Source organism: Evansella halocellulosilytica, assembly GCF_002335745.1.
Taxonomy (GTDB): Bacteria; Bacillota; Bacilli; order Bacillales; family Salisediminibacteriaceae; genus Bacillus_CA; species Bacillus_CA halocellulosilytica.
On the sequence record NZ_NIST01000001.1, the window covers coordinates 4,969,432 to 5,200,117 of the forward strand.

Genomic DNA, 230,686 nt, shown 5'->3' on the forward strand with positions numbered 1-230,686 from the left:
TGTGCTGATTTTCCTGCTAACTCCCCTGAAAAAATGATGTATTCTTCTCCAGTCATCCAGCCGTAAAATTTCGGATATTGAGGTAAATAACCAATATATTGCCGGCGATCTCCTGTATAGCGACGGTCAAACGTTATCCTCCCTCTAGTCGGTCTCATTAACCCTGTCACCATATTTAATGTCGTTGATTTTCCCGCTCCATTCGGACCTAAAAGAGCTGTACAAACTCCTTCTTTTATTGAAAGGTTTATGTTCTCTACCGCCAAAGACCCTTTAAATGACTTAGATAAATTCTCCGTTACGATTAAACTCATTAATCATTTCTCCTCCCAAAAATAAAATAAAGAATAGGTCCGAGGAAATTAATAAAAACGATCACTAAAATCCAAACCCATTGTGGGCCATTCGTCTTGTTATGCTTAAAACAATCAATGAATGCAACAACCATTAATATGAATTGAATAACAAAAACAGGTGCAACTAAAGCCCATGGAACCCTTGCCAAACTATTTAAAATTTCATCTAGCACAAATATCCCCCTTTTCCCGCTCATCATTACGTACAGACATTTACTTGAAAAGTTCATATTTTCATCCCTTTCCTTTCTACGTCAAAGCCCGACAATAGTTTCATCACTCCTCAAAAATGTTCACAAAATTGTCACGGACCTGGTCCGTGACAATTTTATTTCTAGGCTTGACTTCTTAAAAGTTACAGATATGACTACTAATTTTCCTGAAATGAGTCAAAAGAGTTCTTTCTTTTTGCTCATTTAATGGTAAAATGGATATTAATTGGCATTCCCTTTTTTATCTATGCGATTAAAGATGAATAAAATTATCTAGCCACTTGTATGTTATATAATCCTACATTTATTAATATTCCTGGCTACAAACGTTAAATAATCGTTTCATAGATTAAAAACAAAATAGATTAATTTTTGTAAGACACACATACTATGAAAACAGGAAACGTAATTGGGAACCATTTTCATCTTTAAACGTACTTATAAACGGGACTTATTTTGATGCTAAATATATTTTTGGAGGGTATTTATGAAAAAGAGTATGATGATCATCGCCGCATCATTAATGACGTTAATGGTTGCGTGTAACGATGAAGAAGTATCACAAAACGTAGAATCTGTATTAAACGATTCAATTGATGCAATGGAAGAGTTATCAAGCTATTCAATGAAAGTGGACTCAACCCAAAGTATGGTTGTCGAAGAGGAATCAATGGATATTGAATCATCAATTGAGATGGACTTACTTCTTGAACCTTTAACATTATTCCAAAAAACTTCCTTTGACCTTGGCGATATGGGCATGGGAATGGATATGTCATTAGAATATGACTCATATTTTTCTGAAGAAGAAGGCTTTTTTATGCAAGATCCATTTGCAAATGAATGGGCTAAATTTTCAAACACAGTGATGGATGAAATGATGGAAGAGGCGTTAGCTCTATCTGATGCACAATTAAGCCCTGAAGAGCAGCTTAAGCCATTCAAAGAATACATTTCCGATTTAAGCATTATAGAAGAAGAGGACCATTATGTGATTAGTTTAAAAGGTGAAGGCGCAGACATGTCAGCATTCGCAGAACAAATTTCAACAATGGCTGGAGAAGGTATGGATGAACTTTTCGAAGACATTTGGAATGATATGGAAATCCATGCTTTAGAATATGAAATCTTTATTGATAAAGAGACATATTATCAAACGGAAGCAAACGTATATATGGAAATGACAATGAATATTGAAGAAGAATCAATGACTTTGGAACAAACCTCTCATATGATCTTAAGCCAGTTTAATGAATTAGATGATCTACAAATTCCAGAAGAAGTTTTAGAAAACGCCGAAGAAATTAGCGACGAAGGCTTCTTAGGGGAATTTTAATGTTAAAAAGTGCTAGGTTTTCTCCTGGAATCTTTGGAGTTGCCTAGCACTTTTCTTTTTTATTATGAATTTTCTACGACCTATTTAATCCAATTTAACGACATGACCTTGAAAAATGTTCACACCTGTTAACTTGTGACGCACACGAAAAAGAAACGGACGATTAAATTGTAAGCTCTTTTCATCTATTGGCATAGACTCACCTCTTACACCTATAGAAGTAGCAGCTGCTGCCTCAATGCCTTCCTCGTTTATTTCAATATAAGAGATGTGCTTTACTTCATTCATAAACAAATGTGTTGCCCCGGCAACCATCTTCGATAAGTCTGCCTCCTCTGAATGAAATGCAGCTTTCATTCCTAACTTCTTCAATGGTTCATTTAAAACCCATTCAGTACATATATTAAATTTAGGGATAAATAAAGATATATACTCCTTTTCATGTGGAACTAGCCAGTGTAATGCTCCTTTACTTAGTTTCTCTATTACAGTTTTAAGCTCGATTCCTTTAGTCGGTAATAACAAATCCATTTCATACTGACCATCACCATAAGACAAGCTTACAGATTCATATTCGTCCGATTTTAAATAAGGAATAAGCTCTGTTTTTCCCATAAATGGAACATAACTTTCTTCTCCATCAACTGAGATAAATAACTTGTTAGCTGTCATATACGGTTCGAACGGATAACTCCACTTCCCTTTAAAATAAACAATATTTAATAATAACAACAGGATATCTTCATCTAGATGGTCAATGATATGATCAATATAACCTTCTGTCTCTTCTTTTATCCAATGATTTACTTTCTTAACTTTAGTTAGAATATCTAATTTTGCTTCATAATACTGAGACACACCCTCGACAAAACCATCACAAAATGAAACCCCATCTTTCCCCCAGATCGAATTGGCAATTTTCATTTTTACGTATTGACCTTCCAACTGAAGTACATTTAATAACCTTTTATGCACCTCATGAACATCATCTTGAAAATCAACTGCTTGAAGGACATGCAACATCTCCTCGCAAGTTTTCCCTGCTGTACCACTCGATGTCATTGATAATGCTGCATGTATACTATAAGGACTAAACACATGATTTACATCTTTATTAATAAGCATCTCGTAAAGCATCTGGCCAAAACGATTCATACGATCCGAATACTCATTATTCATATTAGCCATTTACACTTCACCTCTTTAAAAGCTAACAAATTTCCTTCCCTATAAAATATGACTCACATAGGTAGACATGACAATATATGTATAAATTGACTCTTCTGTATGTAAAAAATCCCCTTTCCGCAAACCGAAAAGGGGACTTACATTATGAAAAGTTTAACACTGTTACTTTATCACGGAGCATAGAATCAATACTTCGACCAATACCTTGAACACCTAATCCTGACTGTTTCACACCTAAGAATGGGAAATGATCTGGTCCGCGTGATGTTTTACCGTTAATTTGAACTGTACCTACATGAAGCTTTTCTGCAATTGCGAAAGCATTCTCAATATCTTTCGTAAAAATACTTGCTTGCAATCCGTACTTATTTTGTTTCTCTAAACGAATTGCTTCAAACTCACTGTTTATTCTCATAATCGGAATAACTGGTCCGAATTGTTCTTCCCAAGCAACATCCATGTCCTCTGTTACATTGTCCAAAACCGTTGCTCCTAATAAGTTACCATCCCGGACACCTTCAGAAATCACACTTGCCCCTTTGGACTTAGCGTCTTCAATTAAATTGACCACAAATTGTGCTGATTTCTCATTAATCATTGGGGTTATATTAGCACTTTCACTCGCTTTTCCAACAGTTAATGAGTCGACTTCCTCTTTAATCAGTGACGCTAACTCATCAGCTACACTGTCCATAACTATAACACGTTTAATCGCTGTACAACGCTGCCCAGAATAGCTTAATGCTCCACTGACAATTTCTTTAGCTGCTTTCTTTAAATCAGCATCTTCTAATACGATTGCCGGGTCTTTCCCACCAAGCTCCAATACTACTGGAATCATTGAAGCTTTCTGTGCAATATGTTGGCCAGTATCTGTGCCACCTGTAAATGAGATCATATCGATTTTCTCATGCTGAACAACATAATCTCCAATAACTGAGCCGCGTCCCGTTACTGTATTTAATACGCTTTGAGGTAACCCAGCTTTAACTAACGCTTTAATCATTAATAATCCGCTAATGGCACCTTGAGTTGCAGGTTTAAAAATGACAGTATTTCCTGTAATTAATGCAGGAGCAATTTTTGCAGCTGCTAAATTAACTGGATAATTAAATGGGGAAATAGCTAATACAACTCCGTGAGGAACTTTATCAACGATTGCTTTCGTTGCGTTTTTCCCGCCAGGAAAGGAACCACCTTGCATAAATCCTCCAGCCACACGAAGACCTTCTTCAGCAGTATATCTCACTAATTCAGCTGTACGTTTTACCTCTCCTTTTGCGGATGACAACGTTTTGCCTACTTCTAAATGAATCATTTCTCCAATTTCATCTGTCATTTTTTCAAGTTCGTCTGCCCAACGGTGAAGAAGCTCAGCACGATCGTTCACCTCTTGTTGAGCCCAATCTTCTTGAACATTTGCTGTATCTTGAATCGCTTGATCTACTTCTAGTTGACTCATCGCTGGAACTTGTCCAACTACTTTTTTATCGTCAGGTGAAAAAATCTGAATGACTTCTCCAGTATCACTTTCTTTCCATTCATTGTTGTGTAAAAACTTATATAATCGCTCTTCATGACATAAACTCATGTTATTCACTCCGTTTCAATAATAATAAGAACAATTTTTAATTGAACAGAGTCTATTAAAACATGTGAAAACTCTTACAAACAATTGAGATGCTCACAAAAAACAAATATTTATGATATAAATAGTCGTTTCCGCTCATATTTTGAATTGTTAAGTTAGTGATGATAGTCAAAGAATGAAGGAACAAGAGTAGATAATATAAAGGCTTATTTTTTAGTATAGTACCATTCTTTTCGGAATGATATAGAGGCGCTGGTGTTCTATTAATCTAATTTAAACAAAAATAAAAAGACCTGTGTTTATACAAGTCTAAAAAATGGTGAGCCATGAAGGACTCGAACCTTCGACCCTCTGATTAAAAGTCAGATGCTCTACCAACTGAGCTAATGGCTCGTAGCTTATTCATTTGATGCAATTTCATGCAGCTTCCGGACGATGTTTTGCTTCGACGTCTTACCTGTCTCTTCCTCTACTTGTAGTACTTTGTAGTTTCATCCGTCGAGACAACTCGTTGTTTGCTCGGTGATGTCTTGCTCGTCACTGAGCTAATGGCTCGTAGCTTATTCATTTGATGCAATTTCAAAATAATAAATGGTGACCCGTAGGGGATTCGAACCCCTGTTACCGCCGTGAAAGGGCGGTGTCTTAACCACTTGACCAACGGGCCAAAAAAAATTAAAGTGGCGGAGAAGGAGGGATTTGAACCCTCGCGCCGCTTACACGACCTACACCCTTAGCAGGGGCGCCCCTTCAGCCACTTGGGTACTTCTCCAAATAATGGCTCCACAGGCAGGACTCGAACCTGCGACCGATCGGTTAACAGCCGATTGCTCTACCAACTGAGCTACTGTGGAATGGTGGGCCTGAGTGGACTTGAACCACCGACCTCACGCTTATCAGGCGTGCGCTCTAACCAGCTGAGCTACAGGCCCATTTTATGTATTAAATGGAGCGGGTGAAGGGAATCGAACCCTCGTCATCAGCTTGGAAGGCTGAGGTTTTACCATTAAACTACACCCGCATAATATATTTACTTTAACCTCTATATAATTACCACGCACTTACATGTCTCTTCCTCTGCTAGTCATGCTTTGCAGCTTTATCCGTCGAGACAACTCGAAGCTTATTCGTGAAGGTTCGCTCGTGGCTGAGGTTTTACCATTAAACTACACCCGCATAATATATCTATTTTAAAATAATAATGGCGCGCCCGAGAGGAGTCGAACCCCTAACCTTTTGATCCGTAGTCAAACGCTCTATCCAATTGAGCTACGGGCGCTCTGGAGCGGAAGACGGGATTCGAACCCGCGACCCCCACCTTGGCAAGGTGGTGTTCTACCACTGAACTACTTCCGCATCTATTGGCAGGGCTAGCAGGATTCGAACCTGCGAATCACGGAATCAAAATCCGATGCCTTACCGCTTGGCTATAGCCCTATTACTTCTTTGTATGGGGCGGTTGATGGGAATCGAACCCACGAATGCCGGAACCACAATCCGGTGCGTTAACCACTTCGCCACAACCGCCATAAAATGGCAGGGGTAGTAGGAATCGAACCCACATCAAAGGTTTTGGAGACCTTCGTTTTACCATTAAACTATACCCCTAAAAAATGGTGGAGGGGGACGGATTCGAACCGCCGAACCCTGAGGGAGCGGATTTACAGTCCGCCGCGTTTAGCCACTTCGCTACCCCTCCACGTGTTCTTGTCAATATGCTGCGAATCTCTTCAAGCTTTGTTAAAGTTTAATAATAATGGCGGTCCCGACGGGAATCGAACCCGCGATCTCCTGCGTGACAGGCAGGCATGTTAACCGCTACACCACGGGACCTAAAAATAAAATATGGCGGAGGAGGAGGGATTCGAACCCCCGCGGGCCGTGAAGCCCCTGTCGGTTTTCAAGACCGATCCCTTCAGCCAGACTTGGGTACTCCTCCGAATTTATTTTGGTAGCGGCGGAGGGAATCGAACCCCCGACCTCACGGGTATGAACCGTACGCTCTAGCCAGCTGAGCTACACCGCCAAATAAAAGATAAATATGATGGTGGAGCCTAGCGGGATCGAACCGCTGACCTCCTGCGTGCAAAGCAGGCGCTCTCCCAGCTGAGCTAAGGCCCCGTATGTAACTAGCCCAGCAACGTCCTACTCTTACAGGGGGAGATCCCCCAACTACCATCGGCGCTGGAGAGCTTAACTTCCGTGTTCGGCATGGGAACGGGTGTGACCTCTCCGCTATCGTCACTGGACTATTTAAATGTTGAGAAGTTCTCTTGTTTCATTGCCTACTCATACAAGGCAATTCAACTTTTCTTTATCCTCTCAAAACTAGATAACATTTGACTGATGACCTTCGGTATTAGAAGGTTTGATAAAACATTGGTTAAGCCCTCGATCGATTAGTATCTCTCAGCTCCACATGTTGCCATGCTTCCACATGAGACCTATCAACCTCATCTTCTCTGAGGGATCTTACTCACTTGACGTGATGGGAAATCTCATCTTGAGGGGGGCTTCATGCTTAGATGCTTTCAGCACTTATCCCGTCCACACGTAGCTACCCAGCGATGCTCCTGGCGGAACAACTGGTACACCAGCGGTGTGTCCATCCCGGTCCTCTCGTACTAAGGACAGCTCCTCTCAAATTTCCTACGCCCGCGACGGATAGGGACCGAACTGTCTCACGACGTTCTGAACCCAGCTCGCGTACCGCTTTAATGGGCGAACAGCCCAACCCTTGGGACCTACTTCAGCCCCAGGATGCGATGAGCCGACATCGAGGTGCCAAACCTCCCCGTCGATGTGGACTCTTGGGGGAGATTAGCCTGTTATCCCCAGGGTAGCTTTTATCCGTTGAGCGACGGCCCTTCCATACGGTGCCGCCGGATCACTAAGCCCGACTTTCGTCCCTGCTCGACCTGTATGTCTCGCAGTCAAGCTCCCTTATGCCTTTGCACTCTGCGAATGATTTCCAACCATTCTGAGGGAACCTTTGGGCGCCTCCGTTACTCTTTAGGAGGCGACCGCCCCAGTCAAACTGCCCACCTGACACTGTCCCTGAACCGGATCACGGTTCGAGGTTAGAATTCCAGTACAGCCAGGGTAGTATCCCACCGATGCCTCCACCGAAGCTGGCGCTCCGGTTTCCAAGGCTCCTACCTATCCTGTACAAGCTGTACCAAAATCCAATATCAAGCTACAGTAAAGCTCCATGGGGTCTTTCCGTCCTGTCGCGGGTAACCTGCATCTTCACAGGTAATATAATTTCACCGGGTCTCTCGTTGAGACAGTGCCCAAATCGTTGCACCTTTCGTGCGGGTCGGAACTTACCCGACAAGGAATTTCGCTACCTTAGGACCGTTATAGTTACGGCCGCCGTTTACTGGGGCTTCAATTCAGAGCTTCTCCCGTAAGGGATAACCCCTCCTCTTAACCTTCCAGCACCGGGCAGGTGTCAGCCCCTATACGTCGCCTTGCGGCTTGGCAGAGACCTGTGTTTTTGATAAACAGTCGTTTGGGCCTATTCACTGCGGCTCTCTCGGGCATACACCCTAATAGAGCACCCCTTCTCCCGAAGTTACGGGGTCATTTTGCCGAGTTCCTTAACGAGAGTTCTCCCGCGCGTCTTAGAATTCTCTTCCCGCCTACCTGTGTCGGTTTGCGGTACGGGCACCAGTCACCTCACTAGAGGCTTTTCTAGGCAGTGTAGGATCAGGAACTTCGCTACTAAAATTTCGCTCGCCATCACAGCTCAGCCTTACGGTAAGCGGATTTGCCTACTTACCAGCCTCACTGCTTGGACACGGACATCCAGTGCCGTGCTTACCCTACCTTCCTGCGTCCCCCCGTTGTTCAAACGGTGACGTGGTGGTACAGGAATTTCAACCTGTTTTCCATCGCCTACGCCTTTCGGCCTCGGCTTAGGTCCCGACTAACCCTGAGCGGACGAGCCTTCCTCAGGAAACCTTAGGCTTTCGACGGAGGGGATTCTCACCCCTCTTTTCGCTACTCATACCGGCATTCTCACTTCCAAGCGCTCCACCCATCCTCTCGGTTGAGCTTCAACGCCCTTGGAACGCTCCCCTACCACTGTCCGTAAGGACAATCCATAGCTTCGGTGATACGTTTAGCCCCGGTACATTTTCGGCGCAGAGTCACTCGACCAGTGAGCTATTACGCACTCTTTCAATGATGGCTGCTTCTAAGCCAACATCCTGGTTGTCTAAGCAACTCCACATCCTTTTCCACTTAACGTATACTTGGGGACCTTAGCTGATGGTCTGGGCTGTTTCCCTCTTGACTACGGATCTTAGCACTCGCAGTCTGACTCCCGAGGATAAGTATTTGGCATTCGGAGTTTGACTGAATTCGGTAATCCTGTGGGGACCCCTAGTCCAATCAGTGCTCTACCTCCAATACTCTTCCCTCGAGGCTAGCCCTAAAGCTATTTCGGGGAGAACCAGCTATCTCCGAGTTCGATTGGCATTTCACCCCTACCCACACCTCATCCCCGCACTTTTCAACGTGCGTGGGTTCGGGCCTCCATCCAGTGTTACCTGGACTTCACCCTGGACATGGGTAGATCACACGGTTTCGGGTCTACAACCACGTACTCATTCGCCCTGTTCAGACTCGCTTTCGCTGCGGCTCCGTCTTTTCAACTTAACCTTGCACGTAATCGTAACTCGCCGGTTCATTCTACAAAAGGCACGCCGTCACCCATTAACGGGCTCCGACTACTTGTAGGCACACGGTTTCAAGATCTCTTTCACTCCCCTCCCGGGGTGCTTTTCACCTTTCCCTCACGGTACTGGTTCACTATCGGTCACTAGGGAGTATTTAGCCTTGGGAGATGGTCCTCCCGGATTCCGACGGGGTTTCTCGTGTCCCGCCGTACTCAGGATCCACTCCGGAGGAAACGAAGTTTCGACTACAGGGCTTTTACCTTGTCCCGCGGACCTTTCCAGGTCGCTTCATCTACTCCGTTTCTTTGTAACTCCGTATGGAGTGTCCTACAACCCCAAGAGGCAAGCCTCTTGGTTTGGGCTCTTTCCGTTTCGCTCGCCGCTACTCAGGAAATCGATGTTTCTTTCTCTTCCTCTGGGTACTAAGATGTTTCAGTTCCCCAGGTCTGCCTTCTCATACCCTATGGATTCAGGTATGGATACCACCTCATTACAGGTGGTGGGTTCCCCCATTCGGAAATCTTCGGATCAAAGCTTACTTACAGCTCCCCGAAGCATATCGGTGTTCGTCCCGTCCTTCTTCGGCTCCTAGTGCCAAGGCATTCGCCGTGCGCCCTTCATAACTTAACCATTTTGCGGCGGATGATCGTCGTTCTTCTGTGTCAGCTGTGTCTCTCGCTCCTGTCACGTATCTATTTCATACGCTCAGTCGCTCAATTCCTTGCTTCCTTGAACAACTCGATCCTCCTTGCAAAACCTACTCAATTTGAGTTTTGCAATTTTGCATATGGCGTCTTTTAACCTTCTAAGACACTCGGTTGTACTCGTTCGAATCCGTTAGGATTCGCTTCAAACAACCGGTGAAGATCAATCAGTCTTTCTACTGTTATCTAGTTTTCAAAGGACATAAAAAGCTCTTTCGTTAGAAAGAGGGTTTTGAGAGTATAACCTCTCAAAACTAAACAAAAAGCGCAAACGTCGATAAAGTAATGAGCTATATGCTCCTTAGAAAGGAGGTGATCCATCCCCACCTTCCGGTAGGGATACCTTGTTACGACTTCACCCCAATCACCTGTCCCACCTTCGGCGGCTGGCTCCAAAAGGTTACCGCACCGACTTCGGGTGTTACAAGCTCTCGTGGTGTGACGGGCGGTGTGTACAAGGCCCGGGAACGTATTCACCGCGGCATGCTGATCCGCGATTACTAGCAATTCCGGCTTCATGCAGGCGAGTTGCAGCCTGCAATCCGAACTGAGAATGGCTTTATGGGATTCGCTCAACCTCGCGGTCTCGCTGCCCTTTGTACCATCCATTGTAGCACGTGTGTAGCCCAGGTCATAAGGGGCATGATGATTTGACGTCATCCCCACCTTCCTCCGGTTTGTCACCGGCAGTCACCTTAGAGTGCCCAACTTAATGCTGGCAACTAAGATCAAGGGTTGCGCTCGTTGCGGGACTTAACCCAACATCTCACGACACGAGCTGACGACAACCATGCACCACCTGTCACTCTGTCCCCCGAAGGGGAAAGCCCTATCTCTAGGGTGGTCAGAGGATGTCAAGACCTGGTAAGGTTCTTCGCGTTGCTTCGAATTAAACCACATGCTCCACTGCTTGTGCGGGCCCCCGTCAATTCCTTTGAGTTTCAGCCTTGCGGCCGTACTCCCCAGGCGGAGTGCTTAATGTGTTAACTTCGGCACTAAGGGCATCGAAACCCCTAACACCTAGCACTCAACGTTTACGGCGTGGACTACCAGGGTATCTAATCCTGTTTGCTCCCCACGCTTTCGCGCCTCAGCGTCAGTTATAGGCCAGAAAGTCGCCTTCGCCACTGGTGTTCCTCCACATATCTACGCATTTCACCGCTACACGTGGAATTCCACTTTCCTCTCCTACACTCAAGTCCCCCAGTTTCCAATGACCCTCCACGGTTGAGCCGTGGGCTTTCACATCAGACTTAAGAGACCGCCTGCGCGCGCTTTACGCCCAATAATTCCGGACAACGCTTGCCCCCTACGTATTACCGCGGCTGCTGGCACGTAGTTAGCCGGGGCTTTCTGGTTAGGTACCGTCAAGGTGCCGCCCTATTCGAACAGCACTTGTTCTTCCCTAACAACAGAGCTTTACAATCCGAAGACCGTCATCACTCACGCGGCGTTGCACCGTCAGGCTTTCGCCCATTGCGGATGATTCCCTACTGCTGCCTCCCGTAGGAGTCTGGACCGTGTCTCAGTTCCAGTGTGGCCGATCACCCTCTCAGGTCGGCTACGCATCGTCGCCTTGGTAAGCCATTACCTTACCAACTAGCTAATGCGCCGCGGGCCCATCTTGCAGTGTGAGGATAAATCCCCACTTTTACAATAGAACTATGCAGTTCCATTGATCATCCGGTATTAGCCCCGGTTTCCCGGAGTTATCCCAGTCTGCAAGGCAGGTTGCCCACGTGTTACTCACCCGTCCGCCGCTGACCTCTTAAGAGCAAGCTCTTAGTTGGTCCGCTCGACTTGCATGTATTAGGCACGCCGCCAGCGTTCGTCCTGAGCCAGGATCAAACTCTCCAATAAAGTGTGATCTGTTAAAGATCTAACGAGTTTGACGCGCACGAATGCGCTAACATCGGTGTTATCACAGGATGTGATGTTATTAGCCGATGTACCTTAACTCTTACATTAAAAAATTTCATTGACGGGATATTTTCATATCCCATTTCGCTTGGCTTTTTGTTTAGTTTTCAAAGGTCAAATCGATATTTGTCGTTTAACAGCGACTTTTTAAATATAACATTTAACCACTGTATTTGTCAATAACTTTTTTGTTTTTTTGTTGCTGGTTATTAACAGCGACGAATAATAATATATCACAATAACATTAGAAATGCAAGATTATTTTTTTTGTTTTTTTATCTACATTTAGTCTTCTGTAACGCGACTTGATCTATTATAAATACCATCTCCATTTTGGTCAAGTGGTTATTTTAAATTTTTTCTTATTAATGAAAAGCTTCTATTATATATCGGAATCCTTGTTTTTCACCGAATTCAAATGAAGTCCAACACGAGTAGATATCGCACTTGTGCTCTGGAGTGAAAGAGTCCGTCTAAAATGATGAAAATAAAATAAAGACATTATAAAAAACTTCTTACGGTGCTGTTTTGCCTCAATCTTTGTACCACCAATGAAGATTGCCTCATCTTTAATCACCTTTTTTTTAACAAGCTCACAACGGAATTGAACGAAACACTGGCCCAGTAAATCCTGGACACCTCAAGCTTATCAAAAATCCACTGAATGCTTCATTGGGAATAGCTTCTACCATATCATTCACAGCAAAAGCGATATCATTTTCCTAAAGTTTATAGGCTAAATCCATCGGCAAAATAACTTGATTCATCTTATAATCTTTAAACATACGGATACCTCCGATTCCTTTATGTTGTGGTGACTCACTTATTAGAAGGAAGGTATCCTTTTTAAAACCTGAAGGTTTATCTGTTGAGCGTTCAAAAGTGACGAGACGCTACGAGAAAAACTATAGCCTTCTCTTCTGCGACGAGCAAACAAAGTGGAGCAGGAGCAACGGTTTTTCTGCGACGAGTAACCGCAGGAGCAACGAGCGACTCTTCTCTGATTTCTCTATGAGCTGCTTCGACGCATTCCCTTCTTCGATTAATCTTGCAGAGGAAGAAGCATGGAGTCTGCGACGAGTAACCGCAGGAGCAGAGGAAGAAGCATGGAGTCTGCGACGAGTAACCGCAGGAGCAGAGGAAGAAGCATGGAGTCTGCGACGAGTAACCGCAGGAGCAGAGGAAGAAGCATGGAGTCTGCGACGAGTAACCGCAGGAGCAGAAGATCCATCTGGCGATTTTACCCCGACCTTCCCCGTGGCAAAGAGGACACTACGAATACAAACAAAGTACAGCATGAGTAGATGTCGCACTTGTGCTCTTGAGTGCAAGAGAGTCTTTTTTGAATAATTAACCCCAAAATATAATTCCCAATTAGATAAAAAATGACTCTTATCAACTAAACAGTGAGGGGCACTCGTTTTAACTGGGTTTTGTCCCAGACTCTTTTTCTAAATGAAGAAACGAGGTTAGTAAATAAAAGATTGTTTACCTGTTTCATTTATTGGTTGACATTAGGTTGTTCTTAAATCTATTATATTGTTAACTGGTATTATTAATAAGTTAACATCTTATGAGGAGGATCTTTATGAGTATGTCAAAAGAAAACAAATCTATGTTTAGTGTCATTGAATTAACGAAAGCAGCAATGTTCATTGCCCTAATGGCAATCGGAGCTAATTTAACGGCTTTCATCACAATTGGAACAGTACCACTAACATTCCAAACAGTTATTGCTATATTTGCTGGTATACTTTTAGGTAAAAAAGTTGGTACTTTTTCTATGATCGGATATGCTATTGTAGGTTTAATTGGTGTACCTGTTTTTGCAGGGTTTCAAGGAGGTTTACATATTATCGGCTCTCCGACCTTTGGTTTTATTTTATCTTTTATCTTATTAGCATTCGCAGTTGGATTTATTGTTGAAAGAGTTGAAAAGCCATCATTTCCTGTATACCTGTTCGCATCAATTATCGGGCTATTGATAAACTATGGATTCGGTGTCCCATATTTATATGTGTACACTGTTAACGTCTTAGGTGTCAGCGAAGCGACATTAGTCGCCACCGCCCTAGGAATGGGACCATTTTTTGTGAAAGATGCTGTTTTAACTGTATTCGCTGCAACATTGTCTCCACAATTAGTTCGAGCCATTCATTCATCATCTAACCTTCAAACAAAGCAACGATCAGCATAATCATATAATAAAAAAGGAGAGTGAAACCATTTATAGGCTTCACTCTCCTTTTTTATTATGAAGTTACATTTTCTGTTTTTATTTTATAATCGTCTAACAGTAACTGCCCATCTTTTTCCACAAAAGAAAACTTCACAGATATTTTATCTTCAGATGGGTACCCATATCTTTCATAGTTATTTGTATTCACATCAGCATGATCATAGAAATAAACTGGTGCATCAGTTACTTCCAACACAACTTCATTATTACTAATTTCTACTTGTATATCCTCTTCAAAAACAAATTTCAATCCTGGATTAATAATTGTTTGTTTTACAGTAGAGTAGAACGAAGTTTCTCCTTCTCCAGACCGCAAAACAGGGTCTCGTTCTTTCAAGTACTCTTGCAACGATTCATTATATAAAGCTCGGTCTTCCTCTTTAAACAATTCATCGATCACTTTATAGGAAGCTTTTTCTGTCATGTATTCAGATAAGTAGTTTTTTATTTCATCCTTATCGGAAAATTCTTCATTATAATATTTTCCTTCTAATTGACTGTGATTACTATATAAACCCTCTACATGATCTAGAATCTCATAGTACTGTAATTTGACTTCCTCTCCGTGCACTGCTGGTGTTGTTGAAGACGACAAAGAAGTATATATGTAAATAGAGCATACGCTAACTAAAATAAAGGTAAATATCATTCTTACTTTCGTTGTACGACTCATATTTTTCTCACCACTCATTAAATTCTTCTATTATATTAGACGAATGATGTTCTAAAAAAGTTTCACAAATGTAAAAAACCGTAACATTTTTTCACAAAAACATTACGGTCGTTTTCAATTTCATTATAATACCATAGCTGCCAACCAGCCAAATATGATCAGAGGCACATTAAAATGAAGAAATGTAGGTACACATGTATCCCAAATATGATTATGCTGACCATCTGCATTCAGACCTGCTGTAGGACCTAACGTACTGTCAGATGCAGGTGATCCTGCATCACCTAATGCTCCAGCTGTACCGATTAGTGCAATTGTTGCCATCGGACTAAACCCTATCGATTCTGCCAAAGGGACAAATATGACAGCAATGATTGGTATAGTAGAAAAAGAAGATCCAATGCCCATCGTAATAAATAAACCGATAATAAGCATAAATAATGCACCAATTGCCAAGTTTCCGCCAATTCTTTCTGCTGTGGCATTTACAAGGAGATCTACATGCCCCGTTTCTCTAATAACCTCTGCAAATCCTCCCGCTGCGATCATCACAAAAGCAATAAATGCTAACATTTTCATTCCGTCAGTCATTAAGTCAACCGACATATGCAAGGAAAGCTTTTTTTGAAAGTGAAGAATCATAAAATAGACATATAATATTAATAAACCAAAAAGAGAACTTAAAACCATGCTTTCTGTTTCAACTTGTACATATAGAACTGTGATAATAGAAAAGACACCTAGAATGACACCTGGTACTGAATATGAATCTTCATTTTCAGTATTCGTTTGCTCTGAAAGCTCTTTATTTTCATACTCTCGTGGTTTCCTGTATGAAACAAAAATCGCAAACAATAGGCCCGCAAACATTCCGATTACTGGAATAATCATCGCTTGAGGAATCATTCCCATTTCAACAGATGCTCCACTGTCATTCATATTTTCGACGACGATTTCATGAAAAATCAGCCCATATCCAGCTGGTATTAGTATATAAGGAGCCTTCAGCCCAAAAGTTAAAGCGGTTGCTGTAGCACGGCGATCCAGCGCAAGCTCATTAAATACTTTTAAAAGTGGCGGAACCAATATTGGAATGAAAGCTATGTGCACCGGTACGGCATTTTGAGACAAACATGCAATAAAAGTAATGGTGAGTAAAATAAATACTTTCGTAAGTGTTTTACGCCTTTCCTCACCTTTTTTCCCAACAATTCGAATCGCACCTTTTACGAGTAAGTTCGGTAATCCTGTATAATTAATTGCTACAGCAAACGCACCTAGCAACGCATAACTTAATGCCACATTTGCATTCGTTCCTAATCCATTTGTAAAAATCCCAATTGTTTCAATCATCGTAAATCCGGCTGCTAATCCGCCAGCTAATGCACCTACTAATAACGCAACAACGACATGTATTCGAAGTAAGCTCAACACAATCATCACTAAAACTGCAATTACAACCGCGTTCATCATTCCGCCTCCTACTCTCCAAAAAAAAATACTAAACGACTTCACTTTATTTCTTTATCACTTTATCGAAATAAAATATTAATAAAAACAGTGATAATTATGCCACCATTCCCCCGCTTTGTCAATACTATTCATAAAAAGTTCGGGGACCTGGTACCCGAACTTTTTGGCAAAACAATCCCCCCTTAGGCTAGGCTAAGGGGGGTGCTTTAGTTATATTATTGCGCTGCTTCTATTTCTTCTATTAGTAAGTCTAATATTTCTTCAGCGTCATCTCCACCGTTTTCACGGAAGTAGTCACGTACATCTACTGCTAACTCACGGAACTGCTCACGCTCATCTTCAGAAAGCTCATATACTTCCGTAGGTGTATCTGTTGCAGCTTCAATCAAGTCTAAAGCAGCACCATTCTGTTCTTCCTGAATTTCGAATGCGCGATCTCTCATTTCTTCGACTGCTTCATCAACAATCGCTCTTGTTGCATCATCTAGTCCATGATAGAAGTCTGGGTTTACAGTCGTCATCGTAACATACATGTTATGGTTAGAAATTGTTAAGTGATCTTGTACTTCATGGAAGTTCGCATCTTCAATGAAAAAGATTGGGTTTTCTTGCCCGTCAACAGCACCTTGTGAAAGGCCAGTGTACAGTTCTCCCCAGCTCATCGCTGTCGGGTTCGCACCGTATGCTTCATAAGATTCTAAAATTAACGGAGACTCTTGTGTTCTCATTTGGAAACCGTTAAAGTCATCTGGGTTATGAAGCGGTGAGCTTCCAGTCCATTGCATCGCACCCTCAGTCCAAAATGCTAAAGGTAAAATGTTTTGCTCTTCATACTTTTCTCGAAGGAGACCATTAATCGCTTCACTTTCATTTAAAATTTGCTGACTTAATTCTTGATCATCCGGGAATAAGAATTGAAGTGCAAAGATATTCCCTTCAGGTACGAGTGTTCCCGTAAAACCTGGTGAAATAATGGCAAATTCTACAACTCCATTAGCAAGAGATTCTACAGAGTCGACTTCACTTCCTAACTCACCAAAGCCATATACGTCAATTGTAATTTGTCCATCTGATTTTTCATGGACTAAATCTGCAAATTCTTCAGCGTATACATTTTGTACTTGGCCTTCTGTTTCTTCAGTAACGAAGCGCCATTCTTGTGCTTCTACTTCTTCAGCAGCTCCTTCATCAGTATCGTCACCTGTGTCTCCATTATCACCATTCGTGTCGTCATCATCACCGCCACCACAAGCAGCTAATACGAGACTAAGTGATAATATACTAGCGAATAAACCTTTCTTTTTAAACATGTTGTAAATACCCCCATCAAAAATTTATTTTAAAGATTTTCGCTTTCTTTCCTATTTACTCATAATTAAAATAATTTAATCAGGAATAGCGAAATATCTTCAAACAGTATAACTAGCATGCCGACGATCAGTAACATAATGATATACGGCGGTGTTCCACGTATAACATCCAAATAGGATTTGTTGAAAACGGCGCTAGCCGTAAATATATCAACTCCAAAAGGCGGTGTTGCTGAACCTAACGCTGCCTGGAATGTAATGACAACCCCTAAATGAACAGGGTCAACACCTGCCTCAAAAGCTACCGGAGCAAATATCGGTGTTAAAATTAAAATAACAACTATCGGATCAACAAACATACAGCCTATGAAGAAAAATAACGCAACAATTAACAATACGTATAAAGCTGAAGGGTCCGTACCTAAAACTGCATCTGTCATTTGTCGAGGGATTCTCGCAAATGAAATGACCCATGAAAATGCTTGCCCTCCAGCAACTAACACGAATACTGCTGATGTAACAATCCCAGATGATAAAGCGATATTCGGTAATTGCTTCAGTTTTATTGAGCGGAAAAAGATAACTTCTAAAATAATTGCATACAGAACTGAAATCCCTGCTGCCTCAGTCGGTGTAAAATGTCCGCCGTAAATCCCATAGATAATGATGACTGGAAACCCTAACGGTAGCAGCGCCTTTAATGTAACACTCCCTCGCTGTCTCCAAGGCAGTTTGTCAGCTAAAGGAATATTATGCATTTTCGCATGAATAAAGGCGTACGTTGCAAAAAATATAAAAATAAGTAATCCAGGACCAATCCCCGCTACGAAAAGATCCCCTACCGAAGTACCAGTCACTAAAGCGTATATGATCATCCCTATACTTGGTGGGATAAGCAATGCTACATCACTGGCGTTTATGATCAATGCAATTGCACTCGAATCTTTATATCCTACCTTCAATAACCGTTCCCTCATCGGTTTACCAATTGCAACAACGGTAGCTTGTGTCGATCCAGAGATTGAACCGAATAACGTACATGCTGCAGCTGTTGTAATCGCATATCCACCACGAAGGTGTCCGACGAACGCTCCTACAAAATCAAGTAACCGGTTTGAGGTTCGTCCAGTTGCCATAATATCTGCCGCAAAAATAAATAATGGAACAGCAAGTAATACGTATGATGAGATCCCTTCTACCATTTGTTGAATCATAATGGTAGGATCCAGCCCATCCATGAAGAAAAATAGGATGACGAGAGGACCGACTATTAATGGAATCATCATCGGCAAACCCATAAGCAATAAAATAATCATAATTGCTAGCATTGTCCAAGCCATAATTAATTCCTCACATTTTTAGTTTATTGTTCATCATAATCCTTTTTTTCTTCAGCTAAATAAACTTCTTTATTCACGATATTGACCCACATATTTCGTAAAAACTGGATGCCGCCTATAAACATTCCGACTGGCAGTGCTACGACCATGAGCCAGAAAGGAAATTCAAGTGCTGCAGTCGTCCGTCCTGTTTCATACACACCCTTCGTGTAATCATACGCATAATAACTCATAACAAATAAGATAATAGCAGTTACGAGAGGGTTAACAATCGCTAACACTTTTTTTATCCTTTTAGGAGAAATATCAAAAAATGCAGACATACTAATATGTCTTCCTTTTCTTGCTGCATAACTTATCCCCATAAATGTTGCAACAATGATCGACAAGCGGCTAATTTCAGCTGCAAAGTGCCAGCTCTGACCTGTAATCATTCGATTTATGACATTACCAACTGTCATAAATGTAATAATGAGGATCGACCAGCTTAAAATAAATTTTTCTACCGTATGAAGTCCTGCATCTAAAGCACGAAAAATAATACTTAGCCACTTTTTAATACTTTTCAACGCCCTAGCCTCCTTTTCCTGAGATAAAAGGCGTTTTCATAGTTATCCGCCTTGTTTACTTGGTATTTAGCTGGAGAGTAATACCGCATGAAACCCTTCATTTATGTACAATCAAGTTTGTTTACATTATTTTTTCCGAGTGAGCCTCTATTAAATATGTTATATCAATGGGCCAATTGTTACAAAAGGGATTGCTTTACATTTAGCGTGATTATTCTGTAAATATTACACTGACCTTACATTGGATAGTCACAATGAAGAAATCCTCACCTCACCTTCTAATAGATGCCATATGCTCAAATATCACATTCTAATTTCGAATAGCCGAAATTCGATCCATTTAAACATAAATTTTTTAATGGTAATTATATGGGCTATATTAAAATTTCTCAAAGCTATTTACGATTAATTAGGTGGCCTATCCGTCTAAAAGCAGCGAGTAAATCGAAAATCCCTTAATCCGAGGATTCCGACGATACCTTATAATAGAAGAGATCTACTATCTGATAAAGTAAATCATCAAATCATTTTATCGTACATGTTGCGGGAATACTTCTTCATATAATAAGAAAACAGATAATCATCGTGAAATACTCTCATCAATATTTAAATAATTTGTTATAATAAACAAACACTGAAGAAATGAACGAACATTTACGAAATGACTTTTTTCATTTTTGAACGATAAAAATCTGGGTAAAGAAAATATATGAACAGTTTCCATCAGACATGACTGTCAGCATGTTTATTATTACTTAAAAAATTCACCTTAAGAACAAGGAAAGGACATAGGATCATAATGGAATTATTCACTAACTTCCCGCTCTGGGCTGCTCTTTTCGCGATTGGATTTGCCCAATTTATTAAAGTACCGCTGCAATATATCGCATCACGAAAATTTGATTGGACTCTCCTCACTAGTACTGGCGGAATGCCAAGCTCACATTCAGGGGCTGTGACTGCACTCTCCACAGCTATTGCATTAGAACACGGTCTAGATTCGCACTTATTTGCCATTTCAGCTATATTCGGGATTATTGTCATGTTTGACGCAACCGGGGTTCGGAGACATGCTGGTGAGCAAGCAACTGTTTTAAACAGGTTAGTGCTCGATTTTAATAAAATGGTTGAGGAAATGAAGCATTGGCCAAATAAGGAAGAACAAGAGAAGAGAAAAGAATTAAAAGAATTATTAGGACATCAACCAATTGAAGTGTTTTTCGGAGGTCTGTTAGGAATTATCTTAACGTTAATTTTACATGCACTTTTACATTAACTAAGGTTACAACAAAAATCTTTCATAAGAAGAGCGCAAGGCGCTGGAGTCCCGACAGGAAGAAGTCCGAACTTAAACTTTAAATGGCGGGGCGAACGACCTCGAGCTGAAAACTGCTGTCTCTTCCTCTTCTAGTATCACTTTGAAGCTAGATCCGTCAACCGGACAATACGCCACGTCCTGTGGCATGCCCGGCATTAGGACGTCCTGTCCGACGAGACTACTGGCAAGATAAGATCTTCGGCTAAAACCCCCGCGTCCTGCGGGAACGCCGAAGTCACCACATCCGTGTGGAAGCTCGTGTAGGAAACGCTCGTGCCTGCTAGTCTAGACAGCAATCGAGAGATTGAAATTTTATACTTTCTTACTTAGGAACAAAAGCGCAAGCGCCTTGCACACGAGCGACACTCTTTACCTGCGACGAGTAACCGCAGGAGCAAGCACTGGAGGCCTGGAAAGAAGAAGTCCGATCTTAGACTTCAATTGACAGGGCGAAGTGACCTCGAGCGAAGGAAATAGCTGTCTCTTCCTCTACTAGCAATGCTCCGAAGCATATCCGTCAACCGGGCAATACGCCACGTCCTGTGGCATGCCCGGCATTAGGACGTCCTGTCCGTTGAGACAACTCGAAGCTTATTCCTGATGTGAACGCTCGTCGCTGAGCTAGACATAACAACTATTTCGAGAACTTATCCACAAGATCTATATCTATAGTTTCCTCACTAGCGTTGCATTAAAATTTTCTTATAATGTCAACCATAAAACGGCTGGTTAAGCCATCCATAATATTCCTTTTTATGGTTATTCTGAATATTCAGTTTATAGTATTTTGGAGGTAAAGAGTCAAAAGGATAAGGGGGGCTTACGAAGGTAGTCCTTATCCACTTTTTACCAAATGTTTTTAGATGATAGGGTCATATGTTAAATCATTCAAATGTTCAATCTCTGCTTGTTCGAATTGTTTCACGGTTTCTTGAAAAACTTTCTCATGATCAAGCTTCTGTCTACCAGCTGACGTTCGATCTGGTTTTCGAAATAGCTCCTTTATGAATACGGAGAAGCTTCTCCACCAGTCCTCACCTATGAATTCAATCATTTCTAGGAGAGTACCTTTAAACGACACGCTTTTCTCGTATAACTCGTATAATGTATGCTATACGAAGTTTCCTAGTTTGACCACAGCTTCACGATCAATATCAGAAGATGGATCAACGGGAAGCTCTTCAATCACTTTAATGACTGTGTTGTCCTTTATTCGTGTACAAAATCGAATGTTCTTACTACAGTAGTAGTCAAATTTTGAGTAGCTAAAGTAACCTCGGTCAAAGACGTGGAGTGCATCTTTTTCTATCACCATTAAGTTATCCAATTGCGTGAGATCTGCCGGTCTTGCAGAGGTGACAATGATCTCACCTGGAGCGGTTTCTCCATCATAAAAAACCACACGAGAATGAATTTTTACGCCAGCTTTGGTTTCTCGGAAATCTGCCCATCGATATTGGCTGATTGTTAAAGAGAGGGTCGAAGACTCAATGAGATGAATTTTTTTTAATAATTGCTCTCCTTTTTTCTTCCCATATTCCTGGTGAATCTGTTGAACGAGATGGTGCATAACAGCCTGGAAGATTTCTGGTGGGAGGTCTGAAAGTTTTCTCGAAAGTTGTGATTTACTAATACTTCTTAACCCTAGTTCTCGTTGCAATCTTTTTTTATGCTTTACCTAGAAACTAATTTTTTTAAGGCTATCTATTTGAAGCAATTCGGCATAGATAAATACCTTTGTGAATGTGAGACAATCGAGCTTTTTCGTATATTTATCTAATTCCATTTGATCCACCATTGCCGAAAAAACTTTTTCATTAATCGGGTGGATGTATTCCTTTAAAACTGTTTTTATGGTATTCTTGTCCATGATTGAGCTCCTTATTATTAGGATTTGGACAGGACTACCTATCTTCGTTGTCCACCTAATTATAAGGAGTTTTTTTGCATCCATAAAGACTTGAAATTGCCATAAATCCCATTTAATTACATGGCGCTAATAACTTGACAAATTGAATTTTATTTTATGCAACGCTAGTGTAGTTTCCTAAACGATGAAAAAAGGCTAACAATCTCTTGGAAATTGTTAGCCTCGCTATATGTGTACGTTTGCATCCATCTATCAAGATGCATCAACGAATGATAATTGTCTTCGGAAAACTTGAACTGCTTCGTCTTCATTAAGATTCAGTAAATCCTCGTCAGTTACTTGACCATCCCCACGTTCGATAACAAATACCTCTACTGACTGTTTTCCCCATTCATTATAAACATCTTCGACTGTTTCATAATAAAGGTCGATTTTATTTCCTTTTATAGCTGAACCAGTATCTGCAACAACACCATAGCCGTAACCAGGGATAAATAAAATTGTTCCAATCGGGAATACACTAGGGTCTGCTGCAATCGTTGAATATAAATCTCTTTTTACAGTTGCTCCGGAAAAGGTTACACCATACTGTGGATGGTTTTCTGTTTTTCCAGTTGATTCATAACCCGCAGTATATCCGGTTGCAACTACTTCAACAGAAGGGTACTTTGACCAATCGTCTATTTCATCCAAAGATACAGGCTGACCTTCAATCGCTTCATGAGACATGACCTTGCTCTCTTGATAAGCAAGTGGTAAATTTCTACTCTTTAAAGCAGTTTCTCTACCTTCTAAATCATGACCATACATTGTTACAGGGCGTCGATCCCAAAAAGGGTCTTTTTCCATTAACCAATCTTTCATTTGTTCAGCATTTACATTTGATAAAGTAGAGAACGTTGTAAACATAGCACTAAAAAACAATATCGCGATTGCGAATCGTTTCTTTTGTCTTTTCATGTTTAACATTCTTTATTTCACTCCTCTCATCTTGACATCCTTTCCACATTCCGTCATTTTTATACGATTAATCGTTGGAAATTAAAGGAATGAATGAAAAAACGAGAGGAGTACGACTATTTTTTGATAATAAACTGAAATGATATTTTATGTAATAGGTTCTACGATAAAGAAGAGGGTAAAAGAATTATTCACTTACCCAAATTTCACCTAGAGTAAAATAAAAAAGCTTCCCTAAAAGGAAAGCTTAGAACATTTGGTAACCTCGGTTTCTTAACATCCTATTAGCAATACCTGAAAGGATCGCTCCTCCCATCCCTGCCGCTAATATAATAATATCAGCCGTTTTTAAAGCGACTAGCTGAGATCCAAAATCTGAAAAAGCTTGTCCAGGTTGGGAAAAATAAGCTCCTAAGCTTGTGTCATTCACAATAAAGAAAATAACGACAGGATATATCACTGCCATTGTCCAAGTTGAACGAAGAAGCATATTTAGGATAAATCCAATTCCAAAAAATAAAACGAAATATAATACAAACGCAATAATGAGCTGTGGTAAGCTTAACATTGGTGTTGTCACCCCCAAATAATCAAATTTAAGTGTACTTAATTCTGCTCATTCCGTCAATTCTTTCCCCTTTTTAATATAAAAAATGTTATTACAGGAAAAGTACTTCATCACTATAAAACGCAAAAAGAAAACACTTAGTAATATTTACCAAGTGTTAATTCATAAACTATTTTATTTAGTATGGTGATTTTTACCAGAACCTTGACAATGATCGCATGTTTCTGAGCCGCCAAGCAACAATTGAAAATAACCTTTTCCTGTGCAGTACGGGCAATCATTGCTTTTCAACTTCTGCTTGTTTAGAGCCATATAGACTCCTCCTTCTCAGATGTTATTGTTTGAACTTTCAGATAATATAACAAGATTCAAAATGTAAGAAAAGCCCGAAAAATTGTCACTAACACCCATGTAAGCGCAATCATCGACTACATGCTCTAAATATCTCTAATGTAAGTACTCTTTCACAAATTTATTGTAATCTGAAAAAAACTTCCAGGTGCCAGGCACCTGGAAGTTTTTAGAATGTATTGTATTGGTTTTAAAAGAGGTTGAGTTTTCCTTTTTTTAGCACTAATGGCATGCCGCCTAGTAAGTAAAGGTATCTATTATCGATTATTTTCTTCATTGCTGATGCCGATGATCCGTATAACTTTCTTGATCCGACAACACCGATCGCTTCTTTACCACCTAATGACGCAACTGTCCCTTTAATTTCTGGTTTAAATTCTTCTAAAGCATCCTCTTTACCAGCAATTAGAGAACGAAGGTTGTTCGCACATGTATATGCTTGCTGAATCGCGATTTGTGCAGTTGGAGGATATGGACGGTTAATCTCTTCGTTAATAATAAGTGCACAGTCACCAATGATAAATACATCATTAAATCCAGGAGCACGAAGATCTTTCTCAACTTTAATTCGACCGCGCATCGTTTCAAAACCTGATTCTTCAACGACAGAGTTTCCACGTACACCTGTCGTCCAAACGACAGTTCCTGCTTTTATTTCCTCACCGTCATCTAAAAGAACACCATTTTCATTCACTTCTTTAATCGGCGTATTAATTCTAAATTCGACTCCACGGCTTTCTAATAAGTTCATCGCATACTCAACTAACTCTTCATCGAAGCCAGGTAAAGCTGTTGGTGCTGCTTCAACGGAATAAACTTTCACTTTTTCACGGTCAATATCATACTCTTGGCAAAGCTCAGGAATTCGCTCGGAAAGCTCTCCAATAAATTCAATTCCGGTAAACCCTGCACCTGCCACGACAAATGTTAAATATTCATCATGCTTTTCATCTTCATTGTTGTAGCTTGCGAACTTATATTCAATATGCTCGCGAATTAATCGGACAGAGTTCACACTGCGAATCGCAAAAGCATGCTCTGTAACACCAGGAATCCCAAATGTTTCTGGTTCAGAACCTAGACCTACAACTAAATAGTCATACTCAAGTTCACGATCCCCTAAAATAACTTTCTTTTCTTCTGTTTTAATTTCTTCAACAGAATCTTTTATGAAATTAATCTTGTTCGTATCAAGAACGCTTTCAATACGCATTCTTGTTTTGTCGTGATGTAATGTACCGGCTGCTGGTTCATGTAACCATGTCGTTTGGTAATGGTAATTATGCTTATTGACTAAAGTAATCTCAGCATCCTGATGAGCATTCGCTTTTTGTAAACGAGTAGCAGTCATCATTCCCCCGTAGCCTGCTCCTAAAATAACAATTCTTGGCTTTTTAATCATGGTTCTCACTCCATTTAATTTCTTTACTTATTCTCCATTTTCCCCAATGGCCAACTTTAACACGCATGTGTTTTTTTCCATGAAAAACTCAAAAGTTTGTGATATAATTCACGTACTATTGCACAATGAAAATAATTAATAATAATAATGACAAAATGTAAAAAAGCAAATATTAACCATTACTACGGAGAATAACTTATTTACCCTATACTATCATATTCCTTCATCTTCTTTTTTTCAACTCCTTTTTGACGATTTCTTGAACTTTCTTCATAAATAGTAGTAAATTCCACCTATATCCTTCACTCACTTTTAAATATAACAATTACACAGGGGATTTTTTGGGAATTTTTAGATTTGTTTGATTAATTATTCACAAGCTCTTTTCTTCATACTAATTTTATGATTATAATAAAATAGAGTTATGATTGTTGTTTTAAATAAAGTGTGGAGGTGTCAGGTTTGTCTACAGAAAGAGAAGTATATGATATTACAATTATTGGAGGAGGACCAACTGGACTTTTCACCGCTTTCTATGGCGGGATGCGGCAAGCAAAAGTAAAAATCATTGAGGCAATGCCACAATTAGGTGGACAATTATCCGCATTATATCCTGAGAAGTATATTTATGATATTGCTGGTTTCCCTAAGGTCAGAGCCCAAGAACTAATTGACAATTTAGTTGAACAAGCTGACCAGTTCTCCCCTACAATTTCATTGGAGCAAACTGTTGAAAATGTTGAAAAAGGTGACGATGATATATTTACGATTAAGACAAATAAAGAAACTCACTATTCTAAGGCAGTTGTGATAACTGCTGGAGTAGGCGCTTTCCAGCCAAGAAAATTACAAATTGAAGGTGCTGAGCAATACGAAGGAAAGAACTTACATTATTTCGTCAGCGATTTAAATAAATTTGCTGGGGATCGTGTTCTATTAGCCGGCGGTGGTGATTCTGCGGTAGACTGGACGTTAATGTTAGAAGATATTGCAGAAGATATTATGATAGTCCATAGAAGAAATAAGTTCCGTGCCCATGAACATAGTGTAGAGCAATTACATTCTTCAGAAAAAATTAAGATTCGTACACCTTATGTTGTTCATAAACTTCACGGCGACGGTGAAAAAATTACCGCTGTCGATATAAAGGAAAAAGATGGCGACAACATTCAAACAATTGAAGTCGATGCTGTCATCGTAAATTACGGTTTTGTTTCTGCCTTAGGTCCAATAAAGGAATGGGGCCTAGAAATCGAGAAAAATTCGATTGTTGTCAATACAAAGATGGAAACAAACATTAAAGGAATTTATGCTGCAGGGGACGTTACAACATACGATGGGAAGGTAAAACTTATCGCTTGCGGATTTGGAGAAGCTCCGATCGCTGTTAACAATGCTAAAGCGCTCATTGATCCAAAGGCAAAAGTATTCCCTGGACACAGTTCACACATGTTTTAAACATTTCTTACTAATAGTGCGTGTTCAAAAAGGAGGACAAAAAGAGCAAGTAGATCAAGGTGACGAAGTTTTGAATCGCGGAGCGTAATACACGAGTAACGGAGAAACGAGTCAACGTAGAGATACGAAAGTTTTTCCCAGACTTTTTGAACACCCTCTAATATGTGCACCTTTTCATGAAAGACCCCTTTATTGATGGGGTCTTATTCTTTTTTGTGAAAAATACTTTAACAAAGCCTGACAAAAGAAAAGCGCAAGCGCCTTTGGTTATCGACGAAGAAAACTGGTCGGAAAAAACGCCACGTCCAGTGGCATACCCGGCATTAGGACGTCCTGTCCATCGAGACAACTCGTAAGATAAGATCTTCGGCTAAAACCCCCGCGTCCTGCGGGAACGCCGAAGTCACCACGTCCGTGTGGAAGCTCGTGATGTAAACGCTCGTGCCTGCTAGTCTAGACAGCAACCAAGAGATTGAAATTTTATACTTTCTTAACCTTAAAAAAAAGCTAACATTTAACATATTTATACTATGCTAAATATTAGCTTTTGTTTCTCTATTGATGGATTAACAGTCTTCTGGAGTTCCCGCATTTGTTGCTGTACGGAATGAAGCACCGCAACCACAAGAAGCAATCGCATTTGGATTGTCTAGTGTAAAACCTCCACCCATCATATTTTGTTTATAATCAATTTCTACTCCTTCAAGCATTGGAGCACTCTCTTCATCAACGACAACCTTTAAGCCTTCAAGTTCAAACGTTTTATCTTTATCTGTCACTTCAGTATCAAAGCCCATTCCATATGAAAGACCTGTACAACCTCCACCTTTAACCCCTACTCTTAAATAGGCATCTTTTTGCTCCTGATCTTCCATCATTTTCTTAACTTGTGAAACGGCTGATTCACTAATTTTAATCATCATCTTCACCCCTTCTGTTCGATTGGATGTTAATGTTAGTATATCGTTTTCTACATGAACCATCAAGGAAACTGTTTCAACTATATTTTATGATCACAATACGTATCCCGCTACCATTCATCCATCCCGAAGTGACACTGGATATTATATGATAATATATTTTACCTATATCTTCTGTTTGTCACTTTCGTAAAAATGATGGTAAGATAAGTAATGAGTTTATTTTGTAAAACGAAATTTTGTCGCACATAGAATTTATTTAAACATCATAGGTTGAATTTAAACATTCGGGAGGAGAAACTATGAGTACAATTTTACTTGATCCAAGTCTCCAGGATATAAAAGATAAAGTATTGAATGGGGAAAGATTAACAATTGAGGACGGGTTAAAACTTTATGATACTCCGGATTTATTGACAGTAGCCCAGCTAGCAAATCAAGTGAATGAAAAAATAAACGGAAATAACGTGTATTTTATTCAAAACATGTACATAAATCCTACAAATGTATGCGAAGCTAGCTGTGCATTTTGCGGGTTTAAACGAAAGCCTGGTGAAGAAGGCGCTTATACAATGAATGAAGAAGACTTATTAAAATATGTAGAAGAGCGCTGGAACGATAACATTCGTGAATTTCATATTGTAGGCGGGCATAACACAGAAGTTCCATTCGACTACTATTTAGATACGATTCGTACTTTAAAGAAACATTATCCTCAATGTACTGTTAAAGCATATACTGGGGCAGAAATTGAATTTTTCGCTCGCTTATCAGGTTTATCAATGAAAGAGGTAATTGAAGAACTCATTAAAGCAGGGCTTGATACGTTACCTGGCGGTGGTGCAGAAATATTAACTGAGCGCTATCGGGCAAAGATGAGTCCTGAAAAAGCTTCAACTGACGAATGGCTTGAAGCACATGAAATTGCTCATAACCTTGGACTAAAAACACATGCAACAATGTTGTACGGTTCTATAGAGAAAAAAGAAGAACGTCTTATTCATATGGACCGCCTTCGTGAGCTGCAAGATCGTACAAATGGATACATGGTATTTATTCCACTTGCAATGCAGCCAAAAAGCGTAAATGCTGGATTAAAACGCCGTACTTCAGCTTATGATGATCTTCGTACAATTGCAATCAGCCGTTTAATGTTAGATAATTTCGATCACATTAAAGCTTATTGGATTAACATCGGTCCACAACTGACACAAATGGCGCTAACATTCGGAAGCTCAGATATTCATGGTACATTAATTGAAGAAAGAATTTCTCATTCAGCAGGGGCTCTAACTTCTCAAGGATTAACTCGAGAAGAATTAATTCATTTAATTAAAGGAGCAAATAAAGTTCCAGTTGAAAGAGATACATTCTATAACGTAGTAAAAACTTATTAATTTTAAAAGGACTGTCCGCAATGGACAGTCCTTTTTATTCTGTTATCGTCGTTCAGCTTTTTTCATATAAGTGCCTGTGCAAATCGTCTCTGCTGGACCTGTCATCCATACTCGCCCATCATCTGCCCACATAATTGTTAAATCTCCTCCGGCTAAGTGAACAACGACCTCTTCCCCTTTTGAACTGTATTCATTTAATACGGATGCGACAACAGCTGCACATGCTCCAGTGCCACATGCCTCTGTCACTCCAGAGCCTCTTTCCCATACACGGAAAATAATCTCATTTGAAGAGACAACCTCAACAAATTCCACATTGACGCCTTCAGGGAATCGCTCATGTTTTTCAATTAATGGACCTAAACTCATCAATGGGGCTTCATTAATTTCAGGTACAAAGAAAACAGCGTGCGGATTTCCCATTGAAACAGCAGTCATCAAATATTCTTGCTGTTCAGCTTTAATCGTCTCTCGCACAACTGGTTTATTGACTGCCCCTGTTAAAGGAATCTTTGTAGGATCAAAAGACGGGTTCCCCATATCAATCGTAATTTCCTTTACTGCCTCATCTGATTTGTCTGTTTTAACCGTCGCCGTTACATTTCCACCTAACGTTTCAATGCTCATTGTTTTATTATTGACTATTTTATGTTCATAGGCATATTTAGCTACACACCGAAGTCCATTTCCACAATTTTTCGCTTCTGAACCATCCTTGTTAAAAACTCGCATATGAACATCTGCTTTTTCAGAAGGGCTTATTAGGATTAATCCGTCAGAACCGATTCCAGTATGAATATTCGATACTTCAATCGCTAATGATTCGAGTTCATCTTCTTGTAATGATTCTTCAAATGTATTAACAAAAATATATTGATTTCCTAATCCGTGCATTTTCGTAAATTTCATACTGGTCTTCCTTTCGTTATCTTCTAAGCTTTTCATTTGTCCAAAAATAATCGTCATCTGCTTCTAATATCGTCATCGTTTTTAAACAGCATGGAAGATTTAATCGTTGTTTCACCTTATCTTTAGCAAGTAACAATGATTCCTTGCTCATATGCGTTAAAACATTTGACTCACCACAATATGGACATTGTGATAAATATACTTCTCCCATTTGCAAGTCATACGGCCAAGTGTGATCAAAAGGAATTGGTTTCATCTCATCGCCACCTAAATCGAATTTCATTTTATTTATTCTATCATATGTACCACATAATAGTGATGAAAATGAAGGCTAATAATTCCCATATTCCCCCAGGTGCCTGGCACTTGGAATTAATTAGTATTAATTAGTATTAATTAGTATTAATTAGAATTAATTAAAATGATATGGAGTGAAAATAAAAAACTGCCGGATCGTTTCCGGCAGTCGAATTAAAACATAGGATTCTCTTCTAAAAATTGATATATATTTGTTAGCAATTCTTCGTTTGTCTCCCCGCTAACCATTTCCCCGTTTACGAGGGCAAACTTTGTCATCGCACATTGTCCACAAAAGCTTAAGCAACCATATTCAATAACATCCAGGTTCGGATCTTTTTCAAGCTCCTCTTTTACTTGTTGTGTACCGCTTGCTAAATTGCTAACACAAAACTCAATAATTGGTTTCATGTTTCATTCACTCCTGTGCCAAACGATCATCTCAAACATCCTAACGCCTGCTTTTCATTTTGTCAACTGAACTAATCGCTGCAGCACGCATATTTTCTATAAATTGGTATTTCTGACGACCAAAAATATGGTCACAATGCTTTATATGAAGCATATTTAAGAAAAATAAAAGATTCTTAAAAATGTTGTTATTTCGACAAATAACTGATAAAATTTAAATTGATTAACCGACGTTATTATTGTTACCAATGTGGATATGGAAGATAACATCTGTTTCCACCTGGGCACTATGAGTCGCACAGGAAGAGGAGGCTGATCATGTGCGAAATTTACTCATCTTAGGTGGCGGATATGGAGGACTACGTGTCATTCAAAAACTGCTTTCATCAAGCGGAATGCATGATACGAGCATTACTTTGATTGAAAAAGAACCTTACCATAGCTTAAAAACAGAATTTTATGCATTAGCTGCTGGTACGGTTGCCGATAAACATCTAAGAATGTCATTTCCTAACGATGTCCGTCTTGAATTGAAATTTGAAACCGTTTCCGAAATTGTTTTAGAAGAAAACCTAGTAAAACTTGCTGATGGTGAAGACCTTTCCTACGATGACCTCGTTATCGGTCTCGGTTGTGAAGACCGCTATCACAACGTACCTGGAGCACCGGAACATACGTTAAGTATTCAAAGTATGCGTAAAGCACGAAAGACGTATGAAGCACTACAAAGTGTAAAAGCAAATGGCACTGTCGCAATCGTTGGCGGCGGCCTAAGTGGAGTCGAACTCGCGAGTGAACTTCGTGAAAGCAGACCCGATCTTAAAGTAATGCTATTTGATCGAGGGAAAAATATCCTTTCCATGTTCCCTCCCAAGCTGTACAACTACGTGACAAACTGGCTCGTTGATAATGGTGTAGAAATTGTCAGTGAAGCCAATATTACCAAAGTTGAAGAACATATATTGTATAACCATGATGAACCCGTTTCTGCTGATGCGATTATTTGGACAGCAGGGATACAAGCAAACCACCTCGTCCGTTCATTAGACGTCGAAAAAGATGGTATGGGGCGAGTTGTTGTAACGAAACATCACCAAGCACCAGGGTATGACAATGTATTTGTTGTCGGCGACTGTGCAAAGTTAGACCATGCACCGAGCGCCCAGCTAGCTGAAGCCCAAGCGGAACAAATTGCGATGCTTTTAGAGAAAAAGTGGGCTGGCGAAGAGTTCCCAGATGAAATGCCGAAAATTAAATTAAAAGGTGTTTTAGGTTCATTAGGAAAAAAACACGGATTTGGATTAATGGGAGAAAAACCATTAACTGGTCGAGTTCCACGTGTATTAAAGTCTGGTGTCTTATGGATGTATAAATATCATTCTGGGTCGTAATGAAACAACAAGCTCTTTTCGTATCTTAGGTTACAACTTGCTTCCGTTGCAAGAGTAGCTTAACCTTTAAGATAAGAACGAGAGCATATATTTTTGCATCAAAAAGGGCTTCCTATTATCAGGATAACAAATACCGGCATGAGGGAAGCCCTTTCATATTTATGATGATAATTGTTCAATTTTTTGATAAATGACTTTTAACTTTGGATTCCCTTCTGCCACCACTTCTCCATTAAGAACAACGAGCGGGTAAAAATATTCATCATCTAATATTTTTTCAGCATATTGTTTTTCTTCTGCAGTCGCAGGAGTATAAATATCACAATAGTTCATAACGATATTTTTATCCGAATATTTCCGATTTAAAGCAGCTTCTAACCATTCCATCGTTTCCTTCGCACTTGGTAAGTTTACACAACTTGCACATTTTATTTCTGCTCCGTAAACGGTAATATGAATTGGTTCCATATGAGGTATCTCCCCTTTTCACAATTGTCTTCTTTATTTTAACATACCGCTATTATAGCGTCCCAGACATGAAAAAACACATTAAAATGGATACAATCATAAAATAAATAAGCTCAGTTCATGGATTTTTTTTATTATGGATATTATAATAGAGATAAAGAAAGGAGTGTTGTGCGATGACAAATGCAACTATGGAAGATCAAGTGCAAGAAGTACTTGATAAATTACGCCCATTCCTCCTACGTGATGGCGGGGATGTTGAGCTAGTAGGAATCGATGAAGGAGTCGTTAAAGTACGTTTAATGGGTGCTTGTGGTTCTTGCCCAAGTTCAACAATTACACTAAAAGCGGGTATTGAACGCGCACTTCTTGAAGAAGTTCCAGGTGTAACAGAATTAGAACAAGTATTCTAACTTTCAATTAATAAACGAGGCTGGGACAAAACCCAGTTAATAAGAGTGGCACTCACCGTCGGTGAGTGCCATTTCTTCTTTTTCAGTTATTCATATTATATTTTGGGTTGATTGTTTCAAAAAACACTCGCTTGCCGCGGGCACGGCTTCAGCTAATCGGGGTAAAATCGCCCCGATGGATCTTCTGCTCCTGCGGTTACTCGTCGCACAAGAGAAAGCTCTTGCTTTTCCCGCAGGCGTCTCGTGATTTTGACCCGCAACTTGGATAAGTCCGTCTAGTTTATACGTATACACAAAAAGGATACCTTCTGATAAAGTTAAAGTATCCACACAAAAACAGAATCGGAGGTATCCTTATGTATAAAGATTATAACATGAATCAGATCATTTTGCCGATGGATTTAGCCTATAAACTTCAGGAAAATGATATCGCTTTTGCCGTGAATGATATGGTAGAAGCCATCCCCGATGAGGCAGTCAGTGGATTTTTACGTACAACGGGCTGTCCGGCCTATCATCCCAGAATGATGATGAAGATCATCCTTTGCGCCTATACACAATCTGTCTTCTCTGGGAGAAAAATTGAGGAGCTTTTGAAAGACAGTGTTCGGATGATGTGGCTGGCGCAAGGGTATGACCCAAGCTACCGTACGATCAACCGTTTTAGGGTACACCATGAAGTCCAAGAATTACTACGTCAGTGTTTCGTTCAATTCCGTTGTCAGCTGGTTAAAGAAAAGGTGATTGAAGATGAATCGATCTCATCGATGGCACAAAGATTGAGGCAAATGCAAATGAGTTTACGTTTGTCTGGCGTAAATCCGTTGAAAGGTACAGCACCCGTTTAGTTGAGAAATCCAATCAACTCTATGAGGAACTTCTAGAACATGAGATCATTCCTGCAATAGAACGGGATAGCCAAAAAGAACTGTCTAACAAGGCGCTCGAAGAGGTCGTTCAGAAGTTGGATGAAACCATTGAAGGGTACGATAACCGGATTGAAACGACTCAAGACACACAGAAACGAAAACAACTTCGCTCAGAACGGAAAGCACCTAAACAGTAGCGTAAAAAGTTCAAGGATTTTGCCGCGCGTAAACAAAAATACAAGCAGGATCTTGCGACCCTGGGAGATCGAAACAGCTATTCCAAGACAGACCATGATGCCACGTTTATGCGGATGAAAGATGACTACATGAAGAATGGTCAACTGAAAGCCGGATATAATCTTCAAATTGCAACCGAAGGACAATATACGCTCGCTTATGACATATTTCCAAATCCAACTGATACGCTGACGTTGATCCCTTTTTTGAATACAATTGAAAAAGGTTTCTTTTCGTTGCCATCATTTATCGTTGCGGATGCCGGTTATGGCAGCGAACAGAATTATGATGATGTGTTAAACAACCGCCAACGGATGCCACTCATCACCTACAGCATGTATCGAAAAGAGAAGAAAAAAGCGTATAGAAACAATGCTTTTAACGTAGCCAATTGGCATTTTGATCAGGAGGGTGAAACATTTATCTGTCCAAATGGTAAGAGAGTAAATTTCCGGTATACTTCGAATAAGACAGATAAAGCAGGGTTTCAACGCACGTTTAAGGTTTATGAATGTGAAGACTGTTCCGAGTGTCCCTTGCGGGCACAATGCAGTTAGAATAAAAAGTGGACACCCTCTAACAGAAAAGAGATAATACATCTAACAAGGAGGGGTTCACATGGGTGAACAACGGCAAAGGTATAATGAAGAATTTAAGCGTCAGACAGTTCGATTTGTTCAGGAACAAAAGAAGACAGTGACAGACATTGCAGAAGAATTGAAAATTCCCACAAGTACTCTATATGAGTGGATAGCCCAATACCGAGAATTTGAGAATGAGCCAGTGGCAAGCGTAGATCGCATAAAAGAATTGGAACAGCGTCTTCGAGAAAAAGAGCGTGAAGCATCAGACGCACAGGAACAGTTGGCGATTTTAAAAAAGGCCGTGCACATCTTCAGCAATCCAAACAATTAAGGTTTGAATTTATAGAAAACCATCGCGCCGAGTTTTCTGTGACGAAGATGTGCAAGGTGTTAGGCGTGTCGCGAAGCGGTTTTCATAAGTGGAGAAATCACACTCCTAGTCCGCAAGAGCAGCGGGAAAAAGCGGTGAAAGAACGTATCCTCTACCATTATCATGATTCCGAGAAACGATATGGTGCTCCTAAAATTACCGAACTATTACTTCAAGAGGGGTATAAAATTAGTGATCGCACAGTTGGGATCTACATGAATGATTTAGGGGTTCACTCTTGTGTGGTCAAGAAGTTTCGTGTCCGTACTACCGATTCGAACCATAACCATCCCATCGCTCCTAATACATTGGATCAACAGTTTACCGTGTCAGCTCCTAACAAAGTGTGGGTGTCAGATATCACATATATCCCCTGCCGAGAAGGACGTCAATATTTAGCAACCATCTTAGACCTATGTACACGGGAAATTGTGGGGTGGCGACTTGATAACCACATGTCTAACGAGTTAGTTCTTGATGCCTTAAAGGATGCTTACCATGCAAGAAAGCCAGAAAAGGGGCTCCTTCATCACTCGGATCGTGGTACGCAATATGCTTCACATGCGTACCGACAACAGCTAGAGGATTTCGGTATGGAAGCGAGTATGAGCCGTACTGGAAACTGTTATGATAACGCTTGTGCCGAATCGTTCTTCAGCCTTCTAAAAAAAAGAATTAATGCAAGGTCAACGATTTAAGACGAAGAAGAAAGCCTACACCGAAGTATATCGTTATATCGAGTTCTTCTATAACCGCAAACGAATTCACAGTAGTCTTGGGTATGTATCCCCAACTTATTATTTTCAACATTTTTATCGACAAGAGATCAGTGCTTAAAAACAGGCCAAGAAAGGTCCTTCTTCACGTAACCACCAACCAGATAATAGAGCGAAAGGGTCAAGCGGTTTAGGCTTGACGCATTCGCGACATTATCTAAGCTTTTAAAAAGTGAAGAAGGGTCTGTACTTCAAACGAGTATCCAATATTCTGTTATGAGGTGTCTACTTTTTTGACATAGGTCCACAATGTACAAAGGCCAAAGAGGGAAATAACCGAAAGGTTTATTACAATGAAAAATGGGAGAACCAAAAAGCTTATATTCGTGAAGTGCTTTCGGAACAGAAAACAGGCGAGATTTACGGGAAACGTAAAATCGATGTCGAGCCAGTCTTCGGGTTTCTGAAGGCTAATTTGCATTTCACCCGAACGTCGGTGAGAGGCAAGAAGAAGGTAAAAAATGAATTAGGATTTGCACTTATGGCGGTGAACTTGAGAAAGTACACCGCCCGACAGTCTCATCAACCTATTTTAGGTCAACAAAACGGTGCCAACTATCGAAAAGCGATAATTGACACCGTTTTTTACTTAATTTGAGACTGTTTTGTCCCAGCCCCGTTTTTTATATGACATATATGCTTACTTTAAGTACAATCCAATGTTCACTAAAAAATCTCCTCATTTAGGAGCGCTTCCGGTCGTTCCCCCCGTAAAACATTTACGATATTCCTGCTTGCAAGCTTAGCCATGTCATATCTTGTTTCAACACTCGCACTTCCGATATGCGGCAAAGCGACAACATTACGAAATTGAAGAAGTGGGTGATCAGCTCCGATCGGTTCTTCTTTAAATACATCTAATCCAGCACCAGCAATCTCTTTTTCAGCTAAAGCTTTTGTCAGGGCTTCTTCGTCGACTACGCCTCCACGTGAAGCATTTATAAAAATCGCAGATGGTTTCATACGCTTAAAAACGTTTTCCGTAAACATATTTTTTGTTTCATCAGTCAGCGGCGCAAGACAAACGATGTAATCGGACATTTCAATGAGCTCATCAAATGGAGTATAAGTTGCATCAAGAGCTTTTTCAACATCTTCTTTTCTTGAACGGTTATAGTATAAAATGTTCATATCAAATCCTGACGCCCTTTTTGCTACAGCAGAACCTATTCTTCCCATTCCGACAATCCCAATCGTCTTATGATGAATATCAGTTCCGGCTAATAATAAAGGTCCCCAGTTTTTCCATTTGCCATCCTTAATATATTCCGCTGATTCCACAATCCGCCGTCCGGTCGCCATAAGTAGTGCGAATGTTAAATCTGCAGTCGTGTCTGTTAAAACGTCTGGTGTATTGCAAACGGCAATACCGTGTTTAGAAGCTGCTTCAACATCAATATTATCAAAGCCGACAGCTAAATTGGCCACAACTTTTAATTTTGGTGCTTGCTCGATCAGTTCTGCGTCAATTTGGTCAGACAACATCGTAAATAATCCATCTGCTTTTTTCGCCTCTTCTAACAAAACCTGAAGAGGTACAGGTTCTTCCTCTTTCGGCCAAACGTTAACCTCAGCATACTCTCGCAATGGTATAAGTGCTTCTTCTGGTACTCGTCTCGTTACATAAACATATGGTTTTTCCATAAACGTCTCCCCTTCTACCTCTCATATCACGACCATTATAAACCTTTCAGTCAAAGATGAGCAATTTTTTCGGAGGGCTTGGCCATTTACAGACTTAAAAACGAAAGCACAGCTGTATTATACGTAGGAGCTGTGCTTGATCGAAGGTGTTTGAAACCATAGAGGACAATGGTTCGTCTTCTGAAGATGCGGATAACGAGTTGTTAAATATAAAAACAGTTTTTCATAATCAGCAGAGCGGTCAAATAAGTTCATACAGTTCTGTCTCATGCTTGCACGCTCTTCACTATACACAGTTTGATAATATGCTTCTATTTGTTCGAAATAATGTGTCGGGAACATGCATCTTGCAAGAAGTAATTTTTGATCAAAGAGTGAAAGCGGATGATATGCTTCATAATCGTTCAAAAATTCATTAATGATATGCAGCTGGTTGCTCTCTTCCTCATTCATCCAATAGCTTCGGACATACTCTGTAATATCACGTGTATAATGATCATATAAAAAATCTGTCGGTACTTTTAATGAAGAAAGCTCATGCTCATGTACCGTAAGCCATGTATTTTCTCTAAAACGGTGGTGGCAGATTGTGTTTCCGCCTGCTGATAAAACGGGTTCATCTATTAATAAATCTGCAGTCATTTGAATTGCATTCTCACATAAACCAAGATAATAAGGAAAGCTTATTAAAAACTGTTCATCTAAATCTGTTTTCATTCTTTCCTGCCTCATTCGCACATACCATTTCTCTAGCTGATCCAACCTTCGCTCCCACTTTAATTTCCAAGCACTTATGCCGAAAGTCATCTCAGTATTTTTCGTATATTGCGGTGAATAGGTCATCCCTTTTTCATGAAACTTTGCTAATCTTGTTCCAATTTTATCGACGTTAAACGTATTTATATCTTGGAAATGAGGCTTTTCAATCGAGAATAAAACGGCTTCTCCTCCATCATGTGAAATAGCTTTTCGGTCCCCTTCTGGCTTTACGTATTGAGCTAATCCTCTTTCTCCATAATATCGAAGCCAATTAGCCATATTGATTTGTTCATCTAATTGATTCATATTTCGCTCATCAATCGTTCGAACTAAATACTCATCACCATTTGCTAAAACGACAAGATCATCTCCAACGTATAAGACATCGTCTAAATAAATTCGAAAGTGGTCAAATAGTTGTCTGTCTAACACACTTGGTCCCTCCAATACGTGCAACTCTTAAAACAGTGTATGTTATATCCGCCCAATCTGTTCATTTATTCGTATAAACGGCTGCATCATGTAAAAAATAATCAAGTAACACTGTTTAAACAACAATGAGAACGTGACCGCATATACTTTTGGAAAAGGACTTAGGGTGATGAGATGAAAGAACACTATGATGAAGTTGAATTAACAGCTAGGAAATGGTTACAAGAAAGAGGTGTTACAATTGATGACATCGCAGAGCTTGTATACTATTTACAATCTAATTATGTTGAAGATCTTTCAATAGAAACATGTAAGGAAAATATTGACCGTGTATTGTCTAAACGAGAAGTGCAAAATGCCATCATTACTGGGATACAGTTAGATAGACTTGCCGAAGAAGGCAAATTAGAAAAGCCGCTCCAAGGTATCATTGAGCGCGATGAAGGGTTATATGGTGTAGATGAGATTATTGCCTTATCGATCGTGAATGTGTACGGTTCAATCGGATTTACGAACTATGGTTACATTGATAAGCAAAAACCAGGGGTATTAAAAAAATTGAACGATAAAAGCCAAGGATGCCACACTTTCTTAGATGACATCGTAGGAGCTATAGCTGCCGCAGCGTCGAGCCGTCTCGCTCATAGTGTAAAAAACCTTGAATAACAGCACCCGTTATAAGAGAAAACCTAACCTACATCAAACTCAAAAAAAAATTACCACTAAAAATTCCCAGGTGCCAGGCACCTGGGAATTTTTGGATCTATACATATACTTCTTTACTTCTACACTTGCCATTCGTCCAATGAATGAATCGACCAGGTTGGTTGAACCTCTAGTTCATCTAATTGCTCTTTAGAAGTGACTCCAGTATGAACAATGATTGTATCCATACCAGCGTTAATACCAGCCATAATATCTGTTTGATAATTGTCACCGACCATGACGGAGTCCTCCAATGACGTACCTAACATCTCAAGTGCTTGATTAACGATTATTGATTCTGGCTTTCCTATAAACGTAGGTTTTACCCCTGTTGACACGGAGACAACAGAAGTTAAAGAGCCATTACCTGGCAGTAACCCTCTTTCTGTTGGGATCGCTACATCACTATTCGTTGATAAAAATGCTGCACCTGCTCTCACTGACAAACAAGCTTTACTTAACTTTTTGTATGTAATCTCGTGGTCAATGCCCATCACGACAGCATTCACTTTATTTTCCTCTTCTGTCAACGTAAAACCTTTATTCAAAAGGGCACTTCTTAATCCTTTCTCACCTATCATATATACATTTGCTCCAGGCTTTTGTTCATGCAAGTAATTTGCTGCTGCTATACTTGACGTAATAATATCTTTAGGTGCAGCTGGAATGTCCATAGAATTTAACTTATCAGAAACTTGTTCAGGTGTTTTTGAAGAGTTATTTGTGACAAATAAATATGGAATGCTCGCTTCCTTTAATCGTTTTATGAAATGTGATGCCGCTTCAATCTTTTCTGTACCTCTGTACATCGTTCCGTCTAAGTCAACTAAATATCCTTTATATTGCTTCATTAAAACCTCTCCTAATATGTATATAAATTTAATCAGATAACAGTTAAGTAATAATCAAGATTTGCCGATAAATTAGAATTCACAACTCGAAACGGTTGGCAAGCTCGACTGCACCGATTTAGCGACGGCTTCACTGCCATCTCCCATATTTGCCTAAATCAATTCATACAACGATGCAAGTAATAAAAGCGCAAGCACCCTCAGTTATCGACGAAGAACACTGGTCGGACAAAGCGCCACGTACTACGCCCTACCCGGAATTAGGACGTTCTTTCCGTCGAGGCAACTCTCTAGTTCCCCTTCGACTAAAACCCCTACGTCCTGCGGGAACGCCGAAATCACTACATCCATGTAGAAGTGCGTGATATAAACGCTCTTCGCTGAAACTAGACAAGACAATGATCGAAAGATTGAAATTATATACTTGCTTATCTACCGAAAAAGAATCGCCACTCAGAGGAGTGACGTTTCAATATGTACGCTTTCATTTTTATAATCGTGAATGCACTCTCTAACTAGTGTACATACTGCTCTAATCTTTTTGAGGCAAAAAGGCTGAAACCGGCCCTAATTCATTTTCTAAATATATTCGAACTTTCCCCGGGAAATTAAGGAGGGTAACACTCTCTTTATGAAAAGCTTGATATAACCTATTATGATCAACCTTCGTATATTGTTGAAGTAAAGCTTTTCTCCAAGGAATTAACTGCTTTATCGAGTTCGCATCGTCTTTTGAAATCACCTTTTCATCTAATAAAATGTCAACGACATCATCATAGCTGCCCGGATCTCTCATAATAAACCCATCAATCATTTGATTCCCTACATCGATCATCACTTCAATCGTCATATGAGCAATTCTTTCTAACATGAATTGCTGATCCTTGCTCTCCAATGACTTTTCTTTTGAAAAAGTTTCAATCAATTGCTCCATATATTGTAAGCGCTCTTCTATTAATTTTCTGTCAACAAAATACATACAAATCCCCTCTTTTCATTCAAATAAACACAATTAGTATAACACATTAGTCGATTTCTCAAGGAATCTAATGGCAAATTGGCGATTTCAATTTATTTCGTATGGAATTTTTGTTATTATGATGAAGAATTGTTCGACCTTATAAATGCTATGTCATAATTCGATAAATCTTCTTTGTCATTATCATCGACCTTTCTTACTAAAAAGTCAATATTTACGATAAAGATGATGAATCGGCTAAACGATAAGCATAGTAATAAGAAAAGCGCTAGAGTCCTGACATGAAAAAGTCCAAACTTAAACTTCAAGTGGCAGGACGAAGCGATCTAGAGCCGTTGGCGTCTGTCCCTTCCTCTAATAGAATTGCTCTGGAGTTTTCCGTCAACTGGCTGAAATGCCACGTCCTGTGGCATACCCAGAATTAGGACGTACTGTCCGGCTAGACAATTCGTTAGATAAGACCTTCGGATAACATCCCCCATCCTGGGGGAACGTTCGAAGTTGAAGTTATCACATCCGTGCGGAAGCTTGTGATGTAAATGCTTTATGGGGTTAGACAGCGTTCGAGTGGTTGTAATTTTATCTTCTTATCAATTAAAGAAAAGATTCAACGAGAAATTGGGGGAATGATTGTGGAAAGGGAATTAGCGTTAGAAATTGTACGGGTTACCGAAGCTGCATCACTAGCATCTTCACAATGGATGGGCCGAGGTTTAAAAAATGAAGCAGATGATGCTGCTACTAACGCCATGCGCGAAATGTTTGATTCTGTTAATATGAAAGGAACAGTCGTCATTGGGGAAGGTGAATTAGACGAAGCCCCTATGTTATACATCGGAGAAGAACTAGGATCCGGAAATGGTCCAGAGGTTGATATTGCAGTTGATCCGCTTGAAGGTACGAGTATTGTGGCAAAAGGACACCCAAACGCTATGGCAGTTATCGCTGTTGCCGATCGTGGTACACTGCTTCACGCACCAGATATGTATATGGAAAAGCTTGTCGTCGGTCCTGAAGCAGCTGGACTTGTTCGTTTAGATGATCCTATCGAGAAAACAATTGACATCGTTGCCAAGATGACGAACAAGCGCGTTCGTGACGTAACAGTCATTATTCAAGAACGCGAACGCCATGAAGAACTTGTCAACCGTATTAGAGATAAAGGAGCGCGTGTAAAATTATTCGGTGATGGCGATGTAGGTGCTTCAATCGCCACTGCAATGCCACGTACCGGAATTGACTTGTTTGTCGGGACAGGTGGTGCTCCAGAAGGGGTCATTTCAGCTGCTGCCATTAAAGCGCTAGGCGGAGATATGCAAGCTCGTCTCGTTCCAATGAATAATGAAGAACACGACCGGTGTAAAAAAATGGGTATTGAAGACGTCAGTCAAGTGCTACATTTAAATGATCTTGTCAAAAGTGATGATGCCATTTTTGCAGCAACCGGCGTCTCAACAGGTGAATTGTTAGAAGGAGTCCGCTTTTTAGGTGGTGACCTTGTCGAAACAGATTCAATCGTCATGCGTGCAAAAACAGGGACAGTTCGTTACATTAAAGCTCATCACCGTTTAAATCAAAAGCCGCATCTTTCCATGCCTGAAGATAATTGAGGAGGAATACAATTTATGAGCGAACGTTTTTTTCTTTACGATGAGATAGAAGAGACGAAGACGAGGTTCGTTAGTTTTATGGGAGAGAGTCAAAGGTTTGACTTAGCTATTACAACAACAACTCGTTATTACGGAAAAAAGCTAGTCATGGATATGCAATCTAACCGATTTGCCATTATTGGTGAAGATGACCTTGATGCACCTGGTTACTTAGAACGGACTTTTGATATTGATGAAGAAGATGGCAAAGAAATGCGTGAGTTTTTATACGAAGTCATTTTATAAGCTTTTTTCAGGAAAATCAAGGCTAGAATAATGTACCTACCTCCTTTCCATACTACATGGTAAGGAGGTTTCTTTATGAACAATAAGCACGGCCGTCAAAAAGACCAATATTCTGACTTTATAACTGTCGAAAAAAACCGGAAAGAACTTATCGCTGAACAAACACCTGAAGGTGCTTATGGCTCTCCTATTGAAGAAACGTTTGAAAAAACGACTCCATGGACAGAAGGCCAACGTACAGCAAGCGCATTCGCATATGAAAATAAGGAATTGCACCAAGGACTCGAACGAAAAGACCCTGGGGCACATCTGACTCACGATGATAAACGAACAGACTACCAGCACCCATACCGAAAATCCTAAACCAAAAATATCCAGGTGCCAGGCACCTGGATATTTTTGGATATTTATAGGTATTTTAAAACCTCAGCATTGATTTTATGCTTAGGATTCATATACTTATGAAGACTTCTTGTCTTCTTTCACTTTGCGCACTACAAAATAAGCACAACCAAAATTGCAGTATTCATATAAATATTCCGGGAGCGAACTGATCTTTGCATCAAAGCTTGATTTTCTATGCTTATCATCGAAAAAGCCTTTCAAACGCAATTGTTCATATCCCCAATCACCAACAATATAATCATATTTATTTAAGACATCACTGTATCGGTTTTTAAATTCCTCTTCAACCCATCCGTCTCTTACGTCTTCAACGAGTTCAAACGTATTTCCTTGAATGCGAATCATTTACAGCCACCTCTCTTCACTCTCTTTATATTGCCTTATTTCACGAAAAATTTCAATGCTGTACGATTAAAACAGCCACAAATTACCTCACTATATACAAAAAAAACGGTCAAGCTATTCATAGGAGGTGATACAGATGAGAAAACAATTACCATCTATGATTCTTACCGGAATGTGTTTGTCTTTTGTGATGACTGGCTGTGGCGGAATGAATGAAGGAAGTGACCTTGAAGGACAGCAAGTAGATTTATTCCGTGGGTATCAGCAACCAGAACGACACTTTGTGATCAATCGAAATATTAGAGGTAATGCAGAACAGTATAATCGCTTTGGTTTTAACCGAAATAATAAAGAAACCGCATATGCTGGACAAAGTGCACCTGGTTATGCAACATATGATCGCCCACTACTTGCTGAAAGCATAAGTAAAATGGCAACAACGAATGACTCTGTTGATGATTGCGCCGTTTTAGTAACTGATCAACACGTTTTAATGACTTATGAAAAAAGTGGTGATGAAAGTCGAGAAGAAGTTGCTGAACAAATGAAACAAACAGCACTTTCACTCGTACCCGCTTATTACGATATTTACGTAAGTGACGATCCGAATATGGCTGAGGAAATTGAACGCTTCCAAGGGTTGTCTCCGAAAGAACAACATTATCAAGATTCATTAGAGCAAACTATTGAACGAATGAAAACGTACCCACAAGGCGAACCATTGGAAATCGATGATTTTGACCACGAAGACAGCAGAATGGATCAAGAAGGACAAGAAGATACTAATCGCCGTGCAAGGCAATAACGATGAACAATCGTAAAGAGTTCTGTCTGTTTTATGAGCGTGAGGATGAGAAAGAGTCTCCTGGACTCCCCCTCCTATTCGTCAAAAGAACAGCAATGTCCTTTGAGAAGCATATGATGTAAATGTTCATGTTGATGCTGGACAACAATATAAGAATTGAAAACTTTAATTATGATATTAATAAAAGCCGTCTCACATCGTCTGTTAAATAACAACAAAAGAGACGGCTAATTATTTATGCTTGTTCTGCGGCATTCACTTGTTCATCTGCATGGTATGAAGAGCGAACAAGTGGACCAGATTCACAATGTTTAAAACCTTTACTTAAAGCAATTTCCTTCAATTCTGCGAATTCTTCTGGAGTCCAATACTTTTTAATTTTCAAATGGCTTTTCGTTGGCTGCAAATACTGTCCTATTGTCATAATATCTACATCGACAGCACGCAGATCGTCCATCGTCTGAATAATCTCTTCCTTCGTTTCACCAAGTCCGATCATTAAACTCGATTTTGTCGGGATCTTTGGCTGCATTTCTTTTGCTCGTCTTAAAAATTCTAAAGATCGCTCATACGTTGCTCTAGCACGAACTCTAGGTGTTAAACTTCTCACTGTCTCAATGTTATGGTTAAGAATATCTGGACGAGCGTCCATTAATATTTTCAAGTTTTCTTCTTTCCCTGCCATGTCTGAAGGAAGAACTTCTACAGTTGTAAAAGGACTTTTTCTTCGAATTGCTCTTACCGTTTCTGCAAAAATTTCAGCACCGCCATCTTTTAGATCATCACGAGCAACAGCCGTAATGACCGCATGTTTAAGCCCCATTAAATGAACTGACTCTGCTACTCGCTCTGGTTCTTCTCTGTCGAGCTCAGTAGGTAAACCTGTCTTTACGGCACAAAAACGGCAGGCTCTCGTACAAATATCTCCTAAAATCATAAAGGTCGCAGTTTTCCTCTCAGCCCAACACTCATGAATGTTTGGACAACGAGCTTCTTCACAAACTGTATGTAACTTCTTTTCACGCATCATCTTTTTTAAGCCAGTATATGATTCATTCGTATTTAATTTAATTTTTAACCATTCCGGCTTACGAATATGTTCCTCTTTTTTCGCCATTCCGACTCACGCTCCTGTCATTTACATTATGTATAAAAGCATGGTTGCTCAAATAAAATGAACTTTTTTCAGTATTCCATTTTAACTCATAATCATTAGTAACTTTAACATGAAAATTAAGAAATCTCAAAGTGATTGTTTATTTCCAACATTTGTCGGAATCAAATGATGCCTTTTTTTCGCAAACTATATTCAGTAGTGCCGAAAAGGAGGAAATTTACTAATGAAAAAATGGCTAACGAGAAGTTTGCTGCTCGTTCCTTTTTTGTTCATACTGTTGCAAAGCAACACTTTTGCAGCAACTGCAAATGTACATGATTTATCTTCAGAAGAAGTATATAAGGAAAGAATGGCATTATATTTGAAAACGGAAGCATCTTCTCATATTCCTTGGTATTTTCTTGCTGCTGTAGATAGTTATGAAAGAGGACTTCGTCAAGCACGAAAAGACCTCCCTCAAGAAGAAGGATTTATTGCGATTCATTTCACTAAGGAAGCATGGGCTGGTGAACAAAACCCAAATAAAGAGGATACAAACCCTGTTTCCATATCATTGTTTAATGGAATAGGCCTAGATGGTGATGGTGATGGTAAAGCAGAATTAACGAACGATGAAGATGTTCTCCATACGTTTGCTCAGCACTTATCGAAGTATGGAAGCAGTGATGAAAACATTCGTATTGGTCTTTGGGATTATTATCAGCGTGATAAATCAGTCGAACTCATTATGGGCCACGCTAAAGTTTATCGCACATTTGACACATTAGATCTCCGAGAACGAGCATTTCCAATGCCACTACAATATAATCATAGTTACCGAAGTACATGGGGTGACCGACGGGGGTGGGGCGGTAACCGAATACATGAAGGAACGGATATATTTGCGGGTCACGGTACGCCGATTCGTGCCACCACATATGGAATTGTCGAGTTAAAAGGATGGAATAAGTATGGGGGCTGGAGAATTGGAATCCGAGATGTAAATAATGTTTATCACTACTTCGCACATATGAGTAGCTTTGAAAAAGACATAGAACGAGGTACTGTCGTAAAACCTGGAACTGTGATCGGATATTGTGGCAGCTCCGGTTATGGTAAACCAGGAACACAAGGGAAATTCCCTCCCCACCTTCATTACGGTATGTATAAAGATAATGGATATATTGAATGGTCCTTCGACCCTTATCCATCACTTCGAGCTTGGGAAAAAGGAGAGCGTAAGAAGAAAAAGTAAACAAAATCAATACTCTTTTATACACTCAACTGCATAAAATTATCTTAGACTAAAAATAATGGAGAAAAGCAGCCCAACGATGAGCTGCTTTTCTTGTTAGCGATTTAGAAATTCAAGATTAAAATCCAAAGGATTCCAAGTGGTGCAATGATACGGATAAACCATAGCCAAACCACACCAATTACTGAATCCGTTAAACCTGTTTCACGCAGGGCATCGACTTTATTCCAGCCCCACCCAACAAATAGTGCACTAATCATGCCGCCAAGTGCTAACAAATAGCGGTCAGTTAACGCATCCACAGCATCTAAGAAAGGTAAACCAAAGATAAGGAAGTCACTTAATGGTCCACCTTGGCTAAGTGCTGAAGGTACACCAAATAGTGTAACGATCACACCCGCAACAATCGTAGCTTTTTTACGATTCCACGTGAATTGACGCATTGCGTAAGAAACACTTACTTCTAAAAGTGAAATCGCAGAGGATAAAGCAGCAATTGCGACTAAGAAGAAGAAGAGAATCGCAAAGAATGTACCAGCTCCACCCATTAAGTTAAAGACTTCTGGAAGGACAATAAAGATCAATCCCGCTCCATCTGTCGGATCAATATTCGCAAAAGTAAATACTGCAGGGAAGATCATTATACCTGCTACAATCGCAAATAACGTATCTAATGTTACAACAGTTCCTGCTGCACTTGGCAATTTCGTCTCTTTCGGTAAATAACTAGCATACGTAATCATAGCACCCATACCTAATGAAAGAGTAAAGAATGCCTGACCAATTGCAGCTGCATATACACCTGGTTCACCAAAAGCTGACCAGTCAGGGCTGAACATGAACCTTAAACCTTCACCAGCTCCGTCAAGTGTTAGAGCGTAACCTGCAAGAATAATAATCAAAAGTGCTAATAACGGCATAAAAATACGGTTTGAAAGTTCGATTCCTTTTTTGACCCCGAAGAATACAATAAAAATGACGATAGCCATAAATAAGAACTGCCAAAAAAGTGGTCCTGCGGTTCCGCCGATGAAGCCTCCGAAGAACTCATCGTATGTTCCACCTTGTACTCCTTGGGCTAAACCTGTCACGTAAGCATATAAGAAATAAACGACCCAACCTGCAATAACTCCATAAAATGAAAGAATCGTAAATGCTGAAACGACTCCAAAAATACCACCTAGCGCCCAAGGCTTGCCAGGAGCAATCTTCGTAAAGGATCCGACTACATCAGACTGTCCCCTGCGACCAATTGAAAACTCAGCAAGGATGACTGGTAAGCCTATGAGAAGAATACATAAAATATAAATGAGTAAAAAAGCAGCTCCACCGTTTTCACCGGCAACATAAGAAAAACGCCAAATGTTACCTAAACCAACTGCTGAACCAACTGCGGCTAATATAAAGCCCAGCCTCGTGGCCCATTGTTCGCGCTCTGCCATTAGTAATTTCCCCTTCCTAAATGTTTAAATGTTTTTATTTTTCTGACTATTAGAAAGAAAGCAGTCTACCTTTTAATTTAACACCTCCAACTTTAGACATATTAAAATATATTCATTACGTTGTCTTATTATAATTATCTCATGAAAGTTTGTCAAAGTTTTTTCGGAATATTTTATATAAATCTGAATTAAATGATAAATAGTGCTATATACAATAGCCCCATACGTTTTACTGTATACATATACATCTATACAATTTTTATTCCAACCTCCCCCGCTGTTATAAAAAAATGCCCAGCCTCCTTTTATCGAGACTAGGCACTATATATATCATGTTCAGTCGTTTTCAACTGGTCCGTTATAGAACAAATTGATCATAAGCTTCAATATGAGGATCGTAACGACAAACGTCACGGCTGCTCCTAATAAGGCAAGCAGCAAGCTTCCTGTAAATCCAATGATGAGGAAGCCGGTCACTGCAACTCCGCCAATCATTAATGCGTACGGAAGCTGAGTTAAGACGTGGTCAATATGATGGCTACCAGCACCTGTGGAAGATAGAATCGTAGTATCAGATATAGGAGAACAATGATCTCCGAAAATAGCTCCTGCAAGTACAGCTGCAAGGACTGGCAATAATAAGCTTATATCTGTTACGATCGCCATTTGCCCAGCAATTGGCAGCATTATTCCAAACGTTCCCCATGAAGTTCCGGTCGTAAAGGCCATAAAACCAGCGATAACAAATAATAATGCAGGTAACAAACCAAGATGAATATGGTCATCAACAATTGTTGCTAAATATTCTCCGGTGCCAAGTTCACCAATAATTTCAATGATCGTCCATGCAAATATTAAAATGTAGATCGCAGGAAGCATCGATTTAATACCTGCCCAAAGCCCAATTCCTAAATCCTTTACCGGTAAACTGCGCATGAAAGCAATTCCTATTGTGACAACTAAACTAATTAAACCTCCATATAACAATGAAGCAGCGACATCTGTATTTTCAAATGTTGCTAAAAGTCCTGCTTGTCCTTCAGTGCCTTGAATACCAGTAATAATCATAAAGAGTACAGTAGCTGCGATTAATGTAGTAATCGGCCATAAAAGATCTCCTACACGCCCTTCTACTACTGGCTTCGCATCATCACTTTCACCAGGAACAGGCCCTTTATTTACGTCAACAAGTTCACCTGTTTGAATCGCATGAAGCTCGTGTTTTCTCATCGGTCCAATGTCCAGTTTGAAATAAGCAACGGCAAACACCATTAAAATAGCGAAAACAGCATAAAAGTTCATCGGAGCAATCATTAAAAATGCTTGTAATGCTGAGTATTCAGCTGTACTTTCAGCAAGAATATCTCCGATTATCGTAATAATGTATGCTCCCCAGCTTGATAAAGGTACGAGTACACACATTGCCGCTGCAGTGGAGTCCACCGTATAAGCTAGCTTTGCTCGAGATACTTTATGACGATCCGTAAATGGTCGACTCACATTCCCGACTGTTAAACTATTAAAGTAATCATCAATAAAAATAAGTATACCTAAAATACCTGAGACAAATTGGGCGCCGACTCTCGTTTTTACTCTGCTCAATGCCCACTCACCGAATGCACGGCTTCCGCCAGTCATTGTAATTAACGCAGCAATCATTCCGAGAGTTAATAAAAATAAAAGAATATAAAATTCCCATGTATTTATGCCGTCATCGACGACGAAAATATTGGTTACAATTGTAATAATTTGACTAAATGTTTCATTAATAAATTGCTCTTCAGATTGATTGACCATTAGAGCCCCAACAATAATCCCAATCCCTAAAGACAATAATACGCGCTTCGTAATAATGACCATCAATAATGCTAAAATTGGTGGCAATAACGATAATATTCCATGTTCCATCTCTTTTCCTCCTTGTTTTCTGACAGTCAAATAATGACTATGATGATTAATCGTGTTCGACAATTTACCGAGTGTGAAAAAGAGGAGAAATCAAAACGCCTAATAAAATGAAAGATAAAACCTTTATTTTATACAAAATAAAAAGGTGACAGAGGAATACTCCGTCACCTGAATAAAGTCAAGTTCATGATTTCCCCACCACAATCGTTTAGTAGTCCTCCACTACGGTTCACCGTAAGTGACAGTGTTACATTTATTCAATGTAACCCCAGCTAAGCAATGACGGACATCATTTACTTGCTTCGGCAAAGATCCCTTTCAGAAATGATCCTCGTTGTCCAAACTCCCATTTCATACTCATAAGCTTTGCGCCTCTACCTCACCAGCTGCGATGAGGCTTACATACTTCGTCATTCAATTGTCAAACTGATAATGATTCTAGCAAATCCACATTCAAAAAGCAACCATAAATCCATACCAATATTTGTTAAGTGCCAGGCACATGGAAATGTATGCCATCCCCCTATCTTCTTTCGTAGACGATAAATGTATGGGGGTGCTTATTTTTTTCATCGACTGTACCTTCTTTGGAAGATATGACCTTCCACGTCTTTTCGTCAATTACCGGAAAATAAGTATCACCTTCGAATTCTCCCTCAATGAACGTAATATACAAACGATCAGCTATTGGCATGAGCTGTTCATAAATCGTTGCTCCACCAATGACGAAAAACTCTTCAGAATCAACTGATAAGCTTTGAATATCTTTTAAGTTGCTGATGACTTCAACTCCATCAGGATGAAAATCTTCCCTTTTCGATAAGACAAGATTTCTCCGGTTAGGCAGCGGTTTCCCAATCGATTCATATGTCGTTCTTCCCATGAGGACAGGGTGACCGCTCGTCACTTCTTTAAAATATTTTAAATCGTTCGGTAAGTGCCAGGGCATATCCCCATCTTTTCCGATAACACGATCCTTACCTATTGCAGCGATCATCGAAATCATACAGACACCTCACCCTTAATATGTGGATGAGGATCATAGTCGACTAACTCAAAATCATCAATCTTAAAGTCCTCGATTTTTTCCACTGCACGGTTTAGCTTCATCGTTGGAAGCGAGCGTGGCTCCCTCGTAAGCTGAAGCTTCACTTGGTCAATATGGTTATTGTAAATATGAACGTCGCCAAACGTATGGATGAACTCTCCTACTTCAAGATCGCATTCTTGTGCAATCATCATCGTTAATAAAGAATAAGAAGCAATATTAAACGGCACTCCTAAAAATAAATCTGCACTTCGTTGGTAGAGCTGACAAGATAGTTTGCCATCGGAAACATAAAACTGAAAGAGACAGTGACAAGGCGATAAAGCCATTTTATCTAAATCAGCAACATTCCATGCATTTACGACTAACCTTCGTGAGTTAGGATTCTGCTTTATTTGCTCAATGACTTCGCCGAGCTGATCAATCCTTCCTCCATCTCGTTTGGGCCAAGAGCGCCACTGCTCTCCATATACAGGACCTAAGTCTCCATTTTCATCAGCCCACTCATTCCAGATTCTCACATTGTTGTCTTTTAAATATTGAATGTTCGTATCTCCTTTAATAAACCATAGCAATTCATGAATGATAGCTCTTAATGCAAGCTTTTTAGTCGTCAATATCGGGAAGCCTTCGCTTAAATCAAACCTCATTTGATAGCCGAATGTACTAATTGTGCCTGTCCCAGTACGATCCTCTTTCTTTGTTCCATTTTCCAAAACGTGTTTACATAAATCTAAATATTGCTGCACTGTTCTCTTCCTTTCTATTTTAAAAATAATATGAAGAAGTACGATTATTCAATGATACTCGCCTTTGCTAAAGAGTACGGAGAATCAAGATTAGCCATTGTTGCCATGTTGAACATTTAACAAACGAATTTAAAGCTTGTCCAACTTCAGTGAGACGGCGACATTGTTATTGTCGCCGTAAATCGGTTCGCTACACTTACTAGTCAATAGCTCGTAGTTAAAACTTAAGAAGTGCCTCTTTCCCGCTCATCCCTTTAAAGACACCTATTAGTTCTGCTTCAAGAGTAACAGATTCCAAAGGAGCTTCAATCAACTCCTCAATCGTTTTTACACCTACTGCACGACCTGCGATTACTTTCCTATCTTTTAATTTTTCATTTAACAATCCGACATCAAGCGCTCCGCACATAATATATCCTCGCTCGTTCGTTACTACAAGTAAGTTTGTCTTAGGCAGCTTTACACTAACTGCAGTAAAAGGTTTACCTTCAATAAACATTGGTTCTACTTCTACCATTGCCCCCACCTCTTTCATTGAGTCAATATTATTTTATTCAATGGGCAATAAACGGTGCATAAATGAATGTCTAAGCGTTTCCTTGTGTTAGCTTCCACGCGAGCACATCCCGTAAAAATTCCGGCATAAAATATTTTTTTTCAGGAATCGCTGTAATATCAGGATATAAATGACCGAATGTAAACATATCTAATGTCGCAAGCTTATACTGTTTCTCCTTATTTAACTGTTCTCCTCTAATCATAACATCCTGCTCACGAATATAGCTTTGCTTCTGTTCTATGATCAATTCATTAAATACCATAACGCCTAATATTTTACCTCGAAAGCCAAATCCTTTCAGTTTGTATTCGACCATCTCCCTTTTATTTGCTTGACGAATTAATTCGAGTAATTGTTCTCCTGATACAATTACAGTTGCTGGGTTAATAGGGTGCGGACAAATACGATGCAAGTCCTCATAAGTAATTAAACCTTGAGGAAGCCCGTCCAACAGCACACCAGCATTCACCATTCCAATGTCAGCATCACACCATTCATTCAATGCTTCTGCAAGTAACTTGACTAGATCAGACTCTTCATACCAGCTTACATGTAAAGGGGTCTCTAACCTAGTAATCACTGCAGCTAAGTTTCCTTTTGCTTCGCTCTTTAACTTTTCCAACTTTATGACCGTTCGTTCATCTTTTAGATCCAGATTGACAGGAACCGATAAAACTGATGTTGACAGCGAGTGCACACCATCCTCATCCTTTTCATATGTCAGTTTTATCTCTCCAACATATTTCCCAGATCTGCCAGATTGATTTATCCAAGTCCCGTGTTCTTGCTTTCCATTTTCTAAAACATGATGAGTATGTGCCCCCAATATAAAATCAAATTGCGGAAATTGTTCGGCCATTTTTTCATCTTCAAAAAGTCCAAGGTGGGATAAACAAATGATAATGTCTGCTTTATATTCCAGCATTGGAAGCGTTTCTGCCAATGATTTAAATGGGTCTATAATGCGCCATCCTAAAGATTCATAAAACAAATAAAATGGAACCGTCACACCTGTTATCCCAACCGTTAACCCCGACTCCGTCGTTATGATATGATAAGGTTTGCACCATTCTGGGCGCTGTCCATTTTGATCATACAAATTGCTTAATATAACCGGGAAGTTTGCGCTTTCGTACAGTTCATTCAATTGCATTTTAGAAAAAGTCATTCCCTCATTATTCCCGATCGTGACTGCATCATAGTTTAAGTCGTTTAATAGTTGAACATTTCCCTTTCCTTCTAATCCTTCTGTCATTGGATGGACACGATCAGCATGATCCCCGATATCAAACAATAAAAGATCCTCACCTGCCTCAGATGCCTCTGCTTTCTTCTCTTGTATAAGTGCTGTCACAGAAGGCCAATGTTCTAATTGACTATGTAAATCATTCGTATGAAGAATTCGTAACGTTTTTACAGGCAACTTATTCACATCCAGTCACTAAGTAATAAGAAAAGCACAAGGCGCCAGCCTATCGGCGACACTCTTTACCTGCGACGAGTAACCGCAGGAGCACTGTTTTTCTGCGACGAGTAATCGCAGGAGCAACGAGCGATTCTTCGCTGAATTCTCTACGAGCTGCTTCGACGCATTCTCTTCTTCGATTAATCTTGCAGAGGAAGAAGCACGCAGTCTGCGACGAGTAATCGCAGGAGCACTGTTTTTCTGCGACGAGTAATCTCAGGAGCAAGCGCTGCCTCTTCCTCTTCTAGCATCGCTCTGTGGTTATATCCGTCAACCGGGCAATGCGCCACGTCCTGTGGCATGCCCGGCATTAGGACGTCCTGTCCGTCGAGGCGAATCGCTAGATCAGATCTTCGGCTAAAACCCCCGCGTCCTGCGGGGACGCCGAAGTCACCACATCCGTGTGAAAGCTCGTGATGTAAATGCTCTTTGGGGCTACCGACAGGAAGAAGTCCGAACTTAGACTTCAAATGGCGGGGCGAAGCGACCTCGAGCCGAAAACTGCTGTCTCTTCCTCTTCTAGTATCACTTTGAAGCTAGATACGTCGAGACAACTCGTAACATAAGATCTTCGGCTAAAACCCCCGCGTCCTGCGGGACGCCGAAGTCACCACATCTGTGTGGAAGCTCGTGTTGTAAACGCTCGTGCCTGAAGTCTAGACAGCAATCGAAAGATTGAAATTTTATACTCTTATCTTTATATAAAGAAAATTGGCTTAGCTTCAAATGAGGTTAAGCCAATCGTACACGCAAAAGAAAAATTCGATTACGAACCTGTAATTCCTTGGTAAATCAACCTAATTCCGATAATGACTAAAAAGATACGTAGCAAGTTTACGACAGAATCACTTGTCATTCGTTTATTAATTGCTGCCCCGATTGTTCCTCCAAGCCAGGCTCCTGGAATAAGTGCCAATGCATAAAGCCAATCTACGTTTCCTAAGTAAATGTGCGAAATTGAACTAATGATTGCTGAAAGAAACACTAAAAACATAGAAGTTGCTACCGCAAGATGGGCCGGAAATCCAAATAAAAGAATCATTGCAGGAACCATTAATGAGCCACCGCCAATTCCAAATAACCCTGAGCACATTCCTACAACAAAAGCGATTAAAATTCCAACAATTGGCTGGTAGCCATATTCAACTGTTTCACCTAGATCATTTTCGTAACTGCGTTGGATACCTTTACTCATCCGTTTTAACGGCTTAATATATTTTCTTACCATTAAAATAAAAGATACAACAATAATAAATAAACCAAATCCAACTAAAAAAGCATCAGTATTAATATCTTTATTTAACCAAACACCAAAAAGCGCTCCTGGTCCGCTTCCAATAAAAAAGATTAAGCCGCTCTGATAATCGACTTTCTTTTGCTTCATATACGCTAATGTTGATGACAGCCCTGTAAAGATCATAACTAATAATGATGTTCCTACTGCTACTTGCGGGGTAATACCTTCTAAAACGGTCGTATAGCTGCTTAATATCATGAGAGCAGGCACGATAATAATTCCCCCGCCTAACCCCATAATACTTCCTAAAATTGCTGCTACGAGACCGAGCAGCAATAATAAAATCCATTCCATGAAGTATGCCTTCTTTCTATATTTCGTTGCTGTTCAATTTCTTCTATAAACGTTTATACCTTATTATTCATCAAACAGTCCTAACTGTCGAGGTGCAAGCCCTTCGTAATTTATTCCTAATTTATCAATAAAATCCTTCGCATTACCGGCTGCATGCCCACCAGAGTTATTGTTAAAAACAACATAACACGTATTTGTATGTTCTGAGAGTTGTTTCACTTTCCTTCCGAGAGCTTCTAACTCCTCATCATTGTAATCGTATAAATACCGTACATCACGCCATTCCTGTCCATTTGCTGGTTTGTTCCACCCGTATACATTCCTTCCGTGAAAACGGACAAGTGTTTTATGTTCTGTTGTCACTTCTCCTACAAATGGAATTGAACGCTCTCCAGCTTGTGGCTCATCACAAATGCTATGAATCCATTTATCTTCCTTCATGTAATTGAGAGTTTTGTCATAATACTCATCTTCAAACCAAGAGTTGTGGCGGAATTCTAACGCTACATCCTCATCTTTAAACCACTCTCTACAAAAACGTAAGTAATCAACATGCTCTTTTTTACATGTAAACCAGGGTGGAAATTGACATAAAGTCATCGCTAATTTTCCTGCTTCTTTTAAAGGCTTAATTGATTCTAAATAGGCTTCAAACATTTCTTTTTTCGTTGAAAATGGAATATCACCACGCTGATGACCGGTTATCCCTTGATATGCTTTTACTACAAACTGAAAAGAGTTAGGTGTCTCCTTTACCCACTTAACCATATTTCGCACAGGCTGAACCGCATAAAACGATGCATCTAATTCAACAACCGGAAAGTGTCCTGCATATACTGGAAGTTTTTCTTTTGCTGACGATATATGCTCATATAATGAGTCATGATCTCCCCAACCTGTTAAACCAATCTGTATCATGTCATCCCCCATTTCCATAGAAGTTTTATTAGAAAGTTATTTTAAAATGATCATGATAATTGCCCTATCATTAGGCTTTCGTCTTTCCGGGACATATATCTATTGCATATGTTGTGGTGTAGTAGTCTTTAGTTACCAAATAAAAGGTGCGTTAACATTTTTTAAACCATTATCGTCATGTCATCTAGCATGTTCAGTATATATGCGGCTAAGTTTCCATAATGTTTTTTCCTTCGCCTACGAAGATTGACTCTTACAATGAAGTCGAATTGCTCACGTAGACAAAATCTATCATTTTAAGCAAGGAAAGATTATTCACATTACTATTATGAAGGAGGAATTGATGTGTATCAAGATTCAACTAATTTTGGACAGTTCGACCCAAATCAAGATGAGCGTGTCATCGCTTTTGGGGGTAGACCGCCAAGAAGAAGACCTCATTTTTATGGGAGAAGATCTTTTTATCCAGCGCCATTTTTTGGAGGGGTTTTAGGCGGGCTTCTCGGTAGTGCTTTATTTAGTCCATATTATGGAGGATATTATCCACCTTATTACCCTTACTACCCTCCGTACTATCCTTATTATTAATTTCCGGCTTGGATACACTTTTTGGTGTATCCAGGTTTTGATTCAAGGTTATATCTTTAATAATTAGACTATCGATACCTCACCACCAGAAGGAACCCGTCTATATAAGCGTATTTAAAAGAACACAGATAGGGGGCTCAAAAGTAAAAAAGAACTCTAAACCAAAATTGGCTAAGAGTTTTTTACTTGATAATTAACTATTTTTACTTTCCAGTATACATATTTAGTATTCGAATTATGGTGTGGAAAAATGTTGTCGCCCATTGATGTTCATAAATATAAAAATCGGACCATCGTGTGGAAAACCACCCAATAGATTTTTTAAAATGTCCAAACCTTATTGACACATTTGCAAAAATTGTTATAATAATGTCCAATATCTTTGACATAGGTGATACTATTGAAAAATAAAATTAAAGCAATGCGAAAGAAACTGGGGATAACACAAGAGCAACTCGCAAAGGAGTGTGGAGTTGTTAGACAAACGATAAACTGTATAGAGAATGATAAATATGATCCCACACTGGAGTTGGCTTTCAAATTATCAAAAACGCTAAAATTAAAGGTAGATGAATTGTTTATTTATGATTAAATTTCATTCAAATTATATAATAACAATGAAAGATATTGTAAGGGAAAGAAATGATGTCCTACATCAACCAACACAAGAAGTAATGGTACCTCCATCTGATGAAGATAAGGAAACATTAACTTGTATGATGAATTTCTTGAAAAATAGTCAAGACCCCGATCTATCCCAAAAATATAAATTGCGTGCAGGAGTTGGCTTATCAGCGAATCAGATTGGCTTGAATAAGCGTATGTTCGTAGCTTATTTAACTGATGAGAAGGGGAAAGAGCATGAATATACCCTTATTAATCCGAAAATAATCAGCCATTCAGTTTCTATGATTTATTTACCACCAAGCGAAGGTTGCCTCTCTGTTGATCGGGATATAAAAGGGTTTGTCCCAAGATATGAGAGGATTAAAGTGAAAGGGGTTAATTTAGAGGGAGAAGAATTAGTATTAAAACTTAAAGGCTATTCTTCTATTGTTATTCAACATGAAATAGATCACCTGAATGGAATTATGTTTTATGAGCGTATGAATAAAGAAAATCCTTTCAAACTACCAGAAAACTGTAAAAGTTTGTACTGAAAATCACACATTAAGTCGGTATTCAAAGTTATGTAAGCGATGAGCTGTTGTTTCGACAGCTCATTTTAAATAGTTGAAGTTACTTCCGGGAAATTGTTACCAGATCATTTCCAAAATCGGGACCAAAAAGGCTATGAATGGGTGTATGGAGAAATCTATTGTGCTGTTTTTTCCACATTGAGTACATGATGATATTTAAATGACATACTAATAACATAGAAAAAACGTTGTGGGAAATTGTATCTCATTTAAATGGGAATGGGCCTTTGTTATTTAAGATATTTATATTCATTTCGTATCCATTACATAAGATAGTAGATGATATAACGAAAATAAAGTTGTCATCAAAAGGTGGAAGGTACTGCGAGACTATGGCTCTGTCGTTTATCCGTCGAGACAAATCGATGTATTTTCGAAAAGGCAATGCTTTTTCCTACGGAAAAACGGACGAGGTAGATCCCTTCGAGCTTGATCGAAGAAGCTCAACCGTTCGTCCGTGGCAAAGAAGACATTGTGAATGCAAACGAAGTGATGTATGAACAGATGTCGCACTTGTGCCTAGAGGTGAAAGCGAGTAGTTAATGGCGTATCAATACGGTTATCACGGATTCAGGTAATAATTTTCTTTCCAAACGATCACCTTTATTTGCTGATCACTTATCCGGTCTCTGAATCTACAACAGGCTCTGCAACCACTTGGTTGAATAAACGATTCTTAGTGTGAAGTTTCTTATTCATTTTATAGTGACCAACTTTTTCATTTTATTTAAACAATTTTCTTCTCATTCAACTTTCATTCTGAACTAAACGCAGTTAGTTTTTAACCAGATTTGGTTATTAAAGATCAAGCTGCACATATAAATATTTGGTAAATTACTGCAATTAAACTATTCCCACTTCATCGCCCTACTCCCTATGTTAAGATTATCAGTTCATTAAAAATGTCATACAATACTTTGACTTTCAAAATAATTAGCTATCAATACTTTGGAATATAGGAGATACACCTAATAATTTTTTTGCCATTTGTTCATGTTCTTCTGTTCCAGATGCAATGGCAAACTCGGCAATTTCGATTGGATACGCCGCCACGTGTTCCACCACATGTTCTTTCATTAATGGCCATGTTTTGCCCCCTGCTTTATGATAATAATCAATGAGTGAATTTAAGCCTTTTTCACCAAAAGCAATATAATAAAAGACGAAATCATTTGAAACATCAGCTATTTTCGCTTCTGTCCAGTCGATCAGCCCTGTTACCATTGTCTCCTCGTTGACTAGAGTGTGCCCAGGGTGTAAGTCACCATGAATCAGACCTGTTTCATTAGGCCACATTTCTTCATTAGCAATCCATGCTTGCCACCTGTTCCATAATGATTGCTCAACACCAAACATCTCTTTTACATGATGCATCCGCTTATTCATTATGAATTTTAAATCACTTGCTTCCTCTACAGGTAATCCGGCACCTTCTGCACGTTGCTTTGGTACCTGATGTAGTTCAGCTAACACTTTTGCTAGAGATTCATGAAATTGTTCAGGTACTTCTTTCTTACTATTCCCCCATACATAGTCTTGGATTTCTGTCGTGAATTTCCCTGCAGGTACCCCGTTAAGTGCTTTGTAAGCAATCAAATCCTTTTCATATACTTCCCAATTGGGTATCTCAAAGGATACAAACTCACGAATTAAAGATAATGCGTTTTGTTCCGTTACAGTACGCGGCAGAACATCATCTCTTCTTGGTATTCTTAATATCCAGTTGACACCATCTATATCTTCTGCAAATACAACGTTGAAATCTAAGCCATCATCATTAAATCTTAATGAATCGACATTCACTTGAATTCCATGACCTTCAGCTAAGTCCACAATTTCCATTCTTTTTTGTTGCCCCATCATAAAGCACCTCCCATAAAATATTGCTGCACGTTGGGGAATCAAAGACCATGCACATTTATTCCGTTCTTTCACTCTAACACTAGCTTACCGTATTTTATTTTTACTCTGTCTACTATATTAGTTCCATTATAAAATCTCATTCGCTTTTACGACGTTTGAATAGAAACGTTGCGGTGACCATTGCCACAATCAGTAATCCACCAAACCAAGCAATCATCAACCAATGGTTATGGCCGATTGGAGTCCCAAGCAAAAGTCCACGCAATGTCTCGATTAGTGGAGTCATCGGCTGGTTTTCAGCGAATGCATGAAGCCATGAGGGCATGGTCTCGGTTGGTACAAATGCGCTGCTCAAATAAGGCAGGAACAACATTGGAAACGTAACAGCATTAGCAGTTTCCACACTTTTTACGAGTAAACCAAAGACAACAAATACCCAGCTAATCGATAACATGAAAAGCGTTAAGACTCCTATCACACCAAGCCATTCCAGCCATCCTGCATCTGGCTGAAAACCAATGAGTAAGGCAACAAGGATTGCCACTGTAGTTGCAATTAGATTGCGAACGAAGCCTCCGATTACATGACCTACCATTAAGGAAGATGGGAGCAGCGGCATCGTCCGGAATCGCTCAAATAAACCACCAACCATGTCCTGAGTAACACTGAGCGCTATGATCGAACTTCCAAAACCAACACAGGTAATGATGACACCGGGAACGACATAATTCACATAATCTGTCCCTGTCTGAATCGCTCCTCCAAAAACATAGACAAACATAATCATGATGGCTACTGGTAATCCAATCGCCATCACCAATGACTCTGCTTCTCGAAAAATATGCTTTAAGCTGCGCAGCGACATAGTCCATCCGTCTAAAATGGCCCAATACCATTTAGATTCACCCACTGACAACAGCTCCCTTCTGATGATTACTTGTTATTTCCATGAAAACATCATCCAGTGTCGGTTTACGGAAGATGAAAGATGCTGGATTTATACCGTGTTCATGCAACCCGTTCAACAATTGACGCATATTTTCCGGTGAACCTTCCATTGTAATGGTAATACTCATTTCATTTACATCCATTTGACCTCCCAAAAGATCCCGAGCTTTTTGACAGGAGGGCAAATCATAGAATGTGAATGCTAACTTTTCTTCTCCAACTATGCGTTTCAACTCCTCGGCAGTACCTTCTTCGACAATTTTCCCCCCACTGATAACAGCAATCTTGTCTGCAAGCTGATCGGCCTCTTCCAAATATTGTGTTGTTAAAAAGATCGTTACACCGCTCTCCGCAAGCCTTTCAATCATATGCCACATATTCTTACGACTACGTGGATCTAATCCAGTTGTTGGCTCATCAAGAAAAATCACTTGCGGATCTGCGATTAGGCTGATGGCAATGTCAAGCCTGCGGCGCATCCCGCCGGAATAGGATTGTGCACGTTTTTTAGCTGCTTCTTGTAAATCAAATTGTTCCAAAAGTTCTGCAGTGCGCTGTTTGACCGTCTGGCGATCCAGGTGATTTAATCGACCCATCATTAGCAGATTTTCCTCTCCTGTTAGTAACTCATCTACTGCCGCATATTGACCAGTTACACTAATCATTTTTTTTACAGAAGCTGACTCACGATTTGTATCATAACCGCCAATTGTTGCGACACCCCCATCTGCTTGAATCAAAGTTGATAAAATACGTACCATCGTGGTTTTCCCGGCCCCATTTTCTCCAAGCAGTGCAAAAATAGAGCCTTTTGTTACTTCAAAGTTGATTCCATCCAAAACAGTTTTCTTTCCATAATTTTTTTTAATATTCTTTACCGAAATAACAGGTTCAGGCATAAAATTGCCTCCTTTCAAATATAGATTGACTAAGTCAATCAATAACGAAATAAAAATAATCGTTTGTTATTGATTGATTTATTCAGTCAATATAAAGAATAAAGGTCTTTTACTAATATGTCAATCCATTTTTCCGCAAAAAATATTATTGTACTTCTATCATTCGTAAAAGAATACTTACCTTCTTCTCCATGTTTTCTTTCCAGAATGATGGATCATCTGCCATAATACTAGACAGGACAGTTAAGTAAATATTTAACAGCTCTTCCGTATTACCTTGAATGATCTCTCCGGATTTCTGTCCTTCAAGAAATAAAGGTGTTAATGCTTTGATATAAAATCGTCCTGATTTGTCTACGAGTTCATGTATATGATCAGGTAAACCATTGCTCCTATGGCAATGTTGAGCGATTCGAAAAACCATACTACTTGTTTCTGAATCACTTTCTGTAAATGCAAATTGCGTAAATTCTTTAATTTTTTCTAGGGGACTTCTCTCGCTTTCATTCAGATTATGAAAAAATTGCACGACCGTATTTTCATCCATCACCCATTCCATACTCTCATAAAGTATTTGTTCTTTAGAATCAAAATAATGATAAATCAATCCATGGCTCACTTTCGCTTCTTTTGCAATCATACTTATTTTCGTGAGTTTCACACCATTATCCGCAAACACTTTCAAAGCAGCACGCATCATTTGTTCTTTTCGTTCCGCTTTTTTCTGATCTAATTGCTCCTGATTTAAAGGTGTCATATATATCATTTTCCCTTTTTTCTTTGAAAAGTTAATTTTTATTTTGATTGAATTATTCAATCTATAAACCCTATACGAAATAGAGTCAAGTTATTTTTGGTTCACTCACTGTGCTTCAAAAACACGGATTAAAGTATGTACAGATAAATATTAATAAACTTTCCTCTTTACTGTCCTAAATGTAAACAAGAAAGTTTAGTCAATATAAAAAAATTTAAAATTACTATAATTAAAGAGCCAGACGCTAAGACGTAGAGCCGATAATTTGAGGGTAATATATCTCATTTTATCGGCTCTTTTTATAGGAATTTAGGGTCATTCATCTTTTATTGCTTTTGTCTCTTTAATACCGTAAGCCAGAGCTTCCATAAGCATTAGCTCTTTATCCATGAAGCTATCCATTTGCTTTTCCACTTGTATACGTCTGGTGTTTTTCGACTCGAGGATAATTTTCAAATTAGTACAAATTTGGCACGTCTAAAAAAAGACTCCCAACCAGAATTGGTTAGGAGTCTTTTTACTTGATAATTAACTATTTTTACTTTCCAGTATACATATTGAATGGAGGAAACTTTAAGAATGGTTTCACCTCTTCCCTACCCCCTATATTTTCTTATCAGTGAGAAATATTGGTTTGATATTACAGGAGCGGCATGCGAACGTATATCCCTAAAAAGTTATTTCTCAACCTCAAGATGTTTTTTTAGCTCATTAGAAAGTAGCTGTAACTCTTCTTCATCAGGGAAATAATAGTAAATGCCATCCTTCTTTTTACTTCCCCCTTCAATTTGATGCTGCTCTATGTTATTGATAGCCTTTTTATAGTTGGTTTGAATATTCCACATCTCATTTATCGTTAAATTTGTTTGAACATTTTCTTCAACGACTTCAAGGATATCGGTAAGGTTCGCAATAGAAGAAAAGCTTGCACCCTCATCGATGATAGCTTCTATTACTTCTCTCTGCCGAAGCTGGCGGCCAAAATCTCCCTGTGGATCATCTGCTCTCATACGGGAGTAGCCTAACGCTTCTTCACCATCCAAAATGAGCGTACCTTCCGGGTAATGCATCTCATGAAACGTGAATTCAAACTCATTATCCACTTCTACTCCACCTATTGCATCAACAAGACCTACGAAGCTCTCCATATTCACCTTTACAAAATAATCAACAGGAATATCTAAGAAATGTTCAACCGTATATAACGCCGTTTCACTGCCACCAATAGCATGGGCGTGGCTTATTTTATCTGTTGTTCTGATTCCCCTTATTTCCGTGTAAGTATCACGGGGAATGCTTACCATGTTTATCGATTCAGTATGCGGGTTAATCGTTAATAAGAGTAAAGTATCTGTCCGGCCGAGGTCGTCACGACTTTCAAGTTCATCAATACCCATTAGCAAAATCGAAATAGGGTTACCTTCATCCAAATTAATGGATTCCAGCCGCTTTTCAGATTGTGAACGATCTATATTTTCCTGAATACTTCCTATCGTTGAGTTTACTGCCTGCCATAAATAGCCTCCTGCACCTAAAACTAACACAATTAAAGTTGTGAGGGTAATAAGTAGAATTTTTTTCCCCATAATGATACCTCCTTGCTTCCTTCTCCTTCTTCTATATGTAAACTCAAGAAAGGTGCATACCGTAAAAGCTTAATTGAGCTTTACGGCGTTTCACTAGTTTAACGATTCAGTTTAGCAAAACTATGCTTGCCTTAAAGTATTATTGGTGAAAGCCTTAGTTGCAATTATACGATCATCCATAGGTTTATTAAAAAATCCGTTCACAAAAAGTTCAGGCAGCCGTTTCGGATTCAGTTTTATAATCTCTGCCTGTTCTAGAAACTTTGTTCCAATCCGTATTAAAGAAATAAGCAATAGTTCCGTGCATAACCACATACATAAGGACAAACCGGTAGAAAAAGATATCAACTAAAATCGTCGTAAATAAGGTGAAGATGTCTTTCTTTCGAAACTTAAACCCATGCGCTCTGCACATAACAAGAGCTGCTATGTCATACACTACTCCAAATAAAAATAAGTAGGTCATGTAGAATAAAACATAGTTCAAATAGGATTCAGGCGGGTAAAGGATTCCATTTACTACAAAAAAAGCTGTCATAATAAAAGCAGTCACGATTCCTATTAGAAAAGATTCAAAAATATAAAAAAATGAGACAGCTTTCTTAAACAGTGTTCTTGAAAAGAACGTATTAAAATGGGCAATACAATCGATATAAGCTTTTTGCCATCGGACACGCTGTTTAAAAAAATCCTTAACGGTTTCAGGCATTTCTGTATAAGAAATCGCGTCTTTTATATGGACAATTTTCTTGTTTGCATGTCTGGAGATGTATTTATGCATACTCAAGGTGATGTCTATATCCTCTCCTACTGTGGATCGATACCCGCCAACATCAATAAGGGCTTGTTTCCTGAAAATCCCAAATGCACCCGATATGACCGCTAAAGCATGAAAGCGTGCAAGTGATACTTTTGTAATATAGAATGCCTTTAGAAAATCAAGCATTTGCAGCCTTACAAGCAAGTTTGTATATCGCAATGACAAACGGCTTAACGTTTTGGACGTTTTTGTTTGCAATATATGGACCATTCCACCGGCAGCCACAACATCTTCATCTTCAAATGTTTCATTCACTTTTGGCAAGGCCTGATCCGTCAGAATCGTATCGGCATCTAATGTAATAACCAAATCTTCGTTTGCATACTCAATTCCCGCATTTAACGCATCGGCTTTTCCCCCGTTCCATTTATCTATTACGTAAATACGAGGATAAAGCTGAGACTGATAAACGTTTTTCACTTTTTTATGGATCAATTTTTTGTGCGGAGATCTATTGCTACGTTCCAACTGTAAAAACTCATCTAGATAAGCCAATGTGTTATCCTTTGAACCATCATTAATATAAACAACCTCAAAATTTTTATAGGATAATGCTTCAATGCTTTTTAAAGACGTTTCAATAATCCCTTGTTCATTGTAACAAGGGATTAGAATACTCATGCCCTTTTCCTTTCCTAGGATGCGTTGACTCCTTTCCCTTTCGGTACGGAAAAAAGGTAAACAATGAAGTAAATGCAGCAAAGGAAATGCAACGCTCAAAACAAACAACGCAACGAACACATAATGTACATAATCCATCCATGTCCCTTTATCTTTAGCATCCCATAGCCCGGCTCGTCTTGAATCGGCAATGCCATTAATCGCCCCGTCTTCTTTGTTGAAATCCAGAGCTTGGATTCCTCCGAAAAAGACAGATAAATTTCTTGTTTCAGGCTTGTACCCTCGATCTGTAAGCTCCTTTATTACACTTTCATTAAAATCTTCTTCCACATACAAGTACTCCCCTTCACCATGGAACCGCTTCTCATCTACAGCGCCTTCAAGAGAGTCATCAAAATAGAGATGTCTGGCTAACACTTGGGCCATCATAGCTGGAACGCGGTCCCCTCCCGGGCTACCGATTCCTAAAACTCTTTCATCATCGATGTAAATCGAAGGCGCAGTTAAGCTTCTTGCACGCTTTCCAGGTTCATATGCGTTTGGTGAATGATTAAATTCGCTAAAATATTCAATTGAATTGTTCATGAAAAAACCAGCAGTATATTCACCTGATCCGAAAAAGTTGCTTAGTGTATTCGTTGCAGATACGACCATGCCATCGGGATCAACTATGACAAAATGTGTCGTGTCTGTTTTTTCGTCATCTCCAGGTTCCTCATTCCCCTCTATTTCTGGAGAAGGTTGTGTAGTAGAAATCTCGTCCATCAAACTTTCGATATGATCATCACTGGTGAGTTCCTCTGTATCGGCATCTGTAAAGGATGGGTCACCGACTTCAGTTATCCGATCATTTTTTGTGACTTTTGAAATCTCTGACATTAAGTGGACGAATTCAGCCTCGTTTTCTTTTGTTTCCTCTACATTCATTTTTTCAGCTAGGAGTAATGACTGAACGAGAGAAACCCCCGCATGAGGAGGACTCGCAGAATAAAGGGTCCCGTCTTGCAGTTCTCCTGTGACAGGTTCCGTGATCTCCACTTCATAATTATCAAGCTCTGCTGCGTCTAAGTATGGAACAGTCTCAGTTAAAATCTTGCTGAATTCATCACGATAAAAAACGTGTGCACCGTATTCTTTAATTTTTGTCAGAGTATCTGCCAATTCTTTCTGTTTCAATTTTTTTCCTGGCTGAATCGCTTCTCCGCCAGGGAAAAGGTGGGGAAGTTCTTCGACAGGCAAACGTTCTGAAGCAGCTTCGAGACGCTCCCAAAGTAGATAATCGACTTTAAAACCGTCTTCAGCAAGGGCAATCGCAGGTGAAACAAGGTTCTCGAATGGTGTTAATCCATAATCATTATGTACCTTGTTCAACCCTACAACGAATCCTGGGACACCGGTTACTTTGTTTCCCCACTCTTCATCAGACGGGGCTGCTGCCCGGTAATCATAGACTTCAGGATCCTCTTGATTTGGCGGCAAAACAAGCATTTTCCCACCGCCGCCAATCCCGGATCCAAATGGCTCTACCACTCCTAGGGCATAAGAAACAGCAATGGCAGCATCAACGGCATTGCCGCCATTTTCAAGCACTTCCATACCGACTTCTACTGCGTCCGGATGGGCAGCACTGACACCATAATTGTCATAATCCTCATCAGATTCATCAAAGCCATGTTCTGCCCCTGATACGAAATGCAGATCGGTAATACCTAGCAATAAACTATTAAAAATTGAATAGAACGCGAGAATTTTTTTTACCATGGAACCGTTCACCTCCCTATGAAAAATGTATAAAACCTTCCCCTTTTTATAGTTAAAAGTGGCGTTAATGAACGCCACTTTCTTTGATAGTTAATAAGTTTGCAGGGTCAATGATTATACTAAGGCGATTAAAAATAGTGCTGCAGAAACAACCAATCCAACTACTGCATCAGTGTTTGTTCTTTTCTTATGTTTTTTGATTGTTCGCAGCATCCATTGACTAAAAGTCAGTTTAGATTGGTTTTCTTGGCTTTTTTGACTATTTAACGTAGTTTCCATTTATATTCCTCCTTAAAAGAGATTAGCTAAAACAACGACACCATATGTAGCGCAACTTAGGAGTAATGTACTTAAAGTTGTTGGTATAACCCCTTGCTTTTGAATCGTATTTGCAATTAACCCAGGTACGATAACTCCTATGGCCATTAGTCCACTAACGATATGAGGGGATGAATAAACAGGGAAGACGTAGTCAACCCCGATGGATAAAATAATAGCTACTGTTAACATCGCAGTGAATTTTCTTCTTCCATAAAGGATCGTGAACTTTCCAACGAACTTCATGACAATAAAATAAGTCAAAAAACTAACCATAAAAACGACGGCAATACTTACTGGAAAGGTGAATAACATTGCAATATACCCTGGTACTACCAATCCAGCTGGAAGGACTCCTGTTTTTTCAGTATAAAATAAGCTCAGAATAGCACCTGCAATTAGAGCTAAATAGACATCTCCAGCATCAAATACAAACATGCGAAACCTCCTTTCTAGGCTGATTGTTTTATTATGTTTTTCTCAAGTCTTTCAACCAGTTCTTCCGCTCCACCATGAATATTTCCGATTCCATAAAGGGTTTTACCAGAGAGAAATGGTTGAAGTACTCGTATAATTTCTTCGGTATCATCCCCTTCCAGATCCAAAATGTTTTTCACCGGAAGTGCTCCATTTTTGTACGCATCTACTACTGGCTTTGTCCCTTGTCCCATTACAATCAAGGTTTCTGCAGGAATATATGGCAGAACTTGATTAACAAATTGCTCGGTACGATCAACACGATCCGAGCGGGCATTCATGATCACAACTGGATCATCAGTAGGGTAACTCAGCTGTTTGACACGCTCCCATATATTCAGTGTGGATGTTGGGTCATTGGCAGAAAAACCATTCACTAAAAAGCTAGGGTCCTTTTCATCACCAATTGGCAGTATTTCCATTGCCCCCGGGTCCGGCCAAGCTTTTAGCATGCCATTAAATGCTGTTTGGTGGTCAATGTTGAGAACATCAGCTACAGCAAGAGCTAAAGCTGCGTTTTCCGGGAAAACCATGTATTCAAATCGTTTAAGAAAGTCTTCTGAGATGAGAGATGTGTCACATACGTGCAGCTTTGTGTTCCTCTCATCAGCTATCTCCTGAAAGTAAGGGACATAGGGACTTTCATTCACAACCAAATCACCATTATAGGGAATGGCTTCACTAAATGAGGAGGCTACTTCCTGTAAGGTTGGACCTAAAACATCCATGTGATCTTCTAGTACATTTACAATAAGTCCGATATTGGCTTGTAACAATTTTTCTTGAAAAACGATCTGGTAGTCCGGTTTAACGGCCATACACTCACTTACTAGAGCATCAGCTTCTAATTGAACAGCCTTTTGTAAAACTTTTTTTTGTTCACCTATATTAGGACCCTCTAGTCTTCTTTTAATCGGCTCTTCCTCGTCCTGAAACCAGTAAAGCATTCTTGCATCAGTTCCAGTCGTTTTCCCAACTGTCTTATAACCTGCCTCTTGCAAAACACCTGTAATTAATCTGGTAACTGTTGATTTACCTCTAATTCCATTTACATTGACTCGTACAGGAATACTTTCAATGTTGTTGTCATGTGCCTTTTTTTCCTTAACTCCAAGGAAAAAGGCTACTACCGCAAATAAAAGAATAAGTATAAATTGTACTAACATATTTTCACCTCCATTATTTGATTAATAATTTGTCTCCATTTCAATGCAAAAAGCACAAAATCATGGAATTACTATACATGAGAAAATAATAACCACAAATTACGAAATCGCGAATTATTATGTAAATAAATGAATTTTAATGCATGCATTCTCATTTCTTACAAATATGATTTAATTTGAATTCAATCTGGATTTAGATCACAAATCGTTTTTTGCAAGAAGTTATTATATTTCGTAATAATGACGTTTCTCAACTATTCAGAGCATAGTAATCCTTAGCATTTTGTTCTTTTGGTTAAATGTATTTAAGTTGAAATATCTTGACAATCGCTTATTCCAAAGGTTTCACCTCCCACCAATAACTTACATTACAAATAATCGACAAAGTTTACTCACCTTTGGGGGTTATAAATAATACATTGTATTTCACTACTGTTTCAATCGAAAAACTTGTAAACTGAATGTTAATATACTGAAAATTACTAAAAAACATGGGGCCTTTTCACTCAATTAACTGAGAGGAGAATTAATCTTATAGTCTTTTTTTGTTGGATTAAATTTGTAGTAAATACTAAAACAGGAAGCTTCGAGGACTTTCGTATTCGGACCAACTTTAAACTTTGTAAAACTATGAAAAAGATGTTGAAAAAGCGTATCCCATTTCGTAAATGTCTAAATCAGAATAACAAGGCTCGCTCAGTTATCGCCGACACTCTTTACGTGTGCAGAGCTGCTTGGACGCAGGTTCATCTCAGATTTTTCTTACATAAGGTAAAGCACGAAATCTGCGACGAGTAACCGCAGGAGCATTGTTTTTCTGCGACGAGTAACCGCAGGAGCATTGTTTTTCTGCGACGAGTAACCGCAGGAGCAACGAGCGATTCTTCGCTGATTTCTCTACGAGCTGCTTCGACGCATTCTCTTCTTCGATTAATCTTGCAGAGGAAGAAGCACGCAGTCTGCGACGAGTAATCGCAGGAGCATTGTTTTTCTGCGACGAGTAATCGCAGGAGCAACGAGCGATTCTTCGCTGATTTCTCTACGAGCTGCTTCGACGCATTCTCTTCTTCGATTAATCTTGCAGAGGAAGAAGCACGCAGTCTGCGACGAGTAATCGCAGGAGCAACGAGCGATTCTTCTCTGAGTTATGTTACGAGCTGCTTCAAAGCATACTCTTCTTCAATTATACTTCCAGAGGTAGTAGCACGGTGCTGCCACTTTCTCTACTAGCAACGCTTCGACGCAAATCTGTTGAAGATACCCGATGTTGTTTAAGCACGATTTTTAGCGTTTTAGAATGATTTATATGAGAGAAGTTTCGGTGAGGTTAAACAGGATTTATTTAGAATTATTTTAGTTAGCGGATAAGATCGGTTTTTTACAGGATAAAAGCTGATTTTTCGCAAATAAAACGAAAAATTTCACGAATAAACTCAATTTTTTCAGGAATAAACGAGGAGTTCTTCAAAAAACATCCTAAAAACCTGAAAAAACGAGGCACATCACAGCTTTATTCATAGGGGAACCGCTGAGGAGCTAGAAATAGAAGAAGACGAACTCAAAAAGTTCGCCTTCTACACCACTCGAAGAAACTAAAAAAGCCCTTGGCATAATCGTTGTTATACCAAGGGTTTTTGAACTTTATCCGATTGAACCTTCCATCTCGAACTTGATTAGTCGGTTCATCTCTACCGCATATTCCATTGGTAGTTCTTTCGTAAATGGTTCAATAAAGCCCATCACGATCATTTCTGTCGCTTCTTGTTCAGAAACACCACGGCTCATAAGGTAGAATAATTGTTCTTCTGACACTTTAGAAACCGTCGCTTCATGCTCAAGGGTAATGTCGTTATTGAAAATCTCGTTGTAAGGAATTGTATCTGACGTTGACTCGTTATCCATAATTAACGTGTCACATTCAATTTTCGATTTTGAACCTTGAGATTTACGTCCGAAGTGACAAATTCCACGATACGTTACTTTACCGCCTTGTTTAGAAATAGACTTAGAAACGATTGTTGACGAGCAATCTGGTGCTAAGTGGTGTGCCTTTGCTCCTGCATCCTGGTGCTGTCCTTTACCAGCGATTGCAATTGATAAAACATTACCGCGAGCACCACGCCCTTTCATAATGATTGCAGGATATTTCATCGTCAGCTTAGAGCCGATGTTTCCGTCAACCCATTCCATCGTCGCATTTTCTTCAGCGACAGCACGCTTCGTAACGAGGTTAAATACGTTAGGCGCCCAGTTTTGAATCGTCGTATAACGGCAGTAAGCGTCTTTTTTGACGATAATTTCAACGACGGCACTGTGTAACGAATTCGTCGTATAAACCGGTGCAGTACACCCTTCAACGTAATGTACAGAACTGTCTTCATCTGCAATGATTAACGTACGTTCAAACTGTCCCATATTTTCAGAGTTAATACGGAAGTAAGCTTGTAAAGGAGTGTCTGTTTTTACGCCTTTCGGTACATAGATGAATGATCCGCCTGACCAAACCGCAGAGTTCAATGCTGCAAATTTGTTATCAGATGGCGGGATTACTGTGCCGAAGTGCTTTCTGAAGATCTCTTCATCTTCTTTTAAAGCTGTATCTGTATCTTTAAAGATGATCCCTTGCTCTTCAAGGTCTTCTTGCATATTATGATACACAACTTCAGATTCATACTGTGCAGAAACACCTGCAAGATACTTTTGCTCTGCTTCAGGAATCCCAAGTTTATCGAATGTGTTTTTAATTTCCTCAGGAACTTCATCCCAAGAACGCTCAGACTTCTCTGATGGTTTAACGTAATACGTAATATCATCGAAGTTCAATTCTGATAAATCTCCGCCCCATTGAGGCATTGGCATTTTATAAAACTGTTCAAGTGATTTCAAACGAAAATCTAACATCCATTGCGGCTCTTCCTTCATACGGGAAATTTCCTCAACGATTTCCTTTGTTAAGCCTTTTTTCGAACGGAAAATCGAAACATCTTTATCGGAAAACCCGTATTTATATTCGCCGATCTCTGGCATTTTCTTTGCCATGAAAAACCCTCCCTTAAAATTTCTAAACGTAACAAGCACAATACGCTAACTAAAACTTCCGCCAATCTTGGTCACAGCCATAAAGGGAAGTCTTCTATGGCTAAAAGATCTATACCTTCATTGTACAATAACACGGTAGTAAAAACCAAGGTGACTGCATCATCTTAATCTAATAAAAATCGACTATTCTTTCAGACCTTTTTCCATCGCTTTCCAAGCTAACGTTGCGCATTTAATCCGTGCAGGGAATTTCGAAACTCCTTGTAAGGCTTCGATATCACCTAAGTCGAAGTCCCCTTCATCAAAATCCTTCCCTAGCATCATATTTGAAAAGATTTCGGAAAGCTTAAGAGCATCTTCAACTAGTAACCCTTTTACAGCTTGCGTCATCATTGAAGCAGATGACAAACTAATGGAGCATCCCTCGCCAACAAATTTTGCATCGGCGATTTTCCCGTCTTCCACTTGCATTTGAAGTTGTATACGGTCGCCGCATGTTGGGTTGTTCATATTAATATTTAACGTCTCGCCTTCAAGCTCTCCACGATTACGCGGATTTTTATAATGATCCATGATCACCTGACGATACAATGTGTCGAGTTGATTACCCAAAGACATCTCCGAAATACTCCTTTGTTTTTATTAATGCATTTACAAATGCATCAACATCTTCTTCTGTATTATATAAATAAAAACTTGCTCTTGCCGTTGCCGTGACTTCGAGCCATTTCATTAATGGCTGTGCACAATGGTGCCCAGCTCTTACAGCAACACCTTCTGCATCTAAAACAGTAGCCACATCATGAGGATGAACATCATCACAGTTAAAAGTAAGAACACCTGCACGCTTATTCGGTCCGTATACAGTTACTCCTTCAATTTCTTCTATACGAGAAATCGCGTACTGTACTAACTTATGCTCATGTTCTAAAATATTTTCCATCCCAATCTCATTTAAAAAGTCGATCGCAGCACCTAACCCAATCGCACCTGCAATAATAGGAGTACCACCTTCGAACTTCCACGGCAGCTCTTTCCATGTTGATTCATATAAGCCTACAAAATCAATCATTTCACCGCCAAATTCAATTGGCTCCATTTTTTCAAGGTGTTCTTTCTTCCCATAGAGAACACCGATTCCAGTAGGACCGCACATTTTATGTGCAGAAAAAGCGTAGAAATCACAATCAAGGTCTTGAACATTAACACTCATATGAGGAGCACTTTGCGCCCCATCAACGACCATGACAGCTCCATGTTTATGAGCCACTTTCGTAATATCTTTAATTGGATTAATCGATCCTAGAACATTTGAAACGTGCATAACTGAGACAATCTTTGTTTTTTCAGATACTGTTTTTTCAACATCTTTTATATCAATCGTTCCATCTTCTTTTAATGGAATATATTTTAACGTAGCACCTGTTGCACGAGCAACTTGCTGCCAAGGAATAATGTTACTATGATGCTCCATTGGAGTAATGACGATTTCATCATCTGGCCCCAAATTCGCTCGCCCGTAACTAGATGCAACCAAATTGATCGCTGTTGTTGTTCCACGTGTAAAGATAATCTCTTCAGTACTTTTCGCACCGATGAATGAACGTACTTTTTCACGAGCACCTTCATAACCGTCTGTTGCAAGTGTTCCTAACGTATGCACCCCGCGATGTACATTTGAGTTATAGCGACGGTAATAGTCTTCTACTTTTTCAATGACTTTCGCTGGTTTTTGAGAAGTCGCTGCACTGTCAAGATACACTAAAGAACGGCCGTTCACCTGTTGATCCAAAATCGGGAACATTTTACGGACTTCTTGAACATTCATTAGTATACTTTCCTTTCTATTACCTCAATTAACCGTTCTTTTACCGATTCAATTGGCAGTTCATTCACAACTGGAGCTAGGAACCCGTGAATGATTAAGCGCTCTGCTTCACGTCGAGAAATCCCTCGACTCATGAGATAGAACATTTGAATAGGGTCTATTTTACCGACGGACGCTGCGTGGCCAGCCGTTACATCGTCTTCGTCGATAAGGAGAATCGGATTTGCATCTCCACGAGCTTTTTCACTTAACATAAGAACGCGCTCTGTTTGTTCTCCATTCGCTTTAGTTGCACCATGCTCAATTTTAGAAATTCCATTAAAGATAGAGCTTGCACTTTCTCTCATAACACCGTGTTTCAAAATTTGACCATCAGAATTTTTTCCCCAATGGATAATATTTGTCGTGAAGTTTTGCGTTTGACTTCCACGTCCGATCGAAACCGTTTTTGTATCTGCATAAGATCCCTCTCCTACAAGATACGTTGTATTCTCTGATACGGTGTTCCCATCATTCATTTGTCCTAAGGACCAATAAACTTGTGCATCTCGGCCATTTACTTGTGCACGGCGATTCACATATGTTGTTACTTTCTCAGATAAATTATCAACTGCACCAAAATTTACACGAGCGCCGTCAGCTGCATACACTTCTGCAACGATATTCGCAACGGTTTCAGTTGAATGACCTTCTGTTAAATAGTTTTCAATATAAGTAACGGAACTATTCTCTTCAGCTATGATTAAGACATGGTTGAACAGCCCGAAACTTCCTTCTTGTACATAAACAGCTTGTAATGGCACTTCAACTTCAACATTTTTCGGAACGTATAGGAATGTTCCACCATTTACTAATGCAGCATGGAGAGCTGTCAAACGGTTTTCATCTGCTAATACCGCTTCATGCATAAAGTATTTTTCAACAAGGTCGCTATGATCTTTTACTGCTGTTTCCAAATCAGTAAAAATAACACCTTGATTTGCTAAGTCTTCTTGGACTTTCTTGTACGTCGTTACTCCATTTTTTTGAGAAATTAAGGATTGTACCTTTCCTTCTTCACCGACAAGACTTCTGACAACATCTGATAAACTGTCAAAGTCTCCGTTACTCGTAACATTTGCATGTAAGTCAAATGAAGTGAAGTTCCACTTCGAAATGTTTGTTTTATCTGGCTTCGGTAATTCTAAGTTTTCCGCTTTCTCTAAAGACGAAACACGTAAGTTTGACAACCATTCTGGTTCATTGCGGTCTTTAGAGAAGCTCGTTACGTGATTCTGATCCACTGGAAAATTTGTTGTTTCCGCTGTCATCTTCATTCCTCCTCAATTAAAACCGCGATTATTCTTGACCTACTGTTTCATCTTCAATTCCTAGCTCTTCCTTAATCCAGTCATAACCTTCAGCTTCTAAACGTTGAGCTAATTCTGGTCCTCCAGATTTAACAATACGACCTTGCATCATAACGTGAACAAAGTCTGGCTCAATGTAATTTAGCAAACGCTGGTAGTGCGTAATAATTAAACAGCCAAAGTCATCGCTGCGCAGTTCGTTGATTCCTTTTGCAACAACTTTTAATGCATCAATATCTAAACCTGAATCAATTTCATCAAGGATCGCAATTTTCGGATCTAACATTAACAATTGAAGAATTTCGTTACGCTTCTTCTCACCACCAGAGAACCCTTCATTTAAATAACGATGCTGGAAGGAGTCATCCATATCTAGTGTGTTCATTTTCTCATCCATTTTACGAATAAATTTCATTAACGAAATTTCATCGCCTTCTTCGCGTTTTGCATTTATAGCTGAACGGATGAAATCAGCATTTGTTACTCCGCTTACTTCACTTGGATATTGCATCGCTAGGAAAAGCCCAGCACGTGCTCTTTCATCCACTTCCATTTCAAATAAGTCTTCTCCATTAAAACTAGCGTTTCCGCTTGTTACTTCATATTTAGGGTGCCCCATTAACGCAGAAGCAAGTGTAGATTTACCTGTTCCGTTTGGCCCCATAATAGCGTGAATTTCTCCGCCTTTAACTTCGATTCCAAATCCTTTTAAGATTTCTTTATCTTCAATAGACACATGAAGATCTTCTACCTTTAAGTTAGGTGCTGTCATAGTTACTACCTCCATTTATTTTTTTGCATGTTTGAAAACAAACGTGGTAAGATTGAAGTTAGTGGATGTCCTTTCCATTCTCAATCTATTCTCATTACAATCTTATATCAAATGAAAAGTGAGTTCAAGGAAAACGGAAGATTCTTTTCGTTTTCCTTTTTTATACTATCAAAATTTAAAACCTATGGACGATAACTACAACTAAAGTTTTTGTCATTAAAACTTGTACTAAAGTATAATGGTGGGCTGGCTAAGCAGCATTTGCTTATTAAGAACCTTTTCAATGAAGCGTAAAAGCCGTGAACAAATCGCTATACTATTTCCCGCGACGAGCCTGCTGGACCGAAGGAAACAAAAACGTCTGAAGGAGCTTTTCGAGGGTCGATGTCATCACAAGTACGTGATATATAGCGCTGCTGAATGTAGACACATCGAGCGAAAACGAATCGCTACATTTGATTTATGTATAGTCATTATTTTCTTTATTCCACGATAGTTTTTTTTACGTGTTGGTAAAATTATTCGCCTTTTCCATAAATCATATAAACCAAGTCATAACAGAGGGTTAACCATTCTCAATACAGAAGGTAATTCCCAACCTAATTGAGAATGAATATTAATCGCATTGCGCATTTTAGGTCAATTATAATAGTATAAAAAGAGACCGAAAGGGTGAAGTTCTCCCCACGGTCTTTTTTTGTTATATCCGATCACATTCGTTTATTATGCATGTATTTGTCGTTGGTGCTCTGAAACAATTGCAACTGATTGTCGATGATCACGTTCTCTTTCAGCTTCAACTTTCATTCGATTCTTCAAATTTCGGTTGTACTCTTCATACCCCATTCCGTATGACTGGTACATTGCCTTTTCCATCTCAGTCGTGTAATTCGTCTGAATCTGATGGATAATTAATCACGATCCTTTCAAATGTTTTGGATGAAAACCTCACAACTTTCCTAAACACAATTTTCAATGAGTTCAATTGTAAAGTTTCAATCATTTTGTTTACGTGATCTATCATACCATTTGGAAGAAAATCTCCCAAATTTGATTAAATATCAAAGTACATCATATATGAAGGATCAACTTCTTCTCACGTTTTCAACAGCTTCATAGATACAATAACCACAAATTGCAACGATATCCTCTAATTTTGAAAGTTGAATTTCCATTTTGATTCCAATTTTTTATTTAATGAGTATGTCCACCTAATTCTTGCAAGCATTCCTCAACGAGAGTAAAAGCTTGACTCATCGAAGCTCCTCCACCGAAGGCTCCTGATACTGAAACAGCTTCTAATATTTCTTCCTTACTGCAGCCTTGGTCTAAGCACCCTTTCGTATGATAAATAATACAGTATTCATCTTGTGCGTTCAGACTCATTCCTAAAGCAATCAATTGCTTTTCTTTTGCTGATAATGCACCTTCTGCAAAGCAGGATTCTGTAAATTCAGCGTATTTATGAGCGATTTCAGGCATCTGCTTCGTAAAAAGACCTAATCCTGCTTTATAATCATATAATGCCTGTTGTATGGGTGTCATTGGTTGATGCTCCATCTACTCCACTCCTTTTTTATCCAGAACTAATCACACCTAATATTATAAGTACTTTCATTATAATTATGTACTTTTTAATTTAACCTCTATCCGTTAATTTCCGCACCTTTTTGATCGTTATGTATATCTTTTAATTATTTCCACCATAAATTGAGATTTCATTTGTATCGACCATTTAAGATAATAAATGACGTAGCGCATACAATGTTGTCATCAAACGATGGAAGGTACTGCGCGACTGTCTCTTTCTCTACTTTCACACAGGCATAGCCTGTGTTTTACAAAGAATATAAATCGAGTAGGAGGGGGTGACTAACCCCCGACCTCTCACACCACCGTGCGTACCGTTCGGTACACGGCGGTTTCATTTAAGTCCAACGTAACGATTGATATCTCAAAAGTAGACTTTTAAGCCCTTGATTATTCCAATATCGGTTATCAAGGGCTCTATCTAATATAGGACTTTTAGCTATACGCCAGTATCCTAGTCTAGAATTAGCCCACTCCCATGCCTGTTGTTCATTGATTCCTTGCTTCCTAAGATTCTTTTGTTTCGTTTTAATCTTCTTCCACTCTTTCCATCGAATCATCCTCAACCTTCTTCGAAGCCAACCATCAATCCTTTTAAAGACTGAGGTAGTTTCGGCTAGTTGATAATAGCCCATCCAACCGATCAGATAGCGGTTGATTTTCTCTATCCTATCCCCCATAGAAATTGACCATTTCCTCGAGGTGAGTTTTCGTATTCTCAGTTTAAAACGTTGAATACTTTGCTTGGATACTCTAATTTTCGGTTGTTTAATGTTGTTGGTGAAAGTGAAGCCTAGGAATGTTCTTCTCCATGGTCGGTCTACTGCACTCTTCTCTTTGTTCACCTTCAGTTTGAGTTTCTTCTCAATAAACGTTGTAATACTTTCCATTATCCGTTCACCTGCTCTTCTAGAGCGGACGTAGATATTACAATCGTCGGCATAGCGTACGAAGGCAAGACCTCTTTCCTCCAGTTCCTTGTCAAGTTCGTCTAGAACAATGTTAGACAGGAGGGGACTAAGCGGTCCTCCTTGCGGAGTCCCTTCAGTATTAGGACTGACAAGGCCTTTCTCCATCACACCAGATTGAAGATACCTACGTATCAACCTAAGTAGTATGGGGTCATCCACTCGATAACTTATTGTTCTCATTAATCTATCATGGTTTACCTTATCGAAGAATTTCTCTAGGTCAATGTCCACGACCCAGCGACAACCCTCTTTAATATACCCCCTAGCTTGTCGAACAGCGTCGTGAGCACGTTTGTCTGGTCGGAACCCAAAACTTTTGGTGGAGAATGTTGGGTCATAAACCTCACTCAGTGTTTGTGCAATAGCCTGTTGTATGAAACGGTCTATCACAGTCGGGATTCCTAATTTCCTCTTACCTCCGCTCGGTTTCGGGATTTCGACTCGGCGAACAGGTTGAGGTTGATAGGTACCACTTTCGAGCTGAGCTCGCAGGGATGCCCAGTGTTCATGAAGATAAGGTCGTAGGTTTTGTACGTTCATCCCATCTACACCGTGACTTCCTTTATTACGCTCCACTCTTTCGAGTGCGCGATTTAAATTTTGCCGTGATAGAACTCGTTCCAACATTCTTATCAATCTCCTACGTGAATTAGATCATCTTCTTGTGTGGTATTACTCTCAGCCCTTCTTATGTCCCCTGTGGGATTCACCACGTCCTCCATTAGGAAGGATTATATGTTTCTGCTTCATTGAGTAATACGTACGCCAAGCGCTAATTCTTCTTAAATGATTCGGCCCTTCCCTTAAATCTCTAGATCATTCAAAGTACTATGGCCTCTGCTGACTCCTGACTGTTCAGCTATTTATCACTAAATAGGTTACCAAGTGAGCTTGGCGTTACAGCCAGGCCTCCCCAGGTAAGAGTGCAATCTTTCCCTCCACCTATCTGCTTCATTTACTCTGTACCACCTTCGGCAGAACGGACTTTGTTTTGTTTAGCAAACTCATCCAGTGATACCTAGCCTCATATGAAGTTCGTGTTCCTCAGACCGGAGGTCTGCCGCTCGCTTCCTTCAGATTCCACGTCACCATGGACACCCTTGCGTTTGGCTAACCACTACTTCTGCCTTCGTGGTTCGGGACTTTCACCCTATAGATTACACCCATGCTGGGCGCACTAAAAAGCCGCAACGACCTGGCTTAGCCAGACCGCTGCGACTTGATTGGTTTTAATTTATATCATATGATTCGTTCTAACAAATGTGACAAGGCACGACCCTATTCTGTTACAGGAACAACGGCGTTATCGTATTCTTCAAGAATAAAGTCACGTACCTGTTCTGATCGTAAAACTTCAATCAGTTTTAAAATACGGCCATCTTCTTCATCACCACTACGCACCGCAATAACATTTACATATGGGTTATCAAAGTCAGCAGATTCTGTTGCAATCGCATCTTCTAGCGGATTTAATCCTGCGTCTAGTGCATAGTTTGAATTGATTAAGATTGCCTCTGCTTGGTTGTTTTCATAAGCAGTTGGCAATAAAGCAGCTTCAACGTTAGCTTGGAAATCAAAATTTCTTGGATTTTCTTCGATGTCATCAAGGCTAGCATTAATTCCTACACCTTCAGCCAAAGTAATTAATCCTTCATCCTCAAGCATAGTTAAAATGCGGCCATGGTCAGCTGGAGAGTCACTCATTAGAATCGTCGATCCGTCAGGAAGCTCATCTAGGCTCGCATATTCTTGTGAATATACTCCGATCGGTTCAATATGAATACCGCCAGCATTTACAAAATCATAGCCGTTCTCTTCAATTTGAGATTCTAAATAAGGAACATGTTGAAAATAGTTAGCATCAAGTTCTCCTAAATCTAATGCTTCATTTGGTAAAATATAATCATTGAATGATTCGATTTCTAACGTAATACCTTCCTCTTCAAGAAGAGGTTGTACATACTCTAAAATTTCTGCATGAGGAACGTTCGATGCTCCGACCGTTAACGTTTCATCTGCATCTCCACTTCCTTCAGCTCCGCCACAAGCTGTTAATACTCCTAAAGATAATGCAATTGTACCTAAACCTAATACGATTTTTTTCATAATGATTACCCCCTATTTTTTATCTTTTATCTAATTTAGTCGTTAAACGATCACCAATGAATTGGAGTATAAAAACGATTGCTAATATAATCATTGTTGCCATTAATGTAATATCTGTATTTCGTCGCTGAAATCCTTCACGAAAAGCAAGGTCTCCAAGTCCTCCTGCTCCGATGACCCCTGCCATCGCTGTATAGCTGACAAGTGCGATCGATGTTACAGTAATACCAGATACAAGTGCTGGCATCGATTCAGGCAATAACACTTTATAGATGATTTGCCAGTTTGTTGATCCCATAGCTTTTGAAGCTTCAATGACTCCTTTATCAATTTCACGAAGAGCGATTTCAACAAGCCTTGCATAAAATGGTGCAGATCCGATAATTAACGCGGGCAGTGCCGCTGTAGGTCCTAAAAACGTCTGCAATACTGCAATTGTAAAAGGAATTAACAAGACAATTAAAATAATAAACGGAATCGAACGTGAAATATTTACATAAGCTGCAATGACAGCATTTACGACTTTGTTTTCTAACATGTTCCCTTTATCAGTTAAAAAGAGAAGTAAACCTAATACAATACCGATGACAAACGTAAAGATTAAGGCAACAACAGACATGTAAAGTGTTTCTAATGTTGCTTCCCACATTCGCTCCCAGTTAACATTTGGGAAGAGAAGGAGATTTCCTACTATATAATTAGTCACCGTGGATCACCTCCACTTCAACATCTTGCTCTCGAATATAAGCCTTTACCTTATCAAGCTCTCCTTTGTCTCCGTCAACACTAATAAACAACGACCCGTAAGGCCCACTTTGTGTTTGACTAATCTTCCCTTGAAGAATATTTACTGTGACATTGAAGGATTTGATCAAATTATTAATTAATGGCTTTTTTGCATCTCCTCCGACAAACGTTAGCTGAAGGATTGTACTCATACCGTCTTCAGAAAACAAGTGACGGATCGCCTCTTCTGTTTCTTCTGGTTCTGTCACCTGTTTAACAAATTCTTTCGTCATCTTTTCTTTTGGACGTTTGAAAATATCGAGGACATTTCCTTTTTCAACGACTTGGCCGCCTTCCATCACAGCGACACGATGACATATTTTTCGAATAACATGCATTTCATGAGTAATTAAAACGATAGTTAAACCTAACTTTTCATTAATATCAACGAGCAGATCTAATATTGAATCAGTCGTCTTTGGATCGAGTGCTGACGTTGCTTCATCACATAGCAAAACTTTAGGGTTATTCGCTAAAGCCCTCGCAATTCCAACTCGTTGTTTTTGCCCCCCGCTTAACTGTGAAGGGTATGACCCGCCGCGCCCGGATAAGCCTACAAGTTCAATTAATTCATTTACTCGTTTTGTTCTTTCTTCTTTTGGAATTTTTTTTATTTCTAACGGGTACGCAATGTTTTCTGCAACCGTTCGAGACCACAACAAATTAAAATGCTGAAAAATCATCCCGATATCTTGTCTAGCGATTCGTAAGTCTTTCTTCGAAAGAGTATTCATATTTTTTCCGGCAACTGTCACTTCACCAGATGTTGGCGTTTCAAGCATGTTCAGTAAACGAATTAATGTACTCTTACCTGCACCGCTATATCCAATGACACCGAAAATTTCTCCTCTTTCGATCATCAAATCAATATTATCTACAGCTGTCACTTGTCCGTCCCTCGTGTTGAAGGTTTTCTTTAACTTCGATAACGAGATCATTCGAAATTGCCTCTCTTTCTATATCTACTAATCTGATATGATTACAAGGTTAATGAACCTTTCTATTATATGATAAAAACAAAAAACCTTTCAGCTCACCCTGATGAGCAGAAAGGTTTTCAATATGAAAAACCTCTCTCTCATCTTTCAAAGCAAGATGCTTTGTTGGAATTGGCACCTTCCATGTTTCATGGTGGTTGCCGGGCTTCATCGGGCCAGTCCCTCCGCCTCTCTGGATAAGAGAATATGTTTTTATTATTTAGTTCATTAAATCAGTTAAATAGCATCATATCATTGTCCAAAAAAACTGTCAACTATTTTCCTCACATAATGAATTCCCAATATTAGGGAGATAAAATAATGATTCCAATAATAATAAATCTTTTAATTTCCCTGTTACATTTAGTTCATCTCTCTTTTTCAATGATAATAGAAAATCATGACCAGTCAATAATTGATGAATAATCTCTTCGTCACCTTCGATTGTCACATCACTATTTCCCTGAAACGCCTTTTCAATTTTCAGGTCTCCTCCGTCAACAATTAATAGCCACTCTTCAATATCATTTTTTAACCGAACCGTTACGTTTGTTTTCAGTAATGGCTTAATCGTACTCGTATTGTGTAATTGTTTAACTAATCCAAGTAAAAGCTTTTCCATCAAACCGCCGCCTTTTTTCCTTTATTATTATATTCATTCCACATTTACTATCATTTTCCTGTTAACCTGACACAGTTCTTGATGGACTTTCTTGTTGCAGCAGGGGCTTACGAAAAGCGAAGAAGAAATAAACCGTTCCAATGATATAAAGAACACCGGTTATCGAAAAGACAATTGCATAACCTGAATAAGCGCCATACACCATCACAATTGTTGTCGATACGGGCCCCATTACAGCCCAGCCAAGTTGAAATACCGCTTGGCCAACTGAATTGGCAAGACCTTTAATTGAATCATCGACACTACGCATCATTAATGACATTTGAATAGGGTTTCCAGCATTCATTAAGGCTTGACGGAACAAGAAGCCGAATACAGCCCAATAAATGTTTTCTGTAAATGCAGTTATAAGTAAAAACGGGATTGACAGAAACTGGAGCAGCACGACAGCTCTCACTTCACCAACCTTCTTTACAACAGCAGGACCAATTAGAAGAGCCACCGCTGTCATTCCTTGCCCCGCTGAGATAATAATACCAACTAATGAATGAGAGATATCAAACCGGTCGACAAAGTATAAGTTTAAATACGGAATGACAAGTCCTGAGCCAAACCCAATTAATATTTGAGCAACTGCAAACATCAAGATGATCTTTATCCCTCGTTTATGGGTTTTGAATAGCTTTTTAATCGAGCGGTCATGCCCTGCCTTACTCGTTATTTTACGTTCTTCCTTTATTTTATAAATCGGTATGAGTGCAGCAAAAAAGAATCCTGCTCCAATTAATAGTGCAAGGCGTATACTCCAAAGTGCGCTAAGTCCGACTATATATTGAAAAAAGTCACTTAATGTTCCTCCGAGCGTATTCCCTATTACATTTGCAACCATAATAATCGCAAAATTAAAGCTAAAAAGGTGGACTCTTTGCTTTTCAGTTGAGTTTTCAGCAAGTAGAGGAATCGACGATACTTGAATAAATGCCATAAACATTCCGGTCATAAATGCCGTACCAAGAAGAAGTACTTCCATTGATAATACTGCTCTAAAAAGTAAACTTGAAGCAGCAAGGATTGCACCAACAAAAATGAGCTTCTTTCTGCCAATACGATCGCTCAATATCCCAGCGGGCAGCAATAAAAGTGCTGTTGCCATTGACTGAAAGGCAATAACACTCCCATTCACTTGATCATCATAACCTAATTCACGAATGTAATAGTTATAAATGATCATAAAAATCCCCATACCAATGTGAGCAAGTATGGAGCTAATTAAAAAGAGGCGCACATTTTTGTTATACCCTTTAAATTGTTCAGCCCATTCACCAACCATTCTACCCTCCAAGTGCCAGGCACTTCCCGAATAATGTCGAATTATCTTTCATTTGTGCCATCATATTGTTCGTGTTTGTTCACCAATATGTATTTCGACTCTCTAAATTTCAATCATAGCCTAAGAAGTGAATTTAGGGAAGTGTTTTTTGAATTTAGGGAATTTTTTTCAATTTCACATTTTGTCTATGCAGACTTTACGGAGAACGTTAATTTTTATGCGTTGTTTTTTTTGAATAAACGCTTGGCTATTCATTTTTGTGGAGGTGTATGTAGAAGTGTATGGAGGTGGGGAGGAGTGCAACTTATCTGACCTTTTGTTTTCGAGTCTCTTCTTTTTTCCTCTACTTTTGAACGTTACATTTATAAAGCAGGTTCAACTGATCCTGCTCCATTTGTATAGGCTTCAATTCATGCATGATAAAGAGATATCATGAATTGACATACATAAATTCCCCATTCTAAACCATTCAACTGAAATATCGAACTAGTTACTAAAAAAACACGGGAGCATCCTCCCATGTTTTAGCACCAGCCCATATCGCAACCTTCTACATATGATTGAGGCTGAGGTTGTTTTTTAGCATCTTTTTTATAAAACTTTTCATTATCAAATTCAAAACCTTCAGCCATTTCATATTGATACGTTTGACCAGCTTGTTTCATCTTACCGATTTTTTCATCGCCTAAATAAAAATTCGTTTCTCCACTCTCTTCTTCTTGACGTTTCACTTGATCCGTTACTTCAATTCGTGACTTTGACTCGTGTTTAGTTGCATCGTTAACAAGGCTTTCATCAACTGTCGGGTGGTTCACATTATCACCCATTTGATGATAAACTTCCTGACCATTTACTTCGTTGTTTCGCTTGTTTGCCATCGTTTTCCCCCCTCTTATCCTATAGGGTAAGAAAACGTACAAAAACTATGTGTAGAAGAATTTTCATATACGGATGCCTCAGTCACATTTGCGGAGATTAATCTCACTGGCCTAATAAACCAAAAACAAAAGCGCAAGCGCCTTGCACACGAGCGACACTCTTTACCTGCGACGAGTAACCGCAGGAGCAAGCACTGGAGGCCTGGAAAGAAGAAGTCCGATCTTAGACTTCGATTGACAGGGTGAAGTGACCTCGAGCGAGTAGGCGCTGAGCTAGACGTAACAACTATTTCGAGAACTTATCCACAAGATCTAAATCTATAGTTTCCTAAACGATTAAAAAAAGCAAAGGTCACAAGCCCTTTGCTTTTTACACATTAGTCTTCACTAATCATTTCTTCATATTTTTCAGCCGTCATAAGGTTGTCCACTTCTGAAGCATCAGAAGGTTTTACGATAATCATCCATGCTTTTTCGTATGGAGATTCGTTTACAAACTCAGGAGAATCTTCAAGCTCTTCATTAATTTCAACGACTTTTCCGCTAATTGGAGCATAGAGCTCAGAAACTGTTTTTACAGATTCAACGCTCCCAAATGGTTCATCAGCTTCAATTTCGTCACCTACTTCAGGTAGTTCGACGAATACGATATCACCAAGTTCTGATTGTGCAAAATCTGTAATCCCGATACGAATTTTGTCCCCTTCAACTTTTACCCACTCATGTTCTTCTGAATACTTAAAATCCTTTGGTAAGTTCATTTTTACTTCCCTCCATCTTCATTTCTCAAACCATTGATCAAACTTGAACTGTTTAGCGAAAATACATATGTACATCAGTTCAAAACATAAATGAGATTGTTCGCAAACATGCAAACATTCTCAAACAAACCTTCACTTCTAACTATATTACATCTTGTTCGTAATCGGCAACCATATTATATGAAAAGGCTTACGCCCAAGTTGATTCAAACGTTTCCTCATTGAAACCGACAGTCACTTTATCACCGTCTGTAACAATTGGGCGTTTTATTAACATACCGTCTGTAGAGAGGATCTCCAATAATTCCTCATCAGACGTAGATTTCACCTTATCTTTTAATCCGAGCTCACGATACTTTTTACCACTCGTATTAAAAAATTTTTTCAATTCTAAACCGCTCTTATGATAAAGGTCCTTCAATTCAGCTTTAGAAGGGGGGGTGTCAACGATATGAATATCTTCATAGGCAATGCCGTGATCATCTAACCATTTTTTCGCTTTTCTACACGTCCCACATTTCGGGTATTGATATAATTTTACAGCCATGTTTCTCCTCCTCTTTTTATCCATCATAACCTTTCATTTTCTATTTAAACATAAGTTCAAAAAGAGAACAAAAAGACTCGAGTAGTTCGATGAAAAACGTCTCCAAACCTCTGAACTAGGACGAGCCCTACTTTTCCCGGACTTTTTGCTCCCCCCTAAACAAAAGGGGGATAAGACTTATTCTCATTTTCTGCTTTTTTGATTTTTTGCTTCTGTATCATGCTCAGATAATGTTTCGTATGCTTCTACTAGAGGGTTGTTGACATCGCCTGTTAACTCTTTTGAAAACTCTTCAACAGCCTCAATCCGCTCATTTAGCATAAATTCATTTTTCGGCTTTTTCATTTAATCGTCCTCCTATTCATGAACTTACATAACATCATGATTATTATGTACCTCATCAATCAGGACATAAGCCGCTGATGAATTTCCCACTTATTCCCATAATGAAAGATTAGTTTATAGCTGGAGGACCAAACTTCCCTTCACGAAAATCAGCATACGCTTGTTTAATTTCTTCCATCGTTCCCATTACAAAAGGTCCATGAGCAATGATCTCTTCCTTTATTGGCTTTCCAGAATAAATGAGTGCTTTTGATTTCGCATTTGCTCGGATCGAAAGGTCACTCTCCATGCCTTCGTTGCCATCTCGCTTATATGAAAGGTGGCCAACCCCTGTTTTCTTAAGCTGAACTTCATTTTTCCCAACAGTTACGTCCCCTGATAACATGTAAATAAATCCGTTATAATTTTCTGGGAGATGATGAGTGAATGATGCTCCTTTTGCTAAAGAAACTTCAGTTAATGTAATAGGCACGAGTGATTGTAGCGGTCCTTCAAGACCATGCAGATTCCCACCGTAGACTCTTAAGTGGCCACCTTCAAATTCTTTAACCGGAACATCCTCAAGATACACATCTTGATAACTTGCGTCAGTCGTTCTTAACTTGTCCGGCAAGTTAAGCCAGAGTTGGAGTGTATGTGCAATGTCTTGATCAACAGCTTCTTCTCCATGTCTTGCGCCTTTACCCGCATTCATGTATTGAACGTCGCCAGCTTCTAAAATACCGTGTCCTCCTTGATTATCAATATGTTCAAGACGACCATCAATCACATATGTTAATGTTTGAAAACCACGGTGTGGATGATCTGAAAACGTTCCTCGTTTAAACCAGTCCTCCGCTAATAAAATGAATGGATCCATGAGTTTCCAGTTGTCAGGTGGTAATACCCACCCCTTTTGTACAGCAGGAAAGGACATTTCTTCATATTGCACCGTCCATGATTTTGTCACTTCTCTCTGAAATCTCGCCATAAACTGCACTCCTTTCATATTGAATTTATTCATCTATGTTCAAATTGAATAAAGAACATTCAACAGACTTTTTGAACACTCTCCTATAATGTACCAACTCCGATTTAATAGTACAAAAAATACGCTTAAATGAACGAGGATCGGACAACCCCAAGTTAATAAGGGTGGCCCTCATCGTTGGTGAGAGTCATTTCCGACTTGCCCGCGGCAAAGAAGGCCTACGAACGAAGTGCAGAGTTGATGTCTCACATATGCTTTTGAGTGCAAGCGAGTTTTTTTTGAACAATCAACCCTATATAAATACCTGACACGTAATAGCCGTTTAGTATTTCTTATATACAAACCGAGTAGGCGTCGCCATTACTGACCACGCCTCTCACAGAGCACACACGTGCGGATCTTCGCATGTGGCTCTTCCCATATATCCCTTTTAGAGATAACGTTCATCATAAACAGATGATAAACTAACGAGTCCAAGTTCTGAAAAGAACTTATTGTCTAGTGCCGCATGAACCATTGGACTTTTGGAACTTCGCCAAGCAAACATACGGATTCCTCTAAGGTTTTCTTCCCTCCATCCCTTTCTTCTCAGAAGGCGGTGGAGGTTCTTTATATGTCTCCAGCTTCTTAGTTGTACCATTCGTAACCGTCTTCTTATCCAGCTATCCCATACTTTGAATTTGTTCTTCACATTTCCATAACGAAAATAATTTGCCCAACCTCGAATGTATGGATTTAATTTGTCTTGGATAAGTAGTTGAATATCAACTGTTTGGTTTCGACGAGTCATTTCTTTCACTCGTTCCTTGAATGTCGCCTCTTTCTTAGGGTCTATTCTTCGAATATCTCCGATGAATTCATAGCCTAAGAATGTAAATGGCTCTTTGTTGGCGTTGACAACTTTAGTCTTTTCTTGATTCACAGTTAGACTTAGCTCTTCCTCAAGAAATCTTGAGACACTTCGCATAACTCTTTCTGCGCCTTTTGAACTTTTACAAAGAATGATAAAATCATCCGCAAAACGGACGATTCGGTGACCTCGCTCAGTCATCAGTTGATCAAGCTGATGTAAGTAGATGTTCGAAAGTAATGGACTTAGCACGCCACCCTGCGGAGCTCCCTCAGGGGTATCTTCGTATCGATCTCCTACCATGACACCTGCTCTGAGAAAACGGTGAATGAGTTTGATTATAGACCCATCTGTCACTCGTTTCCTTATTTGATGTTCCAGTTTATCATGTGGGATCGTGTCAAAGTAGGATTGTAAGTCGGCATCGATGACATAATGGTATCCTGCATTCAAGTGTTCAGTGACTTTGTCTAAAGCCATATGAGCACTTATTCCGGGCCGAAAACCATAGCTACACGGAAGGAATTCTTCTTCGAAGATCGGTTCCAATACATTTCGAAGAGAAGCTTGTACGATGCGATCTTCCACCGTTGGTATCCCTAGTGGACGTTGTTTCTTGCCATTATCTTTGTCGATCATCTTTCGTCGAACAGGTTTGGGTCGATATTGTTTATCTTTTAGCTTCTGTTGGAGCACTTCTAGATTGTCCTCCAGCTTTGCTTCATAGCCTTCAATTGTTACCTTATCAACCCCTGGTGCACCTTTATTCTTCTTCACTTGATAGAAGGCACTTACTAGATTCGCTTTCTTGTACACTTTGTCATACAAACTGTACCATACACGTCTTTTCATCTGTTATTCCCCTTACGCCATTGCTTTCGCTTCTTCCTTTGTTTCTGCTTCCCCATATAAATGTGATTCTACAAGGTTGATAGCTCACGGCAATAACTTGTGCATCTCATTTGGCGGTAGACGGTGTACCCTTCTGTTCCACCCTGGCATCAGCCCCCTTGGCTCTTGTCCAGCTTCTGTCTACTTCCGCAGTCATAAGTAAGCCTACTCACATTGTTCTTCTATGGGTCACGCCCTTCGCACGAATCCCTACCTTTTGAGTATAGGTTCGCAACTGTATCTATGTACAGTTTCACTCATGTGCTGTCCTCGCTACTGTCGCCAGTAGGTCATTGGCATGTGCTTCTTCACTACTATGGCGATCTCTGACTTCTCCCTTTAAAGCTCATCCTGTGTCCTTGGCTTAGCCTTGTGACATCAGTACCTACTTTAGGAAGCAGGGAGATCTCAATGGGTCACATCATGTACTTTCCCTCTAACCCAGCCCTCATAACACTTTGAGTTTCTAACTATTCGGACTTTCTGTTGTCTTGCACAGTCATCCAACTCTCGTGCCAACATGGGATATCAGCTCTGTTCAGAGGTTTGCCTTCAGATCCTCCGCACGCTACTTCACAGTCAACGCACTACCTGTCAGCTAATGCTTGCCGGCTAGTCGATGCATTCGGGACTTTCACCCTTTAGCACATGTGCTGCCACTCGCGAAAGAACAAAAGAGCCCTAAATGGGACTCTTTCGTTCTTGTAGAGAGGAGAATGCCCTTTCTTTTAGAAAGGAGATTTATTTTATTGGGGCAGGGGAGTGCCCCAAAATGAATAACTAAACCTTTATCATTGACTAGTTAAACGACATATTTTTCTGCTTCGATTACACGAGCTGCAATTTCACGCTTTTTAGTGACTACATTGACTGGTGTGTGTCGTGTTAGCTTTTTCAAAATCGATAACATTGTACGCAAGCTGTCTCCGTCTTCAAGAGCAACAAGTGATTCTTTCGCAATCGCTTCGATTCGATTGAATGCTTCTTGTGTAAACACTTGTGTCATTAAAAGTTTTTGATCTGCTTTTTCAAGACCATCTTTTGCGATCGCTTTCTCTGTACGAAGGATGACAGATTCGATATTAAATACGTCTGAAACAAGGTCAGCCACATTCGCTAACATTTCTTGCTCCCTTTGCATTTTCTCACCATATTTTTGTGCAGCTGTTCCTGCAACCATCATGAAGATTTTCTTGGCATTTTCAAGCAAATACTTTTCTTGTTCTAATGGCTCATCGCCTACTTCTTGCGGCATCATCATCATGAGTTCTTCTTGCAATGATCCAGCCTGCTCAAGCAGAGGCAGATCACCTTTCATCGCTTTACGCATAATTGTTGCTGGTACGAGCATTCGGTTAATTTCATTTGTTCCTTCAAAAATCCGGTTAATACGAGAATTACGGTACATCGTCTCTACTTCATACTCCGCCATAAAACCGTAACCCCCGTGAATTTGTACAGCTTCATCGACGACAAAATCAAGCACTTCGGAACCGAAAACTTTATTTAATGAACATTCAATTGCATATTCAGCAATTGCTTTCCCGACTGCAGCTCCATCTTTTTGTTGTTCATCAGATAAAGAAGAGAATGCATCATCAATCAAGCCGCCTGTACGATAAATCTGGCTTTCGGCAGCATACGTTTTATAAGCCATTTCAGCCAGCTTCTTTTGAATTAACGTAAACTTAGAAATAGGCAGTTTAAACTGCTTACGCTCGTTAGCATACTTAGCTGAAACTTCAATTGCACGTTTTGCACCGCCGACACAGCCAACTCCTAACTTATAACGACCGACATTTAAAATGTTAAAAGCAATGACATGACCTTTGCCGATCTCTCCGAGTACATTTTCTTTCGGAACGAGAGCATCTTCTAAAATTAATGTACGTGTAGATGACCCTTTAATTCCCATTTTTTTCTCTTCAGCACCCGTTGAGACTCCTTCATACTCTCTTTCAACGATAAAAGCCGAGAAGTGTTCACCATCTACTTTCGCATAAACGACAAAAACATCAGCAAATCCCGCGTTTGTAATCCATTGCTTTTCTCCATTTAAGACGTAATGTGTCCCTGCATCATTTAATTTAGCTGTCGTTTTCGCGCCTAATGCATCCGAGCCAGAGCTAGGCTCAGTTAAAGCATACGCTGCAATTTTTTCACCTGAAGCAAGGTCTGGTAAATATTTCTTCTTCTGCTCTTCGTTCCCGAAAAAAACAATCGGTAACGTTCCAATACCTACATGAGCTCCGTGAGAAAGGGAGAAAGACCCCCCAAGTGCAAATTTCTCCGTAATGAGCGATGAACTAATTTTATCTAGACCAATTCCGCCGTATTCTTCAGGAATATCAGCGCCTAGTAAGCCTAATTCCCCTGCTTGCTTTAATAAGTCAACTGATCTATCAAACTGATGCTCCTCAATCTTTTCAATTTCAGGTACCACTTTTTCGACGATAAAATCTTCTGTCGTTTTCGCAATCATTTCATGCTCATCTGTTAAATCTTCAGGTGTAAAAACTCGATCCGGGGTTATATCTTCTAAAAGAAACCCTCCGCCTTTTAGCGTTTTATCTGCTGTTGACATTCAAATACCTCCTAAAGGTTAAAATATAAATTATCTGTGAGGGGGCTCGTTACACCCCGCTCACCTTTTTTTACTGTTTTCATAGATTCAATGAGGGGGATGCTAAACTGTCTTTATAGTAACTCAAATACACCTGCTGCTCCCATTCCTCCACCAATACACATCGTTACGACACCAAACTGTTCACCACGGCGCTTCATTTCATGAATTAAGCTGAGTGTAAGCTTCGTTCCTGTACAACCTAACGGATGTCCTAATGCAATCGCTCCACCGTTAACATTTACCTTCTCTTGATCAAGATTTAAATGACGAATGACTTGTAACGATTGAGAAGCAAAGGCTTCATTTAATTCATACAAGCCAATATCAGCTAATTCTAGCCCTGCATTTTTCACAGCTTTAGGAATTGCCTCAACCGGACCGATCCCCATAACTTCTGGAGCTACACCTGCTACTGCAAACGAGCGGAATTTCACAAGTGGCGTTAAGCCATCTGACTCTGCAACTTCACGATCCATTACTAAAACGGAAGCAGCTCCATCACTCATTTGCGATGCATTTCCTGCTGTTACAGTCCCTGTCGTACTGAAGGCAGGACGTAATTTCCCAAGAGCTTCAACTGTCGAATTTGCCCGGACACCTTCATCTGTTTCTAGCACGACCTCTTTTTCAACTAGTTTATGATTTTCGTCTACTGAACGCAGTGTAACTGGTACAGGGACGATTTCATCTTTAAATTTCCCTTCTTCAATAGCTTTTGCTGCTCGTTTATGACTCTCAACTGCAAAAGCGTCTTGATCTTCACGACTCACTTCAAATCGCTTTGCTACTTCTTCTGCAGTATGACCCATCCCCATGTAATACTCCGGTGCATTTTCGACCAACGTTGGGTTTGGAGCAATGACATGTCCGCCCATCGGGATCAAACTCATCGATTCTGCTCCTCCTGCTAATACAGCCTGAGCATTCCCAAGCATAATTCGTTCTGCTCCATAAGCGATGCTTTGTAAACCTGATGAACAATAACGATTAATCGTAATCGCTGGCACTTGTTCAGGAAGATTTGCAAGCGCTGAAATGTTACGCGCCATGTTCATCCCTTGTTCTGCTTCTGGCATCGCACATCCGATAATGACATCGTCAATCCGTTCTGCATCAAAATCATTTGCTCTCTTTAACGTTTCTTTTATCGTAATTGCGCCTAAATCATCCGGACGCACATTTGCTAACGTTCCTTTTTTTGCTTTTCCGACAGGTGTTCTTGCACCTGCTACAATGACCGCTTCTTTCAAGTAATTCCCCTCCTTTAATCAATTTCCTTAGTTACGCAATGGCTTTCCTTTTGCTAACATGTGCTGCATTCGTTGCTGGGTTTTCACTTCTCCCACTAAGCTTAAGAATGCTTCTCTCTCTAAATCAAGTAAATATTGTTCATCAACTTTTGTCCCTTTCGGCACGCGGCCTCCAGCGATCACGAATGCGAGTTTCTCTGCGATTTTCAAGTCATGTTCAGAAATATGACCGCCAAAGTGCATCGTCTTCGCTCCTAATAACATTGTTCCGTATCCCGTTTCACCAACTACAGGAATCGCATCTCGTTTAGGAGGTTGATACCCGCTTTCGGACAGATAGAGTACTTTTCGTTTTGCATCATGCAATAAATGGTCTCCATTCATACTTACGCCATCTTGCGGACGGACAAAACCTAGTTTTTGTGCTTCATGAGCACTCGTACTTACTTTTGCCATTGCGATCGTTTCAAACGTTGTGTTTGCAATCGATTGCAAATCAATTTGAGTCCCTTCAGGAAGTTTGTTTAAATGACGAAGGTAGAGTTCTTTGTTTCCTCCTCCACCAGGAATAAGTCCAACCCCTACTTCAACAAGTCCCATATATGTCTCCATCGATGCTTGGATACTTGCTGCTGGTAAAGAGATTTCGGTACCTCCACCTAATGTCATTTGGAATGGTGCAACGACGACTGGCTTCGCTGAATAACGAATTTTCGCCATTGATTTTTGGAACTGACGGACAACAAGGTCAATTTCAGGGAAGTTCATATCTTGTGCTTCCATTAAAATCATCATTAAGTTTGCGCCGACACAGAAGTTCTTCCCTTGGTTATTTATGACGAGTCCTTTATAATTTTTTTCTACTTCCTCAACCGATTTATTAATCATTTGCATAACGTCAAGGCCGATCGAGTTATTTGGAGAGTGGAACTCCAAGCATGCTACACCGTCACCGAGATCAACGAGTGAAGCACCTGTATTTTTCATAATGACATTTTCACCGCCATCTTTAAGCGCTTTCAAGTGAATCACTTTAGGATTAACTTGAGCTTTCACATACTCCCCGTTTTGATAATATTCGTCATATCCTTGATAGAATGAAGTTTTTCCGCTAGTAAGCATGTCTTTAATCCACGCTGGTACAGTTTCCCCTTCTTCTTCCATCCGTTTTACCGATTTTTCAACACCTATTGCATCCCACGTTTCAAATGGACCAAGTTCCCAGCCAAAACCCCATTTCATTGCTAAGTCAATCGAGCGAATTGAATCGGCAATTTCTGTAGCTTTCTCTGCTGAATATAAAAGAACAGGTTTTAATATATTCCATACCAGCTCTCCGGCACGGTCATTAGCATATACAAGCGCTTTCAATTTTTCCTCTTTTGATTTCGCTTGTTTACTTTGCTGAACAGATGGTGCTTTTAATTTTTTTCGTGGTCCGTATTCAAGTGTTTCATAGTTAAGTTCCAAAATTTCGCTACCGTTTTCACCTTTTTTCTTCAAGAAAAACCCTTGACCTGATTTACTTCCTAACCATCCATTCTCTGCCATTTTTTTCATGAATTGCGGTGGATCGAACGTTTCTTTTTCATTTCCTTCTACTTGATCATAAACATTTTTGGCTACATGAAGGAATGTGTCTAGTCCAACAACATCTAATGTGCGGAATGTCGCGCTTTTCGGTCTTCCGATTGCCGGACCTGTAACGGAGTCAACTTCTCCGACTGAGTAGCCTCGGTTTACCATTTCACGAACAGTAACGAGTAGACCGTACGTTCCAATTCTGTTCGCAATAAAGTTTGGCGTATCCTTTGCTTCTACTACTCCTTTTCCTAATGTGTTTTCACCAAATGTTTGCATAAAGTTAAATACTTGATCAGATGTATCTTTTGTACGAATAATTTCAAGTAATTTTAAGTATCTTGGCGGATTAAAGAAATGTGTGCCTAAGAAGTGGGTCTTAAAGTCATCTGAACGGCCTTCTGCCATTGCTTCGATCGATATTCCTGATGTATTGGAGCTAACAATGCTTCCTGGCTTCCGGTATTCATCTACTTGCGCAAATACTTTTTTCTTAACCTCTAGGTTTTCAACGACGACTTCAATGATCCAATCGACTTCAGCAAGCCTTTCCATATCATCTTCCATATTTCCAGGCTCAATGAACTGTGCATTTTCTTTCCTTCCTAGTGGTGCAGGCTTCTGTTTTTTTAATTTTTCAATTGACTCAGCTGCCAAACGATTGCGGACAACTTTGTCTTCTAGAGTTAATCCTTTTTTCTTTTCTGAATCTGTCAGTTCTCTAGGTACGATGTCCAAGAGAATACTAGGGATACCAATGTTCGCTAAATGTGCTGCAATTCCGGATCCCATCACTCCAGACCCTAAAACAGCGACCTTTCCAATTCTTCCAATCATGAAGTACCTCCTTCTCCCTCTTGAATGAATACTCATTCATTTTTTGAGTAAAAATTTTTGCACTGGATTGTGCAGAAATGTTTTCACGAAATGTTTACATCTATTACTATATATAATTTTAACAATTCGCGCAATAGTAAAGACTGAAAATTTTATTAATTTCATTATTTTTGGATTGAAATATATTCCTGATGATAGGTGCATTTTTTCGCATAGTGAGATAACAGGAAGAGAACACTAATGATTGAAATTTGCCATATGAAAAAATGCTTAAGGAGGAATGATTAATGCAACAGCAACAACAAGGTGCTAGTATGGGGCAGCAAGGTCAACAAAATGTGATGACACAACCGCCAAATGTGGTCACAAGTAAAGATCACCTATACATTAGTGACATGCTTTCATGGAATTTGCTGGCGATGAAAAAGGCACACGCATTCGCTCAGCAATGCCAAGATCCACAAATTTCTCAAGCTCTTGATGAGGCGGGAAAAATGCATTACATGCATTATCAAACGTTATTGAATCATTTAAATCAACAACAAACTCAACCTGGTCAAAACCAGATGCAGTAGAAAGGAGTTATTATGAATCAAAATCAACAGCAACCACAACAAAGTAAAATTAGTAATCCGAAAACACCGATTCCGGAAATTCCACAGATGACCGACCGGGACTATATAAATGATATGCTGACTACGGAAAAATACATGACCTCTTCATATTCAATTGCTGCGAATGAAGCAAGCCATGAGTCACTTTATTCTGATATTCAGCAAATTTGTAATGAAGCACAAAGATGTCAACGCGATCTATTCAATTTAATGTTTGAAAAAGGCTGGTACAGCTTTGATGCTGCTGACCAACAAACACTCGATCAAGATTATCAGCGTTTTACAGGATACCAGACGCAAATACCTTACAATCAAAATAATCCAATGTCTTAAACAAGCTCAGCTTATTTTCCAATATATTTGTGAAATCACGTTTTGACAGATGCTTTCACCCATCATAGGAAAAAAATCTACTGCTACTTTTTCATCATCAAGACCGGCTCTATGGAAAGGCTTTGCCTCATTTAGCCGGTTTTTATCGTGCTGAACCTCCCCCCTTCCATCTGGTTCATCCATATTGCTTATACCTTACTTAAAAAGAAAAATCAATTTATTTCTATATATTTTAATAAATTGCCCATTTTGTGATTAATGAAGCTAAAATCGTAACAAAATAAGGATATGAAAACAGATTTTATTATATTCATCATCTTGAATAGCATCTGGCTTCTTGAATGGATCGTATATAAAGACACAGCTCCTAAACGAAAGGAGGCCAACAATCAAGCACTTGTCGTAAAATCCTTTACATTACTTATGTTTACAAGTTCTGTTGTTTTTAGCTTTTGGTTAAGTACTGTCATAAGCGAAACGAATGGATTTGCGGAAAAAAGCGGGCTCGTCCTTATGGCGATCGGTTTACTGTTAAGAGGCTGGACATACTTCTTTTCAAGAGAATTCTTCACACGAACTATCGTCCCTCAGGAGGACCGTCCACTGTTCAGTCGCGGCCCATATCGGTTTAATCGCCATCCTTTTCATACTGGCTTTTTCTTAGCAGCTCTTGGGACGACATTATTTATTAGCAGCCATTGGCTCTCACTCGTGTACACCTTCCTTTTAATCGGGAGTGCCTTGCATTACCGTATGAGTATTGAAGAGTTTTATTACAAAAAAAGGTACGGAGACATATACCCTTATTGGTGTAAGCACCGCTTTCGCCTCCTCCCCTTTTTATACTAAAATCTTCACAAAATTGTCGGGGACCTGGTACCCGACAATTTTATTATTCTATTGACTTTCAGAATATTCTTGACCTTGTTCCGTTGTTCGACTACAATCGAACTATTAAATCTTTATTCGATCGGAGTCGAACAAATAATGAATGTTAAATCGATCTACAATCCACAAATTGAATTTTTATTGAGTGCATTATTTTATTCAAATAGGACGTATACGAAACGGTCCGACTTAGGTTTAAATTGGAAGAAGGATGTGTTCGAACAAATTGGCGAATCTCTCTCAGAAAAATTGTATACACCAGAAATCGCTACAACGATGAAATGGCTTGATCATTCAATTTTGTTTGATGATACAAATGTAACAGGAACGACAGTATCCGAATTATTAGCATGGCTAAAAAATCAAAAAGATTTACAAACGGCTTTCCCTAAAGACAGAGAGGTTCAATATGAACCAGTTTGTGATAGCAATAAACTTTATACAGTTCTTTCTTATTGGTATGAACGATACTTCTCTACGATAGACAAAGCGATCTTAATAGGACTTAAACAGAAAAAAGAAGAAGTCGATCGAATGCTCAAACGCTATTCACCTGTTGAGGTTGTTGATCGCGCAACACATGGTATCTGGCTCGAAAATCAGCCAGATGACCTAACTGTTTATTTAGTACCACAATATCATTGGCGACCGATTTTGCTTTATATGGTCCAAGAACATTTCCATTATTACTCTTATTCAGTGGACGAAATCACCGGACCAAATCAAGCTGTACCGTCAATTATGATGCGTGCCCAGCATGCACTTGCCGATGAGAACCGTTTAAGTATTTTACGATTATTAGCGACAGGACCAAAAATGTTTAAAACGATCCACCAGTATACCGGTCTAGCAAAGAGCACTGTTCATCATCATTTAATTACTTTAAGAGCAGCAGGTCTCTCTCATTTAATCGTAACCCCTGGTCAACCAGATCGTTATTCATTTCGAGAACAAGGGTTAACCGACATGGAAGGAAGAATTATGTCTTTCATCAACGATTCGACTGACCTTTAAAACTTAATTTTGGAGGGGCTCATATGAAAAGCTTCTTTTTAAACCAATCGTTTTTATTTTTATGGATTGCCCAAGCAGCCTCTGGACTTGGCGGCACGTTTGCAGCTTTTACTGTTTCATGGCTCGTTTATCAATTATCTGATTCTCTTCTTTATATGAGTGCCGTTTGGATCGCCTTTATGGTTCCAAACTTACTGACAAATTTAATAGCTGGTCCGTATATCGACCGGCTTCAGTACAAAACAGTGATGGTTTTTTCAGAATGGTTAAGAGCTTTCGCCTTTCTTATTCCTGGTATTCTATTATTACTTGACGCACTCACGTTACCTGTTTTATTTATGACTGCTGTTCTGATTGGGATCGCAGAACCTCTATTCCGGCCTGTCGGAATGGCCTATGTTGCCCATATCTTGCCGAAAAATCAACTACAGCGAGGTAACTCGATTTTAGAAGGAACGATGCAAACTATGATGCTCCTCGGTCCCGCACTTGGAGGTGCCTTAATGTCGGTATTTGGTCCCTTAACGATTATTACGACTATTATTTCGGTCATGACGATATCAGGCATTTTACTAATGTTCGCCGAAACAATCGAGCGAAAGCAAGAAGACATCAGACCAACTTGGTTTTCAATGTTTAAAGAAGGTCTCGGCTTTTACCGCCTTTTTCCGGTATTATTTTGGATCGGCATTCTCATGATGACGATTAACTTTAGCACCGGCGCTGCCCAACCGATGTATTTACCTTACATAATCGAGCACCTTCATGGATCAGAATTTCAGTATGGATTATTCATGTCGCTATTCTCTGTCGGTATGGTTGTCGGTTCTTTCGTAACCGGAGCCTTTAAAACTCCTAAAAATTTACGTGCTGTCATGTTAGGAAGCTTAACATTGTCTGGGCTCCTTATGATGACATTAGGATTAACAACAAGTATTTGGATTGCGATTGGAGTTGCAATGATGCAAGGTGTTTTTGCAATGACATTTACGATCAATAACACGACATTCTACCAACGCAGAGTACCGGAGAATATTAGAGGGCGTGTATTTGCTGTGAGAACACTTCTTGCTCAATCAGGAATCCCATTAGGGGCAGGACTCGGAGGTTTATTAGCGGAAGCATACAGCTTCACGATTCTCTTCCTCGTATTAGGAGGACTCATTCTCTTATCGACATTATTCGCATGGAGCCATAAAATCTTTTATCAGTTAAATGAAAGCTATGATGAAGAGCAAAAAGCTCCTACTGCACCTGTGAAAAACACAGTGTAGCTCCCAATCAGTGACAAATGACGCAATCTCTTTACAAAACGACACTCAAGAAGTAACTCCAACTTGAATATAAAACATTAAAACACCGCCAAAATCCAACAACATGAAATAATTCCCAGGTGCCTGGCACCTGGGAATTATTGGATTATTCATTCACATAAAAAACACCCGTGAAACATTTTCCTGTCTCACGGGTAAGTTCTCACATATTTTTAAGATGATTTCTTCATGAATCCTGTATATCTACGGTCAATTAGCTGACTTTCAATTCGTTTCATCGTGTCTAATGCAACGCCAACTACAATGAGAAGTCCGGTACCACCAATTTGTACAGATGGTGGCAGCCCCATCATTGTTGCTGCTATAAGCGGCATAACAGAAACGACCGCTAAGAACAGACCACCGACGAACGTTAGACGATATAACAAGCGTACAATGTACTTTTCAGTCGCTTTTCCTGGACGAATACCCGGAATAAATCCGTTCTGTTTCTTTAAATTTTCAGCCATTTGTTCTGGATTCATTTGAACAAATGTATAGAAGTATGCAAACCCGATAATTAAAGCCGCATAGAACGTCATACCAATCGGTGACGTGTAATCAAATACCGATACAATCCATTGTGCCGCCGTGTTCCCTTCACCAAAGAAATTGGCTACCGTTGGCGGGAAAATAAACAGTGACATCGCAAAAATGACCGGGATAACTCCTGCTGCGTTAACTTTAATAGGCAAGTGTGTCGATTGTCCACCTGTTGGACGACCGCCCGCAGCCATTTTTTTTGCGTACTGGACAGGAACTTTCCGTACAGCTTGTTGTACGAAAACAACACCGACGATAACAGCTAAAATTCCTAGTCCGATTAATAAAACTGTAACGATATTTAAGAATAGCTGATCACCAGGGTCAACGAAGTACATCGAATATAGTTGATTCACACCATTCGGTACCGCAGCGACAATCCCGGCAAAAATTAAAATCGAAATACCGTTACCGACACCTTTCAGCGTAATGTGTTCCCCTAGCCACATGAGAAACGCTGTTCCCGCTGTCAAAGTGATGGCAATTAATAAATATGTAGTAATTGATGGATTCGTTACGAGCCCCGGCATCATCTGATTAAATCCGATAGACATTCCGAGTGCTTGGATAAAGGCGATGACAATCGTTCCGTAACGAGTAACTTGAGCCAGCTTTTTACGTCCTGACTCCCCTTCTCTTGACCATTCCGCAAACTTAGGTACAACATCCATTCTTAGTAACTGCACGATAATTGATGCTGTAATGTAAGGCATAATTCCTGTTGCGAATATGGAGAATCTCTCCAATGCACCACCACCAAAAGCATTTAGAAATCCAAGGGCTGCAAGTCCTTCAAAGTCCAATGCTTCTGCATTGACCCCCGGAGCCGGAATGTGAGCACCGATCCGGAATACAATTAGCATGAGTAATGTGAAAATAATCTTATTGCGCAAATCCCCCACGCGCATGATGTTACGTAACGTACGAAGCATATTCTAGCACCTCAACTCTACCTAAATAATATAGTCCCTACTAATTAGGTTCTGTCTTACTAGAATATCATAAAAACTTCATGATTTTTCATATTTTTTTGAATCCGACAAAATTAGTGCTATTTTTTTGGACTTTTTGCGGACACTGGTTCCTCTATATGTGCTGAAAAGGCTAGTTTTCGTTTTTGAAGGACACAGGATCCGCTATTAAGTCAAAAAGTCAATGATTACATGTGTTTTGAGGTGAATAACGGAACAGGTGGCCTCGAAGGTGTAGAGAAGAGCTTTTTTTGGTCGAATAAGGTATCTGGTGTCCGCCAACAATCACAGCTGATTTTTGGAGCACCTTGGTATACCTATGCGGACACTGGTTCCTCTATATGTGCTGAAAAGGCTAGTTTTCGTTTTTGAAGGACACAGGATCCGCTATTAAGTCAAAAAGTCAATGATTACATGTGTTTTGAGGTGAATAACGGAACAGGTGGCCTCGAAGGTGTAGAGAAGAGCTTTTTTTGGTCGAATAAGGTATCTGGTGTCCGCCAATGTTATTCTAAGCAATATGAACCTTTACAAATAAAATATACTAGTTAACTAATTAATTATTGCTAAAATAATAGTAAGGATTCTAAGGGGGGCAGTGTTTATGAAAGTTCATACATATAAATACTCGATTGAAAAATCACGAGGCAACATACTAAGGGTGATGCTCAGCCAAACATTTAATAATCAAAACGGAAATGTCAGAACATTATCAAGAGTTACGATATTCACACTCTTACTTATCCCATTTTTTCTCATTTTAACGGAACCTGGAAATGATGAGGAAGCGCTAAATCCTACTAGTGAAGATCCGCTGCAAATAAACTTAAGTGTACTAGAAGCGAATAATGGGATCAAAGGAAAAAATGGGATAGCTCATATTGAATCAGAATATGACCTAGAGGAAGCAACGGTTCATTTACTCGTTGACGTTCAGTCAACCTTTGATGAAGAAAAAGCTGAAAAAATTGTTTCCAAATTTTTAGTAGATGTTTCAGAAAGGTCTAATGGGAAACCTGCAAATAATGACCATGAATTTTTCGGTGAAGTATGGGATCATACTCATTTGCAATTTCAGTTTGCCACTTCGGAAGAAAATGTATTTCTTACAGGCGAAGTCCTGAAAGGAACCCACACAGTCACATTTTTACATAACTGAGGATTTTCGAAATGTGAAATGAATCCAATAAAAGTGCTTGTTCAAAAAGAGCTACAAGCGTCACATTACGAGCTTCCACACGGATGTAGTGACTTTAGCGTTCCTGTAAAGGATTTTCTCGATTTTTATCGAATATGTAAGATTAGACCATATAGAAAGGATGATTCGTCGTGAAACAGGTAAGTAAATTAACGAAGATACTATCGGAGAGAGTGAATGTGTAGCAAAATGATTTACTAATTACTCCCTATCACTCTCGTACAATAAATAAACGGAGCGATGATTTAATGTTAAGAAATGACAACGATACGACTAAGCTTTTTGATGAATGGGCAAAATCCTATGATGATGATTTGCTGCAAGCAAGCGGTCCATTATATGGCTACAACGAAAGTTTGCACGCTGTACAAAACATACTTTCAGTAACTGCCAATGATACTTTACTCGACATCGGAATTGGAACAGGTACGTTTGCTTCTTTAATTAGTGACAAAAACAGCACAGTACATGGAGTAGACATTTCCAATAAAATGCTTGAAGAGTGTAAGCATAAACATCCAACATATGAATTAAAGCAAGGGACATTTTTAAATACAAGACAACATAACAGCTTCTTTAACTATGTCATTACTAGTTTTGCTTTTCATGAAGTGTATCCTCAAAAGCGCTTAACCGCATTACAAGAAATCCATAGAGTTTTAAAAAGTGGCGGTAAACTACTTTTGCTCGATATTATGTTCCCTTCTTCAGCAGCAAGAGAAGATGGTAAAAAACAGATTGGTCATTATTGGGATGATTCTGAAGACTATCCAATCGGCAGTGAACTCGATACGCAGTTAAGAAAAGCAGGCTTTCACAATATTGTATGGAAACATACTGCCCCATTCCATTGGGCAGTCAAAGCTGAAAAGTAATTTCATTAAGGCTGGGACAAATGGGACAAAAGTATTTTAATAAGTATCCCCGTAAAACGGGCGGTTTTAATTTCGCCCTATAAGGGCACTTTACCACCAGAGTCCCTTAAGGGACCTTATTCATTTGGTCCGTGCCAAAAGAATTTTGAGGACATCCCTTTTCATAATCATATAGAATTCGAAATCGCTATAAGGCGGACGCTTTCACTCCAAAGCACAAGTGCGACATCTACTCGTGCTGCACTTCGTTTGCATTCGTAGTGTCTTCTTTGCAGCGGGCAATGCCTCAACTTCCTAGGTGCCACACTGTATGCACCTAGGGATTTTCGTCGATTGCTTTTCCCGCCTGAGTCACCGCCTAGCGCTCTTTCGAGTACATGATAATAGTTAAATCATACTAATACCAGAAAAAACGTTGTGGGAAGTTGTATCTCAGCTCATTTTTATCTCATTTAAATAGGAATGAGCTTTTGTTATCAAAGATATTTATGTTCATTTCGTATCCATCATTTAAGATAATAAATGACATGACGCAAATAAAGTTGTTATCAAAAGGTGGAAGGTACTGCGCGACTGTCTCTTCCTCTACTAGTATGGCTTTGTTGTTTATCCGTCGAGACAAATCGCTGTATTTCGAAGAAGCAATGCTCTTTCCTACGGAAAAACGGACGAGTTGAGATCCCTTCGAGCTTGATCGAAGTAGCTCAATCGTTCGTCCGTGGCAAAGAAGACACCGTGAATACGAACAAAGTGAAGTAAGAGCGGATGTCGCACTTGTGCCCTGGGGTGAAAGCAAGCAGTATACCTTCCAACTATTCATTACTTTTAAAGAAATCTCGAATACAACCCTTAAAGGTTTATTTTCACACAGGCAGAGCCTATGGTTTACAAAGAATATAATCAAAGAAAATCCGAACTAAGATTCAAAATTCTGTAGTTAGAATTCGACTTAGTTCGGATTTTTCCCTTTAATACCTATTTTTAACACGTAACTAATCGTATTGAGAGTTATATGTTTTAGTTATGTCCCAACCTCTTTAGGTGCGACAACGCCCAGATTCTCCATTATTCAATTGTAAATTGATCATCTAAATGTTCATGAATCTCATCATTTTCAACGTGAATAACAACATGGTATTCTCCGCTTTGCTCAAATTCGTGTATTGCTGTGTATGTTCCTTCCGCTTCTTCTTCCAATTCAAGCCACGTTCTTACTTCATCACCATGCTGCCAAATTTCTAGTTGAACTCGCGCATCGGATAAAGGAGTATCTTCTTTGAACACTTCCAATTGAAATTGACTCTCTTCTAACGTCAACTGATCAAAGTTTGCATTCACATCGATAATATCAGAATGGTGGCTATGTCCATTATCCCCATGGTCGTGATCAGCGTCACCGTGATCATGTTCTCCTTCCTCATGATCATCATGTTCATGTGCGTCTTCTGCATCGTTTTCATCGTATCTTCCCGTTAATTCAACGTCACCGACAGCTATTTCATGCACGGGCATTACGTGCATACCTCTTGCTGTTACGTGTGGCTGGACAAAATAAACAGCTTCTTCCCCAAACGTAAAAGGAGCTGAATACACCCCTTCATCGACGTCCGTGTAATCAACCATTTCGCTATGTTCTTTTTGACCTTCCTGCCAAACTTCAAACGTTACCTCATTGGCATCATTGACTAACTCTTCCCCTTGGGTAACGAGAGCTTCTAACATCATTTCCTCTCCTGGGTCCGCAATGTCATCCATTAAAACCTCGACCTCGAGCGGATCAGTATTAATGACATCTCCACCTGACTGCTCTCCGTCATCTTCTCCACAGGCAGCCAACATCGTTAAGCTAGCCATAACCGTTATTAGCTTTTTCATCTTAGTCCCTCCAGTATCTCATCCATTATAATATACAATCTTTCCATGAAGACAATGATATTGTAGTATGCATTCGTGAAATGTTTGTGAAATATCTCCAATTGTTTAATCAAAATGATATAACGGCAGAGAAACCGTCACTTTTGTTCCTTTATTTACAACCGACTGAAACGTAATAGATCCGTTATGAAGATCAATAATTTGCTTTACGATTGATAAGCCGATCCCAAACCCGCCTTCTTTTCTCGTTCTCGCTTTATCGATTCGATAAAACCTCTCCATAATTTTACTAATGTCTTCTTCCGGTATTCCAATCCCGGTGTCTTCTACCATAATATAAGCCTTGTCATTCTCTGCCCAACCTTCTACCATAATCTCACCATTTCGGTCCGTATATACAATCGCATTATCAAGTAAATTCATAAACACTTGCAAAAGCCGGTCTGCATCACCATTTACGATGACCGTTTCATCTATTTGTACAGAAAGGATCTGCTCCTTCTTCTCTCTTTTTATTTTTGTATTTTTTACAGCTTCATACAGCACTTCTGAAATGACGACTGGCTGAAAAGCAGGTTGAGCTTCATCCTGCTCTAAATGTGTCAAGTGAATGAGTTCATTCACAAGACGATTCATCCGATCTGCTTCACTAACGATAATAGAAGCATACTCTTGATTTTGTTCATCATTTTGTAACAGTTCACTATACCCTTTAATATAACTAAGAGGGGTGCGCATTTCGTGTGAAATATTTTGGATGAATATCCGCTTTTTTTCGTCTTCCTGCTTAATCGATTTTGCTAGAGATTGAAATGAATCCGCTAACGTTAACAGCTCATTATTCACATTTACTTGAAAACGAGTGTCGAAATTCCCTTTTTTCAATTGATGTGCAACTTTATCAAGCTCGACTATTGGCTCTATATACTGTTTTTCTAGCATTTTCATTAAAATAAAGAGAAGAAGAAAAGCAATCAGACCTAATATAAGTAAAAAAGGTAAGATATTTAACAGTGCTTCATTCAACTCTGACACTGGTGTGTAAATAAGAATCGTTCCTTCAAGCATCCCATTCGTCATAATCGGGGTAACGACACCAAGTAAGTTCGTATTAAGGTGTTCATGCTCACGGAATAAGACGACATTTTTCCCATGCATTAATTGCTCACGTTCTTGCTGCAAAATGACGAGATCGGCATCTCGTTCAACTAAAGGTAAAGCTGATCCTAGCATCATTGGATCATCGGTCAGGAGAACTTTCGAAAGTGACGTTGATTCGATCCACTCGACTGCTTCTTGTAAATGTTCCTCTGAATGAAGGTATCTTTCCCTTAATTGCTCCGCTTTTGTCTCCAAGCTTTCTGCTTCACGGTCAAGGTATAATTCCTGATATAAGTATCCTGTCAAACCGATCATGAGACTAATGACAACTACACTTACAATTGCAAATAGTACCCACGCCTTTGTTTTAATCGACCAATACCTTCTCATTTTTGTACCTCAAATTTATAGCCCATCCCCCAAACAGTATGGATATATTTACCTGCTTTTTTCAGTTTAATTCTTAATGTTTTTATATGAGTATCAACGGTTCTCGAAGTCACATTTTCGTAATCAAAACCCCAAATTTTATCTAGCAACTGTTCACGACTAAAAACGATTTTCGGATGTTCGGAAAAAAATACAAGTAGCTCATACTCCTTTTTCGTCAGTTTAATTTGTTCACCGTCGACAAACACCTCTTTATACATCGGTTCAATGTTGAGATTACCAAATGTAAGCTGTCTTTCTTGAATCACTTGTCCTCGATTCATTTGTGAAGTTCGTCTAAGAATCGCTTCTATTCTTGCAAGAAGCTCCTTTTTTCCAAATGGTTTTAATAAATAATCATCTGCTCCTGTTCGAAGCCCTTTGACCTTGTCTTCATCACTTGCTCTAGCAGTAAGCATTAACAATGGGACATCGGAAAATTGGCGGATCTCATTACACGTGTCATATCCATCGATTCCTGGCATCATTAAATCTAAAATGATAAATGCAGGATTCTCACTTTTGACGATATTGATGGCGTCCCTTCCGTTTGATGCCAAAATGACACGATAGTTTTCTTCCGTTAAGATTTTCTTTAACAACTTCCTCATGTGAAGTTCATCATCCACAACAAGGATTGTATGGTTCATTCGACCTCACCTTTCCCTTCCAAATGCACGAGTACATGAGGGCCAGGAGCTACATCGATTGTCTCTTCAACGTTAAATGTTTCCGGGTCGATAATTGAAACGTTATGCCCATCTAATGTACTAATATATATTTTTTCCTCACTAGATATTCCATAATATGGATTAAACTCAACACCTACACTGCTTTCTACATTTAACGTTTGACTGTTAATCGAGTGGACGGTGTGCGACCCATGACTTAATGTGATGACATCACTTGTTAAGGGGTGCTCGATAAATTCAATTGGCATCATTCCTGTTTTGTTTTTATTAATTAATGTCCCGCTTCTATCATAAAAAAATGTTCGATCGTTTAAGTCCCCGACTGGTCCATGCCCACCAAGTAAAAAGCCATTTTCAGTTAGAAAAATACCATTTGGCCGCTCAGGAACCTCAAGAACATCAATCGTGTCCATCGTTTCCGTATCAACGATTTGAACTGTATGACTGTAGACACAAACGATGAACAATTGATCTTCCGTATGGTCGATGTCCATCGAATATGGATGTTCCCCTGTTAATACTTTCCCTTCTATGTTAAATGTCGTCGAGTTCACTTTCACGACTTCATTTTTATATGAATTTGCTATGTAAACAAATTCCTCATTCTTATCTAATACCATTGACGAAAACCCTTGTCCGATATGACTTACGTCTTTCAATGAATGGTCGTTCATGTCTAAAGCAAACAATTCACTTTCTTCTTCTGATGTAAATAAAAGATGATCGTGCTTTTTTACATGAAGCATATATGAAGCCTGAAATGGCAGGATCAATTCATCAATTTTTTCTTGATTGTCAATATCTATCACTGATAAGACAGGCTCTTTCAAATGTGATACGAGAAGAAGATCATTTTCCCCTCCTGCCCACTCAATTGTTTCTACTGTTTGACAGCCTATTAATAAAATAAACAACAAACTGGATATTGCGACTTTCCTCATTCGATCACCCCAAACTAATGTACGATTCTTACCACAAGGTCACGATTTATTTATACTTTACACAGAAAATGAAAACTTTTTGTGAAATGAATCATTGTTTTTCTTACATGTTCAAAAAGGAAGGTGAAAAGAGCCAACGCAGAAAAGCGAAAATTTTCCCCTCGCCTTTTTGACATCCTCTATTATAAGTGATATTCCTCTTCACAATCATCTATCATCCGTTTACTATAAAATCATATAATCATTTCCTTCGTCTATTTAATAAATACACGTTTGCTCTCAAAGTCACATATTAATGAGTAGGTTGTGAATAGAATGAAATATTTTAAGAAATATTTGTATCTAATAGCTGGATTTATCACATTTGCTATTGGGATAATTGGTATTTTTCTTCCATTAATTCCAACTACCCCTCTTCTTTTATTATCTGCCGCTTGTTTTTATAGGAGTTCAGACAGACTATACAATTGGCTCATTCGAAATAAATGGTTTGGGAAATATATTGAAGAATATCGGCGCAATCGAACGATACCTCCTAAAGCGAAAGTAGTAGCTATAGTAGCGATTTGGTCTTCAATAGGAATATCCATTCTCCTCATTAATCCGATTCTTTTAAAAATTTTCTTACTTACAATCGCTGCTGCTGTCAGTTTGTATATCGTCACTAGAGATTAGCTAGATTATTTAGATGAAACTAAAGTGCATATTCAAAGTTGAGCGAATCGTGTTAATACGTGAGTAACGAAGAACGAATCAACGCAGAGATACGAAAGCTCTTTTTCCGAGATTTTTTGATCATCCTCTAAAAAAACTATTGCATTTCATTTGTGTATCCTATATCATGAAGAAAAATAATTCACAAAACCGAATATTCAAAAGATTCTTATCGAGAGAGATGGAGGGAAAGGCCCGATGATATCTCAGCAACCAGCCATAATTGGTCAGGTGCTAATTCCTGCAAGCAAATGCTTGTGAAGATGAGAAGGAGACCAGTTTATATATCCAAGAACGACCTTCTTCTTATTTCTAGAGGAAGGTCGTTTTTTATTTTTAGAAAAACGCTAATAAGACTTCTACTATTAAAAAATGGATACGGAGGGGTTCACCATGCACCTTAAAGAGCTTGAAACGACTCTTGTACAAATAGGAAACCGAAGTGAATCAACAACAGGAGCAGTAAGTGCACCGATTTATTGTTCTACGGCGTATCGACATAAAGGCATCGGTCAATCTACAGGCTATGACTACTCCCGTACAGGAAATCCAACTCGACAAATTTTAGAAGAAGCCATTGCGAACTTAGAAGGTGGGGACAGAGGATTCGCCTGTTCATCAGGCATGTCAGCTATTCAAGTCGTTCTTTCTCTTTTTCAAAGCGGTGACGAAATATTAGCTTCCAGTGACTTATATGGTGGAACGTACCGTTTATTTGAGGAAGGCTGGCGGAGGTGGGGACTATCCTTTCGATATGGCGATGTTCGAAACGTTGAACAATTCAAAAGCATGATAACCGAGAATACGAAAGCACTATACATAGAAACACCGACGAATCCTTTAATGCAAGAAGCCGATTTAAAGGCTTTCGGTGAACTAGCTAAAGAACACAACCTCCTCTACATTGTCGATAATACCTTTTACACACCGCTTCTTCAGCGCCCGCTTCTCGAAGGAGCCGATATTGTCATTCATAGTGCTTCAAAGTATTTGTCAGGTCACAATGATGTGATCGCAGGATTGATTGTTACAAAAGGGATAGATCTTTCCGAAAAAACCTTTTACTACTTTAATAGTATCGGTCCAGTGTTATCTCCATTGGACTCGTGGCTCGTCATAAGAGGAATGAAAACATTACCACTTCGGATCGAAAAGCATCAAAAAAATGCTCAAAAGATTACAGAGTTTTTACAGTCTCATCCTGCCATAGATGATGTTATCTATCCCGGTCGTGGTGGAATGCTTTCCTTTCGAATTCAGGAGGAGGCTTGGGTAAATCCTTTTTTGCAAAGCCTAAAGCTCATTACCTTTGCTGAAAGTTTAGGAGGGGTCGAAAGTTTAATCACCTACCCTGCTACCCAGACTCATGCAGATGTACCAGAAGACGTAAGAAACGAGCTCGGAGTTTGTAACCGGCTTCTGCGTTTTTCAGTCGGGATCGAATCTGCCGAAGACCTTATCGAAGATCTTAACCAAGCTTTGCAATGTGTATCAGGCGGAAAAAAGATAGGAGGAATCGATAAACTATGAGTGTCCAGCAAGACGTAAACTACAGCCTGCAGACGAGACTACTTCATCATAAGCACAAAACTGATCCAACTAATGGAGCCGTGAGTGTCCCTATTCAACATGCGTCAACGTTTCATCAAAACGGATTGGAATCGTTTGGTCCATATGATTATGCAAGATCCGGGAACCCTACCCGGCAAGCATTAGAAGATACTATAGCTGAACTGGAGAGTGGTACAGCAGGATTTGCGTTTGCTTCGGGAATGGCAGCTATCTCTTCTACGTTTATGATGCTTTCCGCTGGTGAACACCTCGTCATTACTGAAGACGTTTATGGTGGGACTTTCCGACTTACTACAGAAATTCTCACACGACACGGTATTGACCATACCTTTGTTGACATGACGAATATTCAAGAAGTAAAAAACGCGATTTTACCAAATACAAAAATGATTTTTATGGAGACCCCGTCTAACCCGACTATGAAGATTACTCCTATCCAAGAAATCGTTCAACTAGCTAAAGAAAACGACTGCCTAACGGTCTTGGACAATACGTTTATGACACCTGTATTGCAACGTCCCCTTGACCTTGGGGTTGATGTCGTCGTCCATAGTGCTACGAAATTTATCGGTGGCCATAGTGATGTCGTTGCAGGGTTAGCTGTTGTAAAAGATGATTTTCTAGCAGAAAAGCTTCATTTTTTGCAAAACAGTCTCGGCGCTATTCTAGGCCCTCAAGATTCCTGGCTCATCCTTCGGGGGATGAAGACGATGCACACTAGAATGGAAGCATCTTCAAAGTCTGCTAACATCATTGCCCGCTGGTTAGTAAATCAAGCTGAGGTTCGCAAAGTGTATTATCCAGGTTTGCCAAACCACCCTGGTTTTGACGTTAATCATCGCCAGGCAAATGGATCAGGGGCTGTTCTGTCTTTTGAATTAGCTGATATTGCAGCTGTAGAAACACTCATCAAAAAGGTTGAAATTCCTGTTTTTGCCGTTAGTCTTGGGGCAGTTGAATCGATTCTCTCGTATCCAGCCAAAATGTCCCATGAAGCAATGCCAGCTGTTGAAAGAGAAAAGCGCGGAATTACCGATGGCCTTCTTCGCCTTTCAGTAGGATTGGAAAAAACAGAGGATTTAATTGCTGATCTTGATCAAGCGTTACGAGGATAAAAGGAGTGTATACACAAGAAAGGCGCAAGCGCCTTCCACACGAGCGACAAGCACTGGAGGCTGAAAGAAGAAGTCCGATCTTAGACTTCAATTGACAGGGCGAAGTGACCTCGAGCCGAAAACTGCTGTCTCTTCCTCTTCTATTATCACTTTGAAGCTAGATCCGTCAACCGGGCAGTACGCCACGTCCTGTGGCATGCCCGGCATTAGGACGTCCTGTCCGCCGCGTCCTGCGGGAACGCCGAAGTCACCACACCCGTGTGGAAGCTCGTGATGTAAACGCTCGTGCCTGCTAGTCTAGACAGCAATCAAGAAATTGAATTTTTATACTTTCTTATCTTTTTAGAAAGGGGAAACACGGATGAGCTTAAAAAAGAGATTAAGAGACGAAATTTTAGTAGGCGACGGTGCAATGGGTACGTTTCTCTATCAAGACGGTATCAATGATTGTTTTGAAGAATTGAACTTGACCGATCCTGAAAAAATTGTTCATGTACATGAACAATATATTGAAGCAGGTGCAGATATTATTCAAACGAACACGTATGCGGCTAATTCGATTAAGCTGCGCAGATACTTGTTGGAACCGCACGTGGAAGAGATGAATCGGTCCGCTGTGAACATCGCAAGGCAAGCAGCACGAAAAAAGAATACGTATGTCTTCGGGACTATTGGGGGAATCGGGATTAGCTATATCCATCACTCAAACTATGAACCTGAAGATATTCGAAAAAGTCTTCAGCAGCAAGCATCGACTTTATTAGATGCTGATGTCGACGGCTTTTTACTAGAAACGTTTTACGATTTTCAAGAATTAGTTGCGCTCGTTCGTTTTATACGAGCACATACGAATAAGCCGATCATTGCTCACGTCACTCTTGGTGATATCGGTGTTCTCCAAGACGGAATGCCCTTTTCAGACGCACTTACTCACTTAGAAGAAGAAGGTGTAGACGTAGCTGGTCTTAATTGTCGAATGGGGCCACACCATATGCTGCGGACGCTAGAAGAGGTGCCTCTATTAAAAAACAGCTATCTTTCTGCCTATCCGAATGCTAGCCTCCCTAATGTCCGGGACGGTCGCTATTTTTACCAGTCTAATCCTTCCTATTTTGGCGATATGACAGAGGCATTAGTAAAAGAAGGGGTACGACTCATTGGCGGGTGCTGTGGGACTACACCTGAACACGTTCGAGCGATTAGAAAGGCTGTAACTGAAAAAAAATTAATCCCTATTGAAGAAAAAGTAGTCAACAAACGTAAAACGTCACCAGTGATCGTCTCTTCTAACGATACAAAAGAACGTATTCCCGATTTTTCGAAAAGCCGACATTCAGTCATTGTTGAAATGGACCCACCTAAAGTTTTGTCAAAAGCATCGGAATTTATTAAAGGAGCAGAGGCCCTTAAATCTGCAGGTGTAGATGCTGTGACATTAGCAGATAATTCTCTTGCAATATCGCGAATCGATAATTTATCTCTAGGGACGTTGATCAAGCAGCAAACAGGAGTTAGACCCCTCCTCCATTTGGCTTGCCGAGACCGGAATATCATTGGCCTTCAATCCCATTTGTTAGGTTTACATACTCTTGGGATTCATGATGTGCTCGCAATTACAGGAGATCCGGCAAAGGTTGGCGATTTTCCGGGGGCTACTTCGGTTTATGACATGTCCTCCTTAGATTTAATTCGTCTTATAAAACGATTAAACGAAGGAATTTCTTTTACAGGTAAAGAGTTAGGTGAGAAAACTTCGTTTACTGTTGCTGCTGCTTTTAATGCAAATGCCCGGCATTTGAACAGAGAAGTAAAACGTCTTGAGAAAAAAATTGAAGCAGGTGCAGATTACTTTATGAGTCAGCCTGTATATAGCGAAGAACAATTAAAAAACGTTTACGAAGCTACAAAACATCTACCAGTTCCTGTTTATGTAGGAATTATGCCCTTAGTAAGCAGTCGCAATGCTGAATTTTTACACCACGAAGTTCCCGGCATCTTCTTACCGAAAGATGTTCGTGAACACATGGCAACATTCGCTGGTGACAGTGACGCAAGTGAGCGAGAAGGATTAGCTTTAGCAAAAGGCTTGGTAGATACCGCAACCGAGTATTTTCAAAGTATTTACTTAATCACCCCATTTTTACGCTATAACATGACAGTGGAGCTTACGAAGCATATTGTAAAAGCTGATCGTCGTGTTTCACTTCAGTCCTAATCACTCACTTTAAGAAACACGTAAAACAGCTTTTATTAAATACACTGTTAGCTCTTATCTTTTAAAAAAGAAAGGACGATCAACATGGTGAAGTCACCCTTTGAACAAGCGTTGCAAAATCGTATTCTCATCCTCGACGGTGCGATGGGAACGATGCTGCAAAATGCTAACTTAACGCCCGAGGACTTTGGTGGAGAAGAGTACGAAGGATGTAATGAATATTTAAACATAACAGCACCACACGTGATCACTCGAGTGTATCGTGAATATTTAGAAGCCGGTGCTGATATTATTGAAACGAATACATTTGGCGCTACTAGTATCGTGCTAGCCGATTATAATTTGCAACACATGGCGTATGAAGTAAATAAACGAGCAGCAGAGCTCGCAGTGAAAGAGGCACAGACCTTTTCAACTTCAGATAAAGAACGATATGTTGCTGGGGCAATGGGGCCGACAACAAAATCGTTATCGGTTACTGGTGGAACGACGTTTGACGAGCTCACCTCAGCTTACAAGGAACAAGTCGAAGGGTTACTTGACGGAGGTGTAGACCTTATTTTACTTGAAACAAGTCAAGATATGCGCAACGTCAAAGCCGCTTATGTGGCAATCAAGCAAGTATCGAACAAACGTAACATCCATGTTCCGCTTATCGTATCAGGAACGATTGAACCAATGGGAACGACCTTAGCCGGGCAAAACATCGAATCATTTTATATCTCTCTAGAGCACATGAATCCAACAGTAGTAGGGTTAAACTGTGCGACAGGACCAGAGTTTATGCAGGACCATTTACGTTCTCTTTCTGAGCTTTCCACTGCCTATGTTCACTGTTACCCGAATGCAGGACTTCCTGATGAAGAAGGTCATTATCATGAATCACCACAATCACTAGCAAAAAAAATAGAAGGCTTTGCAAAAAAAGGGTGGCTCAATATTGCTGGTGGCTGTTGTGGAACGACACCTGAACATATCCGCGTCATGACGGAAACAATAGCTGGTTATCAACCACGTCAACCTAAAAAAAGTCACCCTCATACTGTTTCAGGAATCGAGCCTCTTGTTTATGACCCTTCTATGCGCCCGATCATGGTTGGGGAGCGAACGAATGTCATTGGCTCAAGAAAGTTCAAACGGCTGATTAGCGAAGAAAAATATGAAGAGGCATCTGAAATCGCTCGAGCACAGGTGAAACGCGGCGCCCATGTGATTGACATTTGTTTGGCTGACCCAGACCGTGATGAAATGAAGGATATGACCGAATTTCTGCAACATGTCATTAATAAAGTAAAAGTTCCTCTTATGATTGACTCTACAGATGAAGAAGTCATCGAGCGAGCCTTAACGTATTCGCAAGGGAAAGCAATCATTAACTCGATAAACTTAGAAGACGGCGAAGAACGATTTGAAAAAGTTGCCCCTCTCGTTCGGAAATATGGGGCTGCAGTTGTCGTTGGAACGATTGATGAAATCGGAATGGGCGTTACAGCTGAAAGAAAACTGGAGATTGCCCGAAAGTCGTACGATTTGCTCGTGAATAAATACGACATTCCTGCACAAGATATTATTTTTGATCCGCTCGTGTTTCCGGTTGGGACTGGAGATGCTCAATACATTGGATCCGCTGAAGCGACTGTGATTGGTATTCAGAAGATTAAAGAGGCTTTTCCGGAATGCTTGACAATATTAGGTGTGAGCAACGTATCTTTTGGACTCCCTCCTTTAGGAAGAGAAGTCCTTAACGCTGCATATATGTATCATTGTACAAAAGCAGGTCTTGATTATGCCATCATTAATACGGAAAAGCTCGAACGTTACGCTTCCATTTCCGAAGAAGAAAAAGAACTTGCAGATCAGCTATTATTTCATACAAACGATGAAACATTAGCTACATTCACCGCTTATTATCGAGAGAAAAAGCCGGAGAAAAAGATTGAGTCGGCTACGATGACATTAGAAGAGCGCCTTGCCGGCTATATCGTAGAAGGCACAAAGGAAGGCCTGTATGATGACTTGGACGAAGCTTTGAAAAAGTACGATTCAGCGCTCAATATTATAAATGGTCCATTAATGGACGGCATGGACGAGGTTGGTAAACTGTTTAACAATAACGAGCTCATCGTAGCGGAAGTGCTTCAGTCAGCTGAGGCAATGAAAGCCGCTGTAGCCTATTTAGAGCCTCATATGGAAAAGAAAGAAAACGACCGAGGAAAAGGAAAAATTCTTTTAGCTACAGTGAAAGGCGATGTCCACGATATTGGGAAAAATTTAGTAGAAATCATATTAAAAAATAACGGCTTTCAAATTGTTAATCTAGGGATCAAAGTGACATCATCCGAATTAATCGAGGCCATTAAAAAGGAAGATCCAGATGCCATCGGTTTATCCGGACTTTTAGTAAAGTCCACACAGCAAATGGTGCTCACAGCTAATGATTTACGTGATCGTGGGATCTCGATTCCGATATTAGTTGGAGGAGCAGCTTTAACCCGTCGATTTACCGAAACAAAGATTTCAAAAGCATACGAGGGTTTGGTCTTGTATGCAAAGGACGCGATGAATGGTCTGGAGCTGGCAAATAAACTAGCTGAACCTGTACAAAAGGAACAGTTGCTAACCGCACACCTTGAAAAACAAGCGAAGCTATCCATAGCGCAAGCTGGTGAAGAGGGCGTCTCCAAAAGGCAAAATGCAGTAGCTACATTAGAGAGACCGAAGTCAAAAGTTTCAAAGGAAGCACCATTATTCAAACCCGAAGACTACAACTTGCATGTAATGAAAAACTACAGTTTAGATCACCTCTATCCGTACATTAACATGCAAACATTGCTTGGTCATCATCTGGGAATAAACGGAAATATTAGACGAAACTTAGAACGAGGAGATACTAAAACGCTCGATCTTCAAAGCAAAGTGGATGAACTTTTGGTCAGAGCCGCAAAAGAAAAGTGGTTGTCTGTTGACGGAATGTATCAATTTTTCCCTGCTCAGTCAGATGGGGATGATGTGTTAGTATATGACCCGAACGACCATGAACGAATATTAGAGCGCTTTAAGTTTCCACGGCAGAAAAAGGACCCTTACTTATGCTTAGCTGACTTTTTACGGCCTACAGACAGTGGTGAAATGGACCATGTTGGCTTCCTAACGGTAACAGCTGGAAAAGGCGTTCGTAAAATAGCAGAAGAAGCTAAAGAAGCAGGTGAATACCTAGATAGCCACCTTATTCAAGCAACAGCCTTAGAACTAGCAGAAGCATTCGCTGAAAGAGTACACCAGCTTATGCGTGATAAGTGGGGATTTCCAGACCCTCCTGATTTCACAATGAGAGAACGTTTCTCTGCTCGTTACCAAGGAGTACGTGTCTCATTCGGCTATCCAGCATGTCCGAACCTTGAAGATCAGGCCAAACTGTTTAGGCTCATCACACCTCACAAAATCGGTGTACAATTGACCGATGAATTTATGATGGAGCCGGAAGCAAGTGTCTCAGCGATGGTATTTGCCCACCCGGAGGGGAGATATTTTAGTGTATAAATAAATTCGACTAGCATCGATTTTGCTCACAACGATGGAAAATTGAACAACATCAATTATTCTAATCGAATATTGTATTTTGGGGTTGAGTTTTTAACTAATGGAGAAGGAAAGAGTAAGAATGTCATACGATTAGCAGTACTTTCTTCGACTTTCTTTCTTCCCTCCATCAAATTACCCATTTGATACAAATAAAATGAGGTATACAGCCTCAAAAATAAATTTTTTCCAATTTTCTATTGACGTCTTCCCTTATTCACTTTACAATACAATCTAAATATTCAAAAAAGGAAAAATATAATAAAGATGTTTTAAAATAGAGATTTAGCTAAGAAAATCACGGCGTAGGAGTATTCGATAGCCGTAATGACCTTGCTTTTAAAACAACCAATCAAATTTAAGCTCTTATCAAGAGAGGACGAGGGAACTGGCCCGATGACTCCTCGGCAACCATTGATTCAATATCAAAAGGTGCTACTTCCATCAGTTCTCATGCTGAAAGATAAGGGATCGACGAAACTGTATTTTTATTTTTACAACAGTCGACCTCTTCTCATGGAAGAGGTCCTTTTTATTATCATAATACCTAGTAAACAGATATGTTTTATATATATTTATTTCATTTTACGTCAGATCATTTTGGAGGTGTTGGGATGGTTTTATCCTACTTTGCGATAACGATTGCTTTATTTTTCGCAATGAACATTGGTGCAAGTGGAGCAGCTGCTACTATGGGGCTAGCATATGGCAGCGGTGCAATCAAACGAAAAAGAATTGCCTTACTACTTGCTGGCATTGGTGCTTTTCTCGGGGCACTTATAGGTAGTGGAGCTGTTGTAAAAACTATCGGTGAAGGGATCATCCCCACTCATATCTTTTCTGTTGAAGTTGCTGTTGTTATTCTGCTCGCTTCTTGTCTTACCTTGTTTTTGGCTAACTTCATAGGTATTCCACTCTCTACGAGTGAAGTGACAATCGGAGCTGTTGTTGGAGTCGGGGTTGCCTTTCAAGCTCTTTATGTATCTAGCATTCTCTTCATCGTGTCATTTTGGCTAATCGTTCCCATTACCGCCTTTATCATGTGCTTTACTTTCGGAAAAATCATTATCATAGTCGAGAAAAAGTGGCCCCAATTAAAAGGAAGAGGGAAATGGAAAAAAGGACTTGCGATTGTTTTAGTGTTAACTGGATTTGTCGAGGCTTTCTCAGCTGGAATGAATAACGTTGCAAATGCTATAGGTCCGTTAGTAGGAGCAGGATTAATGGATGGTTCTACAGGGGTTTGGGTCGGGGGGTTTTTCGTAGCGTTAGGAGCCTTTCTCTTAGGAGGTAAAGTCCTCGAGACAAATGGCAAGAAAATAACTTCCTTTTCACTACTTCAAGGTACAGCCGTTTCTGGAACTGGAGGTGGATTAGTCATCATCGCCTCGATCTTTGGGGTTCCTGTTCCGCTCACACAAGCTACTACCTCAGGCATTATCGGCATTGGGTGTGCGGAAAATGGATTTCAACTTTGGCAAAAGGATGTGATAAAGAAAATAATAAAAGTATGGATTGTCTCACCTGTACTATCACTGGTCATTTCGTTTAGTTTGATTCATTTATTTCTTCACCCAAACCCTTATATCGTTGTTATAGTGTCCGCAATTATTATTGCAACGATCGGCACGTTAAGCTTGTACCGCTCTGTCAAAATAGAGCGTAAAACGATTCAGAATTAGCTACTATTCCATAGAAAGGAGGACTTTATGTAATGGACAACAATGTTAAACAAGTAGATTATCACACATTCTCAGAAAAAAACTATCAATTCTTTAATAAGAGAATGCGTTATTTAGAAGCGCAGGATGTCATCAAATGGGCTTATGATTTTTTCGGTGAAAAGCTAGTATATGCCTGTAGTTTCGGGGCTGAAGGTATTGTTCTTATCGATATGATCAGCGAAGTAAAAAAGGATGCCAGAATAGTTTTTCTAGATACTCATGTACATTTTCAAGAAACCTATGATGTTATTGATCAAGTAAAAAGGAAATATCCTCAACTCAATATTGAAATGATCCAGCCAGAATTAAGTCTCGAGGAACAGAAGGAAAAGTACGGGGATGAACTATGGAAAACTCAACCAGACTTATGCTGCAACCTGCGGAAAAACAAACCATTAAAAAAAGCATTAGCAGGAAGTACAGCTTGGTTATCCGGCTTACGTAGAGATCAATCCCCTACGCGGGCAAATACCGAATTTATCAATAAAGATGACAAATTTCAACTTATTAAGGTTTGCCCTCTTATTCATTGGAGCTGGGAAGATGTATGGCGCTATATTAAGGAAAATAACTTACCTTATAACCCACTTCATGATCAAGGGTACCCTAGTATTGGTTGTGAACCATGTACATTAACAGTCAAAGAAGGCGAAGATCATCGTGCAGGGCGGTGGGCTAATATCGAAAAAACTGAGTGTGGTCTGCACTCAAGACCTACAAATCCAAGGAGTGATTCATAATGACAGAAAGTATTCCACATGGAGGAAGCCTCGTAAACCGTATTGATGAAAGCTTTGATTACACGTCGATCGAGACTTCTGTTGAATTAGATAAAACGGGGTTATCTGATTTAGAACTACTTGCAAATGGGGCATATAGTCCATTAACAGGATTTCTTGGAAAAGAAGATTATGAGAATGTTGTTCATCATCTTCGACTATCAACAGGAGAGATTTGGAGCATCCCCATTACACTTCCCGTTCCGAAAGAGTATGCAAAGTCTTTACATGTAGGTGAATCTATCCGCTTAACGTACGAAGGTGTAACCTATGGTGTATTAGAACTAGAAGAGATCTACTCCCCTGATCAAACAATTGAAACATTAAACGTTTACAAAACAAATGACAACGAACATCCTGGTGTAAAAAACGTATTCAAAAGGGGCGACACGTATTTAGCTGGTCCGATTACGTTAGTAAAAAAACATGAGAAAGAACAGTTTTCCACCTATTATTTAGAACCTGCTGAAACGAGAGAAATTTTCCAACAAAAAGGCTGGAAAACCGTTGTCGGCTTCCAAACGAGAAACCCTGTCCATCGAGCACACGAGTATATTCAGAAATCGGCTTTAGAAACCGTTGACGGTCTATTCTTGAATCCACTTGTAGGAGAAACAAAATCTGATGACATTCCTGCCGATGTACGTATGAAAAGCTATCACGTATTATTAGAAAATTATTATCCTCAAAACCGAGTATTCCTAGCGGTTTTCCCAGCTACTATGAGATATGCCGGACCGAGAGAAGCGATTTTTCATGCACTTGTTCGCAAAAATTATGGTTGTACGCATTTCATTGTTGGAAGAGATCATGCTGGAGTTGGAAACTATTATGGCACATATGAAGCGCAAGAAGGGTTCCAGCAGTTTACAGAAGAAGAATTAGGTATTACCCCCTTCTTTTTTGAGCATAGCTTCTTTTGTAAAAAATGCGGGAACATGGCGTCGACGAAAACGTGTCCTCATGATATAGAAGATCGTGTCATCCTTTCTGGTACGAAAGTGCGCGAGCTGTTACGCAATGGTCTAATACCTCCACCGGAATTCAGCCGAAAAGAAGTAGTAAAAGTATTAATTGATGGGATGAAAACAACCGTATGATGAAAAATCCGACGACAAACAACATTTACTGGCATGATTCCTTCGTGACAAAAAATGATCGACATCAGCTATATGGACATAAGAGCTGTGTATTATGGTTTACAGGCCTATCGGGGTCTGGGAAATCGACGTTAGCTAATGCTGTGAACCAACGACTATTTGAAAAGCAGATTAGTAGTTACGTACTAGACGGTGATAATATCCGCCATGGGTTAAACGCTGACCTCGGTTTTAGTCCCGAAGACCGCCAAGAGAACATTCGGCGTATTGGAGAGGTGTCAAAATTATTTGTTGATAACGGCACAATTGTGTTAACAGCCTTCGTCTCCCCTTATCAAGAGGATCGTCTACTTGCGAGAGAAATGGTTGAGAGAGAAGAATTTATTGAAATTTATGTAAAGTGCAGTTTACAAGAATGTGAAAATCGTGACCCTAAAGGATTATACAAAAGAGCACGTAAAGGAGAAATTGCTGAGTTCACAGGTATTAGTGCTCCATATGAAGAACCCGCTAACCCTGAACTTACTATTTGTACTGATGAGACATCGATCGAGGCTTCAGTAGAGCAGATCGTGGACTACTTAGTCGAAAAACAAATCATACTTTTTTGATAGGAGTAGATAGCATGGCTTACACAAAAGTTTGGGCAAACAATGAAAAGTTAAGCAAAGAGGAAAAAGCGAAATTAGAAAAGGATGGCTTAGATATATTAGACGATATTCCAGGGTACGCGAAAGAAGGATTCAAGTCGATCCCAAAAGATCAATGGCCTCTGTTTAAGTGGGCAGGACTCTATTTACAAAAGCCAAAAGAAGACGGATATTTTATGATGAGAGTTAATATCCCTTCTGGCATCTTAAAGTATGATCAGGCGCTCACGTTAGCTGGGATTGCAAAAGATTATGGACGTGACGTCATTGATATTACAACTCGTCAGGCGGTCCAGTTTCATTGGATCGAGATTGAAAATATTCCTGAGATTTTTAAAAGACTTGAAGACGTTGGGTTATCCACTGTTGGAGCGTGCGGAGACATTATGCGGACTATTGTCGGCAACCCATTAGCTGGAATAGATCCTAACGAATTAATGGATACAAGATCGATCGTAAATGAGGTCTATTGGTATTTTCAAGGAAATCGTGATTATTCCAACCTTCCGCGCAAATATAAAATATCCATCTCATCAAATGTTAACAATGCGCAGAACGCAGAGATCAATTGCTTGTCGTTTGTACCGGCAACAAAAAACATTGATGGCCAAGAAGTTATCGGATTCCATGTCTTAGTTGGAGGAGGACTATCGGCAAAGCCATATTTAGCACAAGAACTAGATGTTTTTGTGAAACCAGAGCAAGTAAAAGAAGTAACAGAGGCCATAACGACAATCTTTCGTGATCATGGCTACCGCGACAAACGCCACCGTGCCCGGTTAAAGTTTTTGATGGCAGACTGGGGGCCAGAAACATTTAAAGAAAAACTTTCTGAGTTCATCGCATTACCTGAAAAAGGAGAGAACCGTTTTGAAGCATGGAACGCCGGTTATTTTTATGGTGTACACCGACAAAAACAAGAAGGATTAAATTATATTGGCTTAAACATACCTGTTGGAAGATTGTATTCAGAAGAACTCATTGAATTGGCACGTATTTCTAATCAATATGGAAAAGGCGAGATTCGTACGTGCAATTCTCAAAATGTCGTCATCCCACATATTCCAGATAACGATGTAGATGCTTTCCTAAATGAAAGTCTTTTAGATCGACTAAACATAGAACCTAAAAGCTTTATAGGGTATTCGGTCTCCTGTACTGGAATTGAATATTGCAACCTCGCACTCGTGGAAACGAAAGAACGTATGAGAGGAATCGCTGAATACTTAGACGATCATTTAGCGGTTGATGTTCCTGTTCGAATTCATATGGTTGGCTGCCCTAACGCCTGTGGACAACGGCAAATAGCAGATATAGGCCTTCAAGGGATCAAAATGAAAAATAAAAATAAGGAGCTCGTTGAAGCATTTGAAATCTATGTCGGTGGCAAGCTCTCAGAAAATGCTCAATTTAATCAAAAGCTCAGGGGAAAAATCGAAGCTCCCTATTTAAATGAGGTCCTGCTTGAATTTTTAAAGCACTTTAATGATGAAAAGCATACAGAAGAGAATTTCCATGATTTTTTTGAACGAACAGGAAAGGACTTACTACAAGAAAAGCTCACGTCGATCATTGAAGAAAAAATCAACGTGTCCTGACGATTATCTTCACGTCACTACAGATGAAGGAGGAATCGATATGAAACTCTATCGATTTGAAGCAGTAATAAATAAGGAAGAACATGTACACATTGTCATTGCTGCAGATGGAGAATCTACAGCTTTCGATGCCGCCGAAGTAGAATTAGAAAAAGGATATTTAAAAATGCCCGTTATTGAAGAGCTATCCTTAATTGAAACGAGAAGAATAGGCAAAAAAGCTGGCTTCGTTCTAAGAAGTCAAGAATAATTTCGAGGAGGAAGCAGTGTGAAAAAAAGCAAAGGGCAAGTTTACTTCGTTGGGGCAGGACCTGGTGACCCGAAGCTGTTAACTCTTCGAGGTGCCGAATTATTACAGGAAGCAGATGTCATTGTTTATGATCGATTAGTGAACAAGGAAATATTAAAGCATGGCAAAAAGAATGCAGAGTTAATCTATTGTGGAAAAACACCACAAGGTCCTTCCACTTCACAAGAGGAAATAAATCAAATTTTAGTTTTCCATGGATTACGCGGAAAAAAGGTAGTCAGGCTAAAGGGTGGAGATTCAACCATTTTTGGAAGAATTGGTGAAGAAGCTGTTTCCTGTCGTGAAAATGGTCTCCATTTTGAGATCATCCCGGGAATTACTTCCGGAATTGCTGCTCCTGCTTATGCAGGCATACCTTTAACACATCGTGAAGTAAGCTCATCCTTTGCTGTTGTCACAGGACACCGGAGAAAAGATGGGAATAAACAAGAGATTGATTGGAAAAGTCTCGCTTCAGGAGTCGATACGCTCGTTTTCTACATGGGGGTTAAACAAATCAACGTCATACAAGATAACCTTCTTCATCATGGCCTTGCTCCAACTACCCCTGTCGCTCTTATTCGCTGGGGGACTTGTGAAATACAAGAAACATTAACAGGAGAATTATCCACCATTGCCGAAGAAGTAGAAAGAACGAACTTTCAATCACCAGCGATCATCGTTGTAGGTGAAGTTGTAAAATTGAGAGAAAAGTTAGCCTGGTTTGAAGAAAAGTTACTTCATTCTTCGTATTTAAATACAGCAGTCACTTTATAAAGGAGGCGCTAAACGTATGGTCCAAAATAAGACGGGTGTGTTAGTTATCGTGCACGGCTCCAGTAATCCGAATTGGACTAAAGAAGTTGAAGATGCGATCCATCAAGTAAAATCTCCGTTACCTATTGTCGTAGGTCACTTGGAGTTTACTGATGAGCAAACGATCGAGCAAGGAATTCGACAATTGGAGAATAAAGGAGTCGATACGATCCTTTCAATTCCCCTCTTTGTTTCTTCAGGAAGCACACACATAGAGGAAATTAAATATGTACTAGGGCAAATAGATACTCCAGTTATTAAAACGGACTTGAAACCAATCACTTCTTCTGCTCAAATGATTTGGATCGAACCTATGGACACTCACCCGCTCATTCTTGACATCATTGAGGAGAGGGTAAAATCTTTGTCAGTGAACCCAGAAAAAGAAGTGTTACTCTTCGTCGCTCATGGGAGCGACGAACCTTTTTTTCACCAAAAATGGGAAGCGATGCTCGAAGAAATCAAACAGAAGATCGCTAAACAAATGCCATTCCAGCAAATAATCCATGGAACATTGCATCCAGACAACCTTGAAGAGTGTGCAGTAAAGGCTGCTTCAAGTGGCCATCCATTGATTGTTGTGCCACTCTTTTTAAGTGAAGGCTATTTCACGAATAAAGTCATTCCAAAAAAATTAAAAGGAATATCTTATAAATGGAACGCACAAACCTATCTCCCCCATCCACTCGTCTCTAAGTGGTTAGAGGAACAAATAGCAAGTGCACATATAAACACGTAACGTTTTCTAGCTACTGAAGCAGTTGTCAGGAACCTTTCTTTCCCATTATGCACGCTGCTAGAAGGTAACTGTTCGCTACACGATTCTTATCTTTATTTGAAAGGAAGAGGTTCGAATGAGTACCCCTTTTACCCTCCAGCTTCATCGAAAACCAGTGCTCGTTGTCGGCGGAGGAAGCATAGCAGAAAGAAAAATCGCTTATTTACTAAAGGAAAAAGCAGATGTCACTCTCATTAGTCCTACTCTTACAGAAAAACTGAAATCTCAATTTAGTCAATTACACGTTAAAAAAACCGCCTTAACCATTGAAGACGTTTCAAAGGAATATTGTACTCGTCTAAAAATAGATTGGCGTTCATTTTTTTTAGTTGTCGTTGCGACAGATTCTTTTACAACGAATGAGGCGCTTGCCCAAAAGTTGTTTTCACACGTCTCACTCATAAATATTGTTGATAACCCCAAATTAAGCAGCTTCTTCTTCCCTGCTGTAGTCGACAGAGGTGCACTGAAGATAAGTGTGACAACTTCTGGGAAAAGTCCAATTTTAGCAAAAAAAATTCGTAACTACTTATCCGACATATTTGGCACAGAATATGACTCGTATTTAGAAGAATTACATTTATTAAGAACTGAATTGCAAAAGATAGAACCCGATCCAATAAAACGAAAAGAGATACTTGAGGAACGAACAAAATTCCCCATCGGATGATCCGAAGGGGAATGAAATTTAAACAAAATCAATTTCTAAAAGGTTTCTCACGTTTTCTATTTGATTTAAGATCGTAACTTCGGTGCTTCCTGCAAATAACAAGCCTACAGCTCGGTTTTCCATATCGGTGACTAGCGACCCACTGTCACCACCTTCAGACATGTGGGTCGTGAGAATTTGATCATGAAAACGCGCTACACGGTTATTTCCGAAATTTACATCAATCGTAGCATCAACAGATAAAATCTCCCCTGTCGTATACCCACTTGTTCTTCCGATTTTCTTAACAACAGCACCAACTTCAACTTCATCTTTTTCTACCCATCCTCTAACATAACCGCTCCAATATATATCTCGATCGAGTTCTTGAAGCGACCCTTCTGCTATGGCAGCATCGATGACATTTTCGTGTTCCGATAATGGTTTGTCAGGGGTAAGGTCAATTGGTACAAAACGACTGAGTGTCGCTACTTGATCATCAGGAGCACTTCCGCCGTCGACAGCACCAGGCTGTAAGATGGGATCACCGATATTCGCATTATTACTATTCGCTAATACGTGATTATTGGAGAGAATATAATACTTTGTAAGATTGGACTCTTCCCGATTATAAACAATAGCTCCTACGGTTCCCGCAGTAATATCTGGGTGTCCAATACTCCACCCGCCTTTCACAGGTCGAATTTTCGTATTCAATTCATTACCAGGGAGTGTCCTCATCTGATCAGACTCCTTAGTTTTTACGTTTTCATCCTTAAAAATATGGATCTCAGGAAGGCCAATTTCGATGACATCTGTTTCCACACCTTCGATGGTGGTAGGAACCACATCTTCTTCTGACAACGATTTTAATGGCTGCTTATTCGATACAAAAGTAATTAAAGCAGGTCGATCCGTTGATTTTCCACCTTGAATTTTAATGCCGATACCAACACCAACAACGTTCTGCTTTTTCAACATAACTTCTTCATTCGATTTACTTTTCACCTTTTTTACTTTTGCCAATTGTTCCTTGGATAAATGAGCCATTCTTCATCCCTCCTATTTTTAGGTAAACGCTTGACAGGATTTCTGTTTTATTCAATTGTTGTACCATTACATTCAAGAAGTCTCTTATTATTCCTTCAAAAACTTATTAATTAGTTCTTCTTCTCTATATAAACACTCATAGTCGCATGCGATATAGTAAAGTTGTCTTTTTACCAACAATGGAAAAAGCCTTAGTAAACTTGTACTTTTATCCATAAGAATCTTAGCCCATATGTGAATAACTTTACATTTGATTTAAAAACTTTCTAATAAAAAATTTACTCTTTTATTTTTCTTAACCACAAGTTCAGTGATTAACCTCACAGCATTTATGTTTTATGAACGTTATATTAGAGGTGAATAGAAATTTAATGGAGGGATTTTTGATGGATCATAAATTTACTTTAGAATCAAAAACAGGAGATATTGTGACGCAATTCCCAAGAGCTAGTTCAATTTTTAAAGACTACAAAATAGACTTTTGCTGTGGAGGGAATAGACCACTTGGAGAGGCACTTGATGAAACTGAGCTTGATAAAGAAGCCGTTTTAAAAGAGATTAATGATTTATACACTTCCACCAATCAAGATAACCAAATTGATTGGGCGAATAAAAGTAGCCAGGAGCTTGTTAATCATATCGTACAAGTTCACCACGAATATTTAAGACAAGTATTACCGGAATTAAGTGCATATGTTACCAAGGTCCATCGTGTCCATGGCGAAAATCACCCAGAGCTTAAAACGGTTTTTACTATATTTCATCAATTGAAAAATGAGCTTGAGACACACCTTTTAGAAGAGGAAAAAACGCTTTTCCCTATGATTTTGGAGAGTAATGTAGAAGAAGTTGCAAATGCTATTAATCAATTTGAGCATGAACATGAACAATCAGGTATGCTCTTAAAAACACTTCGTGAAGCTACAGAGGATTATAAAATTCCAGAAGGGGCATGTAATACTTACCGACTAACTTATCTAAAATTAGATGAACTTGAATCTGATTTGTTCCAGCACATTCACTTAGAAAATAATATCCTTTTCCCACGGTTTTAAACGATCATTCTTAAACTTAGCATACGGTATTTTACCGTATGCTACCTTTTCAATATTAGAATTAATAGGAAATCCGGCAAGAAGAAATAATGCTCCATCTTTTAATCAGACATGCTGGCCATTAATTATGACGTTTTTGTTTTCGGATCTCATTATAAAGTTGCTTTCTCGTTAATGCTACTAAATTCTGTATCATCTCTTTAGTAGCTTGAGTGACATGAATACCGACCGTAACAGTTACTGTCCCGTGAAATTTCGAGCACCATATCGCAGCAATCTCTTCAGCTAATTCTTGTTCTTTATGATGAGGAAGTTGATAAGAATGAAGTAATTTTGTCTTTCCCTCTTGCCACTTAGCTGTACAAATAGCACCAATATGGGGGTGAGTCCCTCCATAGACAGCGAGCAACCAATCCTCACCAATTCTTTTTATGTCATAATATATCATGTGATAACTCCTTTTTAGTAAATTGTTAGCCTGCAAACAATGAATATTGTCAGGATTATTTAGAAACAAAACACATCATAGTTGAAAAGGTGTTAATATGACTTGAAACTGCTAAACACTTCCGGAAAGCGAGCCTGGCAAGACCCTGCTGAGACGGAGGAAAGCAAGTAGATAGATGTCATCTCAGCACTCCTCTTACGGATTCAGGCTAATTAAGAGCACATCCATATAAAAAATAAAGTTTTCATGTAGAAATTAGGTGATTAAATGACTAAGCATATTGAAATTTCGATCTTAAAAAGAATAGACATCTTTAAAAATTGCAACATAAGTGAATTAAGCAAGATAGCAAATATTTTATTCAAAAAAGAAGTATCAAAGGGAGATATAATCTTTCATCAAGAGGAACCTTGTTCCATCATTTATTTAATTGCAGAAGGTCAAATAAAAGCGTTCAAAACGACAGAAGGTGGGCGTGAACAAATTGTAAATATATTATCAACCAATGACATGTTTCCTCATGTCGGACTTTTTGGAGACAGTGAATATCCAGCTACCGCCCAAGCAATCGAAAATTGTACCCTCTATTACCTTCTCGTCGATGAGTTTAATGACTTATTAAAAGCATATCCAAGTATATCTATTAAACTTCTTCAAATTTCAGATGAAAAAATACGTGGTTTACAAACTCGATTAAGTCAGGTCATGGAAAAAGGTATAAAAGAGAAACTTATGAACACTTTGTTCATGCTAGCGAAAAACATCGGACGTCAAGTGGAGGATGGTTATGAAATCAATGTTGATTTAACACATCAAGATATTGCAGACATGTTGGGAACAACAAGAGAAACTGTTAGTCGTACGATGGCTCAACTAAAAAGAGAAGATAAAATGATGTATAATCAGCATTCAATCATTATAAAATTTGCCCCCTTTAATGATAACCTTTAATCGTACCCTCGAAAGAAATCGTTAGAATGAAAACGACTATCGTACGATGATAGTCGTTTTTCTCATTGTAACAAGTGTGCAGTCTTTTCTTTCGAAGAAAAATGATTTAGGTTACCATGGTTGGAATGGTGGTGATCCCGGTGGTGCATGAAAGATAAAATCAATGAGTGGAATCACATATCCTATTGCAATGACCAATAGCATGAGTACAATCCAAAGCCCCCAACGCTCTGTCCAATATGGTGTTTTCGTTGCATGATCTTCTTCTTTAGCAATTGGAAACTCTGTTTCTCCTTTTGGTGAAAGGCACATGAGATGGAAGACGACATACACTTGAATGAAAATCCCAATCATTAACAATGTTCCTCCAATAGCTAAGAAAAACAAATACGGATCCCAACTTAACGCTGTGGCATTGTCAAAATAAGTCGTATATGACGTTCTTCGAGGTGCACCTAACAAGCCGCCCCAATGCATCGCCCCTGCCATAAACACCATACCTATTGTCCAAATCATGGTTTGGATAATGCCTAAGCGGTTTATAGATGGAGTTAAAACTCGTTTTGATAGATATGGAACGAGCCAATAGCTAATGCCAAAGAAAGTAAGAACGACCGTTGTTCCTACCGTTAAATGAAAATGTCCGACTACCCATAACGTGTTGTGAACAACTTGATTGAGTTGGTTGGTTGACTGGGCAATTCCTCCCGCTCCACCAGGAATAAAAGCAATCATCGCAATCATGGGCGCCAAGAAGCGGACATCCCCCCATGGAAGTTTTTTATACCAGCTAAGTATTCCTTTTCCGCCTTTTTTACGTGAAGTTCGTTCAAATACGGCAAACATTGCGTAAGCAGTCATTAAAGAAGGAAAGGCAATCGATAAACTCATAAATACATGTAGGAATTTCACACCTTCGGACATTCCAGGATCAATGATTTGATGGTGGAATCCACCTGGAATGTTCATAATGACTAAAGCAATGATGACGACACGAGTTAACGTATCACTGAACCGTCTTCCTCCGATAATTTTAGGTACAATGACATACCAGGCAGAAACAGCTGTCAAATACCAAATATTAACGAGTGTATGGCCAAAAGCCCAAAAAAGAGTACGAGACAACATCACGTTTATCGTCTCAACCCAACCAAAAGACCAAGGAATAATCATAAAAACCTCTATTGCTACAGGGACACTACCGAAAAACAATAGAATAAAGACACCTGTAGCAAAGAAAGCAAGGATTGGAACATGTTCGCCACGGTTATTTTTTCTCCAACTCGCCACTTGAATAAATGCTCCAAATGCACACATCCATACACCTAAAACGATCAAAACTAAGCCAATATAAAAATAAGGTGATGCTGCCATTGGTGGGTAAAAGGTATACATGACTGACGCTTTATTCATCAAAATAGGAACTACAGCGAATACGAATCCGATTATTTTCAGTCCAAAGCCAATCCATGCCATCTTTCTAACTTTCGGCAAGAGACCACCTAAAGTATGTGAAAGTCCTGCATAAAAATAGCCAATTGCAAAGAAAGCAGTCAACACAACGACTAGTAATAATCCATGTGCTGTGAGTACCTGATAATAATTAAGCCATGATGGTAATTCTAGCATTCCTGCTCGGTTTAATCCTTGTAATAATCCTAATACTCCACCGAGCAATAAAGCGATAAATGCAACACTTATATATATTTTTGTTAGCCTTGCATCTTCTAAGTTTATACCGAACGTTTTATTAGCCTTATCTTTAAATGTTGGCATTTTCGTGTTGCCGATCACAGTTTCCATAGTTTCCCCCCTCTCCTCTTTACTTAACCGTGATGGTCGTCGCCATATGCTGGTGACCTGCACCGCAATATTCATTACATATAACGAGATACTCGCCTGGTTCATTAAAAGTCTGCGTTATTTTTTGAATATGTCCTGGCACAACCATCGCATTTATATTTGTATTTGCGACTTGGAAACCGTGAATCACATCTTTTGACGTCATTTTGAAATGTACTGTTGAATCGGCAGGTATTTCAATATCACTTGGATTAAAACTAAATATTTCTAATGTCATCACCACTTCATATTCATTCTCCCCTATTTGTTCAACACCCGGTTGATCGAATGGCGGTGTTTCATCCACTTTTTGTGGATCAATCGTTTCCATGTGACTTGGCGGTCCCATTCCTAAAACAAAGGTTTGATAACCGGTCACCAGCATAAACCCTATAATGATCCCAAAGCTTACCGTAAGCCAAATAGCTTCATCTCGATGGAATTTTTTCATCTCTTCCCGCTCCTATAATCTCGACATATATAACCACAACAGTAATAAATTTGTTACAAAAATAACAAAGCCTACTACACCAACGGAAAACCATGTTCCTTTTAACGGTGCTTCACTTTTGTCGTATAATTTTTCTTTTTGGTTCATTTTCGGCTCTCCCATCAAAATCAACCTCCTTTTTGTCATCTTACTCACATCTTAATTGATAATGGTTATCATTTCAGTGATTTCAATCACTGATAAACAAAACTTGGCTGCCTAAAAACTTTTATACTTTCGTGCAAGTTTTAATGGCGAAAGCCTTCGTTGTAGTTCTACGATCATCCATAGATTTGATAATTCTGATCGTACAAAAAAACCCTATTAAAGGGATTCCACCTCAACAATGGGAGTACTATTAATCATTCACCATACACGATCACCTATCGGAAAATTGTTACGCTTCAACGTTTTTATCCTCCATTTCTCTTTTTTCACAAATTCTTCACTCGCTGTTCAAGATTTGCTCACAAATTCACAAAATATAGGTGTTAACACCTATAAAATTCATGAATGAATATTATTACTATATAAATAGTGTTAACTATACGTAAGCAGATGCAGGATGTTACTTACAGAAGAAAGATTCTATTTTCCTTCAAAGGGGTATTCCATTGATAGGTTAACAAAACGTCCTTTATGATAGATCACTTTAAACAGAAGGGAGAGGTGCGTCATGTTTTTTGAATATGATCCGGTCATATACAGCCGCATATTAACTGCTTTGACATTAGGGTTCCACGTCATCTTTGCAACGCTCGGAGTTGGTATCCCACTCATGATTGCGATAGCCGAGTGGATGGGGATAAAACGAAATGACCCGCATTATACACTTATGGCTAGACGATGGGCACGCGGATTTGTCGTCTTAGTTGCTATTGGAGTTGTGACTGGTACTGCTATTGGCTTACAGTTAAGCCTTCTATGGCCAAACTTCATGCAGGCAGCAGGCCATACGATCGGTTTACCGATGTTTATGGAAGTTTTCGCATTTTTCTTTGAAGCGATATTCCTCGGAATATATTTATATACTTGGGATCGATTCAAGAGCAAAATGAAGCACTTCTTATTAATTATTCCAGTTGTGATTGGCGCTACGTCTAGTGCCTTCTTTATTACAACCGTCAATTCATTTATGAATGCACCACAAGGTTTTAACCTTGTCGATGGGGTATTGACCGATGTCAGCCCCCTTGCAGCAATGTTCAATCCAGCAACACCAACAAAGATGTCTCACGTTATTATTACATGCTATTTAACAGCTGCTTTCGTTTTAGGGGCAATCGCAGCGTTTCATATTTTAAAAGGAAACAAGCACGTATACCATAAAAAAGCACTTCACTTAACGATGGTCACTGGTGCTATCTTTGCGATCGCTACTGCTGTTATTGGCGATTTCTCCGGGAAATATTTACACGAATATCAACCTGAAAAACTGGCAGCTGCAGAATGGCATTTCGAAACAGAAACAGAGGCTCCATTAATATTAGGCGGCTTCCTCACCGATGACGGTGAAATAAAATATGCGTTAAAAATTCCTTACGCATTAAGTATTTTAGCAGGTGGATCAGCAGACACCGAAGTCATTGGATTGAATGAATTTCCTGAAGAGGAACTACCACCGCTTTTTGTTCACTACTTATTTGATTTAATGGTCTTTATCGGGATGTATTTAGCTGCTGTTTCTATGTTATATGTGTTTATTAACAGATTCACAAAATGGAATGCGTTTAGCCGTCCATTACTTTGGTCAGTCATTGCCGGTGGACCGCTAGCAATGCTCGCCATTCAGTCGGGCTGGTTCTTCGCTGAAATAGGGCGTCAACCTTGGATCATAAACCAAGTTATGACAACAGCCGAAGCAGCAACCACTTCGCAGCACGTTGACGTCATGCTCGTCATCTTTGCGATTTTATATATCATTCTCGGTGCCACATGTATTACAGTTCTACGAAGAATGTTTAATAAAAAGCCGATTGAACACGAATTAGAAGAGCGTGGAATCTCCCATACGACGGAGCCTATTGCAAAATAAAGGAGGGGACGTAAACGATGAGTTATGAAGTAGTTGGAATCACCGTACTATGGCTGTTCTTATATGGTTATTTGATCGTTGCATCCGTAGACTTTGGTGCTGGTTTCTTTAGCTACTATACGAAACGCACGAATAAAAACCATATTATTCACAATATCATCCAGCGTTACTTGTCCCCTGTATGGGAAGTGACAAACGTATTCCTCGTCTTTTTCTTTATTGGAATTGTCGGTTTCTTCCCTAGTACAGCTTATTATTACGGGACTGCCCTGCTTATTCCTGGTAGTATTGCGATTATTTTGCTCGCTGTTCGTGGGTCGTATTACGCATTTGCTACTTACGGTGCAAAGGAGAGTAAATTATATAATTTTCTTTATGGGGCGACTGGTTTGCTCATCCCTGCCTCACTCACAACTGTTTTAACAATTTCAGAGGGCGGATATATTACACAAGAAAATGGAAATGTTCAATTATTGTATGGAGAGTTGTTTGGCAGCCTTTATTCGTGGGGAGTCGTCGTCCTAGCAGTTGTCAGTGTTTTGTTTATTTCAGCAAGCTTTCTCACGTATTACGCATCAAGGGCAAATGACGAAGGTGCACTAAACTTATTAAGAAAATACGCTTTAACATGGTCTTTCCCGTCCATTGCGATGGGAATCATCGTCTTTTCATTACTAAATAAACGAAACCCTGAACATTATCAAAACATGATTGACATCTGGTGGGTTTTCGGGCTTTCATTCATCGCCTTTGCGATTGCAACTTATTTAATTTATAAACGAAGAAACTACGGTACAGCGTTCATTATGGTCATGATTCAGTACTTTACAGCGTTCTTTGGTTACGGAGCTGCTCATTTACCTTATTTGCTCTATCCTTACTTGACGATCTATGACGGGTTTACAAACGAATCGATGGCCTTAGCGTTAATTATCGCCTTTATTGCAGGTCTGCTACTTTTAGTCCCATCGTTGTTTTTACTCATGAAACTATTTTTGTTCGATGCAGACTATGTGAAAGGGAAAAAATAAGTGGATTACTTTTTTCAAGAAACCTTTAAGGAGGTATTGAAACTATGGATTTAACATCATTTTTCATTTTTATCGCTCCTGTTCTCGTTCTAGCTGCTGCATTAGTCATCGTTTTTCTTTGGGGGGCAAAAGCGAAGCCTCCAGCTTTCGTAACAGAGGATCAAAACAAAAGCAAAAAAGATGGAGCAAGTTAGCTTCTTTTTTGATCGACTGAGACTTCGTTAATGACATTGTTACATTGATGCTAAAACCCGAATCAATCAGATGCACTAGATTGATTCGGGTTTTTCATATACATTATTCGTCATGAGGAAATGACTTTATCATTCCCCACATGAACATTTCACCTTGAGTAGAAATTTGCTTCATACCTACCTTTTCAAGTACTTTAATCGACGAGACATTCGTTTTCAAACATTGAGCCGTTACTTTCTGAACCTTCCCTGAAGAAAATGCCCATTTAATAAGACTGGTGACAGCTTCAGTAGCATATCCTTTATTTTGAAAGGCAGGCAGCATACCGTACCCTATTTCTACAACTTTTCCTTCATCAGGCTTCCCCTTAAACCCGATATCGCCAATTACATTCCTTTGTTCTTTGTTTACGACAAACCATACACCCCAGCCTTTAATTGTAGGGTCTTGTTTTAATTTGTTTATATGAAGCTTAATATGGTGTTTTAATCCATATTGATTTGAGAAGTCCAAGTAATTTTCAACTGTACAAGGGACAATCGTTAAACGTTCAGTTTGAATTTCCAGCGCTTTCTCCTCCATCACTTTTACATGAACACATTCTTTTCTATTTGTTTCATTTCATAGAAATACCCTTTTCGCCGCATCAAATCATCATAGCTTCCCGTTTCAATAATTGTTCCTTGTTCCATCACAACAATTTGATCCATCTTCTCTAGGCCTGTCAGCTTGTGACTAATAAGCAGCATAGAATCATGTTCTGCGACTTTAAAAAGGTGCTCGAAAATTTGTTTTTCCGTTACAGCATCAACAGACGATGTCGGTTCATCTAACAACCAGAGATGTGCCCCCTTCAACATCGCTCGTGCAATAGCCAGACGTTGCTTTTCACCTCCAGATAAGTTTTCCCCTTTTTCTAAGATGTGATCGTCTAAAGAAAGATGCTCTAAATGAACCTTTTCAAGAACACTATTCATCTCTTCGTCAGATAAACCATCTTTCGCAATTTGTAAGTTCGTACGAATCGTTCCGTAGAAATAATGATTTTCTTGTAAAACAGCGTTCGTTGACCGCCATATTGATTTTTCATCAATCGATTGTATCATCTCGCCATCCAATTCAACCGCTCCTTTTTCTTCTTTGTAGAATTTCAGAAGCAATTGGATCAATGTCGATTTCCCTGACCCACTTGGTCCGACAATTGCTGTCTTTGTTCCAGAGGGAATTGTTAATGAAACATTTTTTAATGCTGGTCTCGTCTCTCCTGGAAACGTAAACGTGACTTGATTCAAATGAATGTTTGGTGGACGCTCATCATTTATTTGCCGCTCCGCCGGATTTTTCTCCTCATTCTGATCCTCTTCTACTACTGAAAACAGCCGGTTCGATGCACGTCTGCTATCTTCGAAATATCCTGGAAAAGCTGCCATCGGAGTCGAATTTTCAAATACAGTTAACGAGATCATTACAAGCATAGCAAGAAATACACCATCGAGTTGTCCATTCGTCACTAAGTATGCTCCAAGTCCTAAGATCAGCCATGACACGATGAGCGAAATCATGTGATTCACAGATTGGCTATATAGTTCTTGTTTCCCTTCTTTGCCTTGTTCATAAATATAAGAGTGGGATGCGTTCACTAACGACTTCTCTTGATTCTCAAGCTTCTGGTACAACTTGAGGTCACGAAAACCATATAAAAATTCTGTCGTTTCTGTTGAAAGATTACCGCGAAGCTTTCTAAGCTGACTCTCAATCGCTCGCTGTTTCATCGCGAACGCAACTGGAATGAGAAAGCCGGTAACAACCAATCCGAGAATTAGGACGACGGCTACATAGAATGAAAAATACGCTGTAAATGCAATCGTCGCCAAAAAGACGATCACCATGACAATTGGCGGGTAATAGACTCTTAAGAAAAAGTTTTGTAAGCTTTCAACATCGCCGACAATCCGTGACAGTAAGTCCCCGCTTCGGTACTTATGAAAGATTTGCGGAGCTAAAGGCTCTAGTTTATCAAAAAAGTAAACACGTAAATTCGTTAAAATCGTAAATGTAGCTCTATGAGAAAAATAGCGTTCTCCGTATCGACTTAAAGCCCTTGTCATACTAAAAAACTTTAGTAATGCGATCGTCACAGTTAATACATATAATGGCGGTGTAATCGCAGCTTTTGAGATTAAATATCCACTATTAGCAAAAAGACTTACGGCCGCTGTACCCGCAAGGAAACCTAATAAAATCGAATAGAATACGTCTTTTTTCTCGTGCATCATGAGCTTTATGACGATAGTCAAATCTTTCATCATGACGCCCCCCCTTCATGGACGGAAATCATGTTTCGGTATTTCGGAACGTTGTGGATCAATTCCTCATGTGTTCCAGAGGCAGCAATTGCACCATCCTCTAACAAAATAATTTGATCTGCTTTCTTAATCGTATGAAGACGATGAGCAACCGTTATAACTGTCGACGTTTTCGCGAGCTCTTTCATGGATCGCTGGAGAATTTTCTCCGTTTGCAGATCTAGTCCAACCGTCGGCTCATCAAATAGAATGATAGAAGGCTTCTTTAAAAAAGCACGTGCGAGTGCTACCCGTTGTTTCTCCCCACCTGAGAGTCCTCTTCCCGCTTCACCTACATGCGTCTCATACCCTTTATCAAGACTATGAACAAGCTCAGAAATTCCTGCCTTCTTTGCTGCCATATCAACTTCTTCATATGAATGATTTCCTCTGCCGCCGATTGTAATATTTTCCGCAATCGTTCCGGAAAAAAGGTAAGGAGCCTGAGAAATATAACTAAGCTGATCAAACCAATCCTTCTCTTTATAGTCATGGAGCGGACGACCGTTTACGAAAACCTCTCCTTCTGAAGGGGCAATAAGACCTGATAGAAGGTGAAGCAATGTCGTTTTGCCAGAGCCACTAGCTCCGATAATGGCTACTTCGCTTTTCGGTAAAATGTGGGCATCCATTTGATGTAATGCAAATTTCCCTTCCCCATAACTAAAGCTGGCTTTTTTCATGTCTATCATTGGCGGACCTTTTGTTGATAAATCAAGGGTATTTTCGCCCCATTCAACAGGCTGTTCTTCCTCCTCCAATTCTGCAATCACTTTATTAGCTGCTCCCATACTCCCGCGTCCAGTATGAAAAGCACTGCCTAATTCCTTTAACGATGCAAAAAATTCAGGCACTAATACTAATACAAAAAATGCGGTAAAAAAGGTCAGTTGTTCATATACAACGAGCCTAAGCCCTACTTCAAGAGCAACTAATGAAATACTGAGCATTGAAATGAATTCGAGCATAAGTGCTGATAAAAAAGCGACCTTCAATACGCCCATCGTTGCGTCCCGATAATCAAGACTACTTTGCTTGATTGCGTCTTGCTGATCTTTAGCTCTTCCGAAAAGTTTCAATGTCGTTAATCCTTGTAATATATCAAGAAATCGACCTGAAAATGCGGCAAGCTTCTCCATTTGTTCTTCTGACTTTTGCTTCGTCTTGCTTCCAATAATGACCATAAATATCGGTATAAATGGGGCACTAATAATTAAAATAATTCCAGACACCCAATTTTCCCAAAAGATCGCAATAAGAATCATGAGGGGAACAATACTTGTTTGAATCACTTGTGGGTAATATTTGCTAAAATAACTGTCAATTTCATCTACAGCATCCATCATGATACTAACCTTCTCACCAGATTGCCCTTGCAAAGAAGCTTGTACTGGATTCCGGCTATATTTATGAAGCAATGCGGAACGAAAGTCTTGTTTTACTTTTGCAGCCATATGGATCCCAGTTCGCCCATTCACATAAGTGAGCAAAGCTCTTGCAATTAAAACGAGCAGCAAGCCGCCTAAAAATGGAAAGATAGCTTGAAATGGCTCCTGCTTTAAAAAAATATCGTCGACAATTTTGACGATAAAATAGGCTTGGGCAATGATCGTTGCACCGATAAGGATTGAGATCACATATAATAAACGGATGTGCTTCTTTTGTGCACGGGCAAGGTCTTTTAACTGCTTCATTATCTCACGCTCTCCAATCTTTGTGAGCAATTTATGTTGATGCCTCGTCTATACATAACTCTGTTTTTCTAGATAGGCACTAAGAGGACTTATTATCTTTGAAATGTCGTACCGATTAAAAAGATTCATCATATAACTATTTTACATGATCTTCACATCAAATGAACGAAGTGTACTTGAAAGATATATGACACTTTATTGAACACAGTTGTACGGTGTGAAGTTTAGAGTACACCTAAACGTTTCCCCCAATCATACCACTCGCTATTCTTTTTGATGTTCAGTTTTTTCTTTATATTCCGTCGATGATTTTCAACCGTTTTCGAGGAAATATTTAATACTTCAGATGTTTCTTTCACAGTATAGCCACGCACCTTCATATGAAAAACCTCTTCTTCGCGTTTTGATAAATAATCATTCATATTCAAATCTGTAAAAGAAACATTTTTCTTTTGTTCAGACATCATAAAAGCTTTTTCACCGCTTATTACTTTTTGAAAAAAACTTAATAATTTATCTAGAGAGGAACGTTCATAAAAGAGACCGTGGATTTGCCTTTTTTCAAACAGTCTTTCCAACTCTGCTATCCGTTTTCGATACATAAAAACACACTTCGTTTCAGGAGGGAGTATATCGATTGTCGACAAGATACTTCTTAATCCGCCAGCGCCTTGCAGCTCTGCATCAACAATGAATAAATCGAACTCATACTTTTTTACAGCTGCAATGAATTCCTCTGTCGTTTCCGTTATAACCATATATTCAATTTGCTGTACATCTTTTAATAATTGAATGAGTCCATTCCGTAACAGCTCATGATCTAAGCCAATTAATACTTTCATTCACCCTACTCCTTACCTGCTTTTCTAGCATTCTTCTATTCCTCTATTGTCTAATAACCCTCTTTATATATAAAGAGATAACACTTAAACAGAAAATACTGTTTTCGTGTTATCCCTAAAAGAAGATGCAGCTTTTGTTTATTGTGACTGATTTTGTGTTTGCATCGCTTGTTGCAATTGTTGTGTCGCCTGCTGAAGCTCTTGTTGTGCTTGCTGTAATTGCTGCTGTTGAGCAGGCTGTGCATTAGCTTGAGCTTGTTGAAGCTGTTGTTGTGCTTGCTGAAGCTCTTGTTGTGCTTGCTGCATTGCTTGTGGGTCTGCTTGCTGTTGAGACTGTTGAATTTGTTGAACAGCTTGCTGTGCTTGCTGGGATGCCTGCTGTGCAGCTTGCTGCGCTTGTTGTGCTGCTTGTTGTGCTTGTTGCTGTTGATCTTGTGGCATATTGATGCCCTCCTTGTATTGAATATTTTACTACATCATATAGCGTTCCTATTTCGCTAAAAGACATTCGTATTTTTTTCAAAGATCGTACGTAACCTTTGTCAATCATTACAATAACTTTGAATTGTAAGTATAAAACAGTAAAACAGGGATAAAACTACGCTCGAAGTAAATTTTTCCATCGTTACGATTGTCAATGTAAACGTAAAATCAATTGGAGGGATAATATGGACAACCAGTCACAACAAAATAGCGGTACACCGAAGGATCCAAAAGACAGCCAGCTAGAAAACTTTCGTGTAGACCACAAAAATACGAAACTAACGACGGATCAAGGCGTTAAAGTGTCGAATACAGATGATTCTTTAAAAGCTGGCGAGCGTGGACCGACATTGATGGAAGACTTTCATTTCCGTGAAAAAATGACGCACTTTGATCATGAACGCATTCCAGAGCGAGTCGTCCATGCCCGAGGATTCGGTGCACACGGTTACTTTCAAGTATATGAACCGATGACAGAATTAACAAAAGCAAAGTTTCTTCAAGATCCATCAGTTAAAACGCCCGTCTTCGTTCGTTTTTCAACCGTCGTTGGATCAAGGGGCTCTGCAGATACGGTAAGGGATGTCCGTGGGTTTGCGACGAAGTTTTACACAGAGGATGGCAACTACGATTTAGTTGCGAACAACATTCCGATCTTTTTTATTCAAGATGCGATCAAATTCCCTGATGTCGTCCATGCGATCAAGCCTGAACCACATAATGAAATTCCCCAAGCCTCGGCAGCACATGATACGTTGTGGGATTTTGTTGTCAGTAATACAGAAACAGCCCACATGATGATGTGGCTTTTATCAGACCGGGCAATTCCTCGCAGCTTTCGAATGATGGAAGGCTTTGGCGTGAACACGTTCCGGCTTGTAAATGACCAAGGTCAAGCGAGGTTCGTGAAATTCCACTGGAAGCCAAAGTTAGGGGTTCATTCGTTAACGTGGGACGAGGCGCAAAAGCTTGCCGGTAAGGATCCAGATTTCCATCGGAAAGACTTATGGGAAGCAATCAATATGGGGGATTATCCAGAATATGAACTTGGCATTCAAATCGTTGAAGAAAAGGATGAATTTGCTTTCGATTTTGACATTCTCGACCCGACAAAGTTTTGGCCAGAGGAGGTCGTCCCCGTTAAACTTATCGGAAAGATGACGTTAAATCGAAACCAGGACAATTTCTTTGCTGAAACAGAGCAAGTAGCTTTTCATACTGGAAATGTCGTTCCGGGAATTGATTTTAGTAATGACCCTCTCCTACAAGGACGATTATTTTCTTATTTAGATACACAGCTTCTTCGTCTAGGTGGACCAAATTTTCATGAAATCCCGATTAATCGTCCAGTCGCGCCCGTTAATAATAACCAACGCGATGGCTTCCACCGGATGAGTATTGATAAAGGTGCTGTCAGCTACTCAAAAAACTCATTAAGGTCGAACGACCCAAAACCTGATGAAATGAATGGATATCAGCATTATATGGAAAAAGTTGAAGCTCAAAAAGTAAGAATGAGAAGCCAAAGCTTCCAGGACCATTTTAGCCAAGCAACTCTTTTTTGGAATAGCATGACACCAGCCGAAAAACAGCACATTATTAAAGCGTTCCATTTCGAAGTTGGAAATGTAAAAGACAAACAAATTAAACAACGTGTCGTTGAAATGTTTAATAATGTAGATGGAGAATTAGCAAAAGAAATTGCAAAAGGACTTGGGATGAACCCACCAGCAAATCCTGGTGGCACCGGCGTTACTAAATCTTCTCCTGCAGTTAGCCAAGAAAATACGATTAAAATGGCACAAACGAGAAAGGTAGCAGTTCTAGCTGAAAACGGATTTACGAATAAAGAAGCCGTTGAAGTCATCAATGCATTAGAAGGGGCAAACATCCATGTAGACATTGTCAGTAAAAACTTAGGCATGTTGACAGGCGATGATGGAGAGCAATTAGAGGCAAATAAAAACTATGCAACAAGTTCAGAAGTCATGTATGATGCTGTCTATGTAGTTGGAGGACAACAATCGGTCACAACATTATTAACACATAAAGATGCAAAAAACTTTATTAGTGATGCCTTTTTGCATGCAAAACCAATCGGAGCCACAAATGAAGGAATTGATTTATTATCTGAAGCCGATGTGCAAGGGGTCGCGATTGCAGATATGGAAAGCGGATCTGCTGTCTTCACAGACATGGGGGTCGTTACAGTACGCAATGCTAGTGACTTTAGTGCGTTTGCACAAGAATTCATTCAAGCGATTAGCCAGCATCGTCACTGGATGAGAGAAAATATCGACGGTAAAATGTCTGGCTAAACAAAGGTAACCGTCTTGTCTCTTCCTACACTAGAAAAGCTTTGTAGAGTATCCGTCAAGATACAAGACATCTTCTCTTGGCGGATCTATTTCACTTTTTTCTACCGTCAAGGTCGACGATATCTTCTCTTGGCGGTTCTATTTCACTTTTTTCTACCGTCAAGGTCGACGATATCTTCTCTTGGCGGTTCTATTTCACTTTTTTCTACCGCCAAGGTCCGCGATATCTTCTCTTGGTGGTAAATTTACAGCTTTTTCTACCTCAAAGGTACCCCCTATTGCGCATTAGCGTATCCGTCGTGACAACACGCTAGATAAGGAGCTTCGGCTAAAACTCCCGCGTCCTGCGAGAACGCCGAAGTCACCACGTCCGTGTGGAAGCTCGTGATGTAACGCTCTTCGCTGAAGCTAGACAGCAATCGTCAGATTGAAATTTTATACTTTTTAACCTTCAACGAAAAAAAGGCTGTCGCTTATGGCAGCCTTTTTTGTTTTGACACACTATTGAAGGTTGTTTTTTTGTGCCTGGTCCACTTGTTGGTGAGCTTGTTCTACACCTTGTTGGGCATGATGGACTTCCTGTTGAGCCTGCTGAACATCATACATTTCCTTTTTTACTTGATCCTGTGCTTGATGAAGCTGATGTAAAGCTTGCTGTAACTGCTCATTTTCCGAAATTAATTTTTTCTGTGCTTGATTCACTGCCATTTCAGCTTGCTTAGCTTCTTGTCTAGCTTGTTGTATTTCTTCTGGAACCCCGCTCGTTATTGCTTGCTGAATAGCATCCTGAGCTCTTTGGATAGCTTGCTGTGCGTTTTGTATTTCTGTCATCTCTTATATGCCTCCGTCAATTATTCTTTTGGGTAGTTCATTCCCTACCCTTTATCTTGCTCAGCACCATGTTTTCTATGCTTTCATTAACGATTAGATGAAATATTCAAGTAACTGGATGTTCAGTGAGAGCTGCGACTCACCCTTACTCGTAAACGGCTTCTGATGTTCGCGGGCGAACCGAATGATACCATTGATAGCAAAAAATAAAGATGATGATTGCGTCGATGATATCGCCGCCGTAGTACATGATTATCGCTCCACGTTCAGCCTGAACAGTACTAACTCCATCTGGTGGATAAGCGTAAATGTATTTAGCTAATATTCCATGCCCAGCTAACGCAAAAACGAATATAGCTGATCGATAGAAGAAACTTGTCCGATGTGAGGAAGGATCAATATAAATCATAGCTATTGTGAACAAATAGCCTGCTAAGAAAACGTGGATATGTATGAATATATGGATGACAAAATGTTGATGCATCATTATGTATAAGTTTGTCGTATAAAGAACCCATAACCCTCCTATGTTCAGTAAAGAAGCTGTCACTGGATCACTGAAAAGACGTATGAACCGACTTTTTATCAGCATTGAAATACGTCTAGCAGCAGATACATTTAAGGTCCGAAAAATGAGAGTCATAGGAGCAGAAAGGGCGATAAATAATGGCGAGAGCATACCTAATAGCAAATGGACAATCATATGCACTGTGAAATCTACGTGTGCACGCTCGGCTAAAGGACCTAAAAAAGCTGCCGCTGCAGAGACAACTCCAAAGAACCAGAAAATACACCGGTAATAAGGCCACCTCCTAAAACGACGGTTCGAAAGAAACACAGCAACATAATAGAGGATTAATGCTTTTACAAATGGGAGAGCAAATATGACCTGATGTAACACTTCTATAAAGCCTTGTATAGAGAACATCTCGACTAAATGATGAGCATGTTTATTCATGCCAAGTAGAGTCTCCCGATTTTCTATGATGGTTCGTAATGAATAAGAGAATCATCCCCGCTATTACTAGTACAAGAGCTATGATATTCCAAACAATATCATATACTATAACGTGATCGACATAGCGAATTTGGTGAATTCTCATCAACTTATGCTGGACAATACCATCATATAGCTGGAAAACTCCCGCTCCTAACAACACTCCTGCCCACCATCTTTTTAACGAAAGTCCATTCTTTCTACGAAGGTTAGCAAACATAAACAGTCCACCAATTGTCGCAAACCAACTAAAAGCATGGAACAAGCCATCTGAAATCAGTCCTATATCTGTTGTTGACCGATCATAAAAATGATGCCATCGTAATAATTGATGAAAAACAACTTCATCAAAGAAAGCAACTAGTCCAAGACCGAATAATATTCCAGACATTATGTTTTGATTTCTCATACTTTCCCGCTTGTTATTAACGCTTTTACGTTCATGCATCTTCATCTTCTTATTTATTCCCTTTCTCATATTGGCCACTTAAAACTTGCGGAATAAGCTATTTATATAGATAGCATCTACCTATTTATGGAAAATATGTGCAACTGATTAAAGAAAAGGAACCTACCTTGTTAAACTGGATGTTCACTCCTTCGTTACGGTTTTAAAATTACTTTAATACAATGATCATTTTTTTCATCAAATACGTCATATCCATACTTGGCTTCTGACAGAGGCAACTTGTGAGTAATAATATCGGTTGGATCAAACTCTTCGTTTTTTATTTTTTTATATAGTTCCGGCATAAAATGAATGACTGGAGCTTGTCCCATTTTTAATGTAATGTTTCTCGAAAAAAAATCCCCGAGCGGAAACATATTATAACGAGTTCCATATACTCCAAGAATGCTGACTGTCCCTCCTTTACGGACACATTGGCTCGCCAGCTGTATCGCCCCCATTGAACCACCTTGAAGCTTAAGAGTCGTCTCAACGGTTTCAACTGCTGTCTTTCTCCCGTCCATGCCAACACAATCGATAACAGCATCTGCGCCACCTTTCGTTATTTCCTTTAAATGAGTACCTAACTCATCATCTTTTCGAAAATCGAACACTTCGACATTGTTTGTCCGTTTTGCGTGGTCTAAACGATATTGGATGTAGTCAACAGCGATTACACGTTTCGCCCCTTTCATCCAAGCAAACTTTTGTGCGAGTAAACCGACTGGACCACATCCAAGGACAATGACAGTATCCCCCGGCTTCACTTCCGCCTGTTCAATCCCCCACCATGCAGTAGGAATAATATCTGAAAGAAAAAGGAGTTTCTCATCTTCCATCTCACTGTCTTCCGGTACGGCAAAAGGAACAAAGTTTCCATATGGAACTCGAAGCAATTCAGCTTGTCCTCCTTGATAACCACCAAATGTGTCGGAGTAGCCGAAAAAAGCACCCGATTGACCATTCGGGTTTGCATTGTCACATTGACTTTCGAGTTCGTTTTGACAATAAAAACATTGGCCACATGAAATATTAAACGGGACGATGACTCGGTCCCCTTTTTTCACCTTCGTTACTTCGGGACCGACTTCTTCGACAATTCCCATCGGCTCATGCCCGATAATATACCCTTTCGGAAAATTCGGTACCATCCCATGAACGAGATGTAAGTCTGAGCCGCAAATTGCCGTGCTTGTAACTCGAACTAACACATCATCCTTCTTTTCTAACGTCGCATTTGGGACTTCTTTCACTTCAACATCCTTTATTCCTTGATATGTAACTGCCTTCATATTCAGCTCTCCTTTTTATCCACTACAAGGACAATTTCAATACTAAGTTGCTATCTTTTTGTCCTTTTTATACGAAAAAGAAGATGTTACATTCATCGGATTAGTACTTTTAATTAATGTGACGATTAATTCAAAAAAAACACACCCATAGCTCCTCCTATTAAACCAGTAATAAGAGCAGCAAAAAAAGCTCGTCCGATCATCCGATAAAACCAAGTCCGGTTTTCTTCAAGCTGCTTTGACTTTTCTAACGCTTTCTCTGCGATTTCTTTATTTTTCATCATTTCTTCCTGCATTAATTGAAATTTCACTTCCCATTTATCTGTCTTATCTTCTAACCGGGACATTGTCGGTTCAATTGTATTTAAACACTTTTGAATCGATTGTACTGCCTTATAAATTTCTTTATGTGTTACAACGACCCCCTCTTGCTTGCGATCTTTCATTTCAACATCCCTCCCAACTATTTAAATCATGATTGAAATATAAAATCGACGCTATACTTACTAAAAATCCCCTTACTTACGAAGAACCTATTGAAAAAAGAGAGGTATGGTCAGCATACACCTCTCTTTTTATTCCATTACTTTTACCGGCCCTTTCAAGGAAACTCTTTTAGGCTACTATAAATGGAAGTTTTACCAATAGAGCATTTGAACCAATCCCTATCAATAATCATGATCACACTTGATCAGGGAGTAACTCCCATAAAGATGGATCTTCTTGCCCAATCGTCCACATTCCAATCCCGTTTATCCGGTAATCATAGGCAACAACATTAGCTAGTTTATTTATTGTTTCTGCATCTGGAAAATAAACAATACTGAAACCATCCTTATCACCTAAGTAAACTGTAGACAACCATACCCCGGTATCTTTCGTTTTCACTCGAATCGAATAATCACCAGGATCCAACAAATCAAAGTCTTTCGAATGTAAATAGTCCCAGTCCATTTGAATTGTACGAGACATACCATCATCCGGTTCTTCTCGTGTATCAGGTTCTTCACTCGCGTCTAATCGAAAGAAATCCCAATGCTCATCCCATAATACATTTGATCTTGGGATTCTTCCGATCATTTCAGTCGTACCATCAGGGAGTGTTATTTCCAATGCTTCTTGAGGATAAAACCAATACGAATCAGCACCTATAAGTAAATCTGTTGTCATGCTGACTGTTGATTTCATACCAAAAGACGTTGGATTTACGTCATTATGAATTTCGACATCGATGACTTTTGACGTTCCTAAAAAGCAAGCGACATGTTGATTTCGTACACGCATCCGAATCGTATAAAAGCTTCCTTGCGTAAGGTTTACTGAATAAGAATCAATTTGTGTTCCGTTTTGTACTAATTCAAGACGGTTATTCGTCGTATTAATTCTTAACCATAAATCACCAAAAACAACTCCAGCTGCACCAGCACTATTAAGCCTCACCCGACCTTGTACTGACAGGTCTGAAAAAGATTCATAATTAATCCTAAATTCCCCTGAACCGTTAATTTGTTTGTAAGGCCGACTTTCTGCACCATCATCAATATCATTACCGGAAACTTCCCAAGCTCCTGCTACCGTACGATATATATGGCTTGGTAGCGACCCAGCATTCCAATCGCGAAAATCATCATACCAGACATGGACATGCTCAGGGTCTCGACGCAACGTCTCTAAAGTGGCTTTAAAATGATTCTCATGCGGCCATGCCTCATCACGGTTTACATCGAGAAACTTTCTCGGGCGAACAGTATATTCCACTTCCCCACCGTAATATTCATCCCGAAACTCCTGACATACCCGAAAACCATAAAATTGTGTTCCATATTGACTGCCTTCTCCAAACAATTCAAAAGTATGAGTTCCATCTGATAATTGAAACGACCCTAACTTTAACCAGTGTGTCCGTCTATGGTAGGGGTACCACTGTTCTTTGTCCCCGACTATGAATTGCTCACCATCGACAGCAAGTTCTAACCGTTGTTGATCCCACCACGGAAAGTTAACTCTTACAGCAATATCATACCTTCCTTCTGGAACAGTAAATTCATACCTAGCATAACTTTCATTTTCAAATTCTCCTGGCTGCCTCGGAGAAATCATATTTGATTGTTCATATTCATCAATTGCCCCTGTTAATTCTACATAATCAGTTCCAGTTCTATTCACTTGTTGTCCGACAAACGCTGTTTTTTGTTGTTTTTGGAAACAAGTAACATAAGGTTTCCCATCATATGTTCCTTGGACCATCGGAGATTCTCTGTGATCCCGATCATCAGGGTTGAGATAATCATATACATGCAAATACATCAAATGGTGGAAATCTTGACTGTCATAATAGGAGGCAAAAGGAATATACTGTTGCGTTTCAGTACCTGTTCGATATTGATCTGTATGTGATAAATCGCCTAGCATCCAACGTAAGAATGGACTAAAACCACCTGCTGTCCCTCGCCGGTTCCCTAATGCATCGAGATTGCTAGGATAATCGTATATTTGCCAACGATGACCATATGCTGGTACTCCAGTGTAAAGCTGGTCACCATTAAATTCAGATGTTGCGTAATTTAGAACATTTCTCATCCATTGTACCGGGGTTGTCGAACCAGGAGCTGATCCTGCCCAAGCAAAGCCATATGTCATGATTTGTGCCGTATCACATAAATGAACCAACCTGCTGTAGTCACACCATTTTTCTGGACCAACCGTTTGATGCGGTCCAGTCATCGGTGGCAAATCAATATGAACATGTCGGTTGTTTTCCCTCGACTTAATTTGATTGTAGATTCGACTGAATAAAGAATAAATCTCATCTTCTAAATCATTAGGTCCATGCTCTAAATCAATGTCGATCCCATCGCACCATGGATATTCATCTAATATACGATGAATCTCTGAAATGAACCGGTTTTGTGCTTCATCATTTTCCAAGATAGCTCGAAAAATAGATTCAAAGCCATCATTTTTTACTGTAAGTAAACATGTTATATGCGGCCAAGATTCTGATACTAATTTTGCTCGCGTCATCGCATCATTGAGATGATCAATAGCTGGTGTAATATACCCTTGGGAATTTACATCAAAAAAGAATAGACCGATCATATTTACTTTTTGACCATATTGATGAATTCGGTCTAACATCGAAGCGCTCATCGGCCAAGTTAAGAACTGCCGATTTTTTGTTCGTAAATTAGTCAAAGACGTGCTCCCCCTTTCCCAAGTAACCATTGATCTGGTTCACATAACAGTACACCAGAGCCTGGCCGACCATTCGTCCCTTTTACTTGTACACGAAAAAAGCCAAAGCCTGCTGGAATTGTCTGAAACATCCCTTCATAATCAACATTTCCTTCCCCATTTATCATCACCTGTCTTTTTGAACTTTTAAATTCAAAAACGTCATTTTCCTTTAACGAATCTTGTAAATTGAATCTTCGCGTCTCATATTGATGCGAAAACATAAGACCGTTTTCTTGAACATCTTGAGTAGGATAAAAAGTGAAGTCCATTCCACCTGTCACTCGTTGTGAAAGCTCAGAAGACGTTTCATTCATTTTTCGGTTCGGAACGACGACTTCTTTATCACCTCGAATAATGACATTAAAATGTCTATTTTCTATCGGACTGCCATCTGCATCCCGCTCTCGTTTTAACATCTCATCATTTGCCGGGAGATATCCCGTACTAAAATGACCTGATTGAAACATTACATCAGTTATATAAACGGATCCTCTAAAATGATCCCCAACTAACTTCAACGTTACATCCTTAACATTTTTATCTGGAGACAGTTCAATTGACCCTACATATTTTGTAAATTTCATATTCCCTCACCCATCAAATGACCATTTTACTTCTGAAGGATGCCCTGTCCATATTGTAGGCGCAGATCCACCTTGTAACATAATATCGGTTATATTTAATCTCCCTTTCATATCATCCATTAAAACTGTTACTTTGATCGAAGATACTCTTTTGTTTTCCGTTTCTATAAGCTTATGAATTCTTGAAAAATGAACCATTTTGCCCCTCCTCATACGAGTGGAAGAAACTGCACATCGGTTGTGCCATCTTCGTATTCGACTTCTATTTCTACACCGATCTTCGCGTTATTTCCTGCTTCAATATTTTCTGTTGACGCTTGAAAACTAATCGTATAATCATCTCGATTCGCAGGATAAACTCGCTGAGATAAAGATTTAGATACATGAAAATCCCCATTAACTTTAAATGAGGCAGGTCCACTTACACCATGTTCATGATCGATTTCCCAGCCATTATTGACCCAGTACGCAAAGCCATCGTCCGCTCGACTATTTAACAAATAATTAAACACCATAAGGTTTAACAAATCTTGTCGTTCAACGGTTTCTTCTGTTTGAAGGTGGTTTGTTGTCGTAGATATATCTGCTAACAGATCACTAAGCCCTGGTTCTTTTTGCGATAATTCCAACGTTGTATTCCATGGTTCTAGTACGTCATATTCCATCCTCTTAATACGTGTTTTCACTTCAATTCCTAATTCCTTATTGTAAACACGTATAATATCACCTAATTGAAAGGATTCGTGAGATAATTCAGCCATTTTGGAAAAGTCTGCTGCTTTTATCAAATACGTCGACCGCGGAATCGAAAGTTGTTTTAATATTTCTTCCGCTTTCTCTTTTAAATGATAAGGATTATTAAATCGATCATCTTTAAACGATTTAACCCTGACTGTTTGGGTATATTGAAAGTTATCAATATATGGGACGCCATCATTGGCGTTTTCAATTGATATGCGGTTTTTTCCATACGGGTATAGCCTTGTCACTAAATCTTCTGTATTATAGACGGCTTCCATATGCTTCATGTTTTTCCCGTAAATGATCGCAACTCCTGAGTCCACTCCAACTTGTTCGACTAAGTGTACCTGATAATTCCGTGTATCAAACTCCAGTTCTCCACCCCATACTTCGGAGACCTCCCATAATCCCTCTAATCGATTTGAAAGTTTTGAGTCTAACTCTAAGTTGCGCGTCCTTGAAATTTCGACTCTCCCTACTTTCCACTCCGTTTGATCAAGCAAATCTTCCATTACTTGTTTCGGTTCAACATTGCTCCAGGAATTTATCTCTAATGGATCAGCATATTGTAAGTCATACCATGCTGCTTCGCAATAAACTTCTGTGACCGGGAAGCCATTTGTTGCATCATGTGTAACTTGTCGTATAATATATTCATTTTCTACTAGTTGAACTCGATTTTCGTTTTCGAGGTATTTATTTTTAGGGTCATTAAACGGAAGATGAAAAATTAGTGTATTCTCGCCGCCCGTACCAATTTCTCTCGTCGCAATAACTCCTTCCGCATTTTCCAACACAGCAATAGGCTCACGCTCTTGGCTTAAAATTACCGGTCTAGCTCCTGGCAACCGTTGAAAGTACGCTTTCGGTAAGCTTCTTGGAAACTGATTATATACACTTTGACTGAAGTTATTAAACTTTAACACTTCAAGATGATTCAATTTCCTCATTTATTTATCACTCCGATCTTCTTACCCACAATGCTGGTCGGGAACCTAGTGGCAACAGTTCGGCTCCATTTGGAAACTCAGGAGGTAACGCACCGTCATACGTTTGTTGTAATCGATAACCACAATAAGAACCACCGGCTAAATTACCTGCGATTGCCATCATTGAGTCACCACGGACACCGGTTAAACCTGGTCCGGAGCTATGAAACCTAGCTAACCAATACATGCCTCGCTCCAACGTGTAAGAAACATTGTTATGCTTTAAACCTGTTGATCCAGAGTCAACCTCCCCACCATCAACGATTAAGTCCCCTGGATAGCAATGACCATTATCTTCATAAATGCCTAAATAAATCTGCCCGGCATCTGCTGTTTGAACATTGACTGCTAATCGGTCATATGACTGAGTCTTTGGAACAAAAAACGGCATGACATCGATAGCATTTGCTGCTGCTAGTAAGCCCGAACCTTCTCCACGATGAACGATATCCCCCATTAATCCATGAGAAATATATTCACCAATGACACTAGGAGGTAATAGCGTATCTAACGAATTCATCGACTCGATATCTTCTAACAGAGAGGACTCATTCAACACATAATCAACATCAGCACTTATCTCGTCAGATGGACTTTGTTGTTCAAGGAACACGACAGCCCCGTATGCGGGAAAAACTTGAAACTCATTAGATGAGACTTCTTCACCATTTCGATAAATGATTGGTGCTGGTTCATTCAGCCAATTTCGAATATTCGCTTCATAAATTCTGTAACGAAATGAGGGATCTTCTTGATCCCTCACAGGTTCTAATGGTATGCCAGTGATCGATGCGGTCTTCATATTAAGCACTTCTTCAATTTTGTTCACTGCTTGTTGTACTCCGTTTAAATGAGCAGATAAAATATCTTCACTTTGTAATGTTGGAAATGGTGTTTTTGCCATTTATATTCACTCCTTTATAACCAACGACTTCGGCATAGAATTTTCACTTCGGTCATAGACGCATTACCGCTCTCAAGTATTTCAACTGTATTAACCCCCGGAATTGTAATCGGGAAATCGAGTGTCGTAAGGTCATTTAAAGCACTGACCTGACCATTTTCATAAGTTAAACGGTATGCCGTCATTAAGTTTGAATCAATCATTAATGTTTCCCCTTCATTTAAAGCTCCTGTAAACTCAACAGTTTCATTATTTATAGATATAGAGATCGTTCCACCTTCGTTTGATCCGCTAATTTCAAATAACGGGTAAGACTTTGCTGTTCCTTGCCTCACAAAATCATAACTTCCAGGCTGATTGTAGGTGAAAACATCATCATCAACGGCATACCAAAAAGGATCTGGACAGAAAAACTCAATAACTCCTTGGCCATGGGAGACTATTTCATCGATTTCTGATTCCCCAGATAAAATCGCATTAATCCATTTGTCACTTTCATCATCAAAAATTAATGGACCTGGCTCATCACTATCTAAATGATAAGCAAGGTCCCTTAGTTTCTCGCGAATGGATTTGTCACTTTCACTATTAACGATCACTTCCACAGGAATGACTCTCGACTCACGATCTCTTCTGTTAAAAATGACCCCGGATCTCCCTGGAATCTTTAACGTTTCCAAGGTTTGAGGTGCTAAAATTGACCTTGTAATCCTTTGAACAAATAGGTCATCCCCAAAATGAATGTCTTTATATTTAAACATTAAAATGCACCCCTAGCTTTTAAGCTTCCATTGTGTCTTCTTCTCATATTTTTATCAATGTATGGTGATACAACTTTTGCTATTTCTCGCCCATCTAACTCAACAGGAACAATAACTTGGACTGGTTCGCTGCTTTGACTCCCATTCCCCATTTGATCAGCAATGCCGTTTGCAATACTCCTTAACACTTTTTCGGATAATGGTATGACTGCTTCATCATGTCTCCCTTCTCCAATAATCGCAGCTACTGGGTTGCGTGCTTGTAAATACCCACCTTTCGCTAGCATCGGAAGTTGCGGGATTTGAGGGAGCCCGATAGAGAATCCACCTACTTGGCCCACTAACGGTATATTAACAGAAGGAACATTGATTTTTATCCGGTTAATCGCACGAATGAAACTGTTAATCCCGCCGATGACTCCGTTAATCGCACCACGTATCGTATCTTGTATTCCTCTCCATGTGTTTGTTACATTTCCTGTAATACTTGACCAAATAGTAGAAAGCGTATCACGAACCCGTCCGAAGACATTAAGCACCCTCGAAGAAATACTATCCCAAAGGCCAAACACGAAGTTTCTCGCACTTCCCCAAGCTTCACGAATTCGGTTTGTTATAGCACTCCAAATGTTTGAGAGAGAATTACGAATGGCGTTAAACACTTGACTTGCTTTTCCAGTGATCCCATTCCAAATGCTGGTTAAAAATTGTGTGATCCCATTCCAAATACTCATAATCGTTTCCATAATGGAATCCCAATTCCGTCTTAAAAGAGAGACGATTAAACCGATTCCACCTGTAAAAATCCCTAAAATCAATTCCCAATTTTCACTAAAAAAGTCTTTAATGTACGTCCAAACGGTCGTTATGACTTCGGTAATCGATGCCCATATAGAAGTAAAAAATTCTTTTATAGATTCAAATATTACGGTCGCTTTTTCTTTCAACCATTCCCACGATTCAGCAAGCCATTGTGAGACCTCGTCCCAGTTTTGCCATAGTAGAACAATAATAGCGATTAAACCGGTAATTAAAGCAATTTTCCATACGAGTGGATTTGCAAGGAGTACGGCAGAAAAGTTTTTCACTGCTAAAATCGCTTTATTAATTACTGCTATAGCTCCTACTAGCTTTTCATCGAATTCATGGAGCAAACTGATGACACTTCCAATTTCTTTTAACCAGGATGCGATGTCAGTGATTGAAAAAGAGTCATCATTTAAACATTCTTTCAATTTTTGACAAGCCTCATCAATATCATGAAAGGTTTCTTTTGAAATCTCTTTTACAGTTTCAAAAGGTTTTGACATGTCTTCAACTACTTTAGATAGACTCCCAATTGCGCTTTCAGCAGCTTGCGCTGCCTCGTCAATCGCTTCAAATGTAGAAGAAAATTCCCCGAGTAAAGTTTGGGCTTGGTCAAGTCCATCTATTGATACCTCTATTACTTTTGACATTTTACTCACCTCCTAAGTATTCATATCGCACCGAATAATCCATTTGTTCTTTAAAAATCGCCTTCCCTCCTATCTCAATTAAAGTGATCCTTCATTATTAATTGGCATTCGTATGACGAACAAGATGATATCCACGTGAAACAATTTATCATTTCAACTGATATCAATCATAAATTTTGGTAAAATATTGATAGAGGATTTTCACTAATACGACCATTTCCACTATTCTTGGTGAAGCTGTGTTCATAGACTGTTCATTAAATGTATAAGAAACCAAATAAAAAACGTTTGGAAAAAATGAAAATTCGACCTTGCTAGAAATGTAGATGATTAAAATTTAAAAATGATTGTATGTACGAGAATGAGAGTTTATAAAAGGTTGGGGTATAGATGAGCTTTTTTAATGTAAAGAAGGACTGGGAGAAACTGAAAAAAGACTTGAAACAAGCATCTAAAGAAACGAAAGAGGGTTCTAGCAGAATAAACGAGGAAAGAGATTGGTATAAAAACTATTGGGAGGCTTGCCCCCGCTGTGGCTCTGAAAGTGTGGAAACATATAGAGTTATAAAAAGACATAAAACGTTACTCTTTTTTAGTTTACTAACACTCATTTCAGGCGTTGTGACTGGATTCATCTTTGGAATCATACTCGGTAGCATCGGCCCTATTTTGGTCATATACAAATTAGTTAAATATATGGATAAAAAACTGCTCTGCCGAAATTGTAAAAACGTATGGGATAAGAAAGAACTTGAGTCCACTCATAAAGTTGATTCATAGTTGGTAGAGTGAGATGGATATATATAAAGGGAAAGATTCACTAATAGAAAAATGCTCGTATCTTCCTATAAGTAAAATCTACTAAATTGTTTCTCAATAAATTCGTGTAGGATATCTGTTTATCAATTCACGTTTATTTATTCTATCGCTTTGTTCTATATCTTCCCAAGTGTAGTTTAAAACGTCATTTTTATCGATGGCCTCTCATAAATAAAATGAAAAAAGCCGTAACCCTTTGGATTACGACTTCGACCCTTCTATATTTTTTTATCTCGTATGCAATGCATAGCTGCCAGGATTATTCGTTATAAAATTAATATGAACATACTCTCCAAATGTTTCTACTGCTTGACCATTTGGTCTCATATATCCCCAGCATCGAACATAGTTCAGGTTTGTTGTATTTATTGAATTCGATCGTGTAAACCCTTGATCCCCATTGATAATAATTCGGTGATCAGCGTCTAACCATCTCGTTGTCTCCCATGAAGTACCTTGAACATTTAATGGTTTTGCCATACTCGTCGACCTTCTCAACCCATAGTGAGAACCACTTCCATATGCATAACCGCTACCATATACTAACCGATTAAAACGAGGAAGGACATAAATTCTGTCACCGTTACTATTTACCGTTTCAATATCATTTGGTGGGTAAGAACTTCTATTACTTAAAATAAAGTTATCTGTCCACGATGAGTTAGAATAATCACGATAAATAAAGCGATGTAAATAAGGAGCCCCTCCTCCTTCACTATACGGCCATACTTCACCTGTGAAAAATAGAAGCTGACCATTGTATACCCTCGCTGAAATTCCGATATTGTCTGAGTTATTTCCACCGTTCCTGTGTCGGTAAACAAATGCAAGTGCCATATCGATTTACTCCCTTCATAACATTACGGTTTACTTTGAAACTTTCCGCGACTCTTTTTTCTGTTTTTCGCAAGCTCTCGTTCTTGTTTCTCCATTTGTTCATTGTGATTAATAATTAAAACATCCTGCTGAAGCGGACTCATTTTGGCTACTTCAGAAGGCTGTATCCCGATTTCTTTTACTAAAAAATAAAAGTTCCGCCCCTTAGTTGTTTGTGCGAAACTGTTTCACCTTTTCTTCAGGTGTATGAATTCCTGATATATTCATTACTTGCTGTCCAACTAAAGAAATCCATTCATTTTTCCACTCATCGACAATCGTTTTTTCTGTCCAACCCTTTTCGACGGTCCCTAATGCTGCTGCTTTTAATAGTGCCTTCTTCTTGTAACGAACGAGCATCGAAGTATCAACGCTTATTTCTTGTTTATCTTTACTTCGGCCGTCCCCTTTTACCGTAATCCCTTTTGAAAGTAGAGCTTCAATTTCTTCAGATTCTGTATATGATAAAGGGTGGATTAAAATTTTGTAAACTTGTCCATTAGCATTAACTTCAACTTCTTCGTGATAAGCAGTTCCTGTAAGCATTCCTGGTTTTAATTGTTCTGACATCATGTATTCCTCCTTAGTTGTATGATTCAATATCATTTGTCACTTTAATCATGACCGGACCGTCTCCATCCCCGTTAACTAATGCCCGAGCTGTTGCAGTTTGTTCAATTCGTTCACGCCCTCCAACAGGTTGAGTCATGCCCGTGTAGACTAATTTAGGCAATGTGATTTCAATATCTGATCCAATATAAATTGTCGCCCCGAAATCTTCTAATGATTGTGATGGCCCATCACTACTTCCCCAAAAACGTTCTAATTCATCTAGATTTTCAAAACCTAAAGATAGCTCAAGGTCGACAACTAAACCGCCACGGTAACCTCGCTTCGGAAATCTTGAGCCCGGTCCGATCGCTGATTCAACATCAGCTCCAGTTTCTATATTTAAACTGAACGATTCCACTTTCGCTGTTTCATTTGTTGAGTTCAGCTCCATTTCCACTTGATGAGCAGCAAAAATATTCCCTTCTGTAAAAGTTACTGGTTGATCAAGGCTGTCTTTTGAATCTTTAGCTCCTGCCACACCGACAGTCATTTGAACCCATTCATTCTCTGCTTCAATGTTTAATGAAGTAGCAACACAGCCATGAAAAACATGTTCCATAATGTCCTTTCCGATTCGAGCTGTAAACGACTTCATTAATGGGTCTTGTGCAGGTTTAATTGTATGTGTATAAGGTGCTTCGTCACCGGATGTTTCAACACTTCCTAATGCCCATTTAAAAAACCATGGTGAAACTTTATGATCTAAAGGAACTGTTAATTCCCCTCCAATTGAATAAGGGCCTGGGGCAGCAACCCGATCAATGCCTGACATACCTTCATAAATTAATTTGTCTTCGCCTTCCGGATCCAGTTCTGCTGATTCTGGATCAATAAACTCACGTGCCTCTACTTTCACACCATAATCTTGTTCTTCTGCAATACCTAAATATCTAGTAATTCCCATACTTTATTATTCCTCCCTTATGACTTTATAAGTTAATTGAATAGCAGACCAATAAATATCATTCGTATCTCCCACGCTATATGCAGGGTGAACGAGGCTCGGAACGACATCCATAACCGTTCCATTTAACGTTCGGTCATCCATCATCAAATCATAAACTTTAGCAGCAAGCTCCTGTGACTCATCTAAACCTTCTTCTGGAGTTTCAGATTGTACCATTGCTACAAAATCATACGAAAAATCATGATCGGTTTTATGCCCCCCACGTTTTTCAGGAATATAAGGGGATGGAACAACCCAAACAGCTGGTGTTTCAAGATCATTGATCCGATACCTTTCACCGTAAATAATTGTTTGTACCTCTTCTAAAGCTTGACCATCTTCTATTGAACTCTCCAACTTATGAAGAATAGCAGATTTTAAATCTCGCCTTTCATCTAAAAAACTCTTTCTACTAATACTCATAGCAAATCTTCCTCACTAAATACGTTATTCAATCGCTCATTTAACCGACTATCCTCCCGGTAGATGAGAGGATACTTAACATTTTGCACACGCTCTTTATACTGTTCGTAAATAGCAAAAATGTAAGAAGCATCGACTTCAAAAGATAATATAGAAGAATATGGGTATATGTTTTTGCTGTTATACATAACAAATTGATAACCATCATCTGTTACGGCAACCCATTCAGAGGCAGGTTTTCTATTAAAACTGTGATGAAGAGCCTCCCCTGGTAATCTCCCAAAAACAAGTTCGTAATTTCTACTTAACGTCTCTTTTATTTTTTTTATATCGATCGTCATATTTGATTCCTCTCTTCTGCTAAAATAAATTTAACATCGAGCATTCATTCCTTTCCTTCAATAAAATAGATAAAATCAAATTCAACCACCTCCCACCTACGTTAAATTTCTTTTCACTTATAAATGGCATTCGTATGACAACAGAACGAATATTTTCATGAAAGACTATATTGGAATCTTTTTAACAACATCGCTACTCATTGTTGAACAGTACTCTTCACTACATTTAATCAATCCCAATTACCTTTGAATGAAAAGGTTAATCGTCTTATTAATCGATCAATTATCATCAAACCCCCTACCATAAAATTTTCACCTTGACTATGACACTAATGTCAGCGTTTACAATATGGTTGACATACACTTATCAAAGGAGGACATTATGAGTCATAAAAACAAGATTCAACGTGAAACAGAACCCCGTCCAGCTGTAACTGTAATAGGTCTCGGTCTAATGGGTCATTCGCTTGCCCACGCATTTTTAAAGGCAGGACATCCAACTACTATTTGGAACCGGTCAACAAAAAAGGGGGATGACCTTGTTAAAGAGGGAGCAGTCCGTGCAAAGGCAGTTAAAGAAGCGGTATCATCGTCCACCTTACTCGTCACTTGTGTCTCAACCTATGAAGTTTTATTTGAGCTTCTTGATCCCGTAAGTAAGAACCTTTCTGGTCGCATCATCATCAACCTTACATCAGGAACACCTGATGATGCTCGAAAAATGGAAAAATGGAAAAATGGGCAGCAGAACACGATATTGAATATATAGACGGAGCGATTATGACTGTACCTCCAATGATCGGTTCGGATGAAGCTCTTATCTTTTATGGAGGTCAACAAGCAATCTTTGAAAAACTCGAACCGATATTGAAGTTATTAGGCGGAAACACCGTATATCTTAGTCCCGATCCTGGCGTCCCAATGTTATATGACCTTGCATTACTCACAATGCTCTATGGTGTACAACAAAGCTGGCTTCACGCTCATGCTATGGTAAGCACAGCAGGAATCTCTTCTAAGGAGTTTCAGCCATTCGTAGAAGAATGGTTCAAAAATGTAATCCTACCTGGATATTCGACTTCTGAAGCGGGACTTATGCTTGACGAAGCTAACTACAAAACAGAGGTTTCCAATCTCCATACAAACATGCTAGCACTCGAGCATATCATCAAGGCTAGCAAAGAATTATCCATTCCTACTGACTGGATGACCCCATTGAAGAGTAGCTATGATCACTTAGTCGCTAAAGGATACGGAACGGATAGTCCGGAACGTGCTTTCGAGTTAATGAAAAACCATAAAAAAAATAGCTACGTGTAAAAAATATTGAAAGGGTCCCGTTTCAACAAGGAAACGGGACCCTTTCAATATTACCCAATAGTGATCAATGGTTATGATAAACGTGTAGATACGTTAAATAGGTGTTCGAGCAGCAGGGCACTGGTTCGAAACCAGTATGTCTTTTCTTTCCTTCTTTCGGTCGATTTGTTTTTCTAACCTTTCTTTTACAACAGAAAGTGCATTTATTCTCTTATTGATTTCAGCCAACTTGTCTTCATATACATCAAACACTTCATCGCAAAGGTCTTCAATTTCGTATTGAGGGTAAGTGTTCATACAATTCAAAAATTCCTCGATTTGGTCAGTAGTTAGACCTAATCCTAAGTAGATTTGGATCGTTTTAATTCGTTCAATTGCAGATTCATCAAACTGTCGATAACCATTATCAAGACGAGAAGCTGTAATTAAATTTTTCTTCTCATAATGCCGGATGGATCGGACACTGACACCTGTTTTTTTAGATAATTCACCTATCTTCATCTAATGACCTCCTTATTGTCACCAAATGTTACAAAAGTCAGAAAACGGACTTTTAGGCTATTCCATAATTTGATTTCTAACTTAACATGAAATAAAAAAAGATTACTCCCGTTTTTTGAAGAATAAAGGCTTCCAAATAAATCAAGTTTCTTTTATTAAATGTTATGTTATTTTCGATACTAGTACAACTTTCTGATATCAGCTCCTCTTTATATCTAAAATATTTATCATTCGCATTCGTATGACAACAGGACGATGATTTTCATGAAAGGTTTTTTACAATCTTTTTTTCAGCACGATTAATCGTTGTTTGTACGGTACTCTTCGCGACATTTAATAAACTTGCAATCTCTCCATACGACAATCCGCTGCCTCTTGACATTAAATACATTTCTCTCTCTCTTTTTGTTAAAACAAATAATGCGTCTTCAATCCGTTCACTGTCTCTCTCCGAAACATGAAACTCCAATTGACAATCAGGGTTAGAGATATATGTTTGAATCAAAACCGGATCGATCGGTCTTTCCCTTTGATAAGATGCTAATCGTTCAACTCCTCTACGACTCCCTGGCATCCGCCCACTTTTTAACCACTCCAATGCGAAGTTCAGATCACTGACCATATTTGCTAAAATCCTTTGATCATCTTGTCCAGCTTTTGCTTTTATTTTTTCCACCTGTTTCAATGAGTCATGATACTCTTCAATTAGTGATTTCATTTTTACCCCCTCACTGATTAACAAAACTTTGCTTGTCGCCAAATCTTAATGGCGAACCTTAGCTGCCGTTAAACTATTGTCGATAAGCTTTATAAATTCTTTTAGTAAAATAAATAGACACCGAACCAAGCTTTGAACTTAGTCAGTGCCTAATTATTCGAATAAAATCTAGGTCCAATATAATCTTGGTTATTATTTAGTAGATTTTTTCTTCTATTATCGCTTTCTACTATTAGGTGGCATTGGTATGACAATATATAACTTTTATTCATTTAATTTCCAATACTATTGTTGTAGATTTAATTAAATTAAAACGTTATGTATATAAGAAAAAGACTAAGTCATCATAGCCTTTGAACCGATTTTCGATTTATTAATTGGCTCATTTCAAGTTGACCATTATTTAATTTAATACTATAATGAAGTATTGATCGACATAATAATTACATAGATGTTTTACTACACACTCTCTACCTACTCCTCAAGAATTTTCACTCTTGGGGTTTTTCTATAAACCCTGTCTCTTTTTTCTGAAAATAATATCTTTAATAAAGATCAAACAATAAAAATAATACCGAGGTGTTGAAAAATGGATGAACGAGTAAGACAAAAGCTAATTCGTTATTATGATCATTCTGATTTGACAGACGATGTCATTACTTTATACGAAAAAGGATGGAGTATTTTAGAATTAGCACAATCAAAACAATGCAAATTGCAAGAGGTCATCGATATATTAGAAATGAATTCGATCTCTATTGATTCAGACGAGCGAAAAATGGCCGAGCAATATTTAGACCTCGAAAAACAAACCGAACAATACCAATAATCAACTACAGCTTTTCTACGTTTCATTCTCTCTAAATTTGAACAACTTCTTTATAACCTTGCCAATTAAAAAGTGTTCTTAACTGAAGCTATACATTAGCAGCTTCAGTTTCTTAACACCACAAAACCGAACATCTGTTCTCATTATATACGAACTAACGTTCGATTATCAAGTTCTTTTATGAAGATTAGGAATAAGTCCTATAAGGGAATACGCCTGTTATCACATTCCCCGCTATTACTCCTTCCTAAAATCATCTTTACTTCCGATCATATTTTACGAACAGCGATATACATTAATAGTTTTTATCCATTTTTTATGACACAATAGGTAAGTAAAGGAGGAATGCTTGATGAACGAATCTGTCATTCAATATTTAACAGAACACCGCGAACGACTTTTAGAAAAATTAGAAGAGTTTTTAGCGATCCCAAGTGTTAGTACAGATAGTAAGAACAAAGAAGATGTGTTGAGTGCCGGTAAATTTGTCGCTAATTATTTGAATGAAATTGGCTTCAACTCTGTTGAGTTAAAAGAAACGGAAGGTCACCCAGTCGTTTATGGGGAGTGGCTTGAGGCTGAAGGAGCTCCGACTGCACTTTTCTACGGTCACTATGATGTACAGCCTGCTGACCCTTATGAATTATGGGACAGTGAACCTTTTCAACCCGAAATACGTGAAGACAGAATTTTTGCCCGAGGTGCAAGCGATGATAAAGGGCAAGTGTTCATGCATTTAGCCGTATTTGAAGCGTATATGAAAACTGAAGGAAAGCTGCCGATTAATGTGAAAGTATGTATTGAAGGGGAAGAGGAAATTGGCAGTGAGCACCTTTATCCTCTTTTAAGGGAAAATAAAGAGCTGTTCGAAGCGGATTTTGCCCTTATTTCAGATTCAGGTATGGTTGAAAAAGGACAACCGACCATGCTCTATGGTCTAAAAGGATTTACTGGACTTGAAGTAACTGTTGAAGGGCCGAACCGTGATCTCCACTCTGGGTTATACGGGGGCGCAGTCAAAAACCCTCTAATGGCGCTCTCCCATATTCTTTCTAAGCTTAAAAATGAGGAAGAACAAGTATTAGTTCCTGGTTTTTATAACAATGTCGAAGAGCTCTCGGAAGAAGAACGTAAACTGATGAATGAATCACCTGGTGAAAACTTCCAGGAAACAATCGGTATTCCAGAAACAACACCAGAAAAAGGGTTCACTGTAAATGAACACTTAATGGCTCGGCCAACATTGGAAGTTAACGGGATGTATGGCGGGTATCAAGGCGAAGGTACCAAAACGATTATTCCGTCATCTGCTACTGCAAAAATTACATGTCGTCTCGTTCCAGGACAGAATCCAAATGAAGTACAGCAAATGATTACTGACTATATTCAAGAAATAGCTCCAACTGGTGTGAACGTAAAGATACATAAAGAACCTCTATCAGCAAAAGCCTATAAAGTCGATCCAAATCACCCATTAATTACAAAAGCTGGTGAACGTTTAACTGAAGCTTTTGATAAAAAGACTGTGTTTGTTCGTCTTGGCGGATCGATCCCAGTTGTTGAATCAATTGATCATTTATTCAACATTCCAGTCGTATTGATTGGTTTCGGTACTCCTGAAGATAACTTGCACGCACCGAACGAAAGTTTTCCGCTAGACCATTTTGACCGTGGGATGGAAATGCTCGCAAAATACTATTATGACGTCGCCGACATCAAATAATTGTGAGAAGCTGTTCTATATTAGACAGCTTCTTTCTCCTAGAAAAACGATACTTGGGTATGCTTTTATTAAAGGCATTTTTATGTAAAAGGAGGCTTCATGATGACGAAAGAAAAAGCATGCAGAGGTTCAAAAGTTATAAAAACAGGTAGAGTGTTCCCTCAAGATACGAACAACCACAACACATTATTTGGTGGAAAATTAATGCGCGATATTGATGATGTAGCATCGATTTCAGCATCAAGGCATTGCCGTACCGAATGTGTGACAGCTTCAACAGACTCTGTCGACTTTCTTCACCCAATTCGACCAACAGATTCGGTTTGTCTGGAATCTTATGTCACATCAAACGGTACAAGCTCAATGGAAGTGTTTGTGAAAGTCATAGCGGAAGACCTTTTAACTGGAGATCGTAAAGTTGCGGCAACGAGTTTTTTAACATTTGTCGCACTTGATGAGAATGGCAAGCCAACAACAGTTCCTAATGTTAAGCCTGAAACAGAAGAAGAAATGTATTTACATAGGACTGCTCCCGAGCGAGTGAAAATGAGGAAAGACCGGCGAACACAAAGTAAAAAATTAGCTACATTCCTTTCAGAGCTGAAGCCGTGGGATGAAGAATAATGTGAAAACGGGAGTGGACACATTGAGGTCCACTCCTGGTTTGACGCAACTTCCCTCTGGTTTGACGCAACTTCCCTCTGGTTTGACGCAACTTCCCTCTGGCTTGACGCAACTTCCCTCTGGTTTGACGCAACTTCCCTCTGGTTTGACGCAACTTCCCTCTGGCTTGACGAAACTTCTCTCTGGCTTGACGCAACTTCCCTCTGGCTTGACGCAACTTCTCTCTGGTTTGACGAAACTTCCCTCTGTTCTCTATTCCGATCTGATCACATAAAGTAAGCAAATACGATGATGGTAAAAAATATCACGCTGTTTGCAATTTCTACAATTCCAATATGGATTGGACGTTTCAACAGTTTCTTTGGAATCAAAACGGTTTTACATAAACAGATTAAAAAAACAGTCACTGCTGCATACCAATTTAAAACATATGCTGCAATAACAATTGTTATATGGTAACCGTGTGAAAAACGATGGAATACTTTATTCTTTTTCTCGCGTATTAACGACTTAACATGAAATACACTTGCTGTAAAAAATAATACGGTAATCATAAAATATGTAAGAGCTTCACCACTTAGTGTATTGCCATTTAATATATAAGGAACGAAAAGCAAAATAGATAGAGCAACGATCGCAATAAAATCATTTATGAACAATCTTTCCCGTTTCGTTTTAGCAAAGAAAATGTTACATACAAATAAAAGCATGATAATGAGACCAACATAGATAATTTCCCATTTGAAAAATAAAAAAGGTAAGATAAAGATAGCCCCTATACCAACATAGACGAAAAAAGATGGCCAAACATCACTATTTTTAGGATTTCTAATATATGTGAGAAGCGGAGCTTGGGCAAAGTACATCGAGAATACACCTATAAAAAAGAGAAGGTGGATCCACCCTATACCACTAATGGCTGCGCCTAACCAATAAGGGACGATTAACATTGCCCATGCCCCATGTTCTTTCGGAATATACCACTTCATTTTTTCACCACCAAACGTCATTTACACATTTATCATAGCGTAATATGAAACAATTCTATGTGATGAGAATCACAATTTATATAATGTGTGATGTTTTATACATCAGAATCTGAAAAAAGGTGATATGCTATTTTTGAATATGGGAGGGATTTCATTGCTAAAAACATATATATCCTATAATGTTCAGGAAAATTTGGAAGAGTACTTAAAAGATTTAGGCTTCATCTATAAAAATGAGAAATATACGTTAAGCCTTGCTAAAGGAACGAGAAAGTCGTTAACCATTCAACATGAAGAATATTTAAAAAGGATGACACTATCATTTCCAGAAAATGTGACGATGGAGGATTGTCACAAAATACATGTCATGATTCGTCAGTTTGTAAAGGATTTAGATGCGGCTGTTGATGATACGCAAGCCCATTTAGGCTATGATGAGGCAGAAAACAAAGTATATATATACGACCGCTTTCAATCTTGGGCAGCGTATATTAGTAAAGCAAAACATCGTTCTCTTGAAGGGCAACGTGTCACGGTTTTTCATGGTAATGAGGAACTTGGACACGGTATTCTATTAACGTATGAAGAAGTGAAAAGTGATGATCCATCTCTCTTAAATAAAGGAACGATCTCTTGTACACTTTTGACGAGTTCAGGAGAACAGTCCTTTTTCGGAGAAGATCTCCACCTAGAGCCAATTGTATAAAAGGGAAGACGTAAATCTATTCCTTGAACAAATCGTTAAGAGGATTCTCAAAAGGTTCATACAACCGTTTGCGAATCCTTCTATATTGTACATATTTCTACTGGACAATCACCGCAGTGTAGATAATCCTTTAGGAATTGAATGTTTTTGATGATGATGTAACCACCTTTCATCGTTAAAATATTTTCCTTTTTTAAATCATTTAACATTCGATTTACACTTTCTCGAGTAGTCCCAATATAATTAGCAATGTCTTGATTTGTTAATTTTACTTTTATGAAAATGTCGCCATTTTTTTCTTCACCATAAGAGTTACTAAATCGAATAAGAGTAGAATAGAAAGCGCCTTTTTTACCACACAATATTAAATCGCGAAACTTCGCTTGCGTCGATTGTGTATGCCTAGCAAACCACTTCATAAATGCGACGGCAATTTCACCGTGCTCACTAAAGAGTGCTTCTAATACTTGTATGTCAAAACGGACAAGTGTTGCCTTTTCAATGACTTCAGCCGTAACACTAATCGCCATCTCATTAAATAACCCTACTTCTCCAACGAGTTCATCTTTTTGTTTTAAATGGATCGAAAATTCCTTCCCATCAACTGTCATTTTACTTAGACGAACCTTTCCAGAGCGGACTAAATAGACGTGCTTAGGAAATTCACCTTCATGAAAGAGGAATGATCCACTTTTTACATTTATCTCTAATCCATAAATAAGTAAGAGTTTTTGGTTTTCTTCTGATAGCTCATTAAAGAACCTTTTCATCTGTAGTTGCTTCTTTTCCATACGAACACCTACTTTCTATATAATCTCTTTAACTACCTTCATATTACCATTATTTTCAGCTTTTTAACTGAAACATTTACGACGATTATTTGAATTTATCGTCAGAGCGTTGTATTAGAGCGTGTTCAAAAAGGAGGACAGGCGACGTAGTTTAAGTCTCAGTGCGTATGGTGTCAATAGGTGAGTAACTTAGGGACGAGTCAACGCAAAGATACGCAATCTATTTTTCCCAGACTTATTGAACATCCTCTACAAACAATAAATAAAAAAAAGATGACACTTTTAAAGCACCACCTTTTTGTTTATAAACTTACTTGGAAAACTGTTTAACGAACACTGCACTAGGCTTCTTTTTATCGTAGTTTACTTTATTGATCATAAGACATATTAATGAAAAGATGCCCAACAAAATAATCCCGATCACATAACTTCCTGTAGCATCCTTTAGTCCCCCCATTAATAAAGGCGGAAAGAAGCCTCCTAAACCTCCAAATGCACCAACAACTCCAGTCACTGCACCCGTTTCATTCGGAAACAATTCCGGCACAAGTTTGAACACTGCACCATTTCCTGCACCCGTGACTAGTGCAATCAATAAACAAGCGACCGTCATCACATAGATATTCGTTAACCCTACAGACATGAGAAAAGCTCCGAAAGCAATGAAAAGGAAAACATAGGTTAATACTTTTCCCGCGCCAATTCGATCACCTAAAATCCCACCGATTGGTCGTGCTAGTGTTGCTAATACGACAAATCCACCGGCTCGCATCCCTGCATCTACTGCTGTTAAGTCAAATAAGTCCATCAATAAAGTCGGTAAATAAATTCCGAAAGCGACAAATGCACCAAACGTTACGAAATAAAGTATTGATAACAACCAGCTGTCTTTATGCTTTAAAACAGAAAGTGCGCCCACTATCGTTTTATCTGGTCCTTTTTTAGGCGTTTCCGGTGTTCCAAACCACACAAACGCTGCCATGATTAGGACGGGAATCGTTAAAACCCAAAACCCCCACTGTAAGCCTAAAAATGCTGTTAGTGTCGGAATCGTAAAGCCTGCAATCGCGGTGCCGATATTCCCCATTCCGTTAATGCCAAGTGCCGTACCTTGTTTTTCAGGAGATGTCCACTTTGAAACAAACGTTATAGAAATAGCAAACGACGTGCCTGCTAAACCGATAAAAAATCCCCAAAATAAAAGCTCATAATATGAATTTGCAAAACCAGCTCCTATTAATGGGATGGTTAGAAAAAGTAATAGTGCTGTAAATGTTTTTCTACCACCATATCGATCTGTTAATATTCCAAATGGAATCCGCATGATCGAACCTAGTAAAACCGGAACTGCAACAAGAATACTTTTTTGAGTTGCAGTGAGTCCATAGATGACTTCAAACTCATTTGCAAGCGGAGAGAATACCGCCCAAATTGTAAATGACAGTGCCATCCCAAATGTTGCAATGATTAAGATCCTTTGATTCATCGTACTTGCTTTTGGCATACATACTCCCCCTTATCTATTTTTCTGCTCTAACGATACGATCAGTCTTGTATGAGAACGTCCAGTTAATCATGACTGTTGTACTCTACTTTTCGCCATCGAAGATAAGTTAAGAACGCGATTAATGCTCCAACAATACCAACCCCTGAATAAATCAAAACTTGATCATACTCTCTACCGAGATATGCTACAACTGTCCATTGCAGCATGACAACATTTAAGGCGATCGTCAGAATAAAGATGACCCAACACGTTTTTTTACCCATGGCGATATTGCCTCCCTATTGCGTAAACCTTCCCTCGGTCCACTTCTATTTCAATTAGTGGCAATTCTCGCTGTGGTGGACCCGCAACTGGATGACCATTATTGACATCGAAGTATCCTTTGTGACATGGACAAAGAAGTGTGTCATTTTCTTTTTCGTAGAAGACGGGGCACATAAGATGTGTGCATGCTGAATTATAAGCAACGAGCTTACCTTTAGGTGTGTGAATTAATAGTGCTGGATCATCCTCTGTCGGATAATAAAACGTCGTAGATTCCCCTTCAGGTAGCTCATCAAGATCAATGATTTCGACTCTTTCATAACCTGGCTCTGTTAAACCAATGATCGCTTTAACACTAAAAGGCACGGTTGAAAGTCCTAGAGCTATAGATGCGCCGACAGCAGATTTTAAAAAAGCACGACGGTTATATTGCAAATCATCTTGTTGATCAATGTTCGCCGTTAAATTGACCATATCACTCTTTGAATGTTTCGCTTTCATTTCTTTTGGGCATCGTTTAGACATCGTTACTTACTCCCCTTTCTATCAATGATCGATTTTCAATCAATCAGAATATACACCAAAAAACTCCGGTACATATTTCCATTTATCATTTTCAGAAGGTTTTTTCCCTTCAATTAAGTTCATCTGTGTTCTGCGGCGGCGTAAATCCATCATTTCCTCATGATCAATAAACCGGATTGCATCACTTGGACATACTGATGCACACATTGGGGCGATGTCATGCTTTGTTCTGTCATAACACATATCACATTTGTACATTTTGTTTTCTTCAAAATCGAATTTTGGTATGCCAAATGGACATCCAAATGTACAGTTCCGACAGCCGATACATTTTTCTTCCATTGCTGATAAAACAACGCCATCATCCGTTATTTGAATTGCATTTGCAGGACATACACGAGCACACGCAGGATCTTTACATTGCATACAAAGCATCGGATAGGTTTGTCTGCTTTCCTTGAAATCAATATATTCTACATAATTCCGCTCTTTACTATCGTGACCACCGCATTCTCGACAAGCAGCTTGGCAGGCACGACACCCTATACAGCGTTCGAATTCTAGATACATGACTTTTTTCATTGTTCGTTCCTCCTTACAGCTTTTTGAGCTTTACGGCACATACTTTAAACTCAGGCATCCTTGAAATTGGATCTAATGCAGGGTTTGTTAGTTTATTTACAGACAACTCTTTGCCCCAGTGATATGGGATAAAGACATGGTCATGTCTAATTGCTTTCGTTATTTTTGCTTTAACCGTCATCGATCCACGTTTTGTTTCCAAGAACACGTCATCTCCATCCTGTATCGCATACGTTGAGGCTAATTCTGGATGTATTTCTACATATGGCTCTGGACACTTTTCCATTAAGAAATCTGTTCTTCTCGTTTGTGTACCAGATAAATAGTGGAAGACTACACGCCCTGTAGTGAGCGTATGCGGGTACTCGTCTGTTGGGATTTCAGCAGGTTCCTGCCACCCTATAACAGCTAGGTTCGCTTTCCCATCAGGTGTTGCAAATTTTTCTTTAAACATTGTTGGTGTACCTGGATGGTCCTCTGAAGGACACGGCCAAAAAATTCCGTCTTCTTTTTCAATCCGTTCGTATGTGATCCCTGAGTAATCCGCTTTCCCTCCTTTTGAAGCGAGACGGAACTCTTGAAAAATCTGATCCACATTTTTATAACCAAAGTATTTTTCCTTGCCCATTCGTTCGGCAATAAGGTTAATAATCTGCCAATCCGGTTTAGATTCACCGATTGGATCCTTTACTTTCCTAATCCGAATGACCCTGCCTTCTAAATTCGTTGTCGTGCCCTCGTCTTCTGCCCAAGTTGTTGCTGGGAGGATAACGTCTGCAAATTCTGCTGTTTCAGACATAAAGAAATCACTAACGACCATAAAATCTAATTTTTTAAAGCCTTCCCAAATGTAGTAGTTATTTGGTGCTGATACTGCGGGGTTACTACAAATAACATGCATCGCTCGGATATTTCCCACTTGTATTTCATCAAACATTTCATAAGCTGAAACTCCTGCTTTCGGCATTTCCGATGGATCAATCCCCCAAACCTTTGACACATATTCCACATGTTCTGGATTATCAATTTTGCGATAACCTGGCAATGCATCTGCTTTTTGGCCGTGTTCACGACCTCCTTGACCGTTCCCTTGGCCAGTGAATGTTGCAACACCAGAAGCGAATTTTCCAATTTGTCCTCTTAATAAAGCCATAGATGTATATAAAGAAACATTGTCTACACCTTTTGATTGCTGCTCAATTCCTCTTGCGAACATGACAACAGACTTTGGCGAGCGACCAAATATTTGAGCAGCCTTTAACAATTTTTCCACCGATACACCTGTAATTTCAGACGTATAATGAGGGGTAAACGGCTTCACAGCTTCTTTTAATTGTTCGTAATTGTTACAACGTTCGCCTACATACTCTTCATCTACATAACCATTTTGAATAAGTAAATACATCATCCCATTTGCTAAAGCAGAATCTGTCCCTGCTTTTAAATTTAAATGAACATCCGCAATACGTGCTGTCGGAGTTTCTCTTGGGTCTGCTACAATCATCTTTGCTCCTTTGTCACGTGCTTTCCATAACCATTGAATCGTTGTCGGGTGACACTCTGCTGTATTGGAGCCAGCCATAAAGAAACAATCCGTATGCTCAAGTTCTGGCCAAGGTAATGTTGAACCTCGATCTAAGCCTAGCGTTTTCATAAATCCACCAGCTGCAGATGACATGCAGAAACGTCCGTTATAATCGATAAAACGAGTTCCTAAACCGACACGAGCGTATTTCCCTACGAGGTAGCACTTCTCATTTGTCATCGAAACACCACCGAAAACGGATACAGCATCTTTTCCGTACCTTGATTGAATGCCTTTGAAATTTTTCTCAATTAAATCAAGCGCTTCTTTCCAAGTACTTTCAACAAACTTTCCGTTCTTTTTAATTAATGGTTTTTTTATTCTTTCATGGTGGTCAATTGTTTGATAGGCAGTAACACCTTTAGGGCACATTTTTCCGTTCGTAACTGGCCAATCATATCTCGGCTCGACACCGACAACATCCCCCGTTTTTTCATTTACACGTATGTGCATTCCACATTGCATTCCACAATAGCAGCAGTGTGTTGTTACTAATTTTTCACCGCTATGCTGCAAGTTCTTTACTCCTGGCTTTACAACAAATTGTGTCATCTATTTCTCCTCCTTAACATCATTTTCATAAAAAGTCTCCGCTCGTTCCTTACCGAATCCTGGAATGTGGATCCCATTATTTGTTTGTATCGGACCTGATGATTCTCCAAATGGTGAGTTCATATTTAGTTGACTCATAACTCTTATTTTTCTGCGGCATGCCGGACAAAAGTCTGATAACTGTTTCCCGTCGGCCATTTCAAAGTGAAAGGATTGAGCACCTAAAATCGATTGCACATCAGATATTTGATCATCATTTGAATAAAGCTCACCACACCCGTAACATTCTTTCGTATCTACACCAGCTTCTTCTTGATAATTCATAGGGACAGCTACTGCCATTGGGCGAATTGGTAAATGAAAAAGTTTGCCAAAAGGAAAATAGACTAAGAATATGACTGTTGTTACTTGGTGTAAAAGCTGAAGTTCCGGATGCATCCATCCCTCTAAAAGCTTATAAGATACCGTTAAAAACAAACCTGTAACAGTCATAGCTAACAATATATAGAGTGGAACGAGATCAAATTCAGCACGTTGTGTCACTTGGACATCTTTGTTTTTAATACGGCGAACGATGGCCATTATAACTCCGATAAATAGCATCGAAGCGGTAATATTTAATCCTTCAAATATAAGTGCCGCTAATATCCCATCTGGGTGCATTTTTAACATCGGGACACCAAACACAATCATTTGATATGTCGATGCATCGATTAATTTAAAATGCATCCATCCGAACGTTAACCCAAATGTAATCGCTAATGATCCAATACAGCCCCAAGCAATAAGCCAGTGTTGAATCCCACGGTATATCCCGCGTTTGAAAATATATTTTTGTAAAATAATGTTATCTATCAGAGTTTTTAAAATTGCTTTCCCATTTCGTTTTTGTCGTTTTTTAGTTTTCATGTTTTTCCATGTTCGTTTTAACACTTCTCGTGTTGCTGGACGAAACGCCCATGATGTCAACCTTACAGTCATTCCGATAAAAAAAATGAAAGAACCTACCATATATCCAAATAACATTAAGTCAACATGTGAAAACTGCTTCGTACCTATCCACATCGTAAAGACTAAGAACATCACGACGAAAAAAGAATACATACTTGATTTTGAATAAAAGGATCTCTCTATTGCCTTCACTATATTTCCTCCTCCATGTGCTGTGTCGTACCAATTGTTCGTTTTCATTTTTGTGTATATGTAAATTGTAAAAACCTCGCTTTTTCACTACTGTGATATTTTTCACAGTGAAAATGTGATTTTCTTCACATTTTGTTTCATACCAAAGTTTTAATAAATATATCCATTGTCTGTAACCGCTCCACTACAACACTTTGAAGCTCCGTTTCCGTTCGCAATTTACGTTCACAAAACTGTCATAGACACTCATTCATTCAGTTACAATTTTGTGAACAAAATGGATATAAAGAAAGCAGGCTGGAAAGTTCATCTCGCTAACTTTCTCGCCTGCATTTCTATTAATTACTCAACGTTTGTTGGGAAATATACACACATAGGGTCACTTTCTAAATAGTCATTCGTCATCGCATAAGCTCTCGCTCTTGAACCACCACAAATCTCTTTAAATTCGCATACTCCACATTTGCCTTTCAGCAGTGATTTATCTCTTAACTGTTGAAAAACCGGTGAATGTTTATAAATTGACGAGAGCTTCTCTTCTCTCACATTTCCACATGTTACTGGTAAAAATCCACTAGGATAGACATCTCCAATGTGACTAATAAATACAAAGCCGTCACCATCGTTAACCGGTTTAGGTGCACGTCCTAAAGCATCCAACCTTTTCACACCATATTGTGTCGATAACCCTAACCGTTTTCTTTCCATCGCCGCTACTCTTCGATAATGTGGAGCTTCCGTTGCTTTAATATCATACGGCATTTTTTGCTGCATACTAAATAACCATTTCATGACCATTTCGTGCTCCTTAGGAGAAATCAAATCCTCTTCCATACCACGACCAGTAGGGATGAGAAAGAACACACTCCATAGTACTGTGTTCATCGAGTGAACTAACTCCGCTATTTTTTCTAAATCATGAAGATTATATCTAGAGACTGTTGTATTCACTTGAATAGGAATTTGGAGTTCCTGTAAATATTGAATTCCTTTCATCGTCATATCGAAGGAACCTCTTGTACCACGAAAGTGATCATGTATTTCCGCAGTAGAACCATCTAAACTAAATGCCCATCGTGACAAACCAACCTCCTTTGCTCTTTCGACAGCTTTTTTTGTCACTTTAGGCGTTGCACTCGGTGTCATCGAGACAGATAGCCCTCTTTCTTCTACAGCATATTTTGCTAAGTCAAATAGATCCTTCCTCATTAATGGGTCCCCTCCAGTAAAAACAAAGAGTGGGTTACCCATTTCTGCGATATTATCGATCAGTGCTTTCCCTTCATCAAATGATAATTCTCTTGGGTCTGATTTATATTGCGCCTCTGCTCGGCAATGAAGACACTTTAATGCGCACGCTCTTGTCACTTCCCAAATCACAATAAAAGGTGTCTCATCATAGCTTTGTTTAAAATCCATTCATTTCACCTCTTTACCTGCTTATTCATGTTTATCTTATCGGAAGTGGAAAAAGTTTACGGTGAGAAAAATCACAATTGGAAGTGGCTGTAACAAAATCGAGTTAAAAAAATAGCCCTCACCGTTTAGTTGGTAAGAGCCATTTCTTATTTATCAGGTATTTATTTTATATTAGGGTAAATTTCCCAAAAACACTCACTTGCACTCCAGAGCACCAGTGCGACATCTATTTGTGCTGCACTTCGTTTGCATTCGTAGTGCCACCCTGCCGCGGGCAAGATCAAGATAGCGGTAAGTTTTTTGACTAACTCCGCTTTGATAACAAAGTGGAAAAAGTGCCTTATATTTAGATTTTAATGTTCCCCATGATCATCTCCTGATAAAGAGACAATTTCCATTTTTTCATCAATAATCCCTTGAACTGTAAAGCTAATGATATCGGTACTTCCAAATAAGTAACCATGGTTATATGGCCCTTCTGTTGGGTCATTTTCAAATGCAGGCTTTAGCTTTGCTAAATATTGATAGATATCTTGAGTCAGGTCTCCTTCATCAAGCCAAATCATCGGAGCATGTTTTCCTAAGTGAGCAAATGGACTTCCTGGAATTGCGAGTTCAGGAGTAGCCGTAGATGCAAAAGTTAATCCATGTCCTGGTTCATTTATTCCCCAGCCAAAGCCCGTTCTTTCATCCTCATAAGAAGCAAAGGCTATCGATAGTTCTACTGCTGATTCTCCAGAAATACGTTGAACACTCCCGTACTCAGAGAGCTCCTCTTCAATATTTTCAGAGATTTCTTGCTCTGAACCGAGTAGATAAATATGAGCATTTCCATCACGCTTATTCAGTGCTTCTATTGTTGAATCTGGAATATGATCCCCTACATAAAGAATTGGTTCGTCCATATGAGAAATCCAATTTCCTGCAACGATAGACATATGCTTTGCTGAATCATCAAGTGATCCGATGATTACTGACTCTGGTAAGTGACCAACGATATCTGCATAATATTGATCAACCATAGCGGCGAATTCAGCAGGATCATCAGCTGAAATTTGTTCGATTTCATAGTCCGCTATTTTCTCCAGCTCTGTTTCCGGCAGGTCACCCATCACGATAATTTCTGTACCTTCAGCATTTCCTAATGGCTGCAGTCTTTCAATCTCTTGTAAAACTTGATCTGATATTTCACCATCTGTATATAAAAGCGGACCGTCATTCGGGTGATGGACTAACGTTAATGAAGCTAAAGAATGCTGCCATGAATCTACTGGAGCTAAAATAACTGTTCCTGGCTGGTTCTCAGCATGTGTCGAAGGCCAAATCGTTTGTGAAGTGAGCACTGAGAATGTAACAGGATCATCCTCTCCTATTCTCGTTACGTTTTTAGTATTCTCAACTTGTAAATCATTATTGGCAGAATCATTGAATGATTCAGGAGCTTGTGCTGCCTCAACTTCAATATCACCTCTTGAATGTTCGTTTTCACCATGCTGGTGATCTCCTTCTTCCTCATGATGCTCTTCTTCGTCAGCATGTTGCTCATCCATATCATGATCATTCTTATCATTATGTCCTTCTTGGTCATCTGAACATGCTGCGATAAACATGATTGAAAATAAACACATTACTGTGACAAAACTAAATTTCTTCATTTGATTAGCTCCTTTTCTACTTATTTAGGTTTTCCATCCTCAACAAGTGTAGTCCACGTTTCACCTAGATCTTCAGACATATAAACAGAGTCCGATGCTGTTCCGATCACAATTCTTTCTTCGTGCTGATGGTCGACAGTCATTGCCATAACTGGATCATCTGTTGGCAATTCTCCAATAGGCTCCCATGTTTCCCCATTGTCTTCGCTAACTATCAAGCCTTCGATTCTCCCAATCCCATGAGCAAGAAGAGTACCATCAGAACGTTGACTTACACTCGTCATCGTTAATTCATTATTTAATAAGGTAAAACTCTCACCCTGGTCATCTGACTGGTAAATCCCATCGCCCATACCTGCTAAAATGATCTCAGGATTATTAGGGTCTGATGTAATCGTATATAACTCATTAAATCTGCCCTCAATCCCATTTGCTGAAGCAATATTCCATTTTTCTCCGCCATCTGTTGATACTGATAACTGTTGATTATAGGCGTCAAATCCGTAAATGAAATCCGAATTCCCTTCATTCACTTCAATTAAATGAAAGTCAACTTCTCCATATAGTGATTTGAAGTCCCAAGTTTCCCCTTGATCCTCACTAACCATAAACCCTAAAGGATCTTTGAATTTTTCAAGGTCATGCGGATGACCACTAGTTAAAAAAACGTTATCTGCTGTAATTGAAAATCCCATAAAATCGTGGTGATCATCGGCTGTTCCTTGCCACTGCATCTCATTCGTATGAACATCAATTTTTAGGAGGCCATGGTGAGTCCCGATAAATAGTTCACCATCACTTTCCCTGTCAAAAGCCATATCGTGAATATGTGTAATCGAATCTACTTCATTTGTTTCACTTGCTCCATTTGAGCAACCTACTAAAAACAACAACATACTGGATAATAAGAAAACAACAATTTTCAACTTTCTCTCTCCTTCACAAACAGTTAATAACTAGCTTTTTAAAGAAACAGTCATATCACTTTCTATTTTCCTCTAAGCCTTCTGTATTCTATGATGCCCGTAAACATCTTTAAGGCAATTCTCATCTATTATAGAATCTGACTTCTTTACAAAAACAGCCGTTCTATCGTTCGTATAGTAAATATGAAATTGATCCGCTTTTTTTACGTTTAAATAATATCTCAATTCAGCTGGAATGGTGATCATATTTCTTTCATTTACGACAATCTTATTATCAGGCGTATCATGCTTAACTTTTCTTAGTATGAATGCTTCATGGTTCTCTGATAGTCCAATATTGATAAGTTCTCCGGCTCCAATCCCTAGTTTCTTTCTAATAAACTTCGGAATCGTAATCATATAACCGTTAGAAACAGAGCATGTCACATTCGTATCAATTACATTTGTTCGTTCAAGTTGAACAGTATAGTGCATTGTTTTCATCGATCATCACCTCATTTAATTTTCAGTCATCAATGTCATTTCTGCACTGTTGTCTATTGTAATGATATTTTTTGTAGTTTTTGTGAAGTTGTCAGCATCAACATAAATGGGCTGATCTCCACAAATAAGGGAAAATTAACTTACCGCCTAGTCCTATTGAGAAAACCTTAGTTGAAGGAAGAAGACACTATGAATGCAAACGAAGTGCAGCACGAGTAGATGTCGCACATGTCCTCTGGAGTGCAAGCGAGTGTTTTATGAACAATCAACCCCATAAAAAATGGCTCTCACCAAACGGTGAGGGCCATTCTTATTGACTAGGTTTTGCCTAACCACTAAATTAAATTCTTTTCTATAAATAATTATTTTGGTGTAATGGAATGTGGATGAAAAATGTCGTCCCAACTCCGAGAGTACTTTTAACATCAACGGTTCCTCCATGAGCTTCGACAATTTCCTGAACAATTGCCAAACCTAAGCCAGTCCCACTATCCTCTTGTTTTCTAGCTTGGTCCGCTTTATAAAATCGTTCCCAAATGTATGGTAAATCCTTTTCTGATATCCCTGAACCAGTATCCTGCACCGAAAGGATTACTTCATCTTTTTTCTTTTTTAAAGAGAGATTGATTTCCCCGCCATTTGGTGTATATCGTATTGCGTTTTCGATCATATTGATTAACGCTTGTTCCATTCGATAAGCATCTAAGTTCACATACAGTTCTCGGCAGTCTTCCTCAGGTAATCGTAATTGATGTTTAATTGATTTCTGATCAAACATTAGTACCCTTGTTTGATAAAGATCAGTGAGCCATGCGCATATAGGTACTTTCTCTTGATTTAGTTTAATCTTTCCTTGTTCTAATTTTGTGAGTAAAAACAAGTCACTGACAAGCTGCTCGATTCGATTCGCTTCTTGATAGATGACTTCTAAATTACGCTTTATCTCTGCTTCGTCAATCTCAGGAGTTTCCTTCATTACCGCTGAGTATCCTTTTATGTAAGTAATAGGGGTGCGGAGGTCATGAGAAATGTTCGAAATAAAGTGTCTTCTTGACTCCCGATATTCTTTTAACTGATTTGTCATGGATTGAATGCTTGTCGCTAAATGAGCGACCTCATCCTCACCGGAAATATTTAAGTGAATATCAAAGTCCCCATCAGCTATCTTTTTTGTCGTTTCACTAATATGATTCAATGGGTCAGAAATTCTTTTACTTAAATAATTCGTAAAAGCTACACCGACTCCGAATGTAATACCTCCCATAAGGACTAGTAATAAAAGAAGCTTGATCCTTGCATAGTTAAATTCCCCTGTATCTTGATCGAGGAACACGTATCCAATAATTTCTTGATCGTCACGACTAATCGGAGTTATTGCCCGGATGTGCGGAATATGAAAAAAAATAGATGACTCTACACGATCGATAAAAGGTTCATTTTCGAAGTTTCTTTCTTCAAAGTGATCATTTATCCAGTTTACATATTGATTAATTCGCTCGTCAGGAATGCTTTCTGACGCATAATTTAATGTTAGATCGTCATTCAAAAGCATTAAATGACTCTTTTTATCTGTTTCTAACTCATCTATGTATTCGATAATCGTTTGATCCGCATCAGTTTTCAATAGATTGGCGTGGGCTGTAACTCTGCCTTCTACTTCGTGTTCTAAATGATTTTGATAAAAAGACTTCGTAATCCAATTCGCTCCACTTATAAGCAAAATGACAAAAATGAAGAGAATGACTAATACTAATAGCGTTATTCGATTTGCAAGATTTTTAGGTAGCATGTACATCCTTCTTTCTCCTATTCATCTTACTCATTTGCTTCCGGAATCTTATAGCCGACGCCCCATACTGTTTCTAAGATCGTTTTATGATACCCTTGTTCATTGAGCTTTTCTCGAATATTTTTCACATGAGTGTCAACTGTCCGGTTATCTCCTTCATAATCAATCCCCCACTCCAATTCAAGAAGCATTTCTCGGCTGTATACTCTGCCTCGATGACTTGCGAGACGATAAAAAATTTGAAACTCCTTTTTTGTTAATGGTATGGTTCGATTCTGATATGAAACATGAAAACTATCAGGCTGAAAAAGAAGCCCTTCTACTGTATACGTGTTTAATTTAATTTTTTTAAATCTGCGTAAAACAGATTCTACTCTTGCTGCAAGTTCCTTAGGTTCAAAAGGTTTTACAATATAATCATCTGCGCCGAGTCTTAAGCCTTCAACTACTCGTTCAGTATCTCCTAAAGCAGATAACAAAATGACTGGAACTTGGTTCTCTATTTCATTTTGCATCGATTTCAACAATTCAAATCCATCTTTTTCTGGCATCATAATGTCTAAAATAATCAGGTCATAACTGTGATCCATCATTTTATCGAAAGCTTCTTCACCATTTGCTGCTTCATCGATCTTAAAGTCATAAGTCTTAAGGCAAAATTTTAATAAATTCCTCATTTCCTGCTCATCATCTACTACTAAGATGTGATTACTCATATACTCCACCTTCTTTATTCACCGTCATAAAAATAATCTATTCTCGATATTATAAAACAAAATTTTGAAGAAATAATGAAGCGAGCCTCTATCTCATTTTTTAATATAACACTAATAAGTGCGTGTTCAAAAAGGAGGACAAAAAGTGGCACGAGCGTCACATCACGAGCTGCCACATGAGTGTGGTGACTTTGGCATTCCCCCAGGACGCGGGGTTTTAGCCGAGGGTCCTATCTAGCGAGTTGTTCGACGGACAGGACGTCCTAATGCCGGACATGCCACAGGATGTGGCGTTTTGTCCGGTTGACGGATATACTACAAAGATTAGCTTGTAGAGGAAGGACAGAGTTTTTCAAGGCGACGAAGTTTTGAGCAGCGGAGCGTATGGTGTTCATATCCACATAAAAAAGAAGATGCTCACCTCTTAATTGGGAACACCTTCGTTAAAACACTTTCGTCGTAATAACCTCTTGGTTCGTCGCAACTTCTCTACGGTTTGGCGCAACTTCTATTCACGTTGACGCAACTTCTCTACAATTTGACGCAACTTCTATTCACGTTGACGCAACTTCTCTACGATTTGACGCAACTTCTCTACGATTTGACGCAACTTCTCCGCATTTCTTCGCAACATCCAAAAAATGCAGTAATGATAACCATCACTGCACTTATTTAAATGCTTTTGCTGTTCCCATCTCTGACCAGTTTTTTAAAACGCGTGTAAACATTTCCGAACCGAGTACAATGAGGAATATGACAATCGTAATGCCGAGCATTTCATTGTATGCCATGATTTGCGAGGCACGGACTAATTCCCAGCCAATTCCACCGGCACCGACAATCCCTAATACAGCCGCATAGCGAATGTTAATATCAAAGCGAAAAACCGACCAAGTAATAAAAATACTCGAAATACTCGGGAATACACCTTGCATTATCACTTGGAACTTCCCTCCACCAGTTGCTTTGATCGCTTCAATCGTACCTTTTTCAACTTCTTCGATTGTTTCAGCATACACTTTGACGAGCATTCCGATACTATTTACCGCTAATGCTAATATTCCCGGTGTTGGACCAAGTCCTACAGCGACAATAAAAAGTAGTGCCCAAATTAAAGCTGGAATTGATCTTACTAATGCTGCAAAACCTTTGACAGCATTAGTAATTGTCCAATGTGGAGAAAGATTTTTTGCAGCAAATATCGATAAAACGAGCGAAAATATAATCCCCCAGAACGTACCGAGAACCGCTATTTGCAACGATTCAAGTGCTGCACTTCCGATTCGAATCGAATCATAGATTTCAGGTGGAAACATTCCGTTTGTTACTCGCTGAAGTCGTGATGTGCTTTCCAACAGCCGTTGCGGCCCAATCCCTAACTGAATAATACTGAAAATGAAAAAGAAAACGCCTAAGCCGATTATCAGTAAGAGGTTGATCCGTTTCTTTTGTTGATGATACTGCTTCATATAATCTTCTCCCTAATTTTTGCTGTCACATATTCTACACATACGATCATGAGAAAAATGATCAAAATACCTGTTGCTGCCTGTTCATATTGGAAGAGACTAATCCTTCCCTCAAGAGCATAGCCGATACCGCCTGCTCCAACGACGCCAAGAATTGCTGCTTCACGAATATTCAAATCCATCTTATATAAAGACCATGTTACAAAACTGCTTTTAAATTGCGGCCAAACGGCTTGCCCTATAATCGCAAACCATCCTGCACCTGTTGAGCGGATCGCTTCTATTTGTTTTTCATCGATTTCCTCTAAAATATCTGCGAAAGCTTTCCCTAATATCCCTACTCCAGATAATCCGAGAGCGATCGTCCCAGCCATAGGACCGAGGCCGATACCAACGACTAAAAGAATTCCCCACACGATTGCAGGTACAGATCGAACGAATGCAATGACAGCTCTTGAAAGAAAAGCAATGATTGGGTGAAAGGATAAATTTCTCGCTGCCATTAAGCCAAAAAAAATCGAAAAAATGACCGACATGATCATTCCTGTATAACTCATATAAAGTGTATCTAAAGCAGGACCGATAAACTGTCCAATCGCCTGAAAATCTGGCGGTAAAAAGTCTTGATAAATAAATTCTGTGATATTCGTAAAACCGTAGACGATATCCATAAGCTGAAAACTTGTGCCGACCCAAGACCAGACTACTAAAGCTAATAACGTAAACCAAATAAGTAAACGATTGATCATAATCGTTTTCATTCCGGACTTGTAAGATACGAATAAATGCTCTTCGAGGCTCTGCTCCTCTTTTCGTGGTTCTCTCTCGTATTTTCCCTTTAAAGGCAAAGCCATTTTTCGTCACCAACTTATTGATAAATTTGCTCAATACTTGTTTTCGTTAATGTATGCGGCGGACCGTCAAAGACAATTTCTCCACGGTTAATTGCAATCACTCTATCTGCAAAATCCTTGGCGATCTCTACTTGATGAAGATTGATTAATGTTGTAATCCCCTCTTCAACACTAATGCTTTTCAAATCGTGCATCACTTTTTCAGAAGATGATGGGTCGAGACTCGCGATTGGCTCATCTGCAAGAATTAATGAAGGCTTTTGCGCTAAAGCTCGAGCAATCCCAACTCTCTGTTGTTGTCCCCCGCTCAATTCATCAGCTCGTTTAAAAGCATGTTCTTCAAGTCCAACTTTTCTTAATAGAGCTAAAGCTTCTCTTGTGTCATTTTCAGTAAATAGCCCAAGCCCTCCTCTAAGCCAAAATGTATAGCCAAGACGGCCGTGAAGGACATTTTTTACTGCAGGAACTCGTTTAATTAAGTTAAAGTGTTGAAATATCATGCCGATTTGTCTTCTCATTTCCTTAAGCTTTCTACCCTTAGCAGTGACAATATCAGTACGATTAAATACTATTTTTCCACTCGACGGTTCCTCCAAGCGGTTAATACAGCGGAGAAACGTACTTTTCCCCGCTCCGCTCGGTCCAATCACTGCGACAAGTTCTCCCCGTTTAATCGTGACAGAAAGAGATTTAATCGCTTCTGTTCCATCACCGTAGACCTTTTTTAACTCTTCTATTTTTAATAATTCGCCCATCATGCTCATCCGCCTTAATTTAATAACTCTTCTGGACTCATTCCTAGTGCTTCTGCTGTATTTCTAACAATATCAAAGGCAGAGTCTTCTACTGGATAAAAGCCTGTAATGCCTCGTTCTTCAAAAAACTGTTCATCTTCATAGTTGTAATAGAATTCTGCAATTTCTGCTTTTAAATCTTCAGGAAGATCTGAACGATAGGCATCAGGTCCCCGTGGAATATCATCTGAAGCATCGATAATCGTAAATTCGTCTTCACTAATATCACCTTGAGCGAGCATCGCGTCCATCACATCAGTAGCAATAGCAGCTCCGTCTACGTCTCCATTAATAACGGAATAAATCGATGCATCATGCCCCCCTGAATAACTAACATTTCCGAAGAAAGAATCGACTTCTTCATTTGTCACACCTAACTGTTCAATAATCGCTGCCCTCGGAAAAATGTTTCCAGAAGTTGAAGCCGGGTCAACAAATAAAAAGTCTTTTCCTTCTAAATCAGCTAAAGACTCAGCATCTGAATCAGCCGGCACAATAAATGCACTTTGATATGTAATTTCGTCAGCACTCTCAGCACCAATGGCAAACACTTCTGCGTCGCTTCGTTCAGCAGCGAGGACATAAGCAAATGGGCCAAAGAAGGCTATATCGACACTGCCAGTTCTCATCCCTTCAATGACAGCATTGTAATTAGATCCTAGAAACACTTCAGTTTCCAAATCTAACTCTTCACCTAATGAAGCTGCAAAGTTTTCAACTCTGTCTGAAGCTGACGTTTGATCTTCAGCTGGGATAACCCCAATAACGAGTGTTTCTGGCCATTCTTCACTAGATGCTTCCGCGCTATTCCCTTCTTGGTTATTCTCAGCGTCATCATTTACTCCTTCCTCATCGCCATTGTTTCCACATGCTGCCAGGAAACCTACTAGCAACATAACAAATAATATTTTTATCATTCTCATATAAAGACCCCCCTTATTTCCTGAATCGATTCACTTTGAGTATGAAGTCGAAATATTAAGCTAGAATGAAAGAATAATAAAAAAGTTGTAAAGATAGACCTTTAATATTCATAACCTTCATATTCCGTTCATATCAACAAACATCGAGTATGAATGTTAGGATTTAATATAAGTTAAGTAAAACATTGGTAAAAAAACAGTCCGGACTGTTATGATATATAAAAATCATAGATCTATTTTTGTGAAGAAAGCAGGGTAGAAAGATGAAACGAAAAAGATATAAAAACTTTGATAACATACCAGATAAAAAAACGATACGTGATATGCGGCGCTGGTCAAAAGAAAGGCGTGGGAAGAAAAAAGATTTATCGGTACAAATTCCAAATGCCAGTCACGTACAAACCGAAGCCCTTCAAGCAAATCGTACGAAATCTTCCATCACATGGATTGGTCACGCAACGTTTCTCATTCAAATGAATGGGTTAAACATGTTGACCGACCCAGTATGGGCAAAGCGTATGGGTTTTCAAAAAAGGTTAACGAAGCCAGGCATAGAGATAAATGAATTACCATCTATTGATTTCGTTGTCATTTCACACGGACACTATGACCATTTAGATTTCCGTTCGATCAAAAAAATAAAAGGCAGCCCCACTTTCTATGTCCCGCACGGGCTAAAGTCGGCATTCACCAGCAGAGGTTATCAAAATGTACATGAAGCAAACTGGTGGGAAGAGTTTCATGTTGAAGAGAAAAATGTAAAGATTTCTTTCGTTCCTGCTCAGCATTGGACGAGGCGGTCACTAAATGATATGAACACTTCTCATTGGGGCGGCTGGATAATCGAATCTATGGATACACAACAATCTATTTATTTTGTTGGAGATACCGCCTATTTCAGCGGATTCAAAGAAATCGCTAAACGCTATACGGTCGATGTGGTTTTAATGCCGATCGGCGCCTATGAACCGGAATGGTTTATGGCTACATCTCATATTAATCCAGAGGATGCCATTCAAGCTTTTTTAGAGCTCGATGGTTCCCTGTTTATCCCGATGCATTACGGAGCTTACCGGTTAGCTGACGACACCGGACCCGAAGCATTAGAGAGGTTCGATAAAGAATGGGAGCGGCTGGCACTTAGCGAAAATAAGCGGCAAGTCTTGAAAATTGGCGAAACATATTGGTACGAAGAGGGTGTCTCGAAAGCTTAGCTATAGAGACACCCTCTTTTCATTTTATATACAAATAGATTTCGAAGTCATCATCGCAAATACACGATTACTCAAAGGTACAGATGCGACATCTGCATCTTAGTTTACTTCTTTCGTATTTACAATCACCACTTTGCTTCGAGCATTGCCTCAATTTCCTGCGCTACAATGTGTCGACTTTAGTCCTAAACGATTTCTTATGAAAGTGATAGTAATAAAGAGCAACAATCAGGATATTAATGACAAAAAGAACCAAATAAATATTACTGAAAACATATCCATTTTCGTATATATGCAGGGGGTTCCATGTTACAGTGGAACCAAGATCGACCATTTTGCTGAATACGGTTGCTGCGATACCTCCTGATATGAAGTTTAATGTTGCCATTAACCCCATCCCTACTCCTGCATCTCTCTGATAAAGTGTACTAGATACTACATTAGATAAAGCGATAATAATAAAGGTTTGTCCAACATTTCCAATAATCAAAATAGTCGCAATAACGAATACGGATATGCCAACGACTGAGGACAGAAGAAAAAAACATATGACCAACAATAATGAAGCAAAATAAAACAAATAAGAATTCCCTTTTGTGTCTGCCAGTTTACCTCCTTTTAAACCTAAAGTCGCGGCAATAACTGCAGCAGGAACCATAGAAAATCCGATTAGTCCTGGGGCTAGATCATTCACATTAGCAAAAAGTAGCGGACTTAGAAAATAGAGTGAAAAACCAGTTCCAGTTGAGAGGAAAGCGATTAGTAAACCTATTCTATAATGTTTATTTTTTAAAAGCTCAGGTCGGAGAAATGGTGTTACTGCTAAATGAATTCTCCAGATAAACAAACTTAATACAAATAACCCACCTATAGAAAGTAACCATATTCCTTCTGTAACACTCAACATGATTAGCGCTACCCCACTTCCGAGTAATAAGCCCCCAATCCAATCAAATTTGCTTCGTTTTTTTTCAGTGTCATCAAGGTATTTTCTGTAAAATGGAACAGTTAATAAAAAGAATAAAGGTAAGCAAAACAACCACTGCCAATGGACGACACTTACTAGCAGTGCTGACACTACTGGCCCTACAGCATTGCCAAGTGCAATACCAGCAGATGCCATACCAAATGCCCGACCGCGTTCTTCCTGATTAAAATAGCGTACCGGGATAATCATTGCTGTTGCTGGGATTACCGCAGCCCCTACTGCTTGAATGAATCTTCCAAGCAGAACGACAGAATATGCTTGTGCACTTAAACCAATAAGTGAACCAACAGCACACAACAAAACCCCTACAGTTAATAGATTTTTTAATTTTATCGTATCTGCTAATTTCCCATACATAATCGTACCAATTGAAAAAACGAGTATATAGATTGACGTAATCCAGCTAACTTGAGCTGTATTTATACGAAAGTCATTTTTGATCTCAGGAAGAACGATATTAAACATCGTTGCACTCATCATAGAAATAATAAGAGTAAACATTAATGTGATTAATAGCCTGTCTTGTCGCTTTCTCCTTTCAATATTGCTCAATGTTATCTCCCCTTTAATTCACGAAACCTCCAGACTGCAATATCCGTTGATTCCCATTGAGGATTATTTTACAATCAACAATATATAATGAAAAATATTAATTTTCGTATAAATTCATAATGTCAACATTATAAAAAAAAAGGACTGATTTATTAATGGAGATTTTGCAATTAACCTATTTCCGCACATTAGCACAGGTAGAACATATGACGAAAGCGGCTGAAACGTTACATATCGCACAACCAGCTCTCAGTCAAGCCATATCAAGACTTGAGAAAGACCTTGGTGTACGACTATTTGACCGAAAGGGTCGACAAATCCGTCTTAATTCTTATGGGAAATTATTTTTAGAGAGGGTAGAAAGTGCACTCGATATTCTTGAAGAGGGGAGAAAAGAATTAATAGACCGAGCGGGTATAGAGAGGGGGAGTATATATTTAGCCACTTCTACATTTGACCGACTCTCCCCACCAATTAAATCGTTTCTTGATCAGTACCCGGACATTCATTTTCAGGTTAAACAGGCATCGATGGAAAAATTGACTCACCTCATTCATGATAATGATATTGATTTCTGTTTTACTGCTATTCCTATTAAAGGTGACGATATTGAATCTATCCCCATTCTAAAAGAAGATTTATACATAGGTGTCCCTCACGGACATCAATTAGCTAATCGTAACAGCATTCCTCTTTCAGAAGCTTCTGAAGAACCATTCATTAGCTATCATAAAGATAATCAAATGCGTCAGATGAATGAAGCATTTTGTCGTGAAGCCGGGTTCTCTCCCCGCGTAGTTTGTGAAGCGGAAGGACCAACAGAAATCGCAAACCTTGTCCGTGCTGGATTAGGAATTGCATTTGTAGGTTCATGCAACATTGATGATGACTTAGTTAAGCTGAAAATTAACGAACCCGCATGCGAACGAACATACTCACTTGTATGGAAAGAACACCATTATTTATCAAGAGCTGCACAACAATTTAAAGATTTCCTCATTCAATATTTCTCATCAAATTGACGAGACTTCCTAAAATGTTCACAGTGAATGAATGGCGATGTTGAACTTACTCCTTATGTAAAAGTGAGTTTAAATATTAATTAACGACTAAGGTTTATTAAAAACAAAATGGCTGTTGAGGTACTTTTTCTCAACAGCCGGCCGTAGTTCTGCTTCATAAAAATCAATTCACTTATAACGGCAAATCTCTTTTACTAAATATAGCAATGCTTACGAAATAGAGAAGAATCCCTGCTGCACCAAGACCGATGGAAGCTAGGAATACGTTCATCGTTCCATTGACAATTTCTAACGGTTGAAAGACTGAAAAAAGCGTAAAATACTTTAACCAGCCGACATCCTGACCTGTATTTGCGAAGATATTTAACATATAAAAGATCAGTGTTAACCCGCCCGATGCAGCAAACGCCTTCTTCGTTTCATTGAAGATCGATGAAAATAAAAACGCGTAACCGCCAATAACGAAAAAGAGAAGAAAGGCAAGAACATTTATTTGCAAGAACGTAGAAAGATGCAGGTCAGCATCACTTACGATCACATTTATTCCAAAAACGCCAACAACCATCGTCACGGTTGAAATGAACAATATACTTATTACGAGAACCGCCGCTTGTGTAAATGCTACTTTTTTTCTTGCTACTGGTGTCGTTAACAAGTATGCCATTGATCCTCGATCAACTAATGTGACTAAAAGTTGGTTCGCAACGAGAAGACTAAAAATCACCATGAAAATGAGAAAGGACGCATTATAGAACCCAGTAGAGAGGAAACTTTCAATCGTTTGTGGCCCAATCTCCATCCCGAGAACATCCCTCATCGCTTCAGGTAATGCCTCCATTAAATCGGTCTCTCCACTCGGATCATACATTCCAGCAGTTACTAATAAATAAAAGCTAATTAAAACCGTTAATCCGATCATGAGTTTACTTGTTTTTTTGAATGATGTTTTTAATAGAGGAATATTTAACATCATTGTCCCCTCCGATCATAATAATTCATAAACATGTCTTCGAGATTTTGTCTCGTCATATCGATATTTGTAATTCCACATTGAGATAACAATTGGACTAATTCTTCATAATTCCCTTGAACCTCAATCGTTACGTTAAAATGATCAATTGAAGAAATGTTTAGCTCTGATTGCTTGAGCAAAGCGATATCTTCATGACTTTTCACTTTAATGTTAAATTGCTTTTGCTGATCTGTTTGTATTTGTTGAATATCCTCGACCGTAACGAGGTACCCATCTTTAATAATGGCTACCGTATCACACGTTCTTTCAATTTCTTCAAATAAATGTGATGACATTAAAATCGTTTTTCCTCTAGCTTTCTCTTCTAAAATCAATTGGATAAATTCATTTTGCATTAACGGATCCAATCCAGAGGTCGGTTCATCTAAAATTAAAATCTCAGGATCATGCATGAACGCTGCGACAATTCCGACTTTCTGCTTCATCCCTTTTGACATTTTCTTAATCGGGGTCTTCACATCAAATTGAAAACGTTCAATGAGTTGATTACGGCGCGATACATCTTTCATATCCCTCATGTCACCTAAAAGCTTTAGCGTTTCTAAACCATTTAACCCTTCAATAAACGCAATCTCTCCAGGCAGGTATCCTATATATTTCTGAATTTCAGCACTTTGCTTCCAGCAATCTAAATTATTTATTTTGCTCGAACCATTCGTTGGCTTCATAAATCCGACTAAATGACGAATTGTCGTTGACTTCCCTGCTCCATTAGGTCCTAAATAGCCAAACACTTCTCCTTTTTCCACTTCAAATGTGACATCAAACAAGCCCTTGCCATTCGGAAATCGTTTGGACAAATTGTTTAATTGAATGCTCATACGATCTGCCACCTCTTTCTATTAAATGAATAATATGAATAATTTTATATCACTTTATTCATAATATGACCTAATCAAAAATATGTCAATAACTTTTTGAATAGATTAGTTTGAATTTATTCAAAACGTAAGCTATGATAATGAAGAGGTGATAGACGTTGGATGGGTATCAACTAAGAACGAAGAAGAAGAAAGAAGCAATCAAGCATGTAGCTTTTGAGCTTTTTATAGAGTATGGAATTGATAAAGTAAGTCTTTCTGAAATAGCGAAGAAAGCAAATGTTTCACCAGTGACAATTTATAATCACTTCGGGACAAAAGAAGAATTAGTCAAAACGGTAATTGCTTCTTTTTTTAGAGAAGAGTGGGAAAATCGAATAGAGACCACCAAACGAGACGATTTAACCTTTCATGAAAAAATCGAAAAGATGATCATGGAAACGTCGGATTTCTCTGGTAAAATAAATCCGGATTTTATGAGTAATTTGATGAATGGCTACCCTGAACTAAAAAATATAATCGGCGACATTTATCAAGAATTTTTCCCTCATATTATTCATTTTTTTGAAGAAGGAAAAAAGCTTGGGTATATTGATCCCGATATCGCGACTGAATCGATCATTCACTATTTAGAAATCATTAAGAAAGCAAGTGATAACTTACAATTCACGAATGATAAAGGGAAAAATTCAAAGTTGGCTAACGACCTAGCTAAATTATTCTTTTATGGATTATTGAGGAATCCTGAGGAGAAGAATGAAAATTAATCATTATATGATTACAAATATTGAGAATGTAAAAATCCGATGAAGGAGAATCATCTCATTTCATCGGATTCCTTATTACTGTTACATTTTAAGGTCTCGTCGTCGATAATTGTACATCCCAATTATCACTAGTCCAATTGCAACAACGGTTAACCAGAGGAGCCGAGTCCAGTTTAGATCATCAATAGGAAAACGCGATACGTGATGAAATGGTGATACGCTCATTAACCATTCTGGCATTTGAAGTGCACCACCGAGATAGATGACGAGAAAAGAAAAAATAAGAACGGCCCAACTGAATGTTGCTGCTTTTGGAATGATTCCAATTAACACAAGAGCAACTCCGACCGTTACCCAAAGTGCAGGAGCATAAGACAATCCAGCTAAAATAAGATCACCAAAATATCTAGATTCATCCATACTCATACTTCCGGCTAATCCCATACCTAATCCTGCCATAAATAGTATAAGGATTGAGTTTAGTACTGCCGTAATGAGATAGCTTCCTAATAGCCGATAGCGCGATAAAGCACCGGCTAACATTCCTTCTAAACGCCCTTCTTTTTCTTCGCCTCTAATCCGCAAAATGCTTTGAAGGACCGGGATTGTCGCGATCACGACGGTAACTGACATGAACATTGCGGCAAAACTGTCAGCTAGGACACCTTTATCCATACCTGGAAGCATATTTTCCGCCAAGTCGCCCATTGAATCGATCCAAGCCTCTGCTTCACCAATGAATGTCCCATAGCTTGCCCCAAGTAAAAAGATACCAATACTCCAAACAATTACATGTGTCCGTTGTAATCGATAAGCAAGACCGATCGGTTTCGTTAACAAATTAGATGCAGACGCCTTCCCCTTTCGTGGAGGAAGCATTCCTGCTCCGACATCCCGCTTCGTACTTAGTGGATAAGCAATTGCGACAAATAAAAAAGCAAATGCTACAGATAGCAGGAGTGGTGACCAAAGATTATCACCATAGACCGCTGTTTGCTGTGCCCATCCTATTGGTGAAAGCCATGATAGAAACTCCTCTCCCATATCACCGATGGCACGAAGTGTATATGCAACTGCGATCATCCCTGCACTAATTCCAATTGCTCCTCGAGCGTTCTCCATTAATTGAACGATAAACAATGTCAATCCAGAAAAGGCAATTCCAACTGATGCTAACGCAGCACCGAACAAAAATGATCCTTCCCACGTAATCGATTCAGCTCCAGTTGAAGCGAGCCCTATTGCAGCGACAATAGCGAGGACAATATTTGTTCCAACTGCAAGAATAAGGGCAGCTGTAGAACTTGCATGCCTTCCAGTTACAGACGCACGTACTAATTCTGTCCTGCCTGTTTCTTCTTCTTTACGTGTATGACGAACAATGAGAAGGACACTCATTAAAGCTACGACAATCGCCGTATAGCCGATCATTTGATGTCCCATCATTGCTCCAAGCGTATAATCTTCTAAATAAAATTCAGGTCCAGTCATCGAAATCGCTGCGGGACTGGCCATCATTTGTGCTGACTCTTGTTGAGAGGCTTCATTATCATAAAGATTATCATAAGCAGCAAGCGTCCCTACAAGGGCGATCGTAATGCCTAATATCCAAATCGGAAGCTGAATGCGATCCCGTCTTAGCATAAAGCGAAGCAATGTCCATGTACCTGTAAATGACTGCTGATTTTTCATTACTTTCCACCACCTTGTACAGCTGCTCCCGCATTCGTACCTTCCCCATAATGACGCATAAACAATTCTTCTAAAGTAGGCGGTGTGCTCGTAAGTGCCTTGATTTCAAACTGCATCAAATATTTAAGCACTCGATCAATTTCAGAGGACTCAACTTGAAATACTGCTTTTTTCCCCTCGACGTTCACATCATGAACGCCTGATAGTTTTTCAATTCCAACGATTTGCTGGCCAGTTTCAACTGTAAATAATGTACGCGTTAAATGACGTAACTCGTCAAGTGAACCAGATTCAACAATTTTCCCTTCTCGAATAATTGCGACACGATCACAAAGCTTTTCTACTTCTGCTAAAATATGACTCGATAATAAGACCGTCTTACCTTGTGCCTTGACTTCGGCAACACATTCCTGAAACACATTTTCCATTAACGGGTCCAACCCAGATGTCGGCTCATCAAGAATGAATAAATCTGCTTTTGATGCAAACGCTGCAACAAGTGCGACTTTTTGCCGATTCCCCTTAGAATAAGTCCGACACTTTTTTGTCGGATCCAAATCAAAGCGCTTCAATAATTGATCTCGATGATTTTTATCCATATCTCCACGCAATCTTCCGAAAAGATCAATTGCTTGCCCACCTGTTAAATTTGGCCATAGATGAACATCGCCAGGAACATAACTGATACATCGGTGAAGTTCAACCGCATCGTTCCAAGGATCACGCCCAAACATCCGAACATCCCCGTCCGTCTTTCGCAAAAGTCCGAGCAGAACGCGAATTGCCGTCGACTTGCCCGCCCCATTCGGACCGATAAATCCTAGGACCTCGCCTTTACGCACTTCAAGATTCAATCCATCAAGAGCACGCACACTTCCATAGTCCTTCGTTAAATTGTTTATTTGAATAATGGACATTTTACATCTCCTCCTGTTTATAAAAACAGCGTTTCATGATTTCTAAATACTCTTTCCATTCATTCATCTGTTCTTTTCCAAAATCTTCGATCGTATCAATACTGGTTATTTGCTTTTCCCCAAAACTTAGCATCGTCCAGTTGATAATATTGATCGTTTTTTCGAGGTCAATATCGTCCCGGAACTTTGAAAAATCGATATTTTCATACATTCTTTCAAAACCAGTCGCTAAAGTGCTTTCTTTCATTTTTTCCAAATCCTCTTTCACTTCTGGATCGTCTTCTTGATTAAACGCTTGAAGGAACTGAAATAGATCCGGATGTTTTTTATAAATGTTGTATTTAATTTCCCCTAATTGATTGATGCGTTCAAAAAAATCAGTCTCTGTCAGGTCAATTTCAGCTAATATTTCTTCAATGATGTCATTCGCTTGTTCAAGTAAGAAAGAATATAACTCCTTTTTACTATTAAAGTAATGGAATAGTCTCCCTTTTCCGATACTTGCTTCTTTCACAATCTCATTTGTAGATGCGAGCTTATATCCTTTTTTGCTAAATTCATTCATGGCTGCATTGATAATTCGTTGCTGTTTTTCTGGATCTAGATTGAAAAATGATGATGATACCATGACAGCCTCCTTTCTCCTTGATCAATAAAAATAGTTTTCTTCCGGAAAGACCAGACCGGTCCGGTCTGCCTGTGACTAAAATATATCATGGCGGACCACTGTGGTCAAGAATAATTTTTGTAAAATCAAAACACAATCCCCGGTATGAAAAGACTCATAGCAGGGATTGTCTATTTATAATGAATGGTTGCTTTTTAATAACTTACGCCTTTTTTCTGCAATCATGACATGATTAATCTTCAGAGGAGGATTCATTGTCTTTTTCACTTTGTTTATTTTCCTTGTTCAGTACCGCATCACTGTACACTCCATGTTCACGAGGGTATTCATCAAGTTCAAGTCGATAGCAAGAGACTCTGTTATCACCTTCCATATTCATTGACTGACTTGGTGGCGGAGTCGTATCCCCATCAGTGTCCGTTCCCTCTGGTTCACGTATCCCATAACGTTCTTTTGTTTCTGCTTCTACCTCATCAGTAAGTCTCATACCGAGTTCTAGACTTTCCAGCAAACGTTCCTCTACATTTTTTGTAATCAACTTTCTAGCTTCTTCTTCCTTTTCATCGTTGATTAAGGTTTTTGCTTCGGATTCAATCTGCTCGCGCTCATCGATTAACTCACGCTCAAAATTTTCGATTTGTCCCGTGACATAATGTAGGAAGTCTTCCGGATGATCACACGTGTAGTACATTAATCGTTTGAACTCACGTACAGCATAACGAGTAGCCTCTTGAGGCGCATAATCTGCATCAAGGAACTCTGCATCTGCTCCTTTTGTTAAATATCTATGCTGTGCAAATTCAGCAGGTACATTGTCGGTTGCAATAGGAATTGGAACATATGGTGTGCTTACTGCCCCAGTCGTCGCAAGCCAAAGTGTCTGCAAGTCATTAGGAATGTTCTGACGTAAATGAGCAACGTGCCCATACCCGGAGAAGTCATTAGACCAACGTGGGTCACGTACGAGGGCAAGCATACCTTCCAGACTGACTGGTGCCATCTCTTTAATCTCTTCCTCCCGCTCAGGAGGTATGCGTTCTGAAAAATAATGATCTTCTTCCTTATCTACGTCCTCACCTGGAAATGGTTCTCCATAAACATCTTGCAAATTCATATAGTCAGGGTCATCCTCTTCAGGGTCCCACCAACCTTGTTCTTGTGCAAATTCAACAATGTTATCAGAAGCCATAAAATCATCGTCATTATTAAAATCAACCGGAAATTCATGAATGTAGCCTGGATAGTTTACGCGTACCTCATCTGAACCTAAGCGCTCTGCTGCCCATAAGCCTTGTCCTCCAGCAAAATTAATAAATACCCAGCCTTCATTTTTATCTGCAAACATGTGGGAATTTCCCCCATAAGTTGAATACCCAAACTCATCGATCAGTTCACCGACGATCTCAACTGCTTCACGAGCTGTTGTCGCACGCTCCATTGCAATACGTGAAAGGTCGCTATAATTAGGTCCAGTCTGATCTTCTGGTGTCATTTCGACAAGTTCTTCACGAGATGGTGAAAATATATCACGACCTGCCACACCGTGCTCATTCAAGCCCCCGTTCGTAAGTGGAGGTGGAAATCCCGCAAACTCAGAATATGTTGAACTAATATACTTGTAGGTATTCTCCACCTGCGGAATTGTACTTCGTTCACCAGGAAGCCTCGCATCTTCTGTCACGCCAACTTCAATCTCCGCTCCATCAGGATGATCTTGAGCAGGCACAATATCAATCCAATGGCTGGATGGTTCGTGACCGAACCCTCCAAGAAGTGTTGAGCCATCCTCTGTCAGTTCGCTGCCTACATAAAAACCAATACTCTTTTCCTGTATTGCAGGATAATCTTTACCTCGAGCTTTTTCTACCTGTCCAGCCAGATCTTCTCTTTTTCCAAATTCCTGTGCCTGAGGCTCCTCTTCTCCCCCACAACCACCTAATAAAGTTATCAACCCTAACAATAAAAGAACGAACAACCAGTTACATTTTTTCATAATATGACTCACCTCACTTTGATGTCGGTTAGTGTAACCAAATTGATATGGAATTATTTTCATTCTTGACAGCTTCATATATTGCTTGATGAGGAAGATTCATATTGCATGATCGAAGCTTGAGTTATAAATAAGATAGAAAAAACGAGCTTGGATATGTTTAGTCAAATTCCAGCTCGTTTTTCTCATATACAGTTTTTTGGACAGCCTCCACTATATTCCCTATTTTTTTGGCTGTTTCGGACAAACAGAGCAAAATTTCTCCCCGTTACAAATTTCATAATAAAAACAGCATGTTTGACGCTCTCGAACAACATCACCATCCTTATCTCCTCTTTTTGGCTGAAAAAATTGCTTTAGCGGATTTCTCTTTTCTCCAAATAAACTGCCAGGTGCCTCATGTACGAGGTAATCTAGGTCTTCCTCAATTCGCTTCTTATCAGACGACGATGCATTCTCTTGTAATTTTTTCTCGTACAACGAAAAGATACGAACGGCAGTGTTTTCCCATAAAATGAGCTTTGGCACGTTAGCAACGTTTGCAATCGTTCTCCAAACTTGCGACAAGTGATTCGCAAATACCTTGTTTACAATATCCTCACGCCCAATTTTTCTTTTCGGAATGTCCCACGTACGTTCTTTCATAAAATCGATTTCTTTGTTCCAATTTGCCCCTGACCAATCTGTCTTAAGAACACTGTTTTCTAATGAAACATCGAATCCTTTTTCTTGTAACGTCATCGTCGAAAAAGCAGGGGTCGTAATAAAACGAGCATATTGCTTTGAAAATTGAGATGCAGTAACCATCAAAGATGGTGATTGTATCTTTTCTGTTACCTTGTTTAAATAGTCTTTACATTTCTTTTCATCAGTTAATTCAAGTGCGGTTATTGTGTCACCTTGCTCGTTCGCCAACAGTGATTCGTTCATTAGTTTTTCGTCCCTTTCCATGTGGTATAACCATAGGTGTCCCAAACAATGGATCTTCTACAATACGACAATTCAACCCAAATACACGTTGGATCAGTTCTTCATCCATTATGTCTTCTGGTTTCCCTTTCGCATAGACCGTTTGATCTTGAATTGCAACAAGGTGATGTGCATAGCGACTTGCTAAATTCACATCGTGTAAAACTATCACGATTGTACGACCTTCTGTTTTATTTAGATCATATAATAAATCTAAAACGTCAATTTGATGAGTCATATCTAAATAGGTCGTTGGTTCGTCCAACAGCAGCGTACTTGCTCCTTGTGCAAGTGTCATGGCAATCCAAGCACGTTGACGCTGCCCCCCAGAAAGAGAGTCCACAGACTGATTAGCTAAACCACTCATATTTGTTGCTGCCAAAGCCTTAGCAACCATTGTTTCATCTTCTAGGGACCATTGTTTTAACCAAGTCTGATGAGGGTACCTTCCTTGGCGAACGAGCTGTTCGACCGTTAATCCCTCTGGAGCGATTGGACCTTGCGGAAGTATGGACATCTTTCTAGCAACTTCTTTCGTTTTAAGACGAAATATTTCTTCACCTTTAAGAAGTACCGCTCCTTTTATTGGACGCAGCAAACGAGCCATCGTTCGCAGCAAGGTAGACTTTCCGCAACCATTCCCACCGATAAAAACGGTAATTTGTCCTTCTGGTATATCGATAGACAAATCGTTTAAAATCGGATGCTCTTCATAAGAAAATGTCAGATCTTTTGCTTGCAAATATTGCATTGAAAAAGCCTCCTTCTTAGAATTGGTTCCGGTTTCTATACAATAAGTAGAGGAAAAATGGTGCCCCTATTCCTGCTGTAAATACTCCAGCTGGTATATCAACTGGATAAAACATGGTTCTGGCTGTTAGATCAGCCGCAAATAATAGCAAAGCTCCCACAAGTGCTGATGCAATAATCAAACTACCATACGTCCGACCGACTAGTGTACGGGCGATATGGGGAGCAATTAACCCGACAAAACCGATAGCTCCGGCTATAGCGACAGCAGATCCGGCTAAGACAACACTAATAAACAATAAAATGAGACGGTCAACTTGAATGCGAACACCGAGTCCCGCAGCAGTGTCATCTCCAAGCTGTTGTGAATTCAAACTATTAGAGAATATGAGTGTTATCGGAATGAACAGTAATAGGATTGGGAGCATCGCATAAATATCATCCCACGAAGCTCCATAAATACTTCCCGTCAGCCAAAGATACGCTTGATTGGCTGTTATGGCAGAGCTGGCAACAATCATAAATGTTGTCCCCGCCCCCATGATGGCTGATATCCCGATTCCAATTAACACAAGCCTGATCGGAGTAATCCCACTTTTCCAGGCAAGAATATAAATAAGAAACGAAACAAGCAAAGCACCTGTAATAGCTGCTACTGGTAACCATCCAATGCTGACAGTTCCGGATAAAAAGGTTAGAAATCCAACCGCTGCAACTGAGGCACCACCGGTTACACCAATAATATCTGGAGCTGCTAATGGGTTTCTCACAACCCCTTGTAATATCACTCCCGAAACACCTAGAGCTGCACCAACTAGTAAAGATACTAATGTGCGAGGAAGTCGTGAATGAAATACGATAAATTCACTTCCTTCATTACTGTTACCGAAAATAGTTTGAATGACTTCGACTGGACTAAGCAGCCTGTATCCGAGTGACGGACCTATAATACAAGCGAATAGTACAGCAAGAAGAAGGATAACAATAATAAATGCAGGCTTTCTATCTATTTGAAAAGAAAAGATCTTATTTCTTACAGTAAAAGGTTGTTTCATAGTTTAGACACCCCTCTCCGTGCGATATACACAAAGAAAGGTCCACCGACAATCGCTGTCATAACACCGATTGGAACTTCCTGAGGCATAATTACAAGACGCGCCATCACATCTGCCCCTACGAGTAATATAGCTCCGAGAATGGCTGAGAAAGGAATGACCCAGCGGTAATCATTACCGGCAAAAAATCGCGCAATATGTGGAATGACAAGTCCGATAAACCCGACAGCACCGACCACCGCGACTGAACTACCTGCTAACAGGACGATAATAATTCCCATCATGGCTTTTAAAAGAGCTACATTTTGTCCCATTCCTTTTGCAATGTCATCCCCCGTCACAAGCAAGTTAATCGCTTTTCCCATAAATAAAGTAATGATCATGGCTGTACCTATTAATGGAAGTATCGGAAACAACATATCAAGGGAGCGTCCGCTGACTGAACCAGCTAACCAGAACAAAACATCCTGCAATCCTGCTTCGTCAAATACGAGAATCCCTTGCGTATAAGATTGCAACAGTGCACTCATTGCTGCTCCAGCAAGGACGATTTTTATTGGTGTTAGCCCGTCTCGCCCTAGAGAACCGAGAAAATAAACAACGATTGCCGCAACTGCTGCGCCAAGAAAAGCTAAACTCATCAAGGAGAGTAACGATGAAACAGAGAAAAAGACAATACCGATCACGATAAAAAAAATCGCCCCTTGATTAATGCCAAATATGCTTGGAGATGCTAGAGGATTTCTCGTCAGCGCTTGCATAAGTGTACCTGCTATTGCTAAGCTTGCTCCTACTACCGAACCAATGATTGCACGAGGCAAACGATCTGATAGAACGACAATATGTTCAATTGATTCTTCATCGTAAGATAAGAATGAGGAAATTGCTTGATCGACAGTTACAGGCGTATATCCCAAAATAATACTAGCAGCAAAAGATAGTAAATATAAAATAAACATTAGGATGAGAATTGTTATTCTCACCCTCTTATTTGCAAAAACATTTCTCATCTCTTTCAACTCTTCCAATGTCAGTTTTCACTATTTCTCTACATCAAAAATTTCATACAAATCATCAAGCATGAGATTTGCAGCATTAATACCGCCACCAGCATTCCAAGTTTCTTCTGCTACCATGTGAACCTGATCATTTTCAACTGCATCAAGCCTTTGCCATAGTGGATGGCTTGTCCATTCTTCATAGGTTGCTTCTATCTGCTCTGTTTCTGTTCCTGAGTTAAAATTAAAGATGATTTCTGCATCAGCTTCTGGAATACTTTCTTTGGATGATAATTTTATACCCCACTCATCTGGATTGTCGTGTCCTTCCGGACGTTCAAATCCAGCATCTTTTAAAATTTCCCCAGCAAATCCCATGTAAAAAATCCGAGCATGGTCAGCACGGAAATTCGTGATGGCTGCTTCAATCGGAAGAGCGTCACCCATTTCTTCTTTGAAATGCTCGATTCGCTCATTATACTCAGCTAGAAGTTGATTCGCTTCATTTTCTTTATTTAGTGCCTGACCGATCATTTCAAGTGTCTCTTTCCATTTATATACTTCTTCACCTACAACCGTTGGAGCGATAACGGAGAGATCTTCATATATCTCCTCATGTCTAGTTTTTGTCGCTATAATGACATCTGGATCAAGTTCAGCGATTGCTTCAAGGTTTGGTTGAGTTTCCTCACCGACAATTTCAACTCCTTCAAGATTATTTCTTAAATATTCATAAACCGGCTTCTGTGTCCATGATTCCACAATGCCAACAGGCTTTATATCAAGTGCTGCCACCGTATCATTTGCACCCTGATACAATGTAACAATCCTTTCAGGGGTTCCTGTGACTTCTGTTTCCCCCATGGCATGTTCTACTACTCTAATTTCTTCAGAAGAAGGCTCATTATCAGCCGTTTCTCCTTCCCCATGTGCCCCTTCCTCATTTGTTCCGCAAGCAGCTATTAGCAAAACCATTAGGACTAATACTGAAAGCAAAGAGAAAAGACTTCTCTTTTTTAACATTTTACTTCACTCCTATTTAATTGATAATGATTATCATTACCGATTATATAGGTGATATTGTTTATGGTCAATATTATTTTTGGAAAACTTTCACACTCTTTCTTTTTTAAGAACAATACAACTCTTCAAATAAGCTTCTATAGCGAGTGATCAAAAAGGAAGTCAAAAACCATCAATAAAAATAAAGTATAGGTGGGGAGAAATAGTTTCGACATACGATTTCACCACCTACTATTGCCTCATTCAACTTTTTACGTAAAAAAATTAACCCCAGTAACGGGGCTAATTCAAAATGTTCTTATCCTTCTCTTTCTACATATGAGAGAGAAACTTTCAAGTTAGCATTCTTCTCTCGAATCCGATCTAGCAGTTCTTTGTCTTTCGTGTTATCCTTACAGCGGATCGCATAAGTATATAGGATCATCGTGCCAAGGTTTGTTGTTTCTACTTGACGTAGACTGTTGCTTATCGTATACGTTTGTAATACATCATCTAATAAGTTTTCATCATTTAAATTCTCTGGAACCGTTACTTTTAAAATTTGTGTATCTTTCCCTTTTCCGTATTCATACTTATAAAGCAAGTAAAATAATAAACTTGCAAATAAAGCTAATAAGATAGCTAGATTAAATTGATAAAGTCCACAGGTCATCCCTACACATAAGCCAAAGAAAATATAGGCAATGTCTTTAGCATCTGTTACAGCACTTCGGAAACGAATCAACGAAAAGACAGCAAATAATCCAAAAGCAACCCCTGCATTTCCACTGACAACGGTCATGACGACGGAAACGACAACACTCATCATGACGATCGTATGGACAAAATTCTGGGAATACTTTTCCCCCGTAAACGTAATTTGATAAATTTTCGTTATTAATAAACTAAGGACGGTTGCTAAGCCCATTGCGAGCAAACTCCTCCAGAAAGTTGGTTCTAGTTCACTATTGATAAAAGTTTGATTTATAAAATCCATGTTATCATCCTCCGATTGATATTGGTTCTTTTTCCACACCATGTGGAAGACCGACCTCTTTTAATAACTCCGAGCTCGTGCAAAACTTTGATGCACTTCTTTGTTCACAATCGACTCCCTGCAAAATACGTGTTAACCAAAGCGGGACACTGTCATTCACTTTCACTTCAAGCACGACGAGATTTTTATCAATAAAGTACTCCCCGTAAGGACCTTGTTCAAGTTTTAACTTTTCATTTCTACAGCGGAGATCAAAATCAAATGTGATACGTAATTCAGGATCATCCACACCATGCAAAGCATGACGATCATAGCTTACGATCATTTCAGGCATTAAGTTATAGAGCCTCCGAAAATAATCAATCTCTCTTAGTACTTGATGATTCGATGTCACAAACGTTTCGAGTGGATAGACATCCGGTTCCTCGAGGTAACGATACGCTTCTGATAATGGCAGAAGCATTCTTCGCTTGTTCACTACTTTTTTATGTTTCTGCTTCACCTCAAAAAAAGCAGTGCCATGTATGTCCGTTTCATCATATACTCGCAAACGGAGTTTTTGACGAAACGTAAGCTTGTTTTTCGTTTCATAGTAGATTTTATTGTCCGGACTTTCGAAATAAAGACTTGTCACTGTATAACGGCCATCCATCCCAAATTTGTCTGAGCGCATGTAAGGAGAAATCTGATCAATTAACTCCTTGTATTGTTCAGTTGTAATTAAATACTTTTGTTCCTTTCTCCTAAAAATTTCAATAGCCATGTTTTCATCCTTTCGTCCTTTCTCTGAATAATTGTGATTTTGAAAGTCTGAGTATATCCTAACGCGGCGTTATAAGATTTTACTGAGCAGAAAATGAGAAAAAGATTAGAAATATATATGAATTTGTTAATGGGATGTAAAGATTGTAAAGATGTAGAAGAAGTTGAAGTCAATATTGAATCAGATTTCATCGAATCACTTTGCACTCGACATTGTGGGGAAGAAATTTTGGTTGTAGGGCGCTGATCGCTATCAAAACTAAGGTATAGATCACTACTCAATGTTTTGAGGAAATATAAGCAGTTTCTGTTTTTAGAATAATTAAAGATACGAATTAAAAACAGAAAAAAGAGACTAAAATGCTGGAAACATCTTAGCCTCGATAATAGTTAAGTGCCGCTAAAACACTGCTTTCATTGCGTTTTTTCTAACCTCCCAAAATAACCCCTTCCTAAATAACAACATCACATACTTAAAAAACCTTTGCTAACGTCCATTTCTTAACCGAAAACCGGCATTTTTCAGATGCACCAAATACAACATCCTCATTATCTTTCGTTGGATAAAAGCGAGTCGTAAATACTTCCTCTCCATCATTTACAAACAATTCAACCGAGGATGTATCAATATATAGTCTTGCATCACGTAGCTGCTCTAGCTTACATTGGCGCTTCTCAACGATACCGTTTACATAGCTTTTACGTTCTAGCGTCAAAACACGTTGCTCACTAGAATATATGATTCTCGCAGCATCACTAATTGTTACGTCAAACCATCCCGCTTCGATCTCAATGTCTTCCATGAACAGCTCAATCGATTGACCATTCACCCCATTTATTTGCTTCACTTCATTGTTTAACACAACATCGTCTATCACGGCATCATGAGTACGAAGACGTTCTAGTTCTTTAGCTGGAATTTGGTAAAGCTTGTCCCCCTTAAGTTGTAATTGACGGGGAATCGTCATCGTGTGAATCCATTTATGCTTAATCGTTGGATGCTGCTGCTCATTTTGATCAGGGACACTCATCCAAGCGAATAACAAGCGGCGGCCTTGTTCATCAATCGTCGTTTGTGGTGCATAAAAATCAAAGCCACGATCAAGCTCGACAAATTCATTATGCTCATATTCCCCTGTTTCTGGAGCAAACGTACCAACTGTATATCCTGCCTGGTAGACGTTATTGTACTTCATACCATCTGGTTCTATCCCTTGAGGAGAAAAGATGAGAATGTCCTTGCCATCAAGATGAAACAAATCTGGACACTCAAACATATAACCGAAATTAGCTAACGCTCCGGAATCTCCTCCTGTCAGAGTCCGGACAAATGTCCAATCTCGTAAATCACCTGACTGAAACAGTGCGATAGCTCCTTTTAATGACTCCGTTTGAGCACCGACAACCATAAAATAGCGCCCGTCTTGCTGCCAAACCTTCGGATCACGAAAATGGGCTGTAAATCCTTCAGGTAATGTAATAACTGGCCCGTGCTTTTCAAAATGGAAACCATCCTCGGATGTTGCCAAGCATTGATACGATTCACGCTGACCGTGCTCATCCTTCACATTTCCTGTATAAAACAAGTAGAGCTTTTCTTCATGTTCAATTGCACTACCTGAATAGCAGCCATTTTTTTCAAACCATTCTGCTGGTGTAAGGGCTACCTCTTCATGCTGCCAATTCACTAAATCCTTTGACGTATAATGCCCCCAAAACTTAGCTCCATGCTCTGTTTTAAACGGCATCCATTGGTAAAATAAATGATACGTTCCTTTCCAATGAATAAAACCATTCGGATCATTCAGCAAACCGACTGGTGGCATAAGGTGATAATGCAGGCGATACGGATCTTTCTCCACACAGTCCTTATGCTTAGCCATTTCTTCCTTTACTTCTGCTCGTAACTTTTGATCCATCCTCATTACCTCACCTACTTCAGCTGTTTTTTCACTTCCTCTAATGTCGGTAATGCAGTCATAGCCCCTTTCGTCGATGCTGCTAATCCACCTGATACAGATGCAAAAGCAGCCATATTTTCTGCCTCAACAAGAGAAATGGATTCAATCGCCCCTTCATATTCATGAAGCTGATAAAGGATTCCTGAAACAAATGCATCTCCTGCTCCGGTCGTATCAAGTGCTTTTACAGGCATAGCTGGGACATGCTTCAATCCTTCACTTGTACATACGTAGCTTCCTTTTGCTCCTAATGAAATAAATATAAGAGGGATCTTGTATTGCTTTAATACTTCTAACCCTTGCTCAATGTCCGTTTCACCGGTAATAAATTCAAGCTCCTCTTCAGAGATTTTCAATACGTCTACTTGAGCAAGCATCGATTGGATCGTCGTACGCGCATGTTCCGCAGATTCCCATAACGCTAAACGCAAATTCGGATCATACGAGACAATCATCCCTTTCTCACGAGCAAGCTTCACTGCTTTTTCCGTCGTTTCCTTCGCTGGACTTCCAATCATAGAAATGGACCCAAAGTGCAATATTTTGTGAGTATCAAAATCATCCTCTACCAAATCAGATGGAGTGAGAAACCGGTCTGCACTTGGGTTTATATAAAAATCAAATTCACGCTCGCCATCCTCCGCATTTGTCACAAAAACAACTCCAGTGGGAACTTCTGCAGTTAGGGCTAACGGATGTGTCTGTACACCATGATTTTGTAAAGTGACTTGTAAGAAGCGCCCGAGCACATCATCGCCAACCTTTCCAACAAACGTTGACTTTATGCCTAAACGTGCGATACCAACAGCAACATTCGCTGGGGCGCCACCAGGACTTTTTTGATACGTCGTATTCGTTTGATCTAATGGAATAAAATCAATTAATGCTTCCCCGAGTGATATAATTCCTTTTTTCATGTAAGCATCCTCCCATGATTCTATGAAACAGTGTTACTTTTTCTCTTCATCCCAACCTAACAATAGTGTAGCAATAAATGCAGCAGACAGCGCGATTAAAAAGGCAATCGCATAATTTAATGGATCTTGGACGATCGCAAAGAGCGGCACACCTGTAATACCAATACCGTTTGCCATCACTTGTGTAAAGACAACATACGCTCCACCAAAAGCTCCACCAATAGCTGCACCAATAAACGGTCTACGATATTTTAAGTTAACTCCAAAAATAGCTGGTTCCGTTATGCCAAGGAAGGCAGACACGGACGCTGGTAATGCAATTTCCTTCGTCTTTTTCACTTTTGTTTTAAAGAAAACCGCTAATGTTGCTCCACCTTGAGCAATATTAGCCATTGCCCAAATCGGTAATAAATAGTTGCCACCAATGTTCACAAGCAATTCTGCTTCAATTGCATGGAAGCTATGATGGACCCCTGTTAAAACAATCGTTGAATAAAGACCACCGAAGATCAGTCCTGCAACTGGCCCCGCCGTACTGTAAATCACATCAAGAAACGCTGTAATTCCATTACCAAGTCCACGTCCTATAGGCCCAATCACTAAAAGAGCAACAAATCCTGTGAAAATGACCGTTAAAAACGGTGTTAACAACAAATCAACGACATTCGGAATGATTTTACGCAACCCTTTTTCAATCTTCGTCATCACATAAACGGTTAGTAAAACCGGGATCACGGTTCCTTGATATCCTAGCATTTCGACTCCAAAACCAAAAAAATCTAACGTCTCAGGCTGTGCATCTGTAAGTCCCCATGGATTAAGCAAAGCAGGATGGGTCATAATCCCACCAATAACTGCTCCTAAATAAGTATTCCCACCAAATTCCTTCGCAGCACTGTAACCAATTAAAATCGGTAAAATAATAAAGGAAGCGGATGAAAACATATCAAGCAGAACAAAAAGGCCACTCTCAGAATCGACCCAATTATACGTTTCCATTAACCCAAGAAGCCCCATGAGCATTCCAGCAGCGACAATCGCAGGAATAATTGGAACAAATATATTCGAAAGCGTCCGCGCAAACCTCGCGAAAGGATTCATTTTCTTCTTCACTGCCTCACCGTGTGAAGTAGGCTTTTCCTCATCTTCCTCTACATTTACACCAACGAGAGGAGCAAAGTGAGTAAACACTTTATTAACTGTTCCTGTTCCAAAAATAACTTGAAATTGGCCTGAGCTAGAAAAAGCCCCTTTCACTCCTTCTAATTCTTCAATCGCTTCCGTGTTAATTTGGCTCTCATCTTCAATGACTAAACGAAGCCGTGTTGCACAATGTGTCGCACTGACAACATTGTCTTTTCCTCCTAAATACGAAACTAGCTGTTCAGCAATTTCATTGTAATTCATTCTACTATTTCCCCCTGCTCTTTCTATTTTGAATACTAAAAAAGACAAGACCTAAAATACATAAATGGATTAAACGAGTAGCGTTAAACGTGTAAGCTACTCCTTCACTTACGTACTTTAGGTCTTGCCTGCATTACCAGTCACAATCCCCAATATGAAATTTGGTTAATTGAAAATTAGTTTACAATAGAATGTACACCTCGTCAACCACGACGTTATGATTCACTCCGCAATAATCGCTGAATATGCAAAGCAATGTAAGCAATCTCAGCAGGTGGAAAATTCAGTTCAAACTCTTGATTTAAATAATCGATCACCTTACTTGAATAATGATAAGCCTTTTCATATTTCTTTTGAATCAACTCAAACATTTCTTCATCAATCGGTTCAATCTCACTTCCCTTTTGTATTCGGTTCAATGCAAAAAGTAAGTGAGTAATGAGTCGTTGATAATTAATGCTTGTTTCCTCAATGGTCAATCCTGTAACTCGCTGCACCTGCTCGACAAATTCGCTTAAAATCGTTGCCGTTTCTAACGATTCATTCATTGACGGGCTGTCCATCTTAGCTGTATGAACGTGAAGGGCAATATGAGCAACCTCATCAAGTGGAATATCTATACCTAGCTTCCTCTTAATTTCTTCTTTTGCCCATAACCCGACTTCGAATTCTTTTTTATATAGAAACTTAATTTCATTTTTCAACTTATTTTGAATGGCAAAGCCTTGTCCTATTCTTTCTAAGGCAAATGACAAATGATCAGTTAACGCAATATGAATATGATCGCTTAACGGTGCTTTTAGGTGTCCCTCTGCATAACTAATAATCCGTTCTGCCAATTCAATATGAGCTTCAGGTAATGTCGTCAATAACTGCTGGAATTTTTCTGAAGACTGCTCGTGCAGGACGAAGATTTTTTCAATTTTATGCTTCGGAACTATGTCATTATTCTTCTTCTGAAAGGCGATCCCTTTACCCATCACAATTTTCTCATGCGGTCCATCAATCACAACAATCGCATTATTATTTAGAATTCGAAAAATTCGCATCCTGTTCCTCCGAGTTCATCATTCTCTTTATTTTATCATGAACAAAAAGCTGTGGATAGGCTAGGTATTCATTCCCCGATATCTCTTCTTCCTATCGAACGGATGAGCATAAAGTATAATTAATATTTGCATAATTAATCAAACTTAATTTGTTTTTCCCTTTAAATTGAAACTGTGAAAAGTACTTTTTATTGCTGTGAATTTGTGAAACCCAAACATATATATAAGAACCATAATAAAGTAGTTTTCCTAAAATATAATAAAGCATAAGCTTTCCAAACGGTAAACGTATGCTTTACGTCACAATATAATAAAAAACCACCATATTTATGTATGGTGGAGACGGTGGGAATCGAACCCACGTCCAGAGATAACGATACTTAAGCTTCTACGAGCGTAGTCGGTCTATTGGCGATTCGCCATCACTTCGGCCGACAGACAGGCTTCCGTGTGGCTAACCTGATTCATCTCTTCCCATTGTCCTCAGGTGGTGGACTCAAGGCGTATCCCACTTAGAGTGAGTCCCTGATCCTTCACATGGGCGATGAAGGGAGGAACCGCCTGCAGGGTTTTTACGCCGCTGCTAAAGCGAAATTGTTATCTTCTTTGCCAACTATAGGCGATGGGCGTTTTATACGAGGACACCCAGCTCGGCTCGCCACTTAAGCTCGACCTATCCCTGTCGAATCCAGAACGTCCCCATGATTGAATCGCAATTGATATCGTTGCGACTATAATGGAAAACGTTAGGACAGATCGTTTATGTTATTCAGTTTGTTTTCCTAACGACAAATTCTATTATAACATATAGCCGTTCCCAGTCAAATGGTAACGCCATCCAAGGCTGACAATCGTTTAGCGTCCTAACTGACTATCTTTAAACGCACGCTCGATGTCTCGTTTTGCTGCCTTCTTTTTCAAGTCTTCACGTTTATCGTACTTCTTCTTCCCTTTTCCGAGTCCGATAAGTACTTTCGCAAACCCGTTTTTAATATAAATCTTAAGTGGAACGAGTGTATATCCTTTTTCTTTCGTTAAGCCGATCAGCTTATTGATCTCCTTACGATGCAGCAGCAGCTTACGTGTTCGCACAGGATCATGATTATATCGGTTTCCTTGCTCATACGGACTTATATGCAAGTTATGAAGCCATGCTTCACCACGGCTGACACGAGCAAAAGAATCCTTTAAGTTTACGCGTCTATTGCGAATTGACTTAATTTCGGTACCTGTTAATACAAGTCCAGCTTCGTATGTTTCTTCTATATGATAATCATGACGTGCTTTTTTATTTTGTGCGATTTGTTTTCCTTCGGTTCCTTTTCCCATTGTTTCTGCATCCTTTCACATTCGCTCGTCCCTATATCATACCAAATGTGCTGAATCTGTTCAATTTGTTCGTTATTTCCAAAAGACATGAAGGTCTTTTTAGTCAAGTACTATGGAAGAAGTCGTTGTATGTGCGATTTTCCACGCTCTATATGCGATTCACTATATCTTCTATTCGAATATCGCTTTTTCCTTTAAATATGCCAACCTATTTTTTGACTACGGTCCCATTAGTAAAGCTAGCGGAATACATCCGCTAGCTTTTATTCGACAATATTCGGGAAGTGCCTGGCACTTCTACTTTTTCTTTTTTTTGCCTTTTTTGCGTTTGTTTTTCGGTGCGTTTTCGTAAAATGCGCCGCGGTCCTTCTTTTTCTTCTTGCCTTTTTTCGGTTTACCGCCGAGATTCATGCCGTCCTGTTTATTATTTTTCTTACGTGACTGGCGTTTTCCACCTTCAATGACACGTGGACGATCTTGCTTCTTCACTTTACGAGGCTTCATGCCGACAACCTCAAAATCAATAATTCTTTCCTCGACATTGACATTTATGACACGGACTTCGATCTCATCGCCAATTCGAAATACATTTCCGCTTCGCTCACCAATCATCGCATAATGCTGCTCGTCATAACGATAATAATCATCCGTTAAGTAACTGACATGGACGAGTCCTTCGATCGTATTCGGTAGCTCAACAAATAGTCCGAAGTTTGTTACACCACTAATGATCCCTTCAAACTCTTGGCCAACTTTGTCCTCCATAAATTGAACTTTTTTCATCTCATCCGTTTCACGTTCAGCTTCTTCAGCGCGGCGCTCCATTTCTGAAGTATGCTTCGCAATCTCCGGAAGCTTCTCAGACCATTTGTGCTGCGTTTTATCACCCGTTTTTCCTTCAATTAAATACGTACGAATTAATCGGTGCACAATCAAATCCGGATACCGGCGAATCGGTGACGTAAAGTGTGTGTAGAAGTCAGCTGAAAGCCCGAAGTGGCCTATGTTTTCCGGATCGTATTTCGCTTGCTGCATCGAACGAAGCATAACCGTACTAATGACCGCTTCCTCTGGCTCCCCTTTCACTTCTTCAAGCAGCTTTTGTAATGCCTGAGGATGGACAGTATTGGCCGTTCCTTTGACGACATACCCAAAATTCGTAATGAATTCTAAAAACTTGTTCAGCTTTTCCTCATCCGGATCTTCATGGATACGGTAAATAAACGGAACCTTCATCCAATGAAAGTGCTCAGCAATCGTTTCGTTTGCTGCAAGCATAAACTCTTCAATTAACCGTTCAGCAACAGAACGTTCACGGATAACAACGTCCGTAGGTGTCCCCTCGCCATCGACTAACACTTTTGCTTCTTTAAAGTCGAAGTCAATGGCTCCGCGGGTAAATCGTTTCTTTCGAAGAACTTCTGCCAACTCTTCCATCAGTTTAAAAAATGGAATGAGTTCTTCGTAACGCTTCATCACTTCTTCATCTTCTTCTAGAAGAATCTTACGTACATCTGTATACGTCATACGCTCTGTCGTATTAATGACACTTTGAAAAATGTCATGGTTCACTACTTCACCAGTTGGAGTGATTTCCATTTCACACGATAATGTCAGCCTGTCCACTTGTGGGTTTAACGAGCAAATTCCATTTGACAAACGATGTGGAATCATCGGAATCACTCGGTCAACTAAATAACAGCTCGTCGCTCTTTCAAACGCTTCTTCATCAATCGGTGAACCTTCTTCTACGTAATAGGAAACATCGGCGATATGTACACCGAGCATATAGTTTCCATTTTCTAATTTTTTCACTTGAACAGCATCATCTAAATCTTTCGCATCGGCACCGTCAATCGTAACAATTGTTTCTTCTCGAAGGTCACGACGATTTTCAATTTCAGAAAGATTGATCTCATCAGGTACCGAATTGGCATGATCAATCACTTCCTGACCGAATTCACCTGGAAGACCATGCTTGTAAATGACTGATAAAATATCGACACCAGGGTCATTTTTATGACCAAGAATGTCTAAAACTTCCCCTTCAGCACTCATTCTCCCTTCTGGGTATTTCGTAATCTGAACGAGCACTTTGTGGCCGTCGACAGCCCCTTTTTCTTTTTTCTTCGGGATAAAAATATCATTTGGTATCCGTTTATCGTCTGTGACAACGAACCCGTAATGCTTATCATCGACATACGTTCCTACAGTTGTTGTCACTCCTCTTTCTAAAATACGAATGATGGCTCCTTCTGGTCTAGCTCCATTTGAGCCTGAATGAAGGCGAACGAGAACTTTGTCTTTGTTCATCGCTCCATTCATATCAGCACCCGCAATGTAAATATCATCAAATCCTTCATCTGTTTTTACGAAAGCAAATCCTTTCGGATGCATAATCACATTTCCACGGATCAAATTTAATTTTTCTGGAATACCATAACGATTACTTCGAGTGCGTACAAGTTCCCCCGCTTCTTCTAATTCGTTTAGCAGCTTCACAAACTCTTTGAACTGACTTGAGTCATCAAGTCCAAAGATATCTTCTAAATCTGAGATCGCTAATGGTTTATCTGCTTCATTTTTCATATACGCTAGTAGTTCATCTTTTGTCATACTCATGTTTGATCGCTCCTTTCGCGACGGGAACTTGACTGAACCATTAATCGTTCCAATCTAGTTTTTCAAGAAACGCATAAATGTCCTCGTGCAGTTCGTCCCGCTCTTTATCTAACGTAATAACATGGCCAGACTCTTCATACCATTTAAGGTCCTTAAGGTCTGACTGAACTTCATTATAAATAATATTTGCACTGTCCGTATTGATCATTTCATCATGACGGGCTTGTACAACAAATGTCGGGGCATAAATCATATTTACGTTTTCACGTACTTCTTGATTTAATTCCCTTAACGCTTTCAATGTATTCATCGGAGTCTCTTTAAACTTTTCCATTTCCTCCTCAATTTGCTCTTCAGCCTTACCTTCCCACTTCTTATATTTTCTCGCATATTCAAGTACACCTTGGTACATCGTTTCTTCACTCTTAATATACATCGGTGCACACATTGGAATAATTCCCTTTACTGGTAGTGTATACCCTAGTTTAAGCGAAAATACACCACCTAGCGATAATCCGCAAACGGCTATTTCCTCATGTCCCATGCCTTTTAAATGGTTATAGGCATTGACGACGTCCTCCCACCAATCTTTTGGTCCCGTATGTACGAGCTCTTCTGGTGGAACACCGTGGCCTTTCATGTGCGGGGCATGACATGTATATCCTTTGTTATTTAAAAAACGACCGAGCATTCTTACGTCTGCAGAATTCCCTGTAAAACCGTGTAAGAGCAGAACAGCACGGTTGCCTCCTTCTAGTGTAAATGGTTTCGGTTGTTTCACTTTCATGTGTCATAACTCCTTTTCCTGTTACTTCTTCTATTTCATATTACTACCTTCTCTATTTTGCTGTTTCTTATGGGAGATCGCAAAGAAAATGCTCGATTTCCTCTAGCATTTGCTCGCGTTCTTCACCGAACCAAATGTAATGTTTCGCATTTGGGAAATAGAATAGCTTTTTATCTTTTGACTGAATGTGTTCATAAATATATTGGGCACTTTTTTTCGGTGGTACGAGACCGTCGCTTTCACCTTGAATAATGAACGTCGGTATTTTCACATCATCTAAATACGGGCGAAGGCGCTTCACCATTTTGGCAAACTCCTTTGTAGCGACGAGCGGAGTACGCTTTATTTTTTCCCGATAAAATTGGTACAACTCAACGTCATCAAGCCCACCGCGGATTCCTTCAAGAAACCATCCTGTTACTTCATGAAAAATTTGCTTCGGGTTAATATAGTAAGCAGCTGCACTTATTAGTACAAGCTTATCCACTGGGTATTTTGATGCAATATAGCTTGCAATCATCCCGCCCATGGAAAAACCTATCACATATACTTTTTCGCATCGTTTTAGCAGCTCATCAACAGCTACAGTTGCAGCATATACCCACTCTTTATACGTCACCTTTTTCAGTCCTTCACCGGTTTCATCGTGTCCTGGTAATGCAGGACAATACACGAGCCACTTCTTTTTTTCAAAGTGCTTTGAAATGACTTCAATTTCCTTCGGTGTTCCAGCAAAACCGTGGAGACATAAACATCCGATCATCATGTTCACTTCCAGTCTTTCATTCAAAATAAAAGGGTGGAATTAGACGATAAAGTTGAAGTCTCTACCCTTTTTTATTCCCTTTCAGTTGTGAAATTAACCGATATGATTTAACAATTACTTCCATGTGCCTGACACCTGGGAATCATTACCACTATTTATGGACATAAAAAAGCAGTAAGTTTTAAGTCAACTCACTGCTACTCATTTCCTTTATTACATGTAAAAAGCAACTGTAATCGTTAAGACGAAGAAGAGTACTGCTAATACAATCGTCGCTTTGTTTAACACTGCTTCCAAGCCGCGTGCTTTTTGTTTCCCTACCATTTGTTCAGCTCCACCAGAGATGGCTCCAGACAATCCAGCACTTCGACCTGATTGTAATAATACGACCGCAATTAATAAAACGGCTACAATGACTAGAAAAATTGATGCAACAGTTTCCAAACTCTACACCTCCATACCGACACTTAAACCTTCTTAAAATATATCATGAAATTTTGGACAGTGCAATAAGTCATCAAATAATTCTCATCTGCGGCATACTTGTCCAAGTGTGCACGTATAAATAGGTTTTAGGGAGGCGATACATCGTGAAAACAGCTAATGAAAAAAAAGGAGATAAGTTTGCTAAGCTTAGTTTTATTTTGGCCATCATCAGTTTTTTTAGCTATTTCTTTTTAGGTCCATTAAATTTTCTATTAAATGCAATCGGCATTTATTTCGGTAGAAAGGGACTTCAAATGTCCAAACAATACCACAGTACGGCGTTAGCTGGCATCATCATACATATTGTCACCTTTGTCTTCTATGTTTATTACTTCGTAAGATCGATTTATCCTTGGCTTTCATAAATCGTCCTTGTATTAGAGGCTCTGGGATTTCGTCGTAGCTATTTTGCTTTTCGTCGTAATAACTCTGCTCTTTGTCATTTGAACTATGGATTTCGTCGTTAGTAACTCTGGTTTCCGTCGTAGTTGCTCTGCATGTGAGCAGATCTTGAGTCAAGATGATGGAAGGAAATATGCAATTTATTCACCGCTTGATCATGTTGTCACCTGGGTAACATATATAACCAAAGGTGCTGTGGGGTGATGTAGTTTAGAGAGCTGAACGTTAATTTACTCCAACGATCTTTTGTATAATTGATTTCTGAATCCTACAAATTTGAAGCAGGTTCAAGTGAACCTGCTTCAAATACACCACCTTCAATTCATGCATAAACACTAGCATTGGCAAATCATATTTTTCATATTATTTCAACATAAAATTGTTCACAAAATTGTCGGGGACCAGGTCCCCGACAATTTTGCTCAAAAAGAGGAGGACCTGGTGCTATGACCTGATCCTCCATCTTATTTATCTCGAAAAACTCTCAACTCATGAGATTACTTGTTTAAGTTGTAAAATGCGCTGCGGCCAGCATATTGACCGATGTATTGAAGCTCGTCTTCAATTCGTAGCAGTTGGTTGTACTTCGCTACGCGGTCAGTACGAGAAGGTGCACCAGTTTTAATTTGGCCAGCGTTCGTTGCGACAGCGATGTCAGCAATTGTGCTGTCTTCTGTTTCACCAGAACGGTGAGAGATAACAGCTGTGTAACCTGCACGCTTCGCCATTTCAATCGCATCGAAAGTTTCTGTTAGTGTACCGATTTGGTTCACTTTAATTAAGATTGAGTTACCGATGCCTTCTTTAATTCCGCGAGAAAGCTTTTCAGTGTTCGTTACGAATAGGTCGTCACCGACTAGCTGTACTTTATCACCGATTTTTTCAGTTAGAAGCTTAAATCCTTCCCAGTCGTTTTCATCTAAGCCGTCTTCAATTGAGACGATTGGGTATTTGGAGCAAAGCTCTTCATAGAAAGCAACCATTTCTTCAGATGTTTTCACAACACCTTCACCTTTAAGGTTGTACTTTCCGTCTTCGTAAATTTCGGAAGCAGCTACGTCCATTGCAAGAACAACTTCTTCTTCTGGTTTATAACCTGCTTTTTCAATCGCCTCGATGATTGTAGATAATGCTTCTTCGTTAGAAGATAAGTCAGGAGCAAAACCACCTTCATCACCTACTGCTGTATTGTAGCCTTTATCTTTTAATACTTTCTTCAGATTGTGGAAGATTTCCGCACCCATTTGCAGTGCTTGTGTGAAGCTTTCAGCACCAACAGGCATGATCATAAATTCTTGGATATCTACGTTATTATCCGCATGCTCTCCACCGTTTAAGATGTTCATCATTGGTGTCGGAAGAGATTTTGCGTTGAATCCGCCAAGGTAGACGTATAATGGTAAACCTAAAGCTTCTGCAGCAGCACGAGCAACTGCCATAGATACACCTAAAATCGCATTTGCGCCTAATTTACCTTTGTTTTCCGTACCATCAAGCTCAATCATGAGCTGGTCGATTCCTAATTGATCAAGTGCGTCGTAGCCGACGATTTCTGGAGCGATCACTTCATTTACATTTTCAATCGCTTTTAGTACGCCTTTCCCCATCCAAGCGTCGCCGCCATCACGTAATTCAACAGCTTCGTACTCACCAGTTGAAGCTCCACTTGGAACTAATGCACGGCCATATGCACCGCTTTCTGTATGAACTTCAACTTCTACTGTAGGATTTCCACGAGAATCTAATACTTGTCGTGCATAAACATCAGTAATAATTGTCATGATTCATTCACTCCTTAAAGGTTTTTGAGAGTCATATAAAGGATGTTCAAAAAGTCCGGGTAAAATAGCTTTCGTATCTCTTCGTTGACTCGTTTCTCAGTTACACACGTATGAAAACCATACGCTCCGCTACTCAAAACGTCGTCGCTTTGATCTACTCGCCTTTTTTTGTCCTCCTTTTTGAACACGCACTTAATAGTAAGTTTAAGTCGCTAAGCTTCCCTAAAAAAATTGTATGAACACTCTTTATTTGTTTTTTATTAACGATTTGCCAGTCATTTCAACCGGCTGTTTAACATTAAGTAATTGTAGGACAGTTGGAGCTAAATCTCCTAAAATACCATCGTTTCGCAACTCTGCATCCTTTTCCGTCACAATGACAGGAACAGGATTCGTCGTATGAGCGGTCATCGGTGTGCCTTCCGCTGTTTCAAGCATATCCGCATTACCATGATCAGCTGTAATCACAGCCTTTCCACCTTTTTCTAAAATTAAATCAACGACTTTTCCTAAACATTCATCGACAGCCTCAACTGCTTTTATCGTCGGTTCTAGTTTTCCTGAGTGACCGACCATATCAGGGTTTGCAAAGTTTAATACAATGACATCATGTTTATCTGCATTAATTGCCTCTACTAAAGCATCTGTCACTTCATATGCACTCATTTCCGGCTTAAGGTCATATGTTGCAACTTTCGGTGAATCAATGAGAATTCTTTCTTCTCCTTCATACGTCTCTTCCCGGCCACCGCTAAAGAAGAACGTAACGTGCGGGTACTTTTCTGTTTCTGCAATACGCAATTGTTTCAAACCGGCTTTTGAAACGACCTCACCCATTGTATTATCTAAGTTTACAGGCTCAAATGCAACATAGCCGTCAACTGTTTCACTAAAGTGAGTTAAACAAACGTAGTGAAGGTTTTCAGGGAATTTCTCCCCACGATCAAACCCGTCAAAGTTTTTATTAGTAAAAACTTGAGACATTTGAATCGCTCGGTCAGGACGGAAATTGAAGAAGATGACTGCATCATCGTCCTGAATCGTTCCACGTGGTGTCTCTCCATCGTCTTTTGTTATGACAGATGGTAATACGAATTCATCATGAATCTCATTTTTGTATGAATCTTGTAGTGCTTCAACAGAATTTTTATATTTCAATCCATCTCCATATACCATGGCACGATAAGATTTTTCCACTCGGTCCCAGCGTTTATCGCGGTCCATAGCATAATAACGGCCTTGGATGGTTGCAATTTCACCGATGCCAAGCTCTTTAAGCTTTTCATCTGTTTGTGCTAAGTATGTTTCAGCAGATTGCGGGCCGACATCACGTCCATCTAAGAAACCATGAATATAAACGTTTTCGACTCCTTGCTCTTTTGCAAGGTCTAAGAGAGCAAACATATGCTCAATATGACTGTGGATTCCGCCGTCAGAAAGGAGTCCATATAAATGAAGGTTCGTTCCTTTTTCTTTCACATGTTTCATCGCTTTCAAGAAGGTTTCATTTTTCGCAAACTCTCCTTCACGAATTGCCAAGTTCACACGAGTTAAGCTTTGATACACGATACGACCAGCACCAATATTCATATGACCGACTTCAGAATTCCCCATTTGTCCTTCAGGTAATCCGACCGCTTCTCCAGAAGCTGTCAAAGTAGAATGAGGAAACTCGTCCCAATAACGGTCGAAATTCGGTATATTCGCTTGAGCGACCGCATTCCCTTTTTCTTCGTCTCGAAGAGCAAATCCGTCAAGGATAATTAATGCTGTTGGCTGTTTACTCATTTCCTGCCTCCAAAAGCTGTAAGTAAGATTTTGGATCTAAGCTCGCTCCTCCAACAAGAGCTCCATCAATGTCAGATTGACTTAATAATTCATTAATGTTTGCAGGCTTCACACTTCCGCCATATTGAATACGAACAGCTTCTGCCGCTTCTTCAGATACACTTTCTTTGATGACGTTTCGAATGACACCGCATGTCTCATTTGCATCTTCAGACGAAGCTGTTTTCCCTGTCCCAATTGCCCAAATTGGTTCATAAGCGATAACAGTTCGTTTTATTTGTTCGTCTGTTAAACCACTTATTGCAGCTTTTACTTGTTTTGTTACAACATCTGCAGTTTCATTTGCTTCACGCTCTTGTAACGTTTCCCCGACACAAACGATCGGAGTTAAATCATGTTTGAAGGCAGATAATGTTTTCTCATTCACACTTTCATCAGTTTCTCCAAACATTTCACGTCGCTCAGAGTGCCCAATGACAACATAGGTTACTCCGATATCCTTTAACGCCAATGGACTCGTTTCGCCAGTAAAAGCCCCGCTATCTTCAAAATGCATATTTTGCGCTCCGATTTCCAAATCGGTTCCTTGTACTTCATTCACAAGTGTATCTAGAAACAGATCAGGTGCACAGACAATTGAGTCAACTGTTTCTTTTGCTGGAATAAGGCTCTTTACTTGATTGATAAAATCAATTGCCTCACTTTTTGTTTTATTCATCTTCCAATTTCCCGCAATGATTGGTTTACGCATCATCGTTCCTCCTTCAGTCACAAATGATTACTCTTTGTCGTTTAAAGCAACGACTCCCGGCAAGTCTTTGCCTTCCATAAATTCAAGTGATGCACCGCCGCCTGTTGAAATGTGATCCATCTTATCGGCATAACCAAACTTTTCAACAGCTGCTGCAGAATCTCCCCCGCCAATAACGGTGTAAGTATCTTCAGCACTTGCTAATGCTTCAGCAACAGCTTTTGTCCCAGTTGAGAATTTTTCTAATTCGAAAACCCCCATTGGGCCATTCCAAATGACTAACTTGGACTGCTGTACAACATTTCGGTATGTCTCAATTGTTTTTGGACCAATGTCTAGTGCTTCCCAGTCCGATGGGATATTTTCAATATCAACGACTTTCGTATTCGCATGTTCACCGAAATCATCAGCTACAGTAACATCTAAAGGCATATAAAAGTTTACGCCTTTGTTTTTCGCTTTTTGCATAAACTGGTTAGCTAAGTCGATTTTATCTTCTTCAAGCAACGATTTACCAACTTCATACCCTTGTGCTTTCACAAACGTATATGCAAGACCGCCGCCAATAATTAAGTTATCAACGTTATCTAATAAATTGTCAATGACGCCGATTTTGTCTTTCACTTTCGCCCCGCCGATAATCGCTGTAAATGGTCGCTCCGGAGTTGAAAGAGCTTTCCCTAATACTTCTAACTCTTTTTCCATCAACAAACCAGCTGCTGCAGGTAGATGATGTGCAATCCCTTCTGTTGAGGCATGTGCACGGTGTGCAGCACCAAACGCATCATTCACGTAGACATCAGCAAGTTCTGCAAACTTTCTAGCTAATTCTGGATCATTTTTTTCTTCCCCTGCTTCAAAACGGACATTTTCAATTAAGACAATGCCTCCTTCTTCAAGCTGAGAAATCGCTTGTTTCGGCTCTTCGCCATAAACTTCGTCCGTTTTGATCACTTCTTGTCCCAGTAAGTCACTTAAACGCTTAGCTACTGGGTCTAAGCGAAGTTCTTCAACGACCTCACCTTTCGGACGTCCTAAATGACTCGCCAAAATAACCTTTGCACCTTTATCCGTTAAATGTTTAATTGTTGGAAGTGCTGCACGAATTCTTGTGTCATCTGTTACTTCGCCATCTTTCATCGGCACGTTAAAGTCGACACGGCAAAATACACGCTTACCTTTTACATCCATATGACGAACAGACATTTTGTTCATAGGAATGCCTCCTTCGTTTTAACTATGAGGAAGTGTTAAGAAATACTCGGGATCAATACCTTCATCCTTCTTAGCCTTCAACTATCATTTTTTCCCTCTATGATCGTATCAAAAACTACATCCAGATTAAAAGATCAATACTAGGATGCCAAAAAAATTAAATGAAATGCTATAAATAAGAAAATCGTGAACAATCCCGCCTTATGTAAAAGTAATTGAGTTCACAGACTTTTACTAACCCCGCGGCGTATGTATCCAATTACGTAACGACGGTCGGATCAAAAACCTCCAAAAACGTAACTCAACTTTTCCTACATGTTAAACATTCTTCTCTAAAATAGAAGTGGCGGTCTTGAACAGATGAAAGAGGAGATCTGGAAAAGTACCGTCTCCTCTTTCAATCATTTCAATTGTATGTTACTTCATGTGAGGATTATAGTCCTTGTTTTGCAATATATTCAACAAGGTCAACAACACGATTAGAGTAACCTGCTTCATTATCATACCAAGAGATCACTTTTACCATGTTTCCTTCCATCACCATTGTTGAAAGTGCATCAATTGTAGAAGATGATGGGTTTCCGTTATAGTCACCAGAAACTAATGGCTCTTCGCTGTATGCTAGTACACCGTTTAAGTCGCCTTCTGCAGCTTCTTTAAATGCTGCATTCACTTCGTCTGCTGTTACTTCTTTGTCCAATTCAGCAACAAGGTCAACGAGGGAAACGTTTGGTGTAGGTACACGCATAGCTCCACCATTTAGTTTTCCTTCTAATTCAGGAAGAACAAGAGAAACTGCTTTTGCTGCTCCTGTTGTAGTTGGGATAATGTTTTCAGCTGCTGCTCTAGCACGGCGATAATCTTTATGTGGTAAGTCTAAAATTTGCTGGTCATTCGTGTAAGAGTGAACAGTTGTCATCATTCCGCGCTTAATACCAAACTTGTCATTCAATACTTTTGCAAATGGTGCTAAACAGTTTGTCGTACAAGATGCGTTTGAAATAACGTGGTGGCTGCCAGCGTCATACTTATCTTCGTTAACACCCATAACAATCGTAATGTCTTCTTGAGAAGCTGGAGCAGAAATGATTACTTTCTTCGCACCTGCTTCAATATGTTTTGCAGCATCTTCACGCTTCGTGAAACGTCCTGTAGATTCTACAACAACTTCAACACCAAGGTCAGACCAACCAAGTTGAGCAGGGTCGCGCTCAGCTAAAACTTTAATTTCTTTACCATCTACAACTAAGTTTTCACCTTGAACTTCTACTGTTGCGTCAAGTTTACCGTGAACAGAGTCATACTGTAGTAAGTGAGCAAGCATGTTTGCATCAGTTAAATCGTTAACAGCAACGATCTCAACCTCTGGGTTATTTAATGCTGCACGGAAAACGTTACGTCCGATTCGACCAAATCCATTAATACCAACTTTTGTTGTCATAAAAAATTCCTCCTTAAGAATATAAAATCAATAATTTATCATCAAAGGGAAAACCCTTGAATGGCATTGTTATATCGACGGGCTAGCAGATCGCTGATCCCATCAAGCAAACTCTAAAAGTTTTTGTCTCTTATACGTACTCATTTCTTGATGTTTACAGCTCGGCAATAATCGCTTTTGCTGCACCTTCATCAGTGACAAGTACTTCACTCGGACCATTTTTCATATAAGCTTTGATCGCCTTTGCTTTCGATGCACCACCTGAAACGGCAATAATGTGAGGAATGTCTTGCAAATCTTCAAGCTGTAAACCAATCGTCAACACTTTATGAATAATATCCCCTGTCTCATCGAAATAATAACCAAAGGCTTCGGCTACTGCATTTTCATTTTGAAGTTTCTGAATGACCTCTACTGAAGAATTGCGGCGTTCAGCCATTGTTTTTGCTTCCCCTATACCGTGAACAACCATGTTCGCTGAACGAATCAACTGTAATATTTGCTTAATCGAAGGCTCTTCCACAAGTGAAGCATATGAATCTTTACTCAACTGGTCTGGCACGTGAAGTAATTTATAACTCCCCATTGCTTTTCTTGCCATCGTCGCGCAAATTGTATTTGCTTGGTTTTCAACTTGTTCACCGAGACCACCGCGTGCCGGAACAAACATTGCTTGTTTTAAATCGGTATCTGGAATCATCATCTCTGCTACGGCGGCAATCGTCGTTCCACCTGTTACGGCAATCGTATTGTCATTTTCAGACAGCTTTTTTTTCATAAAGGAAACGCATGCTCTTCCCATCTCCTTTTTGACCCATGAAACATCATCGCTGTCTCCCGGAACGATAATGACTTCTTTTAATCCTAGAATGTGCCGAAGCTTCTCTTCCAGCGAACGGATATCGAAAACATCTTTCATAACTTCTTCCAATTGAACAAGGAGATTTTTCCCTTCTTCCGTTAACGTCATTCCCGATGTAGAAAAGTGGATGAGTCCTTGTTCTTTGAGAAATGTGACTTCACTTCGAAGTGTCCTTTCTGACATTTCGAGGTTGTTCGCTAACGTACGTCTTCCAATCGGCTCCATTAGCCTAATGAACCGCAACACTTTGAACCGCATGCCTAGAACGTCAACTAAGTCTGGTAATAGTTTTTTTTGAATGTCTAAAAGCATGTTCATGTTTAAAGCTCCTTTTGCAACGTAACCTTATCGGGATCATTTTCGTCCCTCGTAGACTTATTGTGTCCCACCCAAGTGAAAAAAAAGACCATTTCTCTAATTACAATTATTTGGAAGGAGATTATGTAGCCTTCTCATTCATATTGTAGCAAGGAAATGGTTATCAGGCAACTATTAAGATGTAAAGATTTCATGAAGCTTTTCTTCAAGCGTGTAATAAGAAATAATCCCCTCATCAAGCACATTGCCTTTCACATCTTCGAGTACAGGAATTCTTATCTGATATGTTTCTAGCCACTCATCATTTTGATATATATCTCTTATTTTTAATGTAAATGGATATTGCTGCTGAATTTCCTTCACAACTGCAAGACCTTTTACACAAAGAGGGCAGTCCTGTTTCGTATAAAAATAAAATGTCATATCGGATAAACTCCTTTTTTTCCTTCCTAACTAAAGGAAAGTATAACTGCTCAGCTTACACAATACACGTAAAGAGCAGCAAACCGGAAGCTAGCTGTACTCGTAACATTACCGATCGTATGTTGCCGTAATTACGTGATTGTTTTACGAACATGCTTCCAAGTACCTCAGCAAATACTCTATACGTAAGACTCTGACAATCATGCCTTCTTCAGCCTTTGAAGACAATTTTCATTGTAACAGAAGAATTGATACTCTTTAATCAAAACGTTTTCTTTGTGAAGAAGAAGGAATATGCATTTCCTCACGATATTTTGCAACCGTCCTTCTTGAACAGGTTATGCTATGTTTATTTTTTAGTTCATCTGCAAGCTTTTGATCGGATAAGGGCTTCCTTTTAGATTCCTCATCGATTAATCGTTTTAAGATGATTTTCACTCGTTCTGAAGAGGTTGATTCACTTGTTCCTTTTCCTACAGTAGAAGTAAAGAAATATTTTAGCTCATACAAACCTTTTGATGTTTGAATGTATTTATTCGTTGTAGCTCGAGAAACTGTCGATTCGTGAACATCTACTTCTTCAGCGATATCCTTTAACGTTAACGGCTTCAAGTGCGAAGGACCGAATTCAAGAAAATCATATTGGTGATTGACAATTGCCTCTGTCACCATTTTTAATGTTTCTTGACGCTGTCGGATACTTTTCATAATCCAGTGAAATTGATCGTATTTTTGCTTTACATACTGCTCAATTTCATTCCCTTTGTCCTGTAAAAGTGAACGATATTTTACGTTCATTGAAACTTGAGGCAGATGCTGTTCATTTAACGTAACGATATATTCACCTTGTATCTTTTTTACTGTAACGTCAGGAACGACATACTTTGCAGGTTCAGAATGAAAAAGCGCTCCTGGTTTCGGGTTTAATGTTTGAATGTAGTCGGCAATAAGTTGAATATCTTCAATTTGTATCTGAAGGTCAGAAGCAATCTTTTTAAATTGCTTTTTAGCCAGCTCATCAAGATAGTTTTCAACAACAGTCTCTGCCAGTGTATCTTCCATGACTGCTTGGCGTATCTGAATGAGTAAACACTCTTTCAATGAAGAAGCTCCAACGCCATAAGGCTCAAAGCCTTGCAATATTTCTAACGCTTCTTGTACAAGGTCCTGAGGCTCATTCATTTCTTCGGCCAGTTCTTCCACCCTTAACTTTAAATAACCGTTTTCATCAACATTTAAAACTAAATACGTTAATATCCTCTTCAATTGAGGTTCTAAATGTAAATATCGAATTTGATTTAATAAATAATCTTGGAGACCTTCCTCTCGATCACTAACATGATCGATCGGTGAATAATCCTCGTCATCATCTTCATCGTTTCTATGCTTACTTCCATAAGACATTAAAGATGAGGAATCAAGCTTTTGTCGTTGGATTTCTTCATGAGCTTCACTATCCTTCAGCTCAATTAACGGATTCTCCAACTGCTGTTCATGCAAATAATCCCGTAAATCGAGAACGGAATATTGTAAGATTGTAATCGCTTGGCGTAATTCATTTGTCATGACCAGTTTCATTGATTGCTTTTGAAACAATCCAAAATCCATGTTCATAAGGCTCTTCCTCCCTAGGCCTATTATACATGATAATTCGGTTCCTTTGTGCGGTTAATGAACAACTCATCTCATTGCGGGCATATAAAATATTTCCTGTAACATTTATATATTCAAAACACATCAGTTTTACGAATGATTTATCCGAAACCTCCATTACACAACCAACAAGGAAAAAAAAGAAAATATAGTTTGAAAAGCAGGATTTTCGGTTATCATGAAGTATGTTATGTTCATAAGATCTTTTTAAGTGAAATCATTTGACCTTTATTGACCTTTAAAGGTATGATAATGGTGTAGCAAGATCATAAAGACAGTTCAAAAAGATCTGCTGCTTTGGAGCAACCTTTTCTCTTCAGGTCATTCTATATACTAGACTCGATTTTGGAAGTAAGGGTGCTACTAGTACTTTTTGAGATTGTCTTTAGGAACTCACATACACATCCTGTAAGATAACAAAAGGAGGAGTATAGAATGAATTTAGTACCAACAGTTATTGAACAAACAAACCGTGGAGAACGTGCATATGATATTTATTCACGATTACTTAAAGACCGTATTATTATGTTAGGAACGCCAATTGATGATAACGTTTCTAACTCAATCGTTGCTCAGCTGCTCTTTTTAGCTGCAGACGATCCGGATAAAGATATTTCCTTATACATTAACAGCCCTGGAGGGTCGATTACATCAGGAATGGCCATCTATGATACTATGCAATTTATTAAGCCGAAAGTCCAAACTATTTGTATCGGTATGGCCGCGTCAATGGGTGCATTTTTATTGGCAGCTGGTGAACCTGGCAAACGTTTCGCTTTACCAAACAGTGAAGTCATGATTCACCAGCCATTAGGCGGTGCTCAAGGGCAAGCATCTGATATTGAAATACATGCGAAACGTATCATCCACATGCGCGAAAAATTGAACAAAATTCTTTCTGAAAGAACAGGTCAGCCCCTTGAAGTAATTGAACGCGACACAGATCGTGACAACTTCATGGACGCAGCGGATGCGAAAAAATACGGTTTAATTGATGACGTCATGGATAAAAAACTAAACAGCTAAAAACATATGACAAGAGGATTAATGAGAAAAACGAGCTGGGATTTAACTAAACAATCCTAGCTCGTTTTTTGGTTAATGATCATCGCGGACCTTTATATAAATCTGTTTATTCGGATAGCTTTTTGTATGCCATAAATATTACCATACGTTCGAAAATGCGACAGGCGGTGGCTCTGGCAGGAAGAGCAATTGCGGAAGATCCCCTAGGCTGACACATTGTGCCGCCTAGGATGTTGAGGCATTGTCCGCCGTAAAGAAGACAGTGAGAATGCAAAAAAGTGAAGCATGAGTAGATGTCCTCACTTGTGTCCCCCACGGTGAAATCGCTACCGATCGCAATTTGAGCTCTATTGAATAATAAGGAAAAGCTCTTGGTTATGAACTATTACTCTTCTGTTTCCATAAATGTCACGAGCGTTTCCATTGCAGTCTGCTCGTCAGCACCATCGACAATTAACGTCACTTCCGTATTTGCACTGATCGCTAAACTCATAATCCCCATAATACTTTTTGCATTCACTTTCTTATCATCTTTTTGAATGAAAATATCAGAACCGAACCGATTTGCTTCCTGTACAAATATTGCAGCTGGCCTCGCTTGTAACCCCGTTTTCCTTTTTACGACAACTTGTTTTTCCACCATTCCCTTTCCTCCTTACCCATTTTAAACATTATTTTCAATCTATAAAAATCAAGCGCTTTCAACTTTGTTTAAACAAGGAGCAGGAGCTATACTTGTTCTCCTGCCCTTAATTTGTTTGCAAATTCATCAATTTTACGTAACCGGTGATTGACACCTGACTTACTCACTTTACCGCTTTGTACCATTTCACCAAGCTCTTTTAGCGTAACATCTTGATGCTTCACCCTTAATTCGGCAATTTCTCGTAATTTATCAGGCAATGTTTCTAAGCCGACTTCCTTTTGAATAAACTTAATGTTTTCGACTTGCCGCATAGCAGCTCCAACTGTTTTGTTTAAGTTTGCTGTTTCACAATTAACGAGTCGATTAACCGAATTTCTCATATCTTTCATAATTCGAACATCCTCAAACCGAAGCAAGGCTTGATGAGCTCCAATTACATTTAAAAACTCGCTGATCCTTTCCCCTTCTTTCAAATAAAGTATAAACCCTTTTTTTCTTTCTAATATTTTAGCATTCAGGTGAAAATGATTCATTAATTTTAATAGTGATTGAATATGCTCTTCATAAATAGAGAAGATCTCTAAATGATAGGAAGATGTTTCTGGATGATTCACAGAACCCCCCGCTAAAAACGCACCACGCAAATAAGACCTTTTACAGCAATCTTTTTTAATCAATTCTGAAGAGATATCTCTTGTAAAAGCAAATGTTTCATCAACGATACTTAAATTTTCAAGTAAATGCCGTGCTTTTTTAGAGATCCTTACGACATACACGTTATTTTTTTTCAATCTCATTTTTCTTCTTACGAGCAATTCAACATGCACGTCGTATAGTTTTTTGATCAATGTATAAATACGGCGGGCAATCGCTGCATTTTCCGTTTGTATGTCGAGCGTAATTTGCATTTGGCGTAACGATATCGATCCATTCATGCGAATTAAGGCTGCAAGTTCTGCCTTTGCACAGCATTCTTTCGTTTCAAGCTGTGTAAGTTCTTTTTTCGTCATGGAAGCAAAAGACACCTGCCTCACCTCCAAACTTTATTCATTTTACACATAAAATCTTTTATAGCATTGAAACTAATCGTTGCGAAAGCTTCGATGCATCATGACGTAATAAATGGTTTTCAAAATATAGCAGGTCATCACCGAATATGTCGAGACCCATTTTTTTCAAACGTGCTTCATCAATTCTCACTTCTTCTGCTCCTTCTTCTGCATACCGTTGAGCATATGAGTAAGGAATCGGCTGCGTATTCACTAGAACTGCATTCAGGAAGTGATCACCAACATGATCATATATTGCTTGCACATGATCAGCTGCTGTAAATTGATCGGTCTCACCAGGCTGTGTCATGACATTACAAATGTACACTTTCCAAGCCTTTGAATTTCGAATTGCATCTGCCATTTGCGGCACGAGCAAGTTCGGGATTATACTTGTATACAAACTTCCAGGTCCAAAAACGAGCAAATCAGCGTTTTCAATCGCCTCCAATGACTCATGCAACGGCTCTGGGTGTGACGGCTCAAGAAAAACTCGCTTAATTTTTTTACCAGATAGAGGAATTTTCGATTCGCCCTCAATATACGTACCGTCTTCATATTCAGCATGAAGAACAATTTCTTCATTGGCTGCCGGTAAAACTTTTCCTTTTACATTTAGCACTCGACTAAGTTCTTGGACTCCTCGAGAAAAATCGCCTGTGATTGAAGTCATACCAGCTAGGAGTAAATTGCCTAGCGAATGTCCGCTAAGTCCGTTCCCGTTTTCAAATCGGTGCTGGAAAAGCTCCTCAACGAGAGGTTCGACTTCAGAGAGAGCAATAAGAACGTTTCGAACATCCCCAGGTGGCGGGATGCTTAATTCTTTTCTTAACCGTCCTGAACTGCCTCCATCATCAGCAACTGTGACAATAGCTGATATATCAACCGGGAACGTTTTCAGCCCCCTTAATAAAACGGACAGTCCAGTTCCTCCCCCAATGACGACTACTTTAGCTTTCTTCAACCTTCACGCTTTCCTTTTTCATAATCACGATGAGTCACATACGTATAATACCCATCTTCAGCTAGCTGTTTCTTAAAATACTCAGCTAGTGTAATTGAACGATGTTTCCCACCTGTACAGCCAATCGCTAATACGAGCTGACTCTTCCCTTCTCGTTTATAATGGGGGAGAATGAGCTTTAATAAATCGTGCAGCTTCTCAATGAACTGCTGTGTTTCTGACCATTTTAACACATAATCTGATACTTCTTTATCCAAGCCAGTTTTGGGCCGCATACTTTCAATATAGTGCGGGTTTGGTAAAAATCGAACATCAAATACTAAGTCGGCATCAATTGGAATCCCATGCTTGTACCCGAAAGAAAGAATGTGTACATTAAATACTTGCTTTTCTGTACATGAAAAACGCTGAATAATTCTTTCTCGTAATTGGAGCGGCTTAAGCTCCGTTGTATCAAGAATCATCTGTGCTTGACCTTTTAAATCATCGAGAAGTTTTCTCTCGACAGCGATGCCTTCTAACGGTGGCCCTCCGGCTGCAAGCGGGTGGGATCTTCTCGTTTCTTTATAGCGTCTGACTAACACATTGTCCTTTGCGTCCAAAAATAGGATTTGCGGTGTAACCATTGATTCAGCACCAATCGTATCAATCGCTTCAAAAAGTTGATCAAAAAATTCTCTGCCACGTAAATCAATGACTAACGCAACCTTTTGCATTTTTCCGCCGGATTCTTTTACTAAATCAATAAATTTTGGAATAAGTGCTGGTG

Annotated in this window: 214 protein-coding genes, 16 tRNA genes, 3 rRNA genes, 1 other RNA gene, 4 pseudogenes and 4 riboswitches (2 of these 242 running past the window's edge); of the genes and pseudogenes, 61 read left to right on the forward strand and 177 right to left on the reverse strand. The window is 39.4% G+C overall.

The genetic code is table 11. The features are described 5' to 3' along the window. Positions 1-314, reverse strand: partial view of an ABC transporter ATP-binding protein gene (locus tag CD001_RS23455; protein ID WP_096190017.1) — the 5' end (the start) only. 592 nt of this gene lie to the left of the window's left edge; 314 of the gene's 906 nt are visible here — the first part of the coding sequence; the start codon lies at positions 312-314; its stop codon lies off the left edge, out of view. Then, positions 314-529: a PLD nuclease N-terminal domain-containing protein gene (locus tag CD001_RS23460; RefSeq protein ID WP_257009921.1), complete on the reverse strand. Its 216-nt coding sequence runs from the start codon at positions 527-529 to the stop codon at positions 314-316. Before CD001_RS23460 ends, CD001_RS23455 begins: the two co-directional genes overlap by 1 nt. A gap of 526 nt (positions 530-1,055) precedes the next feature. On the opposite strand from CD001_RS23460, the gene CD001_RS23465 reads away from it, so the two are divergent. After that, complete coding sequence (locus tag CD001_RS23465) at positions 1,056-1,904, forward strand: DUF6612 family protein (protein WP_096190018.1); 849 nt, start codon at positions 1,056-1,058, stop codon at positions 1,902-1,904. A gap of 84 nt (positions 1,905-1,988) precedes the next feature. Here CD001_RS23465 and CD001_RS23470 read toward each other — a convergent pair whose 3' ends face one another. From CD001_RS23470 to CD001_RS26140, 23 genes and pseudogenes are all read right to left on the reverse strand, one after another. Beyond that, on the reverse strand, positions 1,989-3,092 hold the full coding sequence (locus CD001_RS23470; RefSeq protein ID WP_096190019.1) for a serpin family protein: 1,104 nt from the start codon (positions 3,090-3,092) through the stop codon (positions 1,989-1,991). Between the two features lie 142 nt (positions 3,093-3,234). Continuing rightward, complete coding sequence (locus tag CD001_RS23475) at positions 3,235-4,683, reverse strand: NADP-dependent glyceraldehyde-3-phosphate dehydrogenase (RefSeq protein WP_096190020.1); 1,449 nt, start codon at positions 4,681-4,683, stop codon at positions 3,235-3,237. A 317-nt stretch (positions 4,684-5,000) separates the two neighbouring features. Then, positions 5,001-5,076: transfer RNA gene (locus CD001_RS23480), tRNA-Lys, on the reverse strand. Positions 5,077-5,275: 199 nt separating this feature from the next. Then, positions 5,276-5,350: transfer RNA gene (locus CD001_RS23485), tRNA-Glu, on the reverse strand. 14 nt (positions 5,351-5,364) lie between these two features. Beyond that, positions 5,365-5,455 (reverse strand) — tRNA-Ser (locus tag CD001_RS23490). Between the two features lie 6 nt (positions 5,456-5,461). Further along, positions 5,462-5,537: transfer RNA gene (locus CD001_RS23495), tRNA-Asn, on the reverse strand. 1 nt (position 5,538) lies between these two features. Then, positions 5,539-5,615 (reverse strand) — tRNA-Ile (locus CD001_RS23500). A gap of 15 nt (positions 5,616-5,630) precedes the next feature. Continuing rightward, positions 5,631-5,704 (reverse strand) — tRNA-Gly (locus CD001_RS23505). Between the two features lie 181 nt (positions 5,705-5,885). Then, a tRNA-Arg gene (locus CD001_RS23510) sits at positions 5,886-5,962 on the reverse strand. A gap of 2 nt (positions 5,963-5,964) precedes the next feature. Beyond that, positions 5,965-6,039 (reverse strand) — tRNA-Gly (locus CD001_RS23515). Between the two features lie 6 nt (positions 6,040-6,045). Further along, positions 6,046-6,120 (reverse strand) — tRNA-Gln (locus tag CD001_RS23520). 14 nt (positions 6,121-6,134) lie between these two features. After that, positions 6,135-6,210, reverse strand: a tRNA-His gene (locus tag CD001_RS23525). 7 nt (positions 6,211-6,217) lie between these two features. After that, positions 6,218-6,291, reverse strand: a tRNA-Trp gene (locus CD001_RS23530). A 6-nt stretch (positions 6,292-6,297) separates the two neighbouring features. Then, positions 6,298-6,382: transfer RNA gene (locus CD001_RS23535), tRNA-Tyr, on the reverse strand. Positions 6,383-6,440: 58 nt separating this feature from the next. Then, a tRNA-Asp gene (locus tag CD001_RS23540) sits at positions 6,441-6,516 on the reverse strand. 13 nt (positions 6,517-6,529) lie between these two features. Next, positions 6,530-6,622, reverse strand: a tRNA-Ser gene (locus CD001_RS23545). A 10-nt stretch (positions 6,623-6,632) separates the two neighbouring features. After that, a tRNA-Met gene (locus tag CD001_RS23550) sits at positions 6,633-6,709 on the reverse strand. Between the two features lie 19 nt (positions 6,710-6,728). Then, positions 6,729-6,804, reverse strand: a tRNA-Ala gene (locus tag CD001_RS23555). Positions 6,805-6,815: 11 nt separating this feature from the next. Next, positions 6,816-6,932, reverse strand: a 5S ribosomal RNA gene (gene rrf / locus CD001_RS23560). Positions 6,933-7,062: 130 nt separating this feature from the next. Beyond that, positions 7,063-9,998 (reverse strand): 23S ribosomal RNA (locus CD001_RS23565). A 379-nt stretch (positions 9,999-10,377) separates the two neighbouring features. Beyond that, positions 10,378-11,932, reverse strand: a 16S ribosomal RNA gene (locus CD001_RS23570). The 16S, 23S and 5S rRNA genes sit together here with 16 tRNA genes alongside, the layout of an rRNA operon. 568 nt (positions 11,933-12,500) lie before the next feature. After that, positions 12,501-12,777: pseudogene (locus CD001_RS27075) on the reverse strand (hypothetical protein); the annotation flags it as partial. 120 nt (positions 12,778-12,897) lie between these two features. Then, positions 12,898-13,305, reverse strand: a complete 408-nt coding sequence (locus CD001_RS26140; protein ID WP_142303636.1) for a hypothetical protein — start codon at positions 13,303-13,305, stop codon at positions 12,898-12,900. 275 nt (positions 13,306-13,580) lie between these two features. On the opposite strand from CD001_RS26140, the gene CD001_RS23580 reads away from it, so the two are divergent. Continuing rightward, positions 13,581-14,189, forward strand: a complete 609-nt coding sequence (locus CD001_RS23580; protein ID WP_257009922.1) for a biotin transporter BioY — start codon at positions 13,581-13,583, stop codon at positions 14,187-14,189. Between the two features lie 55 nt (positions 14,190-14,244). Here the strand turns inward: CD001_RS23580 and CD001_RS23585 are convergent, their stop codons facing one another. From CD001_RS23585 to CD001_RS23605, 5 genes are all read right to left on the reverse strand, one after another. Then, positions 14,245-14,904, reverse strand: coding sequence for a hypothetical protein (locus CD001_RS23585; protein WP_142303637.1), 660 nt, complete (start codon positions 14,902-14,904; stop codon positions 14,245-14,247). 123 nt (positions 14,905-15,027) lie between these two features. After that, positions 15,028-16,374, reverse strand: a complete 1,347-nt coding sequence (locus tag CD001_RS23590) for a Na+/H+ antiporter family protein (protein WP_096190023.1) — start codon at positions 16,372-16,374, stop codon at positions 15,028-15,030. Positions 16,375-16,592: 218 nt separating this feature from the next. After that, positions 16,593-17,687 carry a DctP family TRAP transporter solute-binding subunit gene (locus tag CD001_RS23595; protein ID WP_096190024.1) on the reverse strand — a complete coding sequence of 365 codons (1,095 nt, stop codon included), beginning with the start codon at positions 17,685-17,687 and terminating at the stop codon, positions 16,593-16,595. Positions 17,688-17,752: 65 nt separating this feature from the next. Beyond that, entirely contained in the window at positions 17,753-19,027 is a 1,275-nt protein-coding gene (locus tag CD001_RS23600) for a TRAP transporter large permease (protein WP_096190025.1), read from the reverse strand. A gap of 23 nt (positions 19,028-19,050) precedes the next feature. Then, entirely contained in the window at positions 19,051-19,596 is a 546-nt protein-coding gene (locus tag CD001_RS23605; RefSeq protein ID WP_096190026.1) for a TRAP transporter small permease, read from the reverse strand. 799 nt (positions 19,597-20,395) lie between these two features. On the opposite strand from CD001_RS23605, the gene CD001_RS23610 reads away from it, so the two are divergent. Continuing rightward, complete coding sequence (locus tag CD001_RS23610; RefSeq protein ID WP_096190027.1) at positions 20,396-20,872, forward strand: divergent PAP2 family protein; 477 nt, start codon at positions 20,396-20,398, stop codon at positions 20,870-20,872. Positions 20,873-21,773: 901 nt separating this feature from the next. Here CD001_RS23610 and CD001_RS27080 read toward each other — a convergent pair. The 7 genes from CD001_RS27080 to CD001_RS23640 form a co-directional block, all read right to left on the reverse strand. After that, on the reverse strand, positions 21,774-21,968 hold the full coding sequence (locus CD001_RS27080; RefSeq protein ID WP_096190028.1) for a hypothetical protein: 195 nt from the start codon (positions 21,966-21,968) through the stop codon (positions 21,774-21,776). A gap of 57 nt (positions 21,969-22,025) precedes the next feature. Then, complete coding sequence (locus CD001_RS27085; protein WP_096190029.1) at positions 22,026-22,574, reverse strand: transposase; 549 nt, start codon at positions 22,572-22,574, stop codon at positions 22,026-22,028. Positions 22,575-22,592: 18 nt separating this feature from the next. Further along, positions 22,593-22,784, reverse strand: a complete 192-nt coding sequence (locus CD001_RS27090) for a DUF4372 domain-containing protein (RefSeq protein ID WP_257009923.1) — start codon at positions 22,782-22,784, stop codon at positions 22,593-22,595. Between the two features lie 252 nt (positions 22,785-23,036). Beyond that, the gene (locus CD001_RS23630) at positions 23,037-23,753 is read right to left on the reverse strand and encodes a 3D domain-containing protein (protein WP_096190031.1); all 717 of its coding nucleotides are present in this window, start codon (positions 23,751-23,753) and stop codon (positions 23,037-23,039) included. A gap of 238 nt (positions 23,754-23,991) precedes the next feature. Continuing rightward, positions 23,992-24,312, reverse strand: coding sequence for a YuiB family protein (locus CD001_RS23635; RefSeq protein WP_096190032.1), 321 nt, complete (start codon positions 24,310-24,312; stop codon positions 23,992-23,994). A gap of 174 nt (positions 24,313-24,486) precedes the next feature. Further along, positions 24,487-24,624 carry a YuiA family protein gene (locus CD001_RS26610; protein ID WP_179298878.1) on the reverse strand — a complete coding sequence of 46 codons (138 nt, stop codon included), beginning with the start codon at positions 24,622-24,624 and terminating at the stop codon, positions 24,487-24,489. Positions 24,625-24,853: 229 nt separating this feature from the next. After that, positions 24,854-26,065, reverse strand: a complete 1,212-nt coding sequence (locus tag CD001_RS23640) for an NAD(P)/FAD-dependent oxidoreductase (protein ID WP_096190033.1) — start codon at positions 26,063-26,065, stop codon at positions 24,854-24,856. A gap of 462 nt (positions 26,066-26,527) precedes the next feature. On the opposite strand from CD001_RS23640, the gene CD001_RS23645 reads away from it, so the two are divergent. Then, a complete protein-coding gene (locus CD001_RS23645; RefSeq protein ID WP_096190034.1) occupies positions 26,528-27,523 on the forward strand; it encodes an NAD(P)/FAD-dependent oxidoreductase in 996 nt (331 codons plus the stop codon). 566 nt (positions 27,524-28,089) lie between these two features. Here CD001_RS23645 and CD001_RS23655 read toward each other — a convergent pair. Beyond that, positions 28,090-28,443 (reverse strand): HesB/IscA family protein, encoded by a 354-nt coding sequence (locus tag CD001_RS23655; protein WP_179298879.1) that lies wholly within the window; start codon positions 28,441-28,443, stop codon positions 28,090-28,092. A gap of 302 nt (positions 28,444-28,745) precedes the next feature. Between CD001_RS23655 and mqnE the strand changes: the two genes are divergently transcribed. Beyond that, positions 28,746-29,840: an aminofutalosine synthase MqnE gene (gene mqnE / locus CD001_RS23660; protein WP_096190036.1), complete on the forward strand. Its 1,095-nt coding sequence runs from the start codon at positions 28,746-28,748 to the stop codon at positions 29,838-29,840. Positions 29,841-29,882: 42 nt separating this feature from the next. Here the strand turns inward: mqnE and dapF are convergent, their stop codons facing one another. From dapF to CD001_RS23675, 3 genes are all read right to left on the reverse strand, one after another. After that, positions 29,883-30,785, reverse strand: a complete 903-nt coding sequence (dapF, locus tag CD001_RS23665; protein WP_407081154.1) for a diaminopimelate epimerase — start codon at positions 30,783-30,785, stop codon at positions 29,883-29,885. Continuing rightward, the gene (locus CD001_RS23670; RefSeq protein ID WP_096190038.1) at positions 30,766-31,005 is read right to left on the reverse strand and encodes a hypothetical protein; all 240 of its coding nucleotides are present in this window, start codon (positions 31,003-31,005) and stop codon (positions 30,766-30,768) included. Before CD001_RS23670 ends, dapF begins: the two co-directional genes overlap by 20 nt. A gap of 215 nt (positions 31,006-31,220) precedes the next feature. Continuing rightward, complete coding sequence (locus tag CD001_RS23675) at positions 31,221-31,457, reverse strand: YuzB family protein (protein ID WP_096190039.1); 237 nt, start codon at positions 31,455-31,457, stop codon at positions 31,221-31,223. Between the two features lie 320 nt (positions 31,458-31,777). On the opposite strand from CD001_RS23675, the gene CD001_RS23680 reads away from it, so the two are divergent. Further along, a complete protein-coding gene (locus tag CD001_RS23680; RefSeq protein ID WP_096190040.1) occupies positions 31,778-32,848 on the forward strand; it encodes an NAD(P)/FAD-dependent oxidoreductase in 1,071 nt (356 codons plus the stop codon). 159 nt (positions 32,849-33,007) lie between these two features. Here the strand turns inward: CD001_RS23680 and CD001_RS23685 are convergent, their stop codons facing one another. Continuing rightward, positions 33,008-33,316 (reverse strand): YuzD family protein, encoded by a 309-nt coding sequence (locus tag CD001_RS23685; protein ID WP_096190041.1) that lies wholly within the window; start codon positions 33,314-33,316, stop codon positions 33,008-33,010. Between the two features lie 176 nt (positions 33,317-33,492). On the opposite strand from CD001_RS23685, the gene CD001_RS23690 reads away from it, so the two are divergent. From CD001_RS23690 to CD001_RS23720, 6 genes and pseudogenes are all read left to right on the forward strand, one after another. Further along, positions 33,493-33,729 (forward strand): NifU family protein, encoded by a 237-nt coding sequence (locus tag CD001_RS23690; protein WP_096190042.1) that lies wholly within the window; start codon positions 33,493-33,495, stop codon positions 33,727-33,729. A 356-nt stretch (positions 33,730-34,085) separates the two neighbouring features. Then, a pseudogene (locus CD001_RS23700) lies at positions 34,086-35,389 on the forward strand (IS1182 family transposase); the annotation flags it as partial. A gap of 64 nt (positions 35,390-35,453) precedes the next feature. Continuing rightward, complete coding sequence (locus CD001_RS23705; RefSeq protein WP_096190044.1) at positions 35,454-35,750, forward strand: transposase; 297 nt, start codon at positions 35,454-35,456, stop codon at positions 35,748-35,750. Positions 35,751-35,761: 11 nt separating this feature from the next. Continuing rightward, the gene (locus CD001_RS23710; protein ID WP_257010009.1) at positions 35,762-36,487 is read left to right on the forward strand and encodes an IS3 family transposase; all 726 of its coding nucleotides are present in this window, start codon (positions 35,762-35,764) and stop codon (positions 36,485-36,487) included. Continuing rightward, positions 36,468-36,626, forward strand: coding sequence for an IS3 family transposase (locus CD001_RS27425; RefSeq protein WP_096190046.1), 159 nt, complete (start codon positions 36,468-36,470; stop codon positions 36,624-36,626). The genes CD001_RS23710 and CD001_RS27425 overlap by 20 nt, the downstream gene beginning before the upstream one ends. Positions 36,627-36,812: 186 nt before the next feature. Continuing rightward, a pseudogene (locus tag CD001_RS23720) lies at positions 36,813-37,163 on the forward strand (transposase); the annotation flags it as partial. A 68-nt stretch (positions 37,164-37,231) separates the two neighbouring features. Here CD001_RS23720 and CD001_RS23725 read toward each other — a convergent pair. Both CD001_RS23725 and yutH read right to left on the reverse strand, forming a co-directional pair. Continuing rightward, positions 37,232-38,209 carry a 2-hydroxyacid dehydrogenase gene (locus CD001_RS23725; RefSeq protein WP_096190047.1) on the reverse strand — a complete coding sequence of 326 codons (978 nt, stop codon included), beginning with the start codon at positions 38,207-38,209 and terminating at the stop codon, positions 37,232-37,234. Positions 38,210-38,326: 117 nt separating this feature from the next. Continuing rightward, complete coding sequence (gene yutH, locus CD001_RS23730; protein ID WP_179298880.1) at positions 38,327-39,400, reverse strand: spore coat putative kinase YutH; 1,074 nt, start codon at positions 39,398-39,400, stop codon at positions 38,327-38,329. 174 nt (positions 39,401-39,574) lie between these two features. Here yutH and CD001_RS23735 point away from each other — a divergent pair, with 174 nt between their 5' ends. Further along, a complete protein-coding gene (locus CD001_RS23735; RefSeq protein WP_096190049.1) occupies positions 39,575-40,066 on the forward strand; it encodes a phosphatidylglycerophosphatase A family protein in 492 nt (163 codons plus the stop codon). A gap of 119 nt (positions 40,067-40,185) precedes the next feature. Here the strand turns inward: CD001_RS23735 and CD001_RS23740 are convergent, their stop codons facing one another. Both CD001_RS23740 and CD001_RS23745 read right to left on the reverse strand, forming a co-directional pair. After that, positions 40,186-40,956: a TIGR01457 family HAD-type hydrolase gene (locus CD001_RS23740; protein ID WP_096190050.1), complete on the reverse strand. Its 771-nt coding sequence runs from the start codon at positions 40,954-40,956 to the stop codon at positions 40,186-40,188. Between the two features lie 532 nt (positions 40,957-41,488). Beyond that, positions 41,489-41,935, reverse strand: coding sequence for a DUF86 domain-containing protein (locus CD001_RS23745; RefSeq protein WP_096190051.1), 447 nt, complete (start codon positions 41,933-41,935; stop codon positions 41,489-41,491). A 632-nt stretch (positions 41,936-42,567) separates the two neighbouring features. Between CD001_RS23745 and glpX the strand changes: the two genes are divergently transcribed. The 3 genes from glpX to CD001_RS23760 all read left to right on the forward strand — a co-directional run bounded on the left by glpX (position 42,568) and on the right by CD001_RS23760 (position 44,193). Then, the gene (gene glpX / locus CD001_RS23750) at positions 42,568-43,545 is read left to right on the forward strand and encodes a class II fructose-bisphosphatase (RefSeq protein ID WP_096190744.1); all 978 of its coding nucleotides are present in this window, start codon (positions 42,568-42,570) and stop codon (positions 43,543-43,545) included. Positions 43,546-43,560: 15 nt separating this feature from the next. Continuing rightward, complete coding sequence (locus CD001_RS23755) at positions 43,561-43,830, forward strand: DUF3055 domain-containing protein (protein WP_096190052.1); 270 nt, start codon at positions 43,561-43,563, stop codon at positions 43,828-43,830. 75 nt (positions 43,831-43,905) lie between these two features. Continuing rightward, a complete protein-coding gene (locus tag CD001_RS23760; protein WP_096190053.1) occupies positions 43,906-44,193 on the forward strand; it encodes a hypothetical protein in 288 nt (95 codons plus the stop codon). 96 nt (positions 44,194-44,289) lie between these two features. Here CD001_RS23760 and CD001_RS23765 read toward each other — a convergent pair whose 3' ends face one another. Beyond that, positions 44,290-44,580 (reverse strand): YutD family protein, encoded by a 291-nt coding sequence (locus CD001_RS23765; RefSeq protein ID WP_096190054.1) that lies wholly within the window; start codon positions 44,578-44,580, stop codon positions 44,290-44,292. A gap of 136 nt (positions 44,581-44,716) precedes the next feature. Here CD001_RS23765 and CD001_RS23770 point away from each other — a divergent pair, with 136 nt between their 5' ends. After that, positions 44,717-45,385: a YhcN/YlaJ family sporulation lipoprotein gene (locus tag CD001_RS23770; RefSeq protein ID WP_096190055.1), complete on the forward strand. Its 669-nt coding sequence runs from the start codon at positions 44,717-44,719 to the stop codon at positions 45,383-45,385. Between the two features lie 235 nt (positions 45,386-45,620). Here the strand turns inward: CD001_RS23770 and lipA are convergent, their stop codons facing one another. Then, entirely contained in the window at positions 45,621-46,502 is an 882-nt protein-coding gene (gene lipA / locus CD001_RS23775; protein WP_096190056.1) for a lipoyl synthase, read from the reverse strand. Between the two features lie 223 nt (positions 46,503-46,725). Here lipA and CD001_RS23780 point away from each other — a divergent pair, with 223 nt between their 5' ends. Then, positions 46,726-47,736, forward strand: a complete 1,011-nt coding sequence (locus CD001_RS23780) for a M23 family metallopeptidase (protein ID WP_096190057.1) — start codon at positions 46,726-46,728, stop codon at positions 47,734-47,736. A 104-nt stretch (positions 47,737-47,840) separates the two neighbouring features. On the opposite strand, the gene CD001_RS23785 is transcribed toward CD001_RS23780, so the two are convergent. The 9 genes from CD001_RS23785 to CD001_RS23825 form a co-directional block, all read right to left on the reverse strand. Continuing rightward, complete coding sequence (locus CD001_RS23785; RefSeq protein WP_096190058.1) at positions 47,841-49,178, reverse strand: sodium-dependent transporter; 1,338 nt, start codon at positions 49,176-49,178, stop codon at positions 47,841-47,843. A 336-nt stretch (positions 49,179-49,514) separates the two neighbouring features. Continuing rightward, a complete protein-coding gene (locus CD001_RS23790) occupies positions 49,515-51,086 on the reverse strand; it encodes a Na+/H+ antiporter NhaC family protein (protein WP_096190059.1) in 1,572 nt (523 codons plus the stop codon). Between the two features lie 204 nt (positions 51,087-51,290). Beyond that, positions 51,291-51,471: riboswitch (Lysine riboswitch) on the reverse strand. Positions 51,472-51,609: 138 nt separating this feature from the next. Then, positions 51,610-52,092, reverse strand: a complete 483-nt coding sequence (locus tag CD001_RS23795) for a dihydrofolate reductase (RefSeq protein ID WP_096190060.1) — start codon at positions 52,090-52,092, stop codon at positions 51,610-51,612. Beyond that, positions 52,089-52,883: a thymidylate synthase gene (locus CD001_RS23800; protein WP_096190061.1), complete on the reverse strand. Its 795-nt coding sequence runs from the start codon at positions 52,881-52,883 to the stop codon at positions 52,089-52,091. Before CD001_RS23800 ends, CD001_RS23795 begins: the two co-directional genes overlap by 4 nt. A 217-nt stretch (positions 52,884-53,100) precedes the next feature. Beyond that, the gene (locus tag CD001_RS23805) at positions 53,101-53,400 is read right to left on the reverse strand and encodes a YunC family protein (protein ID WP_096190062.1); all 300 of its coding nucleotides are present in this window, start codon (positions 53,398-53,400) and stop codon (positions 53,101-53,103) included. 70 nt (positions 53,401-53,470) lie between these two features. Continuing rightward, on the reverse strand, positions 53,471-54,865 hold the full coding sequence (locus CD001_RS23810; protein ID WP_096190063.1) for a bifunctional metallophosphatase/5'-nucleotidase: 1,395 nt from the start codon (positions 54,863-54,865) through the stop codon (positions 53,471-53,473). Positions 54,866-55,047: 182 nt separating this feature from the next. Continuing rightward, positions 55,048-55,218, reverse strand: a complete 171-nt coding sequence (locus tag CD001_RS26615) for a hypothetical protein (RefSeq protein WP_179298881.1) — start codon at positions 55,216-55,218, stop codon at positions 55,048-55,050. A 455-nt stretch (positions 55,219-55,673) separates the two neighbouring features. Continuing rightward, positions 55,674-56,498, reverse strand: coding sequence for a sulfite exporter TauE/SafE family protein (locus CD001_RS23820; protein WP_096190065.1), 825 nt, complete (start codon positions 56,496-56,498; stop codon positions 55,674-55,676). A 63-nt stretch (positions 56,499-56,561) separates the two neighbouring features. Continuing rightward, positions 56,562-57,416, reverse strand: a complete 855-nt coding sequence (locus CD001_RS23825) for a DUF72 domain-containing protein (protein ID WP_179298882.1) — start codon at positions 57,414-57,416, stop codon at positions 56,562-56,564. Between the two features lie 345 nt (positions 57,417-57,761). Between CD001_RS23825 and CD001_RS23830 the strand changes: the two genes are divergently transcribed. The 3 genes from CD001_RS23830 (at position 57,762) to def (ending at position 59,164) form a co-directional block, all read left to right on the forward strand. Continuing rightward, positions 57,762-58,004 carry a hypothetical protein gene (locus tag CD001_RS23830; protein ID WP_096190066.1) on the forward strand — a complete coding sequence of 81 codons (243 nt, stop codon included), beginning with the start codon at positions 57,762-57,764 and terminating at the stop codon, positions 58,002-58,004. Positions 58,005-58,404: 400 nt separating this feature from the next. Further along, on the forward strand, positions 58,405-58,596 hold the full coding sequence (locus tag CD001_RS23835) for a helix-turn-helix transcriptional regulator (protein ID WP_096190067.1): 192 nt from the start codon (positions 58,405-58,407) through the stop codon (positions 58,594-58,596). Beyond that, on the forward strand, positions 58,589-59,164 hold the full coding sequence (gene def, locus CD001_RS23840; protein WP_096190068.1) for a peptide deformylase: 576 nt from the start codon (positions 58,589-58,591) through the stop codon (positions 59,162-59,164). The genes CD001_RS23835 and def overlap by 8 nt, the downstream gene beginning before the upstream one ends. 972 nt (positions 59,165-60,136) lie before the next feature. On the opposite strand, the gene CD001_RS23845 is transcribed toward def, so the two are convergent. The 4 genes from CD001_RS23845 to CD001_RS23860 all read right to left on the reverse strand — a co-directional run bounded on the left by CD001_RS23845 (position 60,137) and on the right by CD001_RS23860 (position 63,730). Continuing rightward, entirely contained in the window at positions 60,137-61,063 is a 927-nt protein-coding gene (locus CD001_RS23845; RefSeq protein WP_096190069.1) for a macrolide 2'-phosphotransferase, read from the reverse strand. Positions 61,064-61,202: 139 nt separating this feature from the next. Then, complete coding sequence (locus CD001_RS23850; protein WP_096190070.1) at positions 61,203-61,976, reverse strand: ABC transporter permease; 774 nt, start codon at positions 61,974-61,976, stop codon at positions 61,203-61,205. Beyond that, entirely contained in the window at positions 61,969-62,913 is a 945-nt protein-coding gene (locus tag CD001_RS23855; RefSeq protein ID WP_096190071.1) for an ATP-binding cassette domain-containing protein, read from the reverse strand. The genes CD001_RS23850 and CD001_RS23855 overlap by 8 nt, the downstream gene beginning before the upstream one ends. A gap of 145 nt (positions 62,914-63,058) precedes the next feature. Further along, the gene (locus CD001_RS23860) at positions 63,059-63,730 is read right to left on the reverse strand and encodes a TetR/AcrR family transcriptional regulator (RefSeq protein ID WP_096190072.1); all 672 of its coding nucleotides are present in this window, start codon (positions 63,728-63,730) and stop codon (positions 63,059-63,061) included. A 93-nt stretch (positions 63,731-63,823) separates the two neighbouring features. Between CD001_RS23860 and CD001_RS27460 the strand changes: the two genes are divergently transcribed. Continuing rightward, positions 63,824-63,925 (forward strand): cysteine-rich KTR domain-containing protein, encoded by a 102-nt coding sequence (locus tag CD001_RS27460; RefSeq protein WP_096190746.1) that lies wholly within the window; start codon positions 63,824-63,826, stop codon positions 63,923-63,925. Positions 63,926-63,985: 60 nt separating this feature from the next. On the opposite strand, the pseudogene CD001_RS23870 reads toward CD001_RS27460, so the two are convergent. The 28 genes and pseudogenes from CD001_RS23870 to CD001_RS23990 form a co-directional block, all read right to left on the reverse strand. Then, a pseudogene (locus CD001_RS23870) lies at positions 63,986-64,105 on the reverse strand (XRE family transcriptional regulator); the annotation flags it as partial. A gap of 242 nt (positions 64,106-64,347) precedes the next feature. Then, the gene (locus CD001_RS23875) at positions 64,348-65,256 is read right to left on the reverse strand and encodes an LCP family glycopolymer transferase (protein WP_096190073.1); all 909 of its coding nucleotides are present in this window, start codon (positions 65,254-65,256) and stop codon (positions 64,348-64,350) included. Positions 65,257-65,467: 211 nt separating this feature from the next. Next, positions 65,468-68,458, reverse strand: coding sequence for a gamma-glutamyltransferase (locus tag CD001_RS23880; RefSeq protein ID WP_096190074.1), 2,991 nt, complete (start codon positions 68,456-68,458; stop codon positions 65,468-65,470). Positions 68,459-68,572: 114 nt separating this feature from the next. Continuing rightward, positions 68,573-68,737, reverse strand: coding sequence for a hypothetical protein (locus CD001_RS26620; RefSeq protein WP_179298883.1), 165 nt, complete (start codon positions 68,735-68,737; stop codon positions 68,573-68,575). Between the two features lie 12 nt (positions 68,738-68,749). Next, positions 68,750-69,214, reverse strand: coding sequence for a poly-gamma-glutamate biosynthesis protein PgsC (gene pgsC, locus CD001_RS23885; RefSeq protein ID WP_096190075.1), 465 nt, complete (start codon positions 69,212-69,214; stop codon positions 68,750-68,752). Between the two features lie 14 nt (positions 69,215-69,228). After that, complete coding sequence (gene pgsB / locus CD001_RS23890; RefSeq protein ID WP_096190076.1) at positions 69,229-70,419, reverse strand: poly-gamma-glutamate synthase PgsB; 1,191 nt, start codon at positions 70,417-70,419, stop codon at positions 69,229-69,231. A 1,641-nt stretch (positions 70,420-72,060) separates the two neighbouring features. After that, a complete protein-coding gene (gene sufB, locus CD001_RS23895) occupies positions 72,061-73,458 on the reverse strand; it encodes a Fe-S cluster assembly protein SufB (RefSeq protein WP_096190077.1) in 1,398 nt (465 codons plus the stop codon). Positions 73,459-73,641: 183 nt separating this feature from the next. Beyond that, the gene (gene sufU / locus CD001_RS23900) at positions 73,642-74,076 is read right to left on the reverse strand and encodes a Fe-S cluster assembly sulfur transfer protein SufU (RefSeq protein WP_096190078.1); all 435 of its coding nucleotides are present in this window, start codon (positions 74,074-74,076) and stop codon (positions 73,642-73,644) included. After that, positions 74,063-75,286, reverse strand: coding sequence for a cysteine desulfurase (locus CD001_RS23905; protein WP_096190079.1), 1,224 nt, complete (start codon positions 75,284-75,286; stop codon positions 74,063-74,065). Before CD001_RS23905 ends, sufU begins: the two co-directional genes overlap by 14 nt. Continuing rightward, entirely contained in the window at positions 75,286-76,596 is a 1,311-nt protein-coding gene (sufD, locus tag CD001_RS23910) for a Fe-S cluster assembly protein SufD (protein ID WP_096190080.1), read from the reverse strand. The genes CD001_RS23905 and sufD overlap by 1 nt, the downstream gene beginning before the upstream one ends. A gap of 28 nt (positions 76,597-76,624) precedes the next feature. Then, positions 76,625-77,407 (reverse strand): Fe-S cluster assembly ATPase SufC, encoded by a 783-nt coding sequence (gene sufC, locus CD001_RS23915; protein ID WP_096190081.1) that lies wholly within the window; start codon positions 77,405-77,407, stop codon positions 76,625-76,627. Between the two features lie 723 nt (positions 77,408-78,130). Then, complete coding sequence (locus CD001_RS26625; RefSeq protein WP_179298534.1) at positions 78,131-78,271, reverse strand: hypothetical protein; 141 nt, start codon at positions 78,269-78,271, stop codon at positions 78,131-78,133. A 330-nt stretch (positions 78,272-78,601) separates the two neighbouring features. Beyond that, positions 78,602-78,967, reverse strand: coding sequence for a carboxymuconolactone decarboxylase family protein (locus CD001_RS23920; protein ID WP_096190082.1), 366 nt, complete (start codon positions 78,965-78,967; stop codon positions 78,602-78,604). Between the two features lie 368 nt (positions 78,968-79,335). Further along, entirely contained in the window at positions 79,336-80,595 is a 1,260-nt protein-coding gene (ltrA, locus tag CD001_RS23925; protein ID WP_096186737.1) for a group II intron reverse transcriptase/maturase, read from the reverse strand. Between the two features lie 651 nt (positions 80,596-81,246). Continuing rightward, complete coding sequence (locus CD001_RS23930; RefSeq protein ID WP_096190083.1) at positions 81,247-82,074, reverse strand: MetQ/NlpA family ABC transporter substrate-binding protein; 828 nt, start codon at positions 82,072-82,074, stop codon at positions 81,247-81,249. A 19-nt stretch (positions 82,075-82,093) separates the two neighbouring features. Then, a complete protein-coding gene (locus tag CD001_RS23935; protein ID WP_306454116.1) occupies positions 82,094-82,768 on the reverse strand; it encodes a methionine ABC transporter permease in 675 nt (224 codons plus the stop codon). Between the two features lie 4 nt (positions 82,769-82,772). After that, positions 82,773-83,798, reverse strand: coding sequence for a methionine ABC transporter ATP-binding protein (locus CD001_RS23940; protein ID WP_096190084.1), 1,026 nt, complete (start codon positions 83,796-83,798; stop codon positions 82,773-82,775). A 137-nt stretch (positions 83,799-83,935) separates the two neighbouring features. Continuing rightward, a riboswitch (SAM riboswitch) is annotated at positions 83,936-84,041 on the reverse strand. 67 nt (positions 84,042-84,108) lie between these two features. After that, positions 84,109-84,459, reverse strand: coding sequence for an SCP2 sterol-binding domain-containing protein (locus tag CD001_RS23945; protein WP_096190085.1), 351 nt, complete (start codon positions 84,457-84,459; stop codon positions 84,109-84,111). A 61-nt stretch (positions 84,460-84,520) separates the two neighbouring features. Next, complete coding sequence (locus tag CD001_RS23950; RefSeq protein WP_096190086.1) at positions 84,521-85,789, reverse strand: MFS transporter; 1,269 nt, start codon at positions 85,787-85,789, stop codon at positions 84,521-84,523. 524 nt (positions 85,790-86,313) lie between these two features. Next, positions 86,314-86,667 (reverse strand): DUF2553 family protein, encoded by a 354-nt coding sequence (locus CD001_RS23955; protein ID WP_096190087.1) that lies wholly within the window; start codon positions 86,665-86,667, stop codon positions 86,314-86,316. A gap of 377 nt (positions 86,668-87,044) precedes the next feature. Then, positions 87,045-87,428: a glycine cleavage system protein GcvH gene (gene gcvH, locus CD001_RS23960; RefSeq protein WP_096190088.1), complete on the reverse strand. Its 384-nt coding sequence runs from the start codon at positions 87,426-87,428 to the stop codon at positions 87,045-87,047. 190 nt (positions 87,429-87,618) lie between these two features. Beyond that, the gene (locus CD001_RS23965; protein ID WP_096190089.1) at positions 87,619-87,975 is read right to left on the reverse strand and encodes an arsenate reductase family protein; all 357 of its coding nucleotides are present in this window, start codon (positions 87,973-87,975) and stop codon (positions 87,619-87,621) included. A gap of 183 nt (positions 87,976-88,158) precedes the next feature. Continuing rightward, on the reverse strand, positions 88,159-88,320 hold the full coding sequence (locus CD001_RS26630; RefSeq protein WP_179298884.1) for a hypothetical protein: 162 nt from the start codon (positions 88,318-88,320) through the stop codon (positions 88,159-88,161). 109 nt (positions 88,321-88,429) lie between these two features. Beyond that, entirely contained in the window at positions 88,430-89,290 is an 861-nt protein-coding gene (locus tag CD001_RS23970; RefSeq protein ID WP_096190090.1) for a pirin family protein, read from the reverse strand. Between the two features lie 430 nt (positions 89,291-89,720). Then, complete coding sequence (gene ltrA / locus CD001_RS23975) at positions 89,721-90,992, reverse strand: group II intron reverse transcriptase/maturase (protein WP_096186455.1); 1,272 nt, start codon at positions 90,990-90,992, stop codon at positions 89,721-89,723. Between the two features lie 841 nt (positions 90,993-91,833). Next, a complete protein-coding gene (locus tag CD001_RS23980; protein WP_096190091.1) occupies positions 91,834-93,615 on the reverse strand; it encodes an acyl-CoA dehydrogenase family protein in 1,782 nt (593 codons plus the stop codon). 113 nt (positions 93,616-93,728) lie between these two features. Next, positions 93,729-94,907, reverse strand: coding sequence for an acetyl-CoA C-acetyltransferase (locus CD001_RS23985; RefSeq protein WP_096190092.1), 1,179 nt, complete (start codon positions 94,905-94,907; stop codon positions 93,729-93,731). Between the two features lie 27 nt (positions 94,908-94,934). After that, positions 94,935-97,325 (reverse strand): 3-hydroxyacyl-CoA dehydrogenase/enoyl-CoA hydratase family protein, encoded by a 2,391-nt coding sequence (locus tag CD001_RS23990; protein WP_096190093.1) that lies wholly within the window; start codon positions 97,323-97,325, stop codon positions 94,935-94,937. A gap of 287 nt (positions 97,326-97,612) precedes the next feature. Here CD001_RS23990 and CD001_RS23995 point away from each other — a divergent pair, with 287 nt between their 5' ends. The 5 genes from CD001_RS23995 (at position 97,613) to CD001_RS24015 (ending at position 101,448) form a co-directional block, all read left to right on the forward strand. Next, on the forward strand, positions 97,613-97,900 hold the full coding sequence (locus CD001_RS23995; protein WP_096190094.1) for a hypothetical protein: 288 nt from the start codon (positions 97,613-97,615) through the stop codon (positions 97,898-97,900). Between the two features lie 12 nt (positions 97,901-97,912). Further along, a complete protein-coding gene (locus CD001_RS24000) occupies positions 97,913-98,272 on the forward strand; it encodes a spore coat protein (RefSeq protein WP_096190095.1) in 360 nt (119 codons plus the stop codon). 288 nt (positions 98,273-98,560) lie between these two features. Next, the gene (locus tag CD001_RS24005; protein ID WP_096190096.1) at positions 98,561-99,121 is read left to right on the forward strand and encodes a methyltransferase family protein; all 561 of its coding nucleotides are present in this window, start codon (positions 98,561-98,563) and stop codon (positions 99,119-99,121) included. Positions 99,122-99,259: 138 nt separating this feature from the next. Further along, entirely contained in the window at positions 99,260-100,174 is a 915-nt protein-coding gene (locus CD001_RS24010) for an ArsR/SmtB family transcription factor (protein WP_096190097.1), read from the forward strand. Between the two features lie 23 nt (positions 100,175-100,197). Further along, positions 100,198-101,448 carry an MFS transporter gene (locus CD001_RS24015; RefSeq protein ID WP_096190098.1) on the forward strand — a complete coding sequence of 417 codons (1,251 nt, stop codon included), beginning with the start codon at positions 100,198-100,200 and terminating at the stop codon, positions 101,446-101,448. A 212-nt stretch (positions 101,449-101,660) separates the two neighbouring features. Here the strand turns inward: CD001_RS24015 and secY are convergent, their stop codons facing one another. Beyond that, positions 101,661-102,962 (reverse strand): preprotein translocase subunit SecY, encoded by a 1,302-nt coding sequence (gene secY, locus CD001_RS24020; protein WP_096190099.1) that lies wholly within the window; start codon positions 102,960-102,962, stop codon positions 101,661-101,663. Positions 102,963-103,605: 643 nt separating this feature from the next. Between secY and CD001_RS24025 the strand changes: the two genes are divergently transcribed. Both CD001_RS24025 and CD001_RS24030 read left to right on the forward strand, forming a co-directional pair. Continuing rightward, on the forward strand, positions 103,606-104,160 hold the full coding sequence (locus CD001_RS24025; protein ID WP_096190100.1) for a hypothetical protein: 555 nt from the start codon (positions 103,606-103,608) through the stop codon (positions 104,158-104,160). A gap of 287 nt (positions 104,161-104,447) precedes the next feature. After that, positions 104,448-105,074, forward strand: coding sequence for a class I SAM-dependent methyltransferase (locus CD001_RS24030; protein ID WP_096190101.1), 627 nt, complete (start codon positions 104,448-104,450; stop codon positions 105,072-105,074). Between the two features lie 1,065 nt (positions 105,075-106,139). Here CD001_RS24030 and CD001_RS24035 read toward each other — a convergent pair. From CD001_RS24035 to CD001_RS24050, 4 genes are all read right to left on the reverse strand, one after another. Next, positions 106,140-106,949 (reverse strand): FixH family protein, encoded by an 810-nt coding sequence (locus CD001_RS24035; protein WP_096190102.1) that lies wholly within the window; start codon positions 106,947-106,949, stop codon positions 106,140-106,142. A gap of 105 nt (positions 106,950-107,054) precedes the next feature. After that, the gene (locus CD001_RS24040) at positions 107,055-108,440 is read right to left on the reverse strand and encodes a sensor histidine kinase (protein WP_096190103.1); all 1,386 of its coding nucleotides are present in this window, start codon (positions 108,438-108,440) and stop codon (positions 107,055-107,057) included. Continuing rightward, on the reverse strand, positions 108,437-109,129 hold the full coding sequence (locus CD001_RS24045) for a response regulator transcription factor (protein ID WP_096190104.1): 693 nt from the start codon (positions 109,127-109,129) through the stop codon (positions 108,437-108,439). The genes CD001_RS24040 and CD001_RS24045 overlap by 4 nt, the downstream gene beginning before the upstream one ends. Continuing rightward, positions 109,126-110,112 carry a YncE family protein gene (locus tag CD001_RS24050; RefSeq protein WP_096190105.1) on the reverse strand — a complete coding sequence of 329 codons (987 nt, stop codon included), beginning with the start codon at positions 110,110-110,112 and terminating at the stop codon, positions 109,126-109,128. Before CD001_RS24050 ends, CD001_RS24045 begins: the two co-directional genes overlap by 4 nt. A gap of 315 nt (positions 110,113-110,427) precedes the next feature. Between CD001_RS24050 and CD001_RS24055 the strand changes: the two genes are divergently transcribed. The 14 genes from CD001_RS24055 (at position 110,428) to CD001_RS24120 (ending at position 127,711) form a co-directional block, all read left to right on the forward strand. Next, on the forward strand, positions 110,428-110,787 hold the full coding sequence (locus CD001_RS24055) for a YbaN family protein (protein ID WP_096190106.1): 360 nt from the start codon (positions 110,428-110,430) through the stop codon (positions 110,785-110,787). Positions 110,788-110,992: 205 nt separating this feature from the next. Next, positions 110,993-111,096: riboswitch (SAM riboswitch) on the forward strand. Positions 111,097-111,219: 123 nt separating this feature from the next. Then, positions 111,220-112,356, forward strand: a complete 1,137-nt coding sequence (locus tag CD001_RS24060; protein WP_096190107.1) for a methionine biosynthesis PLP-dependent protein — start codon at positions 111,220-111,222, stop codon at positions 112,354-112,356. Beyond that, on the forward strand, positions 112,353-113,513 hold the full coding sequence (metC, locus tag CD001_RS24065) for a cystathionine beta-lyase (protein ID WP_096190108.1): 1,161 nt from the start codon (positions 112,353-112,355) through the stop codon (positions 113,511-113,513). Before CD001_RS24060 ends, metC begins: the two co-directional genes overlap by 4 nt. A 361-nt stretch (positions 113,514-113,874) precedes the next feature. Continuing rightward, positions 113,875-115,728, forward strand: coding sequence for a bifunctional homocysteine S-methyltransferase/methylenetetrahydrofolate reductase (locus tag CD001_RS24070; RefSeq protein WP_096190109.1), 1,854 nt, complete (start codon positions 113,875-113,877; stop codon positions 115,726-115,728). 84 nt (positions 115,729-115,812) lie between these two features. Then, positions 115,813-119,268: a methionine synthase gene (metH, locus tag CD001_RS24075; RefSeq protein ID WP_096190110.1), complete on the forward strand. Its 3,456-nt coding sequence runs from the start codon at positions 115,813-115,815 to the stop codon at positions 119,266-119,268. Positions 119,269-119,670: 402 nt separating this feature from the next. Continuing rightward, positions 119,671-119,777: riboswitch (SAM riboswitch) on the forward strand. Positions 119,778-119,921: 144 nt separating this feature from the next. Continuing rightward, positions 119,922-120,989 (forward strand): inorganic phosphate transporter, encoded by a 1,068-nt coding sequence (locus CD001_RS24080; protein WP_096190111.1) that lies wholly within the window; start codon positions 119,922-119,924, stop codon positions 120,987-120,989. 32 nt (positions 120,990-121,021) lie between these two features. Continuing rightward, positions 121,022-121,771: a phosphoadenylyl-sulfate reductase gene (locus tag CD001_RS24085; protein ID WP_096190112.1), complete on the forward strand. Its 750-nt coding sequence runs from the start codon at positions 121,022-121,024 to the stop codon at positions 121,769-121,771. Then, positions 121,771-122,910 (forward strand): sulfate adenylyltransferase, encoded by a 1,140-nt coding sequence (gene sat, locus CD001_RS24090; protein WP_096190113.1) that lies wholly within the window; start codon positions 121,771-121,773, stop codon positions 122,908-122,910. The genes CD001_RS24085 and sat overlap by 1 nt, the downstream gene beginning before the upstream one ends. Further along, on the forward strand, positions 122,910-123,521 hold the full coding sequence (cysC, locus tag CD001_RS24095) for an adenylyl-sulfate kinase (protein WP_096190748.1): 612 nt from the start codon (positions 122,910-122,912) through the stop codon (positions 123,519-123,521). Before sat ends, cysC begins: the two co-directional genes overlap by 1 nt. Positions 123,522-123,535: 14 nt before the next feature. Next, complete coding sequence (locus CD001_RS24100) at positions 123,536-125,158, forward strand: nitrite/sulfite reductase (RefSeq protein ID WP_096190114.1); 1,623 nt, start codon at positions 123,536-123,538, stop codon at positions 125,156-125,158. Positions 125,159-125,198: 40 nt separating this feature from the next. After that, positions 125,199-125,408, forward strand: coding sequence for a DUF3906 family protein (locus CD001_RS26635; protein ID WP_179298886.1), 210 nt, complete (start codon positions 125,199-125,201; stop codon positions 125,406-125,408). Positions 125,409-125,426: 18 nt separating this feature from the next. After that, the gene (gene cobA / locus CD001_RS24110) at positions 125,427-126,224 is read left to right on the forward strand and encodes a uroporphyrinogen-III C-methyltransferase (RefSeq protein WP_096190116.1); all 798 of its coding nucleotides are present in this window, start codon (positions 125,427-125,429) and stop codon (positions 126,222-126,224) included. A gap of 16 nt (positions 126,225-126,240) precedes the next feature. Next, complete coding sequence (locus CD001_RS24115; protein WP_096190117.1) at positions 126,241-127,002, forward strand: sirohydrochlorin chelatase; 762 nt, start codon at positions 126,241-126,243, stop codon at positions 127,000-127,002. A gap of 115 nt (positions 127,003-127,117) precedes the next feature. Beyond that, the gene (locus tag CD001_RS24120; protein WP_096190118.1) at positions 127,118-127,711 is read left to right on the forward strand and encodes a precorrin-2 dehydrogenase/sirohydrochlorin ferrochelatase family protein; all 594 of its coding nucleotides are present in this window, start codon (positions 127,118-127,120) and stop codon (positions 127,709-127,711) included. 18 nt (positions 127,712-127,729) lie between these two features. On the opposite strand, the gene CD001_RS24125 is transcribed toward CD001_RS24120, so the two are convergent. Then, complete coding sequence (locus tag CD001_RS24125; RefSeq protein ID WP_096190119.1) at positions 127,730-128,740, reverse strand: chymotrypsin family serine protease; 1,011 nt, start codon at positions 128,738-128,740, stop codon at positions 127,730-127,732. A 386-nt stretch (positions 128,741-129,126) separates the two neighbouring features. Here CD001_RS24125 and ric point away from each other — a divergent pair, with 386 nt between their 5' ends. Further along, complete coding sequence (gene ric, locus CD001_RS24130) at positions 129,127-129,795, forward strand: iron-sulfur cluster repair di-iron protein (protein WP_096190120.1); 669 nt, start codon at positions 129,127-129,129, stop codon at positions 129,793-129,795. Positions 129,796-129,916: 121 nt separating this feature from the next. On the opposite strand, the gene lpdD is transcribed toward ric, so the two are convergent. Beyond that, positions 129,917-130,243, reverse strand: coding sequence for a prenylated flavin chaperone LpdD (gene lpdD / locus CD001_RS24135; RefSeq protein WP_096190121.1), 327 nt, complete (start codon positions 130,241-130,243; stop codon positions 129,917-129,919). A 267-nt stretch (positions 130,244-130,510) separates the two neighbouring features. Here lpdD and CD001_RS24140 point away from each other — a divergent pair, with 267 nt between their 5' ends. Then, positions 130,511-131,194, forward strand: a complete 684-nt coding sequence (locus CD001_RS24140) for a Crp/Fnr family transcriptional regulator (RefSeq protein WP_096190122.1) — start codon at positions 130,511-130,513, stop codon at positions 131,192-131,194. 111 nt (positions 131,195-131,305) lie between these two features. Here CD001_RS24140 and CD001_RS24145 read toward each other — a convergent pair whose 3' ends face one another. The 3 genes from CD001_RS24145 to CD001_RS26640 are packed head-to-tail and all read right to left on the reverse strand — an operon-like array spanning position 131,306 to position 133,649. Further along, positions 131,306-132,997: a cbb3-type cytochrome c oxidase subunit I gene (locus CD001_RS24145; protein WP_096190123.1), complete on the reverse strand. Its 1,692-nt coding sequence runs from the start codon at positions 132,995-132,997 to the stop codon at positions 131,306-131,308. A 19-nt stretch (positions 132,998-133,016) separates the two neighbouring features. Beyond that, positions 133,017-133,487 (reverse strand): cytochrome c oxidase subunit II, encoded by a 471-nt coding sequence (locus tag CD001_RS24150; protein ID WP_096190124.1) that lies wholly within the window; start codon positions 133,485-133,487, stop codon positions 133,017-133,019. A gap of 12 nt (positions 133,488-133,499) precedes the next feature. Further along, a complete protein-coding gene (locus CD001_RS26640; RefSeq protein WP_179298887.1) occupies positions 133,500-133,649 on the reverse strand; it encodes a hypothetical protein in 150 nt (49 codons plus the stop codon). Positions 133,650-134,202: 553 nt separating this feature from the next. On the opposite strand from CD001_RS26640, the gene CD001_RS24155 reads away from it, so the two are divergent. The 3 genes from CD001_RS24155 to cydS are packed head-to-tail and all read left to right on the forward strand — an operon-like array spanning position 134,203 to position 136,786. Beyond that, positions 134,203-135,561, forward strand: a complete 1,359-nt coding sequence (locus CD001_RS24155) for a cytochrome ubiquinol oxidase subunit I (RefSeq protein ID WP_096190125.1) — start codon at positions 134,203-134,205, stop codon at positions 135,559-135,561. Positions 135,562-135,578: 17 nt separating this feature from the next. After that, on the forward strand, positions 135,579-136,592 hold the full coding sequence (locus tag CD001_RS24160; RefSeq protein WP_096190126.1) for a cytochrome d ubiquinol oxidase subunit II: 1,014 nt from the start codon (positions 135,579-135,581) through the stop codon (positions 136,590-136,592). A gap of 44 nt (positions 136,593-136,636) precedes the next feature. Then, positions 136,637-136,786: a cytochrome bd oxidase small subunit CydS gene (gene cydS / locus CD001_RS26645; protein WP_179298888.1), complete on the forward strand. Its 150-nt coding sequence runs from the start codon at positions 136,637-136,639 to the stop codon at positions 136,784-136,786. 103 nt (positions 136,787-136,889) lie between these two features. Here the strand turns inward: cydS and CD001_RS24165 are convergent, their stop codons facing one another. The 5 genes from CD001_RS24165 to CD001_RS24185 form a co-directional block, all read right to left on the reverse strand. Next, entirely contained in the window at positions 136,890-137,354 is a 465-nt protein-coding gene (locus CD001_RS24165) for a GNAT family N-acetyltransferase (RefSeq protein WP_096190749.1), read from the reverse strand. Between the two features lie 20 nt (positions 137,355-137,374). Next, positions 137,375-139,093 (reverse strand): thiol reductant ABC exporter subunit CydC, encoded by a 1,719-nt coding sequence (cydC, locus tag CD001_RS24170; protein WP_096190750.1) that lies wholly within the window; start codon positions 139,091-139,093, stop codon positions 137,375-137,377. Further along, positions 139,093-140,826, reverse strand: coding sequence for a thiol reductant ABC exporter subunit CydD (cydD, locus tag CD001_RS24175; protein WP_096190127.1), 1,734 nt, complete (start codon positions 140,824-140,826; stop codon positions 139,093-139,095). The genes cydC and cydD overlap by 1 nt, the downstream gene beginning before the upstream one ends. 224 nt (positions 140,827-141,050) lie before the next feature. Further along, positions 141,051-141,668 (reverse strand): response regulator transcription factor, encoded by a 618-nt coding sequence (locus tag CD001_RS24180; RefSeq protein ID WP_096190128.1) that lies wholly within the window; start codon positions 141,666-141,668, stop codon positions 141,051-141,053. A 138-nt stretch (positions 141,669-141,806) separates the two neighbouring features. Then, positions 141,807-142,109 carry a hypothetical protein gene (locus tag CD001_RS24185; protein ID WP_096190129.1) on the reverse strand — a complete coding sequence of 101 codons (303 nt, stop codon included), beginning with the start codon at positions 142,107-142,109 and terminating at the stop codon, positions 141,807-141,809. Between the two features lie 227 nt (positions 142,110-142,336). Here CD001_RS24185 and CD001_RS24190 point away from each other — a divergent pair, with 227 nt between their 5' ends. After that, positions 142,337-144,469: a catalase gene (locus tag CD001_RS24190; RefSeq protein WP_096190130.1), complete on the forward strand. Its 2,133-nt coding sequence runs from the start codon at positions 142,337-142,339 to the stop codon at positions 144,467-144,469. Between the two features lie 501 nt (positions 144,470-144,970). Here the strand turns inward: CD001_RS24190 and CD001_RS24195 are convergent. The 12 genes from CD001_RS24195 to CD001_RS24250 form a co-directional block, all read right to left on the reverse strand. After that, positions 144,971-145,300 carry an HlyD family secretion protein gene (locus CD001_RS24195; protein WP_096190131.1) on the reverse strand — a complete coding sequence of 110 codons (330 nt, stop codon included), beginning with the start codon at positions 145,298-145,300 and terminating at the stop codon, positions 144,971-144,973. Positions 145,301-145,445: 145 nt separating this feature from the next. After that, the gene (locus CD001_RS24200) at positions 145,446-146,258 is read right to left on the reverse strand and encodes a cytochrome c oxidase assembly protein (protein WP_257009926.1); all 813 of its coding nucleotides are present in this window, start codon (positions 146,256-146,258) and stop codon (positions 145,446-145,448) included. After that, positions 146,251-146,751: a DUF2243 domain-containing protein gene (locus tag CD001_RS24205; RefSeq protein WP_179298936.1), complete on the reverse strand. Its 501-nt coding sequence runs from the start codon at positions 146,749-146,751 to the stop codon at positions 146,251-146,253. Before CD001_RS24205 ends, CD001_RS24200 begins: the two co-directional genes overlap by 8 nt. Before the next feature lie 149 nt (positions 146,752-146,900). After that, on the reverse strand, positions 146,901-148,037 hold the full coding sequence (locus tag CD001_RS24210) for a zinc-dependent alcohol dehydrogenase (protein ID WP_096190132.1): 1,137 nt from the start codon (positions 148,035-148,037) through the stop codon (positions 146,901-146,903). 125 nt (positions 148,038-148,162) lie between these two features. Then, positions 148,163-148,483 (reverse strand): hypothetical protein, encoded by a 321-nt coding sequence (locus CD001_RS24215; RefSeq protein WP_096190133.1) that lies wholly within the window; start codon positions 148,481-148,483, stop codon positions 148,163-148,165. A gap of 235 nt (positions 148,484-148,718) precedes the next feature. Beyond that, positions 148,719-151,232: a glycosyl hydrolase family 18 protein gene (locus CD001_RS24220; protein ID WP_218839267.1), complete on the reverse strand. Its 2,514-nt coding sequence runs from the start codon at positions 151,230-151,232 to the stop codon at positions 148,719-148,721. After that, positions 151,229-151,858, reverse strand: coding sequence for a hypothetical protein (locus CD001_RS24225; RefSeq protein WP_096190135.1), 630 nt, complete (start codon positions 151,856-151,858; stop codon positions 151,229-151,231). The genes CD001_RS24220 and CD001_RS24225 overlap by 4 nt, the downstream gene beginning before the upstream one ends. Before the next feature lie 6 nt (positions 151,859-151,864). Then, the gene (locus tag CD001_RS24230; RefSeq protein WP_096190136.1) at positions 151,865-152,056 is read right to left on the reverse strand and encodes a hypothetical protein; all 192 of its coding nucleotides are present in this window, start codon (positions 152,054-152,056) and stop codon (positions 151,865-151,867) included. Between the two features lie 11 nt (positions 152,057-152,067). After that, positions 152,068-153,549 carry a phage tail spike protein gene (locus CD001_RS24235; RefSeq protein ID WP_096190137.1) on the reverse strand — a complete coding sequence of 494 codons (1,482 nt, stop codon included), beginning with the start codon at positions 153,547-153,549 and terminating at the stop codon, positions 152,068-152,070. 7 nt (positions 153,550-153,556) lie between these two features. Continuing rightward, a complete protein-coding gene (locus CD001_RS24240; RefSeq protein ID WP_096190138.1) occupies positions 153,557-154,492 on the reverse strand; it encodes a hypothetical protein in 936 nt (311 codons plus the stop codon). Between the two features lie 14 nt (positions 154,493-154,506). Next, complete coding sequence (locus CD001_RS24245) at positions 154,507-155,253, reverse strand: distal tail protein Dit (protein WP_096190139.1); 747 nt, start codon at positions 155,251-155,253, stop codon at positions 154,507-154,509. Further along, positions 155,253-156,710, reverse strand: a complete 1,458-nt coding sequence (locus tag CD001_RS24250; RefSeq protein WP_096190140.1) for a phage tail protein — start codon at positions 156,708-156,710, stop codon at positions 155,253-155,255. The genes CD001_RS24245 and CD001_RS24250 overlap by 1 nt, the downstream gene beginning before the upstream one ends. Before the next feature lie 390 nt (positions 156,711-157,100). Between CD001_RS24250 and CD001_RS24255 the strand changes: the two genes are divergently transcribed. Beyond that, positions 157,101-157,490, forward strand: coding sequence for a hypothetical protein (locus CD001_RS24255; protein WP_096190141.1), 390 nt, complete (start codon positions 157,101-157,103; stop codon positions 157,488-157,490). A gap of 267 nt (positions 157,491-157,757) precedes the next feature. Here the strand turns inward: CD001_RS24255 and CD001_RS24260 are convergent, their stop codons facing one another. From CD001_RS24260 to CD001_RS24280, 5 genes are all read right to left on the reverse strand, one after another. Further along, entirely contained in the window at positions 157,758-158,366 is a 609-nt protein-coding gene (locus CD001_RS24260) for a hypothetical protein (protein ID WP_096190142.1), read from the reverse strand. A gap of 204 nt (positions 158,367-158,570) precedes the next feature. Next, positions 158,571-158,978, reverse strand: coding sequence for a hypothetical protein (locus CD001_RS24265; RefSeq protein WP_218839268.1), 408 nt, complete (start codon positions 158,976-158,978; stop codon positions 158,571-158,573). Between the two features lie 10 nt (positions 158,979-158,988). Next, positions 158,989-159,921 (reverse strand): phage tail tube protein, encoded by a 933-nt coding sequence (locus tag CD001_RS24270; RefSeq protein ID WP_096190144.1) that lies wholly within the window; start codon positions 159,919-159,921, stop codon positions 158,989-158,991. Positions 159,922-159,927: 6 nt separating this feature from the next. Beyond that, positions 159,928-160,386, reverse strand: a complete 459-nt coding sequence (locus CD001_RS24275) for a hypothetical protein (protein ID WP_096190145.1) — start codon at positions 160,384-160,386, stop codon at positions 159,928-159,930. After that, positions 160,383-160,727, reverse strand: a complete 345-nt coding sequence (locus CD001_RS24280; protein WP_096190146.1) for a hypothetical protein — start codon at positions 160,725-160,727, stop codon at positions 160,383-160,385. Before CD001_RS24280 ends, CD001_RS24275 begins: the two co-directional genes overlap by 4 nt. 382 nt (positions 160,728-161,109) lie before the next feature. On the opposite strand from CD001_RS24280, the gene CD001_RS27095 reads away from it, so the two are divergent. Continuing rightward, positions 161,110-161,496 (forward strand): NAD(P)-binding domain-containing protein, encoded by a 387-nt coding sequence (locus CD001_RS27095; RefSeq protein WP_257009927.1) that lies wholly within the window; start codon positions 161,110-161,112, stop codon positions 161,494-161,496. Next, entirely contained in the window at positions 161,457-162,047 is a 591-nt protein-coding gene (locus tag CD001_RS27100) for an imine reductase family protein (protein ID WP_257009928.1), read from the forward strand. Before CD001_RS27095 ends, CD001_RS27100 begins: the two co-directional genes overlap by 40 nt. A gap of 93 nt (positions 162,048-162,140) precedes the next feature. Here CD001_RS27100 and CD001_RS24290 read toward each other — a convergent pair whose 3' ends face one another. Both CD001_RS24290 and CD001_RS24295 read right to left on the reverse strand, forming a co-directional pair. Further along, positions 162,141-162,548 (reverse strand): MerR family transcriptional regulator, encoded by a 408-nt coding sequence (locus CD001_RS24290; RefSeq protein ID WP_096190147.1) that lies wholly within the window; start codon positions 162,546-162,548, stop codon positions 162,141-162,143. Positions 162,549-162,810: 262 nt separating this feature from the next. Beyond that, positions 162,811-163,266 (reverse strand): sigma-70 family RNA polymerase sigma factor, encoded by a 456-nt coding sequence (locus tag CD001_RS24295; protein ID WP_096190148.1) that lies wholly within the window; start codon positions 163,264-163,266, stop codon positions 162,811-162,813. A gap of 589 nt (positions 163,267-163,855) precedes the next feature. Here CD001_RS24295 and CD001_RS24300 point away from each other — a divergent pair. From CD001_RS24300 to CD001_RS24310, 3 genes are all read left to right on the forward strand, one after another. After that, on the forward strand, positions 163,856-164,095 hold the full coding sequence (locus tag CD001_RS24300) for a hypothetical protein (RefSeq protein ID WP_096190149.1): 240 nt from the start codon (positions 163,856-163,858) through the stop codon (positions 164,093-164,095). Positions 164,096-164,447: 352 nt separating this feature from the next. Beyond that, positions 164,448-165,818, forward strand: a complete 1,371-nt coding sequence (locus tag CD001_RS24305) for a dipeptidase (RefSeq protein ID WP_096190150.1) — start codon at positions 164,448-164,450, stop codon at positions 165,816-165,818. Between the two features lie 99 nt (positions 165,819-165,917). Then, positions 165,918-166,442: an acyl-CoA thioesterase gene (locus CD001_RS24310; protein ID WP_096190151.1), complete on the forward strand. Its 525-nt coding sequence runs from the start codon at positions 165,918-165,920 to the stop codon at positions 166,440-166,442. 266 nt (positions 166,443-166,708) lie between these two features. Here the strand turns inward: CD001_RS24310 and CD001_RS24315 are convergent, their stop codons facing one another. Further along, complete coding sequence (locus CD001_RS24315) at positions 166,709-167,431, reverse strand: YwiC-like family protein (RefSeq protein WP_179298889.1); 723 nt, start codon at positions 167,429-167,431, stop codon at positions 166,709-166,711. A gap of 154 nt (positions 167,432-167,585) precedes the next feature. Here CD001_RS24315 and CD001_RS24320 point away from each other — a divergent pair, with 154 nt between their 5' ends. Then, positions 167,586-168,137, forward strand: coding sequence for a hypothetical protein (locus tag CD001_RS24320; protein ID WP_096190153.1), 552 nt, complete (start codon positions 167,586-167,588; stop codon positions 168,135-168,137). Positions 168,138-168,217: 80 nt separating this feature from the next. Here CD001_RS24320 and CD001_RS24325 read toward each other — a convergent pair whose 3' ends face one another. The 17 genes from CD001_RS24325 to phnD form a co-directional block, all read right to left on the reverse strand. Continuing rightward, positions 168,218-168,928, reverse strand: coding sequence for a Crp/Fnr family transcriptional regulator (locus tag CD001_RS24325; RefSeq protein WP_096190154.1), 711 nt, complete (start codon positions 168,926-168,928; stop codon positions 168,218-168,220). Positions 168,929-169,238: 310 nt separating this feature from the next. After that, complete coding sequence (locus tag CD001_RS24330; RefSeq protein ID WP_407081125.1) at positions 169,239-170,432, reverse strand: MFS transporter; 1,194 nt, start codon at positions 170,430-170,432, stop codon at positions 169,239-169,241. A gap of 65 nt (positions 170,433-170,497) precedes the next feature. Further along, a complete protein-coding gene (locus CD001_RS24335) occupies positions 170,498-170,698 on the reverse strand; it encodes a hypothetical protein (RefSeq protein WP_096190155.1) in 201 nt (66 codons plus the stop codon). Next, entirely contained in the window at positions 170,691-171,224 is a 534-nt protein-coding gene (locus CD001_RS24340; protein ID WP_096190156.1) for a QcrA and Rieske domain-containing protein, read from the reverse strand. The genes CD001_RS24335 and CD001_RS24340 overlap by 8 nt, the downstream gene beginning before the upstream one ends. Positions 171,225-171,263: 39 nt before the next feature. Next, positions 171,264-171,806, reverse strand: a complete 543-nt coding sequence (locus tag CD001_RS24345; protein WP_096190157.1) for a 4Fe-4S dicluster domain-containing protein — start codon at positions 171,804-171,806, stop codon at positions 171,264-171,266. Positions 171,807-171,819: 13 nt separating this feature from the next. Then, the gene (gene fdhF, locus CD001_RS24350) at positions 171,820-173,943 is read right to left on the reverse strand and encodes a formate dehydrogenase subunit alpha (protein WP_096190158.1); all 2,124 of its coding nucleotides are present in this window, start codon (positions 173,941-173,943) and stop codon (positions 171,820-171,822) included. Further along, entirely contained in the window at positions 173,944-175,086 is a 1,143-nt protein-coding gene (locus CD001_RS24355; protein ID WP_096190159.1) for an MFS transporter, read from the reverse strand. Between the two features lie 342 nt (positions 175,087-175,428). Continuing rightward, complete coding sequence (locus CD001_RS24360; RefSeq protein WP_096190160.1) at positions 175,429-176,505, reverse strand: TIGR04053 family radical SAM/SPASM domain-containing protein; 1,077 nt, start codon at positions 176,503-176,505, stop codon at positions 175,429-175,431. A gap of 353 nt (positions 176,506-176,858) precedes the next feature. Further along, entirely contained in the window at positions 176,859-178,160 is a 1,302-nt protein-coding gene (locus tag CD001_RS24365) for a cell wall-binding repeat-containing protein (RefSeq protein WP_096190161.1), read from the reverse strand. A gap of 20 nt (positions 178,161-178,180) precedes the next feature. Next, complete coding sequence (locus tag CD001_RS24370) at positions 178,181-179,086, reverse strand: F510_1955 family glycosylhydrolase (protein ID WP_096190162.1); 906 nt, start codon at positions 179,084-179,086, stop codon at positions 178,181-178,183. Between the two features lie 72 nt (positions 179,087-179,158). Further along, positions 179,159-179,569 carry a hypothetical protein gene (locus tag CD001_RS24375; protein WP_096190163.1) on the reverse strand — a complete coding sequence of 137 codons (411 nt, stop codon included), beginning with the start codon at positions 179,567-179,569 and terminating at the stop codon, positions 179,159-179,161. A 352-nt stretch (positions 179,570-179,921) separates the two neighbouring features. Then, on the reverse strand, positions 179,922-181,364 hold the full coding sequence (locus CD001_RS24380; RefSeq protein WP_257009929.1) for a sensor histidine kinase: 1,443 nt from the start codon (positions 181,362-181,364) through the stop codon (positions 179,922-179,924). 20 nt (positions 181,365-181,384) lie between these two features. Continuing rightward, positions 181,385-182,074: a response regulator transcription factor gene (locus tag CD001_RS24385; protein WP_096190164.1), complete on the reverse strand. Its 690-nt coding sequence runs from the start codon at positions 182,072-182,074 to the stop codon at positions 181,385-181,387. A gap of 668 nt (positions 182,075-182,742) precedes the next feature. Beyond that, complete coding sequence (gene phnE / locus CD001_RS24390) at positions 182,743-183,543, reverse strand: phosphonate ABC transporter, permease protein PhnE (RefSeq protein WP_096190165.1); 801 nt, start codon at positions 183,541-183,543, stop codon at positions 182,743-182,745. Continuing rightward, a complete protein-coding gene (phnE, locus tag CD001_RS24395) occupies positions 183,540-184,397 on the reverse strand; it encodes a phosphonate ABC transporter, permease protein PhnE (protein ID WP_096190166.1) in 858 nt (285 codons plus the stop codon). The genes phnE (CD001_RS24390) and phnE (CD001_RS24395) overlap by 4 nt, the downstream gene beginning before the upstream one ends. Before the next feature lie 14 nt (positions 184,398-184,411). Then, positions 184,412-185,155, reverse strand: coding sequence for a phosphonate ABC transporter ATP-binding protein (gene phnC / locus CD001_RS24400; protein ID WP_257009930.1), 744 nt, complete (start codon positions 185,153-185,155; stop codon positions 184,412-184,414). Positions 185,156-185,166: 11 nt separating this feature from the next. After that, entirely contained in the window at positions 185,167-186,114 is a 948-nt protein-coding gene (gene phnD / locus CD001_RS24405; protein WP_096190168.1) for a phosphate/phosphite/phosphonate ABC transporter substrate-binding protein, read from the reverse strand. A 263-nt stretch (positions 186,115-186,377) separates the two neighbouring features. On the opposite strand from phnD, the gene CD001_RS24410 reads away from it, so the two are divergent. Next, positions 186,378-187,328 (forward strand): MBL fold metallo-hydrolase, encoded by a 951-nt coding sequence (locus CD001_RS24410; protein ID WP_096190169.1) that lies wholly within the window; start codon positions 186,378-186,380, stop codon positions 187,326-187,328. Between the two features lie 163 nt (positions 187,329-187,491). Here CD001_RS24410 and CD001_RS24415 read toward each other — a convergent pair whose 3' ends face one another. Then, the gene (locus tag CD001_RS24415; RefSeq protein WP_257009931.1) at positions 187,492-188,868 is read right to left on the reverse strand and encodes an MFS transporter; all 1,377 of its coding nucleotides are present in this window, start codon (positions 188,866-188,868) and stop codon (positions 187,492-187,494) included. Positions 188,869-189,023: 155 nt separating this feature from the next. Between CD001_RS24415 and CD001_RS24420 the strand changes: the two genes are divergently transcribed. Further along, positions 189,024-189,890 (forward strand): LysR family transcriptional regulator, encoded by an 867-nt coding sequence (locus CD001_RS24420; RefSeq protein WP_096190170.1) that lies wholly within the window; start codon positions 189,024-189,026, stop codon positions 189,888-189,890. A gap of 172 nt (positions 189,891-190,062) precedes the next feature. Here CD001_RS24420 and CD001_RS24425 read toward each other — a convergent pair whose 3' ends face one another. Both CD001_RS24425 and CD001_RS24430 read right to left on the reverse strand, forming a co-directional pair. Beyond that, positions 190,063-190,863 carry an ABC transporter permease subunit gene (locus tag CD001_RS24425; RefSeq protein WP_096190171.1) on the reverse strand — a complete coding sequence of 267 codons (801 nt, stop codon included), beginning with the start codon at positions 190,861-190,863 and terminating at the stop codon, positions 190,063-190,065. Continuing rightward, positions 190,860-191,744: an ABC transporter ATP-binding protein gene (locus CD001_RS24430; protein ID WP_096190172.1), complete on the reverse strand. Its 885-nt coding sequence runs from the start codon at positions 191,742-191,744 to the stop codon at positions 190,860-190,862. Before CD001_RS24430 ends, CD001_RS24425 begins: the two co-directional genes overlap by 4 nt. 158 nt (positions 191,745-191,902) lie before the next feature. On the opposite strand from CD001_RS24430, the gene CD001_RS24435 reads away from it, so the two are divergent. Further along, positions 191,903-192,511, forward strand: a complete 609-nt coding sequence (locus CD001_RS24435) for a TetR/AcrR family transcriptional regulator (RefSeq protein WP_096190173.1) — start codon at positions 191,903-191,905, stop codon at positions 192,509-192,511. Between the two features lie 81 nt (positions 192,512-192,592). On the opposite strand, the gene CD001_RS24440 is transcribed toward CD001_RS24435, so the two are convergent. The 21 genes from CD001_RS24440 to secG form a co-directional block, all read right to left on the reverse strand. Next, a complete protein-coding gene (locus CD001_RS24440; RefSeq protein ID WP_096190174.1) occupies positions 192,593-194,203 on the reverse strand; it encodes an ABC transporter permease in 1,611 nt (536 codons plus the stop codon). Next, positions 194,203-195,120, reverse strand: coding sequence for an ABC transporter ATP-binding protein (locus CD001_RS24445; protein ID WP_096190175.1), 918 nt, complete (start codon positions 195,118-195,120; stop codon positions 194,203-194,205). Before CD001_RS24445 ends, CD001_RS24440 begins: the two co-directional genes overlap by 1 nt. A 1-nt stretch (position 195,121) precedes the next feature. Continuing rightward, positions 195,122-195,748, reverse strand: a complete 627-nt coding sequence (locus CD001_RS24450; RefSeq protein ID WP_096190176.1) for a TetR/AcrR family transcriptional regulator — start codon at positions 195,746-195,748, stop codon at positions 195,122-195,124. A 232-nt stretch (positions 195,749-195,980) separates the two neighbouring features. Further along, positions 195,981-197,741, reverse strand: a complete 1,761-nt coding sequence (locus tag CD001_RS24455; RefSeq protein WP_096190177.1) for a C69 family dipeptidase — start codon at positions 197,739-197,741, stop codon at positions 195,981-195,983. A 222-nt stretch (positions 197,742-197,963) separates the two neighbouring features. Then, positions 197,964-198,671: an IucA/IucC family C-terminal-domain containing protein gene (locus CD001_RS24460; RefSeq protein ID WP_179298891.1), complete on the reverse strand. Its 708-nt coding sequence runs from the start codon at positions 198,669-198,671 to the stop codon at positions 197,964-197,966. Further along, positions 198,637-199,461: an ABC transporter ATP-binding protein gene (locus CD001_RS24465; RefSeq protein ID WP_096190179.1), complete on the reverse strand. Its 825-nt coding sequence runs from the start codon at positions 199,459-199,461 to the stop codon at positions 198,637-198,639. The genes CD001_RS24460 and CD001_RS24465 overlap by 35 nt, the downstream gene beginning before the upstream one ends. A 16-nt stretch (positions 199,462-199,477) precedes the next feature. Continuing rightward, positions 199,478-200,515: a FecCD family ABC transporter permease gene (locus tag CD001_RS24470; protein WP_096190180.1), complete on the reverse strand. Its 1,038-nt coding sequence runs from the start codon at positions 200,513-200,515 to the stop codon at positions 199,478-199,480. Then, positions 200,512-201,525, reverse strand: a complete 1,014-nt coding sequence (locus tag CD001_RS24475; RefSeq protein WP_096190181.1) for a FecCD family ABC transporter permease — start codon at positions 201,523-201,525, stop codon at positions 200,512-200,514. The genes CD001_RS24470 and CD001_RS24475 overlap by 4 nt, the downstream gene beginning before the upstream one ends. 30 nt (positions 201,526-201,555) lie before the next feature. Next, a complete protein-coding gene (locus CD001_RS24480; RefSeq protein WP_096190182.1) occupies positions 201,556-202,536 on the reverse strand; it encodes an ABC transporter substrate-binding protein in 981 nt (326 codons plus the stop codon). A gap of 298 nt (positions 202,537-202,834) precedes the next feature. Further along, positions 202,835-203,512 carry a DUF4956 domain-containing protein gene (locus CD001_RS24485; RefSeq protein WP_096190183.1) on the reverse strand — a complete coding sequence of 226 codons (678 nt, stop codon included), beginning with the start codon at positions 203,510-203,512 and terminating at the stop codon, positions 202,835-202,837. Between the two features lie 4 nt (positions 203,513-203,516). Then, positions 203,517-204,275 (reverse strand): polyphosphate polymerase domain-containing protein, encoded by a 759-nt coding sequence (locus CD001_RS24490; protein WP_096190184.1) that lies wholly within the window; start codon positions 204,273-204,275, stop codon positions 203,517-203,519. A 472-nt stretch (positions 204,276-204,747) separates the two neighbouring features. Then, the gene (locus CD001_RS24495) at positions 204,748-206,199 is read right to left on the reverse strand and encodes a glycoside hydrolase family 32 protein (RefSeq protein ID WP_096190185.1); all 1,452 of its coding nucleotides are present in this window, start codon (positions 206,197-206,199) and stop codon (positions 204,748-204,750) included. A gap of 8 nt (positions 206,200-206,207) precedes the next feature. Further along, a complete protein-coding gene (locus CD001_RS24500; RefSeq protein WP_096190186.1) occupies positions 206,208-207,152 on the reverse strand; it encodes an aminoimidazole riboside kinase in 945 nt (314 codons plus the stop codon). Between the two features lie 33 nt (positions 207,153-207,185). After that, a complete protein-coding gene (locus CD001_RS24505; RefSeq protein WP_096190187.1) occupies positions 207,186-208,559 on the reverse strand; it encodes a sucrose-specific PTS transporter subunit IIBC in 1,374 nt (457 codons plus the stop codon). Positions 208,560-208,774: 215 nt separating this feature from the next. Continuing rightward, complete coding sequence (locus tag CD001_RS24510) at positions 208,775-209,608, reverse strand: PRD domain-containing protein (RefSeq protein ID WP_096190188.1); 834 nt, start codon at positions 209,606-209,608, stop codon at positions 208,775-208,777. 334 nt (positions 209,609-209,942) lie between these two features. Beyond that, positions 209,943-210,309, reverse strand: a transfer-messenger RNA (tmRNA) gene (ssrA, locus tag CD001_RS24515). A 154-nt stretch (positions 210,310-210,463) separates the two neighbouring features. Then, positions 210,464-210,937: an SsrA-binding protein SmpB gene (gene smpB, locus CD001_RS24520; protein ID WP_096190189.1), complete on the reverse strand. Its 474-nt coding sequence runs from the start codon at positions 210,935-210,937 to the stop codon at positions 210,464-210,466. Positions 210,938-211,234: 297 nt separating this feature from the next. Next, positions 211,235-213,559, reverse strand: a complete 2,325-nt coding sequence (gene rnr, locus CD001_RS24525; protein WP_096190190.1) for a ribonuclease R — start codon at positions 213,557-213,559, stop codon at positions 211,235-211,237. Positions 213,560-213,599: 40 nt separating this feature from the next. Beyond that, positions 213,600-214,346, reverse strand: a complete 747-nt coding sequence (locus CD001_RS24530) for an alpha/beta hydrolase (protein WP_096190191.1) — start codon at positions 214,344-214,346, stop codon at positions 213,600-213,602. Positions 214,347-214,413: 67 nt separating this feature from the next. Then, positions 214,414-215,112 (reverse strand): alpha/beta hydrolase, encoded by a 699-nt coding sequence (locus CD001_RS24535; RefSeq protein ID WP_257009932.1) that lies wholly within the window; start codon positions 215,110-215,112, stop codon positions 214,414-214,416. A 213-nt stretch (positions 215,113-215,325) separates the two neighbouring features. Further along, entirely contained in the window at positions 215,326-215,556 is a 231-nt protein-coding gene (secG, locus tag CD001_RS24540) for a preprotein translocase subunit SecG (protein ID WP_096190193.1), read from the reverse strand. A 146-nt stretch (positions 215,557-215,702) separates the two neighbouring features. On the opposite strand from secG, the gene CD001_RS24545 reads away from it, so the two are divergent. Further along, positions 215,703-215,963, forward strand: coding sequence for a hypothetical protein (locus CD001_RS24545; RefSeq protein WP_096190194.1), 261 nt, complete (start codon positions 215,703-215,705; stop codon positions 215,961-215,963). A 534-nt stretch (positions 215,964-216,497) separates the two neighbouring features. Here CD001_RS24545 and eno read toward each other — a convergent pair. The 8 genes from eno to rpoN all read right to left on the reverse strand — a co-directional run bounded on the left by eno (position 216,498) and on the right by rpoN (position 226,193). Beyond that, positions 216,498-217,781 carry a phosphopyruvate hydratase gene (gene eno, locus CD001_RS24550; RefSeq protein ID WP_096190195.1) on the reverse strand — a complete coding sequence of 428 codons (1,284 nt, stop codon included), beginning with the start codon at positions 217,779-217,781 and terminating at the stop codon, positions 216,498-216,500. Between the two features lie 246 nt (positions 217,782-218,027). Then, positions 218,028-219,569, reverse strand: a complete 1,542-nt coding sequence (gene gpmI / locus CD001_RS24555) for a 2,3-bisphosphoglycerate-independent phosphoglycerate mutase (RefSeq protein WP_096190196.1) — start codon at positions 219,567-219,569, stop codon at positions 218,028-218,030. After that, positions 219,562-220,320: a triose-phosphate isomerase gene (gene tpiA / locus CD001_RS24560; protein WP_096190197.1), complete on the reverse strand. Its 759-nt coding sequence runs from the start codon at positions 220,318-220,320 to the stop codon at positions 219,562-219,564. Before tpiA ends, gpmI begins: the two co-directional genes overlap by 8 nt. A gap of 27 nt (positions 220,321-220,347) precedes the next feature. Continuing rightward, positions 220,348-221,535, reverse strand: coding sequence for a phosphoglycerate kinase (locus CD001_RS24565; RefSeq protein ID WP_096190198.1), 1,188 nt, complete (start codon positions 221,533-221,535; stop codon positions 220,348-220,350). A 433-nt stretch (positions 221,536-221,968) separates the two neighbouring features. Continuing rightward, positions 221,969-222,976: a type I glyceraldehyde-3-phosphate dehydrogenase gene (gene gap, locus CD001_RS24570; RefSeq protein ID WP_096190199.1), complete on the reverse strand. Its 1,008-nt coding sequence runs from the start codon at positions 222,974-222,976 to the stop codon at positions 221,969-221,971. A gap of 154 nt (positions 222,977-223,130) precedes the next feature. Further along, positions 223,131-224,156 (reverse strand): sugar-binding transcriptional regulator, encoded by a 1,026-nt coding sequence (locus tag CD001_RS24575; protein ID WP_096190200.1) that lies wholly within the window; start codon positions 224,154-224,156, stop codon positions 223,131-223,133. A gap of 174 nt (positions 224,157-224,330) precedes the next feature. Beyond that, positions 224,331-224,579: a glutaredoxin family protein gene (locus tag CD001_RS24580; protein ID WP_096190201.1), complete on the reverse strand. Its 249-nt coding sequence runs from the start codon at positions 224,577-224,579 to the stop codon at positions 224,331-224,333. 258 nt (positions 224,580-224,837) lie between these two features. Continuing rightward, entirely contained in the window at positions 224,838-226,193 is a 1,356-nt protein-coding gene (rpoN, locus tag CD001_RS24585; protein ID WP_096190202.1) for an RNA polymerase factor sigma-54, read from the reverse strand. A 474-nt stretch (positions 226,194-226,667) separates the two neighbouring features. On the opposite strand from rpoN, the gene clpP reads away from it, so the two are divergent. Next, entirely contained in the window at positions 226,668-227,258 is a 591-nt protein-coding gene (gene clpP, locus CD001_RS24590; RefSeq protein ID WP_096190203.1) for an ATP-dependent Clp endopeptidase proteolytic subunit ClpP, read from the forward strand. A 385-nt stretch (positions 227,259-227,643) separates the two neighbouring features. On the opposite strand, the gene CD001_RS24595 is transcribed toward clpP, so the two are convergent. The 4 genes from CD001_RS24595 to rapZ all read right to left on the reverse strand — a co-directional run. Beyond that, positions 227,644-227,901, reverse strand: a complete 258-nt coding sequence (locus CD001_RS24595) for an HPr family phosphocarrier protein (RefSeq protein ID WP_096190204.1) — start codon at positions 227,899-227,901, stop codon at positions 227,644-227,646. 86 nt (positions 227,902-227,987) lie between these two features. Further along, positions 227,988-228,929 carry a DNA-binding protein WhiA gene (whiA, locus tag CD001_RS24600; protein WP_096190205.1) on the reverse strand — a complete coding sequence of 314 codons (942 nt, stop codon included), beginning with the start codon at positions 228,927-228,929 and terminating at the stop codon, positions 227,988-227,990. A 43-nt stretch (positions 228,930-228,972) separates the two neighbouring features. After that, entirely contained in the window at positions 228,973-229,917 is a 945-nt protein-coding gene (locus CD001_RS24605) for a gluconeogenesis factor YvcK family protein (RefSeq protein ID WP_096190206.1), read from the reverse strand. After that, positions 229,914-230,686 carry the 3' portion of an RNase adapter RapZ gene (gene rapZ, locus CD001_RS24610; protein WP_096190207.1) on the reverse strand. It continues 127 nt past the right edge of the window, so 773 of the gene's 900 nt are visible here — the last part of the coding sequence; its start codon lies beyond the right edge, outside the window — the gene reads right to left on this strand; its stop codon occupies positions 229,914-229,916. Before rapZ ends, CD001_RS24605 begins: the two co-directional genes overlap by 4 nt.

What these genes read in the sequence shown, in the direction of transcription:
- CD001_RS23465 (WP_096190018.1), top strand. Translation starts at nt 1,056, where the DNA reads ATGAAAAAGAGTATGATGATCATCGCCGCATCATTAATGACGTTAATG.
- CD001_RS23470 (WP_096190019.1), bottom strand. Translation starts at nt 3,092, where the DNA reads ATGGCTAATATGAATAATGAGTATTCGGATCGTATGAATCGTTTTGGC.
- CD001_RS23475 (WP_096190020.1), bottom strand. Translation starts at nt 4,683, where the DNA reads ATGAGTTTATGTCATGAAGAGCGATTATATAAGTTTTTACACAACAAT.
- CD001_RS23580 (WP_257009922.1), top strand. Translation starts at nt 13,581, where the DNA reads ATGAGTATGTCAAAAGAAAACAAATCTATGTTTAGTGTCATTGAATTA.
- CD001_RS23585 (WP_142303637.1), bottom strand. Translation starts at nt 14,904, where the DNA reads ATGAGTCGTACAACGAAAGTAAGAATGATATTTACCTTTATTTTAGTT.
- CD001_RS23590 (WP_096190023.1), bottom strand. Translation starts at nt 16,374, where the DNA reads ATGAACGCGGTTGTAATTGCAGTTTTAGTGATGATTGTGTTGAGCTTA.
- CD001_RS23595 (WP_096190024.1), bottom strand. Translation starts at nt 17,687, where the DNA reads ATGTTTAAAAAGAAAGGTTTATTCGCTAGTATATTATCACTTAGTCTC.
- CD001_RS23600 (WP_096190025.1), bottom strand. Translation starts at nt 19,027, where the DNA reads ATGGCTTGGACAATGCTAGCAATTATGATTATTTTATTGCTTATGGGT.
- CD001_RS23610 (WP_096190027.1), top strand. Translation starts at nt 20,396, where the DNA reads ATGGAATTATTCACTAACTTCCCGCTCTGGGCTGCTCTTTTCGCGATT.
- CD001_RS27080 (WP_096190028.1), bottom strand. Translation starts at nt 21,968, where the DNA reads ATGATTGAATTCATAGGTGAGGACTGGTGGAGAAGCTTCTCCGTATTC.
- CD001_RS27090 (WP_257009923.1), bottom strand. Translation starts at nt 22,784, where the DNA reads ATGGACAAGAATACCATAAAAACAGTTTTAAAGGAATACATCCACCCG.
- CD001_RS23630 (WP_096190031.1), bottom strand. Translation starts at nt 23,753, where the DNA reads ATGTTAAACATGAAAAGACAAAAGAAACGATTCGCAATCGCGATATTG.
- CD001_RS23635 (WP_096190032.1), bottom strand. Translation starts at nt 24,312, where the DNA reads ATGTTAAGCTTACCACAGCTCATTATTGCGTTTGTATTATATTTCGTT.
- CD001_RS26610 (WP_179298878.1), bottom strand. Translation starts at nt 24,624, where the DNA reads ATGGCTCTAAACAAGCAGAAGTTGAAAAGCAATGATTGCCCGTACTGC.
- CD001_RS23640 (WP_096190033.1), bottom strand. Translation starts at nt 26,065, where the DNA reads ATGATTAAAAAGCCAAGAATTGTTATTTTAGGAGCAGGCTACGGGGGA.
- CD001_RS23655 (WP_179298879.1), bottom strand. Translation starts at nt 28,443, where the DNA reads ATGATTAAAATTAGTGAATCAGCCGTTTCACAAGTTAAGAAAATGATG.
- mqnE (WP_096190036.1), top strand. Translation starts at nt 28,746, where the DNA reads ATGAGTACAATTTTACTTGATCCAAGTCTCCAGGATATAAAAGATAAA.
- dapF (WP_407081154.1), bottom strand. Translation starts at nt 30,785, where the DNA reads ATGAAAAGCTTAGAAGATAACGAAAGGAAGACCAGTATGAAATTTACG.
- CD001_RS23670 (WP_096190038.1), bottom strand. Translation starts at nt 31,005, where the DNA reads ATGAAACCAATTCCTTTTGATCACACTTGGCCGTATGACTTGCAAATG.
- CD001_RS23675 (WP_096190039.1), bottom strand. Translation starts at nt 31,457, where the DNA reads ATGAAACCAATTATTGAGTTTTGTGTTAGCAATTTAGCAAGCGGTACA.
- CD001_RS23685 (WP_096190041.1), bottom strand. Translation starts at nt 33,316, where the DNA reads ATGGAACCAATTCATATTACCGTTTACGGAGCAGAAATAAAATGTGCA.
- CD001_RS23690 (WP_096190042.1), top strand. Translation starts at nt 33,493, where the DNA reads ATGACAAATGCAACTATGGAAGATCAAGTGCAAGAAGTACTTGATAAA.
- CD001_RS23705 (WP_096190044.1), top strand. Translation starts at nt 35,454, where the DNA reads ATGGGTGAACAACGGCAAAGGTATAATGAAGAATTTAAGCGTCAGACA.
- CD001_RS27425 (WP_096190046.1), top strand. Translation starts at nt 36,468, where the DNA reads ATGCAAGGTCAACGATTTAAGACGAAGAAGAAAGCCTACACCGAAGTA.
- CD001_RS23725 (WP_096190047.1), bottom strand. Translation starts at nt 38,209, where the DNA reads ATGGAAAAACCATATGTTTATGTAACGAGACGAGTACCAGAAGAAGCA.
- CD001_RS23735 (WP_096190049.1), top strand. Translation starts at nt 39,575, where the DNA reads ATGAAAGAACACTATGATGAAGTTGAATTAACAGCTAGGAAATGGTTA.
- CD001_RS23740 (WP_096190050.1), bottom strand. Translation starts at nt 40,956, where the DNA reads ATGAAGCAATATAAAGGATATTTAGTTGACTTAGACGGAACGATGTAC.
- CD001_RS23745 (WP_096190051.1), bottom strand. Translation starts at nt 41,935, where the DNA reads ATGTATTTTGTTGACAGAAAATTAATAGAAGAGCGCTTACAATATATG.
- CD001_RS23755 (WP_096190052.1), top strand. Translation starts at nt 43,561, where the DNA reads ATGAGCGAACGTTTTTTTCTTTACGATGAGATAGAAGAGACGAAGACG.
- CD001_RS23760 (WP_096190053.1), top strand. Translation starts at nt 43,906, where the DNA reads ATGAACAATAAGCACGGCCGTCAAAAAGACCAATATTCTGACTTTATA.
- CD001_RS23765 (WP_096190054.1), bottom strand. Translation starts at nt 44,580, where the DNA reads ATGATTCGCATTCAAGGAAATACGTTTGAACTCGTTGAAGACGTAAGA.
- CD001_RS23770 (WP_096190055.1), top strand. Translation starts at nt 44,717, where the DNA reads ATGAGAAAACAATTACCATCTATGATTCTTACCGGAATGTGTTTGTCT.
- lipA (WP_096190056.1), bottom strand. Translation starts at nt 46,502, where the DNA reads ATGGCGAAAAAAGAGGAACATATTCGTAAGCCGGAATGGTTAAAAATT.
- CD001_RS23780 (WP_096190057.1), top strand. Translation starts at nt 46,726, where the DNA reads ATGAAAAAATGGCTAACGAGAAGTTTGCTGCTCGTTCCTTTTTTGTTC.
- CD001_RS23785 (WP_096190058.1), bottom strand. Translation starts at nt 49,178, where the DNA reads ATGGCAGAGCGCGAACAATGGGCCACGAGGCTGGGCTTTATATTAGCC.
- CD001_RS23790 (WP_096190059.1), bottom strand. Translation starts at nt 51,086, where the DNA reads ATGGAACATGGAATATTATCGTTATTGCCACCAATTTTAGCATTATTG.
- CD001_RS23795 (WP_096190060.1), bottom strand. Translation starts at nt 52,092, where the DNA reads ATGATTTCGATGATCGCTGCAATAGGTAAGGATCGTGTTATCGGAAAA.
- CD001_RS23805 (WP_096190062.1), bottom strand. Translation starts at nt 53,400, where the DNA reads ATGGTAGAAGTAGAACCAATGTTTATTGAAGGTAAACCTTTTACTGCA.
- CD001_RS26615 (WP_179298881.1), bottom strand. Translation starts at nt 55,218, where the DNA reads ATGCCGGGCATGCCACAGGACGTGGCGCATTGCCCGGTTGACGGATAT.
- CD001_RS23820 (WP_096190065.1), bottom strand. Translation starts at nt 56,498, where the DNA reads ATGGAATGGATTTTATTATTGCTGCTCGGTCTCGTAGCAGCAATTTTA.
- CD001_RS23825 (WP_179298882.1), bottom strand. Translation starts at nt 57,416, where the DNA reads ATGATACAGATTGGTTTAACAGGTTGGGGAGATCATGACTCATTATAT.
- def (WP_096190068.1), top strand. Translation starts at nt 58,589, where the DNA reads ATGATTAAATTTCATTCAAATTATATAATAACAATGAAAGATATTGTA.
- CD001_RS23845 (WP_096190069.1), bottom strand. Translation starts at nt 61,063, where the DNA reads ATGGGGCAACAAAAAAGAATGGAAATTGTGGACTTAGCTGAAGGTCAT.
- CD001_RS23855 (WP_096190071.1), bottom strand. Translation starts at nt 62,913, where the DNA reads ATGCCTGAACCTGTTATTTCGGTAAAGAATATTAAAAAAAATTATGGA.
- CD001_RS23875 (WP_096190073.1), bottom strand. Translation starts at nt 65,256, where the DNA reads ATGGGGAAAAAAATTCTACTTATTACCCTCACAACTTTAATTGTGTTA.
- CD001_RS23880 (WP_096190074.1), bottom strand. Translation starts at nt 68,458, where the DNA reads ATGGTAAAAAAAATTCTCGCGTTCTATTCAATTTTTAATAGTTTATTG.
- CD001_RS26620 (WP_179298883.1), bottom strand. Translation starts at nt 68,737, where the DNA reads ATGGAAACTACGTTAAATAGTCAAAAAAGCCAAGAAAACCAATCTAAA.
- pgsC (WP_096190075.1), bottom strand. Translation starts at nt 69,214, where the DNA reads ATGTTTGTATTTGATGCTGGAGATGTCTATTTAGCTCTAATTGCAGGT.
- pgsB (WP_096190076.1), bottom strand. Translation starts at nt 70,419, where the DNA reads ATGTTAGTACAATTTATACTTATTCTTTTATTTGCGGTAGTAGCCTTT.
- sufB (WP_096190077.1), bottom strand. Translation starts at nt 73,458, where the DNA reads ATGGCAAAGAAAATGCCAGAGATCGGCGAATATAAATACGGGTTTTCC.
- sufU (WP_096190078.1), bottom strand. Translation starts at nt 74,076, where the DNA reads ATGTCTTTGGGTAATCAACTCGACACATTGTATCGTCAGGTGATCATG.
- CD001_RS23905 (WP_096190079.1), bottom strand. Translation starts at nt 75,286, where the DNA reads ATGAATGTTCAAGAAGTCCGTAAAATGTTCCCGATTTTGGATCAACAG.
- sufD (WP_096190080.1), bottom strand. Translation starts at nt 76,596, where the DNA reads ATGACAGCGGAAACAACAAATTTTCCAGTGGATCAGAATCACGTAACG.
- sufC (WP_096190081.1), bottom strand. Translation starts at nt 77,407, where the DNA reads ATGACAGCACCTAACTTAAAGGTAGAAGATCTTCATGTGTCTATTGAA.
- CD001_RS26625 (WP_179298534.1), bottom strand. Translation starts at nt 78,271, where the DNA reads ATGTACCAGTCATACGGAATGGGGTATGAAGAGTACAACCGAAATTTG.
- CD001_RS23920 (WP_096190082.1), bottom strand. Translation starts at nt 78,967, where the DNA reads ATGGAGCATCAACCAATGACACCCATACAACAGGCATTATATGATTAT.
- ltrA (WP_096186737.1), bottom strand. Translation starts at nt 80,595, where the DNA reads ATGTTGGAACGAGTTCTATCACGGCAAAATTTAAATCGCGCACTCGAA.
- CD001_RS23930 (WP_096190083.1), bottom strand. Translation starts at nt 82,074, where the DNA reads ATGAAAAAAATCGTATTAGGTTTAGGTACAATTGCATTATCTTTAGGA.
- CD001_RS23940 (WP_096190084.1), bottom strand. Translation starts at nt 83,798, where the DNA reads ATGATCTCGTTATCGAAGTTAAAGAAAACCTTCAACACGAGGGACGGA.
- CD001_RS23945 (WP_096190085.1), bottom strand. Translation starts at nt 84,459, where the DNA reads ATGGAAAAGCTTTTACTTGGATTAGTTAAACAATTACACAATACGAGT.
- CD001_RS23950 (WP_096190086.1), bottom strand. Translation starts at nt 85,789, where the DNA reads ATGGTTGGTGAATGGGCTGAACAATTTAAAGGGTATAACAAAAATGTG.
- CD001_RS23955 (WP_096190087.1), bottom strand. Translation starts at nt 86,667, where the DNA reads ATGGCAAACAAGCGAAACAACGAAGTAAATGGTCAGGAAGTTTATCAT.
- gcvH (WP_096190088.1), bottom strand. Translation starts at nt 87,428, where the DNA reads ATGAACTTACCAAAGGATTTTAAGTATTCAGAAGAACATGAGTGGGTA.
- CD001_RS23965 (WP_096190089.1), bottom strand. Translation starts at nt 87,975, where the DNA reads ATGGCTGTAAAATTATATCAATACCCGAAATGTGGGACGTGTAGAAAA.
- CD001_RS26630 (WP_179298884.1), bottom strand. Translation starts at nt 88,320, where the DNA reads ATGAAAAAGCCGAAAAATGAATTTATGCTAAATGAGCGGATTGAGGCT.
- CD001_RS23970 (WP_096190090.1), bottom strand. Translation starts at nt 89,290, where the DNA reads ATGGCGAGATTTCAGAGAGAAGTGACAAAATCATGGACGGTGCAATAT.
- ltrA (WP_096186455.1), bottom strand. Translation starts at nt 90,992, where the DNA reads ATGAAAAGACGTGTATGGTACAGTTTGTATGACAAAGTGTACAAGAAA.
- CD001_RS23980 (WP_096190091.1), bottom strand. Translation starts at nt 93,615, where the DNA reads ATGTCAACAGCAGATAAAACGCTAAAAGGCGGAGGGTTTCTTTTAGAA.
- CD001_RS23990 (WP_096190093.1), bottom strand. Translation starts at nt 97,325, where the DNA reads ATGATTGGAAGAATTGGAAAGGTCGCTGTTTTAGGGTCTGGAGTGATG.
- CD001_RS23995 (WP_096190094.1), top strand. Translation starts at nt 97,613, where the DNA reads ATGCAACAGCAACAACAAGGTGCTAGTATGGGGCAGCAAGGTCAACAA.
- CD001_RS24000 (WP_096190095.1), top strand. Translation starts at nt 97,913, where the DNA reads ATGAATCAAAATCAACAGCAACCACAACAAAGTAAAATTAGTAATCCG.
- CD001_RS24005 (WP_096190096.1), top strand. Translation starts at nt 98,561, where the DNA reads ATGAAAACAGATTTTATTATATTCATCATCTTGAATAGCATCTGGCTT.
- CD001_RS24010 (WP_096190097.1), top strand. Translation starts at nt 99,260, where the DNA reads ATGAATGTTAAATCGATCTACAATCCACAAATTGAATTTTTATTGAGT.
- CD001_RS24015 (WP_096190098.1), top strand. Translation starts at nt 100,198, where the DNA reads ATGAAAAGCTTCTTTTTAAACCAATCGTTTTTATTTTTATGGATTGCC.
- secY (WP_096190099.1), bottom strand. Translation starts at nt 102,962, where the DNA reads ATGCTTCGTACGTTACGTAACATCATGCGCGTGGGGGATTTGCGCAAT.
- CD001_RS24025 (WP_096190100.1), top strand. Translation starts at nt 103,606, where the DNA reads ATGAAAGTTCATACATATAAATACTCGATTGAAAAATCACGAGGCAAC.
- CD001_RS24030 (WP_096190101.1), top strand. Translation starts at nt 104,448, where the DNA reads ATGTTAAGAAATGACAACGATACGACTAAGCTTTTTGATGAATGGGCA.
- CD001_RS24035 (WP_096190102.1), bottom strand. Translation starts at nt 106,949, where the DNA reads ATGAAAAAGCTAATAACGGTTATGGCTAGCTTAACGATGTTGGCTGCC.
- CD001_RS24040 (WP_096190103.1), bottom strand. Translation starts at nt 108,440, where the DNA reads ATGAGAAGGTATTGGTCGATTAAAACAAAGGCGTGGGTACTATTTGCA.
- CD001_RS24045 (WP_096190104.1), bottom strand. Translation starts at nt 109,129, where the DNA reads ATGAACCATACAATCCTTGTTGTGGATGATGAACTTCACATGAGGAAG.
- CD001_RS24050 (WP_096190105.1), bottom strand. Translation starts at nt 110,112, where the DNA reads ATGAGGAAAGTCGCAATATCCAGTTTGTTGTTTATTTTATTAATAGGC.
- CD001_RS24055 (WP_096190106.1), top strand. Translation starts at nt 110,428, where the DNA reads ATGAAATATTTTAAGAAATATTTGTATCTAATAGCTGGATTTATCACA.
- CD001_RS24060 (WP_096190107.1), top strand. Translation starts at nt 111,220, where the DNA reads ATGCACCTTAAAGAGCTTGAAACGACTCTTGTACAAATAGGAAACCGA.
- metC (WP_096190108.1), top strand. Translation starts at nt 112,353, where the DNA reads ATGAGTGTCCAGCAAGACGTAAACTACAGCCTGCAGACGAGACTACTT.
- CD001_RS24070 (WP_096190109.1), top strand. Translation starts at nt 113,875, where the DNA reads ATGAGCTTAAAAAAGAGATTAAGAGACGAAATTTTAGTAGGCGACGGT.
- metH (WP_096190110.1), top strand. Translation starts at nt 115,813, where the DNA reads ATGGTGAAGTCACCCTTTGAACAAGCGTTGCAAAATCGTATTCTCATC.
- CD001_RS24080 (WP_096190111.1), top strand. Translation starts at nt 119,922, where the DNA reads ATGGTTTTATCCTACTTTGCGATAACGATTGCTTTATTTTTCGCAATG.
- CD001_RS24085 (WP_096190112.1), top strand. Translation starts at nt 121,022, where the DNA reads ATGGACAACAATGTTAAACAAGTAGATTATCACACATTCTCAGAAAAA.
- sat (WP_096190113.1), top strand. Translation starts at nt 121,771, where the DNA reads ATGACAGAAAGTATTCCACATGGAGGAAGCCTCGTAAACCGTATTGAT.
- cysC (WP_096190748.1), top strand. Translation starts at nt 122,910, where the DNA reads ATGAAAAATCCGACGACAAACAACATTTACTGGCATGATTCCTTCGTG.
- CD001_RS24100 (WP_096190114.1), top strand. Translation starts at nt 123,536, where the DNA reads ATGGCTTACACAAAAGTTTGGGCAAACAATGAAAAGTTAAGCAAAGAG.
- CD001_RS26635 (WP_179298886.1), top strand. Translation starts at nt 125,199, where the DNA reads ATGAAACTCTATCGATTTGAAGCAGTAATAAATAAGGAAGAACATGTA.
- CD001_RS24115 (WP_096190117.1), top strand. Translation starts at nt 126,241, where the DNA reads ATGGTCCAAAATAAGACGGGTGTGTTAGTTATCGTGCACGGCTCCAGT.
- CD001_RS24120 (WP_096190118.1), top strand. Translation starts at nt 127,118, where the DNA reads ATGAGTACCCCTTTTACCCTCCAGCTTCATCGAAAACCAGTGCTCGTT.
- CD001_RS24125 (WP_096190119.1), bottom strand. Translation starts at nt 128,740, where the DNA reads ATGGCTCATTTATCCAAGGAACAATTGGCAAAAGTAAAAAAGGTGAAA.
- ric (WP_096190120.1), top strand. Translation starts at nt 129,127, where the DNA reads ATGGATCATAAATTTACTTTAGAATCAAAAACAGGAGATATTGTGACG.
- lpdD (WP_096190121.1), bottom strand. Translation starts at nt 130,243, where the DNA reads ATGATATATTATGACATAAAAAGAATTGGTGAGGATTGGTTGCTCGCT.
- CD001_RS24140 (WP_096190122.1), top strand. Translation starts at nt 130,511, where the DNA reads ATGACTAAGCATATTGAAATTTCGATCTTAAAAAGAATAGACATCTTT.
- CD001_RS24145 (WP_096190123.1), bottom strand. Translation starts at nt 132,997, where the DNA reads ATGGAAACTGTGATCGGCAACACGAAAATGCCAACATTTAAAGATAAG.
- CD001_RS24150 (WP_096190124.1), bottom strand. Translation starts at nt 133,487, where the DNA reads ATGAAAAAATTCCATCGAGATGAAGCTATTTGGCTTACGGTAAGCTTT.
- CD001_RS26640 (WP_179298887.1), bottom strand. Translation starts at nt 133,649, where the DNA reads ATGGGAGAGCCGAAAATGAACCAAAAAGAAAAATTATACGACAAAAGT.
- CD001_RS24155 (WP_096190125.1), top strand. Translation starts at nt 134,203, where the DNA reads ATGTTTTTTGAATATGATCCGGTCATATACAGCCGCATATTAACTGCT.
- CD001_RS24160 (WP_096190126.1), top strand. Translation starts at nt 135,579, where the DNA reads ATGAGTTATGAAGTAGTTGGAATCACCGTACTATGGCTGTTCTTATAT.
- cydS (WP_179298888.1), top strand. Translation starts at nt 136,637, where the DNA reads ATGGATTTAACATCATTTTTCATTTTTATCGCTCCTGTTCTCGTTCTA.
- cydC (WP_096190750.1), bottom strand. Translation starts at nt 139,093, where the DNA reads ATGAAAGATTTGACTATCGTCATAAAGCTCATGATGCACGAGAAAAAA.
- cydD (WP_096190127.1), bottom strand. Translation starts at nt 140,826, where the DNA reads ATGAAGCAGTTAAAAGACCTTGCCCGTGCACAAAAGAAGCACATCCGT.
- CD001_RS24180 (WP_096190128.1), bottom strand. Translation starts at nt 141,668, where the DNA reads ATGAAAGTATTAATTGGCTTAGATCATGAGCTGTTACGGAATGGACTC.
- CD001_RS24185 (WP_096190129.1), bottom strand. Translation starts at nt 142,109, where the DNA reads ATGCCACAAGATCAACAGCAACAAGCACAACAAGCAGCACAACAAGCG.
- CD001_RS24190 (WP_096190130.1), top strand. Translation starts at nt 142,337, where the DNA reads ATGGACAACCAGTCACAACAAAATAGCGGTACACCGAAGGATCCAAAA.
- CD001_RS24195 (WP_096190131.1), bottom strand. Translation starts at nt 145,300, where the DNA reads ATGACAGAAATACAAAACGCACAGCAAGCTATCCAAAGAGCTCAGGAT.
- CD001_RS24200 (WP_257009926.1), bottom strand. Translation starts at nt 146,258, where the DNA reads ATGAATAAACATGCTCATCATTTAGTCGAGATGTTCTCTATACAAGGC.
- CD001_RS24205 (WP_179298936.1), bottom strand. Translation starts at nt 146,751, where the DNA reads ATGAAGATGCATGAACGTAAAAGCGTTAATAACAAGCGGGAAAGTATG.
- CD001_RS24210 (WP_096190132.1), bottom strand. Translation starts at nt 148,037, where the DNA reads ATGAAGGCAGTTACATATCAAGGAATAAAGGATGTTGAAGTGAAAGAA.
- CD001_RS24215 (WP_096190133.1), bottom strand. Translation starts at nt 148,483, where the DNA reads ATGAAAGATCGCAAGCAAGAGGGGGTCGTTGTAACACATAAAGAAATT.
- CD001_RS24225 (WP_096190135.1), bottom strand. Translation starts at nt 151,858, where the DNA reads ATGAAATTTACAAAATATGTAGGGTCAATTGAACTGTCTCCAGATAAA.
- CD001_RS24230 (WP_096190136.1), bottom strand. Translation starts at nt 152,056, where the DNA reads ATGGTTCATTTTTCAAGAATTCATAAGCTTATAGAAACGGAAAACAAA.
- CD001_RS24235 (WP_096190137.1), bottom strand. Translation starts at nt 153,549, where the DNA reads ATGAGGAAATTGAATCATCTTGAAGTGTTAAAGTTTAATAACTTCAGT.
- CD001_RS24240 (WP_096190138.1), bottom strand. Translation starts at nt 154,492, where the DNA reads ATGGCAAAAACACCATTTCCAACATTACAAAGTGAAGATATTTTATCT.
- CD001_RS24245 (WP_096190139.1), bottom strand. Translation starts at nt 155,253, where the DNA reads ATGTTTAAATATAAAGACATTCATTTTGGGGATGACCTATTTGTTCAA.
- CD001_RS24250 (WP_096190140.1), bottom strand. Translation starts at nt 156,710, where the DNA reads ATGTCAAAAGTAATAGAGGTATCAATAGATGGACTTGACCAAGCCCAA.
- CD001_RS24255 (WP_096190141.1), top strand. Translation starts at nt 157,101, where the DNA reads ATGAGCTTTTTTAATGTAAAGAAGGACTGGGAGAAACTGAAAAAAGAC.
- CD001_RS24260 (WP_096190142.1), bottom strand. Translation starts at nt 158,366, where the DNA reads ATGGCACTTGCATTTGTTTACCGACACAGGAACGGTGGAAATAACTCA.
- CD001_RS24265 (WP_218839268.1), bottom strand. Translation starts at nt 158,978, where the DNA reads ATGATGTCAGAACAATTAAAACCAGGAATGCTTACAGGAACTGCTTAT.
- CD001_RS24270 (WP_096190144.1), bottom strand. Translation starts at nt 159,921, where the DNA reads ATGGGAATTACTAGATATTTAGGTATTGCAGAAGAACAAGATTATGGT.
- CD001_RS24275 (WP_096190145.1), bottom strand. Translation starts at nt 160,386, where the DNA reads ATGAGTATTAGTAGAAAGAGTTTTTTAGATGAAAGGCGAGATTTAAAA.
- CD001_RS24280 (WP_096190146.1), bottom strand. Translation starts at nt 160,727, where the DNA reads ATGACGATCGATATAAAAAAAATAAAAGAGACGTTAAGTAGAAATTAC.
- CD001_RS27095 (WP_257009927.1), top strand. Translation starts at nt 161,110, where the DNA reads ATGAGTCATAAAAACAAGATTCAACGTGAAACAGAACCCCGTCCAGCT.
- CD001_RS27100 (WP_257009928.1), top strand. Translation starts at nt 161,457, where the DNA reads ATGGAAAAATGGGCAGCAGAACACGATATTGAATATATAGACGGAGCG.
- CD001_RS24290 (WP_096190147.1), bottom strand. Translation starts at nt 162,548, where the DNA reads ATGAAGATAGGTGAATTATCTAAAAAAACAGGTGTCAGTGTCCGATCC.
- CD001_RS24295 (WP_096190148.1), bottom strand. Translation starts at nt 163,266, where the DNA reads ATGAAATCACTAATTGAAGAGTATCATGACTCATTGAAACAGGTGGAA.
- CD001_RS24300 (WP_096190149.1), top strand. Translation starts at nt 163,856, where the DNA reads ATGGATGAACGAGTAAGACAAAAGCTAATTCGTTATTATGATCATTCT.
- CD001_RS24305 (WP_096190150.1), top strand. Translation starts at nt 164,448, where the DNA reads ATGAACGAATCTGTCATTCAATATTTAACAGAACACCGCGAACGACTT.
- CD001_RS24310 (WP_096190151.1), top strand. Translation starts at nt 165,918, where the DNA reads ATGATGACGAAAGAAAAAGCATGCAGAGGTTCAAAAGTTATAAAAACA.
- CD001_RS24315 (WP_179298889.1), bottom strand. Translation starts at nt 167,431, where the DNA reads ATGAAGTGGTATATTCCGAAAGAACATGGGGCATGGGCAATGTTAATC.
- CD001_RS24325 (WP_096190154.1), bottom strand. Translation starts at nt 168,928, where the DNA reads ATGGAAAAGAAGCAACTACAGATGAAAAGGTTCTTTAATGAGCTATCA.
- CD001_RS24330 (WP_407081125.1), bottom strand. Translation starts at nt 170,432, where the DNA reads ATGCCAAAAGCAAGTACGATGAATCAAAGGATCTTAATCATTGCAACA.
- CD001_RS24335 (WP_096190155.1), bottom strand. Translation starts at nt 170,698, where the DNA reads ATGGGTAAAAAAACGTGTTGGGTCATCTTTATTCTGACGATCGCCTTA.
- CD001_RS24340 (WP_096190156.1), bottom strand. Translation starts at nt 171,224, where the DNA reads ATGTCTAAACGATGCCCAAAAGAAATGAAAGCGAAACATTCAAAGAGT.
- CD001_RS24345 (WP_096190157.1), bottom strand. Translation starts at nt 171,806, where the DNA reads ATGAAAAAAGTCATGTATCTAGAATTCGAACGCTGTATAGGGTGTCGT.
- fdhF (WP_096190158.1), bottom strand. Translation starts at nt 173,943, where the DNA reads ATGACACAATTTGTTGTAAAGCCAGGAGTAAAGAACTTGCAGCATAGC.
- CD001_RS24360 (WP_096190160.1), bottom strand. Translation starts at nt 176,505, where the DNA reads ATGGATTTTAAACAAAGCTATGATGAGACACCTTTTATTGTGATTTGG.
- CD001_RS24365 (WP_096190161.1), bottom strand. Translation starts at nt 178,160, where the DNA reads ATGAAGAAATTTAGTTTTGTCACAGTAATGTGTTTATTTTCAATCATG.
- CD001_RS24375 (WP_096190163.1), bottom strand. Translation starts at nt 179,569, where the DNA reads ATGAAAACAATGCACTATACTGTTCAACTTGAACGAACAAATGTAATT.
- CD001_RS24380 (WP_257009929.1), bottom strand. Translation starts at nt 181,364, where the DNA reads ATGTACATGCTACCTAAAAATCTTGCAAATCGAATAACGCTATTAGTA.
- CD001_RS24385 (WP_096190164.1), bottom strand. Translation starts at nt 182,074, where the DNA reads ATGAGTAATCACATCTTAGTAGTAGATGATGAGCAGGAAATGAGGAAT.
- phnE (WP_096190165.1), bottom strand. Translation starts at nt 183,543, where the DNA reads ATGAAGCAGTATCATCAACAAAAGAAACGGATCAACCTCTTACTGATA.
- phnE (WP_096190166.1), bottom strand. Translation starts at nt 184,397, where the DNA reads ATGGCTTTGCCTTTAAAGGGAAAATACGAGAGAGAACCACGAAAAGAG.
- phnC (WP_257009930.1), bottom strand. Translation starts at nt 185,155, where the DNA reads ATGATGGGCGAATTATTAAAAATAGAAGAGTTAAAAAAGGTCTACGGT.
- phnD (WP_096190168.1), bottom strand. Translation starts at nt 186,114, where the DNA reads ATGAGAATGATAAAAATATTATTTGTTATGTTGCTAGTAGGTTTCCTG.
- CD001_RS24410 (WP_096190169.1), top strand. Translation starts at nt 186,378, where the DNA reads ATGAAACGAAAAAGATATAAAAACTTTGATAACATACCAGATAAAAAA.
- CD001_RS24420 (WP_096190170.1), top strand. Translation starts at nt 189,024, where the DNA reads ATGGAGATTTTGCAATTAACCTATTTCCGCACATTAGCACAGGTAGAA.
- CD001_RS24425 (WP_096190171.1), bottom strand. Translation starts at nt 190,863, where the DNA reads ATGATGTTAAATATTCCTCTATTAAAAACATCATTCAAAAAAACAAGT.
- CD001_RS24430 (WP_096190172.1), bottom strand. Translation starts at nt 191,744, where the DNA reads ATGAGCATTCAATTAAACAATTTGTCCAAACGATTTCCGAATGGCAAG.
- CD001_RS24440 (WP_096190174.1), bottom strand. Translation starts at nt 194,203, where the DNA reads ATGAAAAATCAGCAGTCATTTACAGGTACATGGACATTGCTTCGCTTT.
- CD001_RS24445 (WP_096190175.1), bottom strand. Translation starts at nt 195,120, where the DNA reads ATGTCCATTATTCAAATAAACAATTTAACGAAGGACTATGGAAGTGTG.
- CD001_RS24450 (WP_096190176.1), bottom strand. Translation starts at nt 195,748, where the DNA reads ATGGTATCATCATCATTTTTCAATCTAGATCCAGAAAAACAGCAACGA.
- CD001_RS24455 (WP_096190177.1), bottom strand. Translation starts at nt 197,741, where the DNA reads ATGAAAAAATGTAACTGGTTGTTCGTTCTTTTATTGTTAGGGTTGATA.
- CD001_RS24460 (WP_179298891.1), bottom strand. Translation starts at nt 198,671, where the DNA reads ATGAACGAATCACTGTTGGCGAACGAGCAAGGTGACACAATAACCGCA.
- CD001_RS24465 (WP_096190179.1), bottom strand. Translation starts at nt 199,461, where the DNA reads ATGCAATATTTGCAAGCAAAAGATCTGACATTTTCTTATGAAGAGCAT.
- CD001_RS24470 (WP_096190180.1), bottom strand. Translation starts at nt 200,515, where the DNA reads ATGAAACAACCTTTTACTGTAAGAAATAAGATCTTTTCTTTTCAAATA.
- CD001_RS24475 (WP_096190181.1), bottom strand. Translation starts at nt 201,525, where the DNA reads ATGAGAAATGTTTTTGCAAATAAGAGGGTGAGAATAACAATTCTCATC.
- CD001_RS24480 (WP_096190182.1), bottom strand. Translation starts at nt 202,536, where the DNA reads ATGTTAAAAAAGAGAAGTCTTTTCTCTTTGCTTTCAGTATTAGTCCTA.
- CD001_RS24485 (WP_096190183.1), bottom strand. Translation starts at nt 203,512, where the DNA reads ATGGATTTTATAAATCAAACTTTTATCAATAGTGAACTAGAACCAACT.
- CD001_RS24490 (WP_096190184.1), bottom strand. Translation starts at nt 204,275, where the DNA reads ATGGCTATTGAAATTTTTAGGAGAAAGGAACAAAAGTATTTAATTACA.
- CD001_RS24495 (WP_096190185.1), bottom strand. Translation starts at nt 206,199, where the DNA reads ATGAGGATGGATCAAAAGTTACGAGCAGAAGTAAAGGAAGAAATGGCT.
- CD001_RS24500 (WP_096190186.1), bottom strand. Translation starts at nt 207,152, where the DNA reads ATGAAAAAAGGAATTATATCACTCGGGGAAGCATTAATTGATTTTATT.
- CD001_RS24505 (WP_096190187.1), bottom strand. Translation starts at nt 208,559, where the DNA reads ATGAATTACAATGAAATTGCTGAACAGCTAGTTTCGTATTTAGGAGGA.
- CD001_RS24510 (WP_096190188.1), bottom strand. Translation starts at nt 209,608, where the DNA reads ATGCGAATTTTTCGAATTCTAAATAATAATGCGATTGTTGTGATTGAT.
- smpB (WP_096190189.1), bottom strand. Translation starts at nt 210,937, where the DNA reads ATGGGAAAAGGAACCGAAGGAAAACAAATCGCACAAAATAAAAAAGCA.
- rnr (WP_096190190.1), bottom strand. Translation starts at nt 213,559, where the DNA reads ATGAGTATGACAAAAGATGAACTACTAGCGTATATGAAAAATGAAGCA.
- CD001_RS24530 (WP_096190191.1), bottom strand. Translation starts at nt 214,346, where the DNA reads ATGAAAGTGAAACAACCGAAACCATTTACACTAGAAGGAGGCAACCGT.
- CD001_RS24535 (WP_257009932.1), bottom strand. Translation starts at nt 215,112, where the DNA reads ATGATGATCGGATGTTTATGTCTCCACGGTTTTGCTGGAACACCGAAG.
- eno (WP_096190195.1), bottom strand. Translation starts at nt 217,781, where the DNA reads ATGACAATTATTACTGATGTTTATGCACGACAAGTATTAGATTCTCGT.
- gpmI (WP_096190196.1), bottom strand. Translation starts at nt 219,569, where the DNA reads ATGAGTAAACAGCCAACAGCATTAATTATCCTTGACGGATTTGCTCTT.
- tpiA (WP_096190197.1), bottom strand. Translation starts at nt 220,320, where the DNA reads ATGCGTAAACCAATCATTGCGGGAAATTGGAAGATGAATAAAACAAAA.
- CD001_RS24565 (WP_096190198.1), bottom strand. Translation starts at nt 221,535, where the DNA reads ATGAACAAAATGTCTGTTCGTCATATGGATGTAAAAGGTAAGCGTGTA.
- gap (WP_096190199.1), bottom strand. Translation starts at nt 222,976, where the DNA reads ATGACAACAAAAGTTGGTATTAATGGATTTGGTCGAATCGGACGTAAC.
- CD001_RS24575 (WP_096190200.1), bottom strand. Translation starts at nt 224,156, where the DNA reads ATGAACATGCTTTTAGACATTCAAAAAAAACTATTACCAGACTTAGTT.
- CD001_RS24580 (WP_096190201.1), bottom strand. Translation starts at nt 224,579, where the DNA reads ATGACATTTTATTTTTATACGAAACAGGACTGCCCTCTTTGTGTAAAA.
- rpoN (WP_096190202.1), bottom strand. Translation starts at nt 226,193, where the DNA reads ATGAACATGGATTTTGGATTGTTTCAAAAGCAATCAATGAAACTGGTC.
- clpP (WP_096190203.1), top strand. Translation starts at nt 226,668, where the DNA reads ATGAATTTAGTACCAACAGTTATTGAACAAACAAACCGTGGAGAACGT.
- CD001_RS24595 (WP_096190204.1), bottom strand. Translation starts at nt 227,901, where the DNA reads ATGGTGGAAAAACAAGTTGTCGTAAAAAGGAAAACGGGGTTACAAGCG.